This window comes from Salinarimonas rosea DSM 21201 (genome assembly GCF_000429045.1).
Lineage (GTDB): Bacteria > Pseudomonadota > Alphaproteobacteria > Rhizobiales > Beijerinckiaceae > Salinarimonas > Salinarimonas rosea.
Genome location: NZ_KE386841.1, coordinates 39,666 through 263,875 on the forward strand (window position 1 = coordinate 39,666; position 224,210 = coordinate 263,875).

205 protein-coding genes, 3 tRNA genes, 1 other RNA gene and 1 pseudogene (1 of these 210 only partly in view) are annotated in these 224,210 nt (G+C 72.1%); 98 read left to right on the plus strand and 112 right to left on the minus strand.

Annotated features, from left to right (window positions below):
- Positions 1–376: 376 nt before the first annotated feature.
- The gene (gene ileS / locus G407_RS0121510) at positions 377–3,514 is read right to left on the minus strand and encodes an isoleucine--tRNA ligase (RefSeq protein WP_029032466.1); all 3,138 of its coding nucleotides are present in this window, start codon (positions 3,512–3,514) and stop codon (positions 377–379) included.
- Between the two features lie 170 nt (positions 3,515–3,684).
- On the opposite strand from ileS, the gene G407_RS0121515 reads away from it, so the two are divergent.
- The 5 genes from G407_RS0121515 to G407_RS30770 all read left to right on the plus strand — a co-directional run bounded on the left by G407_RS0121515 (position 3,685) and on the right by G407_RS30770 (position 8,412).
- Complete coding sequence (locus G407_RS0121515; RefSeq protein ID WP_043540339.1) at positions 3,685–4,938, plus strand: allantoate amidohydrolase; 1,254 nt, start codon at positions 3,685–3,687, stop codon at positions 4,936–4,938.
- 119 nt (positions 4,939–5,057) lie between these two features.
- The gene (locus G407_RS29270) at positions 5,058–6,443 is read left to right on the plus strand and encodes a DUF3422 family protein (RefSeq protein ID WP_210163149.1); all 1,386 of its coding nucleotides are present in this window, start codon (positions 5,058–5,060) and stop codon (positions 6,441–6,443) included.
- Positions 6,440–6,760: a YbaB/EbfC family nucleoid-associated protein gene (locus G407_RS0121525; RefSeq protein WP_029032468.1), complete on the plus strand. Its 321-nt coding sequence runs from the start codon at positions 6,440–6,442 to the stop codon at positions 6,758–6,760. The genes G407_RS29270 and G407_RS0121525 overlap by 4 nt, the downstream gene beginning before the upstream one ends.
- 33 nt (positions 6,761–6,793) lie before the next feature.
- A complete protein-coding gene (recR, locus tag G407_RS0121530) occupies positions 6,794–7,399 on the plus strand; it encodes a recombination mediator RecR (RefSeq protein ID WP_029032469.1) in 606 nt (201 codons plus the stop codon).
- Positions 7,400–7,452: 53 nt separating this feature from the next.
- A complete protein-coding gene (locus tag G407_RS30770; protein ID WP_052341722.1) occupies positions 7,453–8,412 on the plus strand; it encodes a CAP domain-containing protein in 960 nt (319 codons plus the stop codon).
- Between the two features lie 9 nt (positions 8,413–8,421).
- Here the strand turns inward: G407_RS30770 and G407_RS0121540 are convergent, their stop codons facing one another.
- Both G407_RS0121540 and mdoH read right to left on the minus strand, forming a co-directional pair.
- On the minus strand, positions 8,422–9,168 hold the full coding sequence (locus tag G407_RS0121540) for an FkbM family methyltransferase (protein WP_029032470.1): 747 nt from the start codon (positions 9,166–9,168) through the stop codon (positions 8,422–8,424).
- On the minus strand, positions 9,165–11,054 hold the full coding sequence (gene mdoH / locus G407_RS29280) for a glucans biosynthesis glucosyltransferase MdoH (RefSeq protein ID WP_084327715.1): 1,890 nt from the start codon (positions 11,052–11,054) through the stop codon (positions 9,165–9,167). Before mdoH ends, G407_RS0121540 begins: the two co-directional genes overlap by 4 nt.
- A gap of 68 nt (positions 11,055–11,122) precedes the next feature.
- On the opposite strand from mdoH, the gene G407_RS0121550 reads away from it, so the two are divergent.
- From G407_RS0121550 to G407_RS0121565, 4 genes are read left to right on the plus strand one after another with little or no spacing between them, the layout of a single operon-like run.
- Positions 11,123–12,112: a zinc-dependent alcohol dehydrogenase gene (locus G407_RS0121550; RefSeq protein ID WP_029032471.1), complete on the plus strand. Its 990-nt coding sequence runs from the start codon at positions 11,123–11,125 to the stop codon at positions 12,110–12,112.
- Positions 12,113–12,135: 23 nt separating this feature from the next.
- The gene (locus tag G407_RS0121555) at positions 12,136–12,534 is read left to right on the plus strand and encodes a 6-pyruvoyl trahydropterin synthase family protein (protein ID WP_029032472.1); all 399 of its coding nucleotides are present in this window, start codon (positions 12,136–12,138) and stop codon (positions 12,532–12,534) included.
- A gap of 2 nt (positions 12,535–12,536) precedes the next feature.
- Entirely contained in the window at positions 12,537–13,604 is a 1,068-nt protein-coding gene (locus tag G407_RS0121560; RefSeq protein ID WP_029032473.1) for a glycosyltransferase family 4 protein, read from the plus strand.
- Positions 13,601–14,443, plus strand: coding sequence for a class I SAM-dependent methyltransferase (locus G407_RS0121565; RefSeq protein WP_029032474.1), 843 nt, complete (start codon positions 13,601–13,603; stop codon positions 14,441–14,443). Before G407_RS0121560 ends, G407_RS0121565 begins: the two co-directional genes overlap by 4 nt.
- A gap of 10 nt (positions 14,444–14,453) precedes the next feature.
- On the opposite strand, the gene G407_RS0121570 is transcribed toward G407_RS0121565, so the two are convergent.
- Entirely contained in the window at positions 14,454–14,819 is a 366-nt protein-coding gene (locus tag G407_RS0121570; RefSeq protein ID WP_084327754.1) for a DUF2293 domain-containing protein, read from the minus strand.
- A 153-nt stretch (positions 14,820–14,972) separates the two neighbouring features.
- Here G407_RS0121570 and G407_RS0121575 point away from each other — a divergent pair, with 153 nt between their 5' ends.
- Positions 14,973–15,473, plus strand: a complete 501-nt coding sequence (locus G407_RS0121575) for a DUF427 domain-containing protein (protein ID WP_029032476.1) — start codon at positions 14,973–14,975, stop codon at positions 15,471–15,473.
- A 13-nt stretch (positions 15,474–15,486) separates the two neighbouring features.
- Here G407_RS0121575 and G407_RS0121580 read toward each other — a convergent pair whose 3' ends face one another.
- Positions 15,487–16,287: an SDR family NAD(P)-dependent oxidoreductase gene (locus G407_RS0121580; protein ID WP_029032477.1), complete on the minus strand. Its 801-nt coding sequence runs from the start codon at positions 16,285–16,287 to the stop codon at positions 15,487–15,489.
- Positions 16,288–16,425: 138 nt separating this feature from the next.
- On the opposite strand from G407_RS0121580, the gene G407_RS0121585 reads away from it, so the two are divergent.
- Positions 16,426–16,863: a DUF1810 domain-containing protein gene (locus G407_RS0121585; RefSeq protein ID WP_029032478.1), complete on the plus strand. Its 438-nt coding sequence runs from the start codon at positions 16,426–16,428 to the stop codon at positions 16,861–16,863.
- Positions 16,864–16,921: 58 nt separating this feature from the next.
- Complete coding sequence (locus G407_RS0121590) at positions 16,922–18,199, plus strand: cytochrome P450 (protein WP_052341724.1); 1,278 nt, start codon at positions 16,922–16,924, stop codon at positions 18,197–18,199.
- A gap of 27 nt (positions 18,200–18,226) precedes the next feature.
- On the opposite strand, the gene G407_RS29285 is transcribed toward G407_RS0121590, so the two are convergent.
- From G407_RS29285 to G407_RS0121615, 5 genes are all read right to left on the minus strand, one after another.
- On the minus strand, positions 18,227–21,379 hold the full coding sequence (locus G407_RS29285; RefSeq protein ID WP_043540340.1) for an efflux RND transporter permease subunit: 3,153 nt from the start codon (positions 21,377–21,379) through the stop codon (positions 18,227–18,229).
- A 4-nt stretch (positions 21,380–21,383) separates the two neighbouring features.
- The gene (locus G407_RS29290) at positions 21,384–22,541 is read right to left on the minus strand and encodes an efflux RND transporter periplasmic adaptor subunit (protein WP_052341725.1); all 1,158 of its coding nucleotides are present in this window, start codon (positions 22,539–22,541) and stop codon (positions 21,384–21,386) included.
- A gap of 71 nt (positions 22,542–22,612) precedes the next feature.
- The gene (locus G407_RS0121605) at positions 22,613–23,050 is read right to left on the minus strand and encodes a universal stress protein (protein WP_029032480.1); all 438 of its coding nucleotides are present in this window, start codon (positions 23,048–23,050) and stop codon (positions 22,613–22,615) included.
- A 35-nt stretch (positions 23,051–23,085) separates the two neighbouring features.
- Positions 23,086–25,806, minus strand: a complete 2,721-nt coding sequence (locus G407_RS29295; RefSeq protein ID WP_052341726.1) for a TRAP transporter permease — start codon at positions 25,804–25,806, stop codon at positions 23,086–23,088.
- A gap of 142 nt (positions 25,807–25,948) precedes the next feature.
- Positions 25,949–26,938 (minus strand): TAXI family TRAP transporter solute-binding subunit, encoded by a 990-nt coding sequence (locus tag G407_RS0121615; RefSeq protein WP_084327716.1) that lies wholly within the window; start codon positions 26,936–26,938, stop codon positions 25,949–25,951.
- 267 nt (positions 26,939–27,205) lie between these two features.
- Between G407_RS0121615 and G407_RS0121620 the strand changes: the two genes are divergently transcribed.
- On the plus strand, positions 27,206–27,964 hold the full coding sequence (locus G407_RS0121620) for an SDR family oxidoreductase (RefSeq protein WP_029032482.1): 759 nt from the start codon (positions 27,206–27,208) through the stop codon (positions 27,962–27,964).
- A 29-nt stretch (positions 27,965–27,993) separates the two neighbouring features.
- A complete protein-coding gene (denD, locus tag G407_RS0121625) occupies positions 27,994–28,977 on the plus strand; it encodes a D-erythronate dehydrogenase (protein ID WP_029032483.1) in 984 nt (327 codons plus the stop codon).
- 88 nt (positions 28,978–29,065) lie between these two features.
- Here the strand turns inward: denD and G407_RS0121630 are convergent, their stop codons facing one another.
- Positions 29,066–29,263: a CsbD family protein gene (locus G407_RS0121630; RefSeq protein ID WP_029032484.1), complete on the minus strand. Its 198-nt coding sequence runs from the start codon at positions 29,261–29,263 to the stop codon at positions 29,066–29,068.
- 75 nt (positions 29,264–29,338) lie between these two features.
- Positions 29,339–29,830 (minus strand): hypothetical protein, encoded by a 492-nt coding sequence (locus G407_RS0121635; RefSeq protein WP_029032485.1) that lies wholly within the window; start codon positions 29,828–29,830, stop codon positions 29,339–29,341.
- A gap of 249 nt (positions 29,831–30,079) precedes the next feature.
- Between G407_RS0121635 and G407_RS0121640 the strand changes: the two genes are divergently transcribed.
- From G407_RS0121640 to rnhA, 6 genes are all read left to right on the plus strand, one after another.
- Positions 30,080–30,931 carry a PRC-barrel domain-containing protein gene (locus tag G407_RS0121640; protein WP_029032486.1) on the plus strand — a complete coding sequence of 284 codons (852 nt, stop codon included), beginning with the start codon at positions 30,080–30,082 and terminating at the stop codon, positions 30,929–30,931.
- 326 nt (positions 30,932–31,257) lie between these two features.
- Positions 31,258–31,773, plus strand: a complete 516-nt coding sequence (locus G407_RS31910) for a putative pterin-binding protein (RefSeq protein WP_052341727.1) — start codon at positions 31,258–31,260, stop codon at positions 31,771–31,773.
- A 13-nt stretch (positions 31,774–31,786) separates the two neighbouring features.
- A complete protein-coding gene (locus tag G407_RS30780; RefSeq protein WP_156917676.1) occupies positions 31,787–33,760 on the plus strand; it encodes a putative bifunctional diguanylate cyclase/phosphodiesterase in 1,974 nt (657 codons plus the stop codon).
- Between the two features lie 55 nt (positions 33,761–33,815).
- Positions 33,816–34,775 carry a 4-hydroxy-3-methylbut-2-enyl diphosphate reductase gene (ispH, locus tag G407_RS0121655; protein WP_029032487.1) on the plus strand — a complete coding sequence of 320 codons (960 nt, stop codon included), beginning with the start codon at positions 33,816–33,818 and terminating at the stop codon, positions 34,773–34,775.
- A gap of 2 nt (positions 34,776–34,777) precedes the next feature.
- On the plus strand, positions 34,778–35,743 hold the full coding sequence (locus G407_RS0121660; protein ID WP_029032488.1) for a homoserine kinase: 966 nt from the start codon (positions 34,778–34,780) through the stop codon (positions 35,741–35,743).
- Between the two features lie 77 nt (positions 35,744–35,820).
- Entirely contained in the window at positions 35,821–36,246 is a 426-nt protein-coding gene (rnhA, locus tag G407_RS0121665; RefSeq protein ID WP_043540385.1) for a ribonuclease HI, read from the plus strand.
- Here rnhA and G407_RS29310 read toward each other — a convergent pair.
- From G407_RS29310 to G407_RS0121685, 4 genes are all read right to left on the minus strand, one after another.
- The gene (locus tag G407_RS29310; RefSeq protein ID WP_052341792.1) at positions 36,243–36,830 is read right to left on the minus strand and encodes a winged helix DNA-binding protein; all 588 of its coding nucleotides are present in this window, start codon (positions 36,828–36,830) and stop codon (positions 36,243–36,245) included. The genes rnhA and G407_RS29310 overlap by 4 nt on opposite strands.
- Before the next feature lie 14 nt (positions 36,831–36,844).
- The gene (locus G407_RS0121675; RefSeq protein WP_029032490.1) at positions 36,845–38,146 is read right to left on the minus strand and encodes a TRAP transporter large permease; all 1,302 of its coding nucleotides are present in this window, start codon (positions 38,144–38,146) and stop codon (positions 36,845–36,847) included.
- Between the two features lie 3 nt (positions 38,147–38,149).
- A complete protein-coding gene (locus G407_RS0121680) occupies positions 38,150–38,707 on the minus strand; it encodes a TRAP transporter small permease (RefSeq protein WP_029032491.1) in 558 nt (185 codons plus the stop codon).
- Positions 38,708–38,863: 156 nt separating this feature from the next.
- On the minus strand, positions 38,864–39,838 hold the full coding sequence (locus G407_RS0121685) for a TRAP transporter substrate-binding protein (protein ID WP_029032492.1): 975 nt from the start codon (positions 39,836–39,838) through the stop codon (positions 38,864–38,866).
- Positions 39,839–40,070: 232 nt separating this feature from the next.
- Between G407_RS0121685 and G407_RS0121690 the strand changes: the two genes are divergently transcribed.
- Positions 40,071–43,706 (plus strand): hydantoinase B/oxoprolinase family protein, encoded by a 3,636-nt coding sequence (locus tag G407_RS0121690; RefSeq protein WP_029032493.1) that lies wholly within the window; start codon positions 40,071–40,073, stop codon positions 43,704–43,706.
- A gap of 237 nt (positions 43,707–43,943) precedes the next feature.
- On the opposite strand, the gene G407_RS0121695 is transcribed toward G407_RS0121690, so the two are convergent.
- The 4 genes from G407_RS0121695 to G407_RS0121710 form a co-directional block, all read right to left on the minus strand.
- A complete protein-coding gene (locus G407_RS0121695; RefSeq protein WP_084327719.1) occupies positions 43,944–44,810 on the minus strand; it encodes an ABC transporter permease in 867 nt (288 codons plus the stop codon).
- Between the two features lie 13 nt (positions 44,811–44,823).
- Entirely contained in the window at positions 44,824–45,705 is an 882-nt protein-coding gene (locus G407_RS0121700) for an ABC transporter permease (RefSeq protein ID WP_029032495.1), read from the minus strand.
- A 1-nt stretch (position 45,706) separates the two neighbouring features.
- A complete protein-coding gene (locus G407_RS0121705; RefSeq protein WP_029032496.1) occupies positions 45,707–46,789 on the minus strand; it encodes an ABC transporter ATP-binding protein in 1,083 nt (360 codons plus the stop codon).
- 217 nt (positions 46,790–47,006) lie between these two features.
- Complete coding sequence (locus tag G407_RS0121710) at positions 47,007–48,131, minus strand: extracellular solute-binding protein (protein ID WP_029032497.1); 1,125 nt, start codon at positions 48,129–48,131, stop codon at positions 47,007–47,009.
- 212 nt (positions 48,132–48,343) lie between these two features.
- On the opposite strand from G407_RS0121710, the gene G407_RS0121715 reads away from it, so the two are divergent.
- A complete protein-coding gene (locus G407_RS0121715) occupies positions 48,344–49,258 on the plus strand; it encodes an NAD(P)/FAD-dependent oxidoreductase (RefSeq protein WP_029032498.1) in 915 nt (304 codons plus the stop codon).
- 15 nt (positions 49,259–49,273) lie between these two features.
- On the opposite strand, the gene G407_RS0121720 is transcribed toward G407_RS0121715, so the two are convergent.
- Positions 49,274–51,013 (minus strand): carbamoyltransferase C-terminal domain-containing protein, encoded by a 1,740-nt coding sequence (locus G407_RS0121720; RefSeq protein WP_029032499.1) that lies wholly within the window; start codon positions 51,011–51,013, stop codon positions 49,274–49,276.
- Positions 51,014–51,210: 197 nt separating this feature from the next.
- Between G407_RS0121720 and G407_RS0121725 the strand changes: the two genes are divergently transcribed.
- Genes G407_RS0121725 through G407_RS0121735 form a run of 3 tightly spaced genes read left to right on the plus strand, consistent with a single transcriptional unit; the run spans position 51,211 to position 53,568 of the window.
- Positions 51,211–51,621 carry a DUF983 domain-containing protein gene (locus tag G407_RS0121725; protein ID WP_029032500.1) on the plus strand — a complete coding sequence of 137 codons (411 nt, stop codon included), beginning with the start codon at positions 51,211–51,213 and terminating at the stop codon, positions 51,619–51,621.
- 1 nt (position 51,622) lies between these two features.
- Positions 51,623–52,393 carry an NUDIX hydrolase gene (locus tag G407_RS0121730; protein ID WP_342418143.1) on the plus strand — a complete coding sequence of 257 codons (771 nt, stop codon included), beginning with the start codon at positions 51,623–51,625 and terminating at the stop codon, positions 52,391–52,393.
- Positions 52,390–53,568: an MFS transporter gene (locus tag G407_RS0121735; protein WP_029032502.1), complete on the plus strand. Its 1,179-nt coding sequence runs from the start codon at positions 52,390–52,392 to the stop codon at positions 53,566–53,568. The genes G407_RS0121730 and G407_RS0121735 overlap by 4 nt, the downstream gene beginning before the upstream one ends.
- A 12-nt stretch (positions 53,569–53,580) precedes the next feature.
- Here G407_RS0121735 and G407_RS0121740 read toward each other — a convergent pair whose 3' ends face one another.
- The 5 genes from G407_RS0121740 to G407_RS0121760 all read right to left on the minus strand — a co-directional run bounded on the left by G407_RS0121740 (position 53,581) and on the right by G407_RS0121760 (position 60,065).
- Positions 53,581–54,660, minus strand: coding sequence for an alanine racemase (locus tag G407_RS0121740; protein WP_029032503.1), 1,080 nt, complete (start codon positions 54,658–54,660; stop codon positions 53,581–53,583).
- A 94-nt stretch (positions 54,661–54,754) separates the two neighbouring features.
- Positions 54,755–56,410 carry a BCCT family transporter gene (locus G407_RS0121745; protein ID WP_052341730.1) on the minus strand — a complete coding sequence of 552 codons (1,656 nt, stop codon included), beginning with the start codon at positions 56,408–56,410 and terminating at the stop codon, positions 54,755–54,757.
- A 56-nt stretch (positions 56,411–56,466) separates the two neighbouring features.
- The gene (locus G407_RS0121750; protein WP_029032505.1) at positions 56,467–56,880 is read right to left on the minus strand and encodes a universal stress protein; all 414 of its coding nucleotides are present in this window, start codon (positions 56,878–56,880) and stop codon (positions 56,467–56,469) included.
- 342 nt (positions 56,881–57,222) lie between these two features.
- A complete protein-coding gene (locus G407_RS0121755) occupies positions 57,223–58,167 on the minus strand; it encodes a flagellin N-terminal helical domain-containing protein (RefSeq protein ID WP_029032506.1) in 945 nt (314 codons plus the stop codon).
- Between the two features lie 176 nt (positions 58,168–58,343).
- The gene (locus G407_RS0121760; RefSeq protein ID WP_029032507.1) at positions 58,344–60,065 is read right to left on the minus strand and encodes an AMP-binding protein; all 1,722 of its coding nucleotides are present in this window, start codon (positions 60,063–60,065) and stop codon (positions 58,344–58,346) included.
- 195 nt (positions 60,066–60,260) lie between these two features.
- Between G407_RS0121760 and rnr the strand changes: the two genes are divergently transcribed.
- Entirely contained in the window at positions 60,261–62,651 is a 2,391-nt protein-coding gene (rnr, locus tag G407_RS29315) for a ribonuclease R (protein WP_084327721.1), read from the plus strand.
- An 80-nt stretch (positions 62,652–62,731) separates the two neighbouring features.
- A complete protein-coding gene (locus tag G407_RS29320) occupies positions 62,732–63,322 on the plus strand; it encodes a Uma2 family endonuclease (protein WP_043540341.1) in 591 nt (196 codons plus the stop codon).
- A 158-nt stretch (positions 63,323–63,480) separates the two neighbouring features.
- Here G407_RS29320 and G407_RS0121775 read toward each other — a convergent pair whose 3' ends face one another.
- Positions 63,481–65,370, minus strand: a complete 1,890-nt coding sequence (locus G407_RS0121775; RefSeq protein ID WP_029032508.1) for an ABC-F family ATP-binding cassette domain-containing protein — start codon at positions 65,368–65,370, stop codon at positions 63,481–63,483.
- A gap of 165 nt (positions 65,371–65,535) precedes the next feature.
- Between G407_RS0121775 and G407_RS0121780 the strand changes: the two genes are divergently transcribed.
- Complete coding sequence (locus G407_RS0121780) at positions 65,536–65,763, plus strand: hypothetical protein (protein ID WP_029032509.1); 228 nt, start codon at positions 65,536–65,538, stop codon at positions 65,761–65,763.
- Here G407_RS0121780 and G407_RS0121785 read toward each other — a convergent pair.
- Positions 65,750–66,289: a DinB family protein gene (locus tag G407_RS0121785; protein ID WP_425337521.1), complete on the minus strand. Its 540-nt coding sequence runs from the start codon at positions 66,287–66,289 to the stop codon at positions 65,750–65,752. The genes G407_RS0121780 and G407_RS0121785 overlap by 14 nt on opposite strands.
- 194 nt (positions 66,290–66,483) lie before the next feature.
- On the opposite strand from G407_RS0121785, the gene G407_RS29325 reads away from it, so the two are divergent.
- Together G407_RS29325 and G407_RS0121795 are read left to right on the plus strand one after the other, a co-directional pair.
- Positions 66,484–67,494 carry a Gfo/Idh/MocA family protein gene (locus tag G407_RS29325; protein WP_052341731.1) on the plus strand — a complete coding sequence of 337 codons (1,011 nt, stop codon included), beginning with the start codon at positions 66,484–66,486 and terminating at the stop codon, positions 67,492–67,494.
- A gap of 41 nt (positions 67,495–67,535) precedes the next feature.
- Complete coding sequence (locus tag G407_RS0121795) at positions 67,536–68,663, plus strand: DegT/DnrJ/EryC1/StrS family aminotransferase (protein ID WP_043540343.1); 1,128 nt, start codon at positions 67,536–67,538, stop codon at positions 68,661–68,663.
- A gap of 116 nt (positions 68,664–68,779) precedes the next feature.
- On the opposite strand, the gene G407_RS0121800 is transcribed toward G407_RS0121795, so the two are convergent.
- The 5 genes from G407_RS0121800 to G407_RS0121820 all read right to left on the minus strand — a co-directional run bounded on the left by G407_RS0121800 (position 68,780) and on the right by G407_RS0121820 (position 73,584).
- On the minus strand, positions 68,780–69,490 hold the full coding sequence (locus tag G407_RS0121800; RefSeq protein ID WP_084327723.1) for a helix-turn-helix domain-containing protein: 711 nt from the start codon (positions 69,488–69,490) through the stop codon (positions 68,780–68,782).
- Between the two features lie 200 nt (positions 69,491–69,690).
- A complete protein-coding gene (locus tag G407_RS0121805) occupies positions 69,691–70,029 on the minus strand; it encodes a response regulator (protein WP_029032513.1) in 339 nt (112 codons plus the stop codon).
- Between the two features lie 357 nt (positions 70,030–70,386).
- Complete coding sequence (locus tag G407_RS0121810; RefSeq protein ID WP_029032514.1) at positions 70,387–71,004, minus strand: response regulator transcription factor; 618 nt, start codon at positions 71,002–71,004, stop codon at positions 70,387–70,389.
- A gap of 15 nt (positions 71,005–71,019) precedes the next feature.
- Positions 71,020–72,186: a two-component system sensor histidine kinase NtrB gene (locus tag G407_RS0121815; protein ID WP_029032515.1), complete on the minus strand. Its 1,167-nt coding sequence runs from the start codon at positions 72,184–72,186 to the stop codon at positions 71,020–71,022.
- Positions 72,187–72,408: 222 nt separating this feature from the next.
- Positions 72,409–73,584, minus strand: a complete 1,176-nt coding sequence (locus G407_RS0121820) for a pyridoxal phosphate-dependent aminotransferase (protein WP_029032516.1) — start codon at positions 73,582–73,584, stop codon at positions 72,409–72,411.
- Positions 73,585–73,914: 330 nt separating this feature from the next.
- Here G407_RS0121820 and G407_RS0121825 point away from each other — a divergent pair, with 330 nt between their 5' ends.
- The 7 genes from G407_RS0121825 (at position 73,915) to G407_RS0121855 (ending at position 81,794) form a co-directional block, all read left to right on the plus strand.
- Entirely contained in the window at positions 73,915–74,934 is a 1,020-nt protein-coding gene (locus G407_RS0121825; RefSeq protein ID WP_029032517.1) for a thiamine pyrophosphate-dependent dehydrogenase E1 component subunit alpha, read from the plus strand.
- A 19-nt stretch (positions 74,935–74,953) separates the two neighbouring features.
- Positions 74,954–75,946, plus strand: a complete 993-nt coding sequence (locus tag G407_RS0121830) for an alpha-ketoacid dehydrogenase subunit beta (protein ID WP_029032518.1) — start codon at positions 74,954–74,956, stop codon at positions 75,944–75,946.
- A gap of 26 nt (positions 75,947–75,972) precedes the next feature.
- Positions 75,973–77,001, plus strand: a complete 1,029-nt coding sequence (locus G407_RS0121835) for a DctP family TRAP transporter solute-binding subunit (RefSeq protein ID WP_029032519.1) — start codon at positions 75,973–75,975, stop codon at positions 76,999–77,001.
- A 119-nt stretch (positions 77,002–77,120) separates the two neighbouring features.
- Positions 77,121–77,663 carry a TRAP transporter small permease gene (locus G407_RS29330; protein WP_084327725.1) on the plus strand — a complete coding sequence of 181 codons (543 nt, stop codon included), beginning with the start codon at positions 77,121–77,123 and terminating at the stop codon, positions 77,661–77,663.
- Positions 77,663–78,961 (plus strand): TRAP transporter large permease, encoded by a 1,299-nt coding sequence (locus G407_RS0121845; RefSeq protein WP_029032520.1) that lies wholly within the window; start codon positions 77,663–77,665, stop codon positions 78,959–78,961. Before G407_RS29330 ends, G407_RS0121845 begins: the two co-directional genes overlap by 1 nt.
- Before the next feature lie 324 nt (positions 78,962–79,285).
- On the plus strand, positions 79,286–81,007 hold the full coding sequence (locus G407_RS0121850; protein ID WP_029032521.1) for a thiamine pyrophosphate-binding protein: 1,722 nt from the start codon (positions 79,286–79,288) through the stop codon (positions 81,005–81,007).
- Positions 80,997–81,794, plus strand: coding sequence for a hypothetical protein (locus tag G407_RS0121855; protein ID WP_029032522.1), 798 nt, complete (start codon positions 80,997–80,999; stop codon positions 81,792–81,794). The genes G407_RS0121850 and G407_RS0121855 overlap by 11 nt, the downstream gene beginning before the upstream one ends.
- Before the next feature lie 21 nt (positions 81,795–81,815).
- Here the strand turns inward: G407_RS0121855 and G407_RS29335 are convergent, their stop codons facing one another.
- Positions 81,816–82,772, minus strand: coding sequence for a LysR family transcriptional regulator (locus tag G407_RS29335; RefSeq protein ID WP_052341732.1), 957 nt, complete (start codon positions 82,770–82,772; stop codon positions 81,816–81,818).
- A gap of 215 nt (positions 82,773–82,987) precedes the next feature.
- Here G407_RS29335 and G407_RS29340 point away from each other — a divergent pair, with 215 nt between their 5' ends.
- The 10 genes from G407_RS29340 to G407_RS0121910 all read left to right on the plus strand — a co-directional run bounded on the left by G407_RS29340 (position 82,988) and on the right by G407_RS0121910 (position 92,525).
- Positions 82,988–83,956, plus strand: a complete 969-nt coding sequence (locus G407_RS29340; RefSeq protein ID WP_210163150.1) for a DMT family transporter — start codon at positions 82,988–82,990, stop codon at positions 83,954–83,956.
- Between the two features lie 149 nt (positions 83,957–84,105).
- Entirely contained in the window at positions 84,106–84,528 is a 423-nt protein-coding gene (locus G407_RS29345) for a cupin domain-containing protein (RefSeq protein ID WP_052341733.1), read from the plus strand.
- 30 nt (positions 84,529–84,558) lie between these two features.
- Entirely contained in the window at positions 84,559–86,079 is a 1,521-nt protein-coding gene (locus tag G407_RS0121875; protein ID WP_029032523.1) for an acyl CoA:acetate/3-ketoacid CoA transferase, read from the plus strand.
- A gap of 188 nt (positions 86,080–86,267) precedes the next feature.
- Entirely contained in the window at positions 86,268–87,854 is a 1,587-nt protein-coding gene (locus G407_RS0121880; protein WP_029032524.1) for an FAD/NAD(P)-binding protein, read from the plus strand.
- 505 nt (positions 87,855–88,359) lie between these two features.
- The gene (gene proS, locus G407_RS0121885) at positions 88,360–89,685 is read left to right on the plus strand and encodes a proline--tRNA ligase (protein WP_029032525.1); all 1,326 of its coding nucleotides are present in this window, start codon (positions 88,360–88,362) and stop codon (positions 89,683–89,685) included.
- Between the two features lie 14 nt (positions 89,686–89,699).
- On the plus strand, positions 89,700–90,968 hold the full coding sequence (locus tag G407_RS0121890; RefSeq protein ID WP_029032526.1) for a lipoprotein-releasing ABC transporter permease subunit: 1,269 nt from the start codon (positions 89,700–89,702) through the stop codon (positions 90,966–90,968).
- Between the two features lie 5 nt (positions 90,969–90,973).
- A complete protein-coding gene (locus G407_RS0121895) occupies positions 90,974–91,717 on the plus strand; it encodes an ABC transporter ATP-binding protein (RefSeq protein WP_052341734.1) in 744 nt (247 codons plus the stop codon).
- Positions 91,718–91,893: 176 nt separating this feature from the next.
- Positions 91,894–92,025, plus strand: a complete 132-nt coding sequence (locus tag G407_RS32775) for a hypothetical protein (RefSeq protein WP_280742944.1) — start codon at positions 91,894–91,896, stop codon at positions 92,023–92,025.
- 97 nt (positions 92,026–92,122) lie between these two features.
- Positions 92,123–92,338 (plus strand): hypothetical protein, encoded by a 216-nt coding sequence (locus G407_RS0121905; RefSeq protein ID WP_156917677.1) that lies wholly within the window; start codon positions 92,123–92,125, stop codon positions 92,336–92,338.
- A gap of 111 nt (positions 92,339–92,449) precedes the next feature.
- Positions 92,450–92,525 (plus strand) — tRNA-Phe (locus G407_RS0121910).
- Between the two features lie 77 nt (positions 92,526–92,602).
- Here the strand turns inward: G407_RS0121910 and G407_RS0121915 are convergent.
- The 3 genes from G407_RS0121915 to G407_RS0121925 form a co-directional block, all read right to left on the minus strand.
- Positions 92,603–93,499 (minus strand): flagellar motor protein MotB, encoded by an 897-nt coding sequence (locus tag G407_RS0121915; protein WP_029032529.1) that lies wholly within the window; start codon positions 93,497–93,499, stop codon positions 92,603–92,605.
- A gap of 22 nt (positions 93,500–93,521) precedes the next feature.
- Positions 93,522–94,385 (minus strand): flagellar motor stator protein MotA, encoded by an 864-nt coding sequence (gene motA, locus G407_RS0121920; RefSeq protein ID WP_029032530.1) that lies wholly within the window; start codon positions 94,383–94,385, stop codon positions 93,522–93,524.
- A 196-nt stretch (positions 94,386–94,581) separates the two neighbouring features.
- Complete coding sequence (locus G407_RS0121925; protein ID WP_029032531.1) at positions 94,582–95,829, minus strand: cation:proton antiporter; 1,248 nt, start codon at positions 95,827–95,829, stop codon at positions 94,582–94,584.
- 94 nt (positions 95,830–95,923) lie between these two features.
- Here G407_RS0121925 and ssrA point away from each other — a divergent pair.
- Positions 95,924–96,258, plus strand: a transfer-messenger RNA (tmRNA) gene (ssrA, locus tag G407_RS31415).
- A gap of 56 nt (positions 96,259–96,314) precedes the next feature.
- Here ssrA and G407_RS0121930 read toward each other — a convergent pair.
- Positions 96,315–96,746, minus strand: coding sequence for an organic hydroperoxide resistance protein (locus G407_RS0121930; RefSeq protein ID WP_029032532.1), 432 nt, complete (start codon positions 96,744–96,746; stop codon positions 96,315–96,317).
- Positions 96,747–96,866: 120 nt separating this feature from the next.
- Between G407_RS0121930 and G407_RS29350 the strand changes: the two genes are divergently transcribed.
- Positions 96,867–97,319, plus strand: coding sequence for a MarR family winged helix-turn-helix transcriptional regulator (locus G407_RS29350; RefSeq protein ID WP_052341736.1), 453 nt, complete (start codon positions 96,867–96,869; stop codon positions 97,317–97,319).
- A gap of 32 nt (positions 97,320–97,351) precedes the next feature.
- Here the strand turns inward: G407_RS29350 and G407_RS0121940 are convergent, their stop codons facing one another.
- From G407_RS0121940 to G407_RS0121960, 5 genes are all read right to left on the minus strand, one after another.
- Entirely contained in the window at positions 97,352–98,551 is a 1,200-nt protein-coding gene (locus G407_RS0121940) for a CobW family GTP-binding protein (protein ID WP_029032533.1), read from the minus strand.
- A 26-nt stretch (positions 98,552–98,577) separates the two neighbouring features.
- Entirely contained in the window at positions 98,578–99,519 is a 942-nt protein-coding gene (locus G407_RS0121945; protein WP_052341737.1) for a prephenate/arogenate dehydrogenase family protein, read from the minus strand.
- Complete coding sequence (hisC, locus tag G407_RS0121950; protein ID WP_052341738.1) at positions 99,512–100,675, minus strand: histidinol-phosphate transaminase; 1,164 nt, start codon at positions 100,673–100,675, stop codon at positions 99,512–99,514. The genes G407_RS0121945 and hisC overlap by 8 nt, the downstream gene beginning before the upstream one ends.
- A gap of 117 nt (positions 100,676–100,792) precedes the next feature.
- Entirely contained in the window at positions 100,793–101,671 is an 879-nt protein-coding gene (locus G407_RS0121955) for a chorismate mutase (protein ID WP_029032536.1), read from the minus strand.
- A gap of 79 nt (positions 101,672–101,750) precedes the next feature.
- Positions 101,751–103,166 carry an MATE family efflux transporter gene (locus G407_RS0121960; RefSeq protein WP_029032537.1) on the minus strand — a complete coding sequence of 472 codons (1,416 nt, stop codon included), beginning with the start codon at positions 103,164–103,166 and terminating at the stop codon, positions 101,751–101,753.
- 334 nt (positions 103,167–103,500) lie between these two features.
- On the opposite strand from G407_RS0121960, the gene G407_RS0121965 reads away from it, so the two are divergent.
- Entirely contained in the window at positions 103,501–104,925 is a 1,425-nt protein-coding gene (locus G407_RS0121965) for a M20 family metallopeptidase (RefSeq protein WP_052341739.1), read from the plus strand.
- Here the strand turns inward: G407_RS0121965 and G407_RS0121970 are convergent.
- Entirely contained in the window at positions 104,922–105,332 is a 411-nt protein-coding gene (locus G407_RS0121970; RefSeq protein WP_029032539.1) for a PIN domain-containing protein, read from the minus strand. The genes G407_RS0121965 and G407_RS0121970 overlap by 4 nt on opposite strands.
- A gap of 125 nt (positions 105,333–105,457) precedes the next feature.
- On the opposite strand from G407_RS0121970, the gene G407_RS0121975 reads away from it, so the two are divergent.
- The 5 genes from G407_RS0121975 to G407_RS29365 are packed head-to-tail and all read left to right on the plus strand — an operon-like array spanning position 105,458 to position 109,798.
- Positions 105,458–105,643 carry a DUF3309 family protein gene (locus G407_RS0121975; RefSeq protein ID WP_029032540.1) on the plus strand — a complete coding sequence of 62 codons (186 nt, stop codon included), beginning with the start codon at positions 105,458–105,460 and terminating at the stop codon, positions 105,641–105,643.
- An 11-nt stretch (positions 105,644–105,654) separates the two neighbouring features.
- Positions 105,655–105,927 (plus strand): hypothetical protein, encoded by a 273-nt coding sequence (locus G407_RS29355; protein ID WP_043540346.1) that lies wholly within the window; start codon positions 105,655–105,657, stop codon positions 105,925–105,927.
- Positions 105,928–105,984: 57 nt separating this feature from the next.
- The gene (locus G407_RS29360) at positions 105,985–106,653 is read left to right on the plus strand and encodes a (2Fe-2S)-binding protein (RefSeq protein ID WP_084327729.1); all 669 of its coding nucleotides are present in this window, start codon (positions 105,985–105,987) and stop codon (positions 106,651–106,653) included.
- Complete coding sequence (locus tag G407_RS0121990; protein ID WP_029032541.1) at positions 106,653–107,636, plus strand: FAD binding domain-containing protein; 984 nt, start codon at positions 106,653–106,655, stop codon at positions 107,634–107,636. Before G407_RS29360 ends, G407_RS0121990 begins: the two co-directional genes overlap by 1 nt.
- The gene (locus tag G407_RS29365; RefSeq protein WP_043540348.1) at positions 107,633–109,798 is read left to right on the plus strand and encodes a xanthine dehydrogenase family protein molybdopterin-binding subunit; all 2,166 of its coding nucleotides are present in this window, start codon (positions 107,633–107,635) and stop codon (positions 109,796–109,798) included. Before G407_RS0121990 ends, G407_RS29365 begins: the two co-directional genes overlap by 4 nt.
- Here G407_RS29365 and G407_RS0122000 read toward each other — a convergent pair.
- A complete protein-coding gene (locus G407_RS0122000) occupies positions 109,795–110,064 on the minus strand; it encodes a hypothetical protein (protein WP_029032542.1) in 270 nt (89 codons plus the stop codon). The genes G407_RS29365 and G407_RS0122000 overlap by 4 nt on opposite strands.
- Positions 110,065–110,337: 273 nt before the next feature.
- Between G407_RS0122000 and G407_RS0122005 the strand changes: the two genes are divergently transcribed.
- Both G407_RS0122005 and G407_RS29370 read left to right on the plus strand, forming a co-directional pair.
- Positions 110,338–111,963: a fumarate hydratase gene (locus G407_RS0122005; protein ID WP_029032543.1), complete on the plus strand. Its 1,626-nt coding sequence runs from the start codon at positions 110,338–110,340 to the stop codon at positions 111,961–111,963.
- A gap of 10 nt (positions 111,964–111,973) precedes the next feature.
- Positions 111,974–112,411, plus strand: coding sequence for an acyl-CoA thioesterase (locus tag G407_RS29370; protein ID WP_043540349.1), 438 nt, complete (start codon positions 111,974–111,976; stop codon positions 112,409–112,411).
- A 9-nt stretch (positions 112,412–112,420) separates the two neighbouring features.
- Here the strand turns inward: G407_RS29370 and G407_RS0122015 are convergent, their stop codons facing one another.
- Positions 112,421–112,786 (minus strand): hypothetical protein, encoded by a 366-nt coding sequence (locus tag G407_RS0122015; protein WP_029032544.1) that lies wholly within the window; start codon positions 112,784–112,786, stop codon positions 112,421–112,423.
- A gap of 129 nt (positions 112,787–112,915) precedes the next feature.
- Between G407_RS0122015 and G407_RS0122020 the strand changes: the two genes are divergently transcribed.
- Positions 112,916–113,119 (plus strand): hypothetical protein, encoded by a 204-nt coding sequence (locus G407_RS0122020; protein WP_029032545.1) that lies wholly within the window; start codon positions 112,916–112,918, stop codon positions 113,117–113,119.
- 200 nt (positions 113,120–113,319) lie between these two features.
- On the opposite strand, the gene G407_RS0122025 is transcribed toward G407_RS0122020, so the two are convergent.
- The 3 genes from G407_RS0122025 to G407_RS0122035 all read right to left on the minus strand — a co-directional run bounded on the left by G407_RS0122025 (position 113,320) and on the right by G407_RS0122035 (position 116,208).
- Positions 113,320–115,020 (minus strand): acyl-CoA dehydrogenase family protein, encoded by a 1,701-nt coding sequence (locus tag G407_RS0122025; RefSeq protein ID WP_029032546.1) that lies wholly within the window; start codon positions 115,018–115,020, stop codon positions 113,320–113,322.
- A 206-nt stretch (positions 115,021–115,226) separates the two neighbouring features.
- Entirely contained in the window at positions 115,227–115,745 is a 519-nt protein-coding gene (locus G407_RS0122030) for an L-2-amino-thiazoline-4-carboxylic acid hydrolase (RefSeq protein ID WP_029032547.1), read from the minus strand.
- A gap of 130 nt (positions 115,746–115,875) precedes the next feature.
- On the minus strand, positions 115,876–116,208 hold the full coding sequence (locus G407_RS0122035) for a phasin family protein (RefSeq protein WP_029032548.1): 333 nt from the start codon (positions 116,206–116,208) through the stop codon (positions 115,876–115,878).
- Between the two features lie 307 nt (positions 116,209–116,515).
- Between G407_RS0122035 and G407_RS0122040 the strand changes: the two genes are divergently transcribed.
- Entirely contained in the window at positions 116,516–118,141 is a 1,626-nt protein-coding gene (locus tag G407_RS0122040; protein ID WP_029032549.1) for a serine hydrolase, read from the plus strand.
- Between the two features lie 135 nt (positions 118,142–118,276).
- On the opposite strand, the gene G407_RS0122045 is transcribed toward G407_RS0122040, so the two are convergent.
- Both G407_RS0122045 and G407_RS29375 read right to left on the minus strand, forming a co-directional pair.
- Entirely contained in the window at positions 118,277–119,008 is a 732-nt protein-coding gene (locus G407_RS0122045) for a DnaJ domain-containing protein (protein ID WP_029032550.1), read from the minus strand.
- Positions 119,005–119,784, minus strand: a complete 780-nt coding sequence (locus tag G407_RS29375; protein ID WP_210163151.1) for a vWA domain-containing protein — start codon at positions 119,782–119,784, stop codon at positions 119,005–119,007. The genes G407_RS0122045 and G407_RS29375 overlap by 4 nt, the downstream gene beginning before the upstream one ends.
- 234 nt (positions 119,785–120,018) lie before the next feature.
- Between G407_RS29375 and G407_RS0122055 the strand changes: the two genes are divergently transcribed.
- The 9 genes from G407_RS0122055 (at position 120,019) to G407_RS0122095 (ending at position 129,399) form a co-directional block, all read left to right on the plus strand.
- Positions 120,019–121,881 (plus strand): extracellular solute-binding protein, encoded by a 1,863-nt coding sequence (locus G407_RS0122055; protein ID WP_029032551.1) that lies wholly within the window; start codon positions 120,019–120,021, stop codon positions 121,879–121,881.
- The gene (locus tag G407_RS0122060; protein ID WP_043540350.1) at positions 121,878–123,788 is read left to right on the plus strand and encodes an extracellular solute-binding protein; all 1,911 of its coding nucleotides are present in this window, start codon (positions 121,878–121,880) and stop codon (positions 123,786–123,788) included. Before G407_RS0122055 ends, G407_RS0122060 begins: the two co-directional genes overlap by 4 nt.
- Positions 123,789–123,881: 93 nt before the next feature.
- Positions 123,882–124,976: a microcin C ABC transporter permease YejB gene (locus G407_RS0122065; RefSeq protein WP_029032553.1), complete on the plus strand. Its 1,095-nt coding sequence runs from the start codon at positions 123,882–123,884 to the stop codon at positions 124,974–124,976.
- Position 124,977: 1 nt separating this feature from the next.
- Positions 124,978–126,144 (plus strand): ABC transporter permease, encoded by a 1,167-nt coding sequence (locus tag G407_RS0122070; RefSeq protein WP_029032554.1) that lies wholly within the window; start codon positions 124,978–124,980, stop codon positions 126,142–126,144.
- A 35-nt stretch (positions 126,145–126,179) separates the two neighbouring features.
- Positions 126,180–126,524 (plus strand): hypothetical protein, encoded by a 345-nt coding sequence (locus G407_RS0122075; protein ID WP_156917680.1) that lies wholly within the window; start codon positions 126,180–126,182, stop codon positions 126,522–126,524.
- Positions 126,521–126,979 carry a type II toxin-antitoxin system VapC family toxin gene (locus G407_RS0122080; protein WP_052341741.1) on the plus strand — a complete coding sequence of 153 codons (459 nt, stop codon included), beginning with the start codon at positions 126,521–126,523 and terminating at the stop codon, positions 126,977–126,979. The genes G407_RS0122075 and G407_RS0122080 overlap by 4 nt, the downstream gene beginning before the upstream one ends.
- A 66-nt stretch (positions 126,980–127,045) precedes the next feature.
- Positions 127,046–127,288: a hypothetical protein gene (locus G407_RS0122085; protein WP_029032557.1), complete on the plus strand. Its 243-nt coding sequence runs from the start codon at positions 127,046–127,048 to the stop codon at positions 127,286–127,288.
- Complete coding sequence (locus G407_RS30785; protein WP_052341742.1) at positions 127,278–127,760, plus strand: type II toxin-antitoxin system VapC family toxin; 483 nt, start codon at positions 127,278–127,280, stop codon at positions 127,758–127,760. The genes G407_RS0122085 and G407_RS30785 overlap by 11 nt, the downstream gene beginning before the upstream one ends.
- Before the next feature lie 10 nt (positions 127,761–127,770).
- Positions 127,771–129,399, plus strand: coding sequence for an ABC transporter ATP-binding protein (locus G407_RS0122095; protein ID WP_029032558.1), 1,629 nt, complete (start codon positions 127,771–127,773; stop codon positions 129,397–129,399).
- Positions 129,400–129,418: 19 nt separating this feature from the next.
- Here G407_RS0122095 and ligA read toward each other — a convergent pair whose 3' ends face one another.
- From ligA to G407_RS0122120, 5 genes are all read right to left on the minus strand, one after another.
- Positions 129,419–131,560: an NAD-dependent DNA ligase LigA gene (gene ligA, locus G407_RS0122100; protein WP_029032559.1), complete on the minus strand. Its 2,142-nt coding sequence runs from the start codon at positions 131,558–131,560 to the stop codon at positions 129,419–129,421.
- A 266-nt stretch (positions 131,561–131,826) separates the two neighbouring features.
- On the minus strand, positions 131,827–132,375 hold the full coding sequence (locus G407_RS0122105) for a GNAT family N-acetyltransferase (RefSeq protein ID WP_029032560.1): 549 nt from the start codon (positions 132,373–132,375) through the stop codon (positions 131,827–131,829).
- Between the two features lies 1 nt (position 132,376).
- Positions 132,377–132,679: a type II toxin-antitoxin system TacA family antitoxin gene (locus G407_RS0122110; RefSeq protein WP_029032561.1), complete on the minus strand. Its 303-nt coding sequence runs from the start codon at positions 132,677–132,679 to the stop codon at positions 132,377–132,379.
- Positions 132,680–132,792: 113 nt separating this feature from the next.
- The gene (locus G407_RS0122115; protein WP_029032562.1) at positions 132,793–133,689 is read right to left on the minus strand and encodes an alpha/beta fold hydrolase; all 897 of its coding nucleotides are present in this window, start codon (positions 133,687–133,689) and stop codon (positions 132,793–132,795) included.
- Positions 133,690–133,775: 86 nt separating this feature from the next.
- Positions 133,776–133,852 (minus strand) — tRNA-Pro (locus tag G407_RS0122120).
- A 166-nt stretch (positions 133,853–134,018) separates the two neighbouring features.
- Between G407_RS0122120 and G407_RS0122125 the strand changes: the two genes are divergently transcribed.
- Positions 134,019–134,093 (plus strand) — tRNA-Gln (locus G407_RS0122125).
- Between the two features lie 69 nt (positions 134,094–134,162).
- Here the strand turns inward: G407_RS0122125 and G407_RS0122130 are convergent.
- Positions 134,163–135,098 carry a PLP-dependent cysteine synthase family protein gene (locus tag G407_RS0122130; protein WP_029032563.1) on the minus strand — a complete coding sequence of 312 codons (936 nt, stop codon included), beginning with the start codon at positions 135,096–135,098 and terminating at the stop codon, positions 134,163–134,165.
- Positions 135,099–135,158: 60 nt separating this feature from the next.
- Between G407_RS0122130 and G407_RS29385 the strand changes: the two genes are divergently transcribed.
- Both G407_RS29385 and G407_RS0122140 read left to right on the plus strand, forming a co-directional pair.
- Positions 135,159–135,629 (plus strand): MarR family winged helix-turn-helix transcriptional regulator, encoded by a 471-nt coding sequence (locus G407_RS29385; RefSeq protein WP_052341743.1) that lies wholly within the window; start codon positions 135,159–135,161, stop codon positions 135,627–135,629.
- Between the two features lie 95 nt (positions 135,630–135,724).
- Positions 135,725–136,024: a hypothetical protein gene (locus G407_RS0122140; protein ID WP_029032564.1), complete on the plus strand. Its 300-nt coding sequence runs from the start codon at positions 135,725–135,727 to the stop codon at positions 136,022–136,024.
- A 47-nt stretch (positions 136,025–136,071) separates the two neighbouring features.
- Here G407_RS0122140 and G407_RS0122145 read toward each other — a convergent pair whose 3' ends face one another.
- The 5 genes and pseudogenes from G407_RS0122145 to G407_RS0122165 all read right to left on the minus strand — a co-directional run bounded on the left by G407_RS0122145 (position 136,072) and on the right by G407_RS0122165 (position 141,205).
- The gene (locus G407_RS0122145; protein WP_029032565.1) at positions 136,072–136,293 is read right to left on the minus strand and encodes a hypothetical protein; all 222 of its coding nucleotides are present in this window, start codon (positions 136,291–136,293) and stop codon (positions 136,072–136,074) included.
- A gap of 14 nt (positions 136,294–136,307) precedes the next feature.
- Complete coding sequence (locus G407_RS29390) at positions 136,308–137,402, minus strand: formate dehydrogenase subunit gamma (RefSeq protein WP_169728823.1); 1,095 nt, start codon at positions 137,400–137,402, stop codon at positions 136,308–136,310.
- A 68-nt stretch (positions 137,403–137,470) separates the two neighbouring features.
- Positions 137,471–138,058, minus strand: a pseudogene (gene fdh3B, locus G407_RS29395) (formate dehydrogenase FDH3 subunit beta); the annotation flags it as partial.
- Positions 138,059–138,071: 13 nt separating this feature from the next.
- Entirely contained in the window at positions 138,072–140,972 is a 2,901-nt protein-coding gene (locus tag G407_RS0122160) for a formate dehydrogenase subunit alpha (protein WP_029032566.1), read from the minus strand.
- A 14-nt stretch (positions 140,973–140,986) separates the two neighbouring features.
- Entirely contained in the window at positions 140,987–141,205 is a 219-nt protein-coding gene (locus G407_RS0122165; protein ID WP_043540351.1) for a twin-arginine translocation signal domain-containing protein, read from the minus strand.
- 323 nt (positions 141,206–141,528) lie between these two features.
- On the opposite strand from G407_RS0122165, the gene G407_RS29400 reads away from it, so the two are divergent.
- A complete protein-coding gene (locus tag G407_RS29400) occupies positions 141,529–144,036 on the plus strand; it encodes a glycoside hydrolase family 65 protein (protein WP_052341746.1) in 2,508 nt (835 codons plus the stop codon).
- Positions 144,033–146,423: a phosphoenolpyruvate synthase gene (ppsA, locus tag G407_RS0122175; protein ID WP_029032568.1), complete on the plus strand. Its 2,391-nt coding sequence runs from the start codon at positions 144,033–144,035 to the stop codon at positions 146,421–146,423. Before G407_RS29400 ends, ppsA begins: the two co-directional genes overlap by 4 nt.
- Positions 146,424–146,429: 6 nt before the next feature.
- On the opposite strand, the gene G407_RS0122180 is transcribed toward ppsA, so the two are convergent.
- The gene (locus G407_RS0122180) at positions 146,430–147,239 is read right to left on the minus strand and encodes an aspartate dehydrogenase (RefSeq protein ID WP_029032569.1); all 810 of its coding nucleotides are present in this window, start codon (positions 147,237–147,239) and stop codon (positions 146,430–146,432) included.
- Between the two features lie 164 nt (positions 147,240–147,403).
- Here G407_RS0122180 and G407_RS0122185 point away from each other — a divergent pair, with 164 nt between their 5' ends.
- The 3 genes from G407_RS0122185 to G407_RS0122195 are packed head-to-tail and all read left to right on the plus strand — an operon-like array spanning position 147,404 to position 148,727.
- Positions 147,404–147,778: a c-type cytochrome gene (locus G407_RS0122185; protein WP_029032570.1), complete on the plus strand. Its 375-nt coding sequence runs from the start codon at positions 147,404–147,406 to the stop codon at positions 147,776–147,778.
- Complete coding sequence (locus G407_RS29405; RefSeq protein WP_052341748.1) at positions 147,775–148,332, plus strand: c-type cytochrome; 558 nt, start codon at positions 147,775–147,777, stop codon at positions 148,330–148,332. The genes G407_RS0122185 and G407_RS29405 overlap by 4 nt, the downstream gene beginning before the upstream one ends.
- Positions 148,329–148,727: a c-type cytochrome gene (locus tag G407_RS0122195; protein ID WP_029032571.1), complete on the plus strand. Its 399-nt coding sequence runs from the start codon at positions 148,329–148,331 to the stop codon at positions 148,725–148,727. The genes G407_RS29405 and G407_RS0122195 overlap by 4 nt, the downstream gene beginning before the upstream one ends.
- Here G407_RS0122195 and G407_RS0122200 read toward each other — a convergent pair.
- The 7 genes from G407_RS0122200 to G407_RS0122230 form a co-directional block, all read right to left on the minus strand.
- Positions 148,706–149,242, minus strand: a complete 537-nt coding sequence (locus tag G407_RS0122200; RefSeq protein ID WP_029032572.1) for a PRC-barrel domain-containing protein — start codon at positions 149,240–149,242, stop codon at positions 148,706–148,708. The genes G407_RS0122195 and G407_RS0122200 overlap by 22 nt on opposite strands.
- 87 nt (positions 149,243–149,329) lie before the next feature.
- On the minus strand, positions 149,330–149,779 hold the full coding sequence (locus G407_RS0122205; protein WP_029032573.1) for a DUF3429 domain-containing protein: 450 nt from the start codon (positions 149,777–149,779) through the stop codon (positions 149,330–149,332).
- A gap of 276 nt (positions 149,780–150,055) precedes the next feature.
- On the minus strand, positions 150,056–150,838 hold the full coding sequence (locus G407_RS0122210; RefSeq protein WP_029032574.1) for a TIGR02186 family protein: 783 nt from the start codon (positions 150,836–150,838) through the stop codon (positions 150,056–150,058).
- Between the two features lie 5 nt (positions 150,839–150,843).
- Positions 150,844–151,776, minus strand: coding sequence for a sulfite exporter TauE/SafE family protein (locus tag G407_RS0122215; protein ID WP_029032575.1), 933 nt, complete (start codon positions 151,774–151,776; stop codon positions 150,844–150,846).
- A 136-nt stretch (positions 151,777–151,912) separates the two neighbouring features.
- Positions 151,913–156,112 carry an SEL1-like repeat protein gene (locus tag G407_RS0122220; protein WP_029032576.1) on the minus strand — a complete coding sequence of 1,400 codons (4,200 nt, stop codon included), beginning with the start codon at positions 156,110–156,112 and terminating at the stop codon, positions 151,913–151,915.
- 290 nt (positions 156,113–156,402) lie between these two features.
- Positions 156,403–157,461: a tetratricopeptide repeat protein gene (locus G407_RS0122225; protein ID WP_043540353.1), complete on the minus strand. Its 1,059-nt coding sequence runs from the start codon at positions 157,459–157,461 to the stop codon at positions 156,403–156,405.
- Complete coding sequence (locus G407_RS0122230; RefSeq protein WP_029032578.1) at positions 157,458–158,147, minus strand: thiamine phosphate synthase; 690 nt, start codon at positions 158,145–158,147, stop codon at positions 157,458–157,460. The genes G407_RS0122225 and G407_RS0122230 overlap by 4 nt, the downstream gene beginning before the upstream one ends.
- A gap of 186 nt (positions 158,148–158,333) precedes the next feature.
- Here G407_RS0122230 and G407_RS0122235 point away from each other — a divergent pair, with 186 nt between their 5' ends.
- Positions 158,334–158,567 (plus strand): DUF2798 domain-containing protein, encoded by a 234-nt coding sequence (locus G407_RS0122235; RefSeq protein WP_029032579.1) that lies wholly within the window; start codon positions 158,334–158,336, stop codon positions 158,565–158,567.
- Positions 158,568–158,577: 10 nt separating this feature from the next.
- On the opposite strand, the gene G407_RS0122240 is transcribed toward G407_RS0122235, so the two are convergent.
- The 3 genes from G407_RS0122240 to G407_RS29415 all read right to left on the minus strand — a co-directional run bounded on the left by G407_RS0122240 (position 158,578) and on the right by G407_RS29415 (position 161,247).
- Complete coding sequence (locus G407_RS0122240; RefSeq protein ID WP_029032580.1) at positions 158,578–159,360, minus strand: tellurite resistance TerB family protein; 783 nt, start codon at positions 159,358–159,360, stop codon at positions 158,578–158,580.
- 64 nt (positions 159,361–159,424) lie between these two features.
- Complete coding sequence (locus tag G407_RS29410) at positions 159,425–160,774, minus strand: DUF2254 domain-containing protein (protein WP_084327733.1); 1,350 nt, start codon at positions 160,772–160,774, stop codon at positions 159,425–159,427.
- A 56-nt stretch (positions 160,775–160,830) separates the two neighbouring features.
- Entirely contained in the window at positions 160,831–161,247 is a 417-nt protein-coding gene (locus G407_RS29415) for a Fur family transcriptional regulator (RefSeq protein WP_052341750.1), read from the minus strand.
- 381 nt (positions 161,248–161,628) lie between these two features.
- On the opposite strand from G407_RS29415, the gene G407_RS0122255 reads away from it, so the two are divergent.
- Positions 161,629–162,516, plus strand: coding sequence for an RsmD family RNA methyltransferase (locus G407_RS0122255; protein ID WP_052341751.1), 888 nt, complete (start codon positions 161,629–161,631; stop codon positions 162,514–162,516).
- Positions 162,513–163,337: a TrmH family RNA methyltransferase gene (locus G407_RS0122260; protein ID WP_029032582.1), complete on the plus strand. Its 825-nt coding sequence runs from the start codon at positions 162,513–162,515 to the stop codon at positions 163,335–163,337. The genes G407_RS0122255 and G407_RS0122260 overlap by 4 nt, the downstream gene beginning before the upstream one ends.
- Here the strand turns inward: G407_RS0122260 and G407_RS29420 are convergent.
- From G407_RS29420 to purL, 4 genes are all read right to left on the minus strand, one after another.
- Positions 163,298–163,885 carry a hypothetical protein gene (locus G407_RS29420; protein ID WP_043540354.1) on the minus strand — a complete coding sequence of 196 codons (588 nt, stop codon included), beginning with the start codon at positions 163,883–163,885 and terminating at the stop codon, positions 163,298–163,300. The genes G407_RS0122260 and G407_RS29420 overlap by 40 nt on opposite strands.
- A 156-nt stretch (positions 163,886–164,041) precedes the next feature.
- Positions 164,042–164,377 carry a Grx4 family monothiol glutaredoxin gene (gene grxD, locus G407_RS0122270; RefSeq protein ID WP_029032583.1) on the minus strand — a complete coding sequence of 112 codons (336 nt, stop codon included), beginning with the start codon at positions 164,375–164,377 and terminating at the stop codon, positions 164,042–164,044.
- 56 nt (positions 164,378–164,433) lie between these two features.
- Positions 164,434–164,670: a BolA family protein gene (locus tag G407_RS0122275; protein ID WP_029032584.1), complete on the minus strand. Its 237-nt coding sequence runs from the start codon at positions 164,668–164,670 to the stop codon at positions 164,434–164,436.
- Between the two features lie 14 nt (positions 164,671–164,684).
- Positions 164,685–166,913, minus strand: a complete 2,229-nt coding sequence (gene purL / locus G407_RS0122280; protein ID WP_029032585.1) for a phosphoribosylformylglycinamidine synthase subunit PurL — start codon at positions 166,911–166,913, stop codon at positions 164,685–164,687.
- 179 nt (positions 166,914–167,092) lie between these two features.
- Here purL and G407_RS0122285 point away from each other — a divergent pair, with 179 nt between their 5' ends.
- Positions 167,093–168,112, plus strand: a complete 1,020-nt coding sequence (locus tag G407_RS0122285; protein ID WP_029032586.1) for a TadE/TadG family type IV pilus assembly protein — start codon at positions 167,093–167,095, stop codon at positions 168,110–168,112.
- A 27-nt stretch (positions 168,113–168,139) separates the two neighbouring features.
- Here G407_RS0122285 and ptsN read toward each other — a convergent pair whose 3' ends face one another.
- The 4 genes from ptsN to G407_RS0122305 all read right to left on the minus strand — a co-directional run bounded on the left by ptsN (position 168,140) and on the right by G407_RS0122305 (position 173,489).
- Positions 168,140–168,604: a PTS IIA-like nitrogen regulatory protein PtsN gene (gene ptsN, locus G407_RS0122290; RefSeq protein ID WP_029032587.1), complete on the minus strand. Its 465-nt coding sequence runs from the start codon at positions 168,602–168,604 to the stop codon at positions 168,140–168,142.
- 128 nt (positions 168,605–168,732) lie between these two features.
- Positions 168,733–169,326 (minus strand): ribosome hibernation-promoting factor, HPF/YfiA family, encoded by a 594-nt coding sequence (hpf, locus tag G407_RS0122295; RefSeq protein ID WP_029032588.1) that lies wholly within the window; start codon positions 169,324–169,326, stop codon positions 168,733–168,735.
- A 152-nt stretch (positions 169,327–169,478) separates the two neighbouring features.
- A complete protein-coding gene (gene rpoN / locus G407_RS0122300; RefSeq protein ID WP_029032589.1) occupies positions 169,479–171,002 on the minus strand; it encodes an RNA polymerase factor sigma-54 in 1,524 nt (507 codons plus the stop codon).
- A gap of 330 nt (positions 171,003–171,332) precedes the next feature.
- Positions 171,333–173,489, minus strand: a complete 2,157-nt coding sequence (locus G407_RS0122305) for a malate synthase G (protein WP_029032590.1) — start codon at positions 173,487–173,489, stop codon at positions 171,333–171,335.
- A 336-nt stretch (positions 173,490–173,825) separates the two neighbouring features.
- Here G407_RS0122305 and G407_RS0122310 point away from each other — a divergent pair, with 336 nt between their 5' ends.
- Positions 173,826–174,920 carry a S1C family serine protease gene (locus tag G407_RS0122310; protein WP_029032591.1) on the plus strand — a complete coding sequence of 365 codons (1,095 nt, stop codon included), beginning with the start codon at positions 173,826–173,828 and terminating at the stop codon, positions 174,918–174,920.
- 4 nt (positions 174,921–174,924) lie between these two features.
- Here the strand turns inward: G407_RS0122310 and G407_RS29425 are convergent, their stop codons facing one another.
- From G407_RS29425 to G407_RS0122340, 6 genes are all read right to left on the minus strand, one after another.
- Positions 174,925–175,791: an ABC transporter ATP-binding protein gene (locus G407_RS29425; RefSeq protein ID WP_084327738.1), complete on the minus strand. Its 867-nt coding sequence runs from the start codon at positions 175,789–175,791 to the stop codon at positions 174,925–174,927.
- Positions 175,788–176,543 (minus strand): ABC transporter ATP-binding protein, encoded by a 756-nt coding sequence (locus G407_RS0122320; protein WP_029032592.1) that lies wholly within the window; start codon positions 176,541–176,543, stop codon positions 175,788–175,790. The genes G407_RS29425 and G407_RS0122320 overlap by 4 nt, the downstream gene beginning before the upstream one ends.
- Positions 176,544–176,548: 5 nt before the next feature.
- Positions 176,549–177,760, minus strand: coding sequence for a branched-chain amino acid ABC transporter permease (locus G407_RS0122325; RefSeq protein ID WP_029032593.1), 1,212 nt, complete (start codon positions 177,758–177,760; stop codon positions 176,549–176,551).
- A 6-nt stretch (positions 177,761–177,766) separates the two neighbouring features.
- Complete coding sequence (locus G407_RS0122330; RefSeq protein WP_029032594.1) at positions 177,767–178,795, minus strand: branched-chain amino acid ABC transporter permease; 1,029 nt, start codon at positions 178,793–178,795, stop codon at positions 177,767–177,769.
- Positions 178,796–178,889: 94 nt separating this feature from the next.
- Positions 178,890–180,251: a substrate-binding protein gene (locus G407_RS0122335; RefSeq protein ID WP_029032595.1), complete on the minus strand. Its 1,362-nt coding sequence runs from the start codon at positions 180,249–180,251 to the stop codon at positions 178,890–178,892.
- A 379-nt stretch (positions 180,252–180,630) separates the two neighbouring features.
- Positions 180,631–184,224: an indolepyruvate ferredoxin oxidoreductase family protein gene (locus G407_RS0122340; RefSeq protein WP_084327739.1), complete on the minus strand. Its 3,594-nt coding sequence runs from the start codon at positions 184,222–184,224 to the stop codon at positions 180,631–180,633.
- A gap of 299 nt (positions 184,225–184,523) precedes the next feature.
- Here G407_RS0122340 and G407_RS0122345 point away from each other — a divergent pair, with 299 nt between their 5' ends.
- Positions 184,524–185,216, plus strand: a complete 693-nt coding sequence (locus G407_RS0122345; RefSeq protein WP_029032597.1) for a zinc metallopeptidase — start codon at positions 184,524–184,526, stop codon at positions 185,214–185,216.
- A gap of 25 nt (positions 185,217–185,241) precedes the next feature.
- On the opposite strand, the gene G407_RS29430 is transcribed toward G407_RS0122345, so the two are convergent.
- On the minus strand, positions 185,242–186,135 hold the full coding sequence (locus G407_RS29430; protein WP_156917682.1) for an N-acetylmuramidase domain-containing protein: 894 nt from the start codon (positions 186,133–186,135) through the stop codon (positions 185,242–185,244).
- Positions 186,136–186,209: 74 nt separating this feature from the next.
- Positions 186,210–186,902 carry an SspB family protein gene (locus G407_RS0122355; RefSeq protein ID WP_029032598.1) on the minus strand — a complete coding sequence of 231 codons (693 nt, stop codon included), beginning with the start codon at positions 186,900–186,902 and terminating at the stop codon, positions 186,210–186,212.
- 376 nt (positions 186,903–187,278) lie between these two features.
- Here G407_RS0122355 and G407_RS29435 point away from each other — a divergent pair, with 376 nt between their 5' ends.
- Positions 187,279–189,306, plus strand: a complete 2,028-nt coding sequence (locus tag G407_RS29435) for a multicopper oxidase family protein (protein WP_084327740.1) — start codon at positions 187,279–187,281, stop codon at positions 189,304–189,306.
- 168 nt (positions 189,307–189,474) lie between these two features.
- The gene (locus tag G407_RS0122365; protein WP_029032599.1) at positions 189,475–190,476 is read left to right on the plus strand and encodes a MaoC family dehydratase; all 1,002 of its coding nucleotides are present in this window, start codon (positions 189,475–189,477) and stop codon (positions 190,474–190,476) included.
- Positions 190,477–190,595: 119 nt separating this feature from the next.
- On the opposite strand, the gene cydB is transcribed toward G407_RS0122365, so the two are convergent.
- From cydB to G407_RS0122385, 3 genes are all read right to left on the minus strand, one after another.
- Positions 190,596–191,639 carry a cytochrome d ubiquinol oxidase subunit II gene (gene cydB / locus G407_RS0122375; RefSeq protein WP_029032600.1) on the minus strand — a complete coding sequence of 348 codons (1,044 nt, stop codon included), beginning with the start codon at positions 191,637–191,639 and terminating at the stop codon, positions 190,596–190,598.
- Positions 191,640–191,663: 24 nt separating this feature from the next.
- Positions 191,664–193,109, minus strand: a complete 1,446-nt coding sequence (locus G407_RS0122380; protein ID WP_029032601.1) for a cytochrome ubiquinol oxidase subunit I — start codon at positions 193,107–193,109, stop codon at positions 191,664–191,666.
- Between the two features lie 296 nt (positions 193,110–193,405).
- Entirely contained in the window at positions 193,406–194,983 is a 1,578-nt protein-coding gene (locus G407_RS0122385; protein WP_052341752.1) for a phospholipase D-like domain-containing protein, read from the minus strand.
- 141 nt (positions 194,984–195,124) lie between these two features.
- On the opposite strand from G407_RS0122385, the gene G407_RS0122390 reads away from it, so the two are divergent.
- The 3 genes from G407_RS0122390 (at position 195,125) to purQ (ending at position 196,695) form a co-directional block, all read left to right on the plus strand.
- Positions 195,125–195,685 (plus strand): hypothetical protein, encoded by a 561-nt coding sequence (locus tag G407_RS0122390; protein ID WP_156917684.1) that lies wholly within the window; start codon positions 195,125–195,127, stop codon positions 195,683–195,685.
- Between the two features lie 84 nt (positions 195,686–195,769).
- Positions 195,770–196,009 (plus strand): phosphoribosylformylglycinamidine synthase subunit PurS, encoded by a 240-nt coding sequence (purS, locus tag G407_RS0122395; protein WP_029032604.1) that lies wholly within the window; start codon positions 195,770–195,772, stop codon positions 196,007–196,009.
- Positions 196,009–196,695, plus strand: coding sequence for a phosphoribosylformylglycinamidine synthase subunit PurQ (purQ, locus tag G407_RS0122400; RefSeq protein WP_029032605.1), 687 nt, complete (start codon positions 196,009–196,011; stop codon positions 196,693–196,695). Before purS ends, purQ begins: the two co-directional genes overlap by 1 nt.
- A 19-nt stretch (positions 196,696–196,714) precedes the next feature.
- Here the strand turns inward: purQ and G407_RS0122405 are convergent, their stop codons facing one another.
- From G407_RS0122405 to ftsE, 4 genes are all read right to left on the minus strand, one after another.
- Positions 196,715–197,476, minus strand: a complete 762-nt coding sequence (locus tag G407_RS0122405) for a lysophospholipid acyltransferase family protein (RefSeq protein WP_029032606.1) — start codon at positions 197,474–197,476, stop codon at positions 196,715–196,717.
- A 67-nt stretch (positions 197,477–197,543) separates the two neighbouring features.
- Positions 197,544–198,230, minus strand: a complete 687-nt coding sequence (locus G407_RS29440) for a YdcF family protein (RefSeq protein ID WP_052341753.1) — start codon at positions 198,228–198,230, stop codon at positions 197,544–197,546.
- 139 nt (positions 198,231–198,369) lie between these two features.
- The gene (locus G407_RS29445; RefSeq protein WP_245259152.1) at positions 198,370–199,455 is read right to left on the minus strand and encodes a cell division protein FtsX; all 1,086 of its coding nucleotides are present in this window, start codon (positions 199,453–199,455) and stop codon (positions 198,370–198,372) included.
- Between the two features lie 8 nt (positions 199,456–199,463).
- The gene (gene ftsE, locus G407_RS0122420; RefSeq protein WP_029032607.1) at positions 199,464–200,129 is read right to left on the minus strand and encodes a cell division ATP-binding protein FtsE; all 666 of its coding nucleotides are present in this window, start codon (positions 200,127–200,129) and stop codon (positions 199,464–199,466) included.
- Between the two features lie 156 nt (positions 200,130–200,285).
- On the opposite strand from ftsE, the gene G407_RS29450 reads away from it, so the two are divergent.
- The 3 genes from G407_RS29450 to G407_RS0122435 are packed head-to-tail and all read left to right on the plus strand — an operon-like array spanning position 200,286 to position 202,090.
- On the plus strand, positions 200,286–201,119 hold the full coding sequence (locus tag G407_RS29450; RefSeq protein WP_084327741.1) for a zinc-ribbon domain-containing protein: 834 nt from the start codon (positions 200,286–200,288) through the stop codon (positions 201,117–201,119).
- Between the two features lie 30 nt (positions 201,120–201,149).
- The gene (hpt, locus tag G407_RS0122430) at positions 201,150–201,713 is read left to right on the plus strand and encodes a hypoxanthine phosphoribosyltransferase (RefSeq protein WP_043540356.1); all 564 of its coding nucleotides are present in this window, start codon (positions 201,150–201,152) and stop codon (positions 201,711–201,713) included.
- Between the two features lie 11 nt (positions 201,714–201,724).
- Positions 201,725–202,090: a response regulator gene (locus G407_RS0122435; RefSeq protein ID WP_029032609.1), complete on the plus strand. Its 366-nt coding sequence runs from the start codon at positions 201,725–201,727 to the stop codon at positions 202,088–202,090.
- Positions 202,091–202,198: 108 nt separating this feature from the next.
- On the opposite strand, the gene G407_RS0122440 is transcribed toward G407_RS0122435, so the two are convergent.
- Positions 202,199–202,456: a hypothetical protein gene (locus G407_RS0122440; RefSeq protein WP_052341756.1), complete on the minus strand. Its 258-nt coding sequence runs from the start codon at positions 202,454–202,456 to the stop codon at positions 202,199–202,201.
- A 145-nt stretch (positions 202,457–202,601) separates the two neighbouring features.
- A complete protein-coding gene (locus G407_RS0122445) occupies positions 202,602–203,987 on the minus strand; it encodes a malonyl-CoA decarboxylase (protein WP_029032611.1) in 1,386 nt (461 codons plus the stop codon).
- Between the two features lie 233 nt (positions 203,988–204,220).
- On the opposite strand from G407_RS0122445, the gene G407_RS29455 reads away from it, so the two are divergent.
- Positions 204,221–205,267 carry a lysylphosphatidylglycerol synthase domain-containing protein gene (locus G407_RS29455; protein ID WP_052341757.1) on the plus strand — a complete coding sequence of 349 codons (1,047 nt, stop codon included), beginning with the start codon at positions 204,221–204,223 and terminating at the stop codon, positions 205,265–205,267.
- A gap of 44 nt (positions 205,268–205,311) precedes the next feature.
- Positions 205,312–206,661, plus strand: a complete 1,350-nt coding sequence (locus tag G407_RS29460) for an ATP-binding protein (protein WP_052341758.1) — start codon at positions 205,312–205,314, stop codon at positions 206,659–206,661.
- Here G407_RS29460 and G407_RS29465 read toward each other — a convergent pair.
- From G407_RS29465 to G407_RS0122500, 9 genes are all read right to left on the minus strand, one after another.
- Entirely contained in the window at positions 206,650–207,768 is a 1,119-nt protein-coding gene (locus tag G407_RS29465; RefSeq protein WP_052341759.1) for a zinc-binding metallopeptidase family protein, read from the minus strand. The two genes, G407_RS29460 and G407_RS29465, sit on opposite strands and share 12 nt — an antisense overlap.
- Positions 207,769–207,823: 55 nt before the next feature.
- Positions 207,824–208,768: a 2-hydroxyacid dehydrogenase gene (locus G407_RS0122465; protein WP_029032612.1), complete on the minus strand. Its 945-nt coding sequence runs from the start codon at positions 208,766–208,768 to the stop codon at positions 207,824–207,826.
- A gap of 3 nt (positions 208,769–208,771) precedes the next feature.
- Positions 208,772–210,088: a thymidine phosphorylase gene (gene deoA, locus G407_RS29470; RefSeq protein WP_043540357.1), complete on the minus strand. Its 1,317-nt coding sequence runs from the start codon at positions 210,086–210,088 to the stop codon at positions 208,772–208,774.
- 1 nt (position 210,089) lies between these two features.
- Positions 210,090–210,884, minus strand: a complete 795-nt coding sequence (gene deoC / locus G407_RS0122475; RefSeq protein ID WP_043540358.1) for a deoxyribose-phosphate aldolase — start codon at positions 210,882–210,884, stop codon at positions 210,090–210,092.
- The gene (locus G407_RS0122480) at positions 210,881–211,708 is read right to left on the minus strand and encodes a purine-nucleoside phosphorylase (protein ID WP_029032614.1); all 828 of its coding nucleotides are present in this window, start codon (positions 211,706–211,708) and stop codon (positions 210,881–210,883) included. Before G407_RS0122480 ends, deoC begins: the two co-directional genes overlap by 4 nt.
- 23 nt (positions 211,709–211,731) lie before the next feature.
- Positions 211,732–212,157, minus strand: a complete 426-nt coding sequence (locus G407_RS0122485; RefSeq protein ID WP_029032615.1) for a cytidine deaminase — start codon at positions 212,155–212,157, stop codon at positions 211,732–211,734.
- Positions 212,157–213,098, minus strand: coding sequence for an ABC transporter permease (locus G407_RS0122490; RefSeq protein ID WP_029032616.1), 942 nt, complete (start codon positions 213,096–213,098; stop codon positions 212,157–212,159). The genes G407_RS0122485 and G407_RS0122490 overlap by 1 nt, the downstream gene beginning before the upstream one ends.
- Positions 213,099–213,101: 3 nt before the next feature.
- Positions 213,102–214,214, minus strand: coding sequence for an ABC transporter permease (locus G407_RS0122495; protein ID WP_029032617.1), 1,113 nt, complete (start codon positions 214,212–214,214; stop codon positions 213,102–213,104).
- Between the two features lie 175 nt (positions 214,215–214,389).
- Entirely contained in the window at positions 214,390–215,793 is a 1,404-nt protein-coding gene (locus tag G407_RS0122500) for a leucyl aminopeptidase family protein (RefSeq protein WP_029032618.1), read from the minus strand.
- Between the two features lie 173 nt (positions 215,794–215,966).
- Between G407_RS0122500 and G407_RS0122505 the strand changes: the two genes are divergently transcribed.
- The 6 genes from G407_RS0122505 (at position 215,967) to G407_RS0122530 (ending at position 219,549) form a co-directional block, all read left to right on the plus strand.
- Positions 215,967–216,782 (plus strand): tetratricopeptide repeat protein, encoded by an 816-nt coding sequence (locus G407_RS0122505; RefSeq protein WP_029032619.1) that lies wholly within the window; start codon positions 215,967–215,969, stop codon positions 216,780–216,782.
- A gap of 83 nt (positions 216,783–216,865) precedes the next feature.
- Positions 216,866–218,059: a GNAT family N-acetyltransferase gene (locus tag G407_RS30790; protein ID WP_052341760.1), complete on the plus strand. Its 1,194-nt coding sequence runs from the start codon at positions 216,866–216,868 to the stop codon at positions 218,057–218,059.
- Between the two features lie 151 nt (positions 218,060–218,210).
- Positions 218,211–218,669 (plus strand): YgaP-like transmembrane domain, encoded by a 459-nt coding sequence (locus G407_RS0122515; RefSeq protein WP_029032620.1) that lies wholly within the window; start codon positions 218,211–218,213, stop codon positions 218,667–218,669.
- A gap of 45 nt (positions 218,670–218,714) precedes the next feature.
- Positions 218,715–218,888 (plus strand): DUF1328 domain-containing protein, encoded by a 174-nt coding sequence (locus G407_RS31420; protein WP_029032621.1) that lies wholly within the window; start codon positions 218,715–218,717, stop codon positions 218,886–218,888.
- Between the two features lie 105 nt (positions 218,889–218,993).
- Positions 218,994–219,263, plus strand: coding sequence for a BrnT family toxin (locus tag G407_RS0122525; protein ID WP_029032622.1), 270 nt, complete (start codon positions 218,994–218,996; stop codon positions 219,261–219,263).
- Complete coding sequence (locus tag G407_RS0122530) at positions 219,250–219,549, plus strand: hypothetical protein (protein WP_156917685.1); 300 nt, start codon at positions 219,250–219,252, stop codon at positions 219,547–219,549. Before G407_RS0122525 ends, G407_RS0122530 begins: the two co-directional genes overlap by 14 nt.
- Before the next feature lie 34 nt (positions 219,550–219,583).
- Here the strand turns inward: G407_RS0122530 and G407_RS0122535 are convergent, their stop codons facing one another.
- The 5 genes from G407_RS0122535 to G407_RS0122560 form a co-directional block, all read right to left on the minus strand.
- The gene (locus G407_RS0122535) at positions 219,584–220,588 is read right to left on the minus strand and encodes an Hsp33 family molecular chaperone (protein WP_029032624.1); all 1,005 of its coding nucleotides are present in this window, start codon (positions 220,586–220,588) and stop codon (positions 219,584–219,586) included.
- Positions 220,585–221,535 (minus strand): ornithine carbamoyltransferase, encoded by a 951-nt coding sequence (gene argF / locus G407_RS0122540; RefSeq protein ID WP_029032625.1) that lies wholly within the window; start codon positions 221,533–221,535, stop codon positions 220,585–220,587. Before argF ends, G407_RS0122535 begins: the two co-directional genes overlap by 4 nt.
- Positions 221,535–222,755, minus strand: coding sequence for an aspartate aminotransferase family protein (locus G407_RS0122545; RefSeq protein ID WP_029032626.1), 1,221 nt, complete (start codon positions 222,753–222,755; stop codon positions 221,535–221,537). The genes argF and G407_RS0122545 overlap by 1 nt, the downstream gene beginning before the upstream one ends.
- Positions 222,756–223,045: 290 nt before the next feature.
- A complete protein-coding gene (locus tag G407_RS0122555; protein ID WP_052341761.1) occupies positions 223,046–223,669 on the minus strand; it encodes an HD domain-containing protein in 624 nt (207 codons plus the stop codon).
- A 43-nt stretch (positions 223,670–223,712) separates the two neighbouring features.
- Positions 223,713–224,210: the 3' portion of a queuosine precursor transporter gene (locus G407_RS0122560; RefSeq protein ID WP_043540359.1), read on the minus strand. 138 nt of this gene lie beyond the right edge of the window; only the last 498 of its 636 coding nucleotides appear in the window; the start codon falls outside the window, past its right edge; the stop codon is at positions 223,713–223,715.

The following is a 224,210-nucleotide window of genomic DNA, read 5'->3' on the forward strand; positions in this document are numbered from 1 at the left end:
GCGAAAGCGACGCGTTCCGCGAAGCGGAAGCCGAGGCGTCCGGCGTCACACGCCCCGTTTCGGCTTCGCCGAACGCGCGTGCCGCGCGCCCCATCCGTCCCGGCGCTGCGCGCCGATCCACCTTCCCCTACAGGGAAGGAGAACGCCGGCACCGGCCGTGAGCGGGGCGCCCCGGAACTCCGGCCGTCGACATCCGACTGCAGTAGATGTGTGCGTCGACGAGCCCTACCGGGGGCGGCGGATCGGTGCAAAGCGCCGACACGGGGTGCGAAGGCGCGCTTCGGCGATAGCCGCAATCGGCCTTCGTCGAGCCGAGGGACCCCGCCCCTGATCCGCTTCGCGGATCGTCCCCGCCCCGAGGGGGCGGGAGCGGTTCTCACCCCGCCTTGGCCACCCCGATCTCGATCTCGCCGCCCTTGAGCGGCCCCTTCGCGAGGTATCCGGCCGGTGTGCCGTCGGTCCAGCGGACGCTGGAGGCGAGCGTCTCCCCGGCGAGCATCTCCTCGAAGGCGGAGACGTCCGCGCGGGCGCCGTCGCCGCCGCGCAGCTCCAGCACGATCCGGTCGGCGACGTCGAGGCCCGCGTCCTTGCGCGCGGTCTGGACGAGGCGGATCAGGTCGCGGGCGACGCCCTCGCGCTCGAGCGCGGCGTCGAGCGCCGTGTCGAGCACGACGACGCCGGTGCCCGACGCGAAGGGCATGGCGTCGACCCCGCCCTTGGCCTCGAAGCGGAACTGGAACTCGCCCGGCTCGATGATCGCGCCCTCGACCACGACGCGGCCCTCCTCGCCCGGCGTCCAGGCGCCGTCGAGGCCGGCCTTGCGCACGACGCCGAGCGCCTTGCCGAGCCGCTTGCCGACCTTCGGATCGACCGCCACGACGGTGCGCCCGAAGGTGCCCGGATCGTCGACGAGGCGCACCTCCTTGACGTTCACCTCGTCGGCGACGAGGTCGCGCATCGGCGCGAGCGTGGCGCAGTCGGCGTAGGCGACGGTGAGCGACCGCAGCGGCTGGCGCACGCGCAGCCCCTTGTCGGTGCGGATCGACAGCGCCGCCGAGCAGACCTCGCGGGCGAGATCCATGCGCCGCACCAGCTCGGGATCCGACGGCAGCGCATCGGCGTCCGGCCAGTCGGCCAGGTGGACGCTCGCATCGTCGCACAGCACCGCGTGCACGTGCTCGGTGAGGAACGGCAGGAAGGGCGCGAGCGTGCGGCTCGCCGTCACCAGCACGGTGTAGAGCGTGTCGTAGGCGTCGCGCTTGTCCTGGGTGATCTCCGAGCCCCAGAACCGGTCGCGCGAGCGGCGGATGTACCAGTTGTTCAGCGTGTCGATGAACGGCAGGTAGGCCGCCGTGGCGCGCGGGATGTCGAGATCGCCCATGGCGGCCTCGACCGCGCGCACGAAGTCGCCGGTCTTCGCCAGGATGTAGCGGTCGAGCTCGCCGGCGGCGTCGGTGCGATAGGTGGCGCGGTAGCCGTCCGCCTCGGCGTAGAGCGTGAAGAAGTAGAACGCGTTCCAGAACGGCAGCATCACCTGCCGCACCGTCTCTGCGATGGCGCGCCCGTCCTTTGGCATGGCGAGGTCGCCGCCGGCCAAGAGCGGCGAGGAGACCATGTACCAGCGCAGCGCATCCGCCCCGTGCGTGTCGAACACGTCGACGGGGTCGGGATAGTTCTTCAGGCGCTTGGAGAGCTTCTGCTTGTTCTCGTCGAGCACCACGCCGTGGCAGATGCAGCTCTCGAACGGCGCCTTGTCGAACAAGGCGGTGGAGAGCACCATCAGGGTGTAGAACCAGCCGCGCGTCTGGGCCACGTACTCGACGATGAAGTCGCCGGGGAAGTGGCTCTCGAACCAGTCCTTGTTCTCGAACGGGTAGTGCACCTGCGCGAAGGGCATCGAGCCGGATTCGAACCAGCAGTCGAACACGTCCTCGATGCGGCGCATCGTCGACTTGCCGGTCGGGTCGTCGGGGTTGGGACGCGTCAGCGCGTCGATGCCGGGGCGGTGCAGGTCCTCGAGCTTCACCCCGAAGTCCCGCTCCAGCTCCTCGATCGAGCCGTAGACGTCGATGCGCGGGTAGTTCGGGTCGTCCGACTTCCACACCGGCAGCGGCGAGCCCCAGAAGCGGTTGCGCGAGATGTTCCAGTCGTGGGCGTTCTCGAGCCACTTGCCGAACAGCCCGTCGCGCACGTGGCCGGGCACCCACGTGATGCCCTGGTTGAGCTCCACCATCCGGTCGCGGAAGGCCGTGACCTTCACGTACCAGGACTGCACCGCCTTGTAGATCAGCGGCTGGTCGGTCCGCCAGCAATGCGGATAGGAGTGGTCGTAGCTCTCGTGGCGCAGCACACGGCCCTCGGCCTTGAGGTCGCGGATGATGTCCTTGTTGGCCTCGAACACGTTCTTGCCGGCATAGGGCGGCACCTGGTCGGTGAAGTTGCCGGCGAGATCGACCGGGTCGATCACCGGGATGCCGGCGGCCGTGGCGACGCGCATGTCGTCCTCGCCGAAGGCCGGCGCGAGGTGGACCACGCCGGTGCCGCCGTCGAGCTCGACGAAGTCGCCCGCGATCACCTGGAAGGCGTTCGGCGCATCCTTGAAGAACGGGAACAGCGGCGTGTAGCGGCGCCCGACGAGGTCGGCGCCCTTCAGCGTGCCGACGACCTCGTAGCCCTCGAGCTCCTTGGCATAGGTCTCGATGCGCGCCTGCGCCACGATCGCCCGCTCTCCGCCCTTGGCCAGCACCGCGTAGTCCGCGTCCGGCGCCACCGCCAGCGCGAGGTTCGACGGCAGCGTCCAGGGCGTCGTCGTCCAGGCGTAGAGCTTGGGGGCAATCTCCTCGCCCGGCGCCTTTTCCAGCGAGAAGCCCACCGTCAGCGCCGGGTCCTGGCGCATGCGATACGAGTTGTCGAGCCGCGTCTCGAAGTTCGACAGCGGCGTCTGCACGGCCCAGGAATAGGGCACGACGCGGTAGCCTTCGTAGATCAGGCCCTTGTCCCACAGGGTCTTGAAGGCCCACAGCACGCTCTCCATGAAGGAGCGGTCCATGGTCTTGTAGTCGTTGCGGAAGTCGACCCAGCGGCCCTGGCGCCCGACGTAGTACTCCCAGTCGTCGGTGAACTGCAGCACCGAGCGGCGGCAATGCGCGTTGAAGCGCTCGATCCCGTACTCGACGATGGACTGGCGGCCGGAGAGGTTGAGCTCCTTCTCGGAGTGCAGCTCGGCGGGCAGGCCGTGGCAATCCCAGCCGAAGCGCCGGTCCACCGCCTTGCCCTTCATGGTCTGGTAGCGCGGCACCAGGTCCTTGACGAAGCCGGTGACGAGGTGCCCGTAGTGCGGCAGGCCGTTGGCGAAGGGCGGGCCGTCGTAGAACACGAATTCCGGCGCGCCCTGCTCCTTCCTCTGCGCGATCGAGCGCTCGAACGTCCGCTCGCTCGTCCAGCGCGCGGCGACCTTCTGCTCGAGGTCGGGAAAGTTCGGGTTCTGCTCGACGGGCGGATAGGCGCGGGTCACGGGGCGGCCTCTTCTTCTGTGCGGACCCGGTGAATTAAGCGCTCCCGCGCGGCGATGCAACGACATGCGGAACCCGGCCCGCGCAGGCGAGGCATGCGGCGGTCGACAAGCCGGCCCGGCTCCCTCATCGTGCGCCGCGATCGACCACGCGAGGGAAGAGGGAGAAGATCATGGCGGGGGACGCGACGGTGGAGGACGCGGCGGTGCAGGATTTGGGCGCGCGGGCCATGGCGATGATCGCGGATCTCGCCCGGCACACGGACGAGCCGGGCCGGCTCACCCGCCTCTACCTCTCCCCCGCGCACGCCGCCTGCGCCGACGCCACCGCCGCGATGATGCGCGACGCCGGGCTCGGCGTGACGCGCGATGCGCTCGGCACGCTGGTGGGCCGCCGCGAGGGCCCGACGCCGGACGCGAAGACCCTGCTGATCGGCTCGCACATCGACAGCGTGGTGAATGCCGGCATCTACGATGGGCCGCTCGGCGTCGTCTGCGGCATCCTCGCGGCGGACGCGCTGCGCGGGGAGGACCTGCCTTTCGCGCTGGAGATCCTGGCCTTCGGCGACGAGGAGAACGTGCGATTCCCCACCTCGCTCGCCTCCTCCTCGGCGCTCGCCGGCGACTTCCGCCCCGAATGGCTCGACGGGACGGACGCCGACGGCGTCACCCTGCGCGAGGCGCTCGTCGGCTTCGGCTGCGACCCGGAGCGGATCGGCGACATCCCCCGCGACCCGGCGCGGACGCTCGGCTACCTCGAGGTCCACATCGAGCAGGGGCCGGTGCTGGAGGCGCGTGATCTCGCGGTGGGCGTCGTCACCGCCATCAACGGCGCGACACGGGCGCGCTGCATCGTCGACGGCATGGCCGGGCACGCCGGCACCGTGCCGATGGGCATGCGCGCCGACGCGCTCGCCGCCACCGCCGAGATGATCGCCCTCGTCGAGCGCGCCGGCACCGCGGCGCGAGACGCGGTGGCGACGGTGGGCGTGTGCACGGTCGAGCCCGGCGCGCTCAACGTCATTCCCGCGCGCACCCGCTTCACCCTCGACATCCGCGCGCCCGAGGACGGCGTGCGCGCGGCGCTGGTGGAGGAGATCGTGTCCGGCTGCCGCGCCGTCGCGGAGCGCCGCGGCGTGGCCTTCGCGGAGGAGCGCTTCATGGACCAGGCGGCCACCGCGATGGACGATACCCTCGTCGCCGCCCTCGAGGCGGGAGCCGCCCGCGCCGGCGAGAGGACGCTCCGCCTGCCGTCCGGCGCCGGCCACGACGCGGTGGCCATGGCCCGCCTCTGCCCGTCGGCCATGCTGTTCGTGCGCTGCGAAGGCGGCATCAGCCACAACCCGGCGGAGAACATCACCGCGGCGGACGCCGGCGCGGCGGTACGGACGCTGGTGGAGGCGGTGCGGGTGCTGGCGAGGCGCTGAGCAGAGGCGCCGCGCCGGAGGCGCGCCAGGAAACCATTGCACCCCGGCCCAGCTTCCCCCATCGTTGTGCGCCGCCGCGTGGGATCGGTGGTGGGAGCGTCCGGGGGTATCGAGGGGCCATGGCGGTGGATCTGGTACCGCACGACCTGCGCGCGCGGGTGCTCGCCGAGGTGCATGCGCGGCCCTCCGCGCCGATGGAGACGCCCCGGCGCATCCTGCACTACGCCTTCATGACCGACGGCGAGGCCGCGCAGCGCGACCGCGAGGCGCTCGCCGAGTTCTGCAAGCAATTGGGCCTGGACGGGCCGGCGCCGGGGGCGAAGCACCATCGGGTCGTGTTCTCGGGCACGCTGCTGCGCTGGGAGAGCCACAGCGAGTTCACGACCTACTCGTGGGAGTTCGGCGACCCGAGCGTCACCGACGCGCCGGCGCCGCAGCCCTTCCGCCCCGCGGTCGACGGGCTCATGGGCGTGATGCGGCTCGTGCCGCAGCCCGGGCCGCTGATGGTGGCCGCCGACCTCCACCTGATCCCGGCCGCGAGCCTGCCGAAGGGGCCGCAGAGCGTGTTCGGCGACGTCCACCTCGCGGCCGCGCAGGTCGAGACCGGGGCGGCGACGATCGCGACCGACTTCCGCACCGACGCGCACGGCTTCGTGCGTATCCTCGTCGTCGACGAAGGCATGGAGCGCGCCCAGGCCGGCGCCATCGTGCAGCGGGTGCTCGAGGTCGAGACCTACCGCACGCTCACCCTGCTCGGCCTGCCCGAGGCGCAGGCGATCGGCCCCTCCGTGCGGCGCATCGAGACCGAGCTGCCGCTCGTGATGGCGGCGATGGAGCGCTCGGACGGGCTCGATCGCAATCGCGAGCTGCTCGACCGGATCACACGGCTCGCCGCCGAGCTGGAGTCGGGCGCCGCGGCGGCCCTCTTCCGCTTCGGGGCGACCCGCGCCTATTCCGACCTCGTGCGCCTGCGGCTCGGCGCGCTGGAGGAGAAGGCGCTGACGGGATACGATTCCTGGTCGGAGTTCCTCGACCGGCGCCTGCAGCCGGCGATCCGCACCTGCGCCTCCATGGAGGAGCGCCAGGCCAACCTCTCGCGCAAGCTCACCCGCGCCGCGCAGCTCCTGCGCACGCGCATCGACATCGAGCTGGAGAGCCAGAACCGCGACCTGCTGCGCGCCATGAACGAGCGCGCCCGCATCCAGCTGCGCCTGCAGCAGACCGTCGAGGGGCTCTCGGCGGCGGCGATCACCTATTACATCTCGGGATTGATCTTCTACGTCCTGCGCGGCCTCTACGAGAGCGGCGTGCCGGTGGAGCCCTACGTCGGCACGGCGATCGCGGTGCCGATCGTGCTCCTGGGCATCCTCCTCCTGGTGCGACGGCTGAGAAAGCGCCATATGGACGACGATGCGGCCGAGGAGGTGGCGCTGCGCGAGACGATCGCGCGGGCGCGCGCCGCCGGCCGCGAGGCGCCGGGCGAGCGAGAGGAGGGCACGCCATGAAGGATCTGATGGGGCTGATGAAGCAGGCCCAGGCCATGCAGGAGAAGATGCAGGAGACGCAGGCCGAGCTCGACGAGCTGATCGTCGAGGGCCAGGCCGGCGGCGGCGCCGTGACCGTGCGGCTCTCCGGCAAGGGCGCGCTCAAGGGCGTGACCATCGACCGCTCGCTGATGGTGCCCGACGAGACCGAGATCCTCGAGGATCTGATCGTCGCCGCCTGCAACGACGGGCGCGTCAAGGCCGAGCGCGCCATGCAGGAGCGCATGTCCGAGATCACCAAGGGCCTGCCGCTGCCTCCGGGCATGAAGCTGTTCTGACGTCCCGTCCTCCCCGTTCGAGAGCGTAGAGCCATGGCCCGCGGCGTCGCCGGCCCCGAGATCGAGCGCCTGATCCAGCTGCTGGCGCGCCTGCCGGGCCTCGGGCCCCGCTCGGCGCGCCGGGCGTCGCTGGCGCTGTTGCAGAAGCGCGAGGGGCTCCTCGTGCCGCTGGCGGAGGCGATGCGCGTCGCCGCCGAGCGGGTCGTCGTCTGTTCGACCTGCGGCAACGTCGACACGTCCGACCCCTGCGCGGTGTGCGCGGACCCGAGCCGGGACCCGTCCATCCTCGTGGTGGTGGAGGACGTCTCCGACCTGTGGGCACTGGAGCGCGCGGGCGCGCTGCACGTGCGCTACCACGTGCTCGGCGGCGTGCTCTCGGCGCTCGACGGCATCGGCCCCGAGCAGCTCGACATCGCCGGGCTGATCGCCCGCGCGCAGGACCCCGCGGTGCGCGAGGTGATCGTGGCGCTCCCCGCCACCGTCGACGGCCAGACCACGGCACACTACCTCACCGAGGCGCTGGCCGAGCTGCCGGTGAGCGTCACCCGGCTCGCCCACGGCGTGCCGGTGGGCGGCGAGCTCGATTATCTCGACGAGGGGACGCTGTCGGCGGCGCTGAAGCGGCGCACGGCGGTCTGACCGAGGCTCCGTCGACGGCCGAACCGTCATGCGGGCTCGGCCGTTGTGCCGACATGATGGACACGCCTCGTCTCCGCCGCGCCGCCGCGGCGCTCGCCCTCCTCCTCGCGACCCTCGTCGTCCCTCCCACCGCCGCGCAGGAGATCGTCACCGGCGATCTCCCCGCCCTGCGGGCCGAGGCGCTCGCGGAGGTGAACGCCTCGCGGGAGGAGGCCGGGCTCGCGCCGCTCGAGCCGGGGGAGACGCTCGACACGATCGCGCAGGACCACGCCGAGGACATGCTCGCGCGCGGCTATTTCGCCCACGCGTCGCCGGACGGGGACGCCGTCGGCGATCGCTTCCGTGCGGCCGGCGGGGCGGCGAGCGAGATCGTGGCGGAGAACCTCGGGACATGCGACGGCTGCCCGGTTCCGCCGGGCGAGGCGCGCGTCGAGGCTATGCATCGCGGATGGATGGAGAGCCCGGGGCACCGTGCGAACATCCTGCGCGACGGGGTGACGCGCTTCGGCTTCGGCATCGCCGCCGATCCCGCGAGCCGGCGCACGCTCGCGGTGCAGACCTTCGCCGGCCCCGGCGCCTCCGGCGGCAACGGCGACGAAGGGGCTCTTCCGCTCGATCCGCATGCCCGCGTCGCCGCCGCCGGCGAAGAGATCGATGCCTTGCGCGACGAGGCCGGTTCGCCGCCGCTCGAGGCCGACGACGCCCTTACCGCCGCCGCCCGCGACCTGCTGCCGGAGGGCGGCGCGAGCCCGGAGCCGCCGGCGCTCGACCTCGGCGCCGCGCTTCCGGGCGACGCCGGCGCGCGCTTCGCGCAGGTGCGTGCCCTCGTCGCGACCTGCTCGGGCTGCGGTGCGCAGCCCACCCGCGCCGATGTGGAGCGCTTCGCGGAGCAATGGGCGCAGAACCGGCGCGACGTGCTCACCGACGCGGACCTCGACCGTTTCGGCTTCGCGCTGGGCGCGGACGGGCGCGGTGCCAAGACGGCGATCCTGCTGCTCGCGCAGAGCCGCTGACGGAGACGGTCACGCCGGCGGCGTCAGCGCGGCGTAGACGTCCCCCGAATTCGCCGCGTGCGGCAGGGCGTCGAGCCTCGCCGCCATGGCGGCGGCCTCGATCCAGCCGGGCGCTTCCAGCGTCGCGCTCTCGCCGAGCGAGAGCGCGAAGCGGTAGTTGCCGAGCCCGGCGAGGCGCGCCAGGCAGCGATGGGCGACGCCGCGAGCGATCGTCGTGAACTCGAAGGAGAGCGCCGGGACAGCCGTCGACAGGCCCGCGAGCACCCGGTCCTCGAAGCCCTCCACGTCGATCTTGACGAAGTCCGGCCGGCCGTGGGTCGCGATCAGCGCGTCGAGCGTCAGGCAGGGCACGACGATCTCCTCGTCCCAGGCCTGCCCCTCCCAGCCCGGAGCGCCGGCGGCGGCCTCGACGAAGCGGCTCGATGCGGTGGAGACCGTCGGGTTGGCGCTGTTGACGGACAGCCGGACCTCCCCGCTCGCGTCGCCGCAGGCGGCGGCGACGAGCGTCACCCGATGGTCGCGCCCGTGGATGAGCCGCAGCGCCCGGAAGCAGGCCGGCTGCGGCTCCAGCGCGACGGCGCGCGCGCCGAGCCGGCGAAAGGCGGCGGTGCGGTCGCCCACGTGCGCGCCGATGTCGAAGGCGAGCCCGCCATGGGGCACGAACGGCCGGTAGAGCGCGTCGAGCGCCGCGGCGCGCGCCGGATCGCCGTGATACAGGCGTAGCGATCGCCCGATCGCCTCGGCGCGGGGGCTCATGCGGCGACCCGCGACGGCGCGAGCGCGGCGCGCGGCGAGGTCCCGGGCGCGCCCTCCTTGCGCCCGAGCGCGGCGATCTCCGGCGGCGGCGTGATCTCCTCGGGGATCGAGCACAGCCCCGCGCCGGCGAGCGCCCGGCCGAAGGCGGGATCGGCCGTCAGGACGGCGAAGGGAATGGCGAGAAGGTAGCCGGCGCACATCACGAGCGCGATCGGCCATGCCGCCGGTACGAGGGCGAGGACGAGGCCCGTCATCGCGACGCCGAAGGCCGTCGTCGTCCAGAGGGCGCGGGTCGCGTCGCGCCAGGAGAGGCTGTGCGCGTCCCGCGCCTGGCCGTTCCACACCGTGGCGCGGCCGAAGGCGAGGCCGAGGATGAAGAGCGTCAGCCGCAGCGAGGCGGCGGCGCCGAGGAAGGCGGAGAACACGAACTCGATCGCGGCGCTCGCGAGGAAGCGCCGGCGCCCGCCATAGGCGGCCATGCCGCCGGGCGTGAGCGCGACGTCGAGGACGCCGAGCGCCCGCGGTGCGAGCGACAGCGAGAGGAAGGCCCCGTAGAAGCCGAGCGCCGCGCCGACGGGGAAGCGCGCGGGGTCCGCCGTCGCGGCCAGCAGGGGCGTCAGCGCCAGGATCAGCGTCATCGCCGGCACGGCGGCGAACATCATGATGGCGAAGAGGAGCTGCAGCCGGCTCGTCGGCGCGAGGCCCTTCATGCCGACGAGCGTCGGGTGGAGGTATTGCAGGTTCCCCTGGCACCAGCGCAGGTCCCGCTTGGAGAAGTCGAGGAAGGTCGGCGGGTTGTCCTCCCAGGAGCCGCCCTCCCGCGGCAGAACCCGCACCTCCCATCCCGCCCGGCGCATCAGCACCGCTTCGATCTGGTCGTGCGAGAGCACCGCGCCCGAGAGCGGGCCACCGCCGGAGAGGACCGGAAGCCGGCAATGCTCCCGGAACGGCGCGATGCGCACGAGCGCGTTGTGGCCCCAGTAGGGCCCGCAGTCGCCCGTCCACCAGGCGGCGCCGAGCGTGTAGGGGCGCATGCCCTGGCGCATGCCGAACTGGAAGATGCGCGCGAAGCCGCTCGGGGAGGGCGCGCCGACGACGAGGCTCTGCAGGATGCCGATCTCCGGATGCGCCTCCAGGATGCGCGTCATGCGCACGATCTCGGCGCCGGACATGAGGCTGTCGGCATCGAGGGGGAGCATGAATTCGTAGCGCGCACCCCAGCGCTCGAGGAAGTCGCGGACGTTGCCGGCCTTGAAGCCGACGTTCTGCGTGCGCCTGCGGTAGACGATCCGCGCGCCGGGACCCGCGGCGGCGCGCCAGGCGGCGACCTCGCTCTCCTCGCGCGCGGCGATCGCCGGGTCGGACGTGTCGCTGAGCACGAACCAGTCGAAGGCGCCGCCCTCGCCGGTCGCCGCGAGGCTGTCGCGCACGATCGCGAGCCGGCGGATCGCCCGCGCGGCGTCCTCGTTGCGCAGCGTCATGAAGACCGCGACGCGACCGCGGATCGGCGTGCGGCGATCACCCGCGGCGGCGAAGGGCGCCACATGGGCGAAGGGGTCGCGCGCGAGCCGGGCGATCGCGAAGCCGATGCCGGCGTTGACGAGGCCGAGCACCGTCCAGGGAGCGCCGAACGCGAAGGCGAGGAGCACGACGAGATCGAGTGCGCCGACCCCGTCCGCCGCGAGGATCGCCGCGGCCGGGATCATCAGGGCGAGGAAGCCCGCGAGCGTCAGCCCCGCGACGAGGAGCCGGCGCCGGCCCGCCGCGTTGGTCTGGACAGGCCGCTCGGCCGTATGGGAAGGAACCGCGCCCGCCGCGTCGCGCTCGCCGCCCTCCGGGGGAGGGCGGGATCCGATCGGCTCGGTCGGGGGCACGAGATCGTTCATCGAGCCGTCCTCGGGAACACGCTGGAGGAGCCATGCCGCGCGACGGCGAGACGAGTGGGAGAGACGCCGTGACGGACGCGCCGCCCGGAACGACTGCACGCGCTCTCTGGTACGTCGGCCGCGGCCGAGCGGTTCTGCGCGAGCGGGGGATTGCGACGAAAAAGCCCGGGGACCTGCGCATCCGCACCCTCTGGAGCGGCATCAGCCGCGGGACCGAGCGGCTCGTGTCGGAGGGGCGGGTGCCCGCCTCGGAATACGAGCGCATGCGCGCGCCGCTCCAGGAGGGTGCGTTCCCCTTCCCGGTGAAATACGGCTACAACGCCGTCGGCGTCGTGGAGGACGGCCCGGCGGGGCTCGTGGGGAGGACGGTCTTCGCGCTCGCACCGCATGAGACCGTCTTCGACGCTCCCGGGGCCTTCGTCCAGCCTGTCCCCGATCACGTTCCCGCGCGCCGCGCGGTGCTCGCCGCCAACATGGAGACCGCGCTCAACGCGCTCTGGGACGGCGGCGCCGGTCCCGGCGACCGCATCGTCGTGGTCGGCGCGGGCGTGGTCGGGTGCCTCGTCGCGGCGCTCGCCGCGCGCCTGCCCGGGGCCGAGGTGACGCTCGTCGACGTCGACCTCTCGCGCCGCGCGGTGGCCGAGGCGCTGGGCTGCCGCTTCGCCAAGCCGCTCGATTCGCCCGGCGACGCCGACCTCGTGGTCCACACCTCGGCGACATCGGCGGGGCTCGGCTGCGCGCTCGCCTGCGCGGGCGACGAGGGGCGCGTCGTCGAGCTCTCCTGGTACGGGGAGGCGACGACGGAGGTCTCGCTCGGCGCGCGCTTCCATTCGGCGCGGCTCTCCCTCGTCTCGAGCCAGGTCGGTCGCGTCGCGCCCTCCCGGCGCGGGCGCTGGAGCCACGCGCGGCGCCTCGCCAAGGCGCTCGACCTCCTCGGCGACGAGCGGCTCGATGCGCTGATCACCGACGAGGTCGCCTTCGACGACCTGCCACGGATGCTTCCGAGCCTCCTCGCCCCCGGTGCGCCGGGGCTCGCCACCGCCGTCCGCTATTCCTGATATTCTCCGAGGAGACGCTCCCCATGTTCGCCGTCGAGGTCCGCGACCACATCATGATCGCCCACAGCTTCAAGGGGGACCTGTTCGGCCCCGCGCAGGCGCTGCACGGGGCGACCTTCGTCATCGACGTCGCCTTCTTCCGCGAGACGCTGACCGAGGACGGCGTCGTCGTCGACATCGGCCGCGCGCACGAGGCGCTGAAGGCCACGCTAGGCCCGCTCAACTACAGGAACCTCGACGAGGTGCCGGAATTCGCGGGGAAGAACACGACGACCGAGTTCCTGTGCAAGCACGTCTTCGACGCCATGGCCGCGGCATCCCGGAAGGGTGCGCTCGGGCCGGGCGGGGAGGGGATCGCGCGGATCCGCGTCTCGATCGAGGAGAGCCACGTGGCGCGCGCCTGGTACGAGGCGGCGCTCTGACGATGACGCGGCTCCAGGCGGCCTTCGCCATCCCCGGTGCGCTGGAGACGGCGACGGGGGGATACGCCTATGCGCGCGCGGTGCTCGCCCGGCTGCCGGATCACGGCGTCGCGCCCGTCGTCGTGCGCCTGCCGGACGGCTTCCCGCATCCGACGACGCGGGACGTGGTCGAGAGCGCGCGGCTGCTCGCGAGCGTCCCTGCCGACGCGGCGCTCCTCGTCGACGGGCTCGCCTACGGCGCCCTGCCGGCGGCGGCGCTCGACGCGCTGGCGCGCCCGCTCGTGGCGCTCGTCCACCATCCGCTCGCGCTCGAGACCGGCCTCTCGCCGGAGCGTGCGGCGGCACTCGTCGAGAGCGAGCGGCGGGCGCTGGCGCGGGCGACGCGAATCGTCGCGGCGAGCCCGACGACGGCGCGCACGCTCGTCGCGGACTACGGCGTGCCGTCCGAGCGGCTGAGCGTCGCCCTGCCGGGCACCGAGCCGGCGCCGCGGGCGACCGGGGCCCCGGCCGGGGCGCCGCCGGCGCTGATCGCGGTCGGCGCGATCTCGCCCCGCAAGGGCTTCGACGTCCTGATCGCCGCGCTCGCCCGTCTGGCCGAGAGGCCGTGGCGCCTCGCGATCGTCGGGCCGACCGATCGCGACCCCGCCACCGCGGCGGCCTTGCGGAAGCAGGCGCAGGCGGCCGGGCTCGCCGAGCGCATCCGCTTCACCGGCGCCGTCGACGCCGCGACGCGGGACGCCCTGCTGGCGGAAGCAGACGTCTTCGTCTCCGCCTCCCTCTACGAGGGCTACGGCATGGTTCTGGCGGAGGCGATGGCGCGGGGCCTGCCCGTCGTCGCCTCGACCGGCGGCGCCGCCGCCGAGACCGTGCCGGATGCCGCCGCGCTGAAGGTGCCCCCCGGCGACGTCGACGCGCTCGCGGCGGCGCTGGCGTGCCTCCTCGACGAGCCGGAGACCCGCGCGCGGCTCGCCGCCGCGTCCTGGGAGGCCGGCGCGGCCCTGCCGCGCTGGGACGACACCGCCGCGCGCATCGCCGACGCCCTGCGCCAGAGCCTGGAGACGAATGGATGAGCGGCTTCTCGCCCGATTGGCTCGACTTGCGCGAGCCGGCGGACCACCGCGCCCGCGACCGCGGGCTCGAGGCGCGCCTCGCCTCCTGCCTCGCGGATCGCGACGCGGTGCATGTGGTCGACCTCGGCTGCGGCCTCGGCTCGAACCTGCGCGGCCTCTACCGCGCGCTGCCGGCGCGGCAATCCTGGCGGCTCGTGGACCACGATCCCGCGCTCCTCGCCGGCGCCCGCATCCGGCTCGCGGCCTGGGCGGACGTCGTCCTCGCGGACGGGGCGGACGGGCTGAGTCTGGAGAAGAACGGGCGGCGGCTCGACGTCGCCTTCGCGCAGGCGGACCTCTCGAACGATCTCGACGCGGCGCTCGGCGAGGCTCCGGACCTCGTCACCGCCGCGGCCCTGTTCGACCTGTGCGGCGAGGCCTTCATCGCGCGTTTCGCCCGGGCCGTGGTGGCGCGCGAAGCGCTGTTCCACACGGTGCTGACCTACGACGGCCGCGAGGCCTGGGAGCCGCCGCATCCGCTCGACGCCGCGTTCCGTGCCGCCTTCGTGGCGCATCAGGGCGAGGACAAGGGCTTCGGCACCGCCGCCGGCCCCGCCGCGACCCGCCGGCTCGCCTCCGCCTTCGCGGGGGAAGGCTACGCGACGCATCTCGGCGTGAGCCCGTGGCGGCTCGTCGCCCCGCGCGATGCGGCCCTGATCCGGGCGCTCGCCGAGGGGCAGGCCTCGGCCGTGGCGGAGACGGGGCGGCTGGCGACGGTCGAGGTCGAGGCCTGGCGCGCGGCCCGCGTCGCCGCGTCGGCGGCCACGATCGGCCACGCGGACCTGTTCTGCCGCCCGTGAGCGGGGCGGATCAGCTCTCCAGCGGGCGGCGGCAGCCCCAGCAGGCGAGGATCTCCGTGGTCTCGTCGGCGACGAAGTGGCGGGCGCTGTCGCGGTCGTAGCCTTCCGCCAGCAGAGCGTCGTAATCCGTCAGCACGTGGCGGACGTAGGAGACCATGGAGAGCCAGGCGGCGGTCTCGGGGCTCGCGCCGGCGAGGCCGCGGCTGCCGAGGGCGTGGTCGAGGATCGCCTCGCGCTCGAACTCGGGCGCGTCCGGCGCCAGCCGGTCGAGCGCCTCGCCGATCCGGGCACGCTTGCCGCTCACGACGCCCACCGACGGAAGCGCCGCGCGAACGGCGCTCGACGGGAGGAAGGTCCGGGACGGGGCAAAGGACATGGGATCGGACATGATGTCGCCTCCTGCTGCGCGTGCAGGCATCGGACCCGTTCATCGACTGTTAAGCAACATGCAAAGCCGCACCGGGAAGGACTCGCCGATCCCCGGGAACCCGGATCGATTCGCAACAAAAGATAAAGCGAGGCGCGCGTCATGCCGAAGCCACCCGTTCCGACTCCGCCGGCGCCCGGCCAGGAGAGCGTCTGGGACTATCCCCGCCCGGCGATCTGCGAGCCGACCGCGTCGGTGCTGGAGGTCGTCCTCGGCGGGCGGACGATCGCCCGCACGCGCCGCGGTTTTCGCGTGCTGGAGACCTCGCACCCGCCATCCTACTACTTCCCGCCCGACGATGTCGACGCGGGCGTGCTGGTGGCCGCCGGTGGCGGTTCGATCTGCGAGTGGAAGGGGCAGGCCGCCTATTTCGACGTGGTCTGCGGCGCGGTGCGGGCGCCGCGGGCCGCCTGGTCCTACCCCCGGCCGACGCCACCGTTCCGGCCGATGGCCGGCTTCACGACCTTCTACCCGGCCCTGATGGAAGGCTGCTTCGTCGACGGCGAGCGGGTCGTGCCGCAGGAGGGCGGGTTCTACGGTGGCTGGATCACCTCGCGGGTGGCGGGCCCGTTCAAGGGCGGGCCGGGCACCCGGTTCTGGTGAGCGGGCGCGCGGCTCAGGTCGTCGTCATCACCGAGCCCCCGTCGACGCGCCAGTTCGCGCCCACGACGTAGCTCGCCCGCTCCGAGCAGAGGAAGGCGATCACGGCGGCGACCTCCTCCGGGCGCCCGCGCCGCCCCGTGACGATCCCCGGCCGTTTCTCCGCGAGGAAGCCCTCGATCGCCTGCGCGCGATCGGTGCCCTCCTCGGCGGCCTTCGCGTCCATCATCTTGTCCGTCATCGGCGTCGCGACGAAGGCGGGGGAGACCACGTTCACGTTGACGCCGTCCGGCCCGAACGCCTTCGACAGGCTCTTGCCGAGCGCGTCGATGCCGGCCTTGGCGACGTCGTAGGGCATCTCCTCCGGGTAGGGCTGCACGGCGTTCTCCGACGAGATCAGCACGAGCCGGCCCCAGCCCTTGGCGCGCATCCCCGGGAGGAAGGCTCGCGCCACCCGCACCGCGCTCATCAGGTCGACCTCGAGCACCTCCCGCCAGCCCGCGTCGTCGATCTCGAGGAAGTCGCCGGTCGGCCCCGTCGTCCCGGCGGCGTGGACGACGATGTCGGGCGCGCCGAGCCGCTCCTCGGCCTGCGCCTTCAGCCGCCCGACCTCGTCGAGACTGGTGAGGTCCGCGGTGAAGGGCTCGCAGCGCCCGCGCGCCGAGAGTGCGTGCGCCGCCCCCGCGAGCTCCTCGCCGGTCCTGTCGCACAGGGCGATGTGCGCGCCTTCCTCCATGAGGATGCGCGCGGTCTCCCGGCCCATGCCGGAATCGCCGCCGGTGACGAGGGCGATCTTGCCGTCGAGATCGAGCTTCATGGGGTCTCTCCGATTGGTCGCTCGGGTGTATGCTGTGGGCGAGCGAACGCGGCCGTGGCCTCCGGCGTTGCGGCGGCGCGCGGTCGCGGGGCCACAAGTCGGGGGGCCACGAGTCGGGGGCCACGAGGAGAGGGCGAGATGGCGGACGACTACGACCTCGCGCGCTTCGTCGCGGCGCAGGAGCCGGTCTGGGCGGAAGTGCGCGCCGAGCTCGCCGCGGGCGCGAAGCGGTCGCACTGGATGTGGTTCGTCTTCCCGCAGCTCGCGGCGCTCGGCCGCAGCGCCACCGCGCGCCGCTACGGCCTGTCCGGCCTCGGCGAGGCGCGCGCCTATCTCGCCCATCCGCTGCTCGGACCCCGCCTGCGCGAGGCCGTCCGCCTCCTCCTGCCTCACGAAGGCGCCGACATCCACGCCATCCTCGGCAGCCCCGACGACCTCAAGCTGCGCTCCTGCCTGACGCTGTTCCGGGAGGCCACGGACGACGAGGCGGACGCGGCGCTGTTCCAGCGCGGGCTCGACGCGTTCTACGGCGGGCGCGCGGACGCGGCGACGCTGGAGATCCTCGGTCGCGGGTGATGCGAACCGCCGCGACGGCACGGGCGTTCGCCTCCACCAGCAGCGAAGAGGCCGCCCCATGCCGGACCGCGATCCCGCACCCCTCGACACCACCTCGATCCCCCGCGCCCGCATGCCCGACCTCACGCTGAGCTTCCTCGCGGAGGGCTACGACTTCATCCGCGAGCACTGCGCGTATCACGGCTCCGACGCGTTCGAGGCGCGGCTGCTCGGGCGCAGGACCGTGTTCTGCTACGGGGAGGAGGCGGCGCGGATGTTCTACGAGCCGGGGCGATTCACCCGGCGCGGGGCGGTGCCGAGCTTCGCCTTCAAGCTCCTGCAGGACGAGGGCTCGGTCGCGACCCTCGACGGCGAGGCGCACCGCGCCCGCAAGGCGCTGTTCATGTCCTTCATGACACCGGTGCGGCTCGATGCCGTCGCCGACGCCGCCGCCTCCCGCCTGCGCGACCGCCTCGCCGCCTATCCAGACGGCGCCGCGCTGCACGACGTCGTGCGCGACGTGCTCTGCCGGGTCGCCTGCGACTGGGTCGGGGTGCCGGCGTCGCCGGACGAGGTCGCGAGCCTCGCGGAGGAGGCGGGCGCGATGATCGACGAGGCGGGCTCCGTCGGCCCGGCGAACTGGATCGCGCGCCTGCGGCGGCATCGGTCGGAGGAGATGCTCGCCCATCTCGCCCGCGAGGCGCGGGCGGGGCGCCTCGAGCTGCCGGAGGGCAGCCCGGCCGCGGCCTTCGTGGCCTGGCGCGGGCCGGACGGCGCGCCGCTGGACGATGCGGTGGTGGCGGTCGAGCTCCTCAACCTGATCCGCCCGATTGTCGCGATCGCCCGCTTCGTCACGTTCGCGGCTCTGGCGCTCCACGAGCATCCCGCGGCGCGCGAGGCGATCCGCGCACACGAGGAGGGCCAGCTCGGCCGTTTCGTCTCGGAGGTGCGGCGCACGACGCCGTTCTTCCCGGCGATCGCCGGGCGCGTGCGCACGCCCTTCGCGTGGCGGGGGCGCGCCTTCGAGGAGGGCGAGCTCGTGGTGCTCGATCTCTACGGCACCGACCGCGATCCGCGCCTGTGGCGCGACGCGGCGCGCTTCGACCCGGCGCGCTTCCACGGACGCGAGCCCGGCGCCTACGACCTGATCCCGCAGGGCGGCGGCGACCCGTTCTCGGGCCATCGCTGCGCCGGGGAATGGCTGACGATCGTGGTGATGGAGGCGATGACGGCCGTCCTCGCCCGCGAGGCCGTCTGGCGGGTGCCGGAGCAGGACCTCTCCGTGAGCCTCACGGACATGCCCGCGCTGCCGAAGAGCGGGCTCGTGCTCGCCGACGTGCGCCTGGAGGCCGGCTGAGGCGCACGGCCCGCGGGGCGCGCGACCTCATTCCGCCGGAAGGCGGCGCGCGCCGGTGCCGTCACCCCGTTCCGCCGCCGCGAGCTCGGCGTCGAGCCGGGCGGCCTCCGCGGCCCGGGGCTTCGAGAAGCGGGCGAGGAGGAGGTAGGCGACGGGCGTGAGGAACAGGGTGAACAGGACGGAGAGCCCCAGCCCGCCGACGACGACCCAGCCGAGCGCCGCGCGCGCCTCGGCGCCGGCGCCGTCCGACAGGACCAGCGGCAGGCCGCCCAGCACGGTCGAGATCAGGGTCATCATCACCGGGCGGAAGCGCACGACGGAGGCCTCGAGCGCCGCCTCGCGCACGGTCATTCCCTCGTCGCGCAGCTGGTTGGCGAACTCGACGATGAGGATGCCGTTCTTGGCCATGAGCCCGATCAGCATCACGAGGCCGATCTGGCTGTAGATGTTGAGGCTCGTCCCCGTCGCCGCCATCGCCAGCGCCGCCGCCCCGAGGCCGAAGGGCACGACGAGCATGATCACGACGCCCGATGCCACGCTCTCGAACTGCGCGGCCAGCACCAGGAGCACGATGGCGAGCGCGAAGGCGAAGGTGATGGCCACGCCCCGCGACGTCTCCTCCAGCGCCGCCGCCTCGCCGAGGAAGGCGATCGTCTGGCCGGGCGCGAGGAGCGGCGTCGCCACCGCGCGTACCTGCTCGATCGCCGCGCGCAGCGGCAGGTCGGCGGGCAGGCCGGCCTCCACGGTCACCGAGCGGCGCTGGCGCTCGCGCTCGAGCGAGGGCGAGACGCTCTCCTCGGTGAGGCTCGCCAGCGCCGAGAGCGGCACGAGCGCGCCGTTGTTGCCGCGCAGCAGGATCTGGGCGAGGTCGTCGGGCTGTGAGACCGCGCCCTCCGGCGTGCGCAACCGCACCTCCACCGCCCGGTCGCGGACGAAGACGTCGCCGACGCGGCGTCCGTCGAGCGCGGTCTGGAGCGCGAGCGCGACGTCAGCGGGATCGACGCCGAGGTCGGCGGCGCGCGCCGTGTCGAGCCGGATCGAGAGCTGCGGCTGGCTGACGTCGATCGACAGCGAGGGATTCGTCAGCGCCGGCAGCTCGCGCCGCAGCGCGGAGACGAGGCCGAGGCCGGTGTCGGTGATGGCGTCGTAGTCCTCGCCGAGCACCGCGATGCGCAGGCCCTGGCCGCCGCCGCGGATGCCGAGCGAGTTCGGCGAGATGGCGCGGGCCTGGACGCCGACGATCGCGCCGAGCTTGCCGTTGATCTCGGACACGATCGCCTGCTGGCCGCGCTCGCGCTCGGCCCAGTCGACCAGCGGGGCCGCGATGAAGGCCCGGTTCGAGCGGCCCCAGGTGCCGATGACGGCGAGCACGCTCTCGATCTCGCCGGCCTCGACATAGGGCTCGAGGATCGCCTCGACCTGCGCGACCTTGCCGTCGGTATAGGCGAGCGACGCGCCCTGCGGCGCCGAGACGACGAGCAGCACGAAGCCGCGGTCCTCCGGCGGCGTCAGCTCCTCGGGCAGGCTCGACCAGGCGATCCAGGCGGCGACGCCGAAGAGCGCGCACACGGTCAGCACGACGAGCGGCAGCGCGAGCGCGCGGGCGAGGAGGACGCGGTAGAGCGCCACGAACCAGCCGCCGACCGTCGCCAGCGGGTCGATCCGCCGACGCGGCGCACCGTCCGCGCTCGGCGCCTCGTCCTTCAGGAGGCGCGAGGCGAGCATGGGTGCGAGCGTGAGCGCGACGAAGGAGGAGAGCACCACGGCTGCGGCGAGCGTGAAGCCGAACTCGGCGAAGAGCCGGCCCGCCTGTCCGGGCAGGAACGAGATCGGGATGAACACGGCGGCGAGCGTCAGCGTCGTCGCGACGACCGCGAAGAAGACCTGGCGCGTGCCGAGCACGGCGGCGGCGCGCGCGCCCATCCCCTCCGCCCGGCGGCGCTCGATGTTCTCGATCACCACGATGGCGTCGTCGACGACGATGCCCGTGGCGAGCACGAGGGCGAGCAGCGTCAGCACGTTGACGGAGAAGCCCATCAGGTAGATCGCGGCGAGCGTGCCGACGATGGCGATCGGCACGGTGACGGTGGGGATGATCGTCGCGCGCCAGGAGCGGAAGAACAGGAGGATGATCACGACGACGAGGATCGTCGCAATCACGAGGGTGCTCAGCACCTCCGCCACGGCGCTGCCGACGAAGACGGCGTCGTCCGAGCGCACGGCGACGACGATGCCCTCGGGGAGCGAGCGGTTGAGCTCGTCCACCGTCTCGCGCACGGCGTTCGAGATGGCGATCGTGTTGGAGCTCGCCTGGCGCAGGATGCCCGCGCCGAGCCCGACGCGCCCGTCCGAGCGCAGCACCATCTCGTCGTCGGCGGGCCCGAGCGAGACGGACGCGACGTCACGGATGCGGGTGCCGCGGTCGACGAAGGTCGCCTCGATCTCGTCGACCGAGCGCGCGGCGGCGCCCGCCTCGACGAGCACGGTCGAGGACGGCATGCGCAGGTCGCCGGCCGGCGCGTCCGAGAGGACGCCGTCGAGGGCGCGGCGGACGTCGGCGATGGTGAGGCCCCGCGCGTTGAGCGCGGCGACGTCGAGTGTCACCCGGAAGACCGGCTCGCGCAGGCCGTAGGCCTGCACGTCGGCGACGCCCTCCACCGCCGCGAGCCGGTCGAAGACGAGCCGCTCGGCCAGCGCCGACAGCTCCTCGATGGCGTGGCGGTCGGAGACGACGGCGAGGCGCAGGATCGCGTCGCCGTCCGCGTCCGCCTTCACGACCCGCGGCTCGGCGGCGTCCTCGGGGAGGCGGCCGACGATGCCGGACACGGCGTCGCGCATGTCGTTGGCGGCGATGTCGAGATCGACGCCCTCGCCGAACTCGGCGACGATGCGGCTGCGTCCCCGCGCGCTCGACGAGGACACCGAGACGAGCCCGGGCACCCGCGCCACCGCGCCCTCGACGAGGCGCGTCACCTGCGCGTCGATGGCCGCGGGCGTGGCGCCGGCGAACTCGGTCGTGACGGTGACGACCGGGCGGTCGACGTCGGGCAGCTCGCGCACGGACACGCCGAAGAGCGCGGCGAGGCCGGCGAGCACGATCATCAGGCTCATCACCGCCGCGAGCGTCGGGCGGCGCACGCACAGCGAGGCGACGTCGGCGGCGCGGGAATAGGCGCTCATGCGCTCAGCTCCGCTCGCCGCCGGGGGAGACGGCGCCCGCCGGCGGCCCCTCCTTCGCGATCTCGACCTCAGCCCCGTCGCGCAGGCGCTGGACGCCCTCGAGCACGACCTGCTCGCCCGCCGAAAGCGGCGCCTCGACGAGGACGACACCGTCCGCGCGGCCGGCGAGCGCCACGCGCACCTGCGTCACCGCGCCGTCGGCGACGCGCCAGACGTAGGGGCCTTCGCGGTCCCATTGCAGCGCCTGCGCGGGCACGGCGACGCGCGACGCGCCGGGGAAGGCGAGGGTGACGGTGAAGCTCATGCCCGGCCGCAGCCGGTCGTCGGCGTTGGCGATCTCGGCGCGCACGGGGAGCGCGCGGCTGTCTGGGTCGACGCGGCTGTCGATCTCGGTCACGGTCGCCGTGAAGGTCTCGCCCGGGTAGGCGGCGGTGTGGGCGAGGACGCCGTCGCCCCGCGCGACGCGAGCGGCGAGCCGCTCGGGCACGGGAAAGCGCACGAGGATGCGGCCGCGGTCGTCCAGCGCGGCGACGGGCGTCTGCGTCGTCACGCGCTGGCCGATCTCGACCTGCGAGAGGCCGAGGCTCCCGGCGAAGGGCGCCTCCAGCGTGCGGCGCTCGAGCGCGAGCTCGGCGGCGGCGACCTGCGTGTGCGCCTCGGCGAGGGCGGCCTGCGCCTCCTCGAGCTGGACGGCGGAGGCGGAGCGGCTCTCGGCGAGGCTCTGCAGGCGCGCGGCGCGATCACGGGCGAGGTCGGCGGCGATCGTCGCACGTTCCAGCGCGATGCGCTCCGCGCGGTCGTCGAGCGACAGGAGCGGCGCGCCGGCCTCGACCCGGTCCCCGGGCGCGAAGCGCACGGCGGTGACGAGGCCGTCGTCCGGGGCGAACAGCGTCACGGAGCGCGCCGCCTCGGCGGTGCCGATGACGTCGAGGCGCGTCTCCTCGCGCGATTGCGCGACCGATCCCACGACGACCCGGCTCGGGCCGAAGCCGCCGCGGCGGAATCCACCCGCCGCCTCGCCGGGAGCCACCTCCGGGACCGGAAGCCCGACCCGCTCGGCGAGACCGACGATCGCCGCCGGGGCTGTCGCCGGCGAGACCATCGCCCAGCCCGCGAGCGCGCCCGCGACGAGCACCAGCGCGACGAGCGCTTGCTTCCACAATGCCATGAGCGTCCTGCCTCGCAGCGCGGCGACTGGGGCGGCGTGCCTCCCCGCGCTGCGGGATATCTATGTCACGCCGGTGCGGGCCGTACCACCAGTACGGACGTCCTCGCATGCCGGACCACTCGGGCGGCATTGGGGCCGAGGAGATAGTCCTCGAGCTCCGGCCGGTGGGCGGACATCACCACGAGATCCGCCTTGGTCTCCTGCGCCCAGTGCAGGATCTCGCGGTAGATGCCGCCGTGGCCGACGATGGTCCGGTGCGGGATCTCGGCGGGGATCACGGCGGCGGTGAAGGCGTTCAACTCCTCGTGAGCGCGCGCCAGCGCCTGGCGCTCGAACCCCTCCGGGAAGAAGCCGCCGACGAGCGCCATGCCGTAGTCCGGCACGACGTTGAGCACGTGGATCGTCGCGCCGAAGGCACGGGCGTACTCCACCACCGTGTCGACGGCGCGTTGCTCCGCCTCCCGGTGGCCGAGATCGACCGCGAGCAGGATGTTCGTGTACATCGTCGCACCTCCTTCGAGCTGTCGCTCCCGCGCCCTCAGGCGCGCGCCCCCTCGCTTCCGGCCGCGACCGTGGTCTCGCGCCCGCGCCGGTCCGCCTCCTGCCGCCTGGCGCGCCGCGACTGGGCGAGCCAGACGAGCCCGAACAGCAGCGCCGCCGGCAGGTACGACCAGGCGCGCGCCGGCTGCTCCACCGGGACCTCGACCGCCGTGATCACGACCGGGTTGTCCGGATCGTAGAAGTCGAGATGGCCGAGCGTGCGGCCGCCGGGGCTGCGCGGATCGAACGGCTCCTCCAGCAGCACCCGCTCGCCCTCGATCACGTAGACGAGCCCCGTCGCCTGCTCGAGCCGGGTCGCGGGGTCGAGAGCGGCGTCCGGCAGCGTGAAGGCGAGGGTGCGTTGCTCGACCTCGAGATCGGAGAAGCGGGGGCCGGACACGCCGATCCGGATGATCCCGCCTTCGGGCGTGCCCGCGATCGCGTCCTCGACCTGCGCCGCCGGCAGCGGCTCGTAGGGCGGCACGATCTGGTCGATCAGGAAGCCGGGGCGCAGCAGCAGGAAGGCGACGAGCAGGAGCGCGACCGTCTCCCAGATGCGATTGCGCACCAGGAAGAACGCCTGCGTCGCCGCGGCGAAGACGAGCATCGCCGCCGTCGCCTTCAGGAAGACCCAGATGCCCTGCACCCAGCCGACGTCGATCAGGAGGAGGTTCGTGTTGAACACGAAGATGAACGGCAGCAGCACCGTGCGCAGGCTGTAGAAGAACGCCGTGAAGCCGGTCTTCAGCGGGTCGCCCCGCGACACGGCCGCCGCGGCGAAGGAGGCGAGACCGACGGGTGGCGTCACGTCCGCCATGATGCCGAAGTAGAACACGAACAGGTGCGCGGCGATGAGCGGGATGATGATGCCGTTCGCCTGCCCCAGCTCGACGATGACCGGCGCCATCAGGGTCGCCACCACGATGTAGTTCGCCGTCGTCGGCAGGCCCATGCCGAGCACGAGTGAGATCAGCGCCGTGAAGACGAGGATGAGCAGGATGTTGCCGCCCGACAGGAACTCGACGAACTCCGCCATCACCTGCCCGATGCCGGTGAGCGTCACCGCGCCCACGATGATGCCGGCGGTTGCGGTGGCGCAGGCGATGCCGATCATGTTGCGGGAGCCCAGGATGAGGCCCTGGGTCAGGTCGGCGACGCCCTCCCTGAAGGCGGCGCCCACCTGCGCGCCCCGCACCCTGCGGAACAGTGCCTTGAGCGGCTTCTGCGTGAGCAGGATGACGACGAGCAGCACCACCGCGTAGAAGGCCGAGAGCCCCGGCGAGCGCTGCTCGATCATCAGGAACCAGACGAGCACGACGATCGGCAGGATGTAGTGCAGGCCGGTCTTGAGCACCTCGGTGGCGATCGGCAGCTCGAGCACCGGTGCGTCCGGATCGTCGATCTCGAGATCGGGGCCCTTCGAGGCGAGCCAGATCAGGCCGACATAGATCGCGGCCACCAGCGCCAGCAGGACGGGCGTCGACACGGACGGGAGGATCGCCTGGACGCCGCGGATCGACACGTAGACGAGCCCCGCGAGGATGACGATCGAGGCGATGGTGATGCCGGCGCGCAGGAGCGCGGTGGGCAGCGGATGGACGACGCGCTTGGGCAGCGCGGGCATGGCGTTCTTCAGGGCCTCGAGGTGCACGAGGTAGAGGAGCGCGATGTAGGAGATCACGGCCGGCAGGAAGGCGTGGGTGATCACCTCCGTGTAGGGGATGCCGACGTACTCCACCATGAGGAAGGCGGCGGCGCCCATGACGGGCGGCATGATCTGGCCGTTGACCGAGGAGGCGACCTCGACCGAGCCCGCCTTCTCGGCGGAGAAGCCGACGCGCTTCATCAGCGGGATGGTGAAGGTGCCCGTCGTCACCACGTTGGCGATGGAGGAGCCCGAGATCAGGCCCGTCATCATCGAGGAGAGGACGGCCGCCTTCGCCGGCCCGCCGCGCAGATGGCCGAGCAGGGCGAAGGCGAGCTTGATGAAGAAGTTGCCGGCCCCCGCCTTGTCGAGCAGCGAGCCGAACAGCACGAACAGGAAGACGAAGCTCGCCGACACGCCGAGCGCGACGCCGAAGACGCCCCCGGACGTCAGCCACATCTGGTCCATGGCGCGCGAGAACGAGGCGCCGCCCCACTGGATCACGTCGGGCAGGAAGGCGGCCGAGCCGAAGAAGACGTAGAGCAGGAAGACGATCGCGACGATCGCGAGCGGCGGTCCCAGCGCCCGGCGCGTCGCCTCGAGCAGGAGCACGAGGCCGGCTCCCGCGGCGGCGAGGTCCGCCGTCGTCGGCAGGCCCGGGCGCGCGGAGATCTCGCGGTAGAAGATGAAGATGTAGAGCGCGCAATACGTCGCCGCCGCCGCCAGCACGAGATCCAGGATCGGGATGCGGTCGCGCGGCGAGCGCGAGAAGGCCGGATAGGCGCAATAGGCGAGGAACAGCGCGAAGCCGAGGTGGATCGGCCGGATCTGCGCGTCGTTCAGCACCAGCGGCAGCCCCGTGAGCTGCGACGCCAGGAACGGCAGCGGCGAGGCGATGTAGAGCTGGAACAGCGCCCAGGCGAGGGCGATGCCGGTGACCGCGAGCCCGATCGGCCCGCGCGGGTTGCGGGCGCCGGTATCCGCCTTGGCGACGAGATCGTCGAGCTCGCGCTTGGAGGGACCATCGCTCCCCGAGGGACCTCCGCTCGCGGCCGTCCTGGTCTCGTCGGTCATCGCACGCCTCACGCCGGCGACGCGCGGGCGAGCCGACGTCGCGATGGAATCGGGAGACGCCGTCCCCCGGTGAGCCCGTGCGGGCTCCCGGGGGGCGGCGGTGTCGCTCAGGCCCGGGAATGCGAGGCCCGACGAAGGCCGCTCACTGGAGCCAGCCGCGCTCGCGGTAGTACCGCTCCGCGCCCGGATGCAGCGGGGCGGAGAGGCCGCTCGAGATCATGGTCTCGGGATCCAGGTTGGCGAGCGCCGGGTGGAGCGCCGTGAAGTCCTCGAAGTTGTCGAAGACCGACTTCACCAGCGTGTACACGGCCTCCTCGGAGACGTCCGCTGAGGTGACGAAGGTCGCGCCGACGCCGAAGGTCTCGGTCGGCTCGTCCGTTCCCGGGTAGAGGCCACCGGGGACCTCGGCCTTGAAGTAGTACGGGAACTCCTCGACGAGCGCGTCGACGTAGTCCCCCGTGACGTCCACGAGCACGGCGTCGCAGGTGGCGGTGGCCTCCTGGATCGAGCCGTTCGGGTGGCCGACGCTGTAGACGAAGGCGTCGATGTTGTTGTCGCACAGGGCGGCCGACTGCTCGGCCGGCGCGAGCTCGGAGGCGAGCGCGAACGTGTCGTTCGTCCAGCCCTTGCGCTCCATCAGGATGTCCATGATGGCGCGCTGGCCGGAGCCGGGGTTGCCGATGTTGACGCGCTTGCCCTCGAGATCGTCGAAGTGATCGATGCCGGCCTCGGCGCGGGCGAGCACGTTGAAGGGCTCGGGATGCAGCGAGAAGACCGAGCGCAGGTTCTCCTGCGCGCCCTGCTCGGCGAAGCGGCCCTCGCCGCTGAACGCCTGATAGTGGACGTCGGACTGCGCCACGCCGAAGTCGAGGTCGCCGCCGCGGATGGCGTTGACGTTGTAGACCGAGCCGCCGGTCGATTCGACCGAGCAGCGGATGCCGTGGTCGCGGCGGGTCTGGTTCATCAGGCGGCAGATCGCGCCGCCGACCGGGTAGTAGACGCCGGTGACGCCGCCAGTGCCGATCGAGACGAATTGCTGCTGCTGGGCGGCGGCGCCGGTCGACGCGCCGCCGATCGCGAGCGCCATCGTGGCGGCAGCCAGCGTCGTCTTCAGGGCGAATTGTGCGTGCATGTTCTCGTGTCTCCGTCTGTTCGAGGGAACGACACGCCCGCGTGGTAGGCGTTTTCGTCGTTTTATCCACGCTGCGGAAGTCTTAGCCCATACCTCCGTCGCTTGCCAAGGCGAACCCCCTCCAAGGCTCCGCTTGCCCTCGAGGTTCCGCCTGCCTCCCGCTCGCGCGGGTGCGAAGACGCGCGCGGGCGGCTTTGCCGGCTTTCGCCCGCGCGCCGGCGCGCTACAGTGCGGGCGAAAGCCACGAGGCGAACGGGGGAGGGCGCGATGGGAGGACGGCTGGACGGCAAGGTCGCGCTGGTCACGGCGGCGGGGCAGGGGATCGGGCGCGCCATCGCGGCGGCCTTCGTCGCGGAAGGCGCCGTCGTCCTCGCGACGACCCTGAACGCGGAGGATCTCGATGGCCTTCCCGCCACGCGCCGCATCGGGCTCGATGTCACCTCCACCGCCGCGGTGGAGGCGCTCGCGGCCGAGGTGGCGCAGGAGCACGGCGGCATCGACGTCCTCGCCAACTGCGCCGGATGGGTCGCCCACGGCACGGTGCTCGAGTGCGACGAGGCGGACTGGGACCGGTCCTTCGACCTCAACGTCAAGTCCATGCACCGCACCATCAAGGCCTTCCTGCCCGGCATGCTGGCGCGCGGCGGCGGCTCGATCGTCAACATCTCCTCCGGCGCCTCGTCCCTGAAGGGTGCGCCGGCGCGCTACGCCTACGGCGCCACCAAGGCGGCGGTGATCGGGCTGACCAAGGCGGTCGCGATCGACTTCATCCGCCAGGGCGTGCGCTGCAATGCGATCTGCCCCGGTACCATCCACTCCCCGTCGCTCGACGGCCGCATCGCCGCGCTGGCCGAACGCACGGGGCAGGACGAGGAGGCCGTGCGCGCGAGCTTCGTCGCGCGGCAGCCGATGGGCCGCATCGGCACGGCGGCCGAGGTCGCCGCCGCGGCCGTCCACCTCGCCGGCGACGAGAGCGCCTTCACCACCGGCACCACCCTCGTCGTGGACGGCGGCTGGACGCTGTGATCACCGAACCCAACGGAAGAACGACCCCCATGCACGTCCTCGTCACCGGCGCCGCCGGCATGATCGGCGCGAAGCTCGCCCGCCGCCTCGTCGCCGACGGGCGCATCGGCGCGCGCGAGATCGCCCGCCTCACCCTGCACGACGTGGTCGACCCGCCGGTCCCGGAGGGCGCGGGCTTTCCCGTCGAGACGATGGCCGCCGACATCGGCGACCCCGCCACGGCGACGCGGCTCGTGGCGGATCGTCCCGACGTGATCGTGCATCTCGCCGCCATCGTGTCGGGGGAGGCTGAGGCCGACTTCGAGAAGGGCTACCGGATCAACCTCGACGGCGGCCGGGCGCTGTTCGAGGCGGTGCGCGCGCACGGTGAGGGCTACCGGCCGCGCGTCGTCTTCGCCTCCTCCGTCGCCGTGTTCGGCGCGCCGCTGCCGGAACCCGTGCCGGAGGACCACGCGCTCACCCCGCTGACGAGCTACGGCACGCAGAAGGCGATCTGCGAGCTGCTGCTCGCCGACTACACCCGCCGCGGCATCCTCGACGGCGTCGGCATCCGCCTGCCGACGATCTGCGTGCGGCCGGGGCGGCCGAACAAGGCGGCCTCGGGCTTCTTCTCGAGCATCGTCCGCGAGCCCCTCGCGGGCGAGGAGGCCGTGCTGCCCGTGCCCGACGACGTGCGCCACTGGCACGCTTCGCCCCGCGCGGCGGTGGGCTTTCTCGTGCACGCGGCGACGCTCGACGGCGAGGCGATCGGCCCGCGCCGCACGCTCGACATGCCGGGCGTCTGCGTGAGCGTCGGCGAGCAGATCGAGGCGCTCCGCCGCGTCGCGGGCGACGCCGCGGTCGCCCGCATCCGCCGGGAGCCCGACCCGGCGATCGCGCGCATCATCGCCGGCTGGCCCCGCGCCTTCGCCCCGAAGCGTGCGCTCGCGCTGGGCTTTCGGGCGGAAGAGAGCTTCGACGAGATCATCCGCGTCCACGTGGAGGACGAGCTCGGCGGGCGGATCGCCGTGTGAGCCGGCATTCGCCCGGGGGGAGGCGGGGGGCGAGCGGCCGCGATCGTCTCGCGAGCACCGCTCGGCCCCGCCCGCGTCCCTGCGCGCGTCAGAGACCGCGTTCCCAGTCGGACACCTGTCGGTCGGCCTCGTCCTTGGCGATTCCGTAGCGCTCCTGGATGCGGCCGACGAGCTCGTCCCGGTGCCCCTCGACCCGGGTGAGGTCGTCGTCGGTGAGCTTGCCCCATTGCTGCTTGGCGCGGCCCTTGATCTGGTTCCAATTGCCGCGGAACTGCTCGCTGTTCATCGCTCGTCTCCCGTCGTCCTGATCGGTACCGGGCCCGGGCCGCACGGGGCCCGGGCCCGGTATAGGCGTGACGGATCACTGGTTGGTCCGGTTGCCCTGGCCGCCCTGACCGCCCCGGTTCGTCTGGCCGGTGGCGCCGGTCTGGTCCTGGTCCGTCGGCTGGCCGGTGCCCTGGCCCGTCTGGCCCATTCCGCCCTGCATGCCGCCCTGCATGCCGCCCTGCATGATGCCCTGCATCATGCCCGACGGGTTCACGACCATCATCACCATCTCGCCCGAGGGGGCGCGGGCGGAGACGAGGTAGGCGGCGTCGAGCAGGGTGACCTCCTCGAACCCGGCCTGGTTCAGCGCGTCGCGCACCTGGCCCTGGCTCGCGATGCGCGAGCGCATGGCCTCCTCGGCGGACTGGTTCTGCTGGCCCGGCTGGGCCTGCATCTGCTGCTGCGCCGGAGCCTGGCCGCGGTTCTGGCCCTGGTTCTGGCCCTGGTTCTGCGTCGCGTCCTGCGCGAGCGCGGGGAAGGCGGCGGTGCCGGCGAGCGCGAGGGCCGTGATCAGCGTCTTGTGCATGTCGGATTCCTCCTGTGCGGTTTCCCGAGCGGGCGTTCACCCGCTCGTCCCCGGCAAGGCACATCCGCGATTCGTGTTCCCGCCGCCCGCCTCCCGATCCGGCGGCCGGCCGTTCGGAACATCGCGGGCGCCCTCTCGTTGGCACCTCGGAGAGCGACCGCGACGCACGCCTACGCTGCGCGCCTTCGCGGTCCGGCCGCCGCCCGCGACCCCGCGGGCGCGGCACATCAATCGGAAAGGAGCAAGCCCATGCTCAAGCGCACCTCCACGATCGCCCTTCTGGCCGCCATGGCGGCCGCGCCCGCGATGGCGCAGAACGCGACCGTCGCGCCCGTGACCGAGGGCGTCGCCCAAGGCGGCACGCTCGCCGCCGAGAACATCGTCGCGATGTCCGACTGGCGCTACGACGAGATGTACGCCGGCGGCATGAGCGCCGAGGAGTTCATCGACGAGTACGAGGTCTACGGCGCCGCCGGCGAGGACATCGGAGACGTCGAGGATGTGATCGTCGGCGCCGACGGCCGGATCCTCGCGGTCGTCGCCGAGATCGGCGGCTTCCTCGACATCGGCGACACGCACGTCGCCGTGCCGTGGGACGAGGTCGAGATGGCGGTCGGCGAGCAGGCGATCACGATTCCCGTCACCGAAGACACGATCGACCAGTACGGCGTGTTCGGCACCGGCTACTACGGTGACGACTACGGCGTCGGCGGCGAGGTGGCCGCGACGGGCGCGGTGGTCGAGCAGGAGGTCGTGACCGGCCTCGACGACGCGGAGCTGGGGCCCCGTGCCTACCGCGTCTCGGAGATCATCGGCGACTACGCCCGCATTCGCGGCGAGGACGACACGCCGCGCAACTACGGCTACGTCAACGACGTGATCCTCTCCGAGGGCCGCGTGCAGGCCGTCGTGGTGAGCGCGGACGCCGCCTACGGCCGCGGCTACTACGCCTATCCCTATTACGGCCCGTACGGCTACGCGGGCGGCTGGGGCACGAACTACGGCTACGGCACCGGCGCCTACTACGACCTGCCCTACGGCGAGGCCGACATCGGCGAGGCGCAGCCGTTCGAGTACGAGCGTCTGGGCGGGGACATGTGATCGCGCTCCCAGCGACGTGACGATCGGGAGGGGTCCGGCGAGAGCCGGGCCCCTTTTTTGCTAAGGCCTGTCGGTCGCCTGCGGGACGTATGCTCGAAGCGAATGTCTGCCATGCCGAGGACGCGTGACAGGCGGGGTTCCGCAGTTCTGCGCCGCAGGCGGCAGGTTGCGGCCCGCGCCGGGTGGCGACCGCTCGCCCTCATCGGTGCGATCGGCGTCGGCGACGTCCACCCGTCGCTCTGCGATCGGCTTAAGCTCTTCGTCACGCCGCCGGGCCATGGTCCGCCTCCCGCCGCGCCGCCGAGCGGGATAGGTGGAGGATCACCGTGATACGCCTCGCAGCTTCTTTCGCGATCGCCTGCGCTCTCGTTCTGCCGGCGGCCCCGGCCGCGGCGCAGGCCGGCGAGCGCGAGACCGCGCCGGGCGCCATGGTGCGCGCGGACGCGGCGACCATCCGCGTGGGGCCGGCCTCATCGGGCCGTGTGCTGTCGATCGCCGAGATCGAGCGGCTGCCGATGGTCGAGATCCCGAGCGCGATGTCGCTCGACCCCGAGGGCGTGCTGTTCCAGGGCGTTCTGCTGTCGGACGTGCTGCGCCTGGTCGGCGCGCACGAGGCCGAGGCCGTCACCCTGCGCGCGTCCGACGGCTATGCCGCCGATGTCCCGCGAGAGGACTGGGAGCGCTGGCCGCTCGTGCTCGCGACCCGCGCCGACGGCGAGCTCCTCGATGCCCGCGCCCGCGGCCCGGCACGGCTGCTCTACCCCGTCCATCTCCACCCCGAGCTCGACGACCGGATCTACGTCGACCGGAGCGTCTGGCTCCTCTCCGAGATCGAATGGTGAGGCGATGCCGGTCGTGCGCCGCCTCCCCCGCGCCTTCGGGGACCGGTCGTCCCCGTTCCTGGGCACGCTGATCCTCTTCGCGGGGCTGATCGCGACGCTCGTCGCGATCTGGGGCGCCGGAAGCATCAAGCGCGGCGAGATCGACCTCGGCCAGTACATGGTGCGTCATCTGCGCTATACGTATGCGGAGATCGTCGCCCTCGACGGCCTTCTCGCAGCCGCGTCCATGGCGCCGACCGACCCGCGCACCGAGCGCCTGGTCGCCGATGCGGCCGATCGGTTCCACGTGCGCCTCGAGATGCTCACCGCGCTGAGCCGCGGCCCGATGGTCGACGAGGGCACCGCCTTCGCGCCGCTCGCCTGCGACCTGATGGACGGGCTCGATCGCCTCGTGGGCGCGGGGGCGCCGCTGGACGAGGCGCTCCTCGCCGATCTGCGCGGCATCAGTGCCGATCTCGTGCGTGCGACGAACGACTACACGAGGGGGATCGAGGCCGAGATCGACGAGGCCCTGCGCCTGCAGGCGGCGGAGACGAGCAGCGCATGGCTCGGGGTCGTGGGCAGCGTCCTGATGCTCCTCGTCCTGTCGATGCTCTCCATCGGCCTGTTCAGCCGCAACCGCAGCATCGTCTCGCAACTGCAGACGGCGAGCGGGCGCGACAGCCTGACCGGCACCGCCAACCGGCGCGGCTTCACCGAGTGGGCGCACGGGATGTCGCAGGCGTCGTCCGCGCCGGCACACGCCGTGATGGTCTTCGACCTCGACCGCTTCAAGGCCGTCAACGACAGGCTCGGGCACCCGGCCGGGGACGCCATCCTGAAGGCCGCGGCGGCCTGGCTGCGCGAGGAGTTCGGCGCGGACGGCGTGGTCGCGCGCTGGGGTGGCGACGAGTTCGTGGTGGCGACGCGGATCGGGCGCGGCGGTGTGGCCGACGTCTGCGCGCGCCTGGACGCGCGACGCGTGCGACCGGTCACGGTCGATGTCGGCGCCGAGGTCGTGCCGATCGCCTTCAGCTGCGGCGTGGCCGTCTGGCCCGCCGACGCGCCCACGATCGAGGAAGCCATCACCTGCGCCGATGCTGCGCTCTACGCCGTCAAGGAGGCGGGGCGCGGCTCGACCATGGTGTTCACCCCCGGGCTGATGACGAAGCGCCGGCACGTCGAGGCGCTGCGCGACGGGCTCGCGCGGGCGCTCGACGAGCACGAGCTCTTCCTCGAGTTCCAGCCGCAGGTCGACGTCCTGCGCGGCACCGTCGTCGCGGCGGAGGCGCTGGTCCGCTGGCGCTGCGGGCGCACGGGGCGGATCGTGCCGCCCGGCGAGTTCATCGCCATCGCCGAGCAGAGCGGCCAGATCGCGACCCTCGACCGGTTCGTGCTCGAGGAGGCCTGCGCCACCGCCGCGCGCTGGCGCGAGGCGGGACTGCGGCTGCGTGTCGCCGTGAACGTCTCGCCCCACAGCTTCCGTTCGTCGGTGCTCGCCCGCGAGGTGGCCGGGACGCTGGCGCGCTGGGGCCTCGCCCCGGAGGACCTCGAGATCGAGATCACCGAGGGCGTGCTGCTCGCCGAATGCGACCAGGTGGGCGAGAGCCTGGCCGCGCTCTCCGCCCTGGGCGTGCGCCTCGCGCTCGACGATTTCGGCACGGGCTACTCGAACATCGCCTACCTGGTGCGGCTCGAGCCCGACCTCCTCAAGATCGACCGGTCCTTCCTCGTCGAGGGCGACCGGGAGACGCGCGCCAGCGTCCTCCAGGGCGTCCTGCGCCTCGCCGAGGCGCTCGGCGCGGAGACGCTGGTCGAAGGCATCGAGACGCGCGAGCAGCTGCGCTTCGCCATGGCCGCCGGATGCAGCCTCGCCCAGGGCTTCCACTTCGCCCGGCCGATGGCGGGAGACGCGATCCCCGGCTTCTGCCGCGACTTCGCGCGCCCCGTCCGCGGGGAGGGCACCTGCCCGACGACGGACGCCGCGCCCGTCGCGCTCGCCTCCTGAGGCGCGCCCTCGCGCCGGCTTGACACGCGGCGCGTCTCGCCACAGACCGTACCCGATGACGAAGCCGCCTCTCGAGATCCTCCTGTGCGCCCCCCGCGGCTTCTGCGCGGGCGTGGTGCGCGCCATCGACGCCGTCGAGCAGGCGCTCGCCCAGCGCGGCGCGCCGGTCTACGTGCGCCACGAGATCGTCCACAACAAGTACGTCGTCGAGAGCCTGCGCAAGAAGGGCGCGGTGTTCGTGCGTGAGCTCGACGAGGTTCCGGACGGGGACGCGCCGGTGATCTTCTCCGCCCACGGCGTGCCGAAGTCGGTGCCGGACGAGGCGCTGCGGCGGCGCATGCACGCCATCGACGCGACCTGCCCGCTCGTCACCAAGGTGCATCGCGAGGCGCAGGTCCACGCCAGGAAGGGCCGCCACGTCCTCCTCGTCGGGCATGCCGGCCATCCCGAGGTCGTCGGCACGATGGGCCAGCTTCCCGCCGGCACGATCACGCTGATCGAGACCCGAGAGGACGCTGCCGCCTTCGAGCCGGCGGACGCGCAGGCGCTCGCCTTCGTCACGCAGACGACGCTGTCCGTCGACGACACCCGCGAGATCGTGGAGGCGCTCAAGGCGCGCTTTCCCGGGATCGTCGGCCCTCACAAGGAGGACATCTGCTACGCGACGACGAACCGCCAGGAGGCGGTCAAGACGGTCGCGCCGCAGGTCGACGCCCTCATCGTCGTGGGCTCGCCCAATTCCTCGAACTCCCAGCGCCTGCGCGAGGTCGCCGAGCGCGCCGGCTGCCGCGTCGCCCGGCTCGCCAACCGCGCCGAGGAGATCGACTGGACCGTGTTCTCCGGCATCCGCAGGCTCGGCATGACGGCGGGCGCCTCGGCGCCGGAGGTGCTCGTCGAGGAGATCATCGACGCCTTCGCCGAGCGCTACGAGGTCTCGGTCGAGACCGTGACGACGGTGACCGAGGACGTGTTCTTCCCACTGCCGCGCGGCCTGCGCGGCGAAGCCGCCGAATAGCCGTGGCGGTCTACACCGACGTGCCGGAGGAGGCGCTCGTCGCCTTCGTCGAGGGCTACGACATCGGCGCCGTGCTCTCCTTCAAGGGCATCGCCGAGGGCGTCGAGAACACCAACTACTTCCTCCACACGAGCCGCGGCTCCTACATCCTCACGCTCTACGAGAAGCGCGTGGCGGAGGCCGACCTGCCGTTCTTCCTCGGCCTGATGGAGCATCTGGCGAGCCGCGGCATCGTCTGCCCGCTGCCGGTGCGCGACCGCCGCGGTGAGACGCTCGGCCGGCTGGCCGGGCGCCCGGCCGCGATCGCGACGTTCCTCGAGGGCCTCTCGATCCGTCGGCCCTCGGCGAAGCGCTGCGGCGCGCTGGGCGAGGCGCTGGCGCGCCTGCACGAGGCGGGGCGGGACTTCCGGCTGCGGCGCGCGAACGCACTTTCGCTCCCCGCCTGGCGCCCGCTCTTCGCCCAGGCCGAGGCCGAGGCGCACACGGTCGCTTCCGGTCTGGCCGCGCGTACCCGCGCCGAGCTCGACCACCTGGAGCGGCACTGGCCCGCCGGCCTGCCCGAGGGGGTGATCCACGCCGATCTCTTCGTCGACAACGTGTTCTTCATCGGCGAGCAGGTCTCGGGCCTGATCGACTTCTACTTCGCCTGCAACGACCAGCTCGCCTACGACCTCGCCATCTGCCTCAACGCCTGGTGCTTCGAGCCGGACGGGTCCTACAACGTGACCAAGAGCCGGGCCCTGATCGCGGGCTACGAGCGGGTGCGGCGGCTCGAGCCCGCCGAGGTGGCGGCATTGCCGACGCTCTGCCGCGGGGCGGCGCTGCGCTTCCTGCTCACCCGCCTCGTCGACTGGCTCGACGTGCCCGAGGGCGCCTTCGTGCGGCCCAAGGACCCGCTCGAGTACGACCGCAAGCTCGCCTTCCACCGCCGCGCCGAGAGCGCCGCCGATTACGGGCTCGACCGATGAATGCCGAGACCTCCCCCGAGGCGAGCTCCGCCAGGGCCGCCTCCCCGAAGGCGGGAGCCGCGGGCGCGCCTCGCGTGATGATCTACACCGACGGCTCCTGCCTCGGGAATCCCGGCCCGGGCGGCTGGGGGGCGCTGCTCGTGTTCGGCGAGCGCGAGAAGGAGCTGAACGGCGGCGAGGCGGTGACGACCAACAACCGCATGGAGCTGATGGCGGCGATCCAGGCGCTGGAGGCGCTCAAGCGCCCCTGCACCGTCGACCTCTACACCGACAGCCAGTACGTGCGGAACGGCATCACCACCTGGCTCGCCGGCTGGAAGGCCAAGGGCTGGCGCACGGCGGCGAAGGCGCCGGTGAAGAACGAGGACCTCTGGCGCCGCCTCGACGAGGCGCGCACCCGCCACTCCGTCAGCTGGCACTGGGTCAAGGGCCACGCCGACGACCCGCTCAACCACCGGGTCGACGCGCTCGCCAGGGCCGGCGTGCCGCGCCGCGCCGGCTAGAGGCTCGCCGCGGCGCGCGCCGCCTGGTCGTAATGCCCCGAGAGCCCCCGCAGCATCGCCGCGAGCTCGGAGAGGCGCGCCTCGTCGAGCGCCGTCGCCGCGAGCGGCTTCGTCAGCAGCGCGTCGCGGATCTCGCGATAGCGCAGGCACATGGACCGGCCCCGCTCGGTGATCTCCACCGTCTTCTCCTTGCCCGCGCGCCCGGAGGCGACGAGGCCCGCGGCCTCGAGCTTCTTCACGCCGTAGGAGACGAGATGCGTGTCCTCGATCGAGAGGACGAGGCAGATGTCGGCGAGCTTCTTCGGGCGGCCGCGGTGGTTGACGGTGTGCAGGATCAGCACGTCGAGCGCGGAGACGTCGGGCACCCCGGCCGCCGCCATGCAGCGCACCATCCAGCGCTCGAAGGCGTGGCTCGCGAGGATCAGGCCGAACTCGAGCTCCGACAGCGCCGGCAGCCCGGTCTCGGCGAGATGGGCGGAGGAGACGACCGGGCCGACGCCCCTCGCCGCAGTCCCGGCGCGCTCGTCGGCGGCCGTCGGCGTCGCGGTCGTGCTCGGGGGCGTCGTGCGGGCGCGGCGGCTCATGGCGTCGTCTCCGCTCATTCGAGCATCGTCCGCGGCAGCCACAGCGCGATCTCCGGGAAGAGCGCGAGCAGCAGCGCGGCGAGGCACATGATCAGGAAGAAGGGCGCGGTGTAGAGGCCCAGCCGGAAGATGTCGCGCCCCGTCAGCGATTGCAGGACGTAGAGGTTGAAGCCCACCGGCGGCGTGATCTGCGCCATCTCGACGACGAGCACGATGAAGATGCCGAACCAGATCAGGTCGATGCCCGCCGCCGTCACGAGCGGCATGATGATCGAGGTGGTGAGCACCACGAGCGAGATGCCGTCGAGGAAGCAGCCCATGACGATGAAGAACAGCGTCAGGGCGAGCAGCAGCATCGCCTGGGAGAGGCCGAACGTGCCGATCCACTCCGCCAGCAGGCGCGGGATGCCGGTGAAGCCCATCGCCGTCGTCAGGAACGCGGCGCCGGCGAGGATGAAGGCGATCATGCACGAGGTCTTGGTCGCCGACAGGAGCGCGGTGCGGAACGTCTCGACATTCAGCGTCCCCGCCTTCCAGGAGATGGCGAGCGCCAGGAACACGCCCACCGCCGCCGCCTCCGTCGCCGAGGCGAAGCCCGCGTAGATCGAGCCGATCACGCCGGCGATGAGGAGCACGACGGGCGCCAGCCGGCGCAGCTTGGCGAGGCGCTGGCGCAGCGGCATCGCCGGCTCGGGCGGCGGCATCCGGTGGCGGTTGAGCAGCGCCCAGACGATCACGTAGCCCATGAACAGCGCGGTGAGCATCAGCCCGGGCAGGACGCCGGCGATGAAGAGCCGCGCCACCGACTGCTCCGTGGCCGTGGCATAGACGATGAGGATGATGGAAGGCGGGATCATCAGCCCGATCGTGCCCGAGCCCGCGAGCGTGCCGATCGCCATCACGTCCGAATAGCCGCGCTTCTTCAATTCGCCGAGCGAGATCCGCCCGATCGTGGCGCAGGTCGCCGCAGAGGAGCCGGAGACCGCCGCGAAGATCGTGCAGCCCAGCACGTTGACGTGCAGGAGCCTCCCCGGCAGCCGGGCGAGCCAGGGGGTGAGGCCCTCGAACATGTCCTCCGACAGGCGCGTGCGGAACAGGATGTCGCCCATCAGGATGAACATGGGCAGGGCGGTGAGGTCCCACGAGTTCAGCTGCTGCCACATCGCGGTCGCGAGGATCGCGCCGGGCGGCAGCGGCAGCGAGACGACGAGGGCGACGAAGCCGAGCGTCGCCAGCGCCACCGCGATCCAGACGCCGCTGGCGAGGATCGCGAACAGCACCGCGACGATGAGGAGCATCAGGGTCGTCGGCTCCATCGCTCAGCCCTCCTGCCCGTGTGCGGCGGCGTCCTCGGCCGCGCGGAAGCTCGGGCTGCCGGTGCGCAGCGTTTCGACGAGCTCGTCGAGGAAGGCGATCGTCAGGAGCGCGGCGCCCGCCGCCATCGCCGCCTGCGGCCAGACGAGGGGCACCTGCACCAGGCCCGGCGAGATCTCGCCGAAGCGCCAGCTCTCCCAGGCGTAGCCGCCGATCGCCCAGGTGCCGAAGCCCGCCGCGACCGCCCCGAAAGCGAGCGCCGCCGCCTCGATCGCGGTGCGTGCCCGGGCGGGGAGCGCGTTCACGAGCATGGTGACGCGGATGTGCGCGCCGGCTTTCAGCGTCCCCGCCAGCGCGAGGAAGCTCGCCGCCGCGAACAGGTAGCCCGAGATCTCCGCGAGCGAGAGGATCACGAAGCCCGAGCGCGGCAGGTCGAGCGCCTGGAGGATCGCGTCCCACACGCGCGCCGCGACCTGCAGGCCGACGAGCGTCGCGATGACGAGGATGCACAGGGCCGACAGCCAAAGGCCCGCGGCGTAGAGCAGATCGAGCGCACGACGCATGCAAGTCCTCCAGTCACGACGTCGATGGCGACCGCCGACCCGTCTCCGGCCTCCGGAGCGCTCGGCGCCCGCGAAGCGGCCGGTGGGGAAGGGTCGAACGGCTCCCCCCCACCGGTCCGCGTCGCGGCCGACCTCCCCGGCGGGGAGGTGACGTCGTCAGTTCGCGCGGTACGCGTCGAGAACGGCGGTGCCGGCCTCGCCGGCGCTCGCGGCCCACTCGTCGGCGATCCGGGCGCCGATCTCCTGGAAGCCCGTCGACAGCCCCTCCGAGGGCGTGACGATCGTCATGCCGTTGTCGGCGAGCGTCTTCGTCGCCGCCTCGGTGTCTGCGGCCGACATCTCCCAGCCGCGGGCCTCCGCCGCCGCGGCGGCCTCGAGCAGGGCGGCGCGCACGCCCGGATCGAGCGCCTCGAAGGCGGCCGTGTTCACGACGACCATGTTGCGGGGCAGCCAGGCCTGGGTGTCGTGATAATGCGAGACGAAGTCCCAGAACGTCGAGTTCACGCCGGTGGAGGGCGAGGTGATCGTCGCCTCGACGCGGCCGGTGGCGAAGGCGGTCGGCAGGTCCGCGACCTCGACCTGGACGGGCGTGGCGCCCGACAGCTCGGCGATGCGCGCCGTGCCGGGATTGTAGGTGCGGAAGCGCAGGCCGCGCAGGTCCTCGATGGAGTCGAGCTCCTGGCCGGCATAGATGCCCTGCGGCGGCCACGGCACGGAGAACAGCAGCGTCAGGCCTTCCTCCGCCAGGGCCTCCTCGAGCGCCGGACGCTGCGCCGCGTAGAGGCGGCGCGCGTCCTCGTAGGAGGTCGCGAGGAAGGGCACGGAGTCGAGGCCGTAGATCGGGTTCTCGTTGGCGTGCAGCGAGATCAGCACCTCGCCGATCGGGACCACGCCGGAGCGCACGGTGCGCTTGATCTCGGGATGCTTGATCAGCGAGCCGGCCGAATGCACCGTGATGTCGAGCGTGCCACCGGTCGCCTCGCGCACCGCATCGGCGAACTGGGCGATGTTGACCGTGTGGAACGTCGCGTCGGGATAGGGGGTCGGCATGTCCCAGCTCTGGGCCGAGGCCGTGCCGGCCACGACGGCCGACAGGGCGACGCCCGCGAAGACGCGTGCGAAGATGTTCATGGTGTCGCTCCCTTCTCGCCGCCGGCCACGAAGGGCCGGGCGGCTCTTGCGCGCATCCCTCGTTACCATGCGCATGCTGCAAGGGTGATCTGCGCTCGACACCGTGTCAATATCCTAACGTCAACTCATCGGAAAAATGTTGACGATTTGTCGATGTCGGCGATGATGCCGGACGGGAACAGACGAAGCCGCGCCTCCGGAGCCATGCGCGCGGCGATCTCAGGAGGCGACGATGAGCGGCGTGTGGGACTTCTGGATCGATCGCGGCGGCACCTTCACGGACGTGATCGCCCGCGATCCCGACGGGCGCCTGCACGCCCGCAAGCTGCTCTCCGAGAATCCCGACGCCTACCGCGACGCCGCGGTGCAGGGCATCCGCGACCACCTCGGCCTCTCCCGCGGCGAGCCGATCCCCACGGGCACGATCGGCGAGGTGCGGATGGGCACCACGGTCGCGACCAACGCGCTGCTCGAGCGCAAGGGCGAGCGCACGCTGCTCCTCACCACGAAGGGTTTTCGCGACGCGCTGCGCATCGGCTACCAGGCGCGCGCCGACATCTTCGCCAAGGCCATCGTCAAGCCCGACGAGCTCTACGACGAGGTGGTCGAGATCGACGAGCGCGTGCTGGCCGACGGCACCGTCGAGACGCCGCTCGACGAGGCGGGCGCCCGCGCCGCGCTCGAGCGGGCGCGGGCAGACGGGCACCGGGCGCTCGCGATCGTGTTCGTGCACGGCTACAAGCATCCCGAGCACGAGCGCCGCGTCGCGGAGCTGGCCCGCGCCATGGGCTTCCCGCAGGTCTCGGTCTCGCACGAGGTCTCGCCGCTGGTGAAGCTCGTCGGGCGGGGGGACACGACGGTGGTCGACGCCTACCTCTCCCCGATCCTGCGCCGCTACGTGGCGCAGGTGTCCGACGAGCTCGACGTCGCACGCACCGGCGCGCGCCTCATGTTCATGATGTCGTCCGGCGGGCTCACCGCGGCCGAGCTGTTCCAGGGCAAGGACGCGATCCTGTCCGGCCCCGCCGGCGGCGTGGTGGGCCTCGCGGAGACCGGCCGCGCGGCGGGCTTCGACAAGGTCATCGGCTTCGACATGGGCGGCACCTCGACCGACGTCGCGCATTTCGACGGCGCCTACGAGCGCGCCTTCGAGACGGAGGTCGCGGGCGTGCGCATGCGCGCGCCGATGATGCTGATCCACACGGTCGCCGCCGGCGGCGGCTCGATGCTGAAGTGGGACGGCACGCGCTTCCGCGTCGGGCCGGACTCCGCCGGCGCCCATCCCGGCCCGACCTGCTACCGCCGCGGCGGGCCGCTCGCGGTGACCGACGCCAACGTCATGGTGGGCAAGCTCCTGCCGGACTGCTTCCCGCGGATCTTCGGGCCGAACGGCGACGAGCCGCTCGATGCCGAGGCCGTGCGCGCGGCCTTCGAGACGCTCGCCGCCGAGATCGGCGACGGGCGCACGCCCGAGGAGGTCGCCGACGGCTTCCTCGAGATCGCGGTGGCGAACATGGCCGAGGCGATCAAGAAGATCTCCGTCCAGCGCGGCTACGACGTGACGCGCTACGCGCTCAACTGCTTCGGCGGCGCGGGCGGGCAGCACGCCTGCAAGGTCGCCGATGCGCTGGGGATGAAGACGGTGCTCGTGCATCCCCTGTCCGGGCTGCTCTCGGCCTACGGCATGGGGCTCGCCGACATCCGGGCGACGCGCCAGAGCGCGGTCGACGCCGCCCTCGACGCGGATGCGCCCGCGGCCCTCGCCGTCGCGGCGAAGCGCCTGGTCGACGAGGCGGTCGACGAGCTGACCGGCCAGGGCGTGCCGCGCGACGACATCGAGGTGATCGTGCGCGCACACGTGCGCTATGCCGGCACCGACACGCCGCTCCAGGTCGACGCCGCGACGCTGGCCGGGGCGGCACTCGACGCGCCGATCGCGCCGGCCTCCGCGCGCGCGATGCGGGCGGATTTCGAGGCGCAGCACAAGCGCCGCTTCGGCTTCGTCGACGAGGGCAAGGCGCTCGTGGTGGAGGCGGTGGAGATCGAGGCGGTCGGCGGCGGCGCGCAGTTCGCCGAGGCCGAGGGGCTCGCCACGACCGAGGGCACGCCCGAGCCGGCGCGCACGACGCGGATCTTCTCCAAGGGCTGGCGCGACGCGGGCGTGTACCTGCGCGAGGCGATCCGGCCGGGGCAGAGCATCCCGGGTCCGGCGATCGTGGTCGAGCCGAACCAGACGATCGTCGTCGAGGACGGCTGGGAGGCGCGGCTCACCGAGAAGGACCATCTCGTCCTCGCCCGCGTGAAGGCGACGGCCGTCCGCCATGCGGTGGGGACCGAGGCGGACCCGGTCATGCTGGAGATCTTCAACAACCTGTTCATGTCGATCGCCGAGCAGATGGGCGTGACGCTGCAGAACACGGCCTATTCGGTCAACATCAAGGAGCGGCTCGACTTCTCCTGCGCGGTGTTCGACGCGAACGGCAGCCTCGTCGCCAACGCCCCGCACATGCCGGTGCATCTGGGCTCGATGGATCGCTCGGTCGAGACCATCATCCGCCTCAACCCGCAGATCCATCCGGGCGACGTCTTCGTGCTCAATGCCCCCTACAACGGCGGCACGCACCTGCCCGACATCACGGTCTGCACGCCGGTGTTCGACGCCGACAAGACGACGATCCTGTTCTGGGTCGCGTCGCGCGGCCACCACGCCGACGTCGGCGGGGTGGCGCCGGGCTCGATGTCGCCGCGCGCGACGCACATCGAGGAGGAGGGCGTCTATATCGACAACTTCAAGCTCGTCGACCGCGGGCGCTTCCGCGAAGCCGAGCTCGTGGCGCTGCTCGAGGGCGCTAAGTACCCGGTGCGCAACGTCGTGCAGAACGTCAACGACCTGAAGGCGCAGATCGCGGCGAACGAGAAGGGCGTCGCCGAGCTCGAGAAGATGGTCGCCTCGTTCGGCCTCGACGTCGTCATCGCCTACATGGGCCACGTCCAGGACAACGCGGCGGAGAGCGTGCGCCGCCTGCTCGATCGCCTGAAGGACTGCTCCTTCGACTACCCGATGGACCAGGGCTGCGCGATCCGCGTCTCGATCACCGTCGATCGCGCGAAGCGCACGGCGCGGGTCGACTTCTTCGGCACCTCGCCGCAGCAGCCCGACAACTTCAACGCGCCCGCGCCGGTGACCCGGGCGGCGGTGCTCTACGTCTTCCGGGTGATGGTCGACGACGCGATCCCGATGAACGCGGGGTGCCTGCGGCCGATCGAGATCGTCATCCCCGACGGCTCGATGCTCTCGCCGCGCTATCCGGCGGCGGTGGTCGCGGGGAACGTCGAGGTGAGCCAGGCGGTGACGAACTGCCTCTTCGGCGCGCTCCAGGCGATGGGCTCGTCCCAGGGCACGATGAACAACCTCACCTTCGGCAACGACACCTACCAGTACTACGAGACGATCTGCTCCGGCGCCCCCGCCGGGCCCGGCTGGAACGGCGCATCGGGCGTGCACACGCACATGACGAACTCGCGGCTGACCGATCCGGAGATCCTGGAGCAGCGCTTCCCCGTGGTGCTCGAGGACTTCCACATCCGCCGCGGCTCCGGCGGGCGTGGCAAGTGGTCGGCGGGCGACGGCACGGCGCGCACGATCCGCTTTCGCGAGCGGATGGACTGCGCGATCCTGGCCTCCCACCGCAAGGTCCGCCCCTTCGGCGTCGGCGGCGGCGAGCCCGGCGCGCTCGGCCGCACCCTGGTGCGCCGCCTCGACGGGACGATCGAGGAGCTCGCCGGGAGCGACCAGACCGTGCTCGAGGCCGGCGAGGCGGTGACGGTGATCACGCCCACGGGCGGGGGGTACGGCGCGGCGGAGTGAGGCCGGGGTCGCGGGGCGGGGCGCGTATTCCTTGCAGACGTGCCGCCGCCCTCCCCACCCTCCGCTCTTCGAGCTCCGTCCTCCCCTGCGGGGAGGTGGCGGTCGGCGGCCTGCATCGGCTTCGACCGCGAATTCACCGACGCCCGCCCCATCGCCTCCTCCCCGCAGGGGAGGACGACGGCCGAAGGACGGAGGGTGGGGAGGGCGGCGGTGCCGCTCGCCCGCATTCGAACGGCTCTACGAAGGGGTCGCAGCCCTCCGCGCCTCCAGCCGCCGGGCGATCTCCCAGGCGAGCGCACCGGCGATCGTGATCGCGATCATCACCAGCGCGAGCGCGTTCACGGCGGGGGTGAGCCCGGTGCGGACCTTGGTGGCGATGTAGACGGTGAGCGGCGTCTCGAAGCCGCGCACGAACAGCGTCGTGTTGTAGTTCTCCACACTCTGGAGCGTCGCGAGCAGCGCCGCGGCGAGGAGCGCGGGCCGGAGGAAGGGCAGGAGCACGCGGCGGAAGACCATGAGCTTCGTCGCGCCGAGCCCGAGCGCGGCCTCCTCCAGCGTCCGGTCGAAGCGCTGCAGGCGTGCGGCCACCATCAGCATGACGTAGGCCGAGATGAAGCTCGCCTGGGCGAGCACGATGAGCAGGAGCCCGCCGCCGACCCCGATCTGGCGCCAGAGCACCAGCGTCGCGATGCCGATGACGACGCCCGGCGTCAGCAGCGGCGAGACCATCAGCGCGTAGAGCACCGAGCGCGCCCGCGCGTGCAGGCTCGTCAGCACCAGCGCCGCCGCCGTGCCGACCGGCACCGCGATGGCGACGACGCCGAGCGCGACGAGGGCGGAGGTCCACAGCGCCCGCCACATGGCCGCGTCGTCCGCCATCTGCGCGAACCAGTCCGTCGTCGTCCCGAGCCAGGGCGTCAAGGTAGGGAAACGGCTCGTGTTGAAAGCCGCCGCGCTCATCACCACGAGGGGCGCGAACAGGTAGACGAAGAAGGCGCCGACGTAGATCCAGAACAGGATCTTCGGGATCGCCGCGGCGGCCCGCGTCGCGAGCGGCGTGCGCACCGGGGTGGCCGGCGGGGGGAGGGCGACGGCGTCGGTCATCGCGCGGTCTCCCTCACTTCGCCACGTCGGTGAGCGAGACGCGGAACACGCGCAGCGTGATCAGCACCACCGCGAGGCACAGCACGAGCAGCACGAGCGCGTAGGCCGCGCCGCGGTTCCAGTCTCCGCCCTCGAAGAACCAGTTGTAGATGATCTGCGTGAACCAGCGGCTGCCCGGCGCACCGAGCAGCGCCGGCGCCACGTAGCTCCCCGCCGCGAGCATGAAGGTGAAGACGCAGCCCGTGGCGATGCCGGCCTTGGCGTGGGGGATGACGATGCGCGTGTGGATGCGCCAGGTCGAGGCGCCGAGGTCCCGCGCCGCCTCGACCTGCGCCTTCTCCAGGCTCTCGATCGAGTTGTAGATCGGGAAAAGCATGAACAGGATGTAGGCGTAGACCATCCCCACCAGGACGCCCCCGTCGCCGTACCAGCGCATCGGCTCGTCGAGAATGCCGAGGCCGAGGAGCAGGGCGTTCAGCGGCCCGCGGAAGGCGAACAGGATGTACCAGGCGAGCGTGCGCAGCACCTCGTTGATCCAGAACGGCACGATCAGCGCCAGCACCACGAGCGAGGCCGCCGAGGGCGAGGCCGTCTGCGCCAGCCAGTAGGCGAGGGGATAGCAGACGACGAAGGTCGCGAGCATCACCAGCGCGCTCGCCCAGACCGTCTTGAAGAAAATGTCCCGGTGGACCGGCTCGCCCGCGAGATAGGCGAGGTTGTCGAGGGAGTAGACGTCCGCCGGGCCGCCGACGTCGGCGGGCAGGAGGTTCGGGCGCAGGGCGAAGTCGATCATCATCAGGTTCGGCGCGAGCACGAGCCCCGCGAGCCAGAACCCGACGAGCAGGACGAAGAACCCCGCGAGCCCCGCGCCGAAGCGCGCCGTCAGCGCGCCCATCTCACGCCTCCCCCTGCGCCGCGCCGAGCGCGATGGCGTCGCGCGGCGCGAAGGCGAAGCGCACCGCTTCCCCGGCGGCGGGCGCGGCGCCGAGCGTCGTCGAGGGCAGGGCGGCGAGCACGGCCGCGCCGTCCGCGGTCACCGCGTGCAGCAGGCCGAAGGCACCCTCGAAGTCGAGCCGCTCGACCCGTGCGCCGAGCGCGCTCGGCGCGTCCGCGGCCGCGATGCCGAGCGCCTCGGGCCTCACGTAGAGCGTCGCGGCGCGTCCTGCCGCGACGCCACGCCCCGCCCGCGCCGAGAGCCGTCCGTGGGCCGTGTCGAGGGCGGCGATGCCGTCGGCGACGTGCGCCACGGTGCCGGGGATCGCGTTCGTCTCGCCGACGAAGCGGGCGACGAAGGGCGTCTCCGGGTCCTCGTAGAGCGTGCGCGGCGCCGCCACCTGCTGGAGCACGCCCGCGCTCATCACCGCCACGCGGTCCGACATGGCGAGCGCCTCGGACTGGTCGTGGGTGATGTAGAGGAAGGTGACGCCGGTGCGTTTCTGGATCGCGCGCAGCTCCGCGCGCATGTGCTGGCGCAGCTTGAGATCGAGCGCCGAGAGCGGCTCGTCGAGCAGCAACACCTCCGGCTCGACGGCGAGCGCGCGGGCGATGGCGACGCGCTGCTTCTGGCCGCCGGAGAGCTCGGCGATCTTGCGGTCGCCGTAGCCGGGCAGCGCGATGAGCTCGAGCAGCTCGTCCGCCCGGCGACGGCGCTTCGCCCTCGGCACGCCCCGCGCCTCGAGCCCGAAGGCGATGTTCTCCCACACCGGCATCAGCGGGAAGAGCGCGAGCGACTGGAAGATCATCGCTGTCGGCCGCTGGTTCGGCCCGAGCCCGGCCATGTCGCGATCGCCGATGAGCACGCGACCGGCGCTCGGCGCGAGGAAGCCCGCGACCATGCGCAGGATCGTCGTCTTGCCGCAGCCCGACGGCCCCAGGATCGAGAAGAACTCGCCGGGCTCGACGGTGAAGGACACGTCGTCGACCGCCTTCGTCGCGCCGAAGGACATGGTGATGCGCTCGAGCGCGACGGAGTGGGACATCGCAGGTCCTGGTCTCGCGGCCCGCCCCTCTCCCGGACGGGAGAGGGGCGGGGGGTGAGGGTGTACGGCCCGACCATGATCGTGTCGGCCGGAACCGGCGCATGCGGCCGGTCGCGACGGACGGGTTCGACGTGTCCGGGGGCGAGGGTCGCCGGATGCCGGCCAGCCTCACCCCCGGCCCCTCTCCCATCTGGGAGAGGGGGGACGCATCGTGCGATCACGCCGACAGGAAGCGGTCCTGGTACTCGTTGCGCTTGGCGACGAACCAGCTGTCCTGGATCGGCCACCACCACAGCTTGTCGAGCGCGTCGCCGGGATAGGCCGCGGCGAAGAAGGCCTTGGCCTCGTCGGAGAGCAGCGCGTCGGCACCGACCGCGGTCGAGTTGATCGACGTGGCGTTCGAGTACATGGCGCCGGCTTCCGGCGTCAGCATCCAGTTGATGAAGGCGTAGGCCTCGTCGAGGTTCTCCGCCTGTGCGGGGATGGAGAGGCCTTCCATCCAGGCGAGCGCGCCTTCCTTGGGGGCGATGTAGCCGATCGGCAGGCCCTCGCGGGCGAGGCCGGCGGCGGTCGAGTCCCAGGTCTGGCCGATGGCGGCGCCGTTGACGCGGAAGGCGCCTTGCGCCTCGTTTTCGTTCGACCAGAACTGCGCGACGTTGCCCTTGCGGGCGATCGCCTCGGCGAGGATGACGTCGTAGACCTCGACCATCGCCTCCTCCGAGGCGAAGGCCTCGCGCATCGGGCGCGGCAGCTTGCCCTCGCCCTCGAGCCACAGGCCGATGCCGACGAGCGCGGAATGCCCGCGAACGGTCGCCTTGCCCTCCATCTCCGGCTTCCAGATGTCGCCGTAGGAAGCCGAGCCGTACTCGAGCGGCGCCTGCTGCGTGTCGAAGGCGAGCGCCTCGGTGCCCCAGTCGGAGGGGACCTGGTAGCGCTTGCCGTCGACGACCGCGCCCATGTTCTCCGAGCCGGAGACGGCGGAGGCGATGACGCGGTCCCACATCACCTTGCCTTCGTCGATGGGCTGGACGAGCCCGAACTCGACGTAGTTCGGCACGCGGTCCACCGTCGGCCAGATCACGTCGAAGCCGGCGCCGTTGGAGGCGCGCATCTGGTTGAGCAGCTCGTCGTTCGTGCCGTAGGGCGTGAAGACCGGCCGGATGCCGGTGTCGGCCTCGAACTTCGCCAGCATCTCGTCGGTGACGTAGCCGGCCCAGGCGAAGATGTTGACGGTGGGCGACTGCGCCAGGGCGCGGCGCGAGACGAAGGGCGCGGCTACGCCGATCGCGGCGGCGCCGGTGAGCAGCGTGCGCCGGGTCATGCGGGTCTTTGCGAAGGTCATCGTACTTTCCTCCCGAGAGGGCTTGGACCTGGACGGGTCCCGGAGAGAGGAAACCGGCTAAGCTGCGTTTGCAACAGCTCAGTGACCGTTTCCACGGATTCCCTGCACGGATCCACGCACCGGTGGTCGTTACGAGCCTGCGCGAACGTTCCCGCGCCCGGGGCGTTGCCCGCTCGCCGCGGCCGCGCCCGAGCTTCCGGAGAGCCTCACCCATGGACACGCTACACGATTGCGCCATCGTAGGCGGCGGCATCGGCGGGCTCACCGCGGCGGTGTACCTCGCCCGCTTCCGGCGGCGGTTCGTGCTCCTCGACGGCGACACGTCGCGCGCGCGCTGGATCCCGCGCTCGCGCAACCATCCGGCCTTTCCCGGCGGCGTTACCGGCGACGAGCTCCTGAGCCGGCTTCGCGATCAGCTCGCAGGCTACGGCGCGCGACCCGTCCTCGACCGCGTGGAGCGGATTGCGCGCGAGGCGGACGGCGCGTTCCGTCTCCTGCGCGCCTCGGGCGCCGAGACCCGCGCCCGCACCCTCGTCCTCGCCACCGGCGTGTCGGACGTCGAGCCGCCGATCGCGGACGCGTTCGAGGCGGTCAAGGCGGGGCTGGTTCGCCATTGCCCGATCTGCGACGCCTACGAGATGATCGACCGGCGCCTCGCGGTGCTCGGCCGCGGCGACCATTGCGTGGGCGAGGCGCTGTTCCTGCGCACCTACACGCCCGGGATCGTCGCCCTCACCAACGGCGCGCCGCTCGGCTGCGCTGACGCCGGACGCGCGCGCCTCGAGGCCGCGGGCATTCGCCTCGTCGAGGCCGCGATCGAGAGCATCGCGCGCGCGGCGGGCGAGACCGGCGTCGTGGTGCGGCTCGCCGACGGCGCCGAGATCCGGGTCGACGCGCTCTATTCCGCCATGGGCATGCGCCCGCATTCCGGGCTCGCGGCGGATCTCGGCATTCCGCTCGCCGAGGACGGCCGCATCCCCGCGGACCCGCATCAGCGCACGGCGGCGGACGGCGTCTGGGCCGTCGGCGACGTGGTGACGGGGCTCAACCAGCTCGGCGTCGCCATGGCGCAGGGCGAGATCGCCGCGACCGACGTGCACAACCGCCTGCGCCGCGACGAGTGGTGAGCCGCGCGCGGCGGCTCAGGTCCGGCGGCGGTAGAGCCCCCGGTTCGTCGCCACCGCGTCGACCCGGTCGTCGAGGAGCGCGCGGGCGCATTGCGCCGGCGTGTCGATGATCGGCTCCTCGTGCACGTTGAAGCTCGTGTTGATCAGCGCCGGCAGGCCCGTGCGTGCCTTCCAGGCGGCGAGGATGTCCCAGTAGGTCGGGTTGAGCGCGCGGCGGATCACCTGCGGGCGCGCCGTGCCGTCGACGTGCGTCACGCCGGCCAGCCGCTCGCGCCAGTCCGCGCGCACGCGGCAGGTGACGGTCATGAACTCGGCCGCGTAGCGCGAGCCCGCCGGCAGGTCGAAGATCGTGTCCGCGTCCTCCTCGGCGCAGAAGGGCGCGAAGGGCATGAACTCGGAGCGCTCCATGCGGGCGTTGAGGGTCTGGTTGACGCTCGGGTCGTCGGGCGCGGCGAGCACGGAGCGGGCGCCCAGGGCGCGGGGGCCGAACTCCATGCGCCCCGCGTAGAGCGCCACCGCCTCGCGCCGGGCGAGCGCCTCGACGCTCGCGCCGACCGGATCGTCCGAGACCCTGGCGAGGCCCGGCTCGGCGCCGAGATGGGCGTCGACGACATCGTCGTAGTCGCGCCCGAGATACACGCTCTCCAGCCGCGCGCGGTTTTCCAGCCAGCGGGGCAGGCCGTCGCGCTCCAGGAGGTAGGACAGCGCGCCGCCCGGCGGCAGGCCCTGGTCGCTCATCGCGGGATAGACGAACAGCCTGTCGATCCCCGCTTCCTCCACGAGGCGCTGGTTGAGCTTGACGTTGGCGAAGAGCCCGCCGGCGACGCCGAGATTGCGGCTCGGGCGCCGCTCGAGCAGCCGGCGCACCGCGGCGAGCGTCATCTCCTCGGCGAGGTCCTGCACCGACGCGGAGACGTCCTCGCGCGAGACGCCCTCCGCCATGGCGAAGATCGCCCGGCGCATGGCCTTGGTGGAGGGGAAGTCCGAGAGGATCTCGCCGGTCTCCTGGTCGAGCCGGAAGTGCGCCCGCAGCCGATCGCGCAGCACCGGCTGCCCCCAGGCGGCGAGGCCCGTCAGCTTGCCCTCGTGGCGCTGGATCTTGTAGCCGAGCGCCTCCGTCGCGTAGCCGTAGGCGAGCGCGACCGAATCGACGCGGGGCTGCTCGAGCACCCACTCGTCCCCGCCGTAGAGCGTCTCCAGCGCCCCCTCGCGGAACGAGCGGATCGAGTAGCACACGCCGTCGCCGCCGCCGTCGGACGTGTAGAGGAGCGCGTCCTCCCAATCGGGATTGTGGAACAGGCACGGCAGGGCGTGCGCGAGGTGATGGTTGTAGACGTGGAGCCGCGTCTGCGGCCGCAGGCCCAGCTCCGCCATCAGCGCCGCGACGTCGAGGAGGCGTTCGGCCTCGAGCGCGCGCGCCGTGTGGAGCTCGCTCTTGAGCACCGCCCCGCGCTCGCGCCCGGCCAGCCGGTCGAGCAGGATCTGCGAGCGGCGGCGCAGGCCGTGGAGATCGTGCCCGAAGCGCATCAGCCGCGCCGGCATGTGGCCGCGCGCGAGGCAGAGCACGTCGACGTCCTGTGCGCCGACGCCCCCGATCGTCAGCGCCTCGGCGACGGCCTCGTGCGGCAGCCGCCGCCCGTCGGACTTCACGCGGGTGACGCGCTCGAGCGGAACGGCCGCGAGCATGCGGTAGTCGTCGTGCAGGCTCACGGCGGCGTCGTGCGAGGTCGACGAGATCGAGAGGATGAGGGACATCGTGGAGAAGTCTTCGACGCGGCGGGGCGCGGGGGACGCCCCTCGGAACGGGGCTCCTCGCTAGCACAGCCGCGCCGCGGGGCAAACGCGGGACGCGTCGCCGCGCCGCGAAAGGCCGCGCTTGCGCCCGCACGCGATCTCGTCGAGACAGGGCGCGAGGCACCGCCGGACGGCGGAACGCGAGAGGAGACACGCGCATGCAGGCAGGACGGATCGACGACGCGCCCGGCCGCCGCATCTCCTGGACGCGCGGCATCCGTCGCGGGCTCGCCTGCCGCTGCCCCGCCTGCGGCGAAGGTCGTGCGTTCCGCGGCTTCCTGAAGGTCGCGGACGCCTGCGGCGCCTGCGGGCAGGAGCTGCACCACCACCGCGCCGACGACCTGCCGCCCTACGTCACGATCTTCATCGTCGGCCACATCGTCGGCTACGGGATCCTGCTCACGGAGACCAATCTCGACTGGCCGCTGTGGCTCACGCTCGCGGTCTGGCCGACCTTGACGCTGGCGATGACGCTCGCCTTGATGCAGCCGGTCAAGGGCGCGGTCGTCGGCCTGCAATACGCGCTCGGCATGCACGGATTCGGTGCCGGCGCGGAAAGGACGGGGTGAGGTGCGAGATACGGGTGACGAGAGCGTGGGCGAGGCCGGGACGGCGCTCGCGGAGCGCCTGACGAAGGCCGAGCGCGAGCAGAAATGGGCGAACCAGCGCCCGCGCGACGCCGCCACCCTGATCGTGATCGACACGTCGGGCCGCGTGCCGAAGCTGCTGATGGGGCGCCGGCACGATGGCCACAAGTTCATGCCGGGCAAGTTCGTCTTCCCCGGCGGGCGCATCGACGCGAGCGACCGCCGTATGGTCGCCGCCGGCATGCTCGACGACCGCACCGACGCCGCCCTCTCGGCGCGGGTGACGCGGCCCTCGTCCTCGCGCAACCGGGCGCTCGCGCTCGCCGCGATCCGCGAGACCTGGGAGGAGACCGGGCTCATGCTCGGTTCGAAGGACTACGGCCCGCCCGATCTCGAGATCGAGGGGCCGTGGGCGGACTTCGTGCGCGAGGGCGTCTTCCCCGAGCTCGACGTGCTCCAGTTCATCGCACGCGCGATCACCCCGCCGCGGCGCCCCAAGCGCTTCGACACGCGCTTCTTCGTCGTCGACCGCGCCGCGATCTGCCACGAGGTCGAGGGCGTGGTGGGCGAGAGCTCCGAGCTCGTGGAGCTGAAGTGGGTCTCGCTCGACGAGGCCCGGGCGCTCGACCTGCCGACCATCACCACCGTCGTCCTCGACGAGCTCGCCGCGCGGGTGGAGGCCGGGTTCTCGCCGATGCTGCCGGTGCCGTACTACCACATGGTCCGCGGCGTCTTCGTGCGCGAGGAGGTATGAGCGACGCCGCCCGGCCCGCGGAGGACAGCCGCCTCGACCGGCAGCGCGTCGCCTCGATCGCGGCCGCGATCGGCTGCATCAGCGCGGTGGGCGTCGGGCTGTCGCTGTCGATCCCGCTGCTCTCGCTCGAGATGGAGCGGATGGGCGTCTCGGGCATCGGCATCGGAGCGAACACGGCCGTCGCCGGTCTCGCCGCCGTGCTGTTCGTGCCCTTCGCGCCGCGGCTCGCCGCGCGTTTCGGGGTCTCGACGCTCTTGTGGGGCGCGGTGCTCGTCGCGGCGGTGACGATGATCGCGTTCAAGCTCTTCTTCTCGTTCGCCGCCTGGTTCCCGCTGCGCTTCGTCTTCTCCGCGGCGATCGGCTGCCTGTTCGTGCTCTCGGAGTACTGGATCAACGCGGTCGCGCCGCCGGGGCGCCGCGGGCTGGTAATGGGCATCTACGCCACCGTGCTGGCGCTCGGCTTCGCGGCCGGGCCCGCCGTGCTCGCCCTCGTCGGGACGAGCGGCTGGGCGCCCTACCTCGCGGGCGCGCTCCTCGTGTGCGTCGCCGCGCTGCCGCTGCTTCTGGCGCGCGGGCTGTCGCCGGCGATCGGGCACGGGCCGGCGCGCTCCGTCGTCTCGATGATCCTCGTCGCCCCCATCGCCACCATCGCCGCGCTCGTCTTCGGGGCGGTGGAGACGGGCGGCTTCGCGATCCTTCCGGTCTACGGCGTCGCGCTGGGCATGAGCGCGGAGGGCGCCGCCTTCCTGGTGAGCCTCGTCGCGCTCGGCAACGTCGCGCTCCAGATCCCGATCGGCATCGTCTCGGACAGGGTCGACCGGCGCCTCCTGCTCCTGGCCGCGGCGGTGGTCGGCGTCGCCGGCTCGCTCGCGATGCCGATCGTCGCCGGTTCGCCGATCCTGTTCGGTGCCGTGCTCTTCGTCTGGGGCGGCGTCGTCGGCGCGCTCTACACGGTCGGCCTCGCGCATCTCGGTGCGCGCTTCAGCGGGCCGGACCTCGCCTCGGCCAACGCCGCCTTCGTCATCCTCTACAATGTCGGCATGATGGTCGGCCCACCGGTCATCGGCGGCGGGCTCGACCTCGTGCGCCCGCACGGCTTCGCCTACGCCACGGCGCTGCTGTTCGCGGCCTATCTCGCGGTGGTCCTCGCCCGCATGGGCACGTCCCGCCGCTGAGCGGCGGGGCGGTCAGGCGAGGCGCCCGCGCGCCGCGACCGGGATCTCGCCGACGATCTCCTCGCCGCGCACCGCGACGTAGCGATCGTGCATGTTGACGGTGACGCAGACGTGGTTGGGCACGATGCGGACCACCTCGCCGACCGCGGGCGTGTCCGGGGAGGCGGAGAGATCCAGGAACCCGTGCTCCTCGGCGAAGCGGGCGATGCGCGCCCGCGGGTACTCGCGGAGGAGCCCGAACCCGTCGAGCCCGCCTCCGGTGTCGCTGGTGAGCGTCTTCGAGCCCGAATCGAGGATGCCGCGCGCGGGCGCGGCGCGGCTCACCACGGTGGCGACGACGTGGAGCGCGCAGTCCTCGAGCGCGGCGGCGCCGCAGGCCATCATCATGCGATCGTTGAAGATCGACGTGCCGGACCGGTGCTCGGTCGCGCCCCGGATGCGCCCGAGATTGCGCAGGTTCGGGGTGCCGCCGGTCGAGACGATCCGCGCCGCGAGGCCGTGGGCGGCGAGCCCCGCCAGCGTCGCGTCGAGGAAGGCCTGCGTCTGCGAAACCGCGTCCTCGGGCGCGTAGAGGAGCAGGCCCTCGAAGGCGAGCCCGTCGCGCCCGGCGATATCGCGCGCGAGCGTCACCGCCTCCTCGGGCGTCGTGACGCCGGCCCGCGCGCGGCCGGTGTCGCACTCGACGACGACGCCGAGCGGCCGCCCCGCGATCCGCCCCGCCTCCGGCAGGCCGGCGACGACGGTCGGATTGTCGGCGGCGACCGTCACGCGCGTGTCGCGCAGGAGCGCGCCGAGCCGCCCGACCTTGTCGGCGCCGAGGATGTTGTAGCTGATCAGGATGTCGTCGAGGCCCGCTTCCGCCATCACCTCGGCCTCGCCGAGCTTCTGGCAGGTGATGCCGCGCGCCCCCGCCTCGACCTGCATGCGCGCGAGGACCGGGCTCTTGTGGGTCTTGATATGCGGGCGGTTGGCGAGCCCGACGCGCTCGCAGGCCGCCTGCAGGCGGGCGATGTTCGCCGCGACCACGTCGAGATCGATCACGAGGGCGGGTGATCCGAATTCCCGGGCGATGCGGGCGGCGAGCATGGACATGGGGCGCTCCTGCGGCGGACGCCTCGTCGTAGCACAGGGGAGGGCGCGCGCACGATGGGCGCGCGCCGCCATGCCCGATGGGCCGATCGCACCCTCAGCGCGGCTCGCTCATCAGCCCCTTGACGATCGCGAAGCAGCCCAGCAGCAGCACGATCGTGAACGGGAAGCCCGTCGAGACCGCCATCGCCTGGAGCGCCGCCAGCCCGCCGCCGAGCAGGAGCGCGACGGCGATCAGGCCCTCGAAGACGGCCCAGAACACGCGCTGCGGCACGGGCGCGTTGACCTTGCCGCCCGCCGTGATGGTGTCGATCACCAGCGAGCCCGAATCCGACGAGGTCACGAAGAACACGATCACGAGCAGGATGCCGACGAAGGAGGTGATCTGCGTGAGCGGCAGGCCCTGGAGCATCTCGAACAGCTTGAGCTCGAGCGGCGCGTCCTGCACGGCGGTGATGCCCTGGCTGACGATCTGGTCGATCGCCGTGCCGCCGAAGGCCGTCATCCACAGGACGGACACGAGCGAGGGGATGATCAGCACGCAGGTGAGGAACTCGCGCACCGTGCGTCCGCGCGAGACCCGCGCGATGAACATGCCCACGAAGGGCGACCAGGAGATCCACCAGGCCCAGTAGAACGCCGTCCAGCCCTGGGAGAAGTTCGCGTCCTCGCGCCCGACCGGGTTCGACAGCGCCGGCAGGTACTCGACATAGGCCCACAGGTTCTGGAAGAAGCCGCCGAGGATGAGCACGGTCGGCCCGACCAGGATGACGAACCCGAGCAGCAGCGCCGCGAGCACCATGTTGATCTCGGAGAGCCGCTTCACGCCGGCGTCGAGGCCCGCCACGACCGAGATCAGCGCGACGCCCGTGATGGCGAGGATGAGCACCACCTTCGAGCCGTCGTTGTTCGGCAAGCCGAAGAGGAAGGCGAGCCCCGCATTCGCCTGCTCGGCGCCGAAGCCCAGCGAGGTCGCGAGCCCGAACAGCGTCGCGAGCACCGCGAGCACGTCGATGACGTGGCCGGTCCAGCCCCAGACCCGCTCCCCGAAGATCGGGTAGAAGATCGAGCGGATCGTGAGCGGCAGGCCCTTGTTGTAGGAGAACAGCGCCAGCGCCAGCGCGACGATGGCGTAGATCGCCCAGGGGTGGAGCGCCCAGTGGAAGATCGTGGCGGCCATGCCGAGCCGCACCGCCTCCGCCTGGTCTCCCGCCGCGCCGCCGAGCGGCGCCCAGTCGGTGCGCACGCCGGCCTCGGCGCTCACCCCGCCGATCGCGGTTGAATAGTGCGAGATCGGCTCGGAGACGCCGTAGAACATCAGCCCGATGCCCATGCCGGCGGCGAACAGCATGGCGAACCAGCCGATATAGGAATAGTCCGGCGTCGCCTCCTTGCCGCCGAGGCGCACGCGCCCGAGCGGGCTCGCGATCAGCACGAGGCACAGGATCACGAAGATGTTCGCCGCGCCGAGGAAGAACCAGGCGAGCGTCGATGTCAGGAAGTCGCGCAGGCCCGCGAAGAGCGGCTCGACACTGTTCTGGAAGGCGAGGGTCAGCACCACGAAGGCGACGATGGTCAGCCCCGAGATCAGGAAGACCGGGTTGTGGATGTCGAGCCCGAACGGGCCGACCTGGAGCTCGACGTTGTCTTGGCCGATCGTGTAATCGGTGTCGATCAGTGTCGTGGCGCCCTCCGGCGCCGGGATGGCGTCGATCCCGGACGGATCGGGTGCCCGCGTCGCGTCGTCGTCCATGGGATGTCCCCCCTCGCTGTTCGTCGTCCTGCCGGTCGCCTTCCCGCCTCGCGCGCTCAGCGCACCAGGAAGACCGAGATCGCGGTGTGGCTCGCGAGCCGCCCGCCGTGCGACGGCACGAGCGCGTCGCCGATGGTCGGCGCGTGCGAGGCCATCACGACGAGGTCCGCGCCGGTGTCCGCGACGGCCTTCAGGATGGTCTCGTCGATCTGCGTCGCGGGGTCGTGGGCGGTGTAGGCGCGCGCCTCGACCGCGACGCCGGTGGCCTGCGCCGTCTCCTCGGCGAACGCGGCGAGCTTGCGCGCGTATTCCTGCGGATTGTGCGCGATCGCGCTCGGCGCGGCTTCCGTCACGCCCACGAGGACGACGGGAATCGCCCAATGGCGCGCGAGATCGATCGCCGTATCGACGGCCTTGGCGAGCCGATCGCGATGCGCGAGATCGATCGGCGTGAGGATCTTGCGATACACTTCCGGCCCCTCCCCATGAGATGCGATGCACTCCGGACGGCCTGCCGCCGCGCGCGACAGCAACAGCCGCCGCCCGAGCCGCCTCCGCCCGCGGGAAAGCTACGGCAGATGAGGAGGCACTACAATGATGTTTGTGGGCTTTCATTCCGCGACCGAGGGGAATAGCCTCGCGCGCGGGCGCGCATGGCACGCCCAGTTGTACGAAATCGACCATCCCCGTCGCGAATCTTCGCGGTGCAGTCGCGCTTGCGCGGGCCCACGAACGGGAGAGCCCCGCTCCCGGAGGAGCGGGGCTCGAGGGTCCCCGAAGGGGACCGGTTCCCGAGACGCGGAAGCGCTCGATCAGCGGAACAGCGAGAGGATGTTCTGGCTGTTCGAGTTGGCGATCGAGAGCGCCTGGATGCCCAGCTGCTGCTGCACCTGGAGCGCCTGCAGGCGCGTCGACTCCGCGTTCATGTCGGCGTCCACGAGCTGGCCCACGCCGCGATCGATCGAGTCCTTGAGGCCCTTCACGAAGTCCTGCTGGAGACCGATGCGGTTCTTGATGGCGCCGAGGTTCGTGGCCGCGTCCGTGATGTCGGACAGGGCCGCGTCGACCAGGCCGATCAGCTGCTGCATGTCCGCCGCGATGTTGGCGTCGGCTGCAGCGGCGTTCACGTCCAGGTCGACTACGCTGGTGCCGGTCACCGAGGTGCCCGCGAGGGCGAACGCACCCGAGCGGTCCTGGTCGAGGATGCCCGCGGCGGCGGCGTTGGTGTCGACGAGCAGCGTGCCGGTGATCGCCACCGTGGTCGTCTCGAGGCTCACCGCGCCCGTGGCCGTGCGGGTGAAGGACGAGACGATCTCGCGGTTGGCGGAAGCGGCGGCATCGGTCGAGTCGAACGAGAGCCAGTTCTCGCCGTTGAAGACCGCCGAGGAGGCGATCGTGTTCAGCTGGTTCTGGAGCTCGGTGATCTCGCTCTGGATCTTGCCGCGATCGACGCCCGGCTGAGCCGCGGCGGTGATCTTCGACTTGATCTCGGAGACGACCTCGACCGTGGAGTTCAGCGCGGTGTACATGACGTCCACGGTGGCGGCGCCGAGGCCGAGGGCGTCCTGCACGGCGCTGAGCGCCTTGTTGTCCGAGCGCATCGTGGTCGCGATGGACCAGTACGCCGCGTTGTCGGCGGCGCTGGAGACCCGCTGGCCGGTGGAGATCCGGTTCTGCGTGACCTCCATCTTCTTGTTGGTGGAGGTCAGCGTCTGCAGCGCCGTCATCGCGGCGGAGTTGGTCAGAAGGCTCGACATGGTGATGTCCCTTTCGAGTGCGATTGAACGAGGGACATCCCGGGCTTGCACCGGGATGACGGAGCGGCGTCATGCCTCGGAGCCATCGGGTTCGGCTCCGTCCGTCATGGGAGGGAGCCTCGCGCGGCGAGCTTGCGCGAGGCTGGAGGCGCCGTCGGGCGCGGGAGGATCGCGGCTCAGCCGCCGGCCTTGTCGCCCAGCACCTCGTCGCGCAGCGCCCGGCGCAGCATCTTGCCGACGTTCGTCTTGGGCAGCGCCTCGCGAAAGTGGATGTGGCGGGGCACCTTGTAGCCGGTGAGGTTCGCCTTGCAGAAGGCGCGCAGCTCCTCCGCCGTGAGGCTCTCGTCGCGCTTGACGACATAGGCCGCCGGCACCTCGCCCGAATGCGAATCCGGCACGCCGATGACGGCCGCCTCCAGCACCTTCGGGTGGGAGGCGAGCACGTCCTCGACCTCGTTGGGATAGACGTTGAAGCCCGAGACCAGGATCATGTCCTTGATCCGGTCGACGATGCGCACCTGGCCGTCGGGCTGGAGCACGGCGATGTCGCCGGTGCGGAAGAAGCCGTCGGGCGTCATCACCTTGGCGGTCTCGTCCGGCCGGTTCCAGTAGCCGGCCATGACCTGCGGGCCGCGCACGCACAGCTCGCCCGTCTCGCCGTAGGGAAGGATCGCGCCGTCCGGCGAGAGGACCTGGACGTCCGTCGAGGGCAGGGGCAGGCCGATCGTGCCCGTGAACTCCTCGATGTCGAGCCGGTTCACGCACACGACCGGGGACGTCTCCGAGAGGCCGTAGCCCTCGACGATCGGCTTGCCGGTGAGCGTCTTCCAGCGCTTGGCGACGGCTGCCTGCGTCGCCATGCCCCCCGAGATGCAGAAGGCGAGATTGGAGAAGTCCACGTCTTCAATGCCGTCGGCGTTCGCGAGCGCGTTGTAGAGCGTGTTCACCAGCACCATCATGGTGAAGCGCTTGCCCTTCAACGTCTTGATGAAGCCGGGGATGTCGCGGGGGTTGGCGACGAGGATCTGCTTGGCGCCGAGCCGCACCATGAACAGGCCGCAGGCGGTGAGCGCGAGGATGTGGTAGAGCGGCAGCGCCGTCACCATCACGTGGTCGTCGCGACCGCCGGCATAGGGCCGCAGCCACGCCTCGGCCTGGAGCACGTTCGCCGCCACGTTGCGGTGGAGCAGCGTCGCGCCCTTGGCCACGCCGGTGGTGCCGCCGGTGTATTGCAGGAAGGCGACGTCGTCGAGGCCGATGTCGATGGGCGCCGGCGGCCGGGCGGCGCCCTCCTTCACCACCTGCGGGAAGCGCACCGCGCGCGGCAGCGAATAGGGCTTCACCGCCTTCTTCACCTTGCGCGAGACGAAATTGATCAGGTGCCCCTTCAGGCCCAGCAGGTCGCCCGGCGCGACGATCACGACGGTCTCCAGCGCGGCGAGCGCCGGCGCGGCCTCCTCCACCGTGGCGCCGAAGTTCTCCAGCACGAACAGCGCCTTCGCGCCCGAGTCGTTCAGCTGGTGCGTCAGCTCGCGGGCCGTGTAGAGGGGGTTGACGTTCACCACCGTGAAGCCGCCCGTGAGGATGCCGAACAGCACCGCCGGGTAGGCCATGACGTTCGGCATCATGATCGCGACGCGGTCGCCCTTCCTCAGCCCGCGGGACTGCAGCCAGGAGGCGACGGCGTCGGCGACGCGACCGAGCTCGGCATAGCTCATCTCCTTGCCGAAGCTCTCCAGCGCCGGGCGCGCGGCATAGCGCACGACGCCGTCGCGGAACAGGTCGGCCAGGGTGCCGGCGGCCTCGACGTCGATCGAGGGCGGCACCGCGGCCGGGTAGTGGGCGTGCCAGGGGCGCCCCTCGTCGAAGTGGGGAAGGGGTGCGGTGCTCGGTGCCACGGGCGTCCTCCTCGGCTCGTGCGATCCTTCGGATCGCGTGTTTTTAAATATGCGCAATCTCTTTAGTGCCACAACTTTCCGATTTGTCGAGCAGGCGCATCGAAAATCGCAGGGGCATCGTTTATATACAAGAGGAACCTGTTCTTAGCCGCCGCGGACGAAGCCGGCCCTCCACCTCCAGATGGATATCCAAGATTGCCGAAACGCAAGGATCGGATCGGGCCCTCCGACGTCCCGGGCCTTCCCTCCCGGGAGGCGGTCGTCGCCTTCGTGCGCGCCCAGCCGGGCAAGGTCGGCAAGCGCGAGATCGCGCGCGCCTTCGGGATCACGGGCGGCGACAAGATCTGGCTCAAGCAGCTGATCCGCGACCTCGAGGACGACGGGGTCATCGAGCGCCGCCGCAAGAGCCTCTTCAAGGCCGGCGCCCTGCCGCCGATGACGCTCGCGGACGTCGTCGCGCGCGACGCCGACGGCGAGCTGATCGCCACGCCCGCGGAATGGGACGCCGACACGCTCGGGCCGGCGCCGAAGATCCTCATCGAGCCGGCGCGCCGCTCGCGGCCGGGCCAGCCCGCGCCGGGGCTCAACGACCGGGTGCTCGTGCGCGTGCAGGAGACCGGGGACCCCGAGGGGCCGCCCTATGCGGGGCGCGTCGTCAAGGTGCTGGAGAAGAGCCGCGCACAGGTGCTCGGCATCTTCCGGCCGCTGCCGAGCGGCGGCGGGCGGCTCGTGCCCGTCGACAAGAAGGGGCAAGGGCGCGAGATCGCGATCCGGCCCGGCGACGAGGGCGACGCCCGCGAGGGCGACCTCGTCTCCGCGACGCTCACCTCGAGCCCGCGCGCCATCGTTCCGCTCGCCCGGGTGCGCGAACGGCTCGGCTCGGTCAAGTCCGAGAAGGCGGTGAGCCTGATCGCGCTCGTCGCCCACGGCATCCCCCACGTCTTTCCCAGGGGCGTGCTCGACGAGGCGGCGGGCATGGAGCCCGTGCGGCTCGATGCGGACGGCCGCGAGGGCACGCGTGAGGACACACGCGAGGACTGGCGCGATCTGCCGCTGGTCACGATCGACCCGCCCGACGCCAAGGACCACGACGACGCGGTCCATGCGCGGCCCGACGACGACCCCGGCAACGAAGGCGGCCACGTCCTCACCATCGCCATCGCCGACGTCGCCGCCTACGTCCGACCCGGCTCGGCGATGGACCGCGAGGCCCAGGTGCGCGGCAACTCGGTCTACTTTCCCGACCGGGTCGTGCCGATGCTGCCCGAGCGCATCTCGAACGACCTGTGCTCGCTGCGTCCGCACGAGGACCGCCCGGCGCTGGCGGTACGGATCACGGTGGGCCGGGACGGGCGCAAGATCCGGCACTCCTTCCACCGCATCGCCATGCGCTCGGCCGCGCGGCTCGCCTACGCGCAGGCGCAGGCCGCCATCGACGGCGCGCCCGACGAGACCACCGGCCCGCTGCTCGAGCCGGTGCTGCGCCCGCTCTGGGAGGCCTATGCTTGCGTCCTGAAGGCGCGCGAGGCGCGCGACCCGCTGGCGCTCGACCTGCCCGAGCGCAAGATCGTGCTGAAGCCCGACGGCACCGTCGACCGGGTCCTCACCCCCGAGCGGCTCGATGCGCACAAGCTCATCGAGGAGTTCATGATCCTCGCCAACGTCGCCGCGGCGGAGGCGCTGGAGAAGGCGAAGGTACCCTTCGTCTACCGCGCGCACGACGAGCCCTCGCTCGAGAAGATGCACGCGCTCGGCGAGGTGCTCGCCTCGATCGCGATGAAGCTGCCGAAGTCCGGCCCGGTGCGCGCGACGCTGTTCAACCGCGTCCTCCAGGCGGTCGACGGGATGGAGCACGAGACCTTCATCAACGAGGTGGTCCTGCGCACGCAGGCGCAGGCGGAGTACACCGCCGAGAACTACGGGCATTTCGGGCTCAACCTGCGCCGCTACGCGCATTTCACCTCGCCGATCCGGCGCTACGCGGACCTGATCGTCCACCGCGCGCTGATCCGCGCCCACGGCTTCGGGCCGGGTGGCCTGCCGGCGGAGACCGACGCGGGCGCGCTCGCGGAGATCGCCGCCCGGATCTCGGCGGCGGAGCGCCGGGCGATGGTGGCCGAGCGCGAGACGATCGACCGATTGATCGCCCACCACATGGCCGAGCACGTTGGCGAGACCTTCACGGGTCGCATCGCCGGCGTGACCAAGGCGGGGCTTTTCGTGAAGCTGGCGCAGACCGGCGCCGACGGCTTCGTCCCGGCCGCCACGATCGGCGCGGACTTCTACCGCTACGACGAGGGCACGCACGCTCTCGTCGGCGCGCGCACCGGGGAGACGTACCGCCTCGGCGACACCGTCGAGGTGAAGCTCGTCGAGGCGGCGCCCATCGCCGGCGCGCTGCGCTTCGAGCTGCTGTCGGAGGGCAGCGCCGGCACGCCGTCCGGCACGGGCCCCCGCGGCCGCAACGGCCTGCGCGACGGCGGCCCGCGGCGCTCGAAGGGGCCGAAGCAGAAGGGGTTTCGCGATCGGCCCGAGGGTGGGGCGAAGGGTGGGGCGACGAAGGTGAAGGTGAAGCGCAAGCGGTGAGGCGACGGGGCGGCGCGCTTCATCGGCGCACGCCGGCCGTGCTAGTGTCCGTGCGTGCCTCGCCCGAGGAGGATTCCGCCATGGCCGTCGCAGAGCCCGGACCGATGTCCGCCGACGCGTTCCTCGCCTGGCTCGCCGGCCGCAGCGAGCGCTGGGAGCTCGTCGACGGCGTCCCGGTCCGCATGATGGCCGGCGCCAAGCAAAGCCACGACGTCGCTGCGAGCAACATCCTGGTTGCGCTGGCGCCCGGTGCGAAGCGCAGGGGCTGCCGCGCCACGGCGAGCGACACCGCGGTTCGTACGGGACCCGTCAACGTGCGCTTTCCGGACGTCGTCGTGGATTGCGGCCCGCCCGACCCCGGCGCGCGCGAGGCGGCGGGGCCGACCCTCGTCGTCGAGGTCGCCTCGCCGGGGACGCTCGTCGTCGACCTCACCGACAAGCTCGACGAGTACCGGCGCGTCGAGGCGATCCGCCTCATCCTCCTCGTCGAGCCGGACGTCATCGCCGCCAAGCTGTGGCGTCGGGACGAGACGGGCGGCTGGGGGGCCGAGAAGTACGACGATCTCGACGCGCGCATTCCGCTCCCCGAGATCGGCGCGGAGCTGGCGCTGGCGGATGTCTACGATACGCTCGAGCCGACGCGGCGGCTGCGGGTGGTGGGAGAGGTCTGAGGGAGCCGGCGCGCGCGCTGCGAGGGTCGCTTCTTCCCCGGAGCGGGCGGTGGGGCCGTCCGACGGCGGGTCGCGCGCCGTCGCCGTCATTCCCACCCTTTCGCCTTCGGCTTCGGCCGTCGTCCACCGCCGCGGGGTGGTGCGGGCGCCCACCCGCCCTACGCGCCCGCCGCCTCGAGCTCCCCCGACACCGCGAGCCATTCCTCCTCGACCCGCGCGAGGGCGTCGGCGGCCTCCGCACGTTTCCTGGCGAGGTCGGCCGCCTTGGCCGGGTCCTTCTGGTAGGCGGTGCCGTCGGCGAGCGCGGCGTCGATCTTGCCGATGAGCTCGCCGAGCTTCTCGATCCGCCCCTCGAGTGCGTCGCGCTGCTTGCGCAGCGGCCCGAGCGCGACGCGCTTCTCGGCGGCGGCGCGGCGCTCGCCCGCCTTCTCGCCCCCCTTGTCCGACGCCTTCTCGCCCCCTTTGGCGGCATCCTTGGCGGGGTCGAGCCCGCCGGAGAGGACGAGCCGGCGGTAGTCGTCCATGTCCCCGTCGAAGGGCTTCACCGTGCCGTCGGACACGAGCCAGAGCCGGTCGGCGCAGGCCTCGATCAGGAAGCGGTCGTGGCTGACGATGACGACCGCGCCCTCGTAGTCGTTGATCGCCTCCACCAGCGCCTGGCGCGATTCGATGTCGAGGTGGTTCGTCGGCTCGTCGAGGATGAGGAGATGGGGGCCGTCGAACGCCGCGAGCCCCATCAGCAGGCGCGCCTTCTCGCCGCCCGAGAGCTTCGAGATCGGCGTGTCCGCCTTCGGCCCCGAGAATCCGAAGCGGGCGCAGCGGGCGCGGATCTTCGCCTCCGGCGCGTCCCTCATGCGCTCGGCGACATGGCCGTAGGGCGTGTCGGCGAGGCGCAGCTCGTCGAGCTGGTGCTGGGCGAAATAGGCGACCTCGAGCTTGGGCGAGGCGACGACGTCGCCGGTAAGCGGGGGAAGCCGCCGGCCGATCAGCTTGCAGAACGTGGACTTGCCGTTGCCGTTGGCGCCGAGCAGCGCGATGCGGTCGTCCGGCAGCAGCGCCAGGTCGAGCCGCTTGAGCACCGTGCGCTCGCCGTAGCCGGCGCTGGCGCGATCGACCCGCACGAGGGGCGGGGACAGCGGGCGGCCGGGGCTCGGCAGGTCGAAGGGCAGCGTCTCGTCCTCGACCACGTTCGCGATCGGCGTCATCTTCTCGAGCCGCTTCAGGCGCGACTGCGCCTGGCGCGCCTTCGAGGCCTTGGCGCGGAAGCGGTCGACGAAGGCCTGCAGGTGCTTGGCCTCCTCTTCCTGCTTCGCCTTCGCCTTCATCTGCAGCAGCGCCTTCTCGGCCCGCTGGCGGGCGAAGGAGGTGTAGCCGCCGCGGTAGATCGCGAGCTTGCCGCGGTCGAGGTGGAGGATGTGGTCGACCGCCTCGTCGAGCAGCTCGCGATCGTGGCTGATGACGAGCACGGTGTGCGGATAGCGCGCGAGATAGTCGTAGAGCCACAGCGTGCCCTCGAGGTCGAGGTAGTTCGTCGGCTCGTCGAGCAGCAGCAGGTCCGGCTCGGTGAAGAGCACCGCGGCGAGCGCCACGCGCATGCGCCAGCCGCCGGAGAAGTCCGAGCAGGGCCGCGCCTGCGCGGCGGTGTCGAAGCCGAGCCCGTGCAGGATCGTCGCGGCGCGCGCCGGCGCGGCGTGGGCGCCGATGTCGGTGAGCCGCGTCTCGATCTCGGCCCGGCGCATGCCGTCGGCGTGCTCGGCCTCGGCGAGGAGGCGGGCGCGCTCGGTGTCGGCGGCGAGGACCACCTCGAGCAGGCTCTCGGGCCCGCCCGGTGCCTCCTGCGCCGCCGTGCCGATGCGCACGCCCCTGGGCATGCCGATCGTGCCGCCCTCGGGCGCGATCTCGCCCATGAGGATGCGGAAGAGGGTGGTCTTGCCCGCCCCGTTGCGCCCGACGATGCCCACCCGCGCCCCGTCGGGCACGGCGAAGGACGCGTGGTCGATGAGGACGCGCTCGCCCAGGCGGTAGGTGAGGTCGTTGACGTGCAGCATGCGCCCTATCTCCCCCACGTGCCCGCCGTTGACAAGCGCTGTGGAAAGCGGGGAGGGATTCACCGGCGGGTGATCATCGTCATGGTCTTGCCGCAATGACGCCCTCGCGGCGACGCGATGGCGGGGCGAAATGGAACCCAACCAGGTGATTCGCGTTTCCCCGCCATGTCCGAGATAGCGCACCGCTTCTGCAAGCATGCCACGATCGTCGCCGTGATCACCCTGATCGCGGGGATCGCCGTCGCGCTCGACGCGATCGGCTCGGCCCGCGCCTGCCCACGGCTCGCCGAGGTGGCCCGGACGTGCGGGCCGGAGATGCTCTCGGATCCGTTGTCCTGGCCGGCCGCGTCGCGCGCGCCGCAGCCGGCGGAGATCCTGTTCAGGCGGGGCTGAGCGGCGCGATCGAGGCGCCGCCGCGGCCGCTCTCGCGCTGGAATGCGATCAGGTCGAACGATGGCGCCGTGCCCGTGAGCCGCGTGAGCAGAGCATGCGCCTGCCCCCTGTGATGAGTCTGATGGTTGAAGAAGTGGTCGAGCGCCGGCGCCAGCGGCTGGGTGACGAGGCTCGGGTTCACGATCGTCCGGTACGAGAAGGTGCGGGCGAGCGCCGCTGCGTCGAGCCCCTCGACGAAGGCGACGATGCGCGCGTCCATCGCCTCACGGGCGGCGCGCAGGGCCGGCAGGTCGTCGTGGAGGACCGCGTCGAGCGCCGGCGGCCGCGTGCCGTCGCCCGTGAAGCGCGCCATCCAGATCGTGTCGCCGACGAGAATGTGGTTCATCGTGCGATGCAGCGAGCCGAAGAAGGCGCGCTCGTCGGACCGATAGGCGTCGTCGGGGAGCGCCGCGGCGGCATCGTAGAGGCGGCCGTTGGCCCAGGCATTGTAGGCCGCCAGGTCGCGATAACGGTCTTCGATCTTCATCGGTCTCATCCCTGCTTCCGAAGGTTGCCGATACGCACGCCGTGCTGCGGCGAGGGGTCGCCCACGTCATGCACGGCCCGACCCGCAGCGGCACGCCGAGCGTATGGCACCTCGGGCGAAGATGCGCTACACGCGGGGACGATCACGTGCGGGCCCCGCCCACCCGAGCGGGGCGCGCGGCTGGAAAGGACTTCATGGACGCGCAGAACCAGAAGCCGCGTATCGCCGTCATCGGCTGCGGTGCGTGGGGACGCAACATCGCGCGCTGCTTCGCCGGCCTCGGCGTGCTGGAGGCGGTGGTCGATCCGAACCCGCAGACGGTGGAATCGCTGACGGCGCTGTTCGGCTGCCGGGGAGCGACGCTGGACGAGGTGCTCGCCGACCCCGGTATCGGGGCGCTCGCCATCGCGACGCCGCCCTCGCTCCACCGGGAGGTGGCGCTCGCCGCGATCGCGGCGGGCAAGCACGTCTACATCGAGAAGCCGCTGACGCTGAACTATCCCGACGCGCTCGCCGTCGTGGAGGCGGCGCGGGCGGCGGGCCGGATCCTGATGACCGGCCACATCCTGCAGTTCCACAACGGCTTCCGCGCGCTCAAGCACCTCGTCTCGTCGGGGCGGCTCGGCGAGGTCAAGCGCGTCCACGCCAACCGGCTGAACCTCGGCGCGGTGCGCAAGGAGGAGGACGCCCTGTGGTGCCTCGCCCCGCACGACGTCTCGATGACGCTCGGGCTGATGGGCGGGCGTCCCGAGACCGTCGAGGCTTTCGGCGAGGGGCACCTGCGCAAGGACACGGCGGACGCGGTGACGATGCGGCTCGGCTTCCCCGGCGGGGCGCAGGCGATGATCCACGTCTCCTGGCTCCATCCGTTCAAGGAGCATCGCCTCTCCGTCATCGGCTCGCAGGCCATGGCCGTGTTCGACGATTGCCTGCCGTGGGACAAGAAGGTGCAGATCTACCCGCACCAGATCTCCCTCGACAACGGCGCGCCCACGGTCGTGCGCGCCGATCCGGTGCCCGTGGCGATCGAGCAGTCCGAGCCGCTCATGGCGGAGTGCGCGCATTTCCTCGAGTGCTGCGGCTCCGGCACCGAGCCGATCACCGGCGCGACCGAGGCGCTCGCGGTCATGGACGTGCTCCACCGCGCCGCCCTATCGATGACCGATCACCAGGCGCACGCCGCGCCCGCGCGCGCCAGCGCCTGAGCGCCCCTCCCGAGCCGCATCCCTTCCGAGCCGCACCCCAGATGACCAAACCCATCCCCTTCATCGACCTGCCGGCGCAGCGTCGCCGGCTCGGGCCCGCGCTCGACGAGGCGGTCCGGCGCGTCATGGACCATTGCGGCTTCATCCTCGGGCGCGAGGTCGAGGTGTTCGAGGAGGCGCTGCGCGCCTTCACCGGCGCGCGCTTCGCGATCGGGGTCGGGAGCGGCACCGACGCGCTCGCCCTCGTGCTGATGGCGAGGGGCGTGCGCCCGGGCGACGCGATCCTGGTGCCCGCCTTCACCTTCGCCGCGACCGCCGAGGTCGTCGTCTGGCTCGGCGCCACGCCGATCTTCTGCGACGTCGACGAGGAGAGCTTCAATCTCTCCCCCGACAGCCTCGAGCGCGGCATCGAGACGGCTCGCGCGCTGAAGCTGCGTCCGGTGGGCGTGATCTCGGTCGACCTCTACGGCCGCCCGGCGGACTACGACCGGATCGAGCCCATCGTCGCGCGCGAGGGGCTGTGGCTGCTGTCGGACGCCGCGCAGAGCTTCGGCACGTCCTACAAGGGCCGCACGGTGGGCACGATCGGGCTCGCCACGGCGACGAGCTTCTTCCCCTCCAAGCCCTTCGGCGCCTACGGCGATGCCGGCGCGGTCTTCACCGAGGACGCCGATCTCGCGCGCACCATCCTGTCCATGCGCATGCACGGCATGGGCGCCGCCGCCTACGATCACGTCGAGATCGGCATGAACGGGCGCATCGACGCGATGCAGGCGGCGATCCTCGTCGAGAAGCTGAAGATCTTCCCCGACGAGGTCGAGGCCCGCCGGCGCATCGCCGCCCGCTACAACGCCGCGCTCGGCGACGTCGCGCGCACGCCGGCGATCTCGGAGGAGGAGCCGTCGGTCTGGGCGCAGTACACGCTGCGGCTCGACCCGGCGCGCCGCGACGCCTTCCGCGCGGCGCTGCAGGAGCGCGGCGTGCCGACCGCCGTGCACTATCCCAAGCCCCTCAACCAGCAGCCCGCCTACGCCCGCTACCCGAGCGCCGGAAACGGCGTGCCGGTCTCCGACCGCCTCTCCCGCGAGGTGGTGAGCCTGCCGATGCACGCCTACCTCGACGAGCAGACGCAGGATCGCATCGTCGAGGCCGTGCGCGCCGCGCTCTGAGGCGGCGGGCTCACGGGCCTCGAACGAAGAAAGGCCGCCTCTCGCGAGGCGGCCGTCGAGGTGGGGAAGGGCGTCGGCGCTTCCCTGGGAGGAACTGGTGCGGCCGGGTTCTCGCCTCAGTGCGAGCCGGTGAGGCGGCACAGGCGGCAGACGTCGCCGATGTCGACGCGATCCTGCCGGTCGTAGGCGATGATCCCGGACCGGCGCAGCGCCGAGAAGGCGCGGCTGACGGTCTCGATCGTCAGGCCGAGATAATCCGCGATCTCCTGGCGCGTCATGGCGAGGTCGACGCGGGTGTCGCCGTCGCCCGGCTTCGGGCCGGCGCAGGCGAAGCCGCCGCGATTGGGCACGAGGCGCATGATGAAGGTGGCGACCCGCTCCTGCGCGGACTTGCGGCCGAGCAGCAGCGCGTGGTCGTGCAGCGCGCACATCTGCTGGCGCAGCCGGGCGAAGAGGCGGTCGCGCAGCGGCGCGTCGGAGTCGATGGAGCGCTTGTCGTAGGCCACGAGGCGCACGTCCGTCAGCGCCTCCGCCGCGACGTCGGACACGTCCGTCGCCGAGAGCCCGAAGACGTCGCCGACGCCGAGCACCTCGATGATCTGGCGCCGCCCGTCGGGCAGGAGCTTGAACAGGATCACGCCGCCCTCGAGCACCTCGTAGACCGAGGTGGCGGTGTCGCCCTCGTCGAGGATGAGCGCGCGGTGGTGGAAGGCGTAGAGCTTGCCCTTCTCCGGCTTCTCGGCCGCACGGTCGCCGACGAAGCGCAGGCTCCAGCCGGAATCGAACTTCGCATTGGAGAAATCGGAGCGTTCTTGGCGCGCATCCATGTGACAGATCCTAGAAGGGGTGCCCGGGGGAACGGAGCGTCGTCGATGGGCCGAGGATTACGGCGCGCGCCTTTTCCGCGCATCGGGACATGTGCTTAAGCACGATGCCGTCGGGAAAAGCACGCGTGCGCATTTTACCGCAGGAGAGGGCCCGGTTCTTCGTTCGTTCGGAGCCGATCGCCGCGAAGGGCGCGATTCCCTCACAGATAGGCCGCTATCGCGTCCGCCTCGAGCGGCTTGCGCAGCAGCGGCGTCGACGGCAGCTCGCGCAGCATGGCGTCGATGTCCGCCCGCGGCTTCCCGGAGATCGCGACGACCCGCGGCGCGCGCGCCTGGGTCGCGAGCCAGCGGATCACGTCCGAGCCCGAGATGCCGGGCAGGCCGAGGTCGACGAAGACGATGTCGCTCGGGCCCGGAGGGCCCGCGCGCAGGAAGCTCTCGCCGTCCGCGTAGGCGCGGGCGGCGAAGCCGAAGGCGGACACGAGCTCCGTGAGCGCGTCGCGTACGCCGAAGTCGTCTTCGACGATGTGAATCCTCACAGGGGGCCTCTCGCCTTCGGGCGCCATTCCACGCAACGTCCCAGTCCGAATACCCGCTTCATGTCGAAAGTGCCTTGATCGCTATCAAGTAAGCAGTTTCCCGTCGCGACGGCGGGGCGGATGCGGGGTAGGGCGCGACTATGCGCGCGGGTGCGGCCCGTGCTCAACCGCGCACAAGCACGTACGCCCGCGTATTCCCTAGAGGAAGTCGCGGGACGGTCACGCTGCCGATCGAAAGGGTGCCCCGTCGCGCGTCCCGCGCGTCGACACGCCGTCGAGACGGTTCGTCACGGACGGGGATGCCCGCCGGGGAGGCGTAGCCCTACCGGGGTGCCGCACCGGGCGGGGAGAGCGCCCTCAGCCCCCCGCGCTCTCGGTGAAGACGATGCGCACGAGATCCGCCGTGTTGCGGGCGCCGAGCTTCTCCATGATGCGGGCGCGGTGGACCTCGATCGTGCGGGGGCTGATGCCGAGCTCGCGGCCCGCCTCCTTGTTGGAGGCGCCGTGGGCGATCTGCTCGAGGACGTCGCGCTCGCGCGGGGTGAGCAACTCGGCGCCGTTGAAGCGGATGCCGAGCTTGGAGCTCGCCTGCGCCGCCTTGCGGCGCTTGGCGACGGCCTCGCGCACGCGGGAGATCACCTCGTCGGCGTCGAAGGGCTTCTCCAGGAAGTCGTGCGCGCCGGCCTTGATGGCGGTGACAGCCATGGGGATGTCGCCCTGGCCGGAGATGATGAAGATCGGCGCGGGATAGGAATGGCCGCCCAGCGCTTCCAGCACCTCGAGCCCGGAGCGGCCCGGCATGTGGACGTCGAGCAGGAGGCAGTCGAGGCGTCCGCGCTTGGCGTCGGCGAGGAAGGTGTCCCCGTCGGAATAGGCGCGCACGCGCCAGCCCTCGAGATCGAAGATCGTCACCAGCGAATCACGCACCGCGGGGTCGTCGTCCACCACGGCGATCTCGAGTGTCTCGTCGCTCATCGTCTGCCCCACTCCTCAGTCGGCCCTGGTCTCGCCGGGCTCGTCGTCTTCGGTGCGTTCCTCGTCCTGCGGCCGGAGCGGCAGCCGCACCACGAACCGCGCGCCGCGCCCCTCCCCGCCGGGATCGACCGACAGGTCTCCCCCGTGATTCTGTGCGATCGTGCGGGAGATCGCGAGCCCGAGGCCCATGCCGCTGCGCTTGCCGGTCTTGAACGCCTGGAACAGGTCGGTGAGGACCTCCCGGGGAATGCCGGGGCCGCTGTCCTCGATGGCGACGAGCGCGTGCCGATCGTCCTGGCTCGTCGAGACCACGATGCGCCCGCCGCGCCGGCCCTTCACCGCCTCGTAGGCGTTGCGCACGAGGTTGACGACCACCTGCTGGATCTGCACCGGGTCGATCCGCAGGGTCGGCAGGCCGGCCTGGTAGTCCCGCACGATCGTGACGTTGCGGTCCTGGCCGATGATCGTGAGATCGACGGCGTCGTCCACGATCGTGTTGAGCTCGACCTCCTTGCGCTCGGGCGCGCGCTTCTCGACGAGCGAGCGGATGCGCTGGATGATCGAGCCCGCGCGATGCGCCTCGCGCCGCGCCTTCTCGAGGATCGCGTCGGCGCGGGCGTCGGCCTCCGCCGTGTGGCCCATCTCCTTGGCGCGGGCGAACTCGCGGCCCACGGCCTGGAGGTAGAGCATGATCGCGGTGAGCGGCTGGTTGAGCTCGTGGGCGAGCGCCGAGCCCATCTCGTCGAGCGCCGAGACGCGGGCGAGGCGGATCAGGTCCGCCTGCAGCTCGTTGAGCCGCCGCTCGGCGTCCTTGCGCGAGGTCAGGTCGCGCAAGATGCCGACGAACTGGCGCCCGTCCGGCGTCGGCGCCTCGCCCACCGAGAGGTCGATCGGGAACAGCGTGCCGTCGCGGTGGCGGGCGCGCACCTCGCGCCCGATACCGATGATCCGGCGGTGGCCGGTGCGCATGTAGCCCTCGACGTAGGCGTCGTGGTCGGCCGCGTGCTCGGGCGGCATCAGCATCGCCACGTTGCGGCCGACGACCTCCTCGGCCGCGAAGCCGAACATGCGCTCGCAGGCGCGGTTGAAGATCATGATCCGGGCCTGCTCGTCGATGACGATGATGCCGTCGACGGCCGTGTTCAGGATGCTCGCCCAGCGCGCGTCGGAAACCGAACCCAAGCCGGGATGCCCGCCCGGATCGACGTCTGCGCGTATTGCCGGTTGCTCCCCAGCCTGGCCGTCACCGCCACCGGTCGTGCTCTGGTGCATGGCCTCCCCCGGTTGGCCCCTGCCCCGGGCCGCTCGGTGTATGCAGTAGGGTGAAGGTAACGGCTGGAACCGCCCGGATGCAAGACAAACCTCCGGAATAATGCGTACGGGCTGGGGAGAGCCCGCGGCCTGCTACCCGCGCAGCACCGGCACGAGCCGCTCCATGGCCGTGACGAGGTCGGTATCCTTGCGTGCGAAGCACAGCCGCAGGCCGCCCTCGCCGCTCGCACCGAAGGCGCTGCCGGGGGCGAGGCCGACATTCGCCTCGTCGATCACGCGCCGGGCGAGGGCGGCGGATTCGGTGCCGGGCAAGGCGAAGAAGGCGTAGAAGGCACCCGGCGGCGGGGCGAAGCGCACGGTGTTGAGCGGCGCGAGCGCGTCGGCCACGATCTCGCGCCCGCGCTTGGCGCGCGCGATCTGGTGGGCGACGAAGCCCTCGCCGTGGTCGAGCGCGGCGATGGCCCCGCGCTGGACGAAGACGGGCGAGCCGGAGGACGAGAACTGCACCAGGTTCTCGATCGTGCGGCCGAGCTCGGCGGGCGCCTCCAGCCAGCCGATTCGCCAGCCGGTCATGGCGTAGTTCTTCGACAGCGTCTGCACGAACAGGATCTTCTCGTCCGCGCGCATCACGTCGTGGAACGAGGCCGCGCGGGTGCCGACCGCCACGCGCTCGTCCCAGACGAATCGCTGGTAGATCTCGTCGGCGACGATCCACAGGTCGCGGGCGCGGGCGATCTCCAGGATGGCGGCGAGCTCCGCACGGGTCGCGGTCCAGCCGGTGGGGTTCGCCGGCGAGTTGACGACGAGTGCCGTCGTGCGCGGGCCGATCGCCGCCTCGAGCGCACCGAGGTCGAGCGAGAAGCCGATCTCGCTCGGCTCGAGCGCCACCTCGACCACGCTCGCACCGTTCGCGGTCAGCGCGCCGCGGAAGTTCGGCCAGGCGGGCGTCGGGACGATCACCTCGTCGCCGGCGCCCGCGACGAGCCGCATGGCGATCTCGACCGCGTGCATGCCGCCTGCCGTGACGAAGAAGCGCTCGGGCGAGATCTCCTTGCCGAGCAGGGCCCCCTGGCGCCGCGCGATCGCCTCCCGCAGCTCCGGGATGCCGCGCTGGTGGGTGTAGAACGTCTCGCCCGCGGCGAGCGAGCGCGTCGCCGCCTCCGCGATGAAGGGCGGCGTCGGCAGGTCGCCCTCGCCGACCCACAGCGGGATCAGGCCGGGGCGGCCGCGGCCGTAATTGACGGTGTCGACGATGCCGCTCGCGGGGGTGGCCCCGGCCTCCGGGCGGATCCAGTAGTGCTTCGTCATCGGGTGTCCGTGGTTCGTCGGGATGCGGTTCGTCGGAAATGCGGACCGGCGGGATGCGCGTGGAGGCTATCCTACAGGATCGCGCGCGCGCCGGGGATGCAATTTCTCGCAGACGCCGGAGGGCCTTGCCCGCCGCGCACGAACAGCGCTACGCTCGCGAAACGTCGCCCGCAAGAGGCGATCGCGGAGCGCCCGCCTCGCCGCGGCGCGCCCGACGCGAAACGGGAGGAACGGCATGGGCGGGGCGACGCGGGTCGCCGGGCCGCGCGGCGTCCGCCGCTCGGCTCGCGCCGAGGAATCGGTTGGGAGATCGACCGCGGGAGCGGGGGCGTGAGCCCCGCCTCGGACGAGGCGCGCCCGCCGGCGCGCAACCTCGACCGGGAGCGGCTCACCGCGCATCTGGACACGATGTGGCGCATCCGCGCCTTCGAGGAGGCGGCGCTGCGCGGGCTCTCCGAGGGGCTGGTCCGCGGAGCGATCCATCCCTCGATCGGCCAGGAGGCGGTCGCCGCCGCGGTGTGCCTCAACCTCGCGCGCAGCGATCTCATCCTCTCGACCCATCGCGGCCACGGCCACACGCTCGCCAAGGGCGCCGACGCCCGCGCCATGATGCGCGAGCTCCTCGGCCGCGCCGGCGGCACCTGCGGCGGCAAGGGCGGCTCGATGCACATCGCCGACTTCTCCGTGGGCATGCTCGGCGCGAACGGCGTGGTGGGCGCCAACATCCCCATCGCGGTCGGCGCCGCGCACGCCGTCGCACTGCGCGGCGGGCCCGAGATCGTGGCGTGCTTCTTCGGGGACGGCGCGATCAACCGCGGGCCGTTCCTCGAGGGGCTCAACTGGGCGAAGATCTTCCGCCTGCCCGTCCTGTTCGTGTGCGAGGACAATGCCTGGTCGGCGACGACGCGCACGGCGGACCTCACGGCGGGGGAGGGGGCCGCGGCGCGCGCGCGGAGCCTCGGCATCCCCGCGCAGATCCTCGACGGCAACGACGCGATCGGGCTCGACGCCGCCGCGCGCGACGCCATCGCCGCGGTGCGGGCGGGGGAGGGGCCGCGTCTCCTGCACGTGCGCACCTATCGCATGACCGGGCATACGGCGGCGGACGCCGCCGGCTACCGCGACGCCGCCGAGGTCGAGGCCTGGCGCGCCCGCGACCCGATCGCGCGGCTCGCCGCGGCGCTCGCCGAGGCGGGCGTCGATCCCGCCCGGCTCGAGGCGTCGCGCACCGAGGCCGCGGCGGAGATGGCGGACGTGCTGGACGATGCGCGGGCGGCCCCCTGGCCCGACCTCGCCGCCGCCTTCGCCGACGTGCAGGACGTCGGCGACCCCGCCGAGCGCGCGTACTGAGATGGAGGCGGGCGGAGAGATGGCGACGACGACCTACCTCGCGGCCTCGACCCGCGCGCTCGCCGAGGAGATGGAACGCGATCCGTCCGTCTGGGCGCTCGGCGAGGACCTCGGCCGGGGCGGCGTGTTCGGGCAGTACAAAGGCCTGCAGGCGCGCTTCGGCGCCGCCCGCATCGCCGACACGCCGATCTCGGAGGCCTGCATCATGGGCGCCGCCGTCGGCGCGGCGATGGCGGGCACGCGGCCCGTGGTCGAGATGCGCTTCTCGGACTTCGCCCTGTGCGCCACCGACGAGCTGGTCAACCAGGCGGCGAAGGCGCGCTTCATGTTCGGCGGGCAGGCGACGGTGCCCCTCGTGGCACGCCAGCCGATCGGCATGTGGCGCTCCTCCGCCGCGCAGCATTCGCAGTCGCTCGAGGCCTGGTACGCCCACGTGCCCGGCCTCGTCGTCGTGGCGCCCGCGACGCCCGCGGACAATCTCGGGCTCCTCAAGAGCGCGATCCGCGCCGACGACCCGGTCGTCTACCTCGAGCACAAGGACCTGTGGGCGGCGGAGGGGGATGTGCCGGACGGCGAGCACCTGGTGCCGCTCGGCGTCGCCGACGTCGCGCGCGCGGGGCGCGACGTGACGATCGTGACGTGGTCCGCCATGCGCCGCACCAGCCTCGCCGCGACCGAGACGCTGGCGGGGGAGGGCGTCGAGGCGGAGGTGATCGACCTGCGCACGCTCTGGCCCTGGGACCGCGACGCGGTCCTCGCCTCCGTGGAGCGGACCGGGCGCCTCCTCGTCGTGCACGAGGCGGTCACGGTCGCCGGCTTCGGCGCGGAGATCGCCGCCTTCGTCGCCGAGCACCTGCATCATCGCCTGCGAGCGCCGGTCCGCCGCCTCGGCGCGCCGCGCATCCCCATCGCCTACGCGCCGCCGCTCGAGAATGCGGCGCGCGTGACGCCGGACGCGATCGCCGCGGCGGCCCGAGCCATGCTCGCGCCCGCCGCGGCGCGCGCGTCGTGAGGAAACGACAACAGGGAGGAACGACAATGCGCATCTGGAAGCCGCTCGCCGTGCTCGCCGCGGCCGCCGCCCTCGTCCTGCCGCTCGCCGGCGGGTCGATGGCGCAGGACTACAAGGACGAGTACCGCGTCTCCACCGTGGTGCCGCCGCCCTTCCCCTGGGGCATCGCGGCGCAGCGCTGGGCCGACCTCGTCGCCGAGCGCACCGACGGGCGGATCGTCATGAAGCTCTACCCCGGCGCGCAGCTCGTCCAGGGCGAGCAGACCCGCGAGTTCACGGCCATGCGCCGGGGCATCATCGACATGGCGGTGGGCTCGACCATCAACTGGTCGCCGCAGATCCCCGAGATGAACGTCTTCGCGCTGCCCTTCCTGATGCCGGACTACGCCGCGCTCGACGCGCTCACCCAGGGCCCCGTCGGCGAGCGCATCTTCGAGCTGATCGAGGAGAACGGCGTCGTGCCACTCGCCTGGGCCGAGAACGGCTTTCGCGAGGTGACGAACTCCCAGCGCCCGATCCGCACGCCCGCCGACATGCAGGGCCTGAAGATGCGCGTGGTCGGCTCGCCGATCTTCAACGACATCTTCACGGCGCTCGGCGCCAACCCGACGCAGATGTCCTGGGCCGACGCCCAGCCGGCGCTGACCACCGGTGCGGTCGACGGGCAGGAGAACCCGCTGACCATCTACACCGTGCTGAAGATGCACGAGCTCGGGCAGACGAACGTGACGCTCTGGCGCTACGTGGCCGATCCGCTGATCTTCGCCGTCAACCAGGAGGTCTGGAACAGCTTCACGCCCGAGGACCAGGAGATCGTCCGGCAGGCCGCGCTCGATGCGGGCGCGCACGGCATCGAGGTGGCGCGCAAGGGCCTCACCGAGGGCGACCAGAGCCTGGTCGAGGAGATCGAGGGCTACGGCGTCACCGTGGTGCGCCTCGGCGACGAGGAGCGCCAGGCCTTCGTCGACGCGACGCGGCCGGTCTACGAGCAGTGGAAGGAGCAGATCGGCGCCGACCTCGTGCGGACGGCCGAGGAATCGATCGCCAACCGGTGATCCCGAGCCGGCGCGGCGGCCCCGTCCTTCCCCTAAAGGACGGACGGGGCCGCCGTGCAGGGAGGGAGAAACGAGCCATGACGAGCGGACGATGACGAGCGGACGATGACGAGCCGAGCATGAGCACCGACGACGACCCCCTCGTCGACGCCCGCGACACGACCCGGACCGAGCCGCCCGAGAGCCGCGCGCCGCACGCGCGCGTTCCGGTGAGGATCGAGGAGGCGCTGGGTGCACTCGCCATGGCGCTCATCGTCGCCATCTCGTTCGGCAACGTGGTCGTGCGCTACCTGACGAACGTCTCCTTCGCCTTCACGGAGGAGTTCTCGGTCTTCCTCCTCGTGTTCATGACCTTCGTCGGCGCCTCCGCCGCCTTCGCCACGAACGAGCACATCCGCATCACCTTCTTCCTCGACCTGATGCGGCCGCGCGCGCGCCTCCTCGCCGAGGCGGTGACGCTCTTCGCCACGACGGCGATGTTCGCGCTCGTCGTCTATTACGGCGCGCAGGTGACCTATGACGAGTGGTACTGGGAGGAGACCTCGCCGGGTCTCGGCTACCCGGCCTGGATCTATACGATCTGGCTCCCGCTCCTCTCGCTCGCCATCCTCGGCCGCGTCGTCGGCCGGGCGATCGCGGTCTTCCGCGGGCGGGTGCGCTGATGGACCCGAACCTGATCCTGCTCCTCGCCTTCGCGGCGCTGCTCGTCGTCGGAACGCCGATCGCCGTGGCGCTGGGCATCGCCGGCGCCATCGGCATCGTCGTCGGGCTGGATCTCACCGCGCTCGCGATGGTGGGGACGAACACCTACAACGCGGTGGCGAAATACCCGCTGATCGCCATCCCGCTCTTCATCCTCACCGGCATGGTGTTCGAGCGCTCCGGGGTCGCGACGCGGCTCGTCGTCTTCGCGCAGGCGATCGTCGGGCCGCGCCGGGGCGGGCTCGCGCTCGTCGCGGTCCTGGTCTGCCTGATCATGGGCGGCATGTCGGGCTCCGGCGTCGCCGACGCCGCGGCGGTCGCGACGGTGATGGTGCCGTCCATGCTCAAGGCCGGCTATCCGAAGCCCTTCTCGGCCTCCGTCATCGCCGCCTCGGCGGCGACCGCGATCCTGATCCCGCCCTCGATCGCGCTCATCGTCTACGCGATCATGGTGCCCGGCGTGGACCTGCGCGCGCTGTTTGCCGCGGGCCTCTTTCCCGGCCTCTTGGTGGGGCTCGCCATCGCGGTGCCCACCATGATCCTCTCGCGCAAGCACGATTTCGGAGCCCACGAAGGCTTCGCGCGGCCGCCCTTCTGGGAGAGCCTCTATCGTGCGCTGCCGGGCCTGATGGCGCCCGTCATCATCCTGGGCGGCCTGCGCTCGGGCCTGTTCACGCCCACCGAGACCGCGGTCGTCGCCGCCGTCTACGGGCTCTTCGTCGGCACGCTGTTCTACCGCACGATGGGGTTCGCCGAGGTCTACCGCTGCTTCGTCGACGCGGCGAAGATCTCGGGCGTGCTCATGCTGATCATCTCGCTCGCGGGCCTCTTCGCCTGGGCCGGCTCGACGATGGGCGCATTCCGCGCGGCGGCGGACCTGATCATCGCGCTCTCCGCCTCCGAATGGGTGACGCTCGCCGTCGTCATGGCGCTGCTGCTGCTCGCCGGCATGGTGCTCGACGGGGTGTCGATCTTCCTCATCACGCTGCCGCTCCTCGTGCCGGTGATGCAGACCTTCGGCTGGTCGCAGGTCTGGTTCGGCGTCGTCATGGCGATCAACATCGCCATCGGCCAGGTGACGCCCCCCGTCGCGGTCAACCTGATGGTGACGGCGAAGGTCGCCAACGTGCCGATGGAGGCGACCTTCCGCTGGGTGTTCTGGCTCGTCGGCGCGATGGTGGTCGCGCTCGTGCTGGTGATCGTTTTCCCCGAGATCGCGCTGTGGCTCCCGCGCGTGCTGGGGTATCGGGTGAGCTGAGATGCGGCGCGCGACGTTACTCGGTCCCCGTATGCTCGAACGGGTGAGACCAGTCCTTCTCCTTCCCTGTAGGGGAAGGTGGCTCGGCGCAGCCGAGACGGATGGGGCGTGGCGCGAAGCGACACGTTCCGCGAAGCGGAAATGCACCGCCCGCCGTCAGGCGATGGCGCCCCGGTTTCGGCTGCGCCGAATACGCCTCCGGCGTGCCCCATCCGTCACCGCGCTTCGCGCGGCGCCACCTTCCCCTACAGGGAAGGAGAGTGTCGCGTCCCTCGCTTCGCGCCCTTTCCCGCATCGCACGGCCCACCGGGAGGACAAACCGAGATGACCAACGAGATGACCGGCGGCGAGGTGCTCGCGCGGATGCTGCAGGCGCACGGGGCGGGGCCGACCTTCGGGATGGGGGGCTTCCAGCTCCTGCCCTTCTACGACGCCTGCCGCCGGCTCGGCCTCGCGCACTCGCTCGTCAACGACGAGCGCTGCGGCGCCTTCGCGGCGGACGCCTACGCCAAGGTCTCGGGGCGCGTCGGGCTCGTCGACGCGACGCTCGGGCCGGGCGCGACGAACCTCGTCACGGGGCTCGTGGAGGCGCTCAACGCCGGCTCGCCCATCGTCGCCATCGTCGGCGACACGCACCGCGCCCACTCCTGGAAGAACATGACCCAGGAGGCCCGCCAGGCCGAGATCCTGCGCCCCGCGGTGAAGGAGCTGATCCGTGTCGAGGTGACGGCCCGCCTGCCGGAGCTGGTGCGCCGTGCCTTCGCGGTCGCGACCACCGGACGGCCGGGGCCGGTGGCGCTGATCGTGCCCGAGGACGTCTGCCACGACACGCTCGCCGTCGATCCCGAGAGCCTCGTCGCCGCCACCCGCTACCGGATGGCGCCGGCGCTCCGCGCGCGCCCCGACGCGCACGCGCTGGCGGAAGCCGCCGCGCTGCTGGCCGGCGCCGAGCGACCGCTGATCCTCGCGGGCGGGGGCGTCCACATCTCGCGGGCGGCGCACGCGCTCCAGGCTTTCGCCGAGCGCTTTCAGATCCCGGTCGCGCACACGATGTCCGGCAAGGGCGCGATCGCCTGCTCGTCGCGCCTCTCGGCGGGGCTGTTCGGGCGCTACGACCGCATCGCCAACGGCATGATCGCCGAGGCGGACGTGCTGCTGGCCATCGGCTGCAAGCTCGGCGAGATCGCGACGAAGCGCTATACCGTGCCGCCGCCGGGCAAGACCCTGATCCATCTCGACATCGTGGCCGAGGAGATCGACCGCACCTATCCCGCCGCCGTGGCGCTGTGGGGCGACGCGAAGGCCGGAATCAATGCGTTGAACGACGCACTCGCGGGCAAGTCGCCGCCGCCGGCGCGCTCCGCCTGGGGCGACCAGGTCGTCACCCGCATGGCGGCGTGGCGCGAGAGCGCGCGCGAGCGGCTCGAGAGCGCGGAGGTGCCGGTCTCCATGGGCCGCCTGATGGGCGAGCTCAACCGCCTCCTGCCCGGCGACGCCGTCCTCGTCGCCGACGGCGGCTTCGCCGCGCATTGGGGCGGGCTGCTGTTCGACCAGAGGCAGGCGGGCCGGGGCTTCCTGCCCGATCGCGGCTTCGCCTCCATCGGCTACGGGCTTCCCGGCGCGATGGGCGCGAAGCTCGCGGCGCCCGAGCGGCCGGTGATGGCGATCACCGGCGACGGCGGCTTCAACATGGTGCTGGGCGAGCTCGAGACCGCCCGGCGCATGGGTCTCGCGGTAACGATCATCGTCGTCAACAACGCCGCCTCGGGGTACGTGAAGGCGCTCCAGCACCTGATGTACGGGGAGGGCGCCTACCAGTCGTCCGATCTCGCGGAGACGAACTACGCCCGCGTCGCCGAGGCGATGGGCTGCAGGGGCGCGCGCGTCGAGACGCCGGACGCGCTCGCTCCGGCGCTGAAGCAGGGCCTGGCGAACACGGACGGGCCCTTCGTCGTCGACCTCGTCGTCACCCGCGATCCCGCGAAGATGCTTCCCGCCGCCGACAGCCGTGCGGTCCAGGTGAAGAAGGGCGACCGTGTCGCCTGAGATCCTCCTCGCCGACACGATCACCCGCCTGCCGGAGGGCGCGGCGGGTGCGGTCGTCGTGAGCGGCTCGCACGGGGGCGTCTACGCGGCCTACGTCGCGCGGCGGGACGGCGTGCGGGCCGTGATCCTCAACGATGCGGGGGTGGGCAAGGATGCGGCCGGCATCGGCGGCCTCGCCTGGCTCGACGCCGCCGGCATGGCGGCGGCGACGGTCTCCGCGGCGTCGGCCGACATCGGGGACGCCGCCGACACGCTCGCGCGCGGCGTCGTCTCGCACGCCAATGCGCGTGCCGCCGCGCTCGGGGTCGCGCCGGGCATGGCTTGCCGCGAGGCGGCCGCGCGGCTCGCGGCGGCGCCGATGCCCGACGGCCCGTTCGCGTCCCTCGACGAGACGCGCCGCGTCGAGACGCCGCCCGGCGCGCGCCGGCCGCTCGTCCTCGTCGACAGCGCGGCGCTGGTGCGGGCGGTCGAGGATCGGGGCGCGGTCGTGGTGACGGGCTCGCACGGGGCGCTCTTCGGCGGCGACCCGATGAACGCGCTCAAGGCGGACGCCGGGCTGGCGCTGTTCAACGACGCGGGCGGCGGCATCGGCACCACGCGGCTTCCGGCGCTCGAGGCGCGCGGCATCGCCGCCGCCACCGTCGCCGCGGCCAGCGCGCGGATCGGCGAGGCGTGCTCGACGCTGGACGAGGGGATCGTCTCCGCGCTCAACGGCCGTGCGGCGGCGCTCGGCGGGCACGTGGGCATGCGCGCGCGCGACCTCGTCGCGCTGGCCCTGCTGGCGTGAGCCGCCTCGATCCGCGAAGGCTCAGTGCGCGGGGCCGAGCGGCGGCGCGGCGATCTCCACCGGCGCCGGTGCCAGGGCCTGCGCCGGCTGCGGCAGGGCCGGCCCCGAGCGGAAGGATTCCCACAGCTCGACGACGAGCGCGTCGAGCCCCTGGGCCGAGCGCGGCCGCCAGCTCGGCCGGCGGCGCAGGGACACGGGGATGTCGGGAAGCGGCGGCAGGCCGGCGACGCCGTCGAGCGGCCGGATGCCCGCATAGGCCTGGAAGTTCGGCAGGACGGTGAGCCCCAGATTGACGCGCACCGCCGCGCGCAGCGCCGAGAGGTCCTCGCTCTCGTGCACGCAGCGCCACGGCACGGCCTCGCGCTCGAGCGCCGCGACCGCGAGCTGGCGAATGCCGCAGGGCGCGCGGAAGAGGACGAGCGGCAGGTCCCGCTCGACGTCCGCACCCACGGCTCCCGCCTCGCCGGCCTCCGCGCCGAACCAGGCGAGCGGGGCGACCTGCAGGCGCGTCGTCCCCGGGCCCTCGAGCGGCTCGCCGACGAGGAGCGCGAGATGCAGGCGCCCGTCGTCGACCTGCTCGGCCAGCGGCTGGCTGCGCCCCACCTTCACCACGAGCTGGACGTTCGGGTAGCGCTCGTGCACCGCTGCGATGACGAGCGGCAGCAGTGCCTCGGAGAAGTGCTCGGGCATGCCGAGGTTGACGATCTCGCGCGGCTCCTCCTCGACGAAGCGGCGATAGAGGTCGTCGTTGAGCTCGAGCATGCGCCGCGCATAGCCGAGCAGCAGCTCGCCCTGCGCGGTGAGGACGAGGCTGCGCCCCTCGCGCCGGAAGAGCGGCCGCCCGAGCATCTCCTCGAGCCGCTTCATCTGCTGGCTCATCGCCGGCTGGGTGATCGCCAGCGTGTCGGCGGCGCGGGCGAAGCCCCCCGTCTCGACGACGGCGACGAAGCTGCGCAGGAGCTGCGTGTCGATGTTCACCCGACGCATAGTCTCCGCCTACGAAGCGACCAACGGAAGATTTTACCGCCACGCTCGATACATGGCTAACAGGCGGCCGTCCGCAATGCGGGAAAGCGCGTAGGGCGGCGCGGGCGGATCGATAAGCGCGATGCATGTGCGGAATAGGGAGAAGTCGTTTTCGCTTTCGCTCCGGCGAGCGCAGGCTCCACGCATCCGAAAACGGGAGACGAGCCGTGAATACGCAATCCACCCCGCGCATCGCCTCGATCCAGGCCTCCTCCTTGCCGATGATCTTCATCGTACTGTGGAGCTCGGGCTACATCGGCGGCGCCATCGGCATCCTCTACGCCGAGCCCTTCACCATGACCTTCCTGCGCTTCGCGCTGGCGGGCCTGATCATGCTGGCCTTCGCGCTGGCCACCCGCACGCCGATGCCGTCCGGCCTCGGCCAGCTCGGCCACATGGCCGTCGTCGGCTTCTTCATGCAGGCCCTGCAGTTCGGCGGGCTCTACGCCGGGATGAAGGCCGGCGTGCCGGCCGGCCAGTCGGCGCTGATCGTCGGCCTGATGCCCGTCGTCGTCGGCCTCCTTGCGGGTCCCCTGCTCGGCGAGCGGGTCGGCTGGCGTCAATGGATCGGGCTCGCGCTCGGGCTCCTCGGGGTCGTGTTCGTCCTCGCCGAGAAGGTCGGCGTCGGCATGGCCGCGCTCGGCGGCTACGCCTACACGCTCGCGGCGCTGTTCGGCATTACGGCCGGCACGCTCTACCAGAAGAAGTTCTGCGGCGGGTTCGACCTGCGCACCACCGGCTTCGTGCAGATGACGATCGGCGCCGTGGTGATGCTGATCGCGGCCTGGACCACGGAGAGCATGGTCATCGACTGGACACCGGCCTTCATCGCCTCGGTCGTCTGGCTCGCGGTGATGAACTCCATCGGCGCGCTGATGCTGCTCTACCTCATGATCCGCCGCGGCGAGGCGACCAAGGTCGCGAGCCTGTTCTTCCTCATCCCGCCGGTCACCCAGATCATGGCCTCCGCCATGCTCGGCGAGATCCCCACCCCTCTGGCCATGGTCGGCTTCGGCCTCGCCTCGCTCGGCGTGTGGCTCGCCAACAGGCCGATGCCGAAGGCGACCGCCGCGACCGCGCCGAAGGTGGTGGACCCGGCGGCCGAGCCCGAGGCCGCCGCCCGCCCCGTCGCCTGAGGCGCCTCGCCCCGAGCCTCGGCTCGCGGCCCGAGACACCGGTGCCCGGCCCGCTTCGGGCACCGCCGGACACCCTCCTCGATCCCTCATCGTTCGATCCACCCCGCGGCGGCGCCAGAGCGCGTCCCGAGAACCGAAGGAACACTCCCATGCGCGGTCCCCAGATCATCTCCGAGATCCTCTCCGGCGGCCTCGATCACCTGGTCTTCGAGACCTACGACCAGCCCGGCCGCGAGGGCGTCGAGATCCACCGCCTCTACGACACGACGGACACGGGTCCGGTCGGCCCCGCGGCGGCGATCGTCCGCTACCGGCCCGGCGCGCAGGTCCAGCGCCACATCCACCCCGGCTACGAGCTGATCTTCGTGATCGAGGGCGAGCTCATCAACGACGCCGGGCGCCATCCCGCGGGCACCCTCGAGATCTGCCCGCCCGGCTCCAGCCACGCCCTCGGGTCGGAAAAGGGCTGCACCTTCCTCGTCATCTGGGAGCAGCCGGTGATGCTCGCCAAGCATGCGGCGACCCACCAGGCCCCCGCCGTCGACACCAACGCGCTCGTCGCGGCGCACTGACCGGCCACGCCGGAGAAAGGGAGCGGGACCATGCGCATCGTGACCGCGACGCAAGCGGCCGGCCTCGTTCCCGACGGGGCGACGGTCATCCCCGGGGGCTTCGGGTGCTGCGGCAACCCGGAAGCCGTCCTCAAGGCCCTCGGCGCGCGCTTTCGCGCCGAGGGCCGGCCCCGGAACCTCACCCTGCTGTTCGCGGCGGGGCCGGGCGACCGGGGCGAGCGCGGGCTCAACCACCTGGCCCAGGAGGGCCTCGTCTCCCGCGCCATCGGCGGCTTCTGGGGCTTCGCCCCGAAGCTCGGCCGGCTCGCCGAGGCCGAGGCGCTGGAGGCGCACAACTGGCCGCAGGGCGTGGTGAGCCACCTCTTTCGCGCCATGGCGGCGAGGCTCCCCGGCATCGCCTCGCGGGTGGGCCTCGAGACGTTCGTCGATCCGGACCAGGAAGGCGGGCGCATGAACGCCCGCGCGGCCCGGGGCCTCGTGCGCAAGACGCGCATGCAGGGGCGATCCTACCTGCTCTACCCCGCGCTCAGGGCGGACGTCGCCATCATCCGAGGCACGCGGGCGGACCGCAACGGCAACATCTGCATGGACCGGGAAGTGTCCTTCCAGGACGCGCTGTCCCAGGCCCAGGCCGCGCACAATTCCGGCGGCATCGTCATCGCCCAGGTGGCGGATGTGACGGACGCGCGCCTCGATCCGCACGCGGTCTCGGTGCCGGGCTGCCTGGTCGACTACATCGTCGTGGCCGACCCCGAGGACCACATGCAGACCTGGGCCGAGGCCTTCAACCCCGCCTATGTCGGCGGCGAGGAGGCCGCGCCCGAAGGCGAGGCGGTGCTCTCGCCGCTCGTGCGCCGGATCATCGCCCGGCGCGCCGCGCGCGAACTCGCGCACCACCCCGGCGCGATCGTCAACCTGGGGATCGGCATCCCCGCCGAGATCGGGCGCGCGGCGGCCGAGGCGGGCCTGCGGGACTTCACGCTGACCATCGAATCGGGCCAGTTCGGCGGCGTGCCGGCCTCCGGCCTCTCCTTCGGAGCCGCCGCGAACCCGCAGGCCAAGATCGACCAGGCCGCGCTCTTCGATCTCTACGACGGCGGCGGCCTCGACATCGCCTTCCTCGGCTTCGCCGAGGCCGACAGCCGGGGCAACGTCAACGTCAGCCGCTTCCAGGGCCGCATGCCCGGCATCGGCGGCTTCGCCAACATCTCCGGCGCGGCCAAGCGCGTCGTCTTCTGCGGATCGCTCACCGCCGAGGGGCTCGAGGTGGAGGCCGGCGCCGGGCGTCTGGCGATCCGCCGCGAGGGACGCACGCGCAAGCTGCTGCGGCGGCTCGACACGATCAGCTTCAACGGCCCGCTGGCGGAGAGCGACGGACGACAGGTCACGTTCGTCACGGAGCGGGCGGTGTTCGAGCTGGTCCATGGCTGCCTCCGGCTGACGGAGGTCGCGCCCGGCATCGACGTGCGCCGCGACATCGTCGAGCAGATCGAGGCGGGCATCGTCATCGGGCAAGAGCTGAAGACGATGGATCCGGCCCTGTTCCATTGATCCACCTGCAATCGAGCAACGTAGAGGCGAAAGAAGCGGTCGGAAACGGCGGCCGATTCTTTCGTTTACGTGCAGCAGAACCATTTTCGCAAGCCGAGTGACTGCCGCTTATGGATCGAATAAATTAATCTGCAGTTATTTTATGTACAGCATTGGGTTTCAATAATTCGGCAAACACGGAGGGTTACATGAAGGAATGCGTGATCGCCGTAATCGGCGCCGGGGCGACGGCCTTGTCCTTGCTCGACTCCCTCGTCGACGAGGCGCGGGCGGAGCCGGACTGCCCCCGCCTGGTCGTCTACTTGATCGAGACGCGACGCCTGCGCGGGCGCGGCCTCGCCTACGAGGACGACCTCGCGACGAACCTCCTCAACACGCGGGCGGGCTTCATCACGCCCTTCCCCAAGCGCCCGGGGCACTTCTTCTCCTGGCTGCAGGAGAACGAGGCAGCCTGGCGGCACGAGTTCCCGGGCCTCGTCGTCGACGCCCAGACCTTCGTTCCGCGCCCGCTCTTCGGGCTCTACCTCGAGTGCATGATGGGCGAGCTCGCCGGCGAGCTGATGCGCATCGGCGGCACCCTCGTGCCGGTCACCGCCGAGGCGACAGATCTCGAGCCGACGCCCGAGGGGCGCGTCGTGGTGCACACCGACACTGCGCTCGCCATCCGGGCGGATCGGGTCGTGCTCTCCTGCGGCAACCTCCAGGCCCGCGAGGAGGACGCGGTCGAGCGCCTGCCGGGCTTCTTCGCCAATCCCTACCCGATCCGGCGCCTCGCGCATCGCATCCCGCGCGATGCCTCGGTGGCCATCGTCGGGGCGCGCCTCTCGGCGATCGATGTGGCGCTCGGCCTCCTGTCGACCGGCCACGACGGGCCGCTGACAATGATCTCGCGGTCGGGGTACCTGCCGGCGGTGCGCGGGACGCAGGGGCGCTACAAGCCGCGCATCCTCACGCAGGAGACGATCGCGGCCCATCTCGCCCGCCACGGGCGCGTGCGCCTGGCCGAGCTCGTGCGCTGGGTCGAGGACGAGATCGAGCTGGCCGGCGGCGGCCGGCGCGTCGAGGGCGCGAGCTTCCCGCCCGAGCCGCCGCCGGACCCGCTCGCCTTCCTCGAGGCGGAGATCGCCGCCGCGGCCCACCCGCGGCCCTGGCAGGCGGTGCTATATGCGACGAACGGGCTCGTCGACATGCTCTGGCGGGCGCTGCCCGAGGAGGAGCGCTCGCTCTTCCTCGCACGCTTCCAGGCCGCCTGGATGGCCTACCGCGTCTCGATCCCGGTCGAGAACGCGCGGCGGCTGCTCGCGGCGGGCTGGGCCGGGCGGCTCGCGTTCCGTTCCGGCGAGAGCGTGGTCGCGCCGGGGGAGGGGGGCGGCTTCTCGCTGCGAATCGGGCGCGACGGCGCGGCGGAGGCCTTCGACGCGGTGGTCTGCGCCTACGGCTCGCCGCGCGATCCGCGCCGCCTCGACTCGCGGCTCGTCGGCAACATCCTCGCGCGCGGCCTCGCACGTCCCCACCGTCACGGCGGTCTCGACGTCGTGCCGGAGAGCGGGCGGCTGATCGAGGCGGACGGAACGGAGGGCCTCGCGATCTCCGCCCTCGGCGAGCTGACGGCTGGAGTGCACTTCTTCACGAGCGCCCTCGAGATCAACGCCCGCCACGCCGCCGCCCAGGCCCGCAGCCTCGTGCACGGGATCGTGCATGCGCCCCGGGAGCTGGCGGCGCCCCTCGCCCCCGCGGTGCCGCCGCGAAGCAGGGTTCTCGTCGAGGCAGTGTGATCCCGCGTCGCGGCGCGTCGCTTCCGTGCGGCGCGCCTCGACGCGGACGTCGGCAGCGAGACGAGCGCGGGAGGATCCGGACGGGCGTGGTCGCCCAAAAAGAAAAAAGCAAGGCTCGCGCCTTGCTCGGGGAGGTTCTCTCGTTTTCGAGATTTTGGCCGGTCTCTCACGAACCGACGCCCGGTAGCGGTTGACGCCCGCGGGCTTGTGCCTCGTTTCCTCCCAGACTTGGGCCGCACCCCTCGAACACGTCGAGACAGCGTGTCTTGGTGGGGGCTTCTTAGCGCGTCGTTACGTCTTTGTCACGTCCTTGTGCATCGTGTGCCGTCGCTTTTCGCATATGGGCATTCTCGCGGCAGCGGCCATGGAACCGCCACCGATGTGGCACCGACGACGAAAAGCATCGGGTGGCCTTGTCATCGGGCGCGCATCCGTATTGTGTGCGACACGCGCGACGGTGCGGCGAGCCCGCCCGCTGCGCGCCGCGCCCACGCCCGAGGACGACATGCGTCTTTCCCGCTATTTCCTGCCCACCCTCAAGGAGACCCCGCGCGAGGCGGAGATCGTCTCACACCGCCTGATGCTGCGCGCCGGCCTGGTGCGCCAGCAATCCGCCGGCATCTTCTCCTGGCTGCCGATCGGCAAGCGCGTGCTCGACCGGATCAGCGGCATCGTGCGCGAGGAGCAGGACCGGGCGGGCGCGATCGAGATCCTGATGCCGACGATCCAGTCCGCCGACCTGTGGCGCGAGAGCGGGCGCTACGACGCCTACGGCGCCGAGATGCTGCGGATCAGGGACCGGCACGAGCGCGACATGCTCTACGGGCCGACGAACGAGGAGATGGTCACCGACATCTTCCGTTCCTACGTGCGCTCCTACAAGGACCTGCCGCTCAACCTCTACCACATCCAGTGGAAGTTCCGCGACGAGATCCGCCCGCGCTTCGGCACGATGCGCTCGCGCGAGTTCCTGATGAAGGACGCCTACTCGTTCGACCTCGACGAGGCGTCGGCGCGCCACGCCTACAACCGGATGTTCGTGGCCTACCTGCGCACCTTCGCGCGCCTGGGGCTGAAGTCGATCCCGATGCAGGCCGACACGGGCCCGATCGGCGGCAACCTCTCCCACGAGTTCATCATCCTCGCCGAGACCGGCGAGAGCGAGGTGTTCTGCCACACGGACTACCTCGGCTTCGACACGCCGCCGGCGGACACCGACTTCGAGGACGTCGCCGGTCTCCAGGCGATCGTCGACCGCTGGACCTCGCTCTACGCCTCCACCGACGAGAAGCACGACGAGGCCGCCTGGGCGCAGGTGCCCGCCGACAGGCGCGTGGCGGCGCGCGGCATCGAGGTCGGGCACATCTTCTATTTCGGCACGAAGTATTCCGAGCCGATGCGCGCCGTCGTCACCGGGCCGGACGGGCGCGAGCACCCGGTGCACATGGGCTCCTACGGCGTCGGGCCGTCCCGCGTCGCGGCCGCCGCCATCGAGGCGGGCCACGACGAGGCGGGCATCGTCTGGCCGGACGCGATCGCCCCCTTCGACGTGGCGCTGCTCAGCCTGAAGGCCGGCGACTCCGCGGTGGACGCGGCCTGCGAGGGCCTCTACCGCGACCTCCAGGCGGCGGGCCTCTCCGTGCTCTACGACGACCGGGACGATCGTCCCGGCGCGAAGTTCGCGACGGCCGACCTGATCGGCCTGCCCTGGCAGGTGATCGTCGGTCCCAAGAGCCTCGCCGAGGGCAAGATCGAGCTCAAGCGCCGGCGCACGGGCGAGCGCGAGCTCCTCGCCATCGCCGACGTCGTCCCGCGGCTGACGGGACGTTGAGGGCGGAGCGGGCGATGGCCGACGCGGGTGGGACGCGACCCTTCTCGGGCTTCGAGTGGATGCTCGCCGGGCGCTACCTGCGCACCCGGCGGCGCGAGGGCTTCGTCTCGGTGATCGCGGGGTTCTCCTTCATCGGCATCATGCTCGGCGTCGCGACGCTGATCATCGTGCTGTCGGTGATGAACGGCTTTCGCAACGAGCTGCTCTCCAAGATCGTCGGCATGAACGGCCACGTCTTCATCGCCCCGATCGACCGGCCGCTGACGGATTTCGCCGAGGTCGCCCGGACCGTCGAGGCCCTGCCGGGCGTGGTGCGCGCGGTGCCCACGGTGGAGGGCCAGGCCTTCGCCTCCTCCTCCGTGCAGGGCGGCGGCGTGCTCGTGCGCGGCGTGCGCCCGCAGGACCTCGCCGGGCTCGACCAGATCGCCGGCAACATCGTCGGCGGCTCGCTCGAGACCTTCGCCGAAGGCGAGGGCGTCGCCGTCGGCGCGCGGCTGGCGAGCTCGCTCGGCCTCTTGCCGGGCGACACGATCACGCTGATCTCGCCGCGCGGCGCGACGACGCCCTTCGGCACCGCGCCGCGGATCAAGGCCTATCCGATCGCGGCGATCTACGAGATCGGCATGACCGAGTTCGATTCGGCCTTCGTCTACATGCCGCTCGAGGAGGCGCAGGCCTACTTCAACCGCGCCGGGGACGTCACCGTGGTGGAGGTCTTCCTGGACGACGCGGAGGCGGTCGGCGCGGCGCGGGCGGCGATCGAGGGGGCGGTCGAGCGGCCGATCTTCCTCTCCGACTGGACGCAGCGCAATTCGAGCTTCTTCTCGGCGCTGCAGGTCGAGCGCAACGTCATGTTCATCATCCTCACGCTGATCGTGCTCGTGGCGGCGCTCAACATCGTGTCCGGGCTGATCATGCTCGTGAAGGACAAGTCCGCCGACATCGCCATCCTGCGCACGATGGGGGCGACGCGCGGCTCGGTCATGCGGGTGTTCCTGATCACCGGCGCCTCCATCGGCATCGTCGGCACCATCGCCGGCCTCGCGCTCGGCGTCGTGTTCACGCTCAACATCCAGGCGATCCAGGACGTGATCGCCCGCATCACCAACCAGACGCTCTGGGACCCGACGGTGCGCTTCCTGTCGGAGATCCCCGCCGAGATCGACTGGGCCGAGGTCGGGGCGGTGCTCGCGATGGCGATGGCGCTGTCGCTGCTCGCGACCCTCTATCCCTCCTGGCGGGCGGCGCGCCTCGATCCCGTCGAAGCCCTGCGCTACGGATGAGCCGCATGGACGCCGAGACGAAGGCCGAGACCGGGACCGCGAGCGAGGGCGAGGTGCCTGCGCTCTTCCTGAGCCGGGTGGCGCGCTGGTATCCCCAGCGCGAGGGGCGGCTCGAGATCCTCAAGAGCGTCGACTTCGCCGTCTGGCCGGGCGAAATCGTCGCGCTCGTGGCGCCGTCGGGCACCGGCAAGTCGACGCTGCTCCACGTCGCGGGCCTGCTCGAGCGCCCCGACGACGGCGAGGTCTACGTCGGCGGCGAGCCGACGGCGCACATGGACGATGCCGGCCGCACCCGGCTGCGGCGCGAGGAGATCGGCTTCGTCTACCAGTTCCACCACCTGCTGCCCGAGTTCTCCGCGCTCGAGAACGTCGTCATGCCGCAGATCATCCGCGGCCTGCGCAAGGCCGAGGCGCGGGAGCGCGCGCGCGAGCTCCTCGCCTTCCTCGGCCTCGCCGACCGGCTTTCGCACCGCCCGGCGGAGCTGTCGGGTGGCGAGCAGCAGCGCGTCGCGCTCGCGCGTGCGGTCGCCAACGCCCCGCGCGTGCTCCTCGCCGACGAGCCGACCGGCAACCTCGATCCGCAGACCTCCGCCCACGTCTTCCAGACGCTCGTCTCGCTCGTTCGCGCCTCGGGCCTCGCCGCCGTGATCGCCACGCACAATCACGAGCTCGCCCGGCGGATGGACCGCTGCGTCTCCATCCGCGACGGGCGTGTCGTCGAGCTCGCGCTGCCGCCCGCCGGGGCGTAATTCACAGATTCCGCATGGTGTTCGAGGCTTGACGGAACAGAGCGTTCCGGTCTGTCCGTTAACCTTGACAGCAGAGCGTACGAAGAGAGAACTTTTGTTCCGAACGAAGATGGAACAGAATGGAACGGTCGAAGCGCGGCGGAGAACACCGCCGTGCCCCACCCTGGGAGGCCGTCATGTCCCGTCTCGTGATTCTCACCCGCCGTGCCCGCCTGCCTCTGCGCGCCACCGCCGAGACCGCGATGGAGGTCGTCTCGCTCGCGCTCTTCGTCGCCATGGTGGCGGCGTGGGCGAGCATCGGCGCGTGAGCGGGCGTGCTCGGGCGTCGTGCTGAAACGCGACGCCTCTCCCGTGCGTTATCGGGTCGCGGCGAGCGACGCCGCGGACGAACACGAGGAGGCTGCGGTGAGATCCTGGGGCGACGTCAACCGGGTGCTGAACGGCATGGTGCGCGAGGGCCGGATCGCGTCCTTCCGCTCCAACGCGGCGGAAGCGCGCCAGACGGGGTCGCTCGAGATCGCGATCGTCCCCGCCGACGGCGGCGACAAGGAGGCGGCTCGCCGCGAGGCGCTGCGCGAGCTCGCGCGGCTGGGAATCACGGCACAGGTGCACGCCGAGTAGGGGGCCGGCGCCGGCCGGTCGAGAATTCGGCGCGTCACCGAAAAACCGGTTGCGCCCCGCGGCGCCTCTGGCTATATCCCCTCCACCAACACGGACGGCATCGTCCGGAGCGCCCAGGTAGCTCAGTTGGTAGAGCATGCGACTGAAAATCGCAGTGTCGGTGGTTCGATTCCGCCCCTGGGCACCATCACCCCTACAGAACAGGACTTCCACAGAGGCTCGGACGAGTCCGAGCCCTCGGCTGCCCGCCGACGCGCCTCGCCGTCAGGGCGAGAAGCCCGGGGGCAGCGGCGGCTCCTCGCTGAGCAGCGTGATCGTCACCCGTCGGTTCGGCGCGATGTAGGGATTGTCGGGGAAGGCGGGCTCGGTGTCGGCGCGGCCGGTCACCGACTCGAAGCGCTGGTTCGGCAGCCCCGCCCCGGAGAGGATCTCGCGCACGGCGAGGGCCCGCCCTGCGGTGAGGCTCCAGAGATCGATCGTGGTCTGCGCGCCCGGCCGCGTCGCGGACGTGTGGCCGCGCACCGCGATGCGGTTCGGCATCTGCCGGATCGTCGGCGCGATCGCCTCGAGCACGAGGCGGGTGCGATCGTAGGGGTAGATCGAATCCTCGGGGAACATCGCCCGCCCGTCCTGGTCGACGAGCGAGATGTCGAGACCGTCCGGCGTCGGCTCGATCACGAGGTTGCGCGAGAGCTCGGCGATCTCCGGCATGTCCTGCAGCGCCTGCCGGATGCTCGCCGCGGCGCTGTGGAGGGCCTGCATGTCGGCCGTCGGGCGGCTGGACCGGGTGTCGCTGCTGCGGTCCTGCGCTCCGCCCTCCCGCCCGGTGTCGCCCGTCGCCGCATCGCCGGGCGACGAGAGGGCGCGCCGGATCGCCTCGGCCTCGGAGCCCGACGACTGGTTGCCCGAGTCGTCCAAGGCATTGCCGTTCAGGACGCCGCCGGCGCCGCTGGTGCTCGGGCTCAGAGCCTCCGGGGCGAAATAGTCCGCCAGGCCGATCTTCTGCTCCTGCGTCGTCATGTTGATGAGCCACATCAGCAGGAAGAACGCCATCATGGCGGTGACGAAGTCCGCATAGGCGATCTTCCAGGCGCCGCCATGGTGTGCGTGCGCGGCCTTCTTGACCTTCTTGACGATGATCGGCTGGTTCGACTTGGCCATCGGCTTCCTGGTCGAGATCGGGTCAGGTCGTGGCGGGCAGGTTGGACGTCGCCGCTTCCACTTCGTTGAAGGTCGGGCGAACCTCGCTCATCAGGGCCTTGCGGGCGAATTCCACCGCCATCACCGGCGGCTGGCCGGCGATATGGGCCAGGAGGCCCGCCTTCAGCGACAGGTAGTACTTGGACTCCGCCTCGAAGATGATCCGCAGGGACTGCGCCATGGGCCCGAAGAAGCCGTAGGCGACGAAGACGCCGAAGAAGGTTCCGACCAGTGCACCGCCGATCAGGTGCCCCAGAACCTCGGGCGGCTCGGTGATCGACCCCATCGTCTTGATCACGCCGAGCACGGCGGCGACGATCCCGAGCGCCGGCGTCGCGTCGGCGACCGACTGCACGGCCGAGACGACGCGCTCCTGCTCCTGGTGGTGCGTCTCCAGCTCCGCGTCCATGAGATTGTCGATCTCGTGAACGTTGTCGACGCCCAGCGACACCATGCGCATGTAGTCGCAGACGAACTCGACCGCGTGATGGTTCGATGCGAACGTCGGGAAGGCGTTGAACAGCGTCGAGTTCGCCGGATCCTCGATGTGCTGCTCGATCGCGAGCACACCTTTCTGCTGCACCAGCCTGTAGAGGGCGAACTGCATCGCCAGGAGCTCGACGTAGGCGGCCTGCTTGTACTTCGGCCCCCGCATCAGCGTGCCGAACACGGCAGGTACGGCCTTGAGCACCGGCCCGGTGTTGCCGATGATGAAGGCTCCGATCGCCGCACCGAGGATGATGACGAACTCGAACGGCTGCCAGAGGACGTAGAGCTTGCCTCCCATCGCCGCGTAGCCGCCGAGGACGCAGGCGAAGACGACGATTGTGCCGACGATCAGCCGCATGGATTTGCCACTCTCGCGCCGCGGCGGGTCCGGCCGCTGCGAAGCCACTTCTGTTCCGAGTAGGTGACCGACCGCGGTTAAGGGCGAGTGTAGAGCCGTTGGCCGAGGGCTGCCCGAGGCGATCGCCGTGCGGGAGCGGATCGCGGCGGAGACATCCTCCGCCGCGCTTCCCGCGAACGAGGCGGACGGCGTCCCGCTAGCCCCGCCCGCCGGCTCCGGGCGACCTCTCCTCCCGCCGCGCATAGGCCCGCGTCAGCCCCGACGTCGTCGCTCCGTGGGCGATGATCGAGGCGAAGATCGCCGCGCTCGCGGCGTGCCAGGCGGTCGGGTCGTCGAGGTGGTGCCAGCAATAGGCGGCGTAGTAGATCGCGGCGACGCCGATCGGGCCGAACCAGCCCAGGAAGGCGACGTCGCGAGGAACGAGCGGCCGCTTCAGCACCGGCGCCAGCGCCGCGAGGACGAGCGGCCGGCGCAGCGCCAGGACCGCCACGACGAAGGCGAGGAGCGGCCAGCCGATGGCCGCCCACGCGTCGAGCGGCAGGGCCGCGCCGAGGATCACGAACATCGGCAGCGTGAACAGCTTGTTCACGGCCTCCTGGATGTTCTCCTCCTGGTGCTGCTGCGTGATGTCCGAGCGCAGGTTGAAGACCAGCCCCGCCAGGAACACGCTGATCAGGGCGTCGGCCCGGGCGAGGGCGGCGAGCCCCAGCGTGAGCAGCGAGAGCGCGACCGTGTAGGTCAGCAGCGAATGCGACTCGATCAGCCCGTGGCGCTTGGCCCGCGCGAGGAGCGAGGCGGCGAGCCAGCCGACGCCGACGCCGACGATCACGGCGAGCCCGACCCCGACGAGCAGCCGCTCGACGACGAAGCGGCGCAGCGGGTCGGCGACGTCCGCCGACAGCACCACGATCGGCAGCGTCACGAAGAGATAGGCGAGCCCGTCGTTCGCCCCGCTTTCCGCCGAGACCGTATCGCGGACGCGCTCGGGGAGGTGCGACTTGGCGAAGTCGCCGGTGACGATGGACGAGGCGACGACCGGGTCCGTCGGGGTGATCACGGCGCCGACGAGGAGCGCGGTCCAGACGGAGAGCCCGAGCAGCCAGGCGGCCAGGGCGGAGGAGGCGAGCCACATGCCCAGCATGCCGGCGGTCAGGAGCCAGCCGATCGGCCGCCCGAGCCGCCGCAGGCCGGCCTTGTCGAGCCGCAGCGCGACGCCCATCAGGCCGATCGCGAGCGTGAAGCGCGCCGCCTGCTCGAGCACCCGCGGCTCCTCGCCCCAGGCGGCGACGTCGATCAGGCCGAGCGCGAACGGGCCGACGGCGAGCCCGACGAGCACCGCGACGAGCGATTCCTGGAACGGGCTGCGTTTCAGCAGCCGCGAGGCGACGCCCAGGAGGAGGACGACGCCCGCCGCGACGGCGAGGGTCAGGTCGAGCTGGCTCATGGCGGCGCCCCGCTGCGTTCGGATCTCATCGGGCTCCCGACGCATCGGCACGGGGGATGGTTCCTGCACCGGGGCGGGCGCGCACGTCGGCGGGGGTCTTGCGCGCCGGCTCTCGCACGCTTATCTCGGGTCTGTCGGGGCAACCCGGCTATGATCGTAGAGGCAGAGCGGAATAGGCGTTCAAGACTCGGGTGCGACTCCCGACGCCTCCACCAGGAACGCACGTGACGGCGAAGCGCCGACGTGCGTTGCCGCTGGGGGCGAACCAGGATCGATTGGGCGCGGTAAAGGCTAGGCTGCGATTAGGCTGAGCTACGGCCTTGATAGTGCAAAACCACAAGTGCCAACGACAACGTTGCCACTTCCGAGGTGCGCCTCGCGGCGTGACTTCGATGCGCTAGGGTAAGCGTGGAAACAGAACCGGGGGCTTCGGCCCCCGGACCCGTTCTTCCCCCATCCACACCGACAGGCGAGGCCGGCTGCGATCACGCGATCGTCGTCGTGACCGCGATGTTGCCCTGCGTGGCGTGCGAATAGGGGCAGATGCGGTGGCCGGCCTCGGCGACGCGCTCCGCCTCGGCGCGCTCGACGCCCGGCAGGCTCACCGCCAGCTCCACCGTCAGGCCGAAGCCCTTGTCGCTGCGCGGCCCGATGCCCACCGTCGCGGTGACGGACGCATCGTCGGGAACGCGGGCGAGGCTGTTGTCCTGCGTCGTCGCGAAGCGCATGGCGCCGAGATAGCAGGCGGCGTAGCCGGCGGCGAAGAGCTGCTCGGGGTTCTTGCCCTCGCCCGTTCCGCCGAGCGCCTTGGGCGGCGTTAGGTCGAAGGCGATCGCGCCGTCCTCGGTGCGCACGTGGCCCTGGCGCCCGCCGCCCGTCGCCGTCGCGGAGATGCGGTACTTGGTGTCGATGGACATGACGTCTCCTTCTCATCGCTTACGATTCGATCGCGCACGATCTTTATCGAAGCGCACGAGGGGATGCAAGGCCTTGCGACAAGATCGTGCGCGATATAAGTCGGGCCGAGGAGGGTGACGATGCGCACCGAGCACATGCTGTGCCTGAGCCTGCACGCGGCCTCGCGGGCGATGACGCGTGCCTACCAGCCGCTGCTCGACGCGCTCGGCCTCACCTATCCGCAATACGTCGTCCTCGTGGCGCTGTGGGACGAGGACGCGCAGCCCGTCGGTGCCATCGGTCGCCGGCTGATGCTCGACACGAACACGCTCACCCCGATGCTCAAGCGCATGGAGACGGCGGGTCTCGTGCGCCGCACCCGCAGCCCTCGGGACGAGCGTCAGGTGATCGTCTCGCTCACGGAGGCGGGTCGCGCGATGGAGGCCCGTGCGGCGCACGTGCCGGCGCGGATCGTGGCCGCGACGGGGCTCTCGCCGGAGGCGCTGCGCGACCTCAACGCGCGTGTGTCGGCGCTCAAGGACAGCCTCGCGCGGGAGGACCGAGAGCGGGAGGACCGAGAGCGGGAGGACTGAGCGCAGCGGGCGGAGCCCGCTCCACCCGGCCCTCACCGCTTCGGGCGCATGCCCGGCAGGAGGCCCAGAGGGTTCTCGGCGAGCGCCGCCCGGTCCGGCGTGTCGATCGCCGGCTGCGACCGGAAGGCGGCCCACAGGCTCTCCACCCAGCTCTTCTCGAGGCCCTCGACGATCAGCACGATGCGCGTACGCCGGTCCGCGCTCGGCCAGGCGTCGAGTACCGCCGGCACGTGCAGCACGTGCTGGACGCCGTGGATCACGACGGGCTTCTCCGGGCTCTCGGCGAGCGCGACGATGCCCTTCATGCGCAGGAGCTTCGGCCCCTGCGTCGCCCGCAGCATGTCGAGGAAGAGGTCGAGCGCGCGCTGCGGCACCGGCTCGTCCGCCGTCAGGCAGAAGGCACGGATCGCGGCGTCGTGGCGGTTCGGGTCGTGGCGGTGGTGGTGACGGTGGTCCTGGTGACCGTGGTCGTGGTCATCGTCGTGGTCATGGCCGTGACGATGGTGGTGGTCGCCGGCGTGCTGGGCGGCGTGCGCCTTCGCCTCGGCCTCGGCGACGCCCTCCGCCGAGAGCCAGGCGACCACGTTCCCCGGCTTCGCGGCGAGGTCGAACAGGCCGCGCCCGACGATCTCCCGCGCGGGGATGGCCCCGTCGACGGCCTCGTGCAGCCGCGCCCCCGGGGCGAGCGCCGCGAGGCGGGCCCGGAGCGCGGCCTTCGCCGCCTCGTCGGCGAGGTCGCCCTTGGTGATCACGATCTCGTCCGCCACCGCGGCCTGGCGCACCGCCTCCTCGTGCGCGTCGAGCGTCGCCGCGCCGTTCACCGCATCCACCACGGTGACGACGCCCTCGACCACGTAGCGCAGCGAGAGATAGGGGTGGTAGAGCACCGCGTGGAGGATCGGCGCCGGGTCGGCGAGGCCGGTCGTCTCGATGATCACGCGCCGGAAGGGCTGGATGCGGCCGTTGTCGCGCTTGCGCAGCAGGTCCTCCAGCGTGGCGACGAGGTCGCCGCGGATCGTGCAGCACAGGCACCCCGCCGAGAGCAGCACCATGCCCTCGTCGACGGTCTCCACGAAGAGATGATCGAGCCCGACCTCGCCGAACTCGTTGACGATCACCACCGTGTTCGCGAGGTCCGGGTCCTGCAGCAGCCGGTTGAGCAGCGTCGTCTTGCCCGCGCCGAGGAAGCCGGTGAGGACGGTGAGCGCGATGGGATCGGGGCGGCGGGTCATTGGGGCCTCGTTGCCGGGCGAGGGGGTCACTCCCGCGGCCGCCCGAAGTCCGGCGCCGGCGCGTCCTGGCCTTCCGAGACGATGCCGCGGCGGATCGTGCGGGTGCGGCTGAAGAGGGCGTGCAGCGTCTCGCCGTCGTCCCAGCGGATGGCGCGGGCGAGCGCCGAGAGATCCTCGTTGAAGCGGCCGAGCATCTCCAGGACGGCCTCCTTGTTGTTGAGGAAGACGTCACGCCACATCGTCGGGTCCGAGGCGGCGATGCGGGTGAAGTCGCGAAAGCCGCCGGCGGAGAACTTGATCACCTCGGATCGCGTGACCTGCTCGAGGTCGGCCGCGGTGCCCACGATGTTGTAGGCTATCAGATGCGGCACGTGGCTCGTGATGGCGAGCACGAGGTCGTGGTGGGGCGCCGACATGATCTCGACCTCCGAGCCCATCCCCTCCCAGAAGGCGCGCGTGCGCGCGATCGCCTCGGGATCGGTGCCCTCGGCGGGCGTGAGGATCGCCCAGCGGTTGACGAAGAGCGTGGCGAAGCCCGCCTCGGGGCCGGATTGCTCGGTGCCGGCGACGGGATGCGCCGGCACGAAGTGCACGCCGGGGGGCAGGTGCGGGGCGACCGCGGCCATGACCGCGCCCTTCACCGAGCCGACGTCCGAGACGATGCAGCCAGGCTCGAGCACGGGAGCGATGGCCGCCGCCACGACCCCGCAGGCGCCCACCGGCACGCACAGGACGACGCAGTCCGCCCCGCGCGCCGCCTCGGCGGCGTCCGCATGGACCGCGTCCGCGAGGCCGAGCACCTGCGCCCGCTCCCGCACGTCCGCGTCCGCGTCGGCGGCGACGATCGTGCCGGCGAGGTTCTGGCGTCGCGCCGCATGCGCGATCGAGGAGCCGATCAGCCCGAGCCCGACGAGGGCGAGACGGCGAAACAGCGGAGTCTCGCGGGGCGGGCCCAGCCGCTCAGGCATCGCGTGCCTCCGGATCGCGTCCCGCCAGGAAGTCGCTCAGCGCGGCGATCACGAGCCGGTTCGCGGCCTCGGTGCCGATCGACAGGCGCAGGGCGTTCGGCAGGCCGTAGCTCTCGATGCGCCGCAGCACGAGCCCGCGCGCGGTGAGGAAGGCGTCCGCCTCCGTCGCCGTGCGGCCGGGGGTCTCGGGGAAGTGGATCATCAGGAAGTTCGCCACGCTCGGCGTGACCGCGAGCCCGAGCGCCTCGATCTCGCGCACCAGGATCTCGGCCCAGGCCTCGTTGTGGGCGACGGAGGCGGCGACGAAGGCCTCGTCCTCGATCGCCGCCGCACCCGCCGCGAGCGCGGCCGAATTGACGTTGAAGGGCGGGCGGATGCGCTCGAGCGCGTCGACCACGTGGGCGGGACCGACCATCCAGCCGAGGCGCAGCGCCGCGAGCCCGTAGACCTTCGAGAAGGTGCGCGTCATCACCACGTTCTCGGCGGTGAGCGCGAGCTCGAGGCCCGAGCCGTAGTCGTTGCGGCGCACGTACTCCGCATAAGCCGCGTCGAGCACGAGCAGCACCGAGGGCGGCAGCGCCGCGTGCAGGCGGCGGATCTCGTCGAAGGGCAGGTAGGTGCCCGTCGGGTTGTTGGGGTTGGCGAGGAACACGACCTTGGTGCGCGGGGTCACCCGCTCCAGGATCGCGTCGACGTCGGTCGTGTAGGCGCGCTCGGGCGCGACCACCGGGGTGCCGCCGGCGGTCAGGATCGCGATGCGGTAGACCAGGAATCCGTGGGCGCTGAACACGCCCTCGTCGCCGGGCCCGATATAGGCCTGCGCCAGCATCTCGAGCAGCTCGTCCGAGCCGTTGCCGACGACGATGCGCTTGGCGTCGAGCCCGTACTTGCGGGCGATCGCCGCCCGCAGGGCGGTCGCCGCGCCGTCCGGGTAGAGCGCGAGCTTGCCCAGCGCGGCCTGCGCGGCCTCCAGCGCCTTCGGCGAGGCGCCGAAGGGGTTCTCGTTCGAGGACAGCTTGTAGGGCGTCACGCCGGGCGGCACCGCGCTCTTGCCCGGCACGTAGGCCTCGATCGCCAGGACGCCGGGCCGGGGCTCCGGGCGGCCGAGCGGCCGCGGGGGCTCCACGGGCGCGAGGGTGTCGGTGGCGGAGGGCATGGAAGACGTCATGGGGGACGGCATGAGGGGCCTCGTCTGGCCTCGGCGACGGCGTGCGGGCGCCCGGCCGGGCGCCGGGCGGCCCGTCCTAGCGCATCGCGGCCACGATTTCACGTGCTAAGATATCGCGGCCCGGGATGCGGCGGCGGCGCGGGCGGCGACGTCGTCCAGGTGCAGGCGCGCCGCGTGGCTCCCGACCTCGACGATCTCGGACACCGGCGCGCGGCTCGCCTCCAGTGCGGCGACGAGGTCCGACGCCTCGACCCGGCCCGGCACCGCGACGAGCGTCGAGAGCTCGCCCGCGAGACCGGTCGTGCACACGATCTCGCCGCCGAGCGTGGCGATGCCCTCGGCGGCGGCGTCGCGCCAGCGCTCGACGCGCACGGCGTAGAGCACGACCTCGCGCACGGCGGCATCGGCGAGCGGCTTCGAGACGACGTAGACCGGCGTGCCCGCGGGGTGGCCGGGGCGCTCGATGAAGGGCAGGCGCGCGATGATCTTGGGCGCCTGCGGTGCCGCGAGCCGTCGCCACCAGGCCCCGGCGGAGGCGCCCTGGTCGATGCGGAAGATCCCGAGGTCCCCGCGCGAGCCCTCGACCGCGGCGATCACCGCCGGCGCGCCCTCGTGGGGCACGTAGGGCACGGTGAAGCCGAAGTGGAAGCGCGCCGAATCGCGCATCGGCGCGTCCCCGCCGGAGACGTCCGCATGCACGGAATAGGGCGCCTGGACGAACGTGAACGTGCCGATGATCACGCGCCAGATCGATTCGACCGTGTCGAGCGGCAGGATGCCCCGGTGGCGCTCGGCGATCGCCTTCATCACCGCGCTCTCGCGCCCGGGCCGGAAGGCGGAGCCCGACTCGCTCGTCTTCTTGACCGCGATCAGCTCCTCGATGATCGCCCCGCGCTGGATGAGGAGCGCGTGCATCTCGGCATCGAGCCGATCGATCTCCCCGCGCAGGGTCGAGAGGTCGAGAGGGGCGGGGGCGTCGGGCATGGCGGGGCGGGTCTCCGGGGTAACTCTCGCACTATGGGAGCCGCGCGCCGACGGAGGCAAGCGCGCGCTCGTCCCGGCGTCACGCACGAGGCGCCGGCAGCAGGCCCAGCCGTTCCCGCCCGACCCAGCGCCACACCAGCAGCACGGCGGTGAGCGCGAGCCCTCCCGCGAGGCCGATCCAGATGCCGACGCCTTCGAGACCGGCCCAGAAGCCGAGCCCGACGGCCAGCGGCATGCCGAACAGCCAGTAGCCGGTGAGCGCCAGGAACATCGGCACACGGGTGTCGTGCAGGCCGCGCAGCATCCCCGCCGTCACCGCCTGCGCCCCGTCGACCACCTGGAAGAGGGCGGCGAGCGCGAGATACGACACGGCGAGCGAGACCACGACGGCGTTCGCGGGATCGTCGACGTCGAGGAAGGCCGAGATGAGCAGGCGCGGCGCGCCGATCATCACGAGGCCCATGCACGCCATGAAGCCCACGCCCATGGCGAACGCGATCCAGCCGGCGCGCGTGATGGCGGCGTGGTCGCCCGCGCCGTAGGCGAGGCCGACGCGCACCGTCACCGCCATCGAGATGCCGAGCGGGACCATGAAGGAGAGCGAGGCGATCTGGATCGCGATCTGGTGTGCGGCGAGCGCCTCCGTGGAGATCAGCCCCATCAGGAAGACGGCGGCGGAGAAGATCGTCACCTCGAACAGCACGATCGCCGCGATCGGCAGGCCGAGCCGCCAGAGCTGGACGAAGCGCGGCCAGTCGGCGCGCCAGAAGCGGCCGAAGACGCGGTAGCGCCGCGCCCGCCGATCGACCAGGACGAGGAGCGCCAGCGCGCCGAACAGGAACACGTTGGTGATGGTGGTGGCCCAGCCGGCGCCGGTCAGGCCGAGCGCCGGCGCGCCCCAATTGCCGAAGATCAGCGCCCAGTTCAGCGCCGCGTTGACCCCGATGGCGGCGATGCCGACCCCGAGGGCGAGCAGCGGACGCTCGAGCGCGGCGACGAAGTTGCGAAGCGTCAGATAGAGATAGGCCGGCAGCAGGCACCACATCACGGCGCGCGCGTATTCAGCCGCCATCTCGGCGAGCACCGGGTCCTGCCCGAGCCAGCCGAGCACGGTGCGGGCATTCCACAGCATCAGCCAGGCGGGGACGACGAGGAGCGCGCTCGCCCAGAAGCCCTGGCGCACGGTCCGGCGCACTTCGCGCACCGCGTGGCGCTTGCGGCCGCGCTCGGCGGCGATCATCGCGGAGACGGCGCTGAACAGGCCGACGCCCGCGATGAAGCAGACGAACATCAGGTTCGAGCCGAGCGCGCCGGCGGCGAGCGCCTCGGGCGACAGCCAGGAAAGCATCAGCACGTCCGTCGCCTGCAGCGACGTCTGCGCGACGTTGGTGAGGATCAGCGGCCAGGAGAGCCCGAGCGTCGCGACAATCTCGCGCCGCCAGGCCCCCTGGCCCGAGGGCGGCGCGGCGGAAAGCGCGTCGGTCGCGGGCGTCATGGGGGATCTTTCGCGTTGGACCCGCCTTTTAGGGGAGCGACCGGGGCGCGGCTATGGCCGTGGGGACACGGGAGGGTGCACACGCACGCATAGGGAGCGCCGGCTCGCGCCGCGCGCGGCTCTCGACCGCTGCGCCGCTTCAGGATCGGCGAAGCCGCTCGATCCCGGCGATCACGGCCCGAAAACGCACCGCTCCCGAGGTGCGGGCGACCCGGAATCCGGCGTTGGGCACGAGCTTTGCAATACGGGAGCGGGTCTTTCGCCCATCCGCATCGCCTGCAATCGCGATCCCGCCCCGCTCCCCTTCGCCGGCACGGCGGAGTAACGTGGCGGGATGACCTCCGACCGCACGCCCACCGCCGGCCGCCCCGACGCCATCGCCCGCGCCGTCGCCCATCTCGACGGCGGCGCCTTCGCCGCGACCCTGGCCCGGCTCGTGGCGATGCCGACCGAGAGCCAGAACCCCGCGCGCGGCGCGGCGCTCGAGGCGTACCTCGCCGAGGCGCTCGGCCCCGCCTTCGCGGCGATGGGGTTCGAGGTCGCGATCGTGCGCCATCCCGCCGGACCCGCGCCCTTCCTGATCGCGCGCCGCCGGGAGGGCTCGGACCTGCCGACCGTGCTCGGCTACGGGCACGGGGATGTCGTGCGCGGGCAGGACGCGCAGTGGCGCGAGGGCCTGTCGCCCTGGACGCTGACCGAGCGGGACGGCGCCTACTGGGGCCGCGGGACGGCGGACAACAAGGGGCAGCATGCGATCGACATGGCGGCGCTCGCCGCCGTGCTGGAGACCCGCGGCCGGCTCGGCTTCAACGCGACCTTCCTCATCGAGATGGGCGAGGAGATCGGCTCGCCGGGGCTGCGCGAGGTCGCGCGCGATCACGCTGACGCGCTCGCCGCCGATCTGCTCGTCGCCTCCGACGGGCCGCGGCTGTCCAAGGAGCGCCCGACGCTGTTCCTGGGCGCGCGCGGCGGCTACCCGATCGACTTCGTGGTGGAGGCGCGGGAGGGGGCGCATCACTCGGGGAACTTCGGCGGCCTTCTCGCCAATCCCGCCATCGAGCTCGCCCACGCGCTCGCCTCGATCACCGGTCCGACGGGGGCGATCCGGATCCCGGAATGGACGCCGGGCGCCGTGCCGGAGGCGGTGCGCCGCGCCCTCGCCGACATCGTGCCGGCGCAGCAGCCGGGCGGGCCCGTGCTCGATCCCTGGTGGGGCGAGCCGGGGCTGACCCCGGCCGAGCGCGTGTTCGCCTGGTCCTCCTTCGAGATCCTCGCGCTGCATGCCGGCGTGCCGGAGGCGCCGGTGAACGCCATCCCCGGCCGCGCCTGGGCGCGGGGCCAGCTGCGCTTTCCCGTCGGCGTCGATCCCGACGCCGTCGTCCCGGCGCTGCGCCGCCATCTCGACGCGAACGGCTTCTCGCGCGTGGCGGTCTCGCGCGCCCGCGAGGAGGTCTTCCCGGCGACCCGCACCGACCCGGACCACCCGGCGGTGGCGTTCTGCGCGGACAGCCTCGCACGCACGACGGGCGCACCGCCCGCGATCCTGCCCAACCTCGGCGGCTCGCTGCCCAACGACGTCTTCGCCGATCTGCTGGGCATGCCGACCGTGTGGGTGCCGCATTCCTACCCGGGCTGCTCTCAGCACGCGCCGAACGAGCATCTGCCGGTCTCGATCGCCCGCGAGGGGCTGGCGCTGATGGCGGGGCTCTACTGGGACCTCGGCGAGCCGGACGCCCGCGCGCGGCTCGGGATCCGCTAGCACCGGCCGGCGCGGCCCTCGAGGCGTCGCACGAAGGCCCCCGGCGTCTCCACAGGGCAGGGCAGGGTGCCCGCGTGGGCGAGGAGGTGGTCGTCGCTCGTGACGAGCACCGCCCCGGCCGCGGTCGCCAGCGCCGCGAACTTGCGGTCGGCGGGATCCTCGACCATGCCGAAGGCGGACGGCTCGGTGCCGCCGTCGAAGCGGCCCTCCGCGCGAAACAGCGGCGCCACGGTTTCCCAGCGCAGGCGCGGGATGCGCGTCAGGACGCGCCGCGTCTCCGCCCGCGTGTCGTCGTCCCAGACGAACCGGAGTACGCCGTCGCGCGCCGCGGCCAGGATGCGCGCCGAGGCGCTCCCCGGATGGAAGCCGGCGGCGACGAAGGCGTTGGTGTCGACGACGATGCGCATGGGCGCTCCCGAAGGGCTCGCTCCCGAGACGACCGGCCGATGAATCGGAGCGGGCGACGCGGGAACGCCGGCCGGCTGGAGCCCGTTCAACGAGCAGGCAGCACCGAACCAGGGAGCATCGCCCCATGTACGGCTTCTGGATACTGCTTCTTCTGCTCGTCGTCCTCCTCGCCGTCGTCCCCGCCTGGCCCTACAGCCGCGGCTGGGGCTACACGCCGGCAGGCACCCTCCTCGGCGTCGTGATCCTGTTCTTCGTCTTCGTCTGGCTGGGCTGGATCGTGTTCGCCTGGCCCTGGGCCGCGGCGTACTGAGGGAGGAAACGATGGCGGACACGCTCACGCGCGAGGAGGTCCGGGCCGTGGCCGGGCCGATCGACGACATCACGGTCGCGCAGATCATCGCGACCGGCGCCACGAAGGAGGATCTCGCCCTGGCGCAGGCCTGGGTCGAGAACGACGAGGCCATGCTGAACGAGGGCCGGCACCTCGAGTCCGGCGGCCGGGTCGGCGCGCTCGTCGACATCCTCGCGCCGCCGGACGACGCCGATGAGCCGGGCCACCCGGGGGAGGCGGGCTTCACCGAGGAGCCCCGCTGAAACGTCGCGCCGCGCCGGGCGTTGGCACCACGACTCCCCTCGAGCCCGGAGGTCCGCGTGAGCGAGACGACGACCGGCGCAGGCGCGCCCGCCCGAGAACCCGTCCGAGCACCCGCCCGAGACTCGGCCCGAGACGACGCATCGCCAGGCGTCCCGCCCGCCGCCCACCCGGTGCGGCTCACCGTCAACGGCGAGGCGCACGACCTCGCGGTCGATCCCCGGGCGACGCTCCTCGACACGCTGCGGGAGCGCCTGCGGCTCACCGGCGCGAAGAAGGGCTGCGAGCACGGCTCCTGCGGCGCCTGCACGGTGCTGGTCGACGGGCGCCGCGTCGTGTCCTGCCTCGCGCTGGCCGTCGCCTGCGACGGGCGCGAGGTGACGACGATCGAGGGGCTCGCCGCCGGCGGGCGGCTCCACCCGCTCCAGCAGGCGTTCCTCGACGCGGACGCCTTCCAGTGCGGCTACTGCACGCCCGGCCAGATCATGTCGGGCGTGGGCCTCATGGCCGAGGGGCGCGCCCGCGACGATGCGAGCCTGCGCGACGAGCTCTCCGGAAATCTCTGCCGCTGCGGCGCCTATCCGAACATCCTCGCGGCCCTGCGCCGCACGACCGGGATCGAGCCCGCGCCGGACGCGACGCGCGGCGACGATCGCCTGCGCGCCGCCGCCGGCGTGGACGAGATCGCGCGCGACGCGCGAGACGGTGCCGGACAGGGAGGCGCCTGATGCAGCCCTTCGCCTATCGCAAGATCCACGACGTCGCCGCCGCCATCGCGCAGGGCGCGGGCGAGCCGAACACGGTCTTCCTCGCCGGCGGCACCGATCTCGTCCAGCTCCTCCAGGACGGGATCGCGCGTCCCGCCGGCATCGTCGACATCTCCGACCTGCCGTTCTCCTCGATCGCGACCACGATCGACGGGATGCGCATCGGCGCGCTCGCCAAGCTCGCCGACGTCGCCGACCACCCCCAGGTGCGCGCGCACTATCCCGCCCTCGCGACGGCGCTCGGGGAGACAGCCTCGCCGATGGTGCGCAACATGGCGACGACGGGCGGCAACCTGCTCCAGCGCACGCGCTGCCTGTACTTCCGCGACGGCGTCTCGTCCTGCAACAAGCGCGAACCCGGCAGCGGCTGCGGCGCGCTGCGCGGCGAGGATGCCCGCGCCGCGCTCTTCGGCGCGAGCGAGGCCTGCGTCGCCACGCACGCCTCGGACCTGGCGGTGGCGCTCCTCGCGCTCGACGCCGAGGTCCTCGTCGCCGGCCCCGCCGGCGAACGCTCGATCCCGGTGGAGCGGCTGCACACCCTGCCGGGCGACACGCCCTGGATCGACAGCGATCTCGAGCCCGGCGAGCTGATCTCGGCGATATTCGTCCCGCGCGGCGCGGCCGGATGGGCGCAGGCCTACGCCAAGCTGCGCCACCGCGCGAGCTTCGAATGGCCGCTCGTCTCGGCGGCGGTCTCGCTCGCGGTGGTCGACGGGATGATCGAGGACGCGCGCGTCGCGCTCGGCGGCGTCGCGCACAAGCCCTGGCGGGCGGAGGACGTCGAGACCCTGCTGATCGGGCGCGAGCTCGACCCGGTGCTCGCGCGCGAGGCGGGCGAGGCCGCCACGGAGGGCGCGCGGCCGCTCGCCGGCAACGCCGCAAAGATCCCCCTGCTGGCGCGGGTCGTCTCCCGCGCGCTCGCCGACGCCGGAGGCCTCCCATGACTCCTGCCACGACGTTCGTCGGTTCCCCGGTCTCGCGCGTCGACGGCCCGGCCAAGGTGACCGGGGCCGCCGTCTACGCCGCCGATTTCGACATCCCGCACCTCGCACACGCCTCGATCGTGCAGGCGCGCGTCCCCGCCGGACGCATCGCCGCGATCGACACCCGCGCCGCCGAGGCCGCGCCGGGCGTGCTCGCGGTGATGACCCACGAGACCACGCGCCGCCTGCCCTGGCATCCGCGCGACCCGCGCCCGGGCGTCGACCCGAAGGCGGGCGAGCGTCTGCACGTGCTCCAGGACGACGTCGTGCGCTACGACGGCCAGCCGGTCGCCCTCGTGGTGGCGCAGAGCGAGGAGCAGGCCCGCGCCGCCGCCGACCTCGTGCGCGTCGACTACGCGCCCACGGCCGCGCGCACCCGGTTCGACGTGGCCTATGCCCGCGCGCCGAGCGAGGCGACCGCGAAGGCCGGGCGTCCGGGCGACACGAGCCGCGGCGACCCCGAGGGTGCGTTCGCGCAGGCTCCGGTGCGGGTCGACGTGCCCTTCGTGCAGCCGCGCGAGCAGCACGCGGCGATCGAGCCGCACGCGACCATCGCGGCCTGGGACGAGGACGGGCGGCTGACGCTGTGGGACAAGTCGCAATGGGTCGACAACGTGCGCACCGAGATCGCCCACGTCTTCGGCCTCGCGGAGGACCGCATCCGCGTGATCTCCCCGTTCGTCGGCGGCGCCTTCGGCTCGGGCCTGCGCACCTGGCCGCACGTCACGCTCGCCGCGCTCGCGGCCGAGCGAGTGGGACGGCCGGTGCGGCTGGCGCTGACCCGCCGCCAGCTGTTCACCAACACGGGCTTCCGTCCGCACACGGAGAGCCGCGTGCGGCTCGGCGCCTTCCCCGACGGGCGTCTCACCGCGATCCTGCACGAGGCGACCGGCCAGACCTCGACCTACGAGGAATACGCGGAGACGACGCTCACCCCCGCCCGCCAGCTCTACGCCTGCCCGAATGTCGCGACCCGCTATCGGCTCCTCGACATGAACGTCAACACGCCCTCGCCGATGCGCGGGCCGGGCGCGGCGACGGGGGAGCTGTTCCTCGAGACCGCGATGGACGAGCTCGCGCACGCGCTCGGCATGAACCCGCTCGAGCTGCGTCGGGCGAACCTCGCCAAGACCGATCCCGACAGCGGCAAGCCGTGGTCCTCGAACGCCCTCGCCGCCTGCTGGGACCAGGCCGCGGCGCGTTTCGGCTGGGCCGATCGACCGCGCACCGACGAGGCGCGGCGGGCGGGCCGCGAGCGGATCGGCTCGGGCATGGCGAGCGCCTTCTATCCCGCGCATCGGGCGAAGGCGCGCGCCCGCGTGACGCTCTACGCCAACGGGGGCGCCATGATCCAGGCGGCGACCTCGGACATGGGGCCGGGCACCTACACCGCGCTCTCCCAGGTCGCCGCGGACGCGCTCGGCCTGCCGCTCGAGCAGGTGCGCGTCGAGATCGGCGACAGCGCCCTGCCGCCGGCGCCCGCCCACGGCGGCTCGATCACCATGGCGACGCTGGGCAACGCCGTCGCGAACGCCTGCGCCGCGCTGCGCGAGACGCTCGGCGCGGACGGGGAGGGCGATCTCACGCCGGCGCTGCGACGCTCGGGCCGCGACAGCGCCGCCGCGGAGGGGGCCTCCAGCCCGGGGAAGGAAGCGCAGGAGTACGAGAGCGCCGCCTTCGGCGCGGTCTTCGCCGAGGTGCGCGTCGACCCGGAGCTCGGCACGGTGCGCGTCGCCCGCCTCGTCGGCGGGTACGACGTGGGGCGCGTGGTCAACCCGAAGCTCGCCCGCTCGCAGTGCATCGGCGGGATGGTCCAGGGCATCGGGATGGCGCTCTCGGAGGAGGCCGTCTTCGATCGGCACTGCGGGCGCGTGATGAACGCGAACCTCTCCGACTACCTGGTGCCGGTCTGCGCCGACGTCGGCGCGCTCGAAGCCTTCTTCGTCGAGAGCGACGACCGGGTCTTCAACCCGCTCGGCGTGAAGGGGCTCGCCGAGATCGCGCTGTGCGGGGTGGCGGCGGCGATCGTCAACGCCGTGTACGACGCGACCGGCCTGCGGATGCGCGAGGTGCCGGTGACGCCGGAGCGGATCGTGACGGCGCAGGCGGCGCGGGGGCGCTAGATCCGCCGCTCCCGCGCGAGCCGGCGGCGCACGCGGCGCCAGATGCCCTGCTCGCGGGCGTCGCCGCGGGCCCAGGCCGCCGCTTCCTTCGCGGCGGCGATCTCCAGCGCGCGAGGGCCGTGCTGCGCGCGCAGCGTCTCGGCGCGCGCGTCGATCTCGGCCCAGGGCACGAGCGCGCCGCGGATCTCGTGGTCCCACAGGCTCCATGCCAGGGTCCCGAGCGGGACCGCCAGAACGGCCAACCAGAAGACGAGCTCGACGGCCATGGGGCGCAACCGAATAGCGAAACCGCAGCATCCCTGAATTATGGTGCTGTTCATGCTCCTCGGGCAATCCGGCTCCGTTACACCACCGCCGCGCGGGCGCGACGGCGCGGGCGCCGCAACGGGGTGTCGTCTGGTGCCCCTTCGTCGATCGAGTCGGGTCATGGGCGCGGCTCCGGCTTGGAATCCCGACGGCCAGGCTCTATGACGCGGCATGGCGAGACGCGGCCGGCCCGGCCGTACGACGCACGCCAGAGCCGAGACACACGGACGACCATGGCCGCACAGACCGCATCCCGGAACACGCTCTTCCCCCTCGGCCCCGACGAGACCCCGTACCGCAAGCTGACGGACGAGGGCGTGCGCGTGGAGCGCATGGGCGATCGCGAGATCCTCGTCGTCGAGTCCGACGCCATCCGGCGGCTCGCCGAGCAGGCCTTCATGGACATCAACCACCTGCTCCGCCCCGGTCACCTGAAGCAGCTCGCCGCCATCCTCGACGACCCCGAGGCGACGGCGAACGACCGCTTCGTCGCCTACGACCTCCTCAAGAACGCCAACATCGCCGCGGGCGGCGTGCTGCCGATGTGCCAGGACACCGGCACGGCCATCGTCATGGGCAAGAAGGGCCGGCTCGTCTGGACCGACGGCTCCGACGAGGACGCCATCGCCGAGGGCGTGCTCGGCGCCTACGAGAAGCGCAACCTGCGCTACTCGCAGCTCGCGCCGCTGTCGATGTTCGAGGAGAAGAACACCCGCAACAACCTGCCGGCGCAGATCGACATCTACGCGGAGGGAGAGGACGCCTACAAGTTCCTCTTCGTCGCCAAGGGCGGCGGCTCGGCCAACAAGACCTTCCTCTACCAGGGCACGCCCTCGCTCCTCACCAAGGATCGCCTGATGGCCTTCCTGAAGGAGAAGATCCTCACGCTCGGCACCTCCGCCTGCCCGCCCTACCACCTCGCGGTGGTGATCGGCGGCACCAGCGCCGAGCAGACGCTCAAGACGGTGAAGCTCGCCTCGACGCGCTACCTCGACAGCCTGCCGACCGAGGGCTCGGAAGCCGGCCACGCCTTCCGCGACCGCGCGATGGAGGCGGAGATCCATGCGATGACCCAGCAGCTGGGCGTCGGCGCGCAGTTCGGCGGCAAGTATTTCTGCCACGACGTGCGGGTGATCCGTCTGCCGCGCCACGGCGCCTCGCTGCCGATCGGGCTCGGCGTCTCCTGCTCCGCCGACCGTCAGGCGCTCGGCAAGATCACGAAGGACGGCGTCTTCCTCGAGGAGCTCGAGACCAATCCGGCGAAGTACCTGCCCGAGCTCGACGAGGCCTCGCTCGGCGGCGCGGTCGTCGAGATCGACCTGACCCGGCCGATGCCCGAGATCCTCGAGACGCTGAGCCGGCACCCGATCCGCACCCGGCTGTCGCTGACCGGGCCGATCGTGGTGGCCCGCGACCTCGCCCATTCGAAGATCCGCGAGCGGCTGGAGGCCGGCGAGCCGATGCCGGATTATCTCAAGAACCACCCGGTCTACTATGCCGGTCCCGCGAAGACGCCCGAGGGCTTCGCCTCGGGCTCCTTCGGCCCCACCACCGCCGGGCGGATGGACAGCTTCGTCGACCAGTTCCAGGCGGCGGGCGGGTCCATGGTCATGCTCGCAAAGGGCAACCGCTCGGCCCAGGTGCGCGAGGCCTGCCAGAAGCACGGCGGCTTCTATCTCGGCTCGATCGGCGGCCCGGCCGCGCGCCTGGCGCAGGACTGCATCCGCAAGGTCGAGGTGCTGGAATATCCCGAGCTCGGCATGGAGGCGATCTGGAAGATCGAGGTGGAGAACTTCCCCGCCTTCATCGTCATCGACGACAAGGGCAACGACTTCTTCCGCGAGCTGAACCTGGGCTGAGGCGGGCACGATGACCGACACGCCCGATCTCGCGGCGCTCGCCGCCGACCCGCGCGTCGCGATCGCCGGCGACGTGCTGCGCTTCTCCGATTGCGATTCCCTCGGCCACGTCAACAACGTGGTCTACGCCACCTTGTGCGAGTCGGGCCGCGTCACGTACTTGCGCGAGCGGCTGCCGCAGGCGGAGCGGGCAGGCGTCGCCTTCGTCATCGTCAAGCTCGAGATCGCCTTCGAGGCCGAGCTGCACTATCCCGGCACGGTCGAGACCGCGACCTGGCTGTCGCGCCTCGGCCGCACCTCCTTCACGCTCTCGCAGGCGATCTTCGCCGGCAGCCGCCGCGTGGCGACGGCTTCGGGCGTGTGCGTGACGATCGACGCGACGACGCGCAAGCCCGTGGCGTTCGAGGGCGAGACGCGGGCGGCGATGGAGCGGCTGGTGGTCGGCTGAGGCCCCGGCTCACCGGGGAAGCGCGACCGTGCGCGTCTCCCCGCCGAACCCGTGCACGCCGTCGTGCGCGCGCACCGTGACGGTCTCGACGTCGTCCGGGATCGCGACGCCGGAGAGCGCGCGGGTGAAGGGCTGCTCGTCTACGTGCGGATGGGCCAGCACCCGCGTGCCGAGGACGGTCCCGTCCGGGCCGACGATCTCGAAACGGTCGGCGTAGTGGTCCCAGCCCTCGTCCGCGTGGCGGACGGTCACCGCGAAGCGCCAGGTGCCGCCCGCCTCCCGCGGCACGGTGATATCGACCACGTCCGCCTCGCCCGCCGGAGCGGGGGAGGCGAGGGCGCACAGCGCGCAGGCGAGGACGATGGCGCGTCTCATGCCCGCGAGACTAGCCCCGCGGCGCACGCCGCGGAAGGCCATGTGGCCCCGCTCGCGAGATCGTGCGAAACCGCGACCGGGTCCCCGCGCGTTGTCGAGTCATCCCGTTACCCGCGAAAGGGGCCGGCCATGAGCGATCCGCAGAAGACGAAGAGCACCGAGACTCCCACCAAGCCCGAGGGCGCGCCGGCGCCCAAGCGCGAGCAGGCGGGCCTCGGGCCCGAGCCGCACACCCGCGAGGAGCAGGAGGAGATGATCGACGAGGCGCTGGAGGAGAGCTTCCCCGCCTCCGACCCGCCGTCCTACACGGGCACCACCAAGGGCTCCGATTGACCCGCCCGGTCTGCCTCGGGAACTCCCCTCTCCCTCGTGGAGAGGGGCGGGGGGTGTGGGGCGTGCAGGAAGGGGCGCGCCGTCGATGCGGTTCATCGGCCGACGAAGCGCGGCATGAGTGTCGAGACAGTCCTGCCCGCCCCGCACCCCCGCCCCCTCCGAGACGATCGGCCGTTGGAAGAGACCAGAGCGTCGACCGCTCAGCCCGCCGCGTCCACCAGCCGGCGGGCGATCACCTGCGCCTGGATCTCGGCGGCGCCCTCGAAGATCGACAGGATGCGCGCGTCGCACAGGATGCGGCTGACCGGATATTCCAGCGCGAAGCCGTTGCCGCCGTGGATCTGGAGCGCGTTGTCCGCCGCCGACCAGGCGACGCGGGCGGCAAGCAGCTTGGCCATGCCGGCCTCGAGGTCGCAGCGCTTGTCCTCGTCCTTGGTGCGGGCCGAGAAGTAGGTGACCTGCCGCGCCGCGTGGATCTCGGCGGCCATCAGCGCGATCTTGTCGGAGACGCGGGGGAAGTCGATCAGCGCCTTGCCGAACTGCACGCGATCCTCCGCGTAGCGCAGCGCTACGTCCATCGCCGCCTGCGCCACGCCGACCGCGCGCGCCGCGGTCTGGATGCGCGCCGACTCGAAGGTCGCCATCAGCTGCTTGAAGCCCTGGCCCTCGACGCCGCCGAGGAGGTTGTCCGCCGGCACCGCGAAGTCGGAGAAGGCGAGCTCGTACTCCTTCATGCCGCGATAGCCGAGCACCTCGATCTCGCCGCCCGACAGGCCCTCCACCGGGAACGGCTCCGCGTCCGTCCCGCGCGGCTTCTCGCCGAGCAGGATCGAGAGGCCGCGGTGGCCGGGCTCCTCCGGCTTGGTGCGAACCAGCATGGTCATCAGGTCGGCGCGGACCGGGTGGGTGATCCAGGTCTTGTTGCCGTTCACCCGCCAGACCTCGCCGTCGAGCGTCGCCTTGGTGCGCAGGGAGGCGAGGTCGGAGCCGACGTTCGGCTCGGTGAAGACGGCGGTGGGCAGGATGTCTCCGGACGCGATGCCGGGCAGGAAGCGGCTCTTCTGCGCGTCCGTGCCGCCGCCCAGGATCAGCTCGGCCGCGATCTCCGAGCGGGTGCCGAGCGAGCCGACGCCGATGTAGCCGCGCGAGAGCTCCTCGGAGACGACGCACATCGACACCTTGGAGAGCCCGAGCCCGCCGTACTCCTCCGGGATCGTGAGCCCGAAGACGCCGAGCTCGGCCATCTTCTCGATGATCTCGAGCGGGATGTACGCGTTCGCCAGGTGCCATTCGTGCGCATGCGGCTCGACCTCGGCCTGCGAGAAGCGGCGCATCTCGCTGCGGATCGCCTCCAGCGTCTCGTCGAGCCCGGGATCGCCGACGGTGGCCGAGCCCTGGCCCTCGCGGATCAGGGTCGCCAGCCGCGCCCGCGCCTGCGGCGTGTTGCCGCTCTCGACGAGCTGCTCCAGCGCGGGCGTCACGAGCCCGGCGACGTCCGTCGCGGTGAGGCCGAGCGCGGGGAGCCGCACGATCTCGCTCTGGCTCATCGGGATGCCGCCGAGCACCTGCGCGCAGTACTCGCCGGCCGCGACGCGGCTGACCAGCGACTCGGTCTCGCCGAAGCGCCCCTCCGCGGACAGCCGCTCGGCATAGGCGGCGATCTCGCGGATCGCCTGGGCGTAGGTCGCGAGCCATGCGAGGCCGTGCGTCGCGTGCTGCTCGGCCTCCATCCGCGCCGCCGAGACCTTGCCGCCCTCGATCACGCGCGCACGAACGCGTCCCGTCGCCTCGGCGAGGATGGCGTCGACGGCGCTGGCGGCGCCGCGCAGCAGCGCGGGAAAATCGGCCGCGGCGGCATCGTCGGAGCCGGGCGTCTCGGCGATGGCGGGCATGGCGTTCATCGGCACCTCCTCGAAGGCTCGGCGTGTCGTCGCGAGCGGTCGTCCCGATCTCTCGCGATGCAGCATAACGCGTGCGTTCCCGTCTGTGATCCGCACTTTGGTCGGAGGCGAGGACTTCGGTCTGAGACGAGGACTTCGGTCGGAGCCGAGGACTTGCAAGCGCGGCGCGCGGTCACGCGACGAAGGACGTACCGGAGCGCCGCCGCTCAGGCTCCGGCGTCCTCGTCGGGCTCCACCCAGCTGTAGCGGAAGGTGCAGCGGGGGGCGCCCTGCATGATCGTGGTCTCGCGCTCCATGCGGATGCGCGGGTCGTAGCCCTGGCAGAACGTGCCGTCGCGATTGCACGAGAGCAGGTGCCCCACGGCGCCGAGCCCCATCTCCTTGTAGGTCTCCGCGTAGCGGCAGCGCACGACGTCGAAGTCGAAGCGCGTCTCGCTCGCCTCCAGCACCTCGACCTCGAGCGCGCCGCCGCGCGTCCAGTTCTCGTAGAGCGCGATGAAGTCCGCCATGGAGGTGCCGCCGCGCTCCCGCTCGGCCGCCTCGGCATAGCGGCCCCCCTCGGCGATGGCCGCCTTGCGGATCGCCGCGTCGAGGATGGCGGAGGCCTGCGCCTCGCCCAGCGCCGCGACCATCTCGGCGAAGATCGGCCCGATCACCTCGGCCTGCAGGCGGCGCTTCACGAGAACCGGGATGGCGGCGAGGTCGGGGGCGGTGTCGTTCGGCATTCGAGGGCTCCGTCGCGGTGGGGTGCGGAGCCTAGCGGATGCGGTCCCCGAACGCGAAACGCCCGGCCGCGGGGCCGGGCGTCTCGACGAGGCTGGCGGGACGGCGCGGTCGCCGTCGCGTCCAGTCAGATCACTTGGCGGGCTTCGCCATCATGGCCTCGACGGGCTTCAGCGCGTCCTTCATGAGGTTCGCGTAGAGCTCGCCCATCTTGCTGGACTGGGCCACCATCGACTCGTAGGCCGACTTGACGTAGTCCGTCTGGATCTCGATCGCCTTGTCGAGCGTCTTGGCACCGACGAGCTTCTCCAGCGTCGCGGTCGACTGCTCGAAGGACTTCTTGGCGTAGTCCGCCGACTCGACGGCGATCTGCTGGGCGCCCATCGAGAACGCGCCGAGCGCCTTCATCGTGGCGTCCATGTTCTCCTTGCCGAGCTTCTGGAAATCGTCGAACTGGTTCATCATGGTCTTGTCCCTCCGGCGCGTGCGCGCCGCGTCTCGCATGTCCGTGATCGAGCGCCGCCCGGCACCCGGAGGTGAGGGCGGCCCCGCGCCGCGGACCGGTCCGCGACATGCCTCATTATGTGCACTGCAACATCGATGTCAAGTTTATTGTGCGGTGCAGCATATCCGCGGAAAACCCGATCTCGGGCTTAACCCCTCCGTAACCGCGGTTGCCTCATCATTGACACCGTGGCGCGCCAGTCACGCGCTGGGGATGGGCTGACCGACAACGTTCGAGTTCACGACCGAGATACGGGGACGGTCTTCGATGGTAAAGCGTAGCGTTTTCGCCGAGCGCGGGCTGATGCTCGCGTTGATGCTCCTGTGCGGGCTCGCGGCTCTCACTGTCCATGCCCCCCGGGCCGAGGCCGCCTACAGCCCGCCCTACGCCGCGTTCGTGATGGACGTGAAGACCGGCGAGGTGCTCCACGCGGAGAACGCCGACGCACGGCGCTATCCCGCCTCGCTGACCAAGGTCATGACGCTCTACATGCTGTTCGAGCAGCTCGAGTCCGGGCGCCTGCAGCTCGACTCGCCCCTGCGCGTCTCCGCCCGCGCCGCCGCGGAGCCGCCCTCGAAGATCGGGGTGCGCGCCGGCTCCACGATCGAGGTCGAGGACGCGATCCTGGCGCTGGTGACGAAGTCGGCGAACGACGTCGCCGCCGTGGTGGCCGAGAACCTCGGCGGCTCGGTCGAGAACTTCGCCCGCCAGATGACCGAGCGCGCACGCCAGCTCGGCATGTCGAACACCACGTTCCGCAACCCCCACGGCCTGCCGAACGACGGGCAGGTGACGACGGCGCGGGACATGGCAACGCTGGCGGTGGCCGTGCAGGACCGCTTTCCGCAGTACTACGGCTACTTCCAGCGCCGCAGCTTCGGCTTCGCCGGCAAGACCTACCGCAACCACAATCGCCTGCTCGGGCGCGTCGAGGGCGTGGACGGCATCAAGACCGGCTTCATCCGCGCCTCGGGCTTCAACCTGATGACGAACGCCAAGGCGAACGGGCGCCACATCGTCACGGTCGTGATGGGTGGCCGGTCGGGCGCGCATCGCGACGGCATCGTCGAGGGCCTCGTGGAGCGCTGGCTGCCGCGCGCCTACGCCGGCAACCGCCGCACGCCCATGATGGTCGGGCCCAACGGCACGGTCTTCGCCGCGCTGCCGCCGCCCCGTCCCGCCGACATCGACCCGCCGGTCCTCGTCGCCTCCGCGGCTCCCGGCCAGCCGCTCGATCTCACCCGCATGCGTCCCGCGGTCGCGACGGCGGCGGGGGACACCACCGTGACGCCGGGCTCGCTGCGCGCCGACGGCGGTCTGGTCCCCGCCTCCGCGAGCGCCTTCGCCGCGGTGCGCGACCCCGCGTCGGCCGGCGTGCCGCTGCCGCCGGCCCCGATCCCGGACGTGCGCGAGACCGCGTCCGTGTCCGACGCGGCTTCCGCGCCGGTCGCCGTCGCCACCGCCGCGCCGACGGTCACCGCGCCGCTCCCGCCGATGCCGACGCGCGAGGAGGCTCCCGTCGCCGCGGACGCGCCGGTGGGCGCCACCGAGCCCGCGGTCCTCACGCAGGAGATCGTCGTCGCCTCCGCGGACGCGACGATCCCCATTCCCGAGGCCGCGACGCCGCCCGCCCGCACCTACGCGCTCACCGAGTGGGTGATCCAGATCGCCGCGACGCCGACGGAGGACGCCGCCTTCGACCTCCTCCAGCGTGCCCAGTCGCGCGCCGGCAGCCCGCTGCGCACCGCCGCGCCCTTCACCGAGGCGGTGCAGTCGAACGGCGCCACGCTCTTCCGCGCCCGCTTCACCGGGTTCGAGGACAAGGAGACGGCCCGCGACGCCTGCCGCCGGCTTGAGAATGCGGGCTTCGACTGCATCGCCGTGCGTAGCTGACGCGCGGGACGTGAGCCCGCCGCCCGTCGGCGGCGGGTGCTCCGTTCGCTCGCGCGTTCCGTCGACCCTCCCACCCACCGGCAAGAAGGGCGTTTCCAGCGTTCACCCGTCGTCAGGTTCATCGCGCGTGGAGTATCAGCGATGTCTGCTCAGAAGGACTTCCTTGGCCTCGTTCACCCGGGCCGCGAGATAGGTCGAGCCCCCCTGGTCGGGGTGGAGCTTCATCATCAGGCTCCGGTGCGCGCGGCGAACGGCCTCGGCATTCGCCCCCGGCTCAAGCCCCAGGATCTGGTGGGCCTCCTCTTCCGTCATCGCGCCAGGCTTCGTCTCGCGAGCCGCCCCCGCGTCGGCGTCTCCCTGCGAGTCCTGACGCCATCCGGGAAACCGGCGGTCGAAATACGCCTGTAGAAGGCGCACGCCGTCGGGGTCCGACGACGCCGCCTCCTGGTAGAGCGTCTTCAGCGCCGCCTCGTCGAGCTGCGAGAGGCGTCGTCCCGCGAGCGTCCCGGCGAGGACGGTGCCGTCCATGTCGCCGGTGTCGTGGGAGAGCTCCATCTCGAGCAGCGCCGAGCGCACGCGCGAGACCTGGCCGGTCGACTTGCTCCCGCTCCCGCCCCCGCCGCCGAGCCCCGGGATGGCGCGCGCCCACGGCAGGCTCCAGCCGAGCAGCCACGCGCCGAAGCCGCTGACCAGGATCGCCATCTCGAAGCGCCCGCGCACGGCGAGCAGCAGCGACACCGCCATCAGCACGCCGCCGCCCACGCGCTTGACGAGGCGCGAGAGGTCCTTCGGGTTCGCCCGCCCGAAGGCGCGCATCAGCCACCAGAAGGCGAGGACGGCGCCGAGCCCATAAATCAGGTTGATCATCGCTGCGCCCCGCCGCCTCCGTCCTCGACGCCTCGCCTCCTCATCGCCCGCCGGCGCCCGTTCCGCCACCCATGTCGGCGAGAAGGCCGCGCGAGGCCGTCGCGTCCGCCGCTCGCATAGGCCGCCGCCGCGCGCAAGAGGCCGGCGAGCGTGCCGGGCGCCGCCGCGTCGAAGCGCGCCCAGGCGCCGCCCGTCAGCCGCGCGATCTCTCGGAAGGCGCGCTCGGCGCCCGGATCGCCGCCCTCCTGGAAGACGAAGCCCTTGACGCCGAGGAGCCCGAGCTCGCCGGCGCGGGCGCACACCGTGTCGATCTCGTCCTCGAAGGCGTCCCCCACGTAGACGAAGGCGTCGACGCGGTCGGCCTCGCCCTCCTTGCGGATGTGCCCGAGGGCACGCGCGATCTGGGTCTGGCCGCCGCGGACCTCGATGCCGCTCATCAGGCCGGTGAGCGCCTTCGGCTCGCCGACCCAGCGCGAGGCGCGGCACTCGCCGAAGCCACGGAAGTAGAGGAGCTGCACGTCGAGCCCGCCGATCGCGGAGGCCGTCTCGAACATCTGCGCCTGCATGCCGCGGGCGAGGTCCCAGGTCGGCTGGCGGCTCATCGTGGCGTCGAGCGCGAAGACGAGGCGCCCGCGGCCTTCCCGCGGCGGCGCCGGCGCGAGGCTGCGGGCCTCGTCGAGGAAGGCGTCGATCGCGCCCGGGCGCGCGGCCGCGCCGGGGCGCGTCTCGCCGCGCCCGGTCACCGCCCCGCCCCGCTTGCCGTCGCTCGCGCTCATCGCGTCCCTCCACCGGGTCCCTGCTCGCCCGCCCCCATGATTTGGCGAGCGCGGCCGCGGATGCAATCGCGACCGTGGGCGCGCGCGCCGCGACGCAGGCGCCCACGCGCGTGCCGTGTGGGGTGCGACGATTTCGAGCACCATGCGAAGCGACGACGTCCCGAATGTGGACAGCATCCCGTGCTCTCACCATACTCGCATCGACGTTCACGAGAACCGCGAGGGACGAACCGCTTGACGAGACGCCTCCTGACCGCCGCCGTGCTCGCGCTCGGCCTCTGTGCGCCGCTCGCGCCGCAGGCCCAGACATCCGGCAGCAGCGCCGCCGATCCCGGCGACTGGCGCCACGCCGCGACCCTCGTCGGGGAGCCGAAGTACGAACCCGGCTTCGCGCATTTCGACTACGTCAACCCGGACGCTCCCAAGGTCGGCCTCGCGCGCCTCGGCGCGATGGGCACGTTCGACAACTTCAACGTGATCCTGGCCGGCGTGCGCGGCAATCTCGGGGCGGGACTCGGGCTCGTCTACGAGACGCTGATGACGCCCTCCCTCGACGAGCCGCTCACCGACTACGGCCTCGTCGCCGAGGCGATGCGCTTTCCGGAGGACTATTCGAGCGTCACCTTCCGGCTCGACCCGGACGCACGCTGGCACGACGGCGCGCCGATCACCGCGCAGGACGTGATCTGGTCCTTCGAGACGCTCGTGGCGTCGAGCCCGATGATGCAGAGCTACTACGCCGACGTCGTCGCGGCCGAGGAGACCGCCGAGGGCGAGGTGACCTTCCGGTTCGCGGTCGCCGGCAACAAGGAGCTGCCCAAGATCATGGGCCAGCTCCTGGTGCTGCCGAAGCACTGGTGGACCGATCCCGCCCGCGCCGCAGACCGCACGAGCCTCGAGCGGCCGCTCGGCTCGGGACCCTACCGGCTCGCCGACTACAGCCCCGGGCGCAGCATCACCTACGAGCGCGTGCCCGATGCCTGGGCCGTCGATCACCCGACGAACGTCGGCACGTACAATTTCGACACGATCCGGTACGAGTACTTCCGCGACGAGTCGGTGATGCTGGAGGCGTTCAAGGGCGACGCCTACGACTTCCGCGTCGAGGTCTCGGCGCGCGACTGGGCGCAGGGCTACGATTTCCCCGCCCGCCAGCGCGGTGCGGTGGTGCTCGAGAGCTTCCCCATGCTCGCGTCCGGCCGCATGCAGGCCTTCGTGCCGAACCTGCGCCAGGAGCGCTTCCGGGACGAGCGGGTGCGCCGGGCGCTGAACTACGCCTTCGACTTCGAGGACATCAACCGGACGATCTTCTTCGGCGCCTACGAGCGCATCGACTCGTTCTTCGAGGGCACGGACCTCGCGGCGACGGGCCTGCCGGAGGGCCGCGAGCTCGAGATCCTGGAGGCGTACCGCGGCCGCATCCCCGACAGCGTCTTCACCGAGGTCTGGACCAACCCCACGAGCGGCGATCCGCAGGCACGGCGCGCCAACCTGCGCGAGGCCGACCGCCTGCTGCGCGAGGCCGGCTGGGTCGTCGAGGGCGGTCGGCGGGTGCATGCCGAGACCGGCGAGCCGTTCGATATCGAGCTCCTGCTCGATCTGCCCTCGCACGAGCGCTATGCGCTGCCCTACGCCCAGGCGCTGGAGCGGCTCGGCATCCGGCTGGACGTGCGCATCGTCGACAGCGCGCAGTACCAGAACCGCCTACGCGCCTTCGACTTCGACCTCGTCACGCAGCTGTGGCCGCAATCGCTGTCTCCCGGCAACGAGCAGCGCGACATGTGGGGCTCGCGCGCCGCGAACAAGCCCGGATCTCAGAACTACGCCGGCATCGAGAACCCGGTCGTCGACGAGCTGATCGAGCGCCTCGTGCGCGCGGACACGCGCGAGGAGCTGGTGGCGACGACGCGCGCGCTCGACCGCGTGCTCCTGCACAACGACTACGTCGTTCCCCACTGGTTCCTCGCGGAGCAGCGCACGGCGCGCTGGAACCGCTTCTCCCATCCCGAGGTGATGCCGCGCTACGCCGGCGCGGCGTTCCCGACGGTATGGTGGTACGACGCCGAGAAGGCGCGCGAGACGGGGGCTGCACGATGAGGAACGGCACGGGGCTCCGCGGGATCACCCGCCGCGGTCTCTTCCAGGGCGTCGCGGCGGTGGCCGGGGCGCTCGCGCTTCCCGGCGCCGCCCGGGCTGCGTGGGAGGCGGTGAGCGCGGTGGGGCTCGCCGACGAGGATTTCGTCGAGCGCCACGGCATGTCGCTCTTCGGTCCGCTCGAGATGCCGCCGGACTTCGCGCACTTCCCGTACGTGAACCCGCAGGCGCCGAAGGGCGGCGAGTTCGCGCAGCAGATCCGCCAGATCGGCCTGAACCAGAACTTCAACACCTTCAATACGCTCAACACCTACGTCCTGCAGGGCGACGGCGCCGCGGGCATGGACGCGACCTACGACACGCTGATGTCGGGGTCCGCCGACGAGCCGGATGCGCTCTACGGTCTCGTGGCGCAGAGCGTCTCGCGCTCGCGCGACGGGCTCGTGTTCCGCTGGCGCCTGCGCTCGCAGGCGCGCTTCCACGACGGCTCGCCGCTGACTGCCGAGGACGTCGCCTTCTCCATCACGATCCTGCGCAACGAGGGCCATCCGAACCTGTCGCAGCTGCTGCGCCAGATCGAGAGCGCCACGGCGCTCGGGCCCGATCTCGTCGAGGTCCGCTTCGTCGAGGGGCGCAGCCGCGACATCCCGCTCACGGTGGCGGCGCTGCCGATCTTCTCGAAGGCCTATTGGGAGGGGCGCGACTTCACCGCCTCGACGCTGGAGCCGCCTCTCGGCTCGGGGCCCTACCGCGTGGGCCGCTTCGAGGTGGGGCGGACGATCACCTTCGAGCGCGTCGAGGATTATTGGGGCGCCGATCTGCCGGTGAATGTCGGCCTGATCAATTTCGATCGGATTCGCTACGAGTATTTCCGCGACCGCGATGTCGCCTTCGAGGGGTTCAAGGCGGGGCAGTTCAACTATCACGAGGAGAGCGTCTCCCGGCAATGGGCGCGCGGCTACGACTTCCCGGCCTTCGTCCAGGGCCGCGTCGTGCGCGAGAATCTCCCGACCGCGGTGCCGCAGGGGCCGCAGGGCTGGTGGTACAATACGCGCCTGCCGAAATTCTCGGACAAGCGCATCCGCGAGGCGCTGATCTACGCCTTCGACTTCGAATGGACGAACGAGAACATCATGTTCTCGTCCTACGCACGCATGCAGTCGTTCTTCGAGAACTCGGAGCTGAAGGCCGAGGGACCGCCGTCGGAGGCCGAGCTCGCGCTGCTCGAGCCCTACAGGGCCGGCCTGCCGGACGAGGTCTTCGGCGAGGCCTGGACACCGCCGGTCTCCGACGGATCGGGTCAGGATCGCACCCTTCTGCGTCGCGCGAGCGAGCTCCTGCGCGAGGCCGGGTGCGAGCGGCGCGGCAGCGTGCTGCACCTGCCGTCGGGCGAGCCGTTCACCATCGAATTCCTCGATTTCGCGAGCTTCCTGCAGCCGCACACGCAGCCCTTCCATTCCAATCTCGGGCTTCTCGGCATCCAGGCGACCTCGCGCATCGTCGATCCGGCGCAATACGAGCGGCGGATGAACGAGTTCGACTTCGAGGTGACGTCGCGGCGCTTCGGCGCGTCGCTGACACCGGGCGGCAGCCTGCGGCTGGTCTATGGGTCGGAGGCCGCGGTCACGCCCGGCACGGCGAACCTCTCGGGCGTGCAGGACCCCACGGTCGATGCGCTCATCGAGATCATCGCCAACGCCCAGACCCGCGAGGAGGTGGTCACTGGGGGCCGCGCCCTCGATCGCGTCCTGCGCGCCGGGCGCTACATGGTGCCCGCCTGGTACAAGCCCGCGGACTGGCTCGCCTATTGGGACGAGTTCTCCCGTCCGGACACGAAGCCACGCTACGGCACCGGCGTCGGCGCCTGGTGGTTCGATCCCGAGAAGGCCGCCCGCGCGCGGCGCCGGTGAGAGCCGGGCGGCTTCTCGGGCAGCTTTTTTGCTGTCGGGTGCGATAGCGCGTAACGTCGTGCCGCAGCGCGACCCTTCCAGTGAACGGACCAGATGCTCGCCTACATCCTCCGCCGCCTGCTCCTGATGATCCCGACGCTGTTCGGGATCATGCTCATCTCCTTCGTCATCATCCAGTTCGCCCCCGGCGGGCCCGTGGAGCGCATCATCGCGCAGATCCAGGGCACCGACGTGGGAGCCACCGCGCGCTTCTCGGGCGGCGGCGGCGACGTGGCCGGCGGCGGCGCGGGCGCGGACACGACCTCGACGTATCGCGGCGCGCAGGGGCTAGACCCGCAGTTCATCGCCGAGCTCGAGGCGCAGTTCGGCTTCGACAAGCCGGCGCACGAGCGCTTCGGGCTGATGATCTGGAACTACATCCGCTTCGACTTCGGCGAGAGCTACTTCCGCGACGTCACGGTGGTCGACCTGATCATCGAGAAGCTGCCGGTCTCGATCACCCTGGGGCTCTGGATGACGATCCTGTCCTACGCCATCTCGATCCCGCTCGGGATCAAGAAGGCGGTGCGGGACGGCACGCCCTTCGACTGGTGGACCTCGGCGATCGTCATCGTCGGCTACGCCATCCCGGGCTTCCTGTTCGCGATCCTGCTGATCGTGCTCTTCGCCGGCGGCTCGTTCTGGCAGATCTTCCCGCTGCGCGGGCTCACCTCGGACAACTGGGACCAGCTCTCCCTCGTCGGGAAGGCGCTCGACTATCTCTGGCACATCGCCCTGCCGATCACGGCGATGGCGCTCGGCGCCTTCGCCACGGCGACGCTGCTCACCAAGAATTCCTTCCTCGACGAGATCCGCAAGCAGTACGTCATGACCGCGCGGATGAAGGGCCTGTCCGAGCAGCAGGTGCTCTATGGACACGTCTTCCGCAACGCCATGCTTATCGTCATCGCCGGCTTCCCCGGCGCCTTCATCGGGGCCTTCTTCGCCGGCTCGCTGCTGATCGAGACGATCTTCTCGCTGGACGGGCTGGGGCTCCTCTCCTTCGAGGCGATCGTCAACCGGGACTACCCGGTCGTGTTCGCCACGCTCTACATCTTCTCCCTCCTTGGCCTCGTCGTGAACCTGATCTCGGACCTGACCTACGTCTGGATCGACCCGCGCATCGACTTCGAGACGCGGGAGGTCTGAGATGAACCTCACCGTCGATCTCAGGAAGCCGCTGGAAGGGGAGCGCCTCGCGCCCCCGGTCGCCAACAAGGGGCTGTTCAACCTCACCCCGATCAACCGCCGCCGGCTCGACAACTTTAAGGCCAACAAGCGCGGGCTCTGGTCGTTCTGGATCTTCATGGTCCTGTTCGTGGTGACCTTGTTCGCGGAGTTCATCGCCAACGACAAGCCGATCCTCGCCATGTACAAGGGCGAGCTGCTCTATCCCGTCCTCGTCGACTATCCCGAGGAGAAATTCGGCGGCTTCCTGGCGGTCGCGGACTACCGCGATCCGTTCATCGCCGACGAGATCGAGGCCAACGGCTGGATGCTGTGGCCGCCGATCCGCTTCCACTACTCGACGCACAACCTCAACCTCCCGGTGCCGGCGCCGGCACCGCCGACCTGGATGCTCGACGACGCGCAATGCGCCCAGGCTGTGGCACGCATCGACGTCGACACCTGCGGGGATCTGGAGACGAACTGGCTCGGCACCGACGACCAGGGCCGGGACGTGCTCGCTCGGCTGATCTACGGCTTCCGCATCTCGGTCCTGTTCGGGCTGATCCTCGCCGTCGCCTCCTCCGTCATCGGCGTGATCGCCGGCGCGGTGCAGGGCTATTTCGGGGGCTGGGTCGACCTCGTCTTCCAGCGCGTGATCGAGATCTGGACGGCGATCCCCTCGCTCTACCTGCTCATCATCATCGCCTCGGTGATCACCCCGACCTTCTGGGTGCTGCTCTTCATCCTGCTCCTGTTCTCGTGGGTGTCGCTGGTGGGCGTGGTCCGCGCCGAGTTCCTGCGGGCGCGCAACTTCGAGTACGTCCGCGCCGCGCGCGCGCTCGGCGTCTCGGACGGCAAGATCATGTGGAAGCACGTCCTGCCCAACGCGATGGTGGCGACGCTGACCTTCCTGCCCTTCATCCTCAACGGGTCGATCACGACGCTGACCTCGCTCGACTTCCTCGGCTTCGGCCTGCCGCCGGGCTCGCCCTCGCTGGGCGAGCTGCTCGCCCAGGGCAAGGCGAACCTGCAGGCGCCCTGGCTCGGGCTCACGGGCTTCTTCGTCATCGCCTTGATGCTCTCGCTGCTCATCTTCGTCGGCGAGGCGGTGCGCGACGCCTTCGACCCGAGGAAGACGTTCACCTGAGCGTGCGCTATGATCGGCGCGAGGAGGGCCCGGCCGTGAACAAGGTCGTCAAGGAGCACATCCCCGTCGAGCGCCTGCCCGAGGAGCTGCGCCGCGGTTTCGCGGAGGGGGAGATCGTGGAGGTGGAGGTGCGCGGCCTGGGGCGCGCGGAGGAGAGCGCGCGCGCGGCGCCCCAGGACGAGGACGAGGAGCTCACGCTGGAAGCCTGGCTCCGCTGGGTCGACGAGCAGGAGCTCCGGCGCCCGCCGCTGCCGCCCGAGGACGTGGCGATGCGTAACGCGGCGTTCGAGCGCATCAGGAACCTCGCTGGGCGTCGGAACACCACGATCGAAGAAGCCGTTCGGCGCATTCGCGAGCTGAGGGACGAGGGCGACGATTGACGGATCCCTCAGGCTCGCCCCCGAATCCCATCGACGACGGCTCGCGTGTCTACCTCGACGCCAACGCCTTGATCGCGCTGGTCGAGCACCGCAGTCCTTCGATGATCGAGATCCAGTCTCGCGTGGAAGCCGGCCGCCTCGTGGCCACGACGAGCGGGCTGTCGAGGGCCGAGGTGCTCGTGCTTCCGCTTCGTGAACGAGACGAGCCGCTCGTCGCCGCATATCGGGAGCTGTTTTCCGGTGAGGCGGGCTTGCAGGTGGTCGCGATCTCGGACCGTGTTCTGGAGCTGGCGGCAAGAATTCGCGCCGAGACGTCGGTGAAGCTCGCCGACGCCATCCATCTCGCGACAGCCGAGACCGGCGGCTGCAAGGTCTTCCTGTCGTCCGACCGGCGCATCCGGCCCCGCGCCCCGATGGTGCGGATCGGGATCGAGAGGATCGCGGACGACACGTGAGGCGCTCGCTGCACGGGGCAAGGAGTTGAGGTATCATCGGGCGGCGAGCCGCCGCTGGAGGGAGCCGTGAACAGGATCGTCAAGCACCACGTCCCCGTGGGGGAGCTGCCCGAGCACCTCCGGGAGGGGCTCGACCCGGCAGCGTTCGCGACCGTGGAGGTCACGGTGGAGCCAGATCGCGCGATCGAGGACGACGTGCCGATGTCGCTCGACGAGATCTTCGGCCTGCGCGATAATTTCTCGTCATCCGAGGACGTCGCGGCATACGTTCGGTCTCTGCGAGAAGAATGGGCTCACCGTGAACGTTGAACGGGCGGTCGTTTACCTCGACGCCAATGTCTTCATCATGGCCGTCGAGACGAGGGGCGCCGACGAGCAGGCTGTGGCGCGTCTCTTCGCGAGCGAAGCGGCCGCGGGTCTGCGTCGCCTGACGAGTGAGCTGACCCTCGCCGAGGTTCTCGCCGGCGCTTCCCGGGCGAGTGACCGGCGGCTGGTACGTGCGTATCTCAGCTTGATCCTGGAGTCGGGGCTCGTCGAGGTTCAGCCCGTGTCGCGCGCCATCCTCATCGAAACCGCCCACTATCGGGCCGTGGCCGATCAGGGGGCCGCTCCGGGTGCAGATCGCCGCAATTTCCTCCCCGATGCTGTGCATGTGGTGACGGCGATCACGAATGGCTGCGCTGTCTTCGTAACCAACGACAGACGTCTCAAGCTGCCTCAGGGCATGCGACGCATCGAGCCCACCGCCGAAGGCATTGGCGACCTTCTCGACAGATCATGACCGAGACCCCATGACCACCACCCCCCTCCTCTCCGTCCGCGACCTCTCCGTCGCCTTCACCCAGGCCGGGCGCACCACGCTCGCCGTCGATCGCGTGTCCTTCGACATCGCCAAGGGCGAGACCGTGGCGCTCGTGGGCGAGTCCGGGTCCGGCAAGTCGGTGACGGCCCTGTCGATCCTCAAGCTCCTGCAATACCCCACGGCCTCGCACCCCTCCGGCGAGATCCAGTTCAAGGGCCGGGACCTGCTGGCGGCGTCCGAGATGGACATCATGAAGGTGCGCGGGGCGGACATCACCATGGTGTTCCAGGAGCCGATGACCTCGCTCAACCCGCTGCACGTGATCTCGCGGCAGATCGGAGAGATCCTGCGGATCCACCGGCAGCTGTCGGAGAAGGACGCGCGCGCGCGCACGCTCGCGCTGCTCGAGCGGGTGGGGATCCGCGATGCGGCCTCGCGGCTCGACGCCTATCCCCATCAGCTGTCCGGCGGCCAGCGGCAGCGCGTAATGATCGCCATGGCGCTCGCCAACGACCCGGATCTCCTCATCGCCGACGAGCCGACGACGGCGCTCGACGTCACGGTCCAGGCGCAGATCCTGACGCTGCTCGCCGAGCTCAAGCGCGATCTGGGCATGGCGATGCTGTTCATCACCCACGATCTCGGCATCGTGCGCAAGGTGGCGGACCGGGTCTGCGTCATGCTCGAGGGAAAGATCGTCGAGCACGGCCCCGTCGCGCAGGTCTTCGACGACCCGCAGCACGAGTACACGAGGCGCCTCCTCGCCGCCGAGCCGCGGGGCCGGCCCGATCCGGTGCCGGCGGACGCCGAGACGCTGGTGGAGGCCGGGCCGATCAAGGTCCACTTCCCGATCAAGCGCGGCTTCCTCGGGCGCACGGTCGGGCACGTCAAGGCGGTCGACGGGGTGAGCGTCAAGGTGCGCGCCGGCGAGACGGTCGGCGTGGTGGGCGAATCCGGCTCCGGCAAGACCACGCTCGGCCTCGCCATGTTGCGCCTGATCTCGTCGGAGGGCCCCGTCGTCTTCCTCGGCGACCGGCTCGACGGGCTCAAGTCCAATCGCGTGCGCCCCTACCGCAAGGACATGCAGATCGTCTTCCAGGATCCGTACGGCTCGCTCTCGCCGCGCCTCTCGGTGGCGCAGATCGTCGAGGAGGGGCTCCTCGTCATGAACGGCCGCCTGCGGCTCGAGGAGCGCCGGGAGATCGTGGCCCGCGCCCTCCTCGACGTCGGCCTCGACCCGCAGGCGATGGACCGCTATCCGCACGAGTTCTCCGGCGGGCAGCGCCAGCGCATCGCCATCGCCCGCGCCATGGCGCTCGAGCCGCGCTTCGTCGTGCTCGACGAGCCGACCTCCGCGCTCGACATGTCGGTCCAGTCGCAGATCGTCGACCTGCTGCGCGACCTGCAGAAGACGCGCAAGCTCGCCTACATGTTCATCTCGCACGATCTCAAGGTGGTGCGTGCGCTGGCCAACCATGTCCTCGTCATGCAGAACGGCGTCGTCGTGGAGGAGGGGCCGGCCGAGCGCATCTTCGAGGCGCCGGAGACCGACTACACCCGCGCCCTCTTCGCCGCGGCCTTCGCGCTCGAGGCGCGGCCGGACGTGGTGCGGGAGTGAGCCGAGGCTGGGGCGCTGCTCACCGCCCGACCAGCGCGAACCAGCCGTTCTCGTCGAGCACCTGCAAGCCGAGCTCTTGCGCCTTCTTCAGCTTCGAGCCGGCGCCCGGGCCGGCGACGACGATGTCCGTCTTGGCGGAGACGGAGCCCGCGACCTTCGCGCCGAGACGCTCGGCCATGGCCTTGGCCTCGTCGCGGGTCATCTGCTCGAGCGTGCCGGTGAAGACGACGGTCTTGCCGGCGACGGGGCTGTCGGTCGCGGCGATCGCCTCCGCAGGGCGGGGCGTGACCTCGGCGAGCAGCGCGTCGAGCATCTCTTCATTATGCGTCTCGCGGAAGAACTCCACGAGCGCGTCCGCCACGACGGCGCCGATGCCGTCGATGTCGATGAACTCCTGGTAGGCGCCCGCGTCCCCGTCCGCCGCGCGCCGTGCGGTGTCGCGCAGCGCCTCGAACGTGTGGAAGTGGCGCGCCAGCAGCTTGCCGCCGGTCTCGCCCACGTGCGGGATGCCGAGGGCGAAGACGAAGCGGGCGAGGTCCGGCTGCCGGCGTGCGTCGATGGCGGCGAAGAGGTTGCGCACGCTGGTCGCTCCCCAGCCCTCGCGCGCCTCGAGCCGGTCGAGCCGCTCGGAATTGCGCGCCTGGAGCGTGAAGATCTGCTGGGGCGTGCGCACGAGGTCGGCCTCGAAGAGCTCCTCGATCCGCTCTCCCCCCAACCCCTCGATGTCCATCGCGGTGCGCGAGACGAAGTGCTTCAAGCGCTCCACCGCCTGGGCCGGGCAGATCAGGCCGCCGGTGCAGCGGCGCACGGCGTCCTCGCGGCCGGTGCGCGGGTTGACCTCGCGCACCGCGTGGCTGCCGCAGGCGGGACAGGTGGTCGGGAAAGCGTATGGCGCGGCATCGGCCGGGCGCTTGTCGATGACGACGTCGACCACCTTGGGGATGACGTCGCCCGCGCGGTAGACCTTCACCGTGTCGCCGACGCGAATGTCGCGTCCCTCGCGGATCGGCTCGCCGTTCCCGCCGATGCCCTTGATGTAGTCCTCGTTGTGCAGCGTCGCGTTCGAGACGACGACGCCTCCCACCGTCACGGGCCTGAGCTTCGCGAGTGGGTTGAGCGAGCCGGTGCGGCCGACGTTGATCTCGATCGCCTCGACGACCGTGAACGCCTCCTGCGGCGGGAACTTGTGGGCGAGCGCCCAGCGCGGTGCCCGCGAGACGTAGCCGAGCCGCTCCTGGAGCGCGAGGTCGTCGACCTTGTAGACGACGCCGTCGATGTCGTAGCCGAGGTTCGGCCGCTCCTCGGCGATGCGCCGGTAGTGCGCGAGCATGGCGTCGAGGGTGTCGCAGCGCGCCATCAGGGGGTTGGTCCGAAAGCCCCAGGCCTCGAAGCGCCGCACCGCCTCGTACTGCGTCGGCGCGGGCGGGGGCATGGCACCCCAGGCGTAGGCGAAGAACTTCAGCGGGCGCTCGGCGGTGATGCGCGAATCCAGCTGGCGCAGGGAGCCCGCCGCGGCATTGCGCGGGTTCGCGAACAGCGGCTTGCCGGCGGCCGCCTGCCGCTCGTTGATGGCCGCGAAGTCGGCGTGCGAGAGATAGACCTCGCCGCGCACCTCGACCGCCCCGCGCTCGGGGACCTCGGCGGGGATGTCGTCGACCGTGCGGGCGTTGGCGGTGACGTCCTCGCCCTCCGTCCCGTCGCCGCGGGTCGCGGCGGTGACGAGCCTGCCGTCCTCGTAGCGCAGCGACAGCGAGAGGCCGTCGATCTTCGGCTCGGCGGTGAAGACGGGCGTCTCTGCCAGGTTGAGGAAGCGCTTCACGCGTCCCACGAACTCGCCCACCTCCTCGTCGGCGAAGGCGTTGTCGAGCGAGAGCATGGGCACGCGGTGGCGGACCTTCGCGAATTTCTCCGCGGGCTTCGCGCCCACCGAGTCCGAAGCGTCGGCGGTGCCGATCAGCTCCGGGAAGCGCTGCTCGATCTCGGAAAGCCGCCGGCGCAGCGCGTCGTACTCCGCGTCGGAGACGGTGGGCGCGTCCTCCTGGTGATAGCGCACGTCGTGGGCCGCGATCTCCTCGGCGAGCCGCGCGTGCTCCTTCTTCGCCTGGCGTGCGGTGAGGGCCTCGGGGGCGAGGTCGGCGTAGGAGGTCGGCGTGCGGGCCATGGGGGAGACTCGGGGCGCAGGACATCGGAGCCGCGCGCAGGCGCGGCCCGGCCGTTCTAGCGCGCCGCGGGCGGATCGGGAATGCTCCGCGCGCTCCCGTCCCCTCGGGGCCGGGACGATCCGCGCAGCGGATCCGGGGCGGGGTCCCCCGGCTCGACGCGGGTGGTTTCGGCTCTGCCGAAGCGCACCTTCGGCGCACCCCCTCCGTCTCGTCGCCTCCGGCGCCGATCCACCTCCCCCGATGGGGGAGGAGCGTGGGAGCACCGTCACACGCCCCTCAGCGCCCCCTCGGCCGTCTCCACCGGCATCAGCATCGTCTCCGCGTCGCCGTCCGCGAGGCGCATGAAGCCGAAGGCGGCGTAGAAGGCGCGGGCGCGGTCCTCCACGGCGCGGGCGAGAACGGCGCGGATGCCGAGCTCGGCGCCGGTCGCGACGACGCGCTGGAGCGCGTCCATCAGGAGGTCGGCGCCGAGCCCGCGGCCCTGCCAGGGCGAATCGACGGCGAGCCGGCGCAGGATCGCCACGGGGATCGGCGCGTCGCGGGGCTCCGCGTGCCGGTGCAGCGCGCCTCGGCCCGGCCGCTCCGGGGCGACGACGAGACCGGCCGCGAGGCAGAAGAAGCCCGCGACCCGCCGCTCGGCGCAGACCGCGTAGGTGCGCGCGCCTCGCGCGTCGCGCCGCAACGCCCGCCGGCGGATCCAGCCGTCGAGCACGGGGTCGCCGCAGGCGAAGGCGCCGACGTCGCAATCCGGTGTCAGCCGCCCGGGCGCCGAGAGGGGAGCGGCGAGGAGGCCGTCGGCGACGGTCTTGTGCATCTCACGGCTCCCAGGCCGGGCGCCGGCGCATCAGCGCCTGCAGGCGCGGGTGTGCCGCAGGCGGCGTGTCGAGCGCCTCGAGGAACGTGGTGTGCCGGGCCTCGTCCAGCGCGAACAGCCGCTCGTCCAGCAGGACGTCGACGGCACGGGCGCGGGCACTCTCCAGGATGAACTCCGAGCGCGTCTTGCCGAGCGACGAGGCGGCCTGGTCGATCAGGTCCCGGGTCCGCGCGGGCGCGCGCACGTGGATCGTCGTCTCCCGGCGCACGCCCTCCGCGCGCGTCGCCCGTCTCGGGTCGTCCATGGCAGCCTCTTCCCGCGCGCGGGGAACGTCCCCGTCTGTCGCGTCCAATTGACACAGCTTGCGTAAAGACCCAGCGCTCGTCAACACGTCTCGCGCAAGGGATTTGGCCGGCGCTACGGCTCGGCGAGGAAAGGCACGAGCGCCGCGAGCAGCGCGTCCGGCGCTTCCTCCTGGAGGAGGTGGCCGCAGGGCAGCGCGCCGCCGCGGACGTCCTCGGCGCGCTCGCGCCAGGTGGCGAGCACGTCGTAGAGCGCGCCGACCGTTCCCTGCGCGCCCCACAGCGCCAGGAGCGGGGCCGCGACGCGCCGTCCCGCCGCGACGTCGGCGCGGTCGTGATCGAGGTCGATCGTCGCGGCGGCGCGATAGTCCTCGCAGATGGCGTGGATGCCGGCGGGGTCGTCGTAGCAGCGCAGGTACTCGGCGACGAGCCGCTCCTCGGGCACGCCCGGCGTGCGGCTCTGGCCGGCGAGATGGTGGCGCAGGTAGAACGCGGGATCGGCGCCGATCATCCGCTCGGGGAGCGGATGCGGCTGGATCAGGAAGAACCACCAGAAGTACCGCGTGGCGAAGGTGCGGTCCGTGCGCTCGTACATCGTCAGGGTGGGCGCGATGTCGAGGACGGCGAGACGCGCGACGGCATCCGGATGGTCGAGCGCCATGCGATGCGCCACGCGCCCGCCGCGGTCGTGGCCCACGACGGCGAAGCGGGCGTGCCCCATCGTGCGCATCACGGCCACCTGGTCGCGCGCCATCGCCCGCTTGGAATAGGGCGCGTGGTCGGGGGTCGACGGCGGCTTGGCGCTGTCGCCGTAGCCGCGCAGGTCGCTGGCGACGACCGTGAAGCGCTCCGCCAGGGCGGGCGCGATGCGGTACCAGGTGGCGGAGGTCTGCGGGTGGCCGTGCAGCAGCAGGACGGGCGGGCCGGAGCCGGCGGTCCGCACGTTCATCGCGATGCCGGGCTCGGTCTCGATGCGGTGCGTGGCGAAGCCGGGGAGGAGATCGTCGGTCATCCGCGCCTCGGCGACCCGTCTCACACCGACGCTCCGGATACGGCAGAGCCGATGGCCGAAGGCGTCGTGCCGATAATCGGAGGAGTTGGTCGGAGTGGCAGGATTCGAACCTGCGACCCCCTCGTCCCGAACGAGGTGCGCTACCAGGCTGCGCTACACTCCGATACCCTGGTGAGGACGCGGATATAGCGGGCGGGATCGCCGGGCGCAAGCGCTGTTTCGAGCGTCGCGGACGATTTCCGCCGCCCGTCGTCGCCACGCCGAAACACGTTGCCTCGCGCGTGCGAGCGCACTATGGTCCGCGTCCGCCGCGGGTCCACCCGCCGGATTGGGGCGTCGCCAAGCGGTAAGGCAGCGGTTTTTGGTACCGCCATACGCAGGTTCGAATCCTGCCGCCCCAGCCATTTCGCCCCAGCCATTTCGCCCCACCCGGGCCGCCCCTGCCGAGTCGCCCCGGCCGAGCCGTCGCGTGCTCACGCCCGGCCGCCGAGCGAGCCGAGGTACTTCATGCCGGTGTCGCACATGATCGTGGCGACCGTCGACCGAGGTCCCATCCGCTCGGCCAGGCGTAATGCGGCGATGACGTTGCATCCGGTCGAGAGCCCGGCGAAGAGCCCCTCCTCCCTCGCCAGCCGAAGGGCCATGGCGCGCGCCTCCTCCGTCGAGACGCGCTCGATGCCGTCGGCGATCCCGTCCCGCCAGAGCGGGACGACGTAGCCGGCGCCGATGCCGTCGATCTTGTGGCCGCCCGGCGCACCGCCGGAAAGGACCGCCGATTCGGCCGGCTCGACGGCGACGATCCGCACGCTCGCGGTCCGCTCGCGCAGGCGCGTCGCGACCCCGCGCAGCGACGCCGCCGTGCCGACGCTCTGGACGAACCCGTCGATCTCCCCGCCGCTCTGGACCAGGAGCTCGTCCGCCAGGGCCGCATAGGCCGCGAGCTGATCCGCGTTGTTCATCTGATCGACCCAGAACGCGCCCGTTCGATCGGCCGTCGCCCCTGCGGCCGCGATCATGCGGCGGGTCAGGCTTTCGGTCATGCGACCGCCCTCGCTCGCGAGCACGTCGAGATCGGCGCCGAGGAGCCGCATGTGGTCGAGCTTCTCGCGGGCGAACGCATCGGAGCTGACGATGTGGAGTGGATGCCCTTTCACGGCGCAGACGAGCGCGAGCGAGACGCCGGTGCTTCCGCCCGTGTACTCCACGACCGGTGCGCCCGGACGAAGCCGCCCGTCGCGCTCGGCCGCGTCGACGATGGCGAGCGCCATCCGGTCCTTCATGCTGCCCGTCGGGTTGGCGCTCTCGAGCTTGACGAGGATTCGCGCGCCGTTCGCGGGCACGATGCGCCTCAAGGGGAGGAGCGGCGTGTTCCCAACGCAGTCGAGCAGGCCGTGCGTGTTCGAGCTCATGAGCGCCCTCCTCGGGCGAAGACAATTTACATGTACATGCAAATAAGGTAGGTACAAGGAATGAAGACGCCGATCAAGCCTCGAACCCTGCGGTCGGATGCGGCGAGCCTGCTCGATCGCTGCACGGGCGTGCGGACGCGCTCGGCCGCGCGCCGCGTCACGCAGTTCCTCGACGAGGCGCTGAGCGGCTGCGGGCTCAGCTTCGCGCAGGTGAGCCTGATGGCCCATCTCGCCGCGGCGGACGACGATCGGCTCGGCGCGCTCGCGCGACGCTTGGGCGTCGACCAGTCGACGCTGTCGAGAAACCTGCGCGTTCTGGAGCGGGCGGGCCTGGTCGAGATCGCCTCGGTCGAGGCGGATCTGCGCCGCCGTGCGGTCTGGCTGACGGAAGAGGGCGCGCGCCGGCTGGAGGCGGCGCTCCCGGCCTGGCGGACGGCCCAGGAGACTCTCGAGCGGTTCGTCGCACCCGACCTCGTCCGCGCCTTGTGCGCGGGCTCCGAGGCGCTCGGCCGGTCCCGGGCCGAGGGCTAGGTGGGCGCCGCCGAGGCGGCCGCGGAACCGCGAAGGCCTCGCCCGGTTTGCCGCTCACGGGCCGTCGAGATTCGCGACCCGGATGGGAGGTCCGGATGCCGTTCAAGCTCGTCTCGATCGCGGCCGCAGCGAGCCTGGCGTTCGCGCTCGGCATCACGCCGGCACCCGCGCAGCAGCCGGACTGGGATCGCGACATTCCCTGGATCGACGCCGGCTCGGTGCTCGAGAGCCTGCCGCCGGAGATTACGGATCTCGGGCGCACGCCGCCCAACGATCTTCCCGGCGAGAGCACCGACGAGCTGCAGGAGCTGATCGACGAGGCCCACGACGACGCCGATCCCGGCGAGGCCGCTCCCGGGAACCGCCGCCGTCCCCTGCCGCGCCAGGCCGACTGAGCCAGGCCGACTGAGGGGACCGGTCCCCGCCGCTCGGGCCCCGGGGATCAGTCCCCCGCGGGGGAGCGCCCGGCCTCGATGCCGCCGACGGGATCGCGGACGTGGCCGAGGAGCCCGTCCGGATCCGGCCAGGCCTCCGGCTTCACCCGTACGGAGCGCTCGGCCGAGTAGGCCTCGGCCGCGCTCTGGGACAGGAGCCCGGCCAGCACGCCCCAGGAAACGAGCGCGATCACCAGCACGACGCCGCAGGATGCGAGGAACGCTTTCATCGGCCGTTCTCCCCCTATTCCGCCGGCTCGGCGCGCGGTGCCTCCGGCTCGGCGTCGGCGCCGGTTCCGCGGTCGCGCTCGAGCCGCTCGATCCAGAGCGGGTGATGGGTCGCCGCCCACTGCCGGTCCACGTCGCCCTTCCACATGGCGTCGAAGGAGCCGCTGACGCCCACCGAGCCGAGATAGGCGTGGCCGATGATGGTCGCGATCATCAGCGCCGCGACGATCGTGTGCCCGCCGTGCAGGACCTGCATCCAGCCCATGCCGATCGTCGAGATCGGGAGCATCAGCAGGATGCCGGAGGTCCCCATGGCGAGACCGCCCAGGACGGCGATCCAGAAGATCAGCTTCTGGCCGGCATTGAACTTCTCCGCCGGCACGTGCCGGCCGGACGGCAGGCCCCCGGCCTGGCGCAGCCACTCCCGGTCGACCCGGTTGAAGAGGTTGTCCTGCACCCACAGCCCCGCCATCGCCACGATGCCGATGAGGAAGGCGAAGCCGACCTGGTTGTGGAGCACGAGCGCGCCCTGCGAGAGCGCGCCGAAGGCCGCATCGCCCGCCCAAGGCTGGATCAGCTGCCGGCCGAAGACGAAGTTGAGGCCCGTGAGCGCGAGGAGCACGAAGGAGATCGCCGTCGTCCAGTGCACGACGCGGTCGAGAAACCGGAAGCGCGGCACGCGCCGGCCCCGCGGATCGCGCTCGTAGCCCTGCGATCCCCGCCAGAAGAAGAGGCCGAGCACCGCCGCGGCGGCGAGGACGATCAGGATGCCGTGGATCCACTTCGTCCAGTAGGTGCGAAAGTCCCGCCAGACACGGTTGTCCGGGGCGGTGACGAAGCCGAGCGCCGGGTTCTGCCAGTAGGTGAAGCCGTCCAGCCGCTCGTCGGGCATCTCGCGGTCGCTGAGCGTGCGCAGCAGCGTGTCGAGATCGGCGGTGGGGGCGCGCTCGGGGTTCAGGTAGACGCCGCGCTCGGCGGGGAAGGCCTCCGGCTGCGGCTCGCTCTCCTGCGCCGTGGCCAGCTCCGGCACGGTCACGAGCGCGACGAGCGCGAGCATGCCGAGCAGGCGGGCGAGCGCCGAGGTGCCGGCGCGGGCGGGCATGCGTCTCATGGCGTCCTCATCGACTCGGTGGCCATGGCCGGCGGCCATTCGCCGCTGCCCTGCGAGAGCACGGTCGGGCTGTCCTGGTAGGCGGTCGCCCAGCCCCAGGCGGCGGAGCCGTAGCCGCGGCGCAGCACCCGTTCGCGGTAGATCTCTGCGATGATCTCGCCGTCGCCGGCGAGGAGCGCCTTCGTCGAGCAGACTTCCGCGCAGATCGGCAGCTTGCCCTCGGCGAGCCGGTTGCGGCCGTAGACGGCGAAGCTCTCCGGCTCGTTGGTGCCGTCCTCGGGCCCGCCGGCGCAATAGGTGCACTTGTCCATCTTGCCCCGCGATCCGAAGGCGGTGGTCCTGGGGTATTGCGGCGCGCCGAAGGGGCAGGCGTAGAAGCAGTAGCCGCAGCCGATGCAGACCTCCTTCGAGTGCAGCACGATGCCGTCGTAGGTCTGCAGGAAGCAGTCCACCGGGCAGACGCTGGCGCAGGGCGCGTCGGTGCAGTGCATGCAGGCCATCGAGATCGAGGCCTCGCCGGGACGGCCGTCGTCCAGGGTGACGACGCGCCGCCGGGTCATGCCCCAGGGCACCTCGTGCTCGTTCTTGCACACGGAGACGCAGGCATTGCACTCGATGCAGCGCTCGGCGTCGCAGATGAACTTCATGCGGGCCATGGGGCGCCTCTCCTCAAGCCGGGACGATGCGGGCGAGCGTGACCTTCGTCTCCTGCATCGCGGTGACGGGGTCGTAGCCGTAGGTGGTGACGGTGTTGACGCTCTCGCCGAGCACGATCGGGTCGGTGCCGGACGGGTACTGCGCCCGCAGGTCGTCGCCCATGTAGATGCCGCCGAAATGGAAGGGCATGAACAGCACGCCCTCGGACACGCGCTCGGTCACCATGGCGCGGGCGATGATCCGCGCCTGGTTCTCCGGCCCGTGCATCCAGACCAAGCGCCCGTTCTCGATGCCGAGCCGCGACGCGTCGGCCGGGTTGATCTCGATGAAGGCCTCCTGCTGGAGTTCCGCGAGCCACTTGTTCGAGCGCGTCTCCTCGCCGCCGCCCTCGTACTCGACGAGCCGCCCGGAGGTGAGGATGAACGGGTAGTCCCGCGCGATCCCGAGCTCCGCCGCCCGCATCTGGACGGTGAGGTTGATCGTCGGCAGGCGGAAGTCCACCCGGTCCGGCAGCGTCGGGTACTCGGCCAGGAGGTCGGTGCGCGGCGTATAGATCGGCTCGTGGTGCATCGGCACCGGGTCGGGCAGGTTCCAGGCGAGCGCGCGGGCCTTGGAATTGCCGTAGGGGGAGCAGCCGTGGGCGATGGCGACGCGCTGGATGCCGCCGGAGAGGTCGGTGGTCCAGGAGACCTCCTCGACCTTGTCGCCGCCGATGCGCTCGATCACGGCGCGCTCGGTCTCGGTGAGCTCGCCGTCCCAGCCCAGCCGCTGGAGCACCGCCATGGTGAACTCGGGATAGCCGTCCTCGAGGTCCGAGCCGGGCGTCGAGACGCCCTCCGCCAGCAGCGGCACGCCCTCGCGCTCGACGCCGAAGCGGGCGCGGAAGCCGCCGCCGCCCTGGGCCACGGGAACGCTCAGGTCGTAGAGGATCGGCGTGCCGGGATGCTTCTGCTCCGGCGGGCCCCAGCAGGGCCAGGGCAGGCCGTAGACCTCGCCGGCGACCGGCCCCTCGCTCGCCCGCAGCGTCTCCGGGTCGAACAGGTGCTGGTACTCCATGTGCTGCTTGAGCCGCTCGGGGGACTGGCCGGTATAGCCGATCGACCAGGTGCCGCGGTTGATCTCGCGCAGGATGTCCTCGATCGAGGGAATGCCGCCTTCCTCGATGGCGATGTGCTTGAACATCTCCTCAGCGAAGCCGAGCTTCGTGGCGAGATGGTACATCGTCTCGTGGTCGCCCTTCGATTCGAAGATCGGCGGGATCACCTCGTCGGCCCATTGCAGGGAGCGGTTCGAGGCGGTGCGGGTGCCGCGGATCTCGAACTGGGTCGCCGCCGGCAGGAGGTAGGTGTTCTCCTGGCGCGAGCCGAGCACGGCGAAGGTGGTCGGATGCGGGTCGCAGACGACGAGGAGGTCGAGGTTGTCGATGCCCTCCACCGCTTCCGGCATGCGCACCACGGTATTGCCGCCGTGGCCGAACACCATCATGCCCCGCACCTTTCCGGGCTGCTGCACGTCCTCGGCGGGGTAGTTCACCGCGTCGAACCAGCGCGTCGTCGGGATGCCCTTGGTCTCCATCAGCTCCTTGGAATAGAAGCGCGAGACCATCCAGTCGTAGTCGACGTCCCAGACGCGGCACCAGTGCCGCCAGGAGCTCTCCTGCAGGCCGTAATAGGCGGGCAGCGTCGTCACGTCCAAGCCGAGGTCGGTCGCGCCCTGGACGTTGGAATGCCCGCGGAAGATGTTCGCGCCCCCGCCGGCGACGCCGATGTTGCCGAGCGCGAGCTGCAGGATCGTGTAGGCGCGCACGTTGGCGGTCCCCACCGTCTTCTGCGTCGCGCCCATGCACCAGATCAGCGTCGAGGGCTTCTCGTGGGACATCAGCCAGGCGATGTGGCGCAATTGCTCGCCCGGAACGCCCGAGACGCGCTCGACCTCCTCGGGCGTCCAGCGGGCGACCTCGGCGCGGACCTCGTCCATGCCGTAGACGCGGGTACGGATGTACTCCGCGTCCTCCCAGCCGTTCTCGAAGATGTGCCAGAGCACGCCCCAGATGACGGGGATGTCGGTGCCCGGGCGCAGGCGCACGTAGTCGGTGGCGTGCGCGGCGGTGCGGGTGAAGCGCGGGTCCACCACGATCATCCGCGCGCGGTTGCGCTCCTTGCCGAGCAGGATGTGCTGCATCGAGATCGGATGGGCCTCGGCCGGGTTGCCGCCCATGATCATGATGCACTTGGAGTTCGTGATGTCGTTGAAGGAGTTCGTCATCGCCCCGTAGCCGACGGAGTTGGCGACGCCGGCGACCGTGGTCGAGTGGCAGATGCGGGCCTGGTGGTCGACGGAGTTCGTGCCCCAGAAGGCCGCGAGCTTGCGGAAGAGGTAGGCGTTCTCGTTGGAGAACTTGGCGGAGCCGAGCCAGAACACGCTGTCGGGGCCGCTCTCGTCGCGGATGGCGAGGAGCTTGTCGCCGATCTCCTCGATCGCCTGCTCCCAGGAGACCCGCACCCACTGACCACCGGTGCGCTTCAGCGGGTACTTGATGCGCCGGTCGCCGTGGCCGATCTCGCGCACCGAGGCGCCCTTGGCGCAGTGCGTCCCGAGATTGATCGGGCTCTCGAAGGCGGGCTCCTGGCCGACCCAGACGCCGTTCTGGACCTCGGCGCGCACGGTGCAGCCGACGGAGCAGTGCGTGCAGATCGACTTCCGGATCTCTATCGGGGGGCCGTCGGGGATCTCCGTCGCCGCCTGCGCGCGGCGCACGAGGCCGTCGCGCGGCAGGGCCGCGAGCGCGCCGATGCCGACGGCGGAGAGGCCGGAGGCCTTGAGGAAGTCGCGGCGGTCGAGCGCGCGGCGCTCGGTTCCCGCGAGCGGCGCGGCCCGGCCGCGCTCCCGACGATCGCGCTTGCGCATCAGCATTCCGGCAGCCCTCCTCAGCGCGCGTTGGTGCGGTAGTAGGTGAGGACGTGCTCGGTCTCGCGGTACCGCGGCTCGCGGTTCTCGATCGGCGCGGTCAGCGCCTGCGCCGGCGCGCCCCCGTCGAGAACCGCGCCGGCGGCGGCCGCGGGTGCCAGCGCGAGGCCCTTGAGGAGATCGCGGCGCTTCGGCGCGGCGCGCGCCGCTCCATCGTCGATCGCATCCCGCCTGGCCATGGTCGCATCCTCTCCCCGCGCGTGTGCGGAGCCAATGGCCGAGCCGGCGCGGGGTTCCACTTCGATGACGCGGCGCGCGTGACGCCGCCCGCGACGCGGAGGCGATCGCCGCAGCGCGGGTGGTGGCGATCGCGGTGGGTGAAAACCTCGAATTCGGATCGTAATCCGACCTCCGTAGCAACCCCGATCGGGTCCGGCCGGAGCTACAGGCGCGTTTCGCGCGCTATTGTGCGCCACGTCCGACACCGCCGCGCACGGGCCGAGCCGAGCTCGGCGCTGCGGCGGGACCCCGAAGGAACCGCGGTGACGACGCGAGGGAGCGCATGACCGGCGACTGGATTCTCGGATACGACGGCTTCGATCCCGCTGCCGAAGGCCTGCGGGAGGTGCTCTGCGCGCTCGGCAACGGCTATGTCGTGTCCCGCGCGGCCGCGGCGGACGCGCGCGCCGACGACGTGCACTATCCCGGCACCTACCTCGCCGGCGGCTACGACCGGCTGACCACCCGCGTCGGCGACCACGACGTCGAGAACGAGGACCTGGTCAACCTGCCGAACTGGCTGCCGCTGCACGTGCGCGCCGAGGACAGCCCCTGGCTCCGGGCCGGCGATTACGAGCGGCTCGATTACCGCCAGGACCTGTCGCTGCAGGACGGGCTCCTGCGGCGCAGCTTCCGCATTCGCGATGCGGCCGGGCGGATCACGCGCTGGGAGGAGGAGCGCCTCGTCTCGATGGACGATCCGCACGTCTGCGCGCTGGCGGTCACGCTGACGCCGGAGAACTGGTCCGGCCGGCTCGGCCTGCGCGCCGGCGTCGACGGCGGCGTCACCAACTGGGGGGTGAAGCGCTACCGCGCGCTCGACGGGCGCCACCTCGCCCCGCCCGAGACGACCTGCTGCGACGACGGCATGGTCGCGCTGCGTACCCGCTTCGTCCAGGCGCGCCGCGAGGTGGCGCTCGCCCAGCGGCTCGTGGTGGAGACGCACGGCGCGCGCCTCCTCTCGGAGCGCAAGGAGGCGCTGGCCACGTCCGCGTGGCAGGAGCTCGAGATCGCCGTCGAGGCGGGGCGCTCCGTGCGTGTCGAGAAGATCGCCGCCTATTTCAATTCCCACGATCATGCCATCGCGGAGCCGCTGCACGAGGCCTGCCGACGCGTCACCCGGGTCCCCTCCTTCGAGTCCGCCCGGGAGGCGCACGCGCGCGCCTGGCGGCATCTCTGGGAGCAGGCGGACATCCGCATCGAGAGCCCGCAGAACGGTGGCGCCCAGCTCAAGCTCAGGCTGCACGTCTTCCACCTGCTGCAGACGGCCTCGCCGCATTCCGTCGATCTCGACGTCGGCATCCCGCCGCGCGGCTGGCACGGCGAGGCCTATCGCGGCCACATCATGTGGGACGAGCTGTTCATCTTCCCGTTCCTGACTCTGCGCCTGCCGGTGCTCACCCGTGCGCTGCTGCGCTACCGCCACCGCCGCCTCGACGAGGCGCGCCGCGCCGCCCGCGCGGAGGGGCTGGCGGGCGCGATGTTCCCCTGGATGAGCGGCTCGAACGGGCGCGAGGAGACGCAGACGGTCCACCTCAACCCGATGTCCGGCCGCTGGCTGCCGGACAATTCCTACCGCCAGCGCCACATCGGCGCGGCGGTCGCCTACAACGTCTGGCAATATTACGAGGCAACCGACGATCGCGAGTTCCTGCGCGACTACGGCGCGGAGCTGTTCCTCGAGATCGCCCGCTTCTGGTCGAGCCTCGCCGAGCGGCGCGAGGACGGCCGCTTCTCCATTCGTGGCGTGATGGGGCCCGACGAGTTCCACGACGGCTATCCCGGCCGCGACGCCACCACCGAGGGCGGGCTCGACGACAACGCCTACACGAACTTCATGGTGGCCTGGCTGCTCGCCCGCGCGAGCGACGTCTTCGACCTGCTGCCGGAGGACAATTGCCGACGGCTGTGCGAGAAGCTCGCCATTTCGCACGAGGAGATCGCCCGCTGGGACGCGATCTCGCGCGGCCTCGTCATCCCCTTCCACGACGGCGTCATCTCGCAGTTCGACGGCTACGGCGCGCTGAAGGAGTTCGACTGGGAGCGCTACCGGGAGAAGTACCCCAACCTGCAGCGCCTCGACCGCATCCTCGAGGCCGAGGGCGAGGACCCGAACGCCTACAAGGTCTCCAAGCAGGCCGACGTGCTGATGATCTTCTACCTGTTCAGCCGCGAGGAGATCCGCGAGATCCTCGACCGGCTGGGCTACGCCTTCTCGTCCCGGCAGATCGTCGATACGATCGACTACTACCTCGCGCGGGTCTCGCACGGCTCGACCCTGTCCTTCGTCACCCACGCCTGGGTGCTCGCCCGCTCCGACCGCAAGGCCTCCTGGCGGCTCGCGCTGAAGGCGCTCGACTCGGACATCGCCGACGTCCAGGGCGGGACGACGCAGGAGGGCATCCATCTCGGCGCGATGGCGGGCACCGTCGACCTGCTCCAGCGTTGCTACACAGGGATCGGCATGCGGGCGAGCACGCTCGTGCTCGACCCGCGCCTGCCCGAGGAGGTGACGCGGCTCGAGACGACGGTGCGCTTCCGCCGCCAGATCCTCGATCTCGCGATCACGCAGGACACGCTCACGGTCTCGAGCCGCACGATGTCGGCCCCGCCCGTGTCGATCGCCTATCGCGGGCACGCCCGCGAAATCAGCCCCGGCCAGAGCTTCACCTTCGGGCTCGTCCGGGAGAGCCGGCCGGACGTCGCCGTCCCGGTCCGCGAAGTGCAACAGGCCCGTGCCGTCGAGGGACGCACGCCGGCCGAGAAGACCCCACAGGGAGACCCCGGATGAGCAAGGACAAGGAACTGGTACTGCCCCTCTCGGACCTGACCCGAGGCGAGGGCGCGCTCGTCGGCGGGAAGAACTCATCGCTGGGCGAGATGATCGGCAATCTCGCCTCCCAGGGCATCCGGGTGCCCGGCGGCTTCGCCACGACCGCCGCCGCCTACTGGCGCTACGTCGAGGCGAACGATCTCGGGCCGGCGATCACCGAGGCCATCGGCGGGCTGAAGCAGGATCTCTCGAACCTCCACGCCGTCGGCGAGCGGGTGCGGGGGCTCCTGCTCGAGGCGCACTTCCCCGACGACCTGCGCGACGCGATCCTCGCCTCCTACGCCGGGATGACGGAAGGCGGCCGGAAGGCGAAGGTCGCGGTGCGCTCCTCGGCCACCGCGGAGGACCTGCCGGAGGCGAGCTTCGCCGGGCAGCTCGAGACCTTCCTCAACATCGAGGGCAACAACGCGCTGCTCGACGCCTGCCGGCGCTGCTACGCCTCGCTCTTCACGGACCGCGCCATCGCCTACCGCGAGAACCACGGCTTCGACCACATGAAGGTCGCGCTCTCCGTCGGCGTCCAGCGCATGGTGCGCTCGGACATCGCCTCCTCCGGCGTGATGTTCTCCATCGACACCGAGACCGGCTTCGACCGCTCGGTGCTGATCACCGGCGCCTGGGGGCTCGGCGAGACCGTGGTGCAGGGCATCGTCGAGCCGGACGAGTTCCAGGTCTTCAAGCCGCTGCTCGACGAGGAGGGCCTGACGCCGATCGTCGAGAAGGCGCGCGGCGCCAAGAGCCGCAAGATGGTGTTCTCCGCGCCCGGCGCGAAGTTCCCGACGCGCACGGTCGACACCTCCGAGGACGAGCGCCGGCGCTTCACCCTCGACGACGCGGAGGTGATGCAGCTCGCCCGCTGGGCGGCGGCGATCGAGAAACACTACGGCCAGCCCATGGACATGGAATGGGCGAAGGACGGCGAGACGGGCGAGCTCTTCATCGTGCAGGCGCGGCCGGAGACGGTGCAGTCCCGTCGCGAGGCGGGGCAGCTCAAGTCCTATGCGCTGAAGAGCAAGGGGAAGCTCCTGGTGAAGGGCCTCTCCGTCGGCGACGCCATCGGCGCGGGCCGCGTCTGCAAGCTCGACACGCCCGAGGACATCGAGAAGTTCGAGCCGGGCGCCGTGCTCGTCACCACCATGACGGACCCGGACTGGGTGCCGATCATGAAGAAGGCGGCGGCTATCGTCACCGACCACGGCGGGCGCACGAGCCACGCCGCCATCGTCTCGCGCGAGCTGGGGCTTCCCGCCATCGTCGGCACCGAGATCGGCACGCAGGTGCTCGAGAACGGCATGGAGATCACGGTCTCCTGCGCGGAGGGCGACGAGGGTCGCGTCTACGAGGGGATCGCCGATTTCGCGGTGGAGGAGACCGATCTCTCCGAGATCCCGGCCACCAAGACCAAGGTGATGATCAACCTCGCCAACCCGTCCGCCGCCTTCCGCTGGTGGCGCCTGCCGACGGACGGGGTCGGGCTCGCGCGGATGGAGTTCATCGTCTCCAACCACATCAAGGTCCACCCGATGGCGCTCGTGCGCTACGACCGGGTGGAGGATGCGGCGGTCCGCCGGGAGATCGACGAGCTCACCCGCGGCTATCCCTCTCGCGAGGAGTTCTTCGTCGACGTGCTCGCCCGCGGTGTCGCCCGCATCGCGGCGGCTCACTATCCGAAGCCGGTCGTGCTGCGCATGAGCGACTTCAAGACGAACGAGTACGCGGAGCTGCTCGGCGGCCGGGGGTTCGAGCCGAAGGAAGAGAACCCGATGATCGGCTGGCGCGGGGCGAGCCGCTACTACCACCCCGACTACCGCGAGGGCTTCGCCCTCGAGTGCCGGGCGGTGAAGCGCGCGCGCGACGAGATCGGCATGACGAACATCGTCATGATGATCCCCTTCTGCCGCACGCCGGAGGAGGCGGACAAGGTGCTCGAGGAGATGGCGAAGAACGGCCTGCACCGCGGCGAGAACGGCCTCGAGGTCTACGTCATGGCCGAGCTGCCCTCGAACGTGCGCCTGGCGCACCGCTTCGCGGAGCGCTTCGACGGCTTCTCCATCGGCTCGAACGACCTCACCCAGCTCGTGCTCGGCGTCGACCGCGACTCGGACCGTCTCGCCACCCTCTTCGACGAGCGCCACGAGGCGGTGAAGAGCTTCATCGCCGACCTCCTCGCGGCGGCGAAGAAGAGCGGCACCCATACCGGCATCTGCGGCCAGGCGCCGAGCGACCACCCGGACTTCGCCCGCTTCCTCGTCGAGGAGGGCATCGACACGATCTCGGTGACGCCCGATACGTTCCTGCGGGTGAAGCGCGAGGTGGCGAAGGCGGAGGCGGACCTGGGGCGCTGACGCGCCTCAGGTACCGACGACCAGCGGGTCGACGAGCCGCCGCAAGGCCGCGATCGCCGAAAGCGCGGTGATCCGGCCCGTGCGGGGGTTCGTCTCGCTCGGCACGTTCTCGATCGCCATGGTGAAGCGGGCGCAGTCCGCCTCGACCGTGATCGTGTGCGTGTTGCGCGTCACGCCGGGATCCGCCCAGACCTCGAGCCGGGTGCGGTCCGGGCCGATGCCGGCGAGGCTGAGCGCGGCGGCGACGTTGAGGTTCGCTGGGAAGCCCGGCACGCCCTCGCGCACGCTCCCCGAGAACAGGAGCAGCGGCTCGACGAGGCCCTCCAGCGCGATGCCCTTCGCCACCACGTGGGGCGCGCCCGCGAGCCCCGCGGGGGGCTTGCGGGTGACCATCGAGACGCTCTCGATCGTCCCCTCGCGGGCGGCGCGCACGGCGTCGAGGCCGATGAGCGCGCCCGTCGGCACGAGGATGCGCGCGCCGGTCTCCCGCGCGCGCTCCACGAGATCCCAATGGGCGAGGAGCTGGCCGACCGAGAGCGGCACGAACAGCCGCCCGCGCGCCAGCGCCGGCTCAGCCACCGTCCGGAACAGCGCCGGCGGCAGGCCCTCGACGACGACGTCGCAGGTCTCGCCGAGCGCCTCCGGGGCGACGATCGGGCCGTCGAACCCCGCGAGCATCGCCCGCGCCCGCGCCGCGTCGCGCACCGAGACGGCGCCGAGCGCGAGCCCGGGAATGCCGGACATCAGCGCCCGAGCCACCTGCGCGCCCACGCCGCCGAGCCCTGCGAGGCCCACCGTCGTCGTCTCCTTCGCCATCCCCGACCCTCCGCGATCCGTCCGTCGAATGCCCGCAGCTTAGCCCGGTCCGCGGCGAAGGGGCGAGGTGCGTGCGCACGGCGCGGATGCGGATCGAGCCCGCCCTGCGGTCTGCCGCCCGCGCCGAGAGGGGACCCGAGCGGCGCCTCACGCGTTCCGCCACCATGCTCCGCCGCCGGCTCGTCCCCCTCGCGCTCCTCGCGCCGCTCCTCGCGGCGTGCGAGGACGCGCGCGCGCCGGATCTCGACACGGACGCGGTACGCGAGGGCCGGGCCGCGATCCGGCTCTACGGCTGCGGGTCGTGCCACGCGATCCCCGGGATCGGCCGGGCCGACGGGCGCGTCGGGCCGCCGCTGACGCACGTGGCGCGCCAGTCCTACATCGCCGGCAGGCTGCCCAACACGCTGCCGAACCTCGCCGCCTGGATCGCCGACCCGGATGCGCTCGACCCCGGCACGGCGATGCCCGACCTGGGCGTGCCCCCGCGGACCGCGGCGGCGATCGCGGCGTATCTCTATGCGCAGGGAGAGGGCGCATGAGGAACGCGCTCCTGGGCATCCTCGTCGCGGCGCTCGTCGGCACGCTCGGCGCGGTCGCCTTCCTCTACTCGGGCCTCTACCCGATCGGGGCGACCACGCAGCACTCGCGCGTCGTCTACGCCGCGGTCGAGGTCCTCGTGCGGCGGGCGGTCGCGCGCAGCGCGAGCGCGGTGACGCCTCCCGACGCCTTCGACGACGGATCGCGCGTCGAGGAGGGCCTATCGCTCTATCGCGGCTGGTGCGCGCAGTGCCACGGCGCGCCCGGCGTCGCGCCGGCCCCGTTCGCCACCGGCATGAACCCGACGCCGCCGCCGCTCGTCCAGACCGCGCGGGAACGGTCGCCGGCGGAGATCTGGTGGGTGATCGACAACGGCATCGCCATGGCCGGCATGCCGTCCTTCCGCTTCAAGCTCACGGAGGAGGAGATGTGGGCCGTCACCGCCTTCGTCGAGACGCTGCCGGCGCTCTCGCCCGCCGCCTATGCGGCGATGGTGGAGGCGAGCGGGCCCGCGCCGGAGCCGTCGGCGCAGGCGGAGCGGGGAGGGGGCACATGAGGTGGCCGCACGCGCTCGCCCTCGCGGCGGTCGCGTCCCTGGCGCTCGCCGGCTGCCGGGACGAGGACACCCGCTTCGTCGAGGTCCCGCCGGCGCTCGTCGGCGCCGATCCGGAGCGCGGGCGCCTCGCGCTGCGGCTCCACGGCTGTGTCACCTGCCACGTCGCGCCGGGCGTCGTGGGCGGGGACCAGCGTGTCGGGCCGACCCTCGAGGGCTTCGCCGCGCGCCGCTACGTGGCGGGCTCGCTGCCGAACACGCCCGACAACGCCATCCGCTGGATCGTCGCCCCCCAGGAGATCGCCCCGGGAAGCGCGATGCCGGACCTCGGCGTGGACGTCGAGACGGCGCGTGACATCGTCGCGTATCTCAGGTCTCAGTCGGACATCGGATCGTAGGCGCGCGAGCCGGTGGCCTCGACATCGGGGAAATCGAGGTCGGAGCGGCGCAGGCGCAGCGTCTCGTCGGATGCGATCGGCGAGAGGTTCGCCGCCTCGTAGTCGTTCAGCGTCGGCAGGGCGCGCAGCTGGTTCAACGTGTAGGCGGCGATCAGGCGCCCGTCGCGGATCACCGTCTCGGAGATCGGCAGCAGCACGGTGCGTCCGCCGAGCCGGTCGCCGTACTCCACCACGAAGCTCCGCTGCTCCTCCAGCCCGACGACCACGTCGCGCACCGTGCCGACGCGGCTGTCGTCGCCGAGCGCGACCGGGGCGCCCTCCAGCGTCCCGACCGCGAACTGACGGTCCTCCGGCCCGGGCAGAGGCAGCAGGCGGCCGTCGAGCGTCTCGACGGGATCACCGGTGACGGGGCCGGCCGCCGGCGGGCTGGTCTGTTGTGCCAGCGCGGGGAGGGCGGACAGGCAGGCCGCGGCCGCGAGGGCGGCGAGCGGGCGGGGCAGGGTGGCGGGTCGCATGCTGCGCTCCTTCGTGACGATGAGGGTCCCGAGGGGATGCGCGAGCGGGCGCGTGCGTTCCCGGGCACGTCGTCGCGTGCCGTCACCTCACAGCGCGAGCGCGCCGAGCGCCAGGGCCAGCGCCGCGCCGCCGGAGAGGACGAGGCGCAGGCGCCCGAACCATTCCGGCGCCTCCTCGCGGCAGACGAGCCCGTAGTCGAGGAGGCCGAGCGCGACATGCAGGGCGCACAGGGTCCACAGCCGCGCCTCCGGCGGCAGCGCGAGCGCGGCGAAGGCGAGGAGCGAGGGGACGACGGAGATGACGTAGCCGCGCCGCGCCGCGTCCTGCTCCTCCATCGAGACCGCGACGCCCCAGCGGATCCCGCCCAGGAAGGAGAGGATGAGCGCGCCGTAGGCCGCGAGCGCCAGAGCGAGGAACGCCGCGTCGCGGCCGAGGTCGAGACCGGCGAGGAGTGCCAGGGCCGGCACATAGAAGGGAATCAGCCCCGTGAGCCCCAGGACCAGGGGCACGGGCGGGATGGAGGCGTCGGCTTTCATGCGCTGGCGGCTCGCGGCGGGAGAAGCGGGTCGGGCGGCTTCGGGGAAGGACCGGACGGCGGCCCGGCCTCGCAGACATAGCGCCGAGCGCCACGCTTGCAAGCTCAGCGGCGCGCGATCGGCCGCGCGAGGGCTTCGACGCAATCGCCGTCGAGCGTGGTGCCGGTGTCCGGAGGGCCTCCGGCGCGGGCGCGCGGCGGGCGTGGGCGGCGGGAAACAACGCCGGAACGTGGCACGGACGCGTTGCGGCAGCCTCGATGCACGTAACGCCCGCGCTCAGTCGCGCCGGAACACCACGCTCGCCAGCCACCCGAGGAAGACCGCCGTCCCCGCCGTGCCCAGGCCGTAGAGGAGCGACTGCTCCTCGGCGAGCGCGGCGATCCGCTGCTCGAAGCCGATCTTCACGAGCTCGAAGTCCGTCCGGTCCCGGGCGAGCATCGCGCCGCCGGAGAACAGCATCACGTCGACCTCGTAGTTGCCCGGCGGCGCGTCCGCGGGCAGCACGATCGCGGCGCGGAAGATCTCGGGCGTCACGAAGGCGACGCCGCGCTCCGCCGCGACGTAGAGGCCCGCGTCGCGCTTCAGCCGCACCAGCGATTCGCGGAAGAGTGCCTCGCGCCCGTCGCGCTCGACCGTGTCGCCGACGTGCCGCACGAGCCCGTCGAGGCCGATCGCGAGGCGGTCGCGCAGGGCCGGCGCGGCGATCTCGTCGAGCGGCGCGGAGGTGAGGGCGGCGTAGAACGCGGGCACGTTCGCGAACTTCTGCTGCTCGCCGTTGATCCACACGACGCCCATCTCCTCGCGCAGGCGCACGGTCACGGTCTGCGGCGGGCCGCGCACGACCACGGCGGCCTCGTAGGGCCCCGTGCGCGAGATCGTCTGCGCATCGCGGCGGATGGCGCCGAACAGGACGACCTGCGAGCCGGCGTAGTTCGAGGTGATCGCCACCTGATGGCTCGACAGCGAGGTGACGATCGATTCCGCGCGCACGGCGCCGGCCGCGAGGAGGCAGGCGAGGAGCGCGAGGAGTCCGATGGGGGAGGGCCGGGCGGTGCGCATGGTCCTCACTCCCCGCCGCCGATCTGCGTGATGGAGAGGGAGAACGGCTCCTCGGGCGGGAGAACGAGCTCCACGGCGAAGCGCAGGCCGACGCCGAGAATGAGCAGCGCGAGCAGGAAGCGGAACACGTCCGCGCGCAGGTGCGCGCTCGCCCGCGCCCCGAACTGTGCGCCGAACACGCCGCCCACGATCAGCATCAGCGCCAGCACGAGGTCGACGGCCTGGTTCGCGACCGCGTGCAGCACGAGCGCGGCGAGCGTCGTGCACAGGATCTGGAACTGCGAGGTGCCCACGACGATGTTCGTCGGTACGCGGAAGAGGTAGAGCAGCGCCGGCACCAGGATGAAGCCGCCGCCGATGCCGAGCATCGCGCCGGCGAAGCCGATGAACATCGCGATCCCCCACAGCGGGATCACGCTCGCGTAGAGCTTCGAGCGGTGGAAGCGCATGCGCAGCGGCAGGCCGAGATAGGCCGGGTGCTCGCCCGCGCGCCGGCGCGGGCGCGGCTTGCCCTTGCGCGACTGCAGGAACTCCCGGACGCTCTCGCGCAGCATCAGCGAGCCGACCACCGTGAACAGCGTCACGTAGGAGACGACGATCAGCAGGTCGAGCTGGCCCGCGCGCCGCGCCGCCGCGAAGAGCCAGACGCCGAGCGCGGTGCCGACGAGGCCGCCCACCACGAGGACGCCGCCGAGCTTGAGGTCGAGCGCGCGCCGGCGCAGCGCCGCGAGGCCGCTCGTGGTCGAGGAGGCGACGATCTGCGCCGTCTGGGTCGCGACCGCCACGGCGGGCGGGATGCCGAGGAAGATCAGGAGCGGCGTCATCAGGAAGCCGCCGCCGATGCCGAACAGGCCCGAGATGAAGCCCACCGCGGCGCCGAGCCCCAGGATCATGAAGAGGCTCACCGTGAGCTCGGCGACGGGCAGGTAGATGGACACGGCAACGATTCCTCGGGCCGGGGCCGTGGCCCCGACGATGACGCGCTACGAACGGCCGCGGCCGGGCGGCCGCGCTCCCTTCCTGCCCCGCGCCCGTGACGGCCTGATGGCCGCCGTCGCGGCCGACCGCGATCGATCAGGCCGCGAAATGACGCACCGGCAGGCCGGCCGAGCGATCGTTCCACCCGTGCGCCGGCAAGGCAACCTCGTTCGCACGCGCATCGGGGGTTTCCGGGCGCCAGGCGTCCGCCGCGGACTGGGCCACGAGGCGGGCCGGCTCGTCCAGGCGCTGCGCGAGCTCCTCCTGGCGGGCGGAGGCGTCGGTGTCGCCCTGCGCGGCGGCGATGGCGAACCAGGTGTAGGAGGCGGGCAGATCCTGCGGCGCGCCGAGCCCGCGGGCGAGGAGGACGGCCAGGTTGTATTGGCTGTCGCGCACGCCGTGCTCGGCCGCCCTGCGGAACCAGCCGATCGCACCGGTATAGTCCGGCGCGCCCGCCACGGCGCCCTCGGCGAGGAGGACGGCGAGGTTGTGCATGGCGGTGACGTTGCCGCTCTCCGCCGCCCGGCGGTACCACATCTCCGCCGCGGCGGGATCGCGCGCGACGCCCACGCCCTTGTCGTAGATCTGGCCGATCCGGTACTGCGCCGGCACCACGCCCTGCTCGGCGAGGCGCTCGAACAGCCTGGCGGCCAGCGCCGGGTCGCGCGGCGCGTCGCGCCCGTCGGAGAGGCGCGCGGCGAGCTCGAACACGGCGGCCTCGTCGCCGGCACGGGCGGCCTCGCGCAGGCGCGTGGAGGCGACGGCGTCGGGGATGACGAGGCCCGCGACGAGGGGCGAGACCGGGCCGGTCGGGATCGGCGCCGCGGCGGCACCGGTCCCCGTCGAGGGGACGATGCGCGCGGCGAAGGCGGTCGCCTCGTCGCGGCGCGGCGGCAGCATGATCTCCCGCGCGGCGTCCGCGGACGTGGGTGCGGGGATGACGAGGTCGCCCGCGGGGATGCCGTTCGAGAGCGGCGCCGCCGGCAGGCCCATGAAGCTCGGCACCCGCGCCGCGTCCGCGGGGGGAATCGTCTGCGTCGTCGTCGGGCCCGCGGCGGGGACCGCCGGCGCCTCGGCCTCGGGCGCGATGGTGATCGCCGGCGCGCCGATCGGGGCGGGTGCCTCCGTCGCGATCTGCGCCGGCGGCGCGACGCTCGCGATCGGCCCGTCGCCGCCGCGCTGGAGCATGGACGAGACCTGGAGCGCGCCGATGGCGAGCACGATCGCCGCGAGGCCGAGCAGCAGCGGCTTGCGGCGGCGCGCGAGCACGCGCTTCATGCGCCCGGCGAGGCTCGCTGGCGAGGCGCCGTCCGCGTCGATCTCCGCGGGCTCGCTGCGCGCCGCGGCCGCTTCCGCGGCGGCCGACTGCGCGGCGCGGCGGGCGGCGGCGATGAAGCTCGCCTTGATGTCGCCGGCGTCGGGCTCCTCGCTCGCGGCGGGCGCCGGCGCCGCGGTCCTGCGGCTCTTGCCGGGCTGGGGCCGGCCGGAGCCCGGCTCGAGCAGGATCTCGTCGACGAACGACGCGGCGGCAGGCGCGTCCGCCTCGGAGAGGAGCGCGGCGGCAGCGGTGTCGAGCACCGGCGCCTGCGGCTCCGCCTCCGGCGTCCGGGGGGCGGAGGCGCGGAAGGCCGAGATGTCGAAGCCGCGGGGCATCGCGGGCTCGTCGCGCGCGGGGCCCGACGCCTCGGCGGCGGGGGCGCTCGGCTTGTCGATGCCGGGCTTGTCGAGGGACGGCTTGTCGAGGGCCGGCTTTTCCGAGATCGGCTTGCCCTCGCCGGACGGCTTGCGTGCGGCGGGAGCCTCCGTCGGCTTCTGGCGGCGCACGTCCTTGTCGCGCGCGGTGCCGGCCTCGAGCGAGGCGAGGCGCCCGACGAGGGCCTCGAGGGTGCCGTGCACGGCGCTCAGCGTGTCGCGGCTGCGCCGATCGGCTTCCACCTGGGAGACCTTGAGGCTCTCGATCGTGCGGGAGAGGTCGGCGAAGGCGTCGTCCTTGGCCGGGACGGGCACGCCCTCGCGCAGGCCCTCCTCGAGACCGGCGACCTGGGCCATCAGGTCGCCCATCGAGCGCTCGAGCGCGGCGAGCGCCGGGTCGGGATCGCGCTCGCGCTCGAGCCGCGCGGCGATCTGCGTGATGTGCCGCTCCAGGGCCTCGAGCCCGTCGGAGCCCTCGCGCTGGGGTTCCTCGAGCTTCGCGGCGAGGCCGGCGAGCATGGCCTCGAGGGGCTTGAGCCGCTCGTCGTCGCCCGGTGCGGACAGCCGCTCGTCGATCCGGTCGAGCCGGCGCATCAGCCCGTCGAGGTCGAGCGACGGCTCGGGACGCGGCGCCTCGCGCAGGGCGTCGAGCTTCTCGGCCATGACGTCGAGACGCGCCACGAGCGCCGCCGGCGCGAGCGCCTCCTGGCGGGCACCGAGCCGCTTCTCCAGCAGCTCGATCTGCTGCGCCACCGGCGAGACGTCGACCTGTGCGGGCTGCGCGGAGAGGGCGTCGAGCCGGGCGCCCAGCGCCTCGATCTGGCTCGCGAGCGGGCCGAGATCGACGACCGCTGCGGGGGCGCCGCCGGCCTCGAGCGTCGCGGCGGAGGCCGCGAGCCCCTCGATCTGGCGCGCGAGCGCGCCGGTATCGGCCCGCGAGAGCAGGCCCGTGACCGCCTCGAGCTTCTCGCCGAGCGTGTCGATGCGCGACCCGAGCGCCCCGAGAGCGGCGGCGTCCGTCTCCGGCCGCGGCGCGGTGAGATGCTCGCGGATGTCCTCGACCGCCGCGCGCATGCCGGCGAACTCGAGCGGGTCGACCTGCCCGTGCCCGATGCGCTCGACCTGGCGCGACAGCTCCGCGACCCGCTCGGCGAGGTCGCCGACGCGGCTCGGCTCGGCGATCTCGCCGAGGAGCCCGCGCAGGTCCGCGACCTCGCCGGTCAGCGCCTGCACGGTCTGCGGGTCGAGCCCCGCGTCCGCGATGAGGTCGACCTTGTGGGAGATCGTCTCGACCGCCTGCACGAGGCCGTGGGGGGCGTTGCGCTGGACCTCTTCGGAGAGCCGGCGTACCTCGCCCTCAAGGCGCGAGAGCGTCGCGCCCATCGCGGTCGCGTCCGGGCCGGAAGTGCCGAGCTTCGCCTGGATCATCGCCTGCGCGGTCTCGCGCGAGAGCGTGCGCAGGATGTCCTCGAGCGCGCCGACCTCGCCGCGGGTGGCGAGGCCCGACACCGTCTCGCGCAGCTGCGCCAGCTCCCGGCGCACGCCCTCGACGGCCGGTGCGGTCTCCTCGTCGCGCGGGCGCACGCTGTCGAGCTGCCCGGCGAGCTTCGAGATGTCGGCGCGCAGCCCCTCCAGGATCTCGGCGTGCGAGCGGCCGTCGCGCGGCGCGGGCTCGGCGCGCGGGGCGAAGCGGGCGGCGAGCGCCGCGGGGGGCCCGGCCGCGGCGCCCTCGGGATCCTCCAGCGCCTGCTGGCGCGAGCGGATCTCGGCGACCGCCTCCTTGAGCTCGTCGCGCACGGACAGGCCGCGGCGGCCGCGCCCGCGCTCGGGCGCCGCGGTCTCGGCGATCCGCTCGGAAATGGTGGCGATGCGCTCCTCGAAGCCGCGCAGGGCACGCTCGATCTTCTCGTCGATCGCCGTCTCGCGGGCGGCGTCGCGATCGCGCGCCGCGCTCGTCTCCTCGCGGCGGCGGGTCTCGAGGGTGGCGAGATGCGTCTCGACCTTGGCGACGGCGTCGAGCGCCGCCTTCATCGAGGGCTGGTGACCCTCCGCGACGCGCCGGTCGATGTCGTCGAGGCGCCGGGTCATCAGGCCGAGCGCCTCGCCGAGCACGGTCGCGGTGCGGTCCTGGCGCTCGGCGACGGAGCGCGTCGTCTCCGACATGCGGTCCTCGGCGCGCTCGATCCAGCGTGCCACGGAATCGAGCGCCTCGGCGGTCTTCGCCGCGCTCTCGCGGGCGCGGCGATCCTGCTCGGCGGTGAGGGAGGCGATGACCTGGTCGATGTTGCGGGTCGAGGCTTGGGCCCGCGCCTGGGGAGCGGCGGCGCCGCTTCCCTCGCCGCGGCTGATCTTGCCGAGACGGGAGGCGACGCCGTCGAGCTCGTCCCAGCCGCCGCCGTGATGCGGCTCCCGAGCCGGCTGGCCGGCGCGCCGACGCACCGGCGCCTCCTGGTGGGTGCGCGTCGCGCGATCGGCGATGGCGACCGAGAGCCATTCGTCGACGCTCATCCCGGCGCGTCGGGCCGCCTCGCGGGCCGCATCGCGCACCTCGGGATCGAGACCGTCGAGGCCCCAGGGGGCGGACTGTGAAACGTTCTGCCGCATCGCCGCGCTCTCGGTCCTGTTGGCCGGCCGGATGGCCGCGGGACGTGTCGTCGGTGGCGCCGTGCGAGGGGTGCGCGGCCGGGCTCGGCGCCGCCCCGACGCACCTGCCCCGACGCCGCCCGCGGCCGCCGGAAGTTGACGGACGGTTGCGGGCATGCGCCGACGCCTCGACTTTTCCCCGTCAAGGTAAACACGCGGTTAATCGATCGCGGCGAATTGCGAACGAGCCGACGCCGTGCAATTGATAATTGCCTCACCTCGACGCATCGGGCCTGCGGCGCGTGGGGTCGTCAGGGTCGCGCGAGGCGGCTCTCCGCCAGCGCGAGCGCGTCGGCCCGCTCCTCGGGGCTCAGCCGCGCGAGGGCCTCGTCGAGCCAGGCGTCCTCGAGCCCCTGCGAGGCGGCGGCGAGATGCCAGGCGGCCGCCTCGACGGGGTCCTGCGCCACGCCGCGCCCCTCCACGTGGAGGCGCGCGAGACGGTTCTGGGCGACCGCATTGCCGCGGAACGCCGCCTCGCGGAACCAGCGCGCCGCCTCCGCCTCGTTCGGCGCGAGGCCGGCGCCGTTGAAGAGCGCGATGGCGTACTCGACCATGCCGGCGACGTCGCCGTTGCGGGCGGCGCGCGAGAACCACGCGGCCGCCGCGATCGGGTCCTCCTCGACGCCGCGTCCCTCGGCGTAGAGAACGCCGAGCGCATGCTGCGCGGGCGCGACGTCCGCCTCGGCGGCGAGCCGCATCAGCTCCGCCGCGCGGGCGAGGTCCGCCTCCGCCTCCGAGCCGAGCAGGAGGAGGGCGAGGTTGTAGGCGGCGCGGGGATGGCCCGCCTCGGCGGCGCGCTCCAGGAGGGCGCGGCCCTCCCGCGGGTCGGCGGGTGCGCCCTCGCCCTCGATGGCGATCATGGCGAGCGCGAACAGCGCGTTCGGGTCGCCCTCGCGGGCGGCGAGGCGGTACCAGTCGGCGGCGCGCGCGACGTCCTGCGGCACTCCGAGCCCTTGGGCGTAGAGTTCGCCGAGCAGCGTCATCGCGGCGGGGTCGTCGGGAACCCGCTCGAGCCGCTGGGTCGCGCGGTGGAAGGCGGTGAGATAGTAGCCGCGCTGGAAGGCGCCGTAGGCGAGGTCGGCGTCCGGGTCCGCATCGGCGCCGACTGGCGGCGGGGCGGCCAGCGTCGTGTCGCGAAAGCCGTTCGTCTCGACGGGCTCGCGCGCCGCCGGCGCCGTCACGACGGAGGGCTCGACCGGGGGCGCCGCATCCGCCGCGGGCGCCTCCGGCACCTGCGCGCCCGCCGGCGCCGCGAGGAGCGCGAGGCCGAGCGCCAGGCGAAGCGCGAGGAGCGGGAGCCCGCGCGTCACGAGCCGTCCTCCGTGGCGCGCCGCGCCCGCTCCGCGTCGGCGGCGTCGAGCGTCGCGCGTGCCCGCGCCAGCGCGTCGGCGGGACCCGCGGGATCGGCGAAGGCCGCCTCGCCGAGGGCGACGAACTCCGCTCCCGTCTCCGCGAGCGCCGCCACGGCGTCGAGGCTCGGGGCGAAGGCGACGCAGGGCGTCTCGAAGATCTCCGCCCACCACGCGGCACGCTCGTGCACGGTCTCGAGCCCCGGCAGCGAGCCGTCGGGCCGCGGCTCGCCGAAGAGCACGTAGTCGACGCCGATCTCGCCCGCGGTCATCGCGTCGTGGCGCGTCTTGAGCCCGCCGACACCGACGATCCGGTCGCTCTCCAGCCGCTCGCGCAGCAGCCGCGCCTCGGCGAGGTCGCGGGCGTGGACACCGTCGGCGCCGCCGCGGGTCGCGACGCGGCCGATATCGATCGCCTCCGCCGCGCCGCCGCGCCCCTCGACGGACACGACGAGCGCCGCGCCCGCCTCCTGCGCGATCGGCGAGAGGGCCTTGACGTGGTTGATCAGGAGCCGCTCCTCCCGAAGGGGCAGGCGCAGCAGCACCGCCGCGGCGGCGCCGTCCCGCGTCGCCGCGCGCAAGGTGGGCGCGAAGGCGGCGGGGTCCTCGACGATCGGGGTGACGAGATAGAGGAGGGTGGGCGTCACGAAATGCCTCTTGCGCTGTGCGCGGGGGCAGAGCGGTGCCGGATGCGGGCGCCGCGGCCGCCGGCGGGCTTGGCCGTGCGCGCGACCCGGGCTATGAGCGAAGCGCCCGCACGCCTTCTCTTGCCGCCCCGCGTCGCCCGGCGCAAGTGCCCGAGGACACGCGGCCTCTCGCCGACGGATCCGCCCGTGCGCAAGCTCCCGCCCCGTTTCGCCCCGATCCTCTTCGCGCTGTTCCTGTCGGGGATCATGTCCTTCGTCGTCTCGGGGATCGCGACCGTGCGCGCGGTCGGCTTCGACGACATCCTGTTCAAGTGGATTACCGGCTGGCTGTTCGCCTGGGCGGTCGCCTTTCCCGGGGTGCTGACCTTCGCGCCGCTCGTGCGCCGGATCGTCGCCCGGCTCGTCGAGCCGCCCGCGTGAGCCCGCCCGATCAGGTCGCCTCCATCACCGCCCGCTCGATCTCGCCGGTCAGCCCGCGGTCGAGCTCGAGCCGCGCGGCGAGCATGTCGAGATAGGCCCGCTCGGCGGGATGGTCCGGCACCATCGCCAGCAGCGAGGCGGCGTAGAGCTCCGCCGCCATCTCCGGCGTGCGCGCGGCGCGCACGACCTTGTCGATGTCGAGGGGGGCGGCGAGCTCGTCCATCACGAAGGCCTTCGCCTCCGCGTCGAGGCCGAGCTGCTCGATATGCGCGAAGACGCGCGTCTGCTCCTGCGCATCGATGTGGCCGTCGGCCTTCGCGCCCTGGATCATGGCGACGATGATCGCCCGGGCGAGCGCCTCCTCGCCGCCGGGCGCGTTCGCGGGCGCGAAGCCGCTGTCGGCGGGCGGCGGGAGCAGCGCGACGCCGCCGGCGGGCATCAGGTGCGTGGTGCCGTGGCCGGCGGGCTCCGCGACCGGCGTCCCCGCCGCCGCCTGGCTCTTGCGCCAGGCGGCGTAGGCGAGCCCCGCGACCGCGGCGACGCCGCCGATCTTGAGCGCCGTCCCGGCGGTCTTGCCGGCGAACTTGCGCGCGTTCTTGCTGCCCAGCAGCAGCCCGACGACGCCGCCCGCGAGGCCGCCCTTGAGCAGGTCCCCGCTTCCTCCGCCTGCGCCACCACGCGCATCGCCGCCGCCTTGCCCGAGCATCCGGCGCGCCTGCGCCTCGAGTCCGGAGAGATCGCCGGCGCGGGCGGAACCGAGGACCTGGTCGAGGAGCTTCTTCGCGTCGAGCATGGCGGGCCTTCATGGATGGGGTGCGACGCACTTCAGATGGGCGCGCGCGAGCGGGGCCGCAAGCTCAGCGCAGGCCGTCCTTGTGCGATACGGGCTCGTCGCGCGTCAGCGAGGCCACGGCGGCGTCGCGGCGCGCCTCGAGCGCGGCGAGGTCGCGCGGCTCGGCGATGACGCGACGACCGGCCTCGGCCGCGAGGTCGACGTGCTCGGCGATGACCGCCTTGCGCTCGGGGTCGCGGGCGATCTCGGCGAGCTGGGCGAGGGTCTCGAGCAGGTGCATGAGCACAGCGGGCTGCTCGGCGGCGGAGCGCCGGATCTGGTGGAAGGCGACGTCCACGAGCCCCTGGAAGGTCGAGACGGGAGAGATCACCCGCACGATGCCGTCCTGGTCGGGGAAGCCTCGCTCCGCCGAGGGGCGGCGCAGCACCGTCGCGATCGAGCGCCCGAGCCGGTTGATCACGGCGATGCCGGTGAAGGCGTCGTTCAGGCTCGGCGAGAGCGCGCGCAGGCCGATCTCGACGAGCTGGCGGAAGGCGAACTCGAGGTCCTGCACGGGCGTGCGCTCCGGGCCGACGACGACGGCCTCGCCGAAGGCGTCCTCGAGCGCCGGCGTCAGTGCCTCCGGCGGCGTCACCCGGGCGTGCACGCCGCCCGCGAGGATGTGGTGGCCCGGCCGGTAGGCGAGCTCGACGACGCAGTTCCCCTCGCAGGCCGCGCGCACGAGGAGCCCGTAGTCGATCGCCTGGATGTAGCCGCTCTCGCGCCCGTACAGCGGCACGGCGTCGGCATGCGTCGCGATGGAGCGCGGGTGCTGGCGCTGCTCGGGGCGCAGGTCCGGCAGGAAGTGCTCGATCATGGCGTCGAGCTGGTCGCCGACGCGGTGGACCAGGGTGTCCGCCACGATCGAGCGGGCGAGGTGGTGCACGTAGAACAGCAGCATCGCCACCGAGGCGAGGACGAGCACCGTCGCCCCGGTCACCGCCACCGCGGCCTGGCGCGCCGCCGCGTCCGGCGGCAGGCCGCGCAGCACCACGAGAAGGTAGACGATGGTGGCGAGGAACAGGCCGAGGCCCACCTGCGTGCGCCGGTCGCCGATGAAGTTTCGGATCAGGCGGAAGCCGAGCTGGTTCGCGGCCAGCGTGAGCACGACCATGGTGATCGAGATGGCGAGGGTCGCCATCGTGATCATCGAGGACAGGAGCGTCGCGACGAAGTCGGAGGGGGCGGCCGCAGGCGCCTCGAGCCAGCCCCACGCGTCGCCCTCCGGCAGCGCGAGCCGCAGCAGCCAGACGGCGAGCGCCGCCGCGGCGAGCGACATCAGCCCCGGGATGAACCAGAGGCTCGACTGCACGGCGTCCCAGAGGGTGGCGAGCCGGGAGCGGACCGGGCGAAACAGCGTGCGTCTACGTCTCATGGCTCCCCGTCCCCGACGGGGAGCGAACGGCGGAGCGGGAGCGCCCGTTCCGCGGCTCAGTCGCGGCAATGCGCGCAGGCGCCGGTGATCTCGAGCACCTGCCGGCGCGGGGCGAAGCGCTCCTGCGCCAGCATCTGCCCCACCGCCTTCGCCAGGGGCGCGGGCGCGAGCTCGTCGACGCCGCCGCAGGTCTCGCAGATCAGGAAGGCGACGAGCTCGTGCGGGGCATGGGCGTGCGGGCAGGCGGTGAAGGCGTTGCGGCTCTCGAGCTTGTGGGCGAAGCCCTGCTCGATCAGGAAGTCGAGGGCGCGGTAGACCGCGATCGGCGCGAGCCCGCGCCCGGCCTTGCTCTCGCCGGGGCCGTCCTGCGCGCCCTTCGCGTTGAGCGCGTCCAGGATCTCGTAGGCGCCCATCGGCGCGTGGCTCTCGAGCAGCGCCTCGAGCACCGCCCGGCGGATCGGCGTGAGCCGCACGCCGCGCTCGGCGCACGCCGCCTCCGCCGCCGCGCGTGCCTCCGGGAGGGCGGCCGCGCGGGCGTGTGCGTGCGCGCAGGAAGTGGAGTCGTCGTGAGCGTGGTCGTGATCGTGAGGGTGATCTCGGGGGTGATCGTGCGCCATGCGTGACGATATAGCATCGCAGCGCCGTCCGCGCCACGCATCGCGCCCGGGTCCTCCCCGGAGGGGAGGAGTCCGCGAAGCGCGGGCGGCGGGGCCGCTGAGATGTCCTCTCGAGCCGGCCCGCCGCCCGCCCCACCCTCCGGCCTTCGGCCGTCGTCCTCCCCTGCGGGAAGGAAGCGGTCGCGGTGCCGCCCGCCGCATTGCCCGCCTCGCTCCCCCCTGCTAAACCCCGCGGCCATGCGCCACGCGGATCTCCTCATCACCGACGGCTGGGACGGCTATCGCCTGCTCGACACGGGCGAAGGGCGCAAGCTCGAGCGCTTCGGCGACGTCGTCATGGACCGGCCGGAGCCGCAGGCGATCTGGGCCAAGGGCAACCGGGACCTCTGGGCGAAGGCGGACGCGATCTTCGACGCGGCCGAGGAGGCGGAGCAGGGCGCCTGGCGGTTCGCCCGCGGGCGGCTCGGCGACTGGCCGGTGCCGGTGCGAGACCTCGAGATCCTGTGCCGCGCCACCTCGTTCCGGCACGTCGGCATCTTTCCCGAGCAGATCGTGCACTGGGACTGGATGGAGGCGCGCATCCGGGCCGAGCGGCGGCCGGTCTCGGTGCTCAACCTGTTCGGCTATACCGGCGTCGCGAGCCTCGTCTGCGCGCGCGCCGGCGCCCGGGTCACCCATGTCGACGCCTCCAAGAAGGCGATCGCCTGGGCCAAGGAGAACCAGGCGGCCTCGGGCCTCGACGACAAGGGCGTGCGCTGGATCCTCGACGACGCGGTGAAGTTCGCCCAGCGCGAGATCCGCCGCGGCAACACCTACGACGCCATCCTGCTCGACCCGCCGCGCTACGGCCGCGGGCCGAACGGGGAGGTCTGGCATCTGTTCGAGCACCTGCCGCCGCTGATGGACCTGTCCCGGCAGCTCTTGTCCGACCAGCCGAGCTTCGTCACGCTGACCGCCTACGCCGTGCGGCTCTCGTTCATGACGCTGCACGAGCTGATGCGCGACGCCTTCGGCGCGCGCGGCGGCTCCATCTCGTCCGGCGAGCTCGTGACCCGCGACCAGGCGAACGAACGCCACCTCTCCACCTCGCTCTTCGCGCGCTGGACGCCGGAGGCAGGTGGATGACCGAGCATCCGCGGGTGCGCGAGGTCACGAGCCTCTCCAACGCGACCGTGAAGGAGCTGCGCGCGCTCCACGACCGCAAGGGGCGCCGCGAGAGCGGGCTGTTCCTGGCCGAGGGCGCGCGCACGGCGCTCGAAGCCCTCGACAACGGACGGGCGCCCGAGATCCTCGTCTACCATCGCGAGGGCCGCGAGCGCGACGTCGTGCGCCGCCTGCGCCATGCCTGCCTCGACGCCGGCGGCGAGTGCCTCGAGGTGGACGACGCGGTCCTCGCCAAAATCGCGCGCAAGGACAATCCCCAGAGCGTGGTGGCCGCCTTCCGCTGGACCCGCCGCGGCTTCGACGCGATCGATCCCGCCGCCGCGCGGGTCTTCGTGGCGCTCGACCGGGTGCGCGACCCCGGCAATCTCGGCACGATCGTGCGCACCGCGGACGCGGTCGGCGCCGGGGGCGTGCTGCTGGTGGGGGAGACCTGCGATCCGGCCTCGGTGGAGGCCGTGCGGGCCTCGATGGGCTCGATCTTCGCCGTGCCTTTGTTCGAGGGGAGCGAGGCGGACTTCCTGGCGCTCGCCGCGCGCTGGCCCGGCAGCGTGGTCGGCACCGCGCTGCCCGCCTCGCAGCACTATCGCCGCGCGGACCTGCGCCACCCGATCCTGCTCGTCATGGGCAACGAGCAGGCGGGGGTGACGGAGGCGATCGCGAACGCCTGCACCGACCTCGTGCGCATCCCCATGCGCGGCCGCGCCGACAGCCTCAATCTCGCCATCGCCACGGCCGTCGCGCTCTACGGGATCGCGGAGCCCGAGGACGTCGCGCTCGGCTGAGGGGCACGCTCCGCCTCGAAGCTCGCGATCTCGCGCGGCATGCCCTGCGCGTCCGCGAAGGCGACCATGTCGCGGCGCAGGATCTCCTCGTAGTGCCGCGGCGTGCGGATCGTCATGCGCCGGCCGCGATCGAAGATCACGAGCGGCATGCCGGCGACCGACGCCGAGCGGAAGATCTCGACGAGCGCCGAGCTCTTCCAGGCGAGCGGCCGGTCCGGGTCGACGAAGACGACGAGCGCGTTCTCGAGCGGGTCCTTGTGGAAATAGGCGCCGGCGTCGAGCGGGTGGGGGATGCGCCGGCGGTCCGGATGGCTCGTTCGCTGGGCGGTGAGGTAGGCGCACTCGTAGGCCCGGCAGGTCCCGGGCCGCTCCGGCGCGCCGAAGAGGCCGCAGCCGGGCGCGCCGGAGGCCTGCGCGGCGATGTACCCGCAGGGACGGTACATCGGCTTGTCGAGGGCGAGGATCTCGGGAAGCGTGCAGCAATAGGTGCAGCCGCGGCAGGGCGAGGCCGCGACGCCGAGCTTCGCCTTGCGCTTCGCCTCCCCCATCGTACCTCCCGTTCGCCTCCGCCGTATCCTCCCCGGAGGGGAGGAGTCCGCGCGAAGCGCGGGCGGTGGGGCCGTTCGGATGTGTCGGCGAGCGCTATCGCCGCCGTCCCCACCCTCCGGCCTGCGGCCGTCGTCCTCCCCTGCGGGGAGGCGGCGTCAGGCGCCCTGCTTCACCGGCACGCCCTTCTCGGTGAAGAACTGCTGCAGCTCGCCGGACTGGAACATCTCGCGGGTGATGTCGCAGCCGCCGACGAACTCGCCCTTGACGTAGAGCTGCGGGATCGTCGGCCAGTTGGAATAGTCCTTGATGCCCTGGCGGACGCCCTCGTCGTCGAGCACGTTGACGCCCTTGTAGGGCACGCCGAGGTAGTTGAGGATCTGGACCACCTGGCCCGAGAACCCGCACATCGGGAACTGCGGCGTGCCCTTCATGAAGAGCACGACGTCGTTCGACTTCACTTCCGCATCGATCGTCTGGTGCGCGTCGGCCATGGTCGTCTCCTTGCTCCGGCGTTCAAGGCGCCGGACCTCGATGTGCGAGACCCTCCTCAGGTCTCGGCGGGAATGGTGGTGAGCGCGAGTGCGTGCAGCACGCCGCCCATCCGGCCCTGGAGGGCGGAATAGACCATCTGGTGCTGCTGGACCCGGCTCTTGCCCTTGAAGGAGGCCGAGGTGACGGTGGCGGCGTAGTGATCGCCGTCGCCGGCGAGATCCCGGATCTCGACATTGGCGTCGGGGATCGCCTCCTTGATCATGCGCTCGATCTCGCGCGCGTCCATCGGCATCGGGTCGCCTCCCCTCAGGCCGGCTCGCCCGCCATGTAGGCGGGCAGCCAGGATTCGTGTGCGTCCTTCAAGGACACGACAGATATGGCCCGAGAGCCGGGCAGAATCAACGCGTCCCCGCCGGTCTCCCCCAGCCGCGTGGCGGCCACGCCGGCCGCCCGCGCGCGGGCGAGGAGGGTGTCGAGCCGATCCGCCGGGACGGCCAGGAGATAGCGGCCCTGGTCCTCGCCGAACAGCGCGGCGTGGCTCGGCAGGGGACCCGCGGCACCCTCCGGCAGCACGTCGATCCGCGCCCCGATCCCGCGGCCGATGCAGCATTCGGCGAGCGCGACGGCGAGGCCGCCGTCGGAGAGGTCGTGCACCGTGTCGAGGACGCTCTCGGCGATCAGCGTGCGCACCAGCTCGCCGGCGCGCCGCTCGGCGGCGAGGTCGACCGGTGGCGGCGCGCCCTCCTCGCGGCCGCAGAGGAGGGCGAGCCAGAGCGAGGCGCCGAGCCAGCCCTGTGTCCGCCCGAGCAGGACGACCGCGTCGCCTTCGCGCCGGAACGGGATCGTGGCGTGGACGGCGCAATCCTCCAGCACGCCGACGCCGCCGATGGTGGGCGTGGGGAGGATGCCGCGCTCGTTGGTCTCGTTGTAGAGCGAGACGTTGCCGGAGACGACGGGGAAGTCGAGCGCGGCGCAGGCCTCGCCGAGCCCGCGGATGCAGCCGACGAGCTGGCCCATGTAGTGCGGCCGCTGCGGGTTGCCGAAATTGAGGTTGTCGGTGATCGCGAGCGGCAGGCCGCCCACGGCGCAGATGTTGCGGTAGGCCTCCGCCACCGCCTGCTTGCCGCCCTCGACGGGGTCGGCTTCGCAATAGCGCGGCGTGACGTCGGTGGTGAGCGCGAGGCCCTTGGGTCCCTCCAGCACCCGCACGATGGCGGCGTCGCCGCCGGGCGGCTGCACGGTGCTCGAGCCGATCAGGTGGTCGTACTGCTCCCAGACCCAGCGCTTGGAGCACAGGTCCGGCGAGCCGACGAGCGCGAGGAGGGCCTCGTCGTCGGGGATCGGCGCGGAGACCTCGGCGGGGTCGATCACGGGGCGCTCGGGTGACGGCGTCCAGGGGCGGTCGTAGACCGGCGCCTCGTCGCCGAGTTCCTTGATCGGCAGGTCCGCCTCGATGCGGCCCTGGTGCTTGACGACGAAGCGCAGCGTGTCGGTGGTCTTGCCGATGACGGCGAAGTCGAGACCCCACTTGCGGAAGATCGCCTCCGCCATCTCGCGCTTGCCGGGCTCGAGCACCATGAGCATGCGCTCCTGGCTCTCCGAGAGCATCATCTCGTAGGCGGTCATGCCCTCCTCGCGGCAGGGCACGGCGTCGAGGTCGAGCTCGATGCCGAGGTCGCCCTTGGCGCCCATCTCCACCGCCGAGGAGGTGAGCCCGGCCGCGCCCATGTCCTGGATCGCGACGACGGCGCCCGTGGCCATCAGCTCGAGGCAGGCCTCGAGCAGCAGCTTCTCGGCGAAGGGATCGCCCACCTGCACCGTCGGGCGCTTCTCCTCGGCGCTGTCGTCGAAGGACGCGGAGGCCATCGTGGCGCCGTGGATGCCGTCGCGGCCGGTCTTCGAGCCGAGATAGACGATCGGGTTGCCCACGCCCGTGGCCTTGGCCGTGAAGATCCCGTCGGTGCGCGCCAGCCCCACCGCCATGGCGTTGACGAGGATGTTGCCGTCGTAGGCCGTGTGGAAGCCCACCGACCCCGCCACCGTCGGCACGCCGAAGGAATTGCCGTAGCCGCCGATGCCGGCGACGACGCCGGAGACCAGATGGCGGGTCTTGGGGTGGTCGGGCGAGCCGAAGCGCAGGGCGTTCAAGGCCGCGATCGGCCGCGCTCCCATGGTGAAGACGTCGCGCAGGATGCCGCCCACCCCCGTCGCCGCACCCTGGTAGGGCTCGATGAAGCTCGGGTGGTTGTGGCTCTCCATCTTGAAGACGCAGGCGAGCCCGTCGCCGATGTCGATGACGCCGGCGTTCTCGCCCGGGCCCTGGATCACCCACGGCGCGCTCGTGGGGAGACCGCGCAGGTGCTTGCGCGAGGACTTGTAGGAGCAGTGCTCGTTCCACATCGCCGAGACGATGCCGAGCTCGGTGAGCGTCGGCTCGCGCCCGATCAGCGCGACGAAGCGCGCGTACTCGTCCGGCGCGAGGCCGTGCTCGGCCACGAGCGCGGGGGTGATTGGGGGCGTCTGCGCGTCGGTCATGGATCGGGGTCCCGGCTGTCGGGACGGCTGTAGACGCTCGGCGCGGCGGACGCAATCCGGGGCGCCTTCGGCGAGACCTTACCGAACCCTCGACGCCTGTGCCGTTCCGGCACGCGGTGCGATGGCACGCATTTCGCTCGAATGCACCACAAATGCGTATCGAATCGTGGAGACGATCCATGCACCCCGTCAACCGTCTCATCGCGGACCGCTCCGGCGCCACCGCCATCGCCTTCGCGCTGACCATCGTGCCGCTGATCGCGATCGCCGGGGCGGCGGTCGACTACGCCCGCGCGACGAGCGTCAAGGCGGACCTGCAGCGCGCCGCGGACGCAACGGCGCTGCGTCTCGCGACGGAATCCCTCCAGGGGCGTCGCCACGACGCGCAGGCGGTGTTCACCGCCGTGCTCGTGGAGACCGGCGTCGACGTGCTGGGCACCAGCGCGAGCGCGGCCTTGGTCGGGACGCACCGCGTCCAGGTCGACGCCACGGCCGTGGTGCCGATGACGCTCGCCTCCTTCCTGATGCCGCGGGTCGACGTCGGCGTGACGGCGACCGCCGCGGCGACGCAGCGCACGACGCCGTTCGAGATCGAGCGGGCGAACCTCAGCGTCGAGGCGGCGGACTACAACGAGCTGCGCGTCTATTGCTACAACGAGGATCGTGACGAGCGCCTCGGCGTGATCCACAGCGAGAGCGGCCTGCGCGAGGACGGCTTCCTGAAGATCGCCGACAACACGGACGCGGGCGTCGCCGCCCAGCCGGAGACGCTCACCGTCGAATGCGGGCCGGGCGAGGCGCTGAGCTATCACCTCATCAACATCCGCAACGCGCGCACGAGCGCCGCCGCGCGCCGGAACAACGAGCGCTGGGACCACTACACCGACACAACGTTACGCGGGGGCGTCGCGCAGTACAACACGCAGTACCGCGACCTGATCGAGACGATTCGCTGCCGCACCGCCGAGGAATGCGAGCCCGGCCACCCGGACTCGATCATCCCGGGCAACGCCCAGCGCGGCCGCACGCCGGCAGTGAACACCGAGGTCTGCCTGCCCGGCGAGTACATGTATTTCGGCTGGGAGGATCGCCCGCCGCACATCGGCGCCTGGACCGACCAGGACTACGACGACATCCGCGTGGTGATGCGCTGCGGTGGCGACGTGCTCGGGCCGATCAACGTCTTGCTCGTGGAGTGATCGCGCGAGGCGCGTCCCCCGCCCGCGTCACGCCGCCGCGGGCTCGGAATTCTCGATCAGCACGGCGTAGATCGCGGCCGCGTCGTGCGCTGCGCGCAGGCGATCCAGCACGCCGGGGCGGCGCAGCACGCGGGCCACCCGGGCGAGCGCCTTGAGATGGTCCGCCCCCGCGCCCTCGGGTGCGAGCAGCAGGAACAGGACGTCGACGGGCGTGCCGTCGATGGCGTCGAAGTCGATCGGCTTCTCCAGCCGCGCCACGAAGCCGAACAGCCGGTCGAGCCTGGCGAGCTTGCCGTGGGGGATGGCGATCCCCTCGCCGACGCCCGTGGAGCCGAGGCGCTCGCGCTGGAGCAGCGTCTCGAAAATGGCCTGCTGGTCGAGCCCGGTGAGGCCGGCCGCGTGGCTCGCGAGCTCCTGGAGAGCCTGCTTCTTGCCCCCGACCTTCAGGGCGGGGGCGATCGCGTCTGGGGATAGGAGTTCGACAAGCGCCATGACGATCAATCAGCCTCGGAGCCGTGGCCCACGCTCCTCGCGGGCGCGCGGCGCGTGACACGGGTCCCCCGAGATCGCAGCTCCTCGTGATCGGTCCCTCTCGGGGCGCGGCTCTGGCGAGGCGCGCCTCAGCGCGCCGGTTCCGGAGGATCGATCCACCCGATCGCCCCGTCGTGCCGGCGGTATACGACGTTCATGCGTCCGGTGCCAGCGTGGAGAAAGATCATGAAGGGCGCGCCCGAGAGGTCGAGCTCCAGCACGGCCTCGGCCACGGAGCGGCGATGCAGCGCGCGCGTCGATTCGGCGATGACGACGGGGCTGTAGCCCTCCTCGGCGTCCTCGACCTCGTCCTCGACGTCCTCGGCCGGCGCCTCCAGGATGGCGTAGGCGGCCTCCACGGGGGCGATCTTGTTGCCCTTGGCGTCCGACTGGTGGTCCCGCAGGCGGCGCTTGTGGCGGCGCAGCCGCTTCTCGATTCGATGCGCCGACTGATCGAAGGCGGCGTAGGCGTCGTGGGCCATGCCCTGCGATTCGAGGGTCACCCCGGTCGGCAGATGGATGACGCATTCCGTGCGGAACCCGGTCCCCTCCTTCTCCACGGTCACGTGGCCGGTGACGGAGCCGTCGAAGTACTTGGCGACGGCGGCGTCCACCCGCTCCTGCACCTGGGCGCGCAGGGCGTCCCCGATGTCCATGTTCTTGCCGGAGATCCGTAGGGTCATGCGTTGTCTCTCCCCCGATGGCGACGGGCTCCCCCGCTCGCGACACGCGCACCCCCCGTCCGGGACGGGTCTGGCGCGGTTCGTTCCTCCATGTGGTAAGGAGGCGGGGCGCGTCCGTCAACGAAGGGCGGGGCGCCGGAGGTCCACCCGTGTCAGCCGCCCTTCGCCCGGCGGCGCTCGATCGAGGAGGGAATGCGCAGCGATTCCCGGTACTTGGCGACTGTCCGCCGGGCGATGTCGATGCCCTCTCCCCGCAGGATCTTGACGAGCTGATCGTCGGAGAGGACGGCGCTCGGGCGCTCGGCGTCGATGAGCTGCTTGATGCGGTGGCGCACCGCCTCGGAGGAGTGCTGGTCGCCCCCCGTCCCCGCGATCGCCGCCGTGAAGAAGTACTTCATCTCGAACACGCCGCGCAGCGTGCCGATCGACTTGTTGGAGGTCACCCGCGAGACGGTCGATTCGTGCATGCCGATGGCGTCGGCGATGGTGCGCAGGTTGAGCGGGCGCAGGTGGGTGACGCCGTGGGCGAAGAAACCGTCCTGCTGGCGCACGATCTCGCTCGCCACCTTGAGGATGGTCTTCGCCCGCTGGTCCAGGGAGCGGGTCAGCCAGTTCGCGTTCTGCAGGCACTCGGTGACGAAGGCCCGCTCGGTGTCCGTCTTGGCCGAGCGTGCGACGCGTGCGTAGTAGGCCTGGTTCATCAGGACGCGCGGCAGCGTGTCGGGGTTGAGGTCGATCAGCCAGGATCCGTCGGGCGCGGGGCGCACGAAGACGTCGGGCACGAGCACCTCGACCGGCGCGCCGCCGAAGGCGCGGCCGGGCTTGGGGTCGAGCGCGCGGATCTCGCGGATCATCTGCGCGAGGTCCTCCTCGTCGACGCCGCACAGGCGCTCGAGCGCCTTGAGGTCGCGCTTGGCGAGGAGGTCGAGGCGCGAGACGAGCGCCTGCATGGCGGGATCGAAGCGGTCGCGCTCGCGCAGCTGGATCGCGAGGCACTCGGCGAGGTCGCGCGCGCCGACGCCCGCGGGATCGAATCGCTGGATCGTGGCGAGGACGCGCTCCACGAGCGGGACGGGGCACGAGAGCCGCCCGGCCACCGCCTCGACGGTCTCGGCGAGCCAGCCCGCCTCGTCGATGGCGTCGATCAGGAAACGGCCGACGAGGCGCTCCATCGGGTCGGCGACGGCGAGGTCGAGCTGGCCCGCGAGGTGCTCCGCGAGCGTCACCTCCCGGGCGAGGCGGGCCTCGAAATCGGTCTCCGGCCCGTCGAACGAGCCGCCGGGGCCGACGCCGGTCCAGGGGCCCGGCGCGAGCGGAAGCCGGTCGCCCTCGGCGAAGGCCTGCGCCTCGGCCCGCGGGCCGACGCCGGAGCCGTCCGGGTCGAAGGAATTGTCGAGCGAGGTGTCGAGGTCGCCCTCCAGCGTCGAGCGGTCCGAAGGCAGCGTGTCCGTGTCCCAGGCGGGGGGCTCGTCGGAGACGGGCTCGGGCCGCTCGCGGGCGTCGGGCCCGTCGCTCTCCTCGTGCCGCTCGAGCAGGGGATTGCGCTCGAGCTCGGCGTCGACGTAGGCCACGAGATCGAGATGGGAGAGCTGCAGGAGCTTGATCGCCTGCAGGAGCTGAGGCGTCATCACCAGGGACTGGCCCTGGCGCAGCTCCATTCGTTGCGACAGACTCATGCGTACCCTCGCGACCGCCCGGCCGGGCTCACCGGCATGGAACTTGCTTTGCGATCGTTACGATACTTATAAGCCGGCGCTGGGTTCGTCAAAGCGTCGCCGCGGCAACGGCCCCCCGCCGATGCAGGCGAGGCCCGCCTGTTGCACCGCGGCAACGGCCACGCTTGCGGCAGGCTCCGACCGCCTCCTCCCCGCAGGGGAGGACGACGGCCGAAGGCCGGAGGGCGGGGAGGGCGGCGAACCGGCTCGGCAGGAGGCCCGAACGGCCCCACCGCCCGCGCTTCGCGCGGACTCCTCCCCTGCGGGGAGGAAGCGGCGTGGCGGGCGCGGTCAGGCTTGCGCCTTCTTCTCCAGGCGCCGCGCATGGAGGACCGGCTCGGTGTAGCCCGAGGGCTGGACGCGGCCCTCGAAGACGAGGTCGCAGGCCGCACGGAAGGCCGGGCCGTCGAAGGCGGGGGCCATCGGCTGGTAGAGCGGATCGCCCGCGTTCTGCCGGTCGACCACCGCCGCCATGCGCTTCATCGTCTCCAGGACCTGCTCGCGCGACACGACGCCGTGATGGAGCCAGTTCGCCAGGTGCTGCGAGGAGATCCGGCAGGTGGCGCGGTCCTCCATCAGGCCGACGTCGTGGATGTCGGGCACCTTGGAGCAGCCCACGCCCTGGTCGATCCACCGCACGACGTAGCCGAGGATGCCCTGGGCGTTGTTCTCGATCTCGGAGCGGACCTCCTCGTCCGACCAGTTCGGCCGGTCGGCCAGCGGGATCGTCAGGATGTCGGCGAGCGGCGCGAGGCCGCGCTTCGCGAGCTCGCCCTGGCGGGCCTTCACGTCGACCTCATGGTAGTGCGTTGCGTGCAGCGTCGCGGCGGTGGGGGAGGGAACCCAGGCGCAGCTCGCGCCCGCCATCGGGTGGCCGACCTTCTGCTCCAGCATGGCGTTCATGCGGTCGGGCATGGCCCACATGCCCTTGCCGATCTGCGCCTTGCCGACGAGCCCGCAGGCCAGCCCGACGTCGACGTTGCGGTTCTCGTAGGCCTGGATCCAGGCCGTGCCCTTCATGTCGTTCTTGCGGACCATCGGCCCGGCTTCCATCGAGGTGTGGATCTCGTCGCCGGTGCGGTCGAGGAAGCCCGTGTTGATGAACACGACGCGGTTCTTGGCGGCGCGGATGCACTCCTTGAGGTTCACCGTGGTGCGGCGCTCCTCGTCCATGATGCCGACCTTGAGCGTGAAGCGCGCGAGCCCGAGCGCATCCTCCACCCGGCCAAAGATCTCGTTCGTGAAGGCGACTTCCTCGGGCCCGTGCATCTTCGGCTTGACGATGTAGACCGAGCCGGCGCGCGAGTTGCCGGGGCCGTGGCCCTTCAGGTCGTGGATCGCGATCGCCGACGTGATCATCGCGTCGAGCAGGCCCTCGAAGATCTCGTTCCCGTCGCGGTCGAGCACGGCGGGGTTGGTCATCAGGTGGCCGACGTTGCGGATCAGCATCAGCGAGCGGCCGTGGAGCGTGAGCTCCCGCCCGTCGGCTCCCGTGTAGACGCGGTCGGGGTCGAGGCGGCGGGTGAAGGTCCGCCCGCCCTTCGCGACCTCCGTCGCGAGATCGCCCTTCATCAGGCCGAGCCAGTTGCGGTAGGCGACGACCTTGTCGGCGGCATCGACGCAGGCGACCGAGTCCTCGCAGTCCATGATGGTCGAGACCGCGGACTCGAGGATCACGTCCGCGACGCCGGCCTTGTCGGTCTTCCCGATCGGGTGGGTGCGGTCGACGGCGATCTCGGCGTGGAGCGCGTTGTGGCGCAGGAGCACGCCCTCGGGCGCGTCCGCGCCGCCGCGGTGGCCGACGAAGCGCGTGGCCTCCTCGAGCCGCGTCTCGGCTCCGCCCTCGAGCGTGACGACGAGCGCACCGTTCTCGACGCGGTAGCCCGTCGCGCCGGCGTGGGAGCCGTGGGCGAGCGGCGCGATCGTGTCGAGGAGGCCCTTGGCCCAGGCGATCACCCGCGCCCCGCGCTGCGGATCGTAGCCGCCGCCCGTCGGCGCGTCGCCGAGCGCGTCGGTGCCGTAGAGCGCGTCGTAGAGCGAGCCGAAGCGGGCGTTGGCCGCGTTGAGCGCGTAGCGCGCGTTGGTGATCGGCACGACGAGCTGCGGGCCGGCGATCGTGGCGATCTCAGGGTCGACGTTCGTGGTCTCGACCGCGAAGTCCGCGCCTTCGGGGACGAGGTAGCCGATCTCGCGCAGGAACGCCTCGTAGGCGGCGGCGTCGTGCGGCTTGCCGCGGCGCTCGAGGTGCCAGGCGTCGACGGCGCTCTGAAGCTCCTCGCGGCGGGCGAGCAGCGCGCGGTTCTTCGGCGCGAGGTCGTGCACGAGGTCCGACAGGCCCCGCCAGAAGGCGTCGGCGGACACGCCGGTGCCGGGCAGCGCCTCCTCCTCGACGAAGGCGTGGAGCTCGGCGGCGACCTTGAGGCCGTGGGCGTCGATGCGCTGAGTCATGGATATCCTCCCTCGTCGTGGACCGCGGCGGGCCGAGGATAGGAGCTAGCAGTGCGGCGCCCGGGGTTCAATCGCGGGGGACGGGGAGGGATCTTTTCGAGAATGGAAAGAATGGGGGCGCGATGTTTCGTGCGCGCCACCTCCCCGCAGGGGAGGACGGAGGCCGAAGGCCGGAGGGTGGGGAGGACGGCGGGCCGGCTCGCGAGGACATCGAACGGCCCCACCGCCCGCGCTTCGCGCGGACTCCTCCCCTCCGGGGAGGTACTGGGACACCGCCCGAACCGTCACCGTGCTGCGCGCGTTCTTCCGCGAGCCGCCGCCATCCCAGGAGACCTCGTGACCACCGGCTTCTTCCGCCTCGTCCTCGTGGCGCTCGTCGCGCTGTTCGCGGCCTACGTCGCGGAGCCCTACCTTCTGCGGCTGTTCTTCTCCGAGGCGGAGCCGCGGGCGGTCTCCGTGAGAGGGGACCTCGGCGGCCTGGAGATCAACGCCGTCGAGGTGTTCGCGCAGGCCTCGCCCTCGGTCGTGCACGTCTTCGGGCGCGCCCCGGGTGCCGGCATGCTCGACCCGCGGGGCGGCGGGCTGCAGTCCGGCTCGGGCTTCGTGTGGGATCGGGCCGGCCACGTCGTCACCAACAACCACGTGATCGCCGGCGCGCAGGAGGTCTCGGTGCGGCTCGCCGACGGCGAGATCGTCGAGGCGGCCGTCGTCGGGCGCGCGCCCAACGTCGACATCGCCGTGCTGCGGCTGTCGCGGCCGACCCGCATCCCGCCGCCGCTGCCGATCGGCGCCTCGGACGAGCTCGTCGTCGGGCAATGGACCTACGCGATCGGCAACCCGTTCGGGCTCGACCAGACGCTGACGACGGGCGTGATCTCCGCGCTCCAGCGCACGCTGCCCACGGGGCGCGGCCGCGAGATCGCCGACGTGATCCAGACCGACGCCGCGATCAACCCCGGCAATTCCGGCGGGCCGCTGCTCGATTCCGCCGCGCGGGTGATCGGCGTCAACACGGCGATCTTCTCGCCCTCGGGCGCCTCCGCCGGCATCGGCTTCGCGGTGCCGATCGACGTCGTCAACGACGTCGTGCCCGAGCTCATTCGCGACGGCACGGTGCCCACCCCCGGCATCGGCGTCGTCGTCGGCGAGGACGCGATCTCGCGCCGCCTCGGGATCGAGGGCGTCGTGGTCCTGCGGGTCGTGCGCGGCTCGCCGGCCGAGGAGGCCGGCCTGCGTGGCGTCGACATGCGCACGGGCGCCATCGGCGACATCATCCTCGCGGTCGACGGCGAGCGGGTGGAGACCTTCGCCGACCTCACCCGCACGCTCGGCGACGTCGAGGTCGGCGAGAGCGTGCGGCTTCTCGTGCTGCGCGATGGCGAGCCGCGGGAGGTCGTGGTGGAGACGCAGGACGTCTCGGCGCGGCTCTGAGCCCTCAGATCGCCAGGTACTCCTGCCTGAGCTCGACGTTGTCGAGCACGTCCTTCGCCGTTCCGTCGAAGACGATCTCGCCCATGTCGAGGATGATCGCACGGTCCGCCAGATGGAGGGCGGCGATGGCGTTCTGCTCGACGATGATCGTCGTCATGCCCAGCCGCTTGATCTCCTCGAGCGTGCGCTCGATCTCCTGGACGATCACCGGCGCGAGGCCCTCGTAGGGCTCGTCCAGCAGCAGCAGCTTGACGTCGCGCGCGAGCGTGCGGCCGATGGCGAGCATCTGCTGCTCGCCGCCCGAGAGCGTCGTGCCCTCCTGCTTGCGGCGCTCGCCGAGCCGCGGGAAGAGATCGTAGATGCGCTCGATCGACCAGCCTTTCGGCGGCGCGATCTGGGCGAGCTGGAGGTTCTCCTCCACCGTCAGCCCCTGGATGATGCGCCGGTCCTCCGGCACGAGGCCGATGCCGTTCTGCGCCGCGCCGTGGGCCCGCATGGAATGGATCGCCTTGTGGTCGAGCCAGATCTCGCCGTGGCGCACCTCCGGCGAGTCGGTGCGGGCGATGGCGCGCAGGGTCGAGGTCTTGCCCGCGCCGTTGCGGCCGAGCAGCGCCAGGATCTCCCCCTCGCGGACCTGGAAGGAGACGCCCTGCACGATGTAGCTCTCGCCGTAATAGGCGTGCAGGTCCCAGACCGAGAAATAGGCGTGCTCGGCGAGCGTCCGCGGCTTGGGGCCACCCTCGGCGTGGGCGAAGACCTCGTCCGCGAGCAGGATGCCGCCCCGCCGGCTCTCGACGGGAGCGCCCTCGCGGGCCGCGGGCGCCTCCGGCGCCTCGCGCGGGCGGGCGGCGGCGTGCGTGGTGTCGCTCATAGATGCGCTCCCCCGAGATAGGCTTCCTGGACCTTCGGGTTGCCCTTGATATTCTCGGGCAGGTCCTCGGCGATGATGGCGCCCTGGGCGAGCACCGAGATCTTCTGCGCCAGCGAGAAGACGACGTGCATGTCGTGCTCGATGACGACCATGGTGATGCCGCGCTTGGCGATCTCCTTGAGGAGCTCGATCGTGCGGTTCGTGTCGGCCCGCGACATCCCGGCCGTGGGCTCGTCGAGGAGGAGGAGCTTGGGCTCCTGGACGAGGCACATGGCGAGCTCGAGCCTCCGCTTGTCTCCGCGCGAGAGATGCTGGGCCTCGACATGGGCCTTGCCGTCGAGCTTGAGGTCGGCGAGGAGCGACATCGCACGGTCGCGGATGTCGCGCTCGGCCACGACCTGGTTCCAGGCGTGCAGGCCGAAGGCCCCGTCGCGCCGGGCGAAGGCGGGGATCATCACGTTCTCGAGGAGCGAGAGCTCCCCGAAGATCTCCGGTGTCTGGAAGACGCGCGCGACGCCGATCTGGTTGATCTGGTGGGGCGTCATCCCGATGAGCGGCCGCCCGTCGAAGGTGACGGAGCCGGTGTCGGGCGTGAGCTTGGCGATCAGCGTGTTCAGCAGCGTCGACTTGCCCGCCCCGTTCGGGCCGATGATGGCGTGGACCGAGCCCTCGGCGACGTCGAGGTTGACCTCGCGCAGGGCTTTCAGGCCGCCGAATGACTTGTTGACGTTCTTGACCTCGAGGATGCCCATGACGCTCACTCCGCGGCGCTGGAGGACGGGGCGCCGACCGAGCGCTCGTGCGCCCGCGCCGGCCGGCGGCGGAACAGGCGCGCGATGCGCTGGCCGCCCTCGACGATGCCGCCGGGCAGGAAGATCACGACGAGCATGAACATGATGCCCAGCGTGAGGTGCCAGCCCTTGCCGACGAAGGGGTAGAAGACGGCGACGACGAAGTCCTCGAGGCCGTCCGGCAGGAAGCCGAACCAGGTGTGGAGGATGCCTTCGTTGATCTTGGAGACGATGTTCTCCATGTACTTGATGAAGCCCGCGCCGAGCACCGGCCCGATCAGCGTGCCCGCGCCGCCGAGGATCGTCATCAGCACGACCTCGCCCGACGCCGTCCAGAACATGCGCTCGGCACCGGCGAGGGGGTCCATCGACACCATCAGGCCGCCGGCGAGGCCGGCGTACATGCCGGAGATGACGAAGGCGGCGAGCGTGTAGGGCTTCGGGTTCAGGCCGGTGTACTGCATGCGCTGCTGGTTGGATTTCACCGCCTTGAGCATCATGCCGAAGGGCGAGCGGAAGATCCGGATCGCGACGTAGAAGGCCGCCAGCATCAGCACGGCGCAGAGATAATAGCCCGCGTTGAAGGTGAACAGCCAGCCGCCGAGCGCCAGCTCCGCGCTGTCGCGCATCTCGAGCCCGAAGAAGTTGGTGAGCGGGATCGAGCCCTGCGGCGTCGCGCTGACGCCGAACACGCGCGGATCCGACAGCGACAGCTGCAGGCCGGTCTCCCCGCCGGTGATCGGGGTGAGCACGGAATAGGCCAGCGCGAAGGACATCTGCGCGAAGGCGAGCGTCAGGATCGAGAAATAGATCCCCGAGCGTCGCAGCGAGATCCAGCCGACGAGGAGCGAGAACAGGCCCGCGACCACGACCGACACGAGGATCGCCGGCACGACGTTCATCGTGAGCAGCTTCATCATCCACACGCCGGCATACGAGCCCACGCCCAGGAAGGCGGCGTGGCCGAAGGACAGGTATCCGGTCAGCCCGAAGAGGATGTTGAAGCCGATGGCGAAGATCCCGAAGATCAGGAAGCGCTGCATCAGGTCCGGGTAGCCGGCGTTGAACTGCGCGAGATCCGAGCCCACCGGGAACGGGTTGAGGATGAACGGCGCGAACACCGTCAGCGCCACCACGATCAGGAACAGGGAGGTGTCCTTCTTGTTCAGCCCGAGCATGGCGGCCTACTCCATGACGCCCTTGCGGCCAAGGAGTCCGCGCGGCCGCGTGAGGAGGATGATGATCGCGACGAGGTAGATCACGATCTGGTTGATGCCCGGGACGACGTTCGTGACCTGCGGCATCGAGGCGAAGCTCTCGAGCACGCCGAGCAGGAAGCCCGCGAGAACCGCGCCGCCGAGCGAGCCCATGCCGCCGACGACCACCACGACGAAGGACAGGACGAGGAAGTCCATGCCCATGTGGTAGTTCGGCGAGTTGATCGGCGCGTACATCACGCCGGCGAGGCCGGCCACCACCGCCGCGATGGCGAACATGATGGTGAAGCGCTTGTCGATGTCGATGCCGAGCAGGCCGACGGTCTCGCGGTCGGCCATGCCGGCGCGCACCACCATGCCGAACGTGGTGAACTGCAGGAAGGCGAACACCGCGGCGATGAGGATCGCGGCAAAGACGAAGTAGATCAGCCGCCAGTAGGGATAGATGATCGATCCCGGATCGAAGCCGATCATCACGCCGAAGTCGAGCGAGCCGACGAGCGCCGGCGGCGCCGGGGTCGGGATCGGGTTCGCGCCGAAGAAGTACTTGATGACCTCCTGGAGGACGATCGCGAGGCCGAATGTCACCAGGATCTGGTCCGCGTGCGGGCGCTTGTAGAAGTAGCGGATCAGCCCCCGCTCCATGGCGAGGCCGACCGCGATCATGATCGGGATCGCGAACAGGATGCCGAGCGGCACCGACCATTCGACGATCGTGCCGCCGATCTCCGGCCCGAACCACTCCTCGACGTAGGGGGTCTGGACCTTGAGCGGGTTGCCGAGGAAGTCCGTCCGGGTCGGGTCGGCGGTCTCGTGGGAGATGGCGAGCAGACGCGAGAGCGTCACGGCGCAGAAGGCGCCGAGCATGAACAGCGCCCCGTGGGCGAAGTTCACGACGCCGAGCGTGCCGAAGATCAGCGTCAGCCCGAGCGCGATCAGCGCGTAGGCCGAGCCTTTGTCGAGCCCGTTGAGGACCTGCAGGATGATGGCGTCCATGGAGCGTGCCGTCTCGGATCGGGGCCGTCGGGACCGCGAGGCCGGCCGCGCGTGTCCCACGCGGCCGGCCGATCGCGAAGCGCGTGTGCCGGGATCAGGCGCCGGGGTTGCAGCTGCCGAGCTCGCCGCCGGCGAACTGCGGGTGGTCCGGCGCGTAGGTGACCTGCTCGGTCGGCGTCACCTCGACGATCTCGACGAGGTCGAACTCGTCCTCCGGGTTCTCCTTGCCCTTCACGACCACCACGTCCTTGAAGCACTGGTGGTCGTCGGCGCGGTAGAGCGTCGGGCCGTTGCCGAGCCCGTCGAACTCGAAGCCCTCGAGCGCCTCGGCCACCGCGCACGGGTTGAACGAACCCGCCCGCTCGACGGCATCCGCGTAGAGGATCGCCTGGACGTAGCCGGTGTGTGCCGCCTGGCTCGGCGGGAAGCCGTACTTCTCGCCGAAGGAGCGCACGAAGGCGTTGGTGCCGACGTAGCGGTCGCCGAGCATGTTCTCGAGCTTCCAGTCCCAGTTCTGGGAGCCGAAGATGCCCTTGATGTTGGCGCCGGCGCCCTTGGCCATCAGCTCCGAGTAGAGCGGCACCACGATCTCGAACTGCTTGCCGTTCTTCTGGCGCTCGCGCAGGCCGAACTGCACCGCGTTGGTGAGCGAGTTCACCATGTTGCCGCCGTAGTGCACGAGGACGAGCACGTCCGCATCGGAGTTCAGCACCGGGGCGATGTAGGACGAGAAGTCCGTGGCCGCGAGCGGGGTGAGCACGGTCTCGACCGTGTTCCAGCCCATGGCCTCGGTCGCCTCGCGGATCGCCTGCTCGGTCGTGTAGCCCCAATTGTAGTCGGCGGTGAGATAATAGGCGTTGCGGTCGGTGCCGTAGGCGGTCTCGAGTACCGGCGCGAGCGCCGCACCGGACATGTACGAGTTGAAGAAGTGGCGGAAGCCGTTCGCCTTCTTGTCCTTGCCGGTGGTGTCGTTGGCGTGGGTGAGGCCCGCCATGAAGATCACGCCCGCCTCCTGGCAGAGCGCCTGCACGGCCACCGCGACGCCCGAGGACGAGCCGCCGGTGATCATCACCGCGCCGTCCTTCTCGATCATCGAGCGGGCGGATGCGCGGGCGGCGTCCGACTTCGTCTGCGTGTCGCCGGTGACGTAGGCGACCTTCTTGCCGAGGATGCCGTTGCCGGAGAGGGCCTTGGACGAGAACGTGTTGAGCATGCCGCCGTCGCCCTCGCCGTTGAGGTGCTCGACGGCGAGCTGGTAGGCGCGCAGCTGATCGAGGCCCTCGTCGGCGTAGGGGCCGGTCTGGGGTACGTTGAAGCCGAGCGTGACCGTGGAACCGGTCGGCTCGTTGGTGAAGGCGTTGGCGCGGCGCGTGAAGATGTGCGGCATCGCGAGGCCGGCGCCTACGACGGCGGTGCTCTTGATCAGGCCGCGGCGGTTGATTGTCAGCTTATTCATCGAGTCCTCCCGAGACTTTCGCTCGAAGTGGTGCATGCACGCTGGATCGGGCCAGTCTTCTCTCGCGCATGCCTCGACGCTAGCTCAGGGAATGTTGTCCATCTAGAGCGAATGCGCCTTCATGACCCTAGACATTCGTACGATTTCGCTGCGCTGCACTACGCGTCGTCTGCAGCGGATATCGCGAATGCGAAGAATTCCCAAGTGACTGAGATCAGGACGTTTCGTCATCCGCGCGGCGGACGGGGCAGCGGGCGCGAGCCCGGGTCGCGTACCGCACTGCGGAAAAACGACACGAGCCCCGCGACGGGGCGCGGGGCTCGTGTGCAGGATCGTCGATGCGGGTGCGCCGCTGCGCCCGAGGCGGCCGGGGTGCGGCCTACTCGGCCGCCGTCGCCATCTCCGTTCGCTCCGGATTGCGCAGCCGCTCCAGCAGCGCCGCCTCCTCCGCCTTCGCGGCGGCGAGGTTGCGCTCCTTCACGTGGCCGAAGCCACGGATCTTCGCGGGCAGCGAGGCGAGGCCGACCGCGGTGACGTGCGTCTCGCGGGAGAGCCGCGCGACGATCTCCTCGAGCAGCGCCTCGTACTCGCGGACCAGCCGGCGCTCCGTCCGCCGCTCGGCCGTGTAGCCGAAGACGTCGAGCGGCGTGCCGCGCAGGCCCTTGAGCTTCGCGAGCCCGCCGAACGCCTTCATCATCCACGGCCCGAAGGTGAGCTTGCGCGGCAGGCCGGTCTTCTTGTCCCTGGGCGCCAGCAGCGGCGGGGCGAGGTGGAAGGTGTAGCGCAGGTTCTCGCCCTCGAAGGTCTGGTTCACCTGCTGCTGGAACGAGCCGTCCGAGTACAGCCGCGCGACCTCGTACTCGTCCTTGTAGGCCATGAGCTTGAACAGGTTGCGCGCCACGGCCTGCGCGAGCGCGTCCGAGCCCGGCACCTTGTCGGCCTCCGCCTCGCGGACCCTGGCGACGAGCCGCTCGTAGGCGCGCGCATAGCGCTTGCTCTGGTAGGCCGTGAGGAACTCCACCCGCCGCGCGACCGCCTCGTCGAGCGTCTGCGAGAGCGTGCGGGCCTTGGTCGGCGCCTTCAGCGAGGCGACGAGCCGGGCGAGCCCCTCCGGATGCGCCGCCGCGCGCCGGCCGAGCCGGAACGCCTCGAGGTTCATCGGGACCGCCTCGCCGTTGAGCGCGATGGCGCGCTCGATGGCCTCGGCCCCGAGCGGGATCGCGCCCTTCTGCCAGGCGAAGCCGAGCATCATCATGTTGGCGGCGATGGCGTTGCCGAGCACCGCCGTGGCGATCGCGGTGGCGTCGAGGAAGTCGAGCCTGTCGCCGCCGGCATGGCGCTCGATCTCGCGGCGCAGGCGCACCGCCGGCAGGGAGAAGTCCGGGTTGCGGGTGAAGTCGCCCGGGAAATTTTCCGCCGTGTTGACCACGAGCGCCGTGCGCCCGGCGGAGACGCCGGCGAGCACCTTCTTCATGCCGGTGACGACGAGGTCGCAGCCGAGAACGAGATCCGCCGAGCCCGCCGCGACGCGGATGGCGTGGATCTCTTCCGGCGAGTTGGCGAGGCGCACGTGGGAATAGACCGCGCCGCCCTTCTGGGCGAGGCCGGCCATGTCGATCATGCCGCAGCCCTTGCCCTCGAGATGCGCCGCCATGCCGAGGATCGCGCCGATGGTGACGACGCCGGTGCCGCCCACGCCCGTGACGATGCAGTTCCAGGTGCGGTCGATCGCCGGGATCGCGGGCTCCGGTACGGACTCCGGCAGCGCGTCGGCCGAGCCCGTCACCTTCGCCTTGCGGGGCTTGGCGCCCTCCACCGTGACGAACGAGGGGCAGAAGCCCTTCACGCAGGAGAAGTCCTTGTTGCAGTTCGACTGGTCGATCTGCCGCTTGCGGCCGTACTCGGTCTCGAGCGGCTGCACGGCGACGCAGTTCGACTGCACGGAGCAATCACCGCAGCCCTCGCAGACGAGCTCGTTGATGATCACGCGCTTGTCCGGATCGGGATAGGTGCCGCGCTTGCGGCGCCGGCGCTTCTCGGAGGCGCAGGTCTGGTCGTAGATCAGCACGGAGACGCCGCGGACCTCGGCGAGCTGCCGCTGCACGTCGTCGAGATCGTCGCGATGGTGGATGGTGATCCCCTTCGGCCACTCGATGGTCTTGGGGTACTTGTCCGGCTCGTCGGTGACGAGCGCGATCCGCTCCACGCCCTCGGCGCGCACCTGGCGGGCGATCATGTCCACCGTGAGGTTGCCCTCGTGCGGCTGGCCGCCGGTCATGGCCACGGCGTCGTTGTAGAGGATCTTGTAGGTGATGTCGGTCTTGGTGTGCGCGGCCCAGCGCAGGGCGAGAATGCCCGAATGGTTGTAGGTGCCGTCGCCCAGGTTCTGGAAGACGTGGCCGCGCTTGGAGAAGGGCGCCTCGCCGATCCAGTTCGCGCCCTCGCCGCCCATCTGGGTGAAGCCCTGCGTGCCGCGCTCCATCCACTGGACCATGTAGTGGCAGCCGATGCCGGCATAGGCCCGCATGCCGTCGGGCACCTTGGTCGAGGTGTTGTGCGGGCAGCCGGCGCAGAAATGCGGCGTGCGGGTGCCGACGTCCGTCGTCTGCGCCAGCACCTCCTGGGCCCGGCGGATGCGCTCCACCCGGCCGCGCAGGTCGTCGTTGTCGTGGTATCGCAGGAGCCGCTCGCCGAGCGCGACGGCGATCTCGTTCGAATCGAGCGCGCCCTTGACCGGGAAGAGCCAGCGGCCCTCCTCGTCCTTCTTGCCGATGCAGGTCGGCTGGTCCGTCGTGCCGTAGAGCTCCTCGCGGACCTGGACCTCGATGAGCGAGCGCTTCTCCTCGACCACCATGACGAGGTCGAGCCCGCGGGCGAACTCGACGAGCTCGGCCTGGGACAGCGGCCAGGGGCAGGCGACCTTGTAGAGGCGAAGGCCCATGTCGTTGGCCGCGACCTCGTCGAGGCCGAGCTCGTCCATGGCCTGCCGCACGTCGAGATAGGACTTGCCCACCGTGATCACGCCGATCTTGGGTGTGCGTCCGCCCGACAGCACGAGCTTGTTCAGCCCGTTCGCGCGCACGTAGGCCAGCATCGCATCGCGCTTGAAGTCGTGCAGGCGCGCCTCCTGCTCGAGGATGCCGTCGCCGGCGCGGATGTTGAGCCCGCCCGGCGGCATGACGAAGCCGTCGGGGATCTCGATCTTCACGCGGCCGAGCGCGGCGTCGACGGAGGCGGTCGACTCGATGTTGTCCTTGACGCACTTGAAGGCGACCCACGCGCCCGTGAAGCGGCTCATGGCGAAGCCGTGCAGGCCGTAGTCGAGGATTTCCTGGACGCCGGCCGGGTTCAGGATCGGCATCATCACGTCGACGAAGTGGAACTCGGACTGGTGCGCCACCGTCGAGCTCTCGGCCGTGTGATCGTCGCCCATCAGCGCGAGCACGCCGCCGTTCGCGGCCGAGCCCGCCATGTTGCCGTGGCGGAAGACGTCCCCGGAGCGGTCGACGCCCGGGCCCTTGCCGTACCAGACGCCGAAGACGCCGTCGTGCTTGCCCTCGCCGCGCATCTGCGCCTGCTGCGAGCCCCAGACCGCGGTGGCGGCGAGCTCCTCGTTCAGCCCGGGCTGGAAGACGATGTTCGCGGCGGCGAGCTGCTTCTTGGCGCGAAACAGGTTGAGGTCGAGCCCGCCGATGGGTGAGCCGCGATAGCCCGAGACGAACCCCGCGGTGTCGAGCCCCGCGAGGCGATCGCGCTCGCGCTGCATCAGCAGCATGCGGATGATCGCCTGCGTGCCGGTGAGGAAGACCCGCTCCTTGGAAAGATCGTACTTGTCGTCGAGCGACACCGCGCGCAGGGCCGATGTCTGGAGCGCCTCGCCGATGGCACCCGCCGCGCGCTCGGCGGCTGCGGTCTCGCGATCCGGCTCCTGCCCGAGAGCCTCGGGTCCGGCGGCGCGTCGTACGTCGTCCATGGCTTCCTCCTCCTCGAGGCCGCGCCCGCCGGGTTTCCCGGTCTTCTCGCGCGAATTTACGTCAGCAATGCTGACATATCTCCCGCCTCCGGTCAATCACCCCTGCGGGCACTGCCGGAGCGGGGACGTGCCCGGAAGATGGGGCCGCCCGCACCGATTCGCACCTGCTCGCTCCCCGTCGCATCCGGGCGGAGAGACGGGTGGCGCGAGCCGAAGCGCGTGTTCTCCGGCCCGCCGCCGCACTCGGTCGCAGCCCGCCGCCACTACCCGAACGCGCGGGTCGCGCCTAGATTGGCAGAATGGCGCTCGTCCTCGGCTTCCTCGGTCTCCTCCTCCTGGCCGCGATCTTCCTGCCGCAATGGTGGGTGCGCCGGGTCATGCGCGCGCATGCCGGCGACCGGGCCGACTTCCCCGGCACCGGGGGCGAGCTCGCGCGGCACCTGCTCGACAGGGCGCGGCTCGCGAACGTGCGCGTCGAGCTCGCGCCGCCGGGCGGGGACCATTACGACCCGATCGACAAGGTCGTGCGGCTCTCCCCAGACAACCACGACGGTCGCTCGATCACCGCGATCGCGGTGGCCGCGCACGAGGCGTCCCACGCCATGCAGGACGCCGACGGCGACCGGCTCCTCGCCACGCGCCTGAAGCTCGCGGGATCGCTGCGCGCCATCGAGGTCGCCGCGGCGATCGTGCTCGCGCTCGCACCCGTCGTGATGCTCGTCGTGAAGTCGCCCGTCCTCCTCGTCCTCCAGATCGGCGTCGCCGTCGCGCTGCTCGGCTCGCGCGTTCTCGTCCACCTCCTGACGCTGCCCGTCGAGCTCGATGCGAGCTTCGCCCGCGCCCTGCCGATCCTCGAGAAGGGCGGCTTTCTCCCCGCCGAGGATCTGCCCAAGGCCAAGAGCGTGCTGCGCGCCGCCGCGCTCACCTACGTCGCCTCGGCGCTCGTATCGCTCCTCGACATCGCGCGTCTCCTGCGCGTGCTGCGGTTCTGACGCGCGCCGAGCCGGTCCTCGTGCGTCAGGCGGCCCGTTCCCCGTCGTCGAAGATCGCGCCGACCGTCGCGACGGCGTCCCGCCGGGTGGCGCGTTCGAGCGCGGCGAGGTCCGCCGCCGCGAACGCCCTCGCGGCTGCCTCCCGCTCCGGCTCGCCGGCGCGCATGCGGAAGGCGGCGAGCGCCGCGCGGGTGCGCCGGCCCATCCGCCCGTCGACGGGGCCGGGGTCGAGCCCGGCATAGAGGAGGCGCAGCTGCGCGGCGCGCACGGCGAGATCGGGGAGGGGGCCGGCAGCGAGGCTCTCCCGGGCTCGGGCGAGGCGCAGGTCGTAGGCGTTGCGCGCGAAAGCCGGGCCGTTGTAGCCGCGGGCGAAGGCCGCCCAGTCGTGCGCCCGCAGGGGCTCCGCCAGCCCGCGCGCGACGACGAAGGCCGCCATGGCGGCGAGCTGCGCGTCCTCGCTCGCGCGCATCGCGGCGACGAGCGCCTCGACGTCGGCGTACCCCGCCGGCGCGGCGTTGAAGCCCATCACCTGGCCGAGCCCCCAGGACGTGCTCTCGAGCGCCGCGCGCCGGTCGAGCGCGAGCGCCGTGGCGAGGCGGGCGTGCTGCGCCGCTCCCGCCGCGCCGTAGCCGCCGGGCCTGGCGTGGGAGATCCCCGGATGCGCGGCGTCGAAGCGGCCGCCGGTGCGCCGGTGGAAGACGTGGCGCTCGAACAGGATAACGGGCCTGCGGTCCGGCAGGAAGCCGCAGGCGCGTGCCTCCACCGCCATCACCGCCCAGAGCACCGCGGGCGCGACCCCGAGCCGCGCGCGCGCGGCCTCGAAGCCGGCCGGTGTCAGCGGCGCGCCGGGCTCCTCCACCCGCGCCGCGGCGCCGTGCCCCGCGCGGGCGCTTCCCGATGAGATCGATCGCAGGGACATGCCGTACGCCTCCCGAGGTTGCCCCCAGGCTATCGCGGCCGTCTCGCCCGTGTCAAGAACGAATATGGAACGGATCAGGTCTTCTTGCGGAACGCGTCGAGGCTCACGACCTCGGCGCCGCTCGGCGTCTCGGCACCGCCGGCGCCTTCGCCGTCCTTCGCGGGCTCCGTCTCGCCGGATTTCTTCTTCTCGAGCGACGGCTTACCCGCTCCCTTCTTCGCGCGGGCCTCGTCGGCGCCCTCCGCACCCTCGGCACCCTCGGCGGAGCGGCGCGACGCGGGGATGCGCGGCGTCGTCGCCGGCGCACGGCGCGGCTCGGTCTCGGCCGGCTCGGAGCCGGCGCCGCGGGCCGGCTGGCGCGGCGTCTCGACCGCCACGGGGCCCGCGGCGGGCACCGGGGCCGGCTCGGCATCGCGGATCTCGAACTTCAGCCCGAACTGCACGGACGGGTCGAAGAAGCCGGTGAGCGCGTCGAAGGGGACGAGCAGCCGCTCGGGCACGCCGCCGAAGGAGAGCCCCACCTCGAAGGAATGCTCGGTGATGGCGAGATCCCAGAACTGGTGCTGGAGCACGATCGTCATCGTGTCCGGATACTTCTCGCGCATGCGCGAGGACAGGCGCACGCCGGGAAAGGTGGTCTGGAAGGAGACGTAGAAATGGTGCTCGCCGGGCAGCCCCTCGCGCGCGGCGTCCGCCAGCACCTTGCGCACCACGCCCTTGAGCGCGTCCTGCACCAGGAGGTCGTAGCGGATCAGGTCTTGTGTCATGGCGCGCTCGACGGGTCCCGCTCGTGCTGTCGTGGTCGGCTTATGCCGCGTCTCGAACCGAAATGAAAGTGTCGGCTTGCGCCGCCGCGCGCCGTCCGATCCCGGCGGCCGGCCGAACGAAGGCCGCCGGGTCGATGGAGCCGCCGCCTCCGGTGTGGCCGACGGCGGCGGCCCTGCGTTTCGTGGACGAATATAGAGATGCGCGGCCCCTCTTCAACCGGGACCTCGGCGGTCTGCGGGCGCCGGGCACGCCCTCGATCCGCCCCCATGCGCGCATCTCCGGATTGCCATTGCTCGCAATGGTCGCGCAAGCTTCTCCATACAAGGTCGAGCGGGCCGAATCGCCACCAGCGCCGGCCGAGGGAAAGGCATCATCATGAGACATCGACCGATTGCGGCGAGCCGCCGTCCGGCACCGCACCCCGCCGCATGCGCCGCCACCACCACGATCGCGCTGCTCGCGCTCGCCCCCGCGGCCCTCGCCCAACCGGCCGAGCGGCTCGTTCCCGCCATCCCGGACGCCGTCCTCCAGCGAGCCGCGCCGCCGCCGGATGCGCTCGCGCCGTTCCTCCTCGCCCCGCCCGTGCCGACGCCGCGTGTGGCGCCGGGGGAGGCGGTGCTCGATCTCGCCATCCGCTACGTCGACGGGGCGATCTGGGATCCGGCCGAGGGGCGCGACGACGCCGCGCGGCTGCGGGCCTATGTCGATCTCGCCGCGCCGGCGGCGGCGAACGCGCCGGCCTATGTCGGGCCCACCATCCAGGTCACGCCGGGCGAGACCGTGCGGGTGACGCTGCACAACGAGCTGCCGGTCGAGGACCAGTCCTGCCCCGGAGATACTGCCGACATCAACGTCCCGCACTGCTTCAACCGTACCAACCTGCACTCGCACGGGCTGTGGATCTCGCCCACGGGCAACAGCGACAACGTCCTGATCGCCATCGATCCCGGGGTGTCCTTCCAGTACGAGTGGAACATCCCCGCCGATCATCCGTCGGGCACGTTCTGGTACCACCCCCACCTGCACGGCGGCGTGGCGCTGCAGGTGTCCTCCGGCATGGCCGGGTTCATCCTCGTCCGCGGCGACCGGCTGCCGACGCCGGAGACGACCGGCGACATCGACACGCTGCTGATGCGGGCGGACGGCACGCCCTACGCGGAGCGGCTCGTGCTGCTCCAGCAGAACCAGTACGCGTGCTACGACGCGCAGGGGACCCTCGAGACCAACCCGGACGGCACCTATCGCTGCGACCCGGGCCAGACCGGCATCATCGAGAGCTACGACAACTTCGCGCCGGGCGACTGGGCGGCGTCGGGCCGCTACACCTCGATCAACGGCGAGATCCTGCCGACCTTCCCCGGGGCGGAGGCGGGGCGTGTCGAGCGCTGGCGCGTCGCGCATGCGGGCATCCGCGACACGGTCAAGCTCGAGTTCCGCAAGGCCGCCGAGGGCGCCGGGCCGCTCGACGCGTCGGCGGGTGCCGAGGAGGACTGGATGGCGGCGAACTGCCCCGGCGAGCCCCTGGCCACGTTCGCCATGGCCGAGGACGGGCTCACGCGCGGCGTGATCGACCCGCGCACGACGAGCGTGCTCCAGCCCGGCTACCGCACCGATCTCCTCGTCGTCTTCCCCGAGGCGGGACGCTACTGCGTGATCGATACGCAGGCCCCCGCCACGACGACCGTGAGCGGCGGTGCCGAGAGCCGCCAGCTGCTCGGCGCCGTCGACGTCTCGCTCGGCGAGGCCGGCGCGGACCCGGTGCCGACGGACGCGGCGGGGCTCGCCGCCTACCTGGAAGCCGCCCTCGTCGCGGCGGCGGAGCGCACCATGCCCGCGGACGTGCGCGGCGCGGTGATCGCCGACCTCCGGGACGGCCTGAAGCTGACGAAGTTCGTGCCGCATCCGACGATCGAGGCGGCAGAGGTGACGGGGACGCAGACACTCGCCTTTTCCATCGACACGAGCAGCACGCCCACCGGCTTCCTGATCGACGGCGAGCCCTACGATCCGACCCGCATCGACCGGCTCCTCACGCTGGGCGGCGTCGACGAGTGGACGCTGACCTCGGGGACGAACCCCGCCGCCGGCCACCCCTTCCACATCCACGTCAACCCGTTCCAGGTGGTGGCGATCCTGAACCCCGCGGGCGTCGACGTCAGCGTGACGGGCGAGCCGGACGATCCGCAATACGCCGGGATGAAAGGCGTGTGGAAGGACACGCTCTTCGTCAAGCCGGGCTACCGGGTGGTGATGCGCACGCGCTACCAGCGCTACATCGGCGAGTTCGTGCTCCACTGCCACATCCTCGACCACGAGGACCAGGGCATGATGCAGAATGTGGTGATCGCGCTCCCGGGCGCCGACGGGACGGCGTTGTTCGGGACGCACGGCGGCGCGCATTGAGCGAGACGGATGGGGGCGCGCCGTACGGAAGGCGCCGCCGGCGTTCCCCCTCACCGGCCTCTCGTGCTCCACCCCGGGCGGGGGTGCGCCGGCGCGGCACCGCCTTCGGGGGCCTGTTCGGCACGGGCGGCGCGTGGCAGAACGGCGGGGCGCAGCCGAGATCGCACGATGCCGACATCACCCCGCACCCACCTCGAGGATTTCCGCCCCGGCGACACGATGGCCTACGCGCCGATCGTGCTCGACGAGGCGGCGATCGTCGCCTTCGCCCGCGACTGGGATCCCCAGCCCTTCCACCTCGACGCCGAGGCGGCGCGGGGGAGCTTCGCGGGGCGGCTGATCGCATCGGGCTGGCACAGCTGCGCGCTCTTGATGCGGATGGTCGCCGACGCCTTCCTGCTCGAGGCCGCCTCGCTCGGCGCGCCGGGCATCGAGGCGGTGCGCTGGCGCGCGCCGATCCTGCCGGGAATGCGGCTCTTCGGCGGTCACGAGGTGCTGGAGACCCGCGCCTCGCGCTCGAAGCCGGAGATGGGCCTCGTGCGCTTCCGCTTCCATCTCGCCGACGAGGCCGGCGCACCGGTGCTCGAGCAGACGAACCTCATCCTCTTCGGCCGCCGCGGCGCGCCGGCCCCCACGCCGATGGCGCGTGTCGCCGCTCCCGAGGTCGAGGCGCCGCCGGCGGACGCCCCCGTGCCGCTGCCGCCCTTCGAGGACCTCGTTCCCGGCGCGCGGGAGCCGATCGGCGCCCGCCATTTCCCGGCGCAGGAGATCGTCGCCTTCGCCCGCGCCTTCGACCCGCAGGCCTTCCACGTGGACGCCGCGGCGGCGGCGGCGAGCCGCTTCGGGGGGCTTTGCGCGTCGGGGTGGCACACGACGGCGGCCTTCATGCGCGCCATGGTCGACCATCGGGAGCGCCAGGCGGAGGCGGCGCGGCGGGCCGGGCGCGGGCCGGTGGCGTTGGGCGCGTCTCCCGGCTTCCGCGACCTGTCCTGGACGCGGCCGGTCTATGCCGGGGACACGATCAGCTTCGCGACGACGATCGTCGAGGCCCGCCCCTCGGCCTCGCGGCCCGGCTGGGGGATCGTCCGCCAGCGCAACGAGGGCGTGAACCAGCACGGCGAGCCGGTCCTCTCCTTCGAGGGCAGCGTGTTCTGGCAGGGGCGCGGCTGACGCGCGCGCTCAGCCGCCGGGCACGATCGCCCGCAGCCCGTAGACGACGCCGGCGAAGGCGACGAGCGCGACGACGTAGAGCCCGACGAACCAGGCGATGCGGCGAAGGCGCGCGCTCATCAATGGTACCCGCTGTCCTCGAGCGTCTCGGGCACCTTTCCGCGGAACACCCAGTACACGTAGATCGTGTAGCCGAAGATGATCGGGATCACGATCGAGAAGCCGACGAGCGCGAAGAGCTGGCTGTTCACCGTGTTCGCCGCCTCCCAGATGGTGACGCTCGGCGGCACGATGTAGGGGAACAGGCTCACGCCGAGCCCGAGGAAGCCGAGCAGGAAGAGGCAGATCGAGAGCACGAACGGCCAGTACTGCCGCTCGTTCTCGAGCGTCCGCCAGATCCCGAAGGCGACGAGCGCGGTGAGCAGCGGGATCGGGGCGAGATAGTAGATGTTGGGCGTCGAGAACCAGCGCGCCTCGATCTCGATGCCGAGGAACGGCACCCAAATCGAGACCACCGCCATCGCCACGATCGCGCCGATCAGGTAGCGGTAGGCCTTGCGCCGCGCCCACATCTCGAGCTCGCCGGTGGTCTTCATCACGACCCAGGTCGCGCCGAGCAGCCCGTAGCCGGCGACGAGGCCGACCCCGGTCATCATCGCGAACGGCGTCGCCCAATCGAAGGTGCCGCCGGCGAACTCGCGACCCACCACCGTGAAGCCCTGCACGAAGGTGCCGAGCACCACGCCCTGCGCGAAGGTCGCGACCAGCGATCCGTAGTGGAAGGCGTTGTCCCAGAGGAACTTCGACGAGTCCGCCTTGAACCGGAACTCGAAGGCGACGCCGCGGAAGATCAGCGCCAGCAGCATGACGATGATCGGGATGTAGAGCGCCGGCATGAGCAGCGCGTAGGCGAGGTGGAACACGGCGAACAGCCCGCCGCCGCCGAGGATGAGCCAGGTCTCGTTGCCGTCCCAGATCGGCGCGACCGAGATCATCATCCGGTCGCGCCAGTTCTCCCGCTGGGCTGGGCGGAACAGGATCCCGACGCCGAGATCGAATCCGTCCATGATCACGTACATGACCACGGCCAACGAGATCAGGCCCGCCCAGATCAGCGGGAGCCACAGCGCGAGACCCTCGAGGCCCTCTGCGTATCCGAACATGCTCCGCTCTCCTGTCCTATGGCGTCACTCGGCGGGGGCGCGGCCGCCCTCGCGGCCGGGCAGCCGCTCCTCGGCGGCCGAGAAGGGCCGCTTGGGGCGCTCGGCGGGCGTCTGGCCCGGCATGACCTCGTGCTCGTCCGGCCCGCGGCGCAGGAGCTTGAAGAGGTAGTAGGTGCCTGCCGTGAAAATGATCGCGTAGACGACCACGAAGGCCGCGAGCGAGGCCGCGACGGCGCCCGCCGTCACCGGCGAGACGGCGTCGACGGTGCGCAGCAGGCCGTAGACGACGTAAGGCTGGCGCCCGATCTCGGCGGTGAACCAGCCGGTGAGCACCGCGACGAAGCCCGACGGCAGCATCGCCACGCAGGTCCACAGGAAGGCGGGGCTGTCGTAGAGCCGCCCGCGCAGCCGCAGCCAGATCGACCAGGCGCCCACCGCCAGCATCAGGAAGCCGATCGCGACCATGACGCGGAAGGAGTAGAACACCGGCCAGATCGGCGGGCGCATCTCGGCGGGCACCTCCTTCAGGCCGGGGACCACGCCGTCGAGCTCGTGGGTGAGGATCAGCGAGCCGAGCTTGGGGATGCCGATCTCGAAGCGGTTCTCCTCCGCCTCCTCGTCGGGGATGGCGAAGAGGAGCAGTGGCGCGCCGGCCTGCGTCTCCCAGTTCCCCTCCATCGCCGCGAGCTTGGTCGGCTGGTAGGCGAGCACGTTGAGCCCGTGCAGGTCGCCGAGGAAGATCTGCACCGGCGCGAAGATCGCCGCAAAGGCGGTGGCCATCGAGAGCGAGCGGCGCGCGCCCTCCATGCGCAGCGTGTGACCCGTCTCGCGCCCCCGGCGGCGCCCGCGCAGCAGCATGTAGGCCGACATCCCCGCCACCGCGAACGCGGTGGTGAGATAGCAGGCCATCACCATGTGGGCGAAGCGGTTGGGGAAGGAGGGGTTGAAGACGACCTCGAACCAGTTCGTCGGGACGGCCACGCCGTTCTGGATCTCGAAGCCGGCGGGCGTCTGCATCCAGGAATTGGCGGACAGGATCCAGAAGGCCGAGAGCAGCGTGCCGATCGCCACCATGCAGGTGGCGAAGAAGTGCAGCCGGTCGCCGACCTTGTTCCAGCCGAACAGCATGATGCCGAGGAAGGCGGCCTCCAGGAAGAAGGCGGTGACCACCTCGTAGGCGATCACGGGCCCGAGCACGTTTCCGGTGAAGTCCGAGAAGCCCGACCAGTTGGTGCCGAACTGGTAGGACATCACGATGCCGGAGACGACCCCGAGCCCGAAGGACACGGCGAAGACCTTCACCCAGAACTTGTAGAGGTTCTTGAAGACCGGGTTGCCGGTGCGCAGCCAGCGGAACTCGAGCGCCGCGAGCCAGCTCGCCAGCCCGATCGTGAAGGCCGGGAAGATGATGTGGAACGCCACCGTGAACGCGAACTGGATCCGCGACAGGATGAAGGCGTCGAGCTCCATGGGATGTCCCTCGTCGTCGACGGTGGGCGTCGCGTCTCGCACGCGACCGAGGTCGCACGCCACGGCGGCCGGGGGAGAGCCGCGTGCGCACGCAAGCCGAACGGTGCGGAGGAGGCGTCGGTTCCTAACGTCGCGGCGCGGCGCCGGGACGCGCGGCGGGGCGGCGCACGGTCGGGGGAACGCATCCGGCCCGATCGCCTGCGACGGGCGGGCCCCGTGCCGCGACCCCACCGAACCGGACGAGGCACACGATGGTGACGATGGCGCCGCGGCAGTGATCCGGCCGAGGCTCCGCCTCAGCCGCGTCGGCGCAGGCGCTCCAGCAGCCGACGCGTCTGCGCCGAGAGCCGCCGCTCGGCGATGCGCCCGCGCCGGCGCTCGCGAAACAGGCGGATCACGAGGGCGAGCGCGATCCAGCCGAGCGTCACCGATAGGGTGAAGCCCACGATTCCCGGCCACAGCGCGATGGCGACGGCGCCTGCCGCCGCCATCGCGGCAAGGGTCGCGGCGGAGGCCGACTCGAGCCGCGACAGCGGCGCGCGCTGCGCGATCGCCGAGACGAGCACGCGGCCGACCGAGGCGGCGCTCTCGCGCCAGCGCCCTTGGGCGAAGCGCCCGGCGAGGCTCGGGGGCGGCGCGACCGCGACCGGCCGCGGCAGGGCCGGCGCGCCGCGCTTGTCGGCGAGGACGATCTCGGTCGCGCCGGCGAGATCCTCGGCGAACATGGCCTCCATGGCGGCGCCGAAGCCGGGATCGTCGACGACGACGTCGATCTCGAAATTGCCGAACCAGCTCGCCGGGTTGAGGTTGGTGGACCCGACCCGCGAGATCCGCCCGTCGAACACGGCGGTCTTGGCGTGCAGCATCGGCCCGGACCATTCGTAGACGCGCACGCCCGCCTCGATCAGCTCGCGATAGGCGGTGCGCACGAAGGCGGGCAGCGTCGGCACGTCGTTCGCGCCGGGCACGAGCAGGCGCACGTCGACGCCGGCGCGGGCGGCGTCGAGCAGCGCCTCGCGATAGGCGCGGGTGGGGAGGAAGTAGCTGTCCGTGACGAAGGCGCGGGTGCGGGCGGTCGCGAGCGCCAGGAGGTCGAGCCGGTAGAGCCGGCGATCGCCCGGACGCCCGCGCACGACCCGGACGGGGACCGGCTCGCCGGCCGGCGGCGCGACACCCCACGCGCCGTGCGCCGGCGGGACCGGGGCCGCCGGCAGAGGACGGGCCTCCGGCGATCCCCGGCGTGGCGTCGCGGCGTCCCAGGTCTCGGCGAAGGCGGCCTCGAGCGCGGCGACGGCGGCGGGGCCCGACAGGGCGATGCCGGTGTCGCGCCAGGGCGCGACACCGGCGCGGCCGGTCCAGTTGTCGGAGACGCACAGGCCCGAGACGAAGCCGGTGTGCCCGTCCACCGCCAGGAGCTTGCGGTGGTCGCGCACGAACCAGTGCGGGCGCGAGGGGCGCAGCGGGCCGTAGACACGGACCGCCACGCCGGCCTGCGCGAGCGCGCGCCAATAGTCCCGCGAGGCCCGCGCCGCCGATCCGAGCCAGTCGTAGAGCACCCGCACCCGCACGCCGGCGCGCGCCCGCTCGATCAACGCCTCGGCGAAGGTGCGTCCGGTCTCGTCGTCGGCGACGATGAAGTTCTCGAAGTCGATCCGCTCCCGCGCCCCGCGGATCGCCGCGAGCCAGGCGGGGTAGTTCTCGGTGCCGTCGCGCAGAATGCGCAGGTGCCGTGCCGGCACGCCCGGATCGGCGAGGACGCGCGTGAGCGCCCGCGCGAGGGTGTCCTCGCCCGCCTCGGCGACCTGCAGGCTGGCCGCCTGCGGCTCGCGGCCCGCGGGCTCGGCGAGATCGGGCATCACGGGTCTCTGGTTCATCGGAAGCCGGGCTCCTGCGCCCCGGGGCAACGCTCGAGCGGCGATTCGGATCGCGCGCGGCATGCGGCCGCGGTGGTGGATATCGTCGGTCGCGCTCTGGCGAGGCGGGGCCCGCCGTGCTTTCGTCCCGTTGCGATGACGATGCGCCGATTCCGACCCGTCCGTGCCCGCGTCCCGGTGGCGATCCTCGCTGCCGGGGCCCTCGTGCTGCTCGCCGGCTGCGTCGGCGGTCCGCGGCTCGTCGCCGGGCTGCCGGACGAGACCGGCTGGCTCGTCCTGCCGGTCGACGACTGGTCCGCGCTCGACCGCGGCGAGCCGGAGGGAGTCGCCGCCTGCCTCGACGCCGATTGTCCCGACCGGCTCATGGTCTCCGTCCTGCGCCTGCGCGGGGAGGCCGCGCAGGAGGCGCGCGCGGTGCTCGCCGATCCGCGGCGGCTGGCGACCTACCTCGCGGAGCGCGACCGCGCCGACACGAACGACGCCCGCCGTGCGGTGACGACGCAGGTGGAGACCCGCCGGCTCGCGATCGAGGGCCTCGACGGCTTCGCCGTCTCCCTCGCCGCGGCGGCGACCGGCCGCTCGGCCCACGGCGCGACGCTCGCCCGCGAAGAGGGCGACGAGCTGCGCATCGCCCTCGTCGTCGGCGACGACGCGGCGGCCGTGGAGGCGGCCCTGCGGCAGGTGGCGGCCGAGGCGTTCTGACGCGCGTGCATGCTTGCCCCGAGCGCGCGCGCCCGCTAAGCGGATGGCGACTTGCTCCCGCACGACAGCCAGGACCGCGCAATGATCAAGGCCCGCGTCACCGTCACCCTCAAGAGCGGCGTGCTCGATCCGCAGGGCAAGGCCATCGAGGGGGCGCTCGGCTCGCTCGGCGTCGAGGGCGTCGCGTCGGTGCGCCAGGGCAAGGTCTTCGACGTCGAGATCGCCGCGGCGGACGAGACGGCGGCGCGCGCCGAACTGGAGCGCGCCTGCGAGCGGCTCCTCGCCAACACCGTCATCGAGAACTACAGGGTCGAGCTCGTCTGATGCGCGCCGCGATCGTCGTCTTCCCCGGCTCCAACCGCGACGGCGACGTCGAGCGGGCGCTCGTGCGCGCCGGCGCGACGGTCGAGCGGGTCTGGCACGCCGAGCCGGAGCTGCCCGCCGGCGTCGACCTCGCCGTCCTGCCCGGCGGCTTCTCCTACGGCGACTACCTGCGCTGCGGGGCGATCGCCGGGCGCGCGCCGGCGATGGAGGCCGTGCGCCGCCACGCCGCCCGCGGCGGGCTCGTGCTCGGCATCTGCAACGGCTTCCAGATCCTGTGCGAATCCGGCCTCCTGCCGGGCGTGCTGATGCGCAACGCCAACCTGCGCTTCCTCTGCCACCGGCAGTTCCTGCGCGTCGAGCGCACGGATACGCCCTTCACCGCCGCCTACCGGCGGGGCCAGGCGATCGACGTGTGCATCGCGCACGGCGAGGGCAACTACTTCGCCGATCCCGACACGCTCGCACGCCTCGAGGGCGAGGGGCGCATCGCCTTCCGTTACTGCGACGCGACCGGCGCGCTCGCCGCGGACGCGAACGTCAACGGCTCGCTCAACGCCATCGCCGGCGTGCTCTCGGAGAACGCGCGGGTGCTGGGCATGATGCCCCATCCCGAGAACCTGGTGGACGACCTCGTCGGCGGCACCGACGGGCTCGGCTTGTTCGAGAGCCTCGCGCGCGCCGCCTGACGGCCCCGCGCGCGGCCGGTCACGGCCGCTCGTCGGCGGGCTGGGGCATGCCCTCCTGCACGAGCTCGCCGCGGCCCTCCGCGAGGAGGCGGTTCGAGGCCGTCTCGATCGTCTCCTGCAGCTCGGCGAAGAAGACCTCCTTCGGCTTGCCCGGCAGGATCGGCGCCAGCACCTCCACGACGATGGTGCCCGGCCGGCGCAGGAACTTGCGGCGCGGCCAGTAGACGCCGGAATTGAGCGCGATCGGCAGGACCGGCGCGTTCAGCCGGTCGTAGAGGTGCACGATCCCCCACTTGTAGACCGGCTCGGCGCCGGGGGCCCGGCGGGTCCCCTCCGGAAACAGGATCACCTGACGCCCGGAGGCGAGGGCCTCCTCGGCCTTGATCGCGAGATCGGCGAGCGCCGCCGAGCGCCCCTTGCGGTTGATCGGCACGGAGCGGGCCTTCCAGGCGTACCAGCCGAAGAAGGGGATCCACATCAGCTCGCGCTTGAGCACGTAGGCCGGGTCGTCGAGGATCGTCAGGAGCGCGAAGGTCTCCCACAGCGACTGGTGCTTGGAGGCGACGAGGAGCCCGCCCGGCGGGATGTTCCCGAGCCCGCGCCAGGAGACCCGCGTCCCCGCCACCACGCGCAGGAGCCACAGCGACGAGCGCGCCCACGCCTTCGCCACGTCGCGGAACACGCCGCGGGGCAGGGCGAGCGTCGGCAGCGCGACGATCATCCAGGCGATCAGGTTCGCGTAGTAGAGCGTGTTGAAGGCGAGCGAGCGCAGAACGAGCATCGGGGGCTTTCGGCGGCGAGCGGGCGTGCGGCTGGGTCGCGCCCTTCTAGCCGCTGGCGCCGCCGAATCAAATCGCCGCGGCCAGCGCCGGTGCGATCGGCCGCTGGAAGCCGCTCATCATGTTCGCCGCCGGCGACCGCTCCGGGTCGCCCTCCACCGCCGTGCGCAGCCAGACCGCCAGGAACTTGAGGTACTCGACCGCGAGCAGCCGCGCGGCGTTGGGCTCGTACCACCAGGCCGCCGTGTCGAGGTTGGCGGGCGCGACCGCGTAGGGGATCACCTCGAGGTCCGGCGAGGCGTTCTCGAGCTCGAGCAGCGTGCGCGGCATGTGGTAGTTCGAGGTGACGACGATCAGCGAGCCCACGTCGCGCTCGGCTGCCCAGCGCCGCGTCTCGATGGCGTTCCCGATCGTGTTGCGGGCGCGATGATCGAGGTCCACGCAGCAGGCGAGCAGGCGCTCGCGCCCCGGGTTGAGCCGCGCGATCTCCTCGAGGGTGGTCGTCTCGTGCACGCCCGAGATGAGGAGCCGGTCGCCCTTGCCGCGGGCGAGGAGGTCGAGCGCGTCGCCGACGCGCTGCGAGCCGCCGGTGAGCGCCACGATCGCGTCCGCGCGGCCGGGATCGTCCATGTGGCGCTCGAGAGTCGCGACGAAGACGAAGAAGCCGAGCGCCGTCGCGACGGCCATCAGCAACGCCGCGCCGAAGAGCGTCCCGGCCATCCGGCGTGCGAACGAGCGACGGCGTGGAGGCCTCATCGGAGCCGCCTCCCTCCCGTCGAAGCTGCCTGCGGGTGCGACGCCCGCGTCTGCCATGCGCGCCTGCCGAGCCATGTCGGGGCCTCAGGATAGCGCGGATTGCGGCGACCCGGTGACGGGCGCCCCGATTCCTCGGCCGTCATTCCGAATCGCCCGCCAGGATGCGCCGCACCGAGACACCCGAGACGAGCGCCGTCACGCCGGACACGCACAGGGCGATCACGACGATCACCGCCGCCCCGCGCCAGCCGACCTCGAAGCCGCCGAACAACGCCTCGATCTGGTCCCCGGCGGGGGAGGCGCGCCACCGCTCCGAGAGCCAGCCGAACAAGGCGAACAGCGCCACCGCGAGGCCGCCGCCGACCGCGCCGCCCTTGAGCCCCATCCGCAGGAAGCGGTTCTGGAACTCGCGGGCGATGAAGGCGTCGTCGGCGCCGACGTAGTGGAGCACCTCGACGATGTCGCGGTTGCCCGCCATGGCTCCGCGGGTGGCGAAGGCGACGGCGAGCCCGGCGGCGGCGAGGACCAGCACGACGAGCGCGACGCCGATCGCGACCACCGTGTTCGCCATCGCCGAGAGCCGCGCGATCCACTGGCCGTGATCGTCGAGGCTCGCGCCGGGGATGCCGGCGAGCGCGGCGCGCAGCGCCGAGAAGTCCGGCTCCGCGCCGGGCTCCAGGCGCACGACGACGAGCCGCGGCACCGGCAGTTCCCCGAGGTCGAGCCCCGCACCGAGCCACGGCTCCAGCAGCTGCGCCGAGCGCTCGGCGGAATACGGCTCGGCGTCGCCGACGCCGGGCGTGGCGCGCGCCAGCGCCGCCGCCTCGGCGACGAGCGCCTCGACGTCCACCTGCGGGCGCGGGCGGATCTGGATCGTCGCCTCCCGCGCCACGCTCGCGCGCCAGGCCGCGGAGTTGGCCGCGACGATCTCGGCGGCACCGGCGCTGAGCGCGGCGAGGAAGGTGAGGATGGCGATCACCGCCATCAGCGCCCGGCTCGCGGCGGAATCCACCGGCACGAGCGGCGCGTCGCGGGTGAGCGAGGGTGCGGCGACGGAGGACGGGTCGATCACCGTCGCGCGCGGCGGACCGTGGCCGATCTCGAGCGGCGCGGGCTCCGCGAAGCGCGCCCCTCCCGACGGGCCGTGCTCGAACGGGTCGTCGCCGTCGGGATCGTCGTCGGGCGGATCCGGCTCGAACGGGTCGGGGCGATGCGGGGGGCGCATGCGGCGTCCTACTCGTCGATGTGCAGATGGCCGTCGCCGAGCACGAGACGGCGCGCGTCGACGAGGTCCATCAGGGAGAGGTCGTGGGTGGCGATCACGACCGAGGTGCCGAGCCGGTTGAGCTCGATGAACAGGCGCAGCAGCCGGCGCGCCAGCCCCGGATCGACGTTGCCGGTGGGCTCGTCGGCGAGCAGCAGCTCGGGCCGCGTGATCAGCGCGCGCGCGATCGCCGCGCGCTGCTTCTCGCCGCCGGAGAGCACCGGCGGCATCACGTGCATGCGCCGGCCGAGCCCCACCCAGTCGAGCAGCTCGGTCACCTCGGCGCGATAGCTCGCGTCCTCGCGGCCCTGGACGCGCAGCGGCAGCGCGACGTTCTCGTAGAGCGTCAGGTGGTCGAGCAGGCGGAAGTCCTGGAAGACGACGCCCATGCGCCGGCGCAGCTCGGTGAGACGATCCTTGTCGATGCGGCTCACCTCCTCGCCGAAGATGGTGACGAGCCCGCGCGTGGGCGCGACCGACATCAGCATGAGCCGCAGGAGCGTGGTCTTGCCCGCGCCCGACGGGCCGGTGAGGAACTGGAACGAGCGCGGGCCGACCGAGAAGGTGAGGTCGCGCAGCACCTCGGGCCCGAGCCCGTAGCGCACGCCCACGTTCTCGAAGTGCACAACGGGAATGTCCTCCGCGTCGGCGTCGAGCGCCGGCGGCGGCGGGGTGTCGCCGTCCTCGTCCTCGGGGTCGTCGAATTCGCCCTTCACGCGCCCTTAACCGAAACCTTCGCCAATGGATAACCGATTCCGCGTCCCGCCGGAGCGGGCTCCACCTGATTCGCCATGCTGATCACCTGTCCGTCCTGCGCAAGCGAATACGTCATCGACCCGGCGCATTTGAGGCCGAGCGGTCGGACGGTGCGTTGCGCCTCGTGCAAGGCGACCTTCTTCGCCGAGGCCGAGCCGGATACGGACGAGCTGATCTACGACGCCCCGCCCGAGGAGGACCTCCCCGCCGCGTCGGGGCTCGGCGGCCAGGACGACTTCGACGCCGCCCTCGCCATGGCGGGGGACTTCGACGACGCCGACCCTGACGGCGGGGACGCCGCCGGCGCGCAGCGCGACCTCGTGGTCGACGCCCAGTCGCGCCGGGCGCGGCCCTCCGCGGCCGCGGCGCGCACGGCGATCCGCGAACGCGGCGCCCACCTCCTCGGCGGGCTCGGCCGGCGGCTCGCGAGCGGGCCGGTCCTCGCCCTCGTCGCGGTCGTCGTGCTGGCCGGAGCGATCCTGGCGCGCGAGAGCGTGGTGCGGGCGGTGCCCGACACGGCGGGGCTCTATCGCCTCGTCGGGCTCGAGGTGAACCTGCGCGGCGTGGCGATCGGCGAGGTCGTGTCGCGTCGCTTCGAGGAGAACGGGGAGCGCGTGCTCGAGGTCGAGGGCGTGCTCACCAACGTCGCCGGTGGGCGCCGCCCGGTTCCGCCGCTCGCCATCTCGCTGCGCGACGGCACGCAGACCGCACTCTATTCCTGGACGGTCGAGCCGCCCCGCGGCGATCTGGAACCGGGGGAGACCGCCCCCTTCCGCGCGAGGCTCGTTGCGCCGCCGGCCGAAGCACGGCAAGTATTGGTCAGATTTGCGCCCGCTTCGGGCGCGACTGTGGCCGGGACGAGCCCCTGACGAGCGCGCCCCTGACGAGAAGGTCCCGACATGCCCGAATCACGCGTGCGCGTGCTGTTCGACGAGACGACGATCGCCAGACGCTGCGAGGAGCTCGCCGCCGACATCGTCGCCGCCGCGCCCAAGGACCTGCTCGTCGTGGCGGTCCTCAAGGGCAGCTTCATGTTCGCGGCGGACCTGATCCGTGCGCTGCACCGGGCCGGCCTCGCGCCGCAGGTCGAGTTCATGCACCTGTCGAGCTATCGCACGGGCACGGTGTCGACGGGCCAGGTGACGATCCTGCGCGACGTCGAGAGCGCGATCGAGGGGCGCGACGTGCTCCTCGTCGACGACATCCTCGAGTCGGGCCGCACGCTGGTCTTCGCCAAGGACCTGCTCGCGGCGCGCGGCGCCAAGCGCGTGCTCAGCGCCGTGCTGCTGGAGAAGCCCGGCAAGCGCGCCGTGCACATCGACGCCGACTTCGTCGGATTCCGCTGCCCGGACCTGTTCGTCGTGGGCTACGGCATGGACATCGCGCACTCCTATCGCCAATTGCCCTTCGTCGGCGTGATCGATACGACCTCGACCGCGCCCGACCTGTTCGAGCCGACCTGAGGGAGGCCGCGATGGCGAAGATCCTGCTCGTCGACGACGAGGAGCCCGTGCGCGGCTTCCTCGCGCGCGGTCTCGCGCTGGACGGCCACACCGTAGACACCGCGGAGAACGGCGCGGACGCGCTCGAGCTGCTGACGGAGGAGGGCGCGGCCTACGATCTCCTGCTCACCGACATCCGCATGCCCATCATGGACGGCATCGCGCTCGCGCTCGCCGCCAAGCGCGAGAAGCCCGACCTCGTCGTCCTGCTGATGACCGGCTACGCGGAGCAGCGCGAGCGCGCCCGCAACCTCGAGGCCATCGTCACGGACGTGCTGACGAAGCCGTTCTCCCTCCAGGACGTCCGCGACGCGGTGGCGAAGGCGCTGCCGGGGTGAGGGAAGGCGCGGGCGCCGCCCGCGAGCGCACCCTCCCCGGAGGGGAGTAGCCCGCACTTCGGTGCGGGCGGCGACAGCCGCCGATCTCGGGCCGAAGCCCGAGCCCGCTCAATGCCGCGGCGCGGTGGAGAATCCTCCCGAGCGGATGCGGTCCACCAGGCTCTCCGCGTAGGCGGCCGCCGCGTCCTCGCCGTAGGTGGAGACCAGCTCCTCGAAGCCCGAGAAGATCGCCGCGTGCGCGAGGCAGTCCGGGTCGAGGCCCTCGATCCGCCCTTCCGCGAACGCTTCCGCGAGGAGGTCGAGCGCGTAGCGCTTCTCCGCCGCGGCCAGCTCGTCCTGTTCGTCGTGTCGTGGTTGCTGGTTCATCGCCCGTCCGGTCCCGCCGCCCGTGGTCGCGGCCTGGGAGAGGACCCTAGGAGATTCGCCGCGCCCCGCACAGGGAGCCTTTACGAAAGGGTTAACGCGATCCGCCGGATGCGTCGACAACCCGCGCCATCTCGTCCCGTCGTGCTCACCCGGGCACGGCCGCCGGCTCGGCCGGCGACGAGCCGGCCACGACGCGCGCGGGCTTCGCCAGCCGCCGCACCTCGCCGGACAGGGCGACCTCGCCGCGCTCGGCGTAGGCCTCGTGGTTCCGCTCGATGGAATCGAGGTCGTAGAGGTAGTTCACCATCGTACCGGCGGCCTGGGCGAGGCCGCGCGGGGAGAGATCGGCGAGGGCGTGCACCCGCTCGAGCCGCGCACCGTTGCCCAGATGGAAGCGCGCCACCGGGTCGAGAGGCTTGCCGGACGGTCCGCGGGCGCGGGCGAGATAGGTCGCGCAGGCCGCCCGCAGCGGCTCGCGCAGGGCCTCGCGGGCGGCCTCGTCCCTCTCGAAGCCGTCGTGCCAGCGCTCGGCGAGGAGCGCGCGCTCCTCCCTGGTCAGGGCGGGATCGGCCGGATCGGCAAGGCGCGCGGCGAGCCAGGCGGCGAAGCCGGGGACGGGGGAGAGCGTCGCGAAGGTGCGCAGGCCGGGCAGGTCCCGGCGCAGCTCCTCGACCACCTGCTTGATCAGGAAGGAGCCGAAGGAGACGCCGGCGAGCCCCTTCTGGCAGTTGGAGATGGCGTAGAACGCCGCCGTCGTCGCCGCGTCCGCGGCAAGCGGCGTGCGGCCGACCGCCAGGACCGGGGCGATCGCGCCGGGGATCTCGCGGCCGAGCGCGACCTCGACGAAGATCAGCGGCTCGTCGGCGAGCGCGGGGTGGAAGAACGCGTAGAGCCGCCTGTCGGAGGGCGCGAGGCGGCCCTTGAGATCCTCGAGGTTCTCGATCCGGTGGACCGCCTCGTAGGCGACGATCTTCTCGAGCACGTTCGCCGGGCTCGTCCAGTCGATCCGGCGCAGCGTCAGGAAGCCGCGGTTGAACCAGGAGGCGAAGAGGTGGCGGAAGTCCGCGTCGACGTCGGCCAGCGCCGGCTCGTCGGGCATGGCGGCGAGCACGTCCTCGCGCATGCGCACGAGCGCGAGCGTGCCGCCGGGGGCGCGGTTGAGCTTGCGGAACAGCTCCTGCCGGCGCGGCTCGGCGGCGAGGTGGAGCGCCATCGCCATGCGCGGCCCGGGCGCCTGGGCGTAGGCCTCGATCGCGTGGGCGATGCGCTCCTCGACGGGGCCGAAACGGCTCGCGAGGAGGCCGAGGAAGCCGCGGCGCACCTCGAGGGGCGCCCCCGCATAGGCGGCGAGCAGGTCCCCCGCACGCGCCACGCTCGTCGCCTCTCCCGCGCCCGAGAGCAGCTCCTCGGCCAGCGCCGCGAGGGCGGGGGCGCTGCGCGGCTCCGCGCGCCCGCCCGAGACGAGCGAGCGCCCGCGTTCGGCGATGCCCTGGAGCATGTCGGTGAAGAACGAGATCGTGCCGCCGGCCATCGGCTCCCCCGGGGTTCCAGCCGGGCGGCAGGATAGGGGACGGAGCGCGCCGCCGCCAAGGGGCCGGCGCGCGCATCCTCGATTCGGACGAGTCGCCAGGAGCGCGACGCGCCCATCCTCGGGAAGGCGGCGGATTGCAAGCCGCCCGCCCCGGGCCTATGTCACCCGCGAGGCCATCCTCCGGCGTCGCGATCCACCGCGTCGGACGGCGAGAGACGAGCGCCCGGACGCGAATGAGCGACGAGATCCAACCCGACGACCGGCACGACGGGCCGGCCGCGACGGCCGTCGCGGGCGCGGTGAACCGTCTGCCCCAGGGCTCGCGCCGCTTCGCCTGGATCGGTACGGCGCTCGGGCTCCTGCTCTTCGCGGGCTCGCTGGCCTTCCTGTGGCACGTCGTCTCGGATCTCGACTGGGCCGAGCTCAGGAGCGCCTTCGTCGCGGCGAGCGCCGAGCAGCTGTGGGCGGCGATCGGCTTCGCGACGCTGAGCTACCTGCTGCTGACCTGCTACGACGCGCTCGCCCTCAAGCAGCTGCGCCTGCGTGTGCCCTACCGCACCACGGCGCTCGCCTCCTTCGCGAGCTATGCGGTGAGCTTCAACCTGGGCTTCCCGCTGCTCACGGGCGGCACCGTGCGCTATTGGATCTACGCGCCCAAGGGCCTGCGGGCGAGCCGGGTGGCGAGCCTCACGGTGATCGCCGGCATCACCTTCTGGCTCGGCATGGGCCTCGTCCTCACCTGGACGCTGCTCGCCGAGGCCGGCGCGGTGGCCGCCCTCACGCGGGTGGGGCTCGCGCTCGTGAAGCTCGTCGGCATCGGCGTCGGCGTCGCGCTCGTCGCCTACATGATCTTCGTCTCGCTGAAGCGCCGGGCCGTGACGATCCAGGGATGGCGGCTCGAGCTGCCCGGCTTCCGGCTCTCGCTCGGCCAGTCGCTGATCGGCGCGGCCGAGGTCTGCGCGGCGAGCGCCGTCCTCTACGTGCTGCTGCCGGCGGGACACGGCATCGACTTCGAGCTCTTCCTCGCGATCTACGTCGTGGCGGTCATGCTCGGCATCGCCTCGCACGCCCCGGGCGGGCTCGGCGTGTTCGAGGCCACGATGCTCATCGCGCTCTCCTCGCTCCCGCGCGAGCAGGTCCTCGGCGCGCTCCTCATCTTCCGAATCTGCTACTATTTCCTGCCTTTCGTGGTGGCGCTCGCCCTTCTCGGCGCCTACGAGATCACCCGGCGGTTCAAGGCCCTGCGCAGCGTGCTCGAGCCCGAGGAGCCGCTGGCGTGACGGCCGCACCGCCACCCGACGGCTCGCGCAGCGACGAGGCTGCCATGGAGCGCCAGGACGAGGACGGTGAAGAGGCCGGCGGCGCGCGCGATCGCGCCTCGCGGCGCGCCGTCGCCTCCGGTGCGCTGATCGCGACGGGTCTCCTGTTCCTCGTCGCGGCCGCCACCGAGGGCGTCAATTTCTGGCTCGTCGTCGCGATCCCCGTCGCCGTGGCGGCGGCGGCCATCGCGGTCGGGGAGCGGGTCCAGGCGCGGCGCGTGAAGAAGCTCGTCGCCGCCGGCCGGCGCCTCGCCATCGTCGAGGCGCTTCTCGCCAACATCCCCGATCCCGTGGTGATGGTCGACCGGCGCGCCATCGTGCGCGAGGTGAACGGCGCCGCCCGCGAGCTGCTGCCGGGCCTGCGGCTCGGCCATCCGCTCTCCTTCGCGCTGCGCGCGCCGCAGGTGCTCGACGGGGTGGAGGAGGCGCTGCGGACCGGCGAGCGGGTGCGGATCGAGTACGCCGAGCGCGTCCCGACCGAGCGCGTCTTCGAGGTCCTGATCGGTCCGCTCGATCTCGAGACGGACCGGCCCGGAGGCGATGCCGTCGAGGTCGGCCCGCTGCCGCGCGAGCAGAGCCTGGTGCTCTACTTCCGCGACCTGACCTCGGCGCGGCGGCTGGAGACGATGCGCGTCGATTTCGTCGCCAACGTCAGCCACGAGCTGCGCACGCCGCTCTCCTCGCTGCTCGGCTTCGTCGAGACGCTGCAGGGGCCCGCCAGGAACGACGCCGCCGCGCGCGAGCGCTTCCTCGAGATCATGCGCGTGCAGGCCCAGCGCATGAGCCGGCTCATCGACGACCTGCTCTCGCTCTCGCGCATCGAGCTGCGTGCCCACGTCGCCCCGCAGACGCCCCTCGACGTCGGCGCCGTCACCCGCCAGATGCTCGACACGCTCGCCCCCCTCGCCCGCGAGCGGGGCGTCGAGATCGTGTTCGAGGCCCCGCCGCAGCCGGCGCTGATCGCCGGCGAGCGCGACGAGCTCCTGCGCGTCGTCGAGAACCTCGTCGAGAACGCGGTGAAGTACGGCGACGGCGGCGGGCGCGTCGAGGTCGGCGTCGCGCGCCGCCCCTCGGAGGCCGGGGAGATCGTGCGGCTTGCCGTGCGCGACTACGGGCCGGGCATCGCGCCCGAGCACGTGCCGCGCCTCACCGAGCGGTTCTACCGCGTCGACGTCGCGGCGAGCCGCGAGAAGGGCGGCACCGGGCTCGGGCTCGCCATCGTCAAGCACATCGTCGCGCGCCACCGCGGACGGCTGACGATCGAGAGCACGCCGGGGGAGGGCGCGCTGTTCGCCGCCGACTTCCCGGCGCTCGCCGCCGAGGCGGCGCGGACGCCCGCCGTTTCAGCCGAGTGAGCCGGCCGCCGCTCCCGGCCCGGCCCCCACCGCCCGCACGCGGGCGTGGACGAAGCCGAGCTTCTCCACCGCCGCGGGGGCGAGGGTGAAGGGGTAGAGGTCGCTCTGCCCCATCGAACGGTTGAGCGCGTTCACCGCGAAGGTGAGCGGCCCCCAGGCCTCGACGAGGCGCCCGAGCCCGGCTTCCCGGTGCGGGTCGAAGGCGACCGTCGTCGAGAGGTCCTCCGCCAGCGTCTCGCCGCCCGAGGCGCGCGGGCGCAGGCGCAGGCCGAAGGCGGAGGCCGTCTCCAGCGTGTCGACCATGTGCAGGTAGTGCGCGAAGGTCTCCGCCCAGTCCTCCCACGGATGCGCCGTGGCGTAGGCGCTGACGTGGCGCTCGGCCCAGTCCGGCGGCGGACCCTCCGAATAGTGGCGCTGGAGCGCCGCGCCGTAGTCCGTGCGCTCGTCGCCGAACAGGGTGCGGAAGCCGTCGAGCGCGTTCGGCTCCTCGACGAGCTTCGTCCAGTAGTAATGGCCGACCTCGTGCCGCAGGTGGCCGAGCAGCGTGCGGTAGGGCTCGCCCATGGCGCTGCGGCGGGCCTCGCGCTCGCTGTCGTCGGCCTCCGCGATGGCGATGGTGACGAGCCCCTCGGCGTGGCCGGTCACCACGCCGGGCGCGCCGGTGGCGGGCGGGTCCGCCAGGAAATCGAAGGCGAGCCCGGCGGGATCGTCGGGGCGCATGGTCAACGGCAGGTCGAGGCTCATCAGCGTGTAGAACAGGCGCTTCTTGGCCGCCTCGAGCTTGCGCCAGCGCGCGAGGTTCGTCTCCTGCGTCAGGTCGGGGATGGTGCGGTTGTGGCGACACGCCGTGCAGAAGCGGCTCGCGTCCGGGTCCGCGCTCTCCGGGACGAGCCAGGTGCAGGCGCCGTAGGCGGCGTTGGCGCAGAAGCGGTAGCGGCCCGCCGCCTCTCCGGCGTCGCCCACCGGCGTCCAGCCCTCGTCGGCGAGGCGCACGGAGACGAGCCGCCGCTCGTGCGGCAGGAAGCCGAGCCGCGCGTTGCAGCTCGGGCACGCGGCATCCTCGAACTGGAGCGGCGCACCGCAGACGGTGCAGGCGAAGAGCTTCATGAGGATCGGTCCCGATCGGCCGCCGGCGGGATCGCCCGGGCGCCCGCGGACAACACTAGTACCCCGCGCCCGGGTCCACCACGTTGGTCAGCGCGCCGCCGTCCTCGACCCGGCGGATCTGGTCGGCGATGAGCCGCGAGATCGTGTCCGGGTGGCTCATGGCGGCGTTGTGGGGGGTGACGATCACGCGCGGGTGGCTCCACAGCGGGTTGTCCACCGGGAGCGGCTCCGTCTCGAACACGTCGAGGGAGGCCGCCTTCAGCACGCCCGACTCGAGCGCCGCGAGGATGTCGCCCTCGACCTGGAGTCCGCCGCGCCCGGCATTGATCAGGACCGGGCCGCCGAGCGGGCCGTCCTGCGCCAGCTTGCCGAACAGGTCGAGGTCGAGGATCCCACGCGTCGCCTCGGTGAGCGGCAGGAGCACGACGAGGATGTCGGTGCGCGCCAGGAAGGTGTCGAGCCCCGCCTCGCCGCCGAAGGTCTCGACGCCCTCGACCGCGCGCCCGCTGCGCGACCAGCCGGCGACGGGAAAGCCCATGACGCGCAGCTTCGCCGCGGCATCCCGGCCCAGCTCGCCGAGCCCCATGACGCCCACGCGCACGTCCCGCGCGGCGGGCTGGAAGCGGTCGTCCTCCCACGTGCCCGCGCGCTGCTGGGCGATGTAGCGCGGCAGCTGTCGCAGATGGGCGAGGGCGTGCAGCACCACGTACTCGCTCATGCGCGTGGTGAGGTCCTCGTCGACGACGCGCACCACGGGCGCGTCCGGCAGCCGCGGGTCGGACACGATGTGGTCGACGCCGGCCCCCAGCGAGAAGATCGCGGCGAGGTTCGGCAGCCCCGAGAGTGCGCCGTGCGGGTGCTTCCAGGAGACGACGTAGTGCACCTCGCGGCGATCGAAGGGCTCGCCGAGCGTCGCGACCCGGCGCTCGGGGAAGAGGCGCTGGAAGCGCTCCACCCAGGATGCGACGTCCCAACCGTCGATGGCGACGAGAATCGACATGGATCAGCGCTCCACGCGTTCGATGATCGGTCGGTTGCCCGTCGCCGGCCCGTCGCCGACGCGATACGCCGCGCGCACCGCACGCGCCGCCGCCTCTGCGGAGCTCGTGTCGCGGGCATGGACGAGGGCGAGCGGACGGCTCGCGTCCACGGTGTCGCCGACGGCGGCGAGGTCGGTCAAGCCCACGGCGGGGTCGATCGCGTCCTCGGCACGCGCGCGGCCGCCGCCGAGCGCGACGACGGCCATGCCCACGGCGCGGGTCTCGATGCGGGTCACCGTGCCGGCGGTCTCCGCGTGGACCGGGATCGTCACGGCGCTCTTCGCGAGATGCGCGTCCGGCCGCTCCAGGATGTCCGCCGGGCCGCCGAGCGCCGCGACCATCCTCGCGAAGGCCTCCGCCGCGCGGCCCGAGGAGATCGCCTCCTCCATCATCGCGACCCCGGCCTCGCGCTCGGCGGCGAGGCCGCCCAGCAGCAGCATCTCCGCGCCGAGCGCGACGGTCACCGCGTGGAAGCGCGGCTCGCGGCGCCGGCCGGTGAGATAGTCGATGCAATAGGCGACCTCGACCGCGTTGCCGGCGGCGGACGCCAGCGGCTGGTCCATGTCGGTGAGGATCGCGTGCGTGCGCAGGCCCGCCCCGTTCGCCACCGAGACGAGGGACTCGGCGAGCGCGCGGGCGTCCTCGTGCGCCACCATGAAGGCGCCGGATCCGACCTTCACGTCCATGGCGAGGCCCTGGAGGCCGGCGGCGAGCTTCTTGGAAAGGATCGAGGCGGTGATGAGGTCGAGGCTCTCCACCGTCGCCGTCACGTCGCGAATGGCGTAGAGGCGCTTGTCAGCGGGGGCGAGGTCGGCGGTCTGGCCGATGATGGCGCAGCCCGTCTCGCGCACCACCTTGCGGAACGTCTCGATGTCCGGCTGCGTGCGGTAGCCGGGCACCGAGTCGAGCTTGTCGAGCGTGCCGCCGGTATGGCCGAGCCCGCGCCCCGAGATCATCGGCACGAAGCCGCCGCAGGCGGCGACCGCCGGGCCGAGGGGCAGCGACACGCAATCGCCGACGCCGCCGGTGGAATGCTTGTCGAGCACGGGCCCGGGCAGGTCCCAGGCGAGCACCTGGCCGGACGCCATCATGGCGCGGGTCAGCGCCACGCGCTCGTCGAGCGACAGCCCATTGAAGTAGATCGCCATGGCGAGCGCCGCCGCCTGGCCCTCGGTGACGCGCCCGTCGACGAGGCCGGCGACGAAGGCCTCGATGTCGGCGGCGGGGAGGGTGCCGCCGTCGCGCTTGACGCGGATGATCTCCTGGGGAAGCAACGTCATCTCAGTAGCTCCCGCCCTGCGGCGCCGGGGGCGTGCTCGGGCCGCCGATCGCGGCGACGAGGGCCGCGTGCAGGCCGCTCGCGCCGAAGCGGAAGGTCTCCGGCCGCGCCCAATCCGCGCCCATGATCTCGGCGGCGAGGTCGAGATAGGTGCGCGCCTGCTCGAGCGTGCGGATGCCTCCGGACGGCTTGAGGCCCACGCGCCGACCCCGCGGCGCGGCGGCGATGGTCTCCAGCATGATCCGCGCGGCCTCCGGCGTGGCGGAGACCGCGGTCTTGCCGGTGGAGGTCTTCACGAAGTCCGCGCCCTCGGCGATGGCGAGCGTGCTCGCACGCCGGATGGCGTCCGCTTCCCTCAGCTCGCCCGTCTCGAGGATGACCTTGAGCGGGCGCTCGGCGGGGACCCGCTCGCGCACGGCGGCGATCATGTCGCGCGCCACGTCCTCGTCGCCGGCGAGGAAGGCGCGCCAGGGCAGCACCAGGTCGATCTCGTCGGCGCCGTCGCGCAGGGCCTCGCGTGCCTGCTCGACCACGCGCTCGACGTCCTCGTCACCGGTGGGGAAGTTCACGACGGTCGCGACCCGCACCGGCGAGCCGGTGAGCCGGGCCTTCGCGCGCCCGATGAACTGCGGCCACACGCAGACGGCGGCGACGGGTGGGATCGCGTCCCCGCCCTTGGCCTTGGCGCAGAGCGTGTCGATGGCGCTCTCGGTGCAGGTCTCGTCGAGATTCGTCAGGTCGGTGAGGGCGATCGCGCGCCGCGCGAGGTCCGCGTCCGATGAGGTGGTGTCGCTCATGATGTCCCAGGTCGGTCGATGAGGGCGACGAAGGCGCGCACGAGGCGCTCCAGCATCGGGCCGGCCTCGCCGCCGACCTCCTTCGTCTCCGCATGGCTCGGGTTGGCCCCCTCCAGCCCCGCAGCGAGGTTGGTCACGGTGGAGAGCCCCGCGACGCGCAGCCCATAGAAGCGCGCGAGGATCGTCTCGGGAACGGTGGACATGCCCACGAGATCCGCACCCAGCGTCTGCGCCATCCGGATCTCGGCGGGGGTCTCGAAGGCGGGGCCGGGTGCCCAGAGGTAGACGCCCTCGTGGAGCCCGACGCCGGCCCGATCGGCGGCGGCCGCGAGCGTCACGCGAAGCGCCGGGTCGTAGGCGTCCGTCATGGGAACGAAGCGCGCGTCGTCGGTCTCGCCGACGAGGGGATTCTTGCCGAAAAGGCTGATGTGGTCGCTGATCGCGACCAGCGCCGGCGGGCGGATGTCGAGCCGGGTCGAGCCGGCGGCGTTGGTGAGCAGCAGCGGCGGCGCGCCGAGCTGCGCGATCGCGCCGATGGCGACGCGCATCACCGCGGGATCGCCATGCTCGTAGTAGTGCGCGCGGCCCTGGAGCGCGAGCACGCGCCGGCCCTCGAGCGTGCCTGCGACGAGCCGGCCCTTGTGGCCGGACACGCCGCTGCGCGGGAAGTGGGGGATGTCGGCGAAGGGGATCGCGACCGCATCGTCCAGCTTGTTGGCGAGCGGGCCCAGCCCCGTGCCGAGCACCATGGCGCAGGCGAAGGGGCCGTCGCCGCCCGCGTCGTCGATACCGCCGGCGCGGATTGCCGCCACCGCCTCGTCGATGCGCTGGGTCCAGGAGAAGGTGGTCACGGCGTCTCTCCGGCGCTGTCGAGATTGTCGGGCCCGAAGGAATGGGGCAGGAGCTCGTCGAGCGTGAACGTCCGCCGCACGCCCTCGGGACCCGCGACGTGCACCGGCGTGTCGGGCCGGGCGAACTCGCGGATGCGCTGGCGGCAGCCGCCGCAGGGCGTGCACAGCATGGCGCCGGGGCCGATCACCAGGATCTCGGCGATGCGCCGCCCGCCCTCGGCCGCCATCCGCGAGATGGCGCCGGTCTCGGCGCAGGCGCCCTGCGGATAGGCGGCGTTCTCGACGTTGCAGCCGGCGTGGATCCGCCCCGCCTCGTCGCGGATCGCGGCGCCGACGGGAAAGCGCGAGTACGGCACGTGGGCGCGCGCCTGCGCGGCCTTCGCGGCCGCGAAGAGGTCGTCCATGGTCGAGGGCCCCGGCATCAGCGCTCCTTCACGTAGGGCTCGCCGGCGGCGCGCGGCGGGATGGCGCGGCCGACGAAGCCCGCGAGCAGGATGACCGTCATGGCGTAGGGCAGGGCCTGGATCGCCTGGACGGGCATCTCGCCGAGACCGGGGATGTCGACGCCCTGGAGGCGGATCGAGAGCGCCTCGAGGAAGCCGAACAGCGCGCAGGCGCCGAGCGCCGGCCAGGCCCGCCACTTGGCGAAGATCAGGGCGGCGAGCGCGATGAAGCCCTTGCCCGCGGTCATGCCCGGCAGGAAGCCGGCGGACAGGGCGGTGCCGATGAACGCGCCGCCGATGCCGCAGAACACGCCGGCGAGGATCACCGCGACGTAGCGCAGCCCGGTCACGGAGATGCCGGCGGTGTCGACGGCCGCCGGCTTCTCGCCGACCGCGCGCAGGCGCAGGCCGAAGCGCGTCTTGGCCAGCACGAACCAGGTCAAGGGCACGAGGAGGAGCGCGAGGTAGACGAGGAAGGACTGGCCGAAGAGCACCTGCACGAGGCGCGACTGGTCCGAGACGTCGAACAGCGCGAGGAAGCGCTGCTCGCCCTCGAGCGCCGGCGTGCGCCCCCCTTGGCCGTACCAGGCATTGCCGATCACCGCCGTGAGGCCCGCGGCCAGCATGTTGATGGCCACGCCGGAGACGATCTGGTTGCCGCGCTGCGAGATCGAGGCGAAGCCGTGCACGAGCGCGAAGAGCGTCGAGGCGCCGATGCCGGCCAAGAGCCCCCAATAGGCCGAGCCGGTGGCGTAGCTCGCGCTCGCGGCGGCGAAGGCCGCGATCAGGAGCTTGCCCTCGAGCCCGATATCGATGACGCCCGAGCGCTCGGACCAGAGGCCGGCGAGGCAGGCGCAGAGCAGCGGGATCGTCAGCCGCAGGGTGGATTCGCCGAGCGCGAGGAGGCTCATCGCGTCCATGGCTCAAGCCTCCTTCGCCACGGGCCGGGCCGCGCGCCCGGCGAAGGCGGCGGCGACGAGGCGCTTGAACAGGCCGTCGAGCGCGCCGGCGAAGAGGATCAGCACCCCGCCGATCACGACGATCATGTCGCGCGTGATCGCGGGCACCTCGAAGGCGAGCTCGGCGCCGCCCTGGTAGAGCATGCCGAAGAGAAGGGAGGCGAGGATGATCCCGACCGGATGCCCGCGCCCCATCAGCGCCACCGCGATGCCGACGAAGCCGTAGCCGGAGGTGAACTCCAGCAGCAGCCGGTGCTGGTAGCCCATCAGCTCGTTCACGGCGAGCCCGGCGGCGAGCGCGCCGGAGATCGCCATGGCCACGACGGTGACCGCGCGTGGCGAGATGCCGGCGTAGACGGCGGCGGTCGGGTTCGCGCCGACGGTCCGGATGGCGTAGCCGAGGCGCGAGCGGAAGATCAGCAGCCAGACCAGCCAGGCGGCGATCAGCGCCAGGAAGAGCGAGGCGTTGAGCTGGGAGCGCGGCAGCTCGAGCCCGACGGCGGCGCCGAGCTCGTGCATCGCCGGCACGAACGACGCCGTCGGGAAGAGCGGCGTCTCCGGGTTCATCGAGGTCGGCGGGCGCAGCACGTTGACGAGGAGGTAGACCGACAGGATCGAGGCGAGCCAGTTGAACATGATCGTCGTGATGACGATGTGGCTGCCGCGATAGGCCTGCAGGTAGCCCGGCACCACGCCCCAGAAGGCGCCGAAGGCGGCGGCGGCGAGGATGCCGAGCGGGATCGCCAGGAAGGGGGGGACGGGCAGGAACAGCAGCGCCAGCGCGAGGCCGACGCCGCCGAGCATCGCCTGCCCCTCGCCGCCGATGTTGAAGAGCCCGGCGTGGAACGCCACCGCCACCGCGAGGCCCGTGAAGATGAAGTTGGTCGCGTAGAACAGCGTGAACCCGAGCGCGTAGCCGGATCCCAGCGAGCCGTAGATCAGCACGCGCGTGACGGTGAGCGGGTCCTCGCCGATGAACAGCACCACGATGCCGGCGACGAGGAAGGCGGCGACGACGCTCACCGCCGGGACGAGGGCGACGTCCGCCCAGCGCGGGAGCTTCATCGGTGCGGCCATCGCGCACCCTCCCGCTCCGCCCCGATCCAACCCCCGGTCATGCCACCCCTCCGCGCCGGCTCCGTCACGCTACACAAGCAGCCTTGCGCGCGTCCCGCCAGTGGCTTCGCGCACGATCCGCCCGGAAATCCACCGGTCCCGTCGCCGCAGCGTCGCGGGCGGGTGTCGCCGTCGGTCAGCCGCGGCCGAAGCGCTCGGCGACGAGCGCGTGGACGAGGCGCCCGGCCTGGACCTCGCCCCCCTCCGGGCGCCCGGGCTTGGTGCTCGGGTTCCAGGCGAAGAGGTCGAGATGGGCGTAGGACTTCGCCCGCGAGACGAACCGGCGCAGGAAGAGGCCCGCCGTGATCGCTCCGGCGTGGGGGCCGCCGGAGATGTGGTTCACGTCGGCGATCTTGGAGTCGAGCAGCTTGTCGTAGGGCTTCCACAGCGGCAGCCGCCAGACCGGGTCGTGCACGGCCTGCGACAGCCGCGCGAGGTCGGCGGCGAGGCCCTCGTCGTCGGTCATCAGCGCGGGAAGGTCGGGCCCGAGCGCCACGCGCGCCGCGCCGGTGAGGGTGGCGAAGTCGACGAGGAGGTCGGGCGCCTCCTCGTCGGCGAGCGCCAGCGCATCGGCGAGGATGAGGCGTCCCTCCGCATCCGTGTTGCCGATCTCGACGGTCAGCCCCTTGCGGCTCGAAAGCACGTCGCCGGGGCGGAAGCTGTCGCCGGCGATGGAGTTCTCGACAGCGGGCACCAGCAGGCGCAGCCGCACGGGGAGGTTCGCCGCCATGATCATCGCGGCGGTGGCGATGGCGGCGGCGGCGCCGCCCATGTCCTTCTTCATCAGCAGCATGGCGGCGGAGGGCTTGATGTCGAGCCCGCCGGTGTCGAAGGCGACGCCCTTGCCCACCAGCGTCACCTTCGGGGCGTCGGCGGCGCCCCAGGTCAGGTCCGCGAGCCGCGGCGCGCGCGAGGCGGCGCGGCCGACCGCGTGGATCATCGGGAAGCCGCGCTCGAGCAGCGCCTCGCCCTCGATCACGGAGACCTCGGCGCCGTGGCGCTCGGCGAGCGCGACGACGGCGGCGGCGATCCCGTCCGGCCCGAGGTCGTTGGCCGGCGTGTTGACGAGGTCGCGCCCGAGGCACACCGCCTCGGCCAGGTGCAGGACCGCGCCGGCGTCGACGCCGTCGGGCACGACGAGACGCGCGCGGGGCGTCTCGTCGCCGCTCACGTCCGCCTTGCCGCCGCTGCGCTTGTAGCGGTCGAACCGGTAGGCGCCGAGCGCAAAGGCGAGCGTCGCGAGCTCGGCGTTCGCCGGCGCCGGGTCGAGCCGCCAGGTGCCCGCCGGAAGGGCGGTGGCGAGCCGTCCGGCGGCGAAGGGGTCGTGCGGGTCGAGGCAGGCGAGCGCACGCGCGATGCCGCCCTCGGCGTCGGGCAGGACGACGAGCCGGCCGGGCTTCGGCACGAAGCCCTGCGCCTGCGCGAAGCGCCTCTCGCGCGGATCGAGCGTCTCGGCGAGCGCCGGCCAGCTCCCCTCGTCGACGAGGTGGACCCCGACCGCTGCGGCGGTCGGATCGATTTCGAGCGCGCGGTGCGTCATGACCCCTCCCGGATGAACGCGTCCGGTTATCGGGCGCGCGCCGCGCGTTGGCAAGCGCGGGTGCGGTGCCGGGCGGGGCGCGTTAACGCTGCGGTAAGGTTAAAAGAGTATGGACGTCAGGAGCCTGCAATTGCTCATGACGCGCCCCGCGGCGCGATCCGAAGGAGCGGGGAATGACGACGACACGCGTGCGGAATGGGGGAGGCGCCCGCCTGCGGCGGCTGCCGGCACTCGTCCTCGTCGCGGGGCTCGCCCTCTCGACGGCCGGCTGCCTCTCCTCGCGCGGACCCGCCACGACGGGCGGCATCGACCCCGCGCGGCTCGCCCAGGCCTCCGAGACCGACCTGCGCAGCGCCTCCGACACCCTCGCGCGTCGCAATGCGGCCGATCCCGGCGATGCCCGGGTCGCGATCGCCTACGCCCAGGTCCTGCGCCGGCTCGACCAGCGCGCCCAGGCGGTGGCGGTGCTGCAGCAGGCCTCCATGCGCAACGCCGACGACAAGGTCCTCGCCGGCGCCTACGGCCGCGCCCTCGCCGACGCCGGGCGCCTGCAGGAAGCGCAGGAGGTGCTCGCCCGCGCACACTCGCCGCAGAACCCGGACTGGCGCGTCCTCTCCGCCCAGGGCGCCGTCGCCGACCAGCTCGGCGACCCCGCACGGGCGCAGCGCTTCTACGAGGCGGCGCTCAACCTCGTGCCGGGAGAGCCGACGGTGCTCTCCAACTACGGCCTCTCGCTCGCCCTCTCCGACCAGCTGACGCGGGCGGAGGTGATGCTCCGGCAGGCGGCGGCGCACCCCGACGCCGACGCGCGCGTGCGCCAGAACCTCGCCCTCGTGCTCGGCCTCCAGGGCAAGATGGACGACGCCGAGGCCGTGCTCGCCAGCGACCTGCCGCCGGCCGCCGTCGCCGCCAATCTCGACGCGATCCGCACCATGGTCGCCCAGCCCAATTCCTGGGAGCGCCTGCGCCGCGCCGAGGACCAGGGCTGAACCGCGCTCAGCCCCGGCGTAACCCGCCCTTAGGGCGCGCCTGCTAGGCCTGTCCCTCGCAATGGAGCGGGAGGACGGCCGCGATGGGCGGATGGCGCGACAGGACGACGGCCGCGCAGGCGGTACGCGGCGCCGTGCGGCCCCTCGTCGAGATCGCCGCCGACCCGGCCCTGCGCGCCGCCTGGGCCCGCCTCGCGCGCGACGCGTCGGATGCGAACCCGTTCTGGGGACCCGACTTCCTCGTCCCGCTGATGCGCGGCCGGCGGGTCCCCTGCGCCGTCGTCCTGGCCGAGGACGGAGCCGGCGGCCCGCGCCTCCTCGCCTTCCTGCCGCTCGCCCGGACGGCCGGCGTGCCCGGCCTCCTGCCGGCGCGGCTCGAGGGCCTGCGTCATCCGATGATCGTCGACACGACGCCGCTCCTCGACCGCACCGATCCGCAGGGCGCGGCGGCGGCGCTGGTCGAGACGCTCGCAGCCCACGCGCCGGGCGCGGTGCTGCGCCTGCCGCTGTGCGTCGCCGGCGCGACCGCCGACGCGCTCGACGCCGCGGCCGCGCAGGCCGGGCTCGCGACGGCACGGGTCGACGGCTTCGCCCGCGCGGCGATCTCCCGGGACGGGACGGCCGAGCCGTCGACGCGCAAGCGCAAGGAGCTGCGGCGCGCGGCGACCGCGCTCGCCCGCGCGGGCACCGCGACCTACGAGACCGTGTCGGGTGCCGACGTCGGCGCCGGCGTCGCGGCCTTCCTCGCGCTCGAGCGCTCGGGCTGGAAGGGCGCGGCGGGCACCGCGCTCGCCTGCGCGCCCGAGACGCGCGCCTTCGCCGACGCGGCGCTCTCGTCGGGATCCGTCGCCCCGCGCGTGGTGGTCGATCTCCTGCGCGTCGACGGCCGACCGGTGGCGGCCTCCGTGCACATCCTCGCGGGGGATCGCGGCGGCACCTTCAAGTGCGCCTACGACGAGCGCTTCGCCAAGGCCTCGCCCGGTCAGCTGCTCGACGCGTGGACGGCGGAGCGCGTGCGGGCGGGGGAGCACCCGGCGCGGGCGCTCGATTCCTGCGCGGCGCCGGGCCACCCGATCGAGTCGCTGTGGACCGATCGCCTGGCGGTCGACGACCGGCTGATCGCGCTGTCCGCCTCCCCCCGTGGCGCCCGTCTCGCCCGGATCGCCGAGCGCCTGCGGCGGCTCGACGGGGCGGTCGGTCGGGCGAAGGCCTGGGCCCGGCGCCGGCTCGGGCGCCGCGAGACGGCGCTGCGCGCGCCGCCTGCGCAGGACGGCTGATCCCGCTGCGGCCATCGGCAGAGCCGGCCTCCTCGGCCGCGATCGATCCGCGCGCTCCGCCTGAACGAGTCGCGCTTGGGATCGATTTCCGCGGCTCGCGCGTTCCCGGGACCGGAAGACGCCCCCGGAGCTTCGCGAGAGGAGCCGCGACATGATCAGCGACACGGCCACCCGCGTCCGCCGCCATTCCAGCGACGAGGCGAACGCCCGGATCGACCACGCGACCAACGCCAGCGTCCGCTACCACGCCCGCCATCCCGACCGCATCGACGCCCGCCTGCGTGCGCTCGACGCGGAATGGGACGTCGAGCGCGTGCTCGAGGCCTATGCCGGCGCGGCGGCGCTGGGCGGCACGCTGCTCGGCAGCTTCGTCGACCGGCGCTTCCTGGCGCTCCCCGCTGCGGTGGGCGCCTTCCTGCTGCAGCATGCGCTGCAGGGCTGGTGCGTGCCCGTCCCGGCCCTGCGCGCGATGGACGTGCGCACCGAACGCGAAATCGACACCGAGCGCCACGCGCTCAAGGCGCTGCGCGGCGACTACGGCCCGATCGGCCCCGGTCCGCACCAGCGCGACAACCGCGTCGCCCATGCCCTCCAGGCCGCCCGCCTCTAGGGCGGAGCGACAGCTTCACCCCCCATCCCAACCGGAGAGACCACCATGCTCGAATGGGCCCTCATCTTCCTCGTCATCGCGCTCGTCGCCGGCGCCCTCGGCTTCACCGGAGTCGCCAAGGGCGCGGCGCAGATCGCCAAGATCCTGTTCTTCATCTTCATCGCGATCTTCGTGATCCTGCTGCTCCTCGCGGTACTGGGGATCGGCGCGGTGGCGTAGCGGAGCGCGCCGAGGTAGTGTCTACCGACGCAATAAATACAAGGTGATGTGCGCCTCGCATCGAGCCATACCTCCCGCCGCGTACCGACGGGAGGTATCGGCTCGATGGAGTACGAGTGGGACGGTCGGAAGGCCGCGAGCAATCTCGCGAAGCACGGCGTCGGCTTCGAGACCGCCATGGCGGTCTTCTCCGACGCGACGCGCCGGACCCTGCTTGACGTACGCCGAGACTACGGAGAGGCTCGTCTCGTCACACCGGGGCGCGTGGACGGGCGCGTCTACGTGGTCGCGTACACGATGCGAGGCGGTGTCGTCCGCATCATCTCGGCTCGTATTGCGAACCGTCGAGAGGTTGCAGCACATGACGCTCGTTAGAAAGCGACTGGATCCGAACCGTCCACCCCGCGTGACGCAGGAAGAGGCGCGTCGTTACGATCTTCAGCGCGACGAGGACATCGACTACAGCGATATCCCGGATCTCGTCGAGGCTGGCTGGCCGGAGGTCGAGACGGACGCGCACGGCCGACCGGTTGCGGTGCGCGTGCCGGTCGATCCCGCCGTGCTGGAGTGGTTCCGCCGGCACGCGCCGCAGGACGTCGCGCGTACGATGGCCGCTGTGCTCGCACAATACGTGCGCGAGCACGAGGATGAGCAGCGCTGACGCCAATCCGGCTGCCGGGCCGTGCCCCGCCGTCTCACCCCTCCCGCGCCGCTTTCTCCTCGATCTCGTGCGGGTCGAAGCCGTACTTGCGCGAGCAGAACTCGCACGTCACCTGGATCGAGCCGTCGTCGGCGACCATCTCGCGCCGCTCCTCCTCGGGGAAGCGGGTCAGCACGTCGACGACGCGCTCGCGCGAGCAGCGGCAGGCCTCGCGGATGCCCTGCGCCTCGAACACCCGCACACCGCGCTCGTGGAAGAGCCGGAACAGCAGCCGCTCGCTCGACACGGAGGGATCGATCAGCTCGTGATCCTGGATCGTGTCGACCAGCGTCTTCGCCTCGACCCAGGCGTCGTCCTCCGCCGGCTCCGCCCGGTCGTGCCCGGGATGGCCCTCGGGCGGGTCTCCCGGCGGCAGCTCGGCCTGTCGCTGCCGCTCGCTGGAGGAGGGGAGGAACTGCACCATCACCCCGCCGGCGCGGTAGGCCCGCGCCTCGCCGCCGGTCAGCTCCTCGGCGACCGCGAGGCGGATGCGGGTGGGGATCTGCTCGGACTGCCGGAAGTATTGGTGCGCCGCCTCCTCCAGGCCCTGCCCCTCGAGCGGGACGACGCCCTGGTAGCGCCGCAGGTCCGGCCCCTGGTCGATGGTCATGGCGAGATGGCCGTGCCCGAGCAGACGGCCGACGTCGGCCCCGCGCAGGGGCTCGCCGGCGCGGGTGGCGTCGGCGACCTTGCCGGCGTCGAAGCGCGCGAAAGCGCGCAGCCGGTCGGGCGCGTCGTAGTCGACGACGATCATCTCGATCGGCCCGTCCGTCTTGGTCTGGAGCTGGAAGCGCCCGTCGAACTTGAGCGAGGCACCGAGCAGCGCGGTCAGCGCCGCCGCCTCGCCGACGACGCGCGCCACCGCGTCCGGATAGCCGTGGCGGGCCACCAGCGTGTCGACGGCGTCGCCGAGCCGAACCACCCGTCCGCGCACGTCGAGCGCCTCGACCGCGAAGGGGAGGACGACGTCGTCGGCGCCCTCGAATTGCGTCTGCGTCATACCTCTATCCCGAAGCACCAGGCGAGAACCCCCTTCTGCGCATGCAGCCGGTTCTCCGCCTCGTCGAACACCACCGAATGCGGCCCGTCCATCACCGCGTCCGTCACCTCCTCCCCGCGATGGGCGGGCAGGCAATGCATGAATATGGCGTCCGATTTCGCTTTCGCCATGAGGGCTTCGTTCACCTGGTAGGGGGCGAGCAGATTGTGGCGGCGCCCCTCGTCCTCGTCCCCCATCGACACCCAGCAATCGGTGACGACGGCGTCCGCGCCGGCGACCGCCGCCTCGGCGTCCGTGCCGACGACGACGTCGCCGCCGTGCGCCCGGGCCCAGCCGACGAGCTCCTCGGGCGGAGCGAGCTCGGGCGGCGTCGCGATGCGCAGGCGAAACCCGAAGCGCGCCGCCGCGTGCACCCAGGAGGCGAGGACGTTGTTCGAATCGCCCACCCAGGCCACCGTGGCGCCGGCGATGGGCCCGCGATGCTCCTCGTAGGTCATCACGTCCGCCATGATCTGGCAGGGGTGCGAGAGCTTGGTGAGCGCGTTGATCACCGGCACCGTGGCGTTGGCCGCGAGCTCGAGCAGCGTGTCGTGCTCGAGCGTGCGGATGACGATCACGTCGACGTAGCGCGAGAGCACGCGCGCGGTGTCCGCCACCGTCTCGCCGCGGCCGAGCTGCATCTCCTTGCCGGTGAGCATGAGCGACTCGCCGCCGAGCTCGCGCATGCCGACGTCGAAGGAGACGCGGGTGCGGGTCGAGGGCTTGTCGAAGATCATCGCCAGCGTCTTGCCCTCGAGCGGGCGGTCGACCTGGCGCTCGCCGCGGCGGCGCGTGGCCTTGATCCGCACGCCGATGTCGAGGATGCGCCGCAGCTCCTCCGCGGGCAGCGTCGTGAGGTCGGTGAAGTGGCGGATGGCGGGGGTGGGCTTCGGGACGGGCGCGTTCATCAGCGGGCTCCCGCGACCGCGGCCGTCGGCGCCGCCGCGGACGCCTGCTCGAGCGCAACGCAGGCGGCCTCGAGCCGGCGCAGCGCCTCGGCCGTCTCCTCGTCCCGGACGATCAGCGGCGGCAGCAGGCGCACGACGTTGTCCCCGGCGGCGATGCCGATCATCTTCTGGTCGCGCATGGCGGAGACGAGGTCGCCGTTCGGCACCCGGCAGCGCAGGCCGATCATCAGCCCCTCGCCGCGCACTTCCTCGATCACGTCCGGATGGCGGTCGCGCAGCGCCGCGAGCCGCTGCTTGAGCAGGAGCCCGGTGCGGCGCACGTCCTCCAGGAAGCCGTCCGCCAGCACCACGTCGAGCACGGCGTTGCCGACGGCCATGGCGAGCGGGTTGCCGCCGAAGGTCGTCCCGTGGGTTCCCGGCGCCAGCGCGCTCCCCGCCTCCTCCGTGCACAGGATCGCGCCCATGGGGAAGCCGCCGCCGATGCCCTTGGCGACCGTCATGATGTCGGGGCGCGCCTCGGGCCCGGCCCACTCGTGGGCGAAGAGCTTGCCGGTGCGCCCGACGCCGGTCTGCACCTCGTCGTAGATCAGCAGCAGGCCCGCCTCGTCGCAGAGCGCGCGCAGGCCGCGCAGGCACTGGTGGGGGACGGGCCGGATGCCGCCCTCGCCCTGGATCGGCTCGACGAGGATCGCCGCCGTCTCCGGCCCGATCGCCGCACGCATGGCCTCGTGGTCGCCGAAGGGCACCTGGTCGAAACCCTCGACCTTCGGGCCGAAGCCTTCGAGGTACTTCTTCTGGCCGCCGGCGGCGATGGTCGCGAGCGTGCGGCCGTGGAAGGCGCCCTCGAAGGTCAGGATGCGATAGCGCTCCGGCCGGCCGTTCACGTGCTGCCAGCGGCGCGCCATCTTGATCGCGCCCTCGTTCGCCTCCGCGCCGGAATTGGTGAAGAACACCCGGTCGGCGAAGGTGGCGTCGACGAGGCGCTGCGCCAGGCGCTCGCCCTCGGGGATCTCGAACAGGTTCGAGGTGTGCCAGAGCTTGCCGGCCTGCTCGACGAGGGCGGCTACGACGTGCGGATGCGAATGGCCGACGGAGTTGACCGCGATGCCCGCGCCGAAGTCGAGATAGCGCTCGCCGCGTCGCGACACGAGCCAAGCCCCTTCACCCTTCTCGAAGGCCACGTCGGCACGTGCGTAGGTCGGCAGGATCGCAGAGGTCACGGGCTCCATCCTCTTCGCGGGTGGGCGCGCGCGTCCGGCGCGCCCACAAATGAAAGCGCCGCCCGAGAGGGGCGGCCGCACGCGAATTCTATGGGAAGGCCGCCGCGTGTCAACGAAAACACGCGCGACGAGACCCCGGGCGAGGCGCGCTCAGCGCTTCTCGCGCCGGAGCTTCCAGACCTCCCAGGCGGCGAAGCCGAGGAGCGCGACGAGGAGCGAGAACTCGCCGAGGACGATGAGGGCGCTCTGCGACATGGGCCGATCCGGACGGGCTGCGGTGCTCCCGAGAGCTAGCGCGGCGGGCGCCCCGGGGAAGGGGCGCCGTCGCGCCCCGCGAGGGCACGCGTCTCGGCATCGAGCATCGCGCGCAGCCGCGCCGTGACCGGGTCGGCGTCGGTGCGGGAGCGGGCGTAGCCGAGATTGAAGCCGTGGTCGAAATCGGGGCCGTTGTCGCCCTGCACGTGCTGGAGGATGGTCTCGATCTTGTCGAGCGCCTTGGCGAGGACCGCCTCGCGGGTCGTGCCGGCCTCGTACTCGTCGTGGAGCGCGAGCAGCCTCTCGCGGAGCGAAGCGGGCAGCGGCGCGCCGAGCGTCTCGAGATCGGCGCGCTCGCGGGCGGCGCGGCCGTCGTCCGGGCGCTGGTGGATGGCGGGCACGTCGCCGGAGATGGCCTCGCCGAGGTCGTGCACGACGCACAATTCGAGGAGCCGCAGCCGATCGTGCTCGCCGAGCGTGTCGCGGAGGACGATCGCGGCGAGCGCCAGGCGCCAGGAATGCGCGGCGATGCTCTCCGGCGCGCCGTCGGAGGTGCGGCCCGAGCGATGCCGCACCTTCAGCGCCTCGGCGGCGCGCAGAAAGCCGAGAATGCCGGGAAGAGGATCGTCGCTCGGATCGTCGCTCGGAACGTCGCTCATGGATCGGCGCCTGCTCTCGTCCCGGCGAGCCGGGAGGGTGCGATCACGCCGCTCCGTGAACGTCTTCCCAGCGGCGCATGCGCGAGACCAGCGCACCGTAGGGGACGAGCGCGACCGTGGCGACGGCGAGCTTCACCGCCCAGTCGGCGAGCGCGAGCGTCTGCCAGGGCAGCGCGATGCACGCGTCGGCGACGCCGACGGCGCCGAGCATCTGCGTGATCGTCGTGCCGCCGAGCACCGGCCCGCAATGGAAGGCGAGCGAGAAGAAGATCGCCGTGTCGAGCGCCGAGGCGAGCACCGAGGAGGTCAGCGGGGCGATCCACCAGGCCTTGGCGCGGAGCGCGTTGAAGATCGCCACGTCGAGGAGCTGCGCCGAGAGGAAGGCCACGCCCGACGCGATGGCGATGCGGGGCGTCGCGAAATAGATGGACAGCGCCACCGCCAGCGCGAAGCCGGCATAGACCACCTTGCGCGCGCCGGCGGGGCCGAAGCGGCGGTTGGCGAGGTCCGTCACCAGGAAGGCGAAGGGGTAGGTGAAGGC

Excerpts from the sequence above, each read along its gene's own strand:
- G407_RS0121515 (WP_043540339.1), top strand. The coding sequence starts at position 3,685 with ATGGCGGGGGACGCGACGGTGGAGGACGCGGCGGTGCAGGATTTGGGC.
- G407_RS29270 (WP_210163149.1), top strand. The coding sequence starts at position 5,058 with ATGGCGGTGGATCTGGTACCGCACGACCTGCGCGCGCGGGTGCTCGCC.
- G407_RS0121525 (WP_029032468.1), top strand. The coding sequence starts at position 6,440 with ATGAAGGATCTGATGGGGCTGATGAAGCAGGCCCAGGCCATGCAGGAG.
- recR (WP_029032469.1), top strand. The coding sequence starts at position 6,794 with ATGGCCCGCGGCGTCGCCGGCCCCGAGATCGAGCGCCTGATCCAGCTG.
- G407_RS30770 (WP_052341722.1), top strand. The coding sequence starts at position 7,453 with ATGATGGACACGCCTCGTCTCCGCCGCGCCGCCGCGGCGCTCGCCCTC.
- G407_RS0121540 (WP_029032470.1), bottom strand. The coding sequence starts at position 9,168 with ATGAGCCCCCGCGCCGAGGCGATCGGGCGATCGCTACGCCTGTATCAC.
- mdoH (WP_084327715.1), bottom strand. The coding sequence starts at position 11,054 with ATGAACGATCTCGTGCCCCCGACCGAGCCGATCGGATCCCGCCCTCCC.
- G407_RS0121555 (WP_029032472.1), top strand. The coding sequence starts at position 12,136 with ATGTTCGCCGTCGAGGTCCGCGACCACATCATGATCGCCCACAGCTTC.
- G407_RS0121560 (WP_029032473.1), top strand. The coding sequence starts at position 12,537 with ATGACGCGGCTCCAGGCGGCCTTCGCCATCCCCGGTGCGCTGGAGACG.
- G407_RS0121565 (WP_029032474.1), top strand. The coding sequence starts at position 13,601 with ATGAGCGGCTTCTCGCCCGATTGGCTCGACTTGCGCGAGCCGGCGGAC.
- G407_RS0121570 (WP_084327754.1), bottom strand. The coding sequence starts at position 14,819 with ATGTCCTTTGCCCCGTCCCGGACCTTCCTCCCGTCGAGCGCCGTTCGC.
- G407_RS0121575 (WP_029032476.1), top strand. The coding sequence starts at position 14,973 with ATGCCGAAGCCACCCGTTCCGACTCCGCCGGCGCCCGGCCAGGAGAGC.
- G407_RS0121580 (WP_029032477.1), bottom strand. The coding sequence starts at position 16,287 with ATGAAGCTCGATCTCGACGGCAAGATCGCCCTCGTCACCGGCGGCGAT.
- G407_RS0121585 (WP_029032478.1), top strand. The coding sequence starts at position 16,426 with ATGGCGGACGACTACGACCTCGCGCGCTTCGTCGCGGCGCAGGAGCCG.
- G407_RS0121590 (WP_052341724.1), top strand. The coding sequence starts at position 16,922 with ATGCCGGACCGCGATCCCGCACCCCTCGACACCACCTCGATCCCCCGC.
- G407_RS29285 (WP_043540340.1), bottom strand. The coding sequence starts at position 21,379 with ATGAGCGCCTATTCCCGCGCCGCCGACGTCGCCTCGCTGTGCGTGCGC.
- G407_RS0121605 (WP_029032480.1), bottom strand. The coding sequence starts at position 23,050 with ATGTACACGAACATCCTGCTCGCGGTCGATCTCGGCCACCGGGAGGCG.
- G407_RS29295 (WP_052341726.1), bottom strand. The coding sequence starts at position 25,806 with ATGACCGACGAGACCAGGACGGCCGCGAGCGGAGGTCCCTCGGGGAGC.
- G407_RS0121615 (WP_084327716.1), bottom strand. The coding sequence starts at position 26,938 with ATGCACGCACAATTCGCCCTGAAGACGACGCTGGCTGCCGCCACGATG.
- G407_RS0121620 (WP_029032482.1), top strand. The coding sequence starts at position 27,206 with ATGGGAGGACGGCTGGACGGCAAGGTCGCGCTGGTCACGGCGGCGGGG.
- denD (WP_029032483.1), top strand. The coding sequence starts at position 27,994 with ATGCACGTCCTCGTCACCGGCGCCGCCGGCATGATCGGCGCGAAGCTC.
- G407_RS0121630 (WP_029032484.1), bottom strand. The coding sequence starts at position 29,263 with ATGAACAGCGAGCAGTTCCGCGGCAATTGGAACCAGATCAAGGGCCGC.
- G407_RS0121635 (WP_029032485.1), bottom strand. The coding sequence starts at position 29,830 with ATGCACAAGACGCTGATCACGGCCCTCGCGCTCGCCGGCACCGCCGCC.
- G407_RS0121640 (WP_029032486.1), top strand. The coding sequence starts at position 30,080 with ATGCTCAAGCGCACCTCCACGATCGCCCTTCTGGCCGCCATGGCGGCC.
- ispH (WP_029032487.1), top strand. The coding sequence starts at position 33,816 with ATGACGAAGCCGCCTCTCGAGATCCTCCTGTGCGCCCCCCGCGGCTTC.
- rnhA (WP_043540385.1), top strand. The coding sequence starts at position 35,821 with ATGATCTACACCGACGGCTCCTGCCTCGGGAATCCCGGCCCGGGCGGC.
- G407_RS29310 (WP_052341792.1), bottom strand. The coding sequence starts at position 36,830 with ATGAGCCGCCGCGCCCGCACGACGCCCCCGAGCACGACCGCGACGCCG.
- G407_RS0121675 (WP_029032490.1), bottom strand. The coding sequence starts at position 38,146 with ATGGAGCCGACGACCCTGATGCTCCTCATCGTCGCGGTGCTGTTCGCG.
- G407_RS0121680 (WP_029032491.1), bottom strand. The coding sequence starts at position 38,707 with ATGCGTCGTGCGCTCGATCTGCTCTACGCCGCGGGCCTTTGGCTGTCG.
- G407_RS0121685 (WP_029032492.1), bottom strand. The coding sequence starts at position 39,838 with ATGAACATCTTCGCACGCGTCTTCGCGGGCGTCGCCCTGTCGGCCGTC.
- G407_RS0121690 (WP_029032493.1), top strand. The coding sequence starts at position 40,071 with ATGAGCGGCGTGTGGGACTTCTGGATCGATCGCGGCGGCACCTTCACG.
- G407_RS0121695 (WP_084327719.1), bottom strand. The coding sequence starts at position 44,810 with ATGACCGACGCCGTCGCCCTCCCCCCGCCGGCCACCCCGGTGCGCACG.
- G407_RS0121700 (WP_029032495.1), bottom strand. The coding sequence starts at position 45,705 with ATGGGCGCGCTGACGGCGCGCTTCGGCGCGGGGCTCGCGGGGTTCTTC.
- G407_RS0121705 (WP_029032496.1), bottom strand. The coding sequence starts at position 46,789 with ATGTCCCACTCCGTCGCGCTCGAGCGCATCACCATGTCCTTCGGCGCG.
- G407_RS0121710 (WP_029032497.1), bottom strand. The coding sequence starts at position 48,131 with ATGACCTTCGCAAAGACCCGCATGACCCGGCGCACGCTGCTCACCGGC.
- G407_RS0121715 (WP_029032498.1), top strand. The coding sequence starts at position 48,344 with ATGGACACGCTACACGATTGCGCCATCGTAGGCGGCGGCATCGGCGGG.
- G407_RS0121720 (WP_029032499.1), bottom strand. The coding sequence starts at position 51,013 with ATGTCCCTCATCCTCTCGATCTCGTCGACCTCGCACGACGCCGCCGTG.
- G407_RS0121725 (WP_029032500.1), top strand. The coding sequence starts at position 51,211 with ATGCAGGCAGGACGGATCGACGACGCGCCCGGCCGCCGCATCTCCTGG.
- G407_RS0121735 (WP_029032502.1), top strand. The coding sequence starts at position 52,390 with ATGAGCGACGCCGCCCGGCCCGCGGAGGACAGCCGCCTCGACCGGCAG.
- G407_RS0121740 (WP_029032503.1), bottom strand. The coding sequence starts at position 54,660 with ATGTCCATGCTCGCCGCCCGCATCGCCCGGGAATTCGGATCACCCGCC.
- G407_RS0121745 (WP_052341730.1), bottom strand. The coding sequence starts at position 56,410 with ATGGACGACGACGCGACGCGGGCACCCGATCCGTCCGGGATCGACGCC.
- G407_RS0121755 (WP_029032506.1), bottom strand. The coding sequence starts at position 58,167 with ATGTCGAGCCTTCTGACCAACTCCGCCGCGATGACGGCGCTGCAGACG.
- G407_RS29320 (WP_043540341.1), top strand. The coding sequence starts at position 62,732 with ATGGCCGTCGCAGAGCCCGGACCGATGTCCGCCGACGCGTTCCTCGCC.
- G407_RS0121775 (WP_029032508.1), bottom strand. The coding sequence starts at position 65,370 with ATGCTGCACGTCAACGACCTCACCTACCGCCTGGGCGAGCGCGTCCTC.
- G407_RS0121780 (WP_029032509.1), top strand. The coding sequence starts at position 65,536 with ATGTCCGAGATAGCGCACCGCTTCTGCAAGCATGCCACGATCGTCGCC.
- G407_RS0121785 (WP_425337521.1), bottom strand. The coding sequence starts at position 66,289 with ATGAAGATCGAAGACCGTTATCGCGACCTGGCGGCCTACAATGCCTGG.
- G407_RS29325 (WP_052341731.1), top strand. The coding sequence starts at position 66,484 with ATGGACGCGCAGAACCAGAAGCCGCGTATCGCCGTCATCGGCTGCGGT.
- G407_RS0121795 (WP_043540343.1), top strand. The coding sequence starts at position 67,536 with ATGACCAAACCCATCCCCTTCATCGACCTGCCGGCGCAGCGTCGCCGG.
- G407_RS0121800 (WP_084327723.1), bottom strand. The coding sequence starts at position 69,490 with ATGGATGCGCGCCAAGAACGCTCCGATTTCTCCAATGCGAAGTTCGAT.
- G407_RS0121810 (WP_029032514.1), bottom strand. The coding sequence starts at position 71,004 with ATGAGCGACGAGACACTCGAGATCGCCGTGGTGGACGACGACCCCGCG.
- G407_RS0121820 (WP_029032516.1), bottom strand. The coding sequence starts at position 73,584 with ATGACGAAGCACTACTGGATCCGCCCGGAGGCCGGGGCCACCCCCGCG.
- G407_RS0121830 (WP_029032518.1), top strand. The coding sequence starts at position 74,954 with ATGGCGACGACGACCTACCTCGCGGCCTCGACCCGCGCGCTCGCCGAG.
- G407_RS0121835 (WP_029032519.1), top strand. The coding sequence starts at position 75,973 with ATGCGCATCTGGAAGCCGCTCGCCGTGCTCGCCGCGGCCGCCGCCCTC.
- G407_RS29330 (WP_084327725.1), top strand. The coding sequence starts at position 77,121 with ATGAGCACCGACGACGACCCCCTCGTCGACGCCCGCGACACGACCCGG.
- G407_RS0121845 (WP_029032520.1), top strand. The coding sequence starts at position 77,663 with ATGGACCCGAACCTGATCCTGCTCCTCGCCTTCGCGGCGCTGCTCGTC.
- G407_RS0121850 (WP_029032521.1), top strand. The coding sequence starts at position 79,286 with ATGACCAACGAGATGACCGGCGGCGAGGTGCTCGCGCGGATGCTGCAG.
- G407_RS29345 (WP_052341733.1), top strand. The coding sequence starts at position 84,106 with ATGCGCGGTCCCCAGATCATCTCCGAGATCCTCTCCGGCGGCCTCGAT.
- G407_RS0121875 (WP_029032523.1), top strand. The coding sequence starts at position 84,559 with ATGCGCATCGTGACCGCGACGCAAGCGGCCGGCCTCGTTCCCGACGGG.
- G407_RS0121880 (WP_029032524.1), top strand. The coding sequence starts at position 86,268 with ATGAAGGAATGCGTGATCGCCGTAATCGGCGCCGGGGCGACGGCCTTG.
- proS (WP_029032525.1), top strand. The coding sequence starts at position 88,360 with ATGCGTCTTTCCCGCTATTTCCTGCCCACCCTCAAGGAGACCCCGCGC.
- G407_RS0121890 (WP_029032526.1), top strand. The coding sequence starts at position 89,700 with ATGGCCGACGCGGGTGGGACGCGACCCTTCTCGGGCTTCGAGTGGATG.
- G407_RS0121895 (WP_052341734.1), top strand. The coding sequence starts at position 90,974 with ATGGACGCCGAGACGAAGGCCGAGACCGGGACCGCGAGCGAGGGCGAG.
- G407_RS32775 (WP_280742944.1), top strand. The coding sequence starts at position 91,894 with ATGTCCCGTCTCGTGATTCTCACCCGCCGTGCCCGCCTGCCTCTGCGC.
- G407_RS0121915 (WP_029032529.1), bottom strand. The coding sequence starts at position 93,499 with ATGGCCAAGTCGAACCAGCCGATCATCGTCAAGAAGGTCAAGAAGGCC.
- motA (WP_029032530.1), bottom strand. The coding sequence starts at position 94,385 with ATGCGGCTGATCGTCGGCACAATCGTCGTCTTCGCCTGCGTCCTCGGC.
- G407_RS0121925 (WP_029032531.1), bottom strand. The coding sequence starts at position 95,829 with ATGAGCCAGCTCGACCTGACCCTCGCCGTCGCGGCGGGCGTCGTCCTC.
- G407_RS0121930 (WP_029032532.1), bottom strand. The coding sequence starts at position 96,746 with ATGTCCATCGACACCAAGTACCGCATCTCCGCGACGGCGACGGGCGGC.
- G407_RS29350 (WP_052341736.1), top strand. The coding sequence starts at position 96,867 with ATGCGCACCGAGCACATGCTGTGCCTGAGCCTGCACGCGGCCTCGCGG.
- G407_RS0121940 (WP_029032533.1), bottom strand. The coding sequence starts at position 98,551 with ATGACCCGCCGCCCCGATCCCATCGCGCTCACCGTCCTCACCGGCTTC.
- G407_RS0121945 (WP_052341737.1), bottom strand. The coding sequence starts at position 99,519 with ATGCCTGAGCGGCTGGGCCCGCCCCGCGAGACTCCGCTGTTTCGCCGT.
- hisC (WP_052341738.1), bottom strand. The coding sequence starts at position 100,675 with ATGCCCTCCGCCACCGACACCCTCGCGCCCGTGGAGCCCCCGCGGCCG.
- G407_RS0121955 (WP_029032536.1), bottom strand. The coding sequence starts at position 101,671 with ATGCCCGACGCCCCCGCCCCTCTCGACCTCTCGACCCTGCGCGGGGAG.
- G407_RS0121960 (WP_029032537.1), bottom strand. The coding sequence starts at position 103,166 with ATGACGCCCGCGACCGACGCGCTTTCCGCCGCGCCGCCCTCGGGCCAG.
- G407_RS0121965 (WP_052341739.1), top strand. The coding sequence starts at position 103,501 with ATGACCTCCGACCGCACGCCCACCGCCGGCCGCCCCGACGCCATCGCC.
- G407_RS0121970 (WP_029032539.1), bottom strand. The coding sequence starts at position 105,332 with ATGCGCATCGTCGTCGACACCAACGCCTTCGTCGCCGCCGGCTTCCAT.
- G407_RS0121975 (WP_029032540.1), top strand. The coding sequence starts at position 105,458 with ATGTACGGCTTCTGGATACTGCTTCTTCTGCTCGTCGTCCTCCTCGCC.
- G407_RS29355 (WP_043540346.1), top strand. The coding sequence starts at position 105,655 with ATGGCGGACACGCTCACGCGCGAGGAGGTCCGGGCCGTGGCCGGGCCG.
- G407_RS0121990 (WP_029032541.1), top strand. The coding sequence starts at position 106,653 with ATGCAGCCCTTCGCCTATCGCAAGATCCACGACGTCGCCGCCGCCATC.
- G407_RS29365 (WP_043540348.1), top strand. The coding sequence starts at position 107,633 with ATGACTCCTGCCACGACGTTCGTCGGTTCCCCGGTCTCGCGCGTCGAC.
- G407_RS0122000 (WP_029032542.1), bottom strand. The coding sequence starts at position 110,064 with ATGGCCGTCGAGCTCGTCTTCTGGTTGGCCGTTCTGGCGGTCCCGCTC.
- G407_RS0122005 (WP_029032543.1), top strand. The coding sequence starts at position 110,338 with ATGGCCGCACAGACCGCATCCCGGAACACGCTCTTCCCCCTCGGCCCC.
- G407_RS29370 (WP_043540349.1), top strand. The coding sequence starts at position 111,974 with ATGACCGACACGCCCGATCTCGCGGCGCTCGCCGCCGACCCGCGCGTC.
- G407_RS0122015 (WP_029032544.1), bottom strand. The coding sequence starts at position 112,786 with ATGAGACGCGCCATCGTCCTCGCCTGCGCGCTGTGCGCCCTCGCCTCC.
- G407_RS0122020 (WP_029032545.1), top strand. The coding sequence starts at position 112,916 with ATGAGCGATCCGCAGAAGACGAAGAGCACCGAGACTCCCACCAAGCCC.
- G407_RS0122025 (WP_029032546.1), bottom strand. The coding sequence starts at position 115,020 with ATGAACGCCATGCCCGCCATCGCCGAGACGCCCGGCTCCGACGATGCC.
- G407_RS0122030 (WP_029032547.1), bottom strand. The coding sequence starts at position 115,745 with ATGCCGAACGACACCGCCCCCGACCTCGCCGCCATCCCGGTTCTCGTG.
- G407_RS0122035 (WP_029032548.1), bottom strand. The coding sequence starts at position 116,208 with ATGATGAACCAGTTCGACGATTTCCAGAAGCTCGGCAAGGAGAACATG.
- G407_RS0122040 (WP_029032549.1), top strand. The coding sequence starts at position 116,516 with ATGGTAAAGCGTAGCGTTTTCGCCGAGCGCGGGCTGATGCTCGCGTTG.
- G407_RS0122045 (WP_029032550.1), bottom strand. The coding sequence starts at position 119,008 with ATGATCAACCTGATTTATGGGCTCGGCGCCGTCCTCGCCTTCTGGTGG.
- G407_RS29375 (WP_210163151.1), bottom strand. The coding sequence starts at position 119,784 with ATGAGCGCGAGCGACGGCAAGCGGGGCGGGGCGGTGACCGGGCGCGGC.
- G407_RS0122060 (WP_043540350.1), top strand. The coding sequence starts at position 121,878 with ATGAGGAACGGCACGGGGCTCCGCGGGATCACCCGCCGCGGTCTCTTC.
- G407_RS0122065 (WP_029032553.1), top strand. The coding sequence starts at position 123,882 with ATGCTCGCCTACATCCTCCGCCGCCTGCTCCTGATGATCCCGACGCTG.
- G407_RS0122070 (WP_029032554.1), top strand. The coding sequence starts at position 124,978 with ATGAACCTCACCGTCGATCTCAGGAAGCCGCTGGAAGGGGAGCGCCTC.
- G407_RS0122095 (WP_029032558.1), top strand. The coding sequence starts at position 127,771 with ATGACCACCACCCCCCTCCTCTCCGTCCGCGACCTCTCCGTCGCCTTC.
- ligA (WP_029032559.1), bottom strand. The coding sequence starts at position 131,560 with ATGGCCCGCACGCCGACCTCCTACGCCGACCTCGCCCCCGAGGCCCTC.
- G407_RS0122105 (WP_029032560.1), bottom strand. The coding sequence starts at position 132,375 with ATGCACAAGACCGTCGCCGACGGCCTCCTCGCCGCTCCCCTCTCGGCG.
- G407_RS0122110 (WP_029032561.1), bottom strand. The coding sequence starts at position 132,679 with ATGGACGACCCGAGACGGGCGACGCGCGCGGAGGGCGTGCGCCGGGAG.
- G407_RS0122115 (WP_029032562.1), bottom strand. The coding sequence starts at position 133,689 with ATGACCGACGATCTCCTCCCCGGCTTCGCCACGCACCGCATCGAGACC.
- G407_RS0122130 (WP_029032563.1), bottom strand. The coding sequence starts at position 135,098 with ATGAGCTCGAACACGCACGGCCTGCTCGACTGCGTTGGGAACACGCCG.
- G407_RS29385 (WP_052341743.1), top strand. The coding sequence starts at position 135,159 with ATGAAGACGCCGATCAAGCCTCGAACCCTGCGGTCGGATGCGGCGAGC.
- G407_RS0122140 (WP_029032564.1), top strand. The coding sequence starts at position 135,725 with ATGCCGTTCAAGCTCGTCTCGATCGCGGCCGCAGCGAGCCTGGCGTTC.
- G407_RS0122145 (WP_029032565.1), bottom strand. The coding sequence starts at position 136,293 with ATGAAAGCGTTCCTCGCATCCTGCGGCGTCGTGCTGGTGATCGCGCTC.
- G407_RS29390 (WP_169728823.1), bottom strand. The coding sequence starts at position 137,402 with ATGAGACGCATGCCCGCCCGCGCCGGCACCTCGGCGCTCGCCCGCCTG.
- G407_RS0122160 (WP_029032566.1), bottom strand. The coding sequence starts at position 140,972 with ATGCTGATGCGCAAGCGCGATCGTCGGGAGCGCGGCCGGGCCGCGCCG.
- G407_RS0122165 (WP_043540351.1), bottom strand. The coding sequence starts at position 141,205 with ATGGCCAGGCGGGATGCGATCGACGATGGAGCGGCGCGCGCCGCGCCG.
- G407_RS29400 (WP_052341746.1), top strand. The coding sequence starts at position 141,529 with ATGACCGGCGACTGGATTCTCGGATACGACGGCTTCGATCCCGCTGCC.
- ppsA (WP_029032568.1), top strand. The coding sequence starts at position 144,033 with ATGAGCAAGGACAAGGAACTGGTACTGCCCCTCTCGGACCTGACCCGA.
- G407_RS0122180 (WP_029032569.1), bottom strand. The coding sequence starts at position 147,239 with ATGGCGAAGGAGACGACGACGGTGGGCCTCGCAGGGCTCGGCGGCGTG.
- G407_RS0122185 (WP_029032570.1), top strand. The coding sequence starts at position 147,404 with ATGCTCCGCCGCCGGCTCGTCCCCCTCGCGCTCCTCGCGCCGCTCCTC.
- G407_RS29405 (WP_052341748.1), top strand. The coding sequence starts at position 147,775 with ATGAGGAACGCGCTCCTGGGCATCCTCGTCGCGGCGCTCGTCGGCACG.
- G407_RS0122195 (WP_029032571.1), top strand. The coding sequence starts at position 148,329 with ATGAGGTGGCCGCACGCGCTCGCCCTCGCGGCGGTCGCGTCCCTGGCG.
- G407_RS0122200 (WP_029032572.1), bottom strand. The coding sequence starts at position 149,242 with ATGCGACCCGCCACCCTGCCCCGCCCGCTCGCCGCCCTCGCGGCCGCG.
- G407_RS0122205 (WP_029032573.1), bottom strand. The coding sequence starts at position 149,779 with ATGAAAGCCGACGCCTCCATCCCGCCCGTGCCCCTGGTCCTGGGGCTC.
- G407_RS0122210 (WP_029032574.1), bottom strand. The coding sequence starts at position 150,838 with ATGCGCACCGCCCGGCCCTCCCCCATCGGACTCCTCGCGCTCCTCGCC.
- G407_RS0122220 (WP_029032576.1), bottom strand. The coding sequence starts at position 156,112 with ATGCGGCAGAACGTTTCACAGTCCGCCCCCTGGGGCCTCGACGGTCTC.
- G407_RS0122240 (WP_029032580.1), bottom strand. The coding sequence starts at position 159,360 with ATGCTCGACGCGAAGAAGCTCCTCGACCAGGTCCTCGGTTCCGCCCGC.
- G407_RS29410 (WP_084327733.1), bottom strand. The coding sequence starts at position 160,774 with ATGAGACGTAGACGCACGCTGTTTCGCCCGGTCCGCTCCCGGCTCGCC.
- G407_RS0122255 (WP_052341751.1), top strand. The coding sequence starts at position 161,629 with ATGCGCCACGCGGATCTCCTCATCACCGACGGCTGGGACGGCTATCGC.
- G407_RS0122260 (WP_029032582.1), top strand. The coding sequence starts at position 162,513 with ATGACCGAGCATCCGCGGGTGCGCGAGGTCACGAGCCTCTCCAACGCG.
- G407_RS29420 (WP_043540354.1), bottom strand. The coding sequence starts at position 163,885 with ATGGGGGAGGCGAAGCGCAAGGCGAAGCTCGGCGTCGCGGCCTCGCCC.
- grxD (WP_029032583.1), bottom strand. The coding sequence starts at position 164,377 with ATGGCCGACGCGCACCAGACGATCGATGCGGAAGTGAAGTCGAACGAC.
- G407_RS0122275 (WP_029032584.1), bottom strand. The coding sequence starts at position 164,670 with ATGCCGATGGACGCGCGCGAGATCGAGCGCATGATCAAGGAGGCGATC.
- purL (WP_029032585.1), bottom strand. The coding sequence starts at position 166,913 with ATGACCGACGCGCAGACGCCCCCAATCACCCCCGCGCTCGTGGCCGAG.
- G407_RS0122285 (WP_029032586.1), top strand. The coding sequence starts at position 167,093 with ATGCACCCCGTCAACCGTCTCATCGCGGACCGCTCCGGCGCCACCGCC.
- ptsN (WP_029032587.1), bottom strand. The coding sequence starts at position 168,604 with ATGGCGCTTGTCGAACTCCTATCCCCAGACGCGATCGCCCCCGCCCTG.
- hpf (WP_029032588.1), bottom strand. The coding sequence starts at position 169,326 with ATGACCCTACGGATCTCCGGCAAGAACATGGACATCGGGGACGCCCTG.
- rpoN (WP_029032589.1), bottom strand. The coding sequence starts at position 171,002 with ATGAGTCTGTCGCAACGAATGGAGCTGCGCCAGGGCCAGTCCCTGGTG.
- G407_RS0122305 (WP_029032590.1), bottom strand. The coding sequence starts at position 173,489 with ATGACTCAGCGCATCGACGCCCACGGCCTCAAGGTCGCCGCCGAGCTC.
- G407_RS29425 (WP_084327738.1), bottom strand. The coding sequence starts at position 175,791 with ATGAGCGACACCACGCACGCCGCCGCCCGCCCGCGCGAGGCGCCGGAG.
- G407_RS0122320 (WP_029032592.1), bottom strand. The coding sequence starts at position 176,543 with ATGGGCATCCTCGAGGTCAAGAACGTCAACAAGTCATTCGGCGGCCTG.
- G407_RS0122325 (WP_029032593.1), bottom strand. The coding sequence starts at position 177,760 with ATGCTCGGGCTGAACAAGAAGGACACCTCCCTGTTCCTGATCGTGGTG.
- G407_RS0122330 (WP_029032594.1), bottom strand. The coding sequence starts at position 178,795 with ATGGACGCCATCATCCTGCAGGTCCTCAACGGGCTCGACAAAGGCTCG.
- G407_RS0122335 (WP_029032595.1), bottom strand. The coding sequence starts at position 180,251 with ATGAATAAGCTGACAATCAACCGCCGCGGCCTGATCAAGAGCACCGCC.
- G407_RS0122340 (WP_084327739.1), bottom strand. The coding sequence starts at position 184,224 with ATGGACGACGTACGACGCGCCGCCGGACCCGAGGCTCTCGGGCAGGAG.
- G407_RS0122345 (WP_029032597.1), top strand. The coding sequence starts at position 184,524 with ATGGCGCTCGTCCTCGGCTTCCTCGGTCTCCTCCTCCTGGCCGCGATC.
- G407_RS29430 (WP_156917682.1), bottom strand. The coding sequence starts at position 186,135 with ATGTCCCTGCGATCGATCTCATCGGGAAGCGCCCGCGCGGGGCACGGC.
- G407_RS0122355 (WP_029032598.1), bottom strand. The coding sequence starts at position 186,902 with ATGACACAAGACCTGATCCGCTACGACCTCCTGGTGCAGGACGCGCTC.
- G407_RS29435 (WP_084327740.1), top strand. The coding sequence starts at position 187,279 with ATGAGACATCGACCGATTGCGGCGAGCCGCCGTCCGGCACCGCACCCC.
- G407_RS0122365 (WP_029032599.1), top strand. The coding sequence starts at position 189,475 with ATGCCGACATCACCCCGCACCCACCTCGAGGATTTCCGCCCCGGCGAC.
- cydB (WP_029032600.1), bottom strand. The coding sequence starts at position 191,639 with ATGTTCGGATACGCAGAGGGCCTCGAGGGTCTCGCGCTGTGGCTCCCG.
- G407_RS0122380 (WP_029032601.1), bottom strand. The coding sequence starts at position 193,109 with ATGGAGCTCGACGCCTTCATCCTGTCGCGGATCCAGTTCGCGTTCACG.
- G407_RS0122385 (WP_052341752.1), bottom strand. The coding sequence starts at position 194,983 with ATGAACCAGAGACCCGTGATGCCCGATCTCGCCGAGCCCGCGGGCCGC.
- G407_RS0122390 (WP_156917684.1), top strand. The coding sequence starts at position 195,125 with ATGCGCCGATTCCGACCCGTCCGTGCCCGCGTCCCGGTGGCGATCCTC.
- purQ (WP_029032605.1), top strand. The coding sequence starts at position 196,009 with ATGCGCGCCGCGATCGTCGTCTTCCCCGGCTCCAACCGCGACGGCGAC.
- G407_RS0122405 (WP_029032606.1), bottom strand. The coding sequence starts at position 197,476 with ATGCTCGTTCTGCGCTCGCTCGCCTTCAACACGCTCTACTACGCGAAC.
- G407_RS29440 (WP_052341753.1), bottom strand. The coding sequence starts at position 198,230 with ATGAGGCCTCCACGCCGTCGCTCGTTCGCACGCCGGATGGCCGGGACG.
- G407_RS29445 (WP_245259152.1), bottom strand. The coding sequence starts at position 199,455 with ATGCGCCCCCCGCATCGCCCCGACCCGTTCGAGCCGGATCCGCCCGAC.
- G407_RS29450 (WP_084327741.1), top strand. The coding sequence starts at position 200,286 with ATGCTGATCACCTGTCCGTCCTGCGCAAGCGAATACGTCATCGACCCG.
- hpt (WP_043540356.1), top strand. The coding sequence starts at position 201,150 with ATGCCCGAATCACGCGTGCGCGTGCTGTTCGACGAGACGACGATCGCC.
- G407_RS0122435 (WP_029032609.1), top strand. The coding sequence starts at position 201,725 with ATGGCGAAGATCCTGCTCGTCGACGACGAGGAGCCCGTGCGCGGCTTC.
- G407_RS0122440 (WP_052341756.1), bottom strand. The coding sequence starts at position 202,456 with ATGAACCAGCAACCACGACACGACGAACAGGACGAGCTGGCCGCGGCG.
- G407_RS0122445 (WP_029032611.1), bottom strand. The coding sequence starts at position 203,987 with ATGGCCGGCGGCACGATCTCGTTCTTCACCGACATGCTCCAGGGCATC.
- G407_RS29455 (WP_052341757.1), top strand. The coding sequence starts at position 204,221 with ATGAGCGACGAGATCCAACCCGACGACCGGCACGACGGGCCGGCCGCG.
- G407_RS29460 (WP_052341758.1), top strand. The coding sequence starts at position 205,312 with ATGGAGCGCCAGGACGAGGACGGTGAAGAGGCCGGCGGCGCGCGCGAT.
- G407_RS29465 (WP_052341759.1), bottom strand. The coding sequence starts at position 207,768 with ATGAAGCTCTTCGCCTGCACCGTCTGCGGTGCGCCGCTCCAGTTCGAG.
- G407_RS0122465 (WP_029032612.1), bottom strand. The coding sequence starts at position 208,768 with ATGTCGATTCTCGTCGCCATCGACGGTTGGGACGTCGCATCCTGGGTG.
- deoA (WP_043540357.1), bottom strand. The coding sequence starts at position 210,088 with ATGACGTTGCTTCCCCAGGAGATCATCCGCGTCAAGCGCGACGGCGGC.
- deoC (WP_043540358.1), bottom strand. The coding sequence starts at position 210,884 with ATGAGCGACACCACCTCATCGGACGCGGACCTCGCGCGGCGCGCGATC.
- G407_RS0122485 (WP_029032615.1), bottom strand. The coding sequence starts at position 212,157 with ATGCCGGGGCCCTCGACCATGGACGACCTCTTCGCGGCCGCGAAGGCC.
- G407_RS0122490 (WP_029032616.1), bottom strand. The coding sequence starts at position 213,098 with ATGGACGCGATGAGCCTCCTCGCGCTCGGCGAATCCACCCTGCGGCTG.
- G407_RS0122495 (WP_029032617.1), bottom strand. The coding sequence starts at position 214,214 with ATGGCCGCACCGATGAAGCTCCCGCGCTGGGCGGACGTCGCCCTCGTC.
- G407_RS0122500 (WP_029032618.1), bottom strand. The coding sequence starts at position 215,793 with ATGACGCACCGCGCGCTCGAAATCGATCCGACCGCCGCAGCGGTCGGG.
- G407_RS0122505 (WP_029032619.1), top strand. The coding sequence starts at position 215,967 with ATGACGACGACACGCGTGCGGAATGGGGGAGGCGCCCGCCTGCGGCGG.
- G407_RS30790 (WP_052341760.1), top strand. The coding sequence starts at position 216,866 with ATGGGCGGATGGCGCGACAGGACGACGGCCGCGCAGGCGGTACGCGGC.
- G407_RS0122515 (WP_029032620.1), top strand. The coding sequence starts at position 218,211 with ATGATCAGCGACACGGCCACCCGCGTCCGCCGCCATTCCAGCGACGAG.
- G407_RS31420 (WP_029032621.1), top strand. The coding sequence starts at position 218,715 with ATGCTCGAATGGGCCCTCATCTTCCTCGTCATCGCGCTCGTCGCCGGC.
- G407_RS0122525 (WP_029032622.1), top strand. The coding sequence starts at position 218,994 with ATGGAGTACGAGTGGGACGGTCGGAAGGCCGCGAGCAATCTCGCGAAG.
- G407_RS0122530 (WP_156917685.1), top strand. The coding sequence starts at position 219,250 with ATGACGCTCGTTAGAAAGCGACTGGATCCGAACCGTCCACCCCGCGTG.
- G407_RS0122535 (WP_029032624.1), bottom strand. The coding sequence starts at position 220,588 with ATGACGCAGACGCAATTCGAGGGCGCCGACGACGTCGTCCTCCCCTTC.
- argF (WP_029032625.1), bottom strand. The coding sequence starts at position 221,535 with ATGAACGCGCCCGTCCCGAAGCCCACCCCCGCCATCCGCCACTTCACC.
- G407_RS0122555 (WP_052341761.1), bottom strand. The coding sequence starts at position 223,669 with ATGAGCGACGTTCCGAGCGACGATCCGAGCGACGATCCTCTTCCCGGC.